Annotated in this window: 232 protein-coding genes, 1 tRNA gene and 1 pseudogene (2 of these 234 running past the window's edge); 126 read left to right on the top strand and 108 right to left on the bottom strand. The window is 59.1% G+C overall.

What is annotated here, in order from left to right:
• The 3 genes from RA27_RS07445 to RA27_RS07435 all read left to right on the top strand — a co-directional run.
• Positions 1-183: the end of a protein-L-isoaspartate O-methyltransferase gene (locus tag RA27_RS07445; RefSeq protein WP_039537139.1), read on the top strand. 471 nt of this gene lie to the left of the window's left edge; only the last 183 of its 654 coding nucleotides appear in the window; the start codon falls outside the window, past its left edge; it ends in the stop codon at positions 181-183.
• Positions 184-278: 95 nt separating this feature from the next.
• Positions 279-1,697 (top strand): TolC family outer membrane protein, encoded by a 1,419-nt coding sequence (locus RA27_RS07440; RefSeq protein ID WP_039536363.1) that lies wholly within the window; start codon positions 279-281, stop codon positions 1,695-1,697.
• Between the two features lie 73 nt (positions 1,698-1,770).
• Positions 1,771-2,514: a hypothetical protein gene (locus RA27_RS07435; RefSeq protein ID WP_039536362.1), complete on the top strand. Its 744-nt coding sequence runs from the start codon at positions 1,771-1,773 to the stop codon at positions 2,512-2,514.
• Positions 2,515-2,517: 3 nt separating this feature from the next.
• Here RA27_RS07435 and RA27_RS07430 read toward each other — a convergent pair whose 3' ends face one another.
• On the bottom strand, positions 2,518-3,975 hold the full coding sequence (locus RA27_RS07430) for a cobyric acid synthase (protein ID WP_039536360.1): 1,458 nt from the start codon (positions 3,973-3,975) through the stop codon (positions 2,518-2,520).
• Positions 3,976-4,035: 60 nt separating this feature from the next.
• Between RA27_RS07430 and RA27_RS07425 the strand changes: the two genes are divergently transcribed.
• Positions 4,036-4,605, top strand: a complete 570-nt coding sequence (locus tag RA27_RS07425) for a hypothetical protein (RefSeq protein WP_039536358.1) — start codon at positions 4,036-4,038, stop codon at positions 4,603-4,605.
• 63 nt (positions 4,606-4,668) lie between these two features.
• Here the strand turns inward: RA27_RS07425 and RA27_RS07420 are convergent, their stop codons facing one another.
• Entirely contained in the window at positions 4,669-4,989 is a 321-nt protein-coding gene (locus tag RA27_RS07420) for a DUF6280 family protein (protein ID WP_008757056.1), read from the bottom strand.
• A gap of 219 nt (positions 4,990-5,208) precedes the next feature.
• Between RA27_RS07420 and efp the strand changes: the two genes are divergently transcribed.
• Positions 5,209-5,772 (top strand): elongation factor P, encoded by a 564-nt coding sequence (gene efp / locus RA27_RS07415; protein WP_039536356.1) that lies wholly within the window; start codon positions 5,209-5,211, stop codon positions 5,770-5,772.
• 46 nt (positions 5,773-5,818) lie between these two features.
• Here the strand turns inward: efp and RA27_RS07410 are convergent, their stop codons facing one another.
• Together RA27_RS07410 and RA27_RS07405 are read right to left on the bottom strand one after the other, a co-directional pair.
• On the bottom strand, positions 5,819-6,757 hold the full coding sequence (locus RA27_RS07410) for an ABC transporter transmembrane domain-containing protein (RefSeq protein ID WP_039536355.1): 939 nt from the start codon (positions 6,755-6,757) through the stop codon (positions 5,819-5,821).
• Between the two features lie 104 nt (positions 6,758-6,861).
• Positions 6,862-7,599 carry a folate-binding protein YgfZ gene (locus RA27_RS07405; RefSeq protein ID WP_039536353.1) on the bottom strand — a complete coding sequence of 246 codons (738 nt, stop codon included), beginning with the start codon at positions 7,597-7,599 and terminating at the stop codon, positions 6,862-6,864.
• A gap of 73 nt (positions 7,600-7,672) precedes the next feature.
• Here RA27_RS07405 and RA27_RS23530 point away from each other — a divergent pair, with 73 nt between their 5' ends.
• The gene (locus tag RA27_RS23530; protein WP_082025035.1) at positions 7,673-8,347 is read left to right on the top strand and encodes a TIGR04283 family arsenosugar biosynthesis glycosyltransferase; all 675 of its coding nucleotides are present in this window, start codon (positions 7,673-7,675) and stop codon (positions 8,345-8,347) included.
• Positions 8,348-8,354: 7 nt separating this feature from the next.
• On the opposite strand, the pseudogene RA27_RS07400 reads toward RA27_RS23530, so the two are convergent.
• Positions 8,355-9,110 (bottom strand): annotated as a pseudogene (locus RA27_RS07400) (hypothetical protein); the annotation flags it as partial.
• Positions 9,111-9,190: 80 nt separating this feature from the next.
• Complete coding sequence (locus RA27_RS07395; protein ID WP_241484016.1) at positions 9,191-10,054, bottom strand: MurR/RpiR family transcriptional regulator; 864 nt, start codon at positions 10,052-10,054, stop codon at positions 9,191-9,193.
• A gap of 129 nt (positions 10,055-10,183) precedes the next feature.
• Here RA27_RS07395 and RA27_RS07390 point away from each other — a divergent pair, with 129 nt between their 5' ends.
• The 8 genes from RA27_RS07390 (at position 10,184) to RA27_RS07355 (ending at position 18,921) form a co-directional block, all read left to right on the top strand.
• Positions 10,184-10,975 carry an N-formylglutamate amidohydrolase gene (locus RA27_RS07390; protein ID WP_039536348.1) on the top strand — a complete coding sequence of 264 codons (792 nt, stop codon included), beginning with the start codon at positions 10,184-10,186 and terminating at the stop codon, positions 10,973-10,975.
• A complete protein-coding gene (locus RA27_RS07385) occupies positions 10,975-11,556 on the top strand; it encodes a TRAP transporter small permease subunit (protein ID WP_152610654.1) in 582 nt (193 codons plus the stop codon). The genes RA27_RS07390 and RA27_RS07385 overlap by 1 nt, the downstream gene beginning before the upstream one ends.
• Positions 11,553-12,872, top strand: coding sequence for a TRAP transporter large permease subunit (locus RA27_RS07380; protein WP_039536346.1), 1,320 nt, complete (start codon positions 11,553-11,555; stop codon positions 12,870-12,872). Before RA27_RS07385 ends, RA27_RS07380 begins: the two co-directional genes overlap by 4 nt.
• Positions 12,873-12,923: 51 nt before the next feature.
• The gene (locus RA27_RS07375; RefSeq protein WP_039536344.1) at positions 12,924-13,958 is read left to right on the top strand and encodes a TRAP transporter substrate-binding protein; all 1,035 of its coding nucleotides are present in this window, start codon (positions 12,924-12,926) and stop codon (positions 13,956-13,958) included.
• A gap of 90 nt (positions 13,959-14,048) precedes the next feature.
• Positions 14,049-15,401 (top strand): glutamine synthetase family protein, encoded by a 1,353-nt coding sequence (locus RA27_RS07370; RefSeq protein ID WP_039536343.1) that lies wholly within the window; start codon positions 14,049-14,051, stop codon positions 15,399-15,401.
• 95 nt (positions 15,402-15,496) lie between these two features.
• Positions 15,497-16,879, top strand: a complete 1,383-nt coding sequence (locus tag RA27_RS07365) for an aldehyde dehydrogenase family protein (RefSeq protein WP_039536341.1) — start codon at positions 15,497-15,499, stop codon at positions 16,877-16,879.
• A gap of 67 nt (positions 16,880-16,946) precedes the next feature.
• Complete coding sequence (locus tag RA27_RS07360) at positions 16,947-18,092, top strand: iron-containing alcohol dehydrogenase (RefSeq protein ID WP_039536339.1); 1,146 nt, start codon at positions 16,947-16,949, stop codon at positions 18,090-18,092.
• A gap of 58 nt (positions 18,093-18,150) precedes the next feature.
• Positions 18,151-18,921 carry an alpha/beta hydrolase gene (locus RA27_RS07355; protein ID WP_039536338.1) on the top strand — a complete coding sequence of 257 codons (771 nt, stop codon included), beginning with the start codon at positions 18,151-18,153 and terminating at the stop codon, positions 18,919-18,921.
• Between the two features lie 54 nt (positions 18,922-18,975).
• On the opposite strand, the gene RA27_RS07350 is transcribed toward RA27_RS07355, so the two are convergent.
• The 4 genes from RA27_RS07350 to RA27_RS07335 form a co-directional block, all read right to left on the bottom strand.
• Positions 18,976-19,257 carry a hypothetical protein gene (locus tag RA27_RS07350; RefSeq protein WP_039536336.1) on the bottom strand — a complete coding sequence of 94 codons (282 nt, stop codon included), beginning with the start codon at positions 19,255-19,257 and terminating at the stop codon, positions 18,976-18,978.
• 270 nt (positions 19,258-19,527) lie between these two features.
• On the bottom strand, positions 19,528-20,124 hold the full coding sequence (locus RA27_RS07345; protein ID WP_039536333.1) for a hypothetical protein: 597 nt from the start codon (positions 20,122-20,124) through the stop codon (positions 19,528-19,530).
• Positions 20,125-20,133: 9 nt separating this feature from the next.
• Positions 20,134-22,092 carry a DNA topoisomerase IV subunit B gene (parE, locus tag RA27_RS07340; protein WP_039536330.1) on the bottom strand — a complete coding sequence of 653 codons (1,959 nt, stop codon included), beginning with the start codon at positions 22,090-22,092 and terminating at the stop codon, positions 20,134-20,136.
• A 138-nt stretch (positions 22,093-22,230) separates the two neighbouring features.
• Positions 22,231-22,656, bottom strand: coding sequence for a YHYH protein (locus RA27_RS07335; protein ID WP_039536328.1), 426 nt, complete (start codon positions 22,654-22,656; stop codon positions 22,231-22,233).
• Between the two features lie 727 nt (positions 22,657-23,383).
• On the opposite strand from RA27_RS07335, the gene ccmA reads away from it, so the two are divergent.
• The 5 genes from ccmA to RA27_RS07310 all read left to right on the top strand — a co-directional run bounded on the left by ccmA (position 23,384) and on the right by RA27_RS07310 (position 26,177).
• Complete coding sequence (gene ccmA / locus RA27_RS07330) at positions 23,384-23,998, top strand: heme ABC exporter ATP-binding protein CcmA (protein ID WP_039536325.1); 615 nt, start codon at positions 23,384-23,386, stop codon at positions 23,996-23,998.
• On the top strand, positions 23,995-24,651 hold the full coding sequence (gene ccmB / locus RA27_RS07325) for a heme exporter protein CcmB (protein WP_039536323.1): 657 nt from the start codon (positions 23,995-23,997) through the stop codon (positions 24,649-24,651). Before ccmA ends, ccmB begins: the two co-directional genes overlap by 4 nt.
• A gap of 62 nt (positions 24,652-24,713) precedes the next feature.
• Positions 24,714-25,487, top strand: coding sequence for a heme ABC transporter permease (locus RA27_RS07320; protein ID WP_039536321.1), 774 nt, complete (start codon positions 24,714-24,716; stop codon positions 25,485-25,487).
• Entirely contained in the window at positions 25,484-25,642 is a 159-nt protein-coding gene (gene ccmD, locus RA27_RS07315; RefSeq protein WP_193746477.1) for a heme exporter protein CcmD, read from the top strand. Before RA27_RS07320 ends, ccmD begins: the two co-directional genes overlap by 4 nt.
• Positions 25,635-26,177 carry a DsbE family thiol:disulfide interchange protein gene (locus RA27_RS07310; protein WP_039536319.1) on the top strand — a complete coding sequence of 181 codons (543 nt, stop codon included), beginning with the start codon at positions 25,635-25,637 and terminating at the stop codon, positions 26,175-26,177. The genes ccmD and RA27_RS07310 overlap by 8 nt, the downstream gene beginning before the upstream one ends.
• A gap of 6 nt (positions 26,178-26,183) precedes the next feature.
• Here the strand turns inward: RA27_RS07310 and RA27_RS07305 are convergent, their stop codons facing one another.
• The 3 genes from RA27_RS07305 to acnA all read right to left on the bottom strand — a co-directional run bounded on the left by RA27_RS07305 (position 26,184) and on the right by acnA (position 31,370).
• A complete protein-coding gene (locus RA27_RS07305) occupies positions 26,184-26,885 on the bottom strand; it encodes an SDR family oxidoreductase (protein WP_039536318.1) in 702 nt (233 codons plus the stop codon).
• A gap of 176 nt (positions 26,886-27,061) precedes the next feature.
• Positions 27,062-28,564, bottom strand: coding sequence for a BCCT family transporter (locus RA27_RS07300; RefSeq protein ID WP_039536316.1), 1,503 nt, complete (start codon positions 28,562-28,564; stop codon positions 27,062-27,064).
• A gap of 115 nt (positions 28,565-28,679) precedes the next feature.
• Complete coding sequence (gene acnA / locus RA27_RS07295; RefSeq protein WP_039536313.1) at positions 28,680-31,370, bottom strand: aconitate hydratase AcnA; 2,691 nt, start codon at positions 31,368-31,370, stop codon at positions 28,680-28,682.
• A 226-nt stretch (positions 31,371-31,596) separates the two neighbouring features.
• Here acnA and RA27_RS07290 point away from each other — a divergent pair, with 226 nt between their 5' ends.
• Positions 31,597-32,298, top strand: a complete 702-nt coding sequence (locus RA27_RS07290) for a DUF1223 domain-containing protein (RefSeq protein WP_039536311.1) — start codon at positions 31,597-31,599, stop codon at positions 32,296-32,298.
• On the opposite strand, the gene RA27_RS07285 is transcribed toward RA27_RS07290, so the two are convergent.
• The 4 genes from RA27_RS07285 to purB all read right to left on the bottom strand — a co-directional run bounded on the left by RA27_RS07285 (position 32,299) and on the right by purB (position 36,697).
• Positions 32,299-33,222 (bottom strand): lysophospholipid acyltransferase family protein, encoded by a 924-nt coding sequence (locus RA27_RS07285; protein ID WP_039536308.1) that lies wholly within the window; start codon positions 33,220-33,222, stop codon positions 32,299-32,301.
• 85 nt (positions 33,223-33,307) lie between these two features.
• Positions 33,308-34,402: a FliG C-terminal domain-containing protein gene (locus RA27_RS07280; protein ID WP_241484015.1), complete on the bottom strand. Its 1,095-nt coding sequence runs from the start codon at positions 34,400-34,402 to the stop codon at positions 33,308-33,310.
• 66 nt (positions 34,403-34,468) lie between these two features.
• Positions 34,469-35,011 (bottom strand): tetratricopeptide repeat protein, encoded by a 543-nt coding sequence (locus RA27_RS07275; protein WP_039536303.1) that lies wholly within the window; start codon positions 35,009-35,011, stop codon positions 34,469-34,471.
• A gap of 381 nt (positions 35,012-35,392) precedes the next feature.
• Positions 35,393-36,697, bottom strand: a complete 1,305-nt coding sequence (purB, locus tag RA27_RS07270; protein WP_039536300.1) for an adenylosuccinate lyase — start codon at positions 36,695-36,697, stop codon at positions 35,393-35,395.
• A gap of 88 nt (positions 36,698-36,785) precedes the next feature.
• Between purB and RA27_RS07265 the strand changes: the two genes are divergently transcribed.
• From RA27_RS07265 to RA27_RS07245, 5 genes are all read left to right on the top strand, one after another.
• Positions 36,786-37,118: a hypothetical protein gene (locus RA27_RS07265; RefSeq protein ID WP_039536297.1), complete on the top strand. Its 333-nt coding sequence runs from the start codon at positions 36,786-36,788 to the stop codon at positions 37,116-37,118.
• Positions 37,115-37,537, top strand: a complete 423-nt coding sequence (locus tag RA27_RS07260; RefSeq protein ID WP_039536294.1) for a DUF6314 family protein — start codon at positions 37,115-37,117, stop codon at positions 37,535-37,537. The genes RA27_RS07265 and RA27_RS07260 overlap by 4 nt, the downstream gene beginning before the upstream one ends.
• A gap of 75 nt (positions 37,538-37,612) precedes the next feature.
• On the top strand, positions 37,613-38,200 hold the full coding sequence (locus RA27_RS07255) for a biotin transporter BioY (protein ID WP_039536291.1): 588 nt from the start codon (positions 37,613-37,615) through the stop codon (positions 38,198-38,200).
• A gap of 140 nt (positions 38,201-38,340) precedes the next feature.
• The gene (locus RA27_RS07250) at positions 38,341-38,898 is read left to right on the top strand and encodes a hypothetical protein (RefSeq protein ID WP_039536288.1); all 558 of its coding nucleotides are present in this window, start codon (positions 38,341-38,343) and stop codon (positions 38,896-38,898) included.
• 10 nt (positions 38,899-38,908) lie between these two features.
• Entirely contained in the window at positions 38,909-39,253 is a 345-nt protein-coding gene (locus RA27_RS07245) for a hypothetical protein (RefSeq protein WP_039536286.1), read from the top strand.
• Between the two features lie 48 nt (positions 39,254-39,301).
• On the opposite strand, the gene RA27_RS07240 is transcribed toward RA27_RS07245, so the two are convergent.
• A complete protein-coding gene (locus RA27_RS07240; protein ID WP_039536283.1) occupies positions 39,302-40,516 on the bottom strand; it encodes a bifunctional alpha/beta hydrolase/OsmC family protein in 1,215 nt (404 codons plus the stop codon).
• A gap of 239 nt (positions 40,517-40,755) precedes the next feature.
• On the opposite strand from RA27_RS07240, the gene RA27_RS07235 reads away from it, so the two are divergent.
• The gene (locus tag RA27_RS07235; RefSeq protein WP_039536281.1) at positions 40,756-40,950 is read left to right on the top strand and encodes a hypothetical protein; all 195 of its coding nucleotides are present in this window, start codon (positions 40,756-40,758) and stop codon (positions 40,948-40,950) included.
• Between the two features lie 10 nt (positions 40,951-40,960).
• Here the strand turns inward: RA27_RS07235 and dddP are convergent, their stop codons facing one another.
• Positions 40,961-42,304, bottom strand: a complete 1,344-nt coding sequence (gene dddP / locus RA27_RS07230) for a dimethylsulfonioproprionate lyase DddP (RefSeq protein ID WP_039537133.1) — start codon at positions 42,302-42,304, stop codon at positions 40,961-40,963.
• A gap of 124 nt (positions 42,305-42,428) precedes the next feature.
• Here dddP and RA27_RS07225 point away from each other — a divergent pair, with 124 nt between their 5' ends.
• The gene (locus RA27_RS07225) at positions 42,429-43,172 is read left to right on the top strand and encodes a DUF3445 domain-containing protein (protein ID WP_039536278.1); all 744 of its coding nucleotides are present in this window, start codon (positions 42,429-42,431) and stop codon (positions 43,170-43,172) included.
• A 37-nt stretch (positions 43,173-43,209) separates the two neighbouring features.
• Here the strand turns inward: RA27_RS07225 and RA27_RS07220 are convergent, their stop codons facing one another.
• The 5 genes from RA27_RS07220 to RA27_RS07200 all read right to left on the bottom strand — a co-directional run bounded on the left by RA27_RS07220 (position 43,210) and on the right by RA27_RS07200 (position 47,709).
• Positions 43,210-44,118 (bottom strand): hypothetical protein, encoded by a 909-nt coding sequence (locus RA27_RS07220; protein WP_241484013.1) that lies wholly within the window; start codon positions 44,116-44,118, stop codon positions 43,210-43,212.
• A gap of 197 nt (positions 44,119-44,315) precedes the next feature.
• Positions 44,316-45,110, bottom strand: coding sequence for a lytic murein transglycosylase (locus RA27_RS07215; protein ID WP_039536274.1), 795 nt, complete (start codon positions 45,108-45,110; stop codon positions 44,316-44,318).
• Between the two features lie 67 nt (positions 45,111-45,177).
• Entirely contained in the window at positions 45,178-45,825 is a 648-nt protein-coding gene (locus RA27_RS07210; protein ID WP_039536271.1) for an MSMEG_1061 family FMN-dependent PPOX-type flavoprotein, read from the bottom strand.
• A 105-nt stretch (positions 45,826-45,930) separates the two neighbouring features.
• Positions 45,931-47,337: a type I glutamate--ammonia ligase gene (gene glnA, locus RA27_RS07205; protein WP_039536268.1), complete on the bottom strand. Its 1,407-nt coding sequence runs from the start codon at positions 47,335-47,337 to the stop codon at positions 45,931-45,933.
• A 33-nt stretch (positions 47,338-47,370) separates the two neighbouring features.
• Positions 47,371-47,709, bottom strand: a complete 339-nt coding sequence (locus RA27_RS07200) for a P-II family nitrogen regulator (RefSeq protein WP_039536266.1) — start codon at positions 47,707-47,709, stop codon at positions 47,371-47,373.
• A 169-nt stretch (positions 47,710-47,878) separates the two neighbouring features.
• On the opposite strand from RA27_RS07200, the gene RA27_RS07195 reads away from it, so the two are divergent.
• The 3 genes from RA27_RS07195 to tig all read left to right on the top strand — a co-directional run bounded on the left by RA27_RS07195 (position 47,879) and on the right by tig (position 52,420).
• Positions 47,879-49,480, top strand: coding sequence for an NAD(P)H-hydrate dehydratase (locus tag RA27_RS07195; RefSeq protein WP_039536263.1), 1,602 nt, complete (start codon positions 47,879-47,881; stop codon positions 49,478-49,480).
• A 298-nt stretch (positions 49,481-49,778) separates the two neighbouring features.
• A complete protein-coding gene (locus RA27_RS07190; protein ID WP_039537129.1) occupies positions 49,779-50,903 on the top strand; it encodes a porin in 1,125 nt (374 codons plus the stop codon).
• A gap of 185 nt (positions 50,904-51,088) precedes the next feature.
• On the top strand, positions 51,089-52,420 hold the full coding sequence (tig, locus tag RA27_RS07185) for a trigger factor (protein ID WP_039536261.1): 1,332 nt from the start codon (positions 51,089-51,091) through the stop codon (positions 52,418-52,420).
• A gap of 99 nt (positions 52,421-52,519) precedes the next feature.
• On the opposite strand, the gene RA27_RS07180 is transcribed toward tig, so the two are convergent.
• From RA27_RS07180 to rpsF, 6 genes are all read right to left on the bottom strand, one after another.
• A complete protein-coding gene (locus RA27_RS07180; RefSeq protein WP_039537127.1) occupies positions 52,520-53,374 on the bottom strand; it encodes an acyl-homoserine-lactone synthase in 855 nt (284 codons plus the stop codon).
• Between the two features lie 107 nt (positions 53,375-53,481).
• Positions 53,482-54,183 (bottom strand): autoinducer binding domain-containing protein, encoded by a 702-nt coding sequence (locus tag RA27_RS07175; RefSeq protein WP_039536258.1) that lies wholly within the window; start codon positions 54,181-54,183, stop codon positions 53,482-53,484.
• 236 nt (positions 54,184-54,419) lie between these two features.
• Entirely contained in the window at positions 54,420-54,857 is a 438-nt protein-coding gene (locus RA27_RS07170) for a lytic transglycosylase domain-containing protein (RefSeq protein WP_241484034.1), read from the bottom strand.
• A gap of 200 nt (positions 54,858-55,057) precedes the next feature.
• Positions 55,058-55,678, bottom strand: a complete 621-nt coding sequence (gene rplI, locus RA27_RS07165; RefSeq protein WP_039536253.1) for a 50S ribosomal protein L9 — start codon at positions 55,676-55,678, stop codon at positions 55,058-55,060.
• Between the two features lie 12 nt (positions 55,679-55,690).
• The gene (rpsR, locus tag RA27_RS07160) at positions 55,691-55,918 is read right to left on the bottom strand and encodes a 30S ribosomal protein S18 (protein ID WP_005608650.1); all 228 of its coding nucleotides are present in this window, start codon (positions 55,916-55,918) and stop codon (positions 55,691-55,693) included.
• Positions 55,919-55,946: 28 nt separating this feature from the next.
• Positions 55,947-56,300: a 30S ribosomal protein S6 gene (gene rpsF, locus RA27_RS07155; protein ID WP_039536250.1), complete on the bottom strand. Its 354-nt coding sequence runs from the start codon at positions 56,298-56,300 to the stop codon at positions 55,947-55,949.
• 278 nt (positions 56,301-56,578) lie between these two features.
• Between rpsF and RA27_RS07150 the strand changes: the two genes are divergently transcribed.
• Positions 56,579-57,097 carry a hypothetical protein gene (locus tag RA27_RS07150; protein WP_039536247.1) on the top strand — a complete coding sequence of 173 codons (519 nt, stop codon included), beginning with the start codon at positions 56,579-56,581 and terminating at the stop codon, positions 57,095-57,097.
• Positions 57,098-57,224: 127 nt separating this feature from the next.
• On the top strand, positions 57,225-57,797 hold the full coding sequence (locus tag RA27_RS07145; RefSeq protein WP_039537123.1) for a YceI family protein: 573 nt from the start codon (positions 57,225-57,227) through the stop codon (positions 57,795-57,797).
• A 53-nt stretch (positions 57,798-57,850) separates the two neighbouring features.
• Here RA27_RS07145 and RA27_RS07140 read toward each other — a convergent pair whose 3' ends face one another.
• The gene (locus RA27_RS07140; protein WP_039536244.1) at positions 57,851-59,080 is read right to left on the bottom strand and encodes a cytochrome b/b6 domain-containing protein; all 1,230 of its coding nucleotides are present in this window, start codon (positions 59,078-59,080) and stop codon (positions 57,851-57,853) included.
• A 172-nt stretch (positions 59,081-59,252) separates the two neighbouring features.
• Between RA27_RS07140 and fabD the strand changes: the two genes are divergently transcribed.
• The 7 genes from fabD (at position 59,253) to mltG (ending at position 65,592) form a co-directional block, all read left to right on the top strand.
• Positions 59,253-60,197, top strand: a complete 945-nt coding sequence (fabD, locus tag RA27_RS07135) for an ACP S-malonyltransferase (RefSeq protein ID WP_039537119.1) — start codon at positions 59,253-59,255, stop codon at positions 60,195-60,197.
• 34 nt (positions 60,198-60,231) lie between these two features.
• Positions 60,232-60,969, top strand: a complete 738-nt coding sequence (gene fabG / locus RA27_RS07130; RefSeq protein WP_039537116.1) for a 3-oxoacyl-[acyl-carrier-protein] reductase — start codon at positions 60,232-60,234, stop codon at positions 60,967-60,969.
• Between the two features lie 209 nt (positions 60,970-61,178).
• Positions 61,179-61,412, top strand: a complete 234-nt coding sequence (locus RA27_RS07125; protein WP_008756330.1) for an acyl carrier protein — start codon at positions 61,179-61,181, stop codon at positions 61,410-61,412.
• A 141-nt stretch (positions 61,413-61,553) separates the two neighbouring features.
• On the top strand, positions 61,554-62,093 hold the full coding sequence (locus RA27_RS07120; RefSeq protein WP_039536240.1) for a GNAT family N-acetyltransferase: 540 nt from the start codon (positions 61,554-61,556) through the stop codon (positions 62,091-62,093).
• Between the two features lie 123 nt (positions 62,094-62,216).
• Positions 62,217-62,960: a 1-(5-phosphoribosyl)-5-[(5-phosphoribosylamino)methylideneamino] imidazole-4-carboxamide isomerase gene (locus tag RA27_RS07115; RefSeq protein WP_039536238.1), complete on the top strand. Its 744-nt coding sequence runs from the start codon at positions 62,217-62,219 to the stop codon at positions 62,958-62,960.
• Between the two features lie 208 nt (positions 62,961-63,168).
• Positions 63,169-64,434: a beta-ketoacyl-ACP synthase II gene (fabF, locus tag RA27_RS07110; protein WP_039536235.1), complete on the top strand. Its 1,266-nt coding sequence runs from the start codon at positions 63,169-63,171 to the stop codon at positions 64,432-64,434.
• On the top strand, positions 64,435-65,592 hold the full coding sequence (mltG, locus tag RA27_RS07105) for an endolytic transglycosylase MltG (protein WP_039536232.1): 1,158 nt from the start codon (positions 64,435-64,437) through the stop codon (positions 65,590-65,592).
• Positions 65,593-65,705: 113 nt separating this feature from the next.
• Here mltG and RA27_RS07100 read toward each other — a convergent pair whose 3' ends face one another.
• Together RA27_RS07100 and RA27_RS07095 are read right to left on the bottom strand one after the other, a co-directional pair.
• On the bottom strand, positions 65,706-66,965 hold the full coding sequence (locus RA27_RS07100) for a DEAD/DEAH box helicase (RefSeq protein ID WP_039536229.1): 1,260 nt from the start codon (positions 66,963-66,965) through the stop codon (positions 65,706-65,708).
• Between the two features lie 299 nt (positions 66,966-67,264).
• The gene (locus tag RA27_RS07095; RefSeq protein ID WP_039536227.1) at positions 67,265-67,801 is read right to left on the bottom strand and encodes a winged helix-turn-helix transcriptional regulator; all 537 of its coding nucleotides are present in this window, start codon (positions 67,799-67,801) and stop codon (positions 67,265-67,267) included.
• A gap of 39 nt (positions 67,802-67,840) precedes the next feature.
• Here RA27_RS07095 and RA27_RS07090 point away from each other — a divergent pair, with 39 nt between their 5' ends.
• The 19 genes from RA27_RS07090 (at position 67,841) to RA27_RS06995 (ending at position 83,502) form a co-directional block, all read left to right on the top strand.
• The gene (locus RA27_RS07090; RefSeq protein ID WP_039536224.1) at positions 67,841-68,215 is read left to right on the top strand and encodes a VOC family protein; all 375 of its coding nucleotides are present in this window, start codon (positions 67,841-67,843) and stop codon (positions 68,213-68,215) included.
• A gap of 577 nt (positions 68,216-68,792) precedes the next feature.
• Positions 68,793-70,019, top strand: a complete 1,227-nt coding sequence (locus RA27_RS07080) for a terminase family protein (RefSeq protein ID WP_052265221.1) — start codon at positions 68,793-68,795, stop codon at positions 70,017-70,019.
• Between the two features lie 133 nt (positions 70,020-70,152).
• A complete protein-coding gene (locus tag RA27_RS24030) occupies positions 70,153-70,791 on the top strand; it encodes a hypothetical protein (protein ID WP_152610653.1) in 639 nt (212 codons plus the stop codon).
• A 192-nt stretch (positions 70,792-70,983) separates the two neighbouring features.
• A complete protein-coding gene (locus tag RA27_RS07070) occupies positions 70,984-72,144 on the top strand; it encodes a phage portal protein (RefSeq protein ID WP_039536217.1) in 1,161 nt (386 codons plus the stop codon).
• The gene (locus RA27_RS07065; RefSeq protein ID WP_039536216.1) at positions 72,137-72,352 is read left to right on the top strand and encodes a hypothetical protein; all 216 of its coding nucleotides are present in this window, start codon (positions 72,137-72,139) and stop codon (positions 72,350-72,352) included. Before RA27_RS07070 ends, RA27_RS07065 begins: the two co-directional genes overlap by 8 nt.
• Before the next feature lie 26 nt (positions 72,353-72,378).
• On the top strand, positions 72,379-72,924 hold the full coding sequence (locus RA27_RS07060; RefSeq protein ID WP_241484012.1) for an HK97 family phage prohead protease: 546 nt from the start codon (positions 72,379-72,381) through the stop codon (positions 72,922-72,924).
• A 35-nt stretch (positions 72,925-72,959) separates the two neighbouring features.
• Entirely contained in the window at positions 72,960-74,138 is a 1,179-nt protein-coding gene (locus RA27_RS07055) for a phage major capsid protein (protein ID WP_039537108.1), read from the top strand.
• A 168-nt stretch (positions 74,139-74,306) separates the two neighbouring features.
• A complete protein-coding gene (locus RA27_RS07050; RefSeq protein WP_039536213.1) occupies positions 74,307-74,906 on the top strand; it encodes a head-tail connector protein in 600 nt (199 codons plus the stop codon).
• The gene (locus RA27_RS07045) at positions 74,903-75,241 is read left to right on the top strand and encodes a phage head closure protein (RefSeq protein ID WP_039536210.1); all 339 of its coding nucleotides are present in this window, start codon (positions 74,903-74,905) and stop codon (positions 75,239-75,241) included. Before RA27_RS07050 ends, RA27_RS07045 begins: the two co-directional genes overlap by 4 nt.
• The gene (locus RA27_RS07040; RefSeq protein WP_039536208.1) at positions 75,238-75,651 is read left to right on the top strand and encodes a DUF3168 domain-containing protein; all 414 of its coding nucleotides are present in this window, start codon (positions 75,238-75,240) and stop codon (positions 75,649-75,651) included. The genes RA27_RS07045 and RA27_RS07040 overlap by 4 nt, the downstream gene beginning before the upstream one ends.
• 20 nt (positions 75,652-75,671) lie before the next feature.
• Positions 75,672-76,085, top strand: coding sequence for a phage major tail protein, TP901-1 family (locus RA27_RS07035; RefSeq protein WP_039536206.1), 414 nt, complete (start codon positions 75,672-75,674; stop codon positions 76,083-76,085).
• A complete protein-coding gene (locus RA27_RS07030; RefSeq protein WP_039536202.1) occupies positions 76,085-76,399 on the top strand; it encodes a gene transfer agent family protein in 315 nt (104 codons plus the stop codon). The genes RA27_RS07035 and RA27_RS07030 overlap by 1 nt, the downstream gene beginning before the upstream one ends.
• Positions 76,396-76,605: a rcc01693 family protein gene (locus RA27_RS07025; RefSeq protein WP_039536199.1), complete on the top strand. Its 210-nt coding sequence runs from the start codon at positions 76,396-76,398 to the stop codon at positions 76,603-76,605. Before RA27_RS07030 ends, RA27_RS07025 begins: the two co-directional genes overlap by 4 nt.
• Positions 76,592-77,254 (top strand): phage tail tape measure protein, encoded by a 663-nt coding sequence (locus tag RA27_RS07020; RefSeq protein ID WP_039536196.1) that lies wholly within the window; start codon positions 76,592-76,594, stop codon positions 77,252-77,254. Before RA27_RS07025 ends, RA27_RS07020 begins: the two co-directional genes overlap by 14 nt.
• A gap of 12 nt (positions 77,255-77,266) precedes the next feature.
• Positions 77,267-77,899, top strand: a complete 633-nt coding sequence (locus RA27_RS07015; protein WP_039536193.1) for a DUF2460 domain-containing protein — start codon at positions 77,267-77,269, stop codon at positions 77,897-77,899.
• Entirely contained in the window at positions 77,899-78,783 is an 885-nt protein-coding gene (locus RA27_RS07010) for a DUF2163 domain-containing protein (protein ID WP_039536190.1), read from the top strand. Before RA27_RS07015 ends, RA27_RS07010 begins: the two co-directional genes overlap by 1 nt.
• Positions 78,783-79,223, top strand: a complete 441-nt coding sequence (locus RA27_RS07005) for an NlpC/P60 family protein (RefSeq protein WP_039536188.1) — start codon at positions 78,783-78,785, stop codon at positions 79,221-79,223. The genes RA27_RS07010 and RA27_RS07005 overlap by 1 nt, the downstream gene beginning before the upstream one ends.
• A complete protein-coding gene (locus tag RA27_RS07000) occupies positions 79,223-83,203 on the top strand; it encodes a glycoside hydrolase/phage tail family protein (protein ID WP_039536186.1) in 3,981 nt (1,326 codons plus the stop codon). Before RA27_RS07005 ends, RA27_RS07000 begins: the two co-directional genes overlap by 1 nt.
• 2 nt (positions 83,204-83,205) lie before the next feature.
• Positions 83,206-83,502, top strand: coding sequence for a hypothetical protein (locus tag RA27_RS06995; RefSeq protein WP_039536184.1), 297 nt, complete (start codon positions 83,206-83,208; stop codon positions 83,500-83,502).
• On the opposite strand, the gene RA27_RS06990 is transcribed toward RA27_RS06995, so the two are convergent.
• Positions 83,483-83,821, bottom strand: a complete 339-nt coding sequence (locus tag RA27_RS06990; protein ID WP_039536181.1) for a TraR/DksA C4-type zinc finger protein — start codon at positions 83,819-83,821, stop codon at positions 83,483-83,485. The genes RA27_RS06995 and RA27_RS06990 overlap by 20 nt on opposite strands.
• An 86-nt stretch (positions 83,822-83,907) precedes the next feature.
• Between RA27_RS06990 and cysE the strand changes: the two genes are divergently transcribed.
• Positions 83,908-84,717, top strand: a complete 810-nt coding sequence (gene cysE, locus RA27_RS06985) for a serine O-acetyltransferase (protein WP_039536179.1) — start codon at positions 83,908-83,910, stop codon at positions 84,715-84,717.
• A 72-nt stretch (positions 84,718-84,789) separates the two neighbouring features.
• Here cysE and RA27_RS06980 read toward each other — a convergent pair whose 3' ends face one another.
• From RA27_RS06980 to RA27_RS06955, 6 genes are all read right to left on the bottom strand, one after another.
• Complete coding sequence (locus RA27_RS06980) at positions 84,790-86,088, bottom strand: pyruvate dehydrogenase complex dihydrolipoamide acetyltransferase (RefSeq protein ID WP_039536176.1); 1,299 nt, start codon at positions 86,086-86,088, stop codon at positions 84,790-84,792.
• Position 86,089: 1 nt separating this feature from the next.
• Positions 86,090-86,350, bottom strand: a complete 261-nt coding sequence (locus tag RA27_RS06975) for a hypothetical protein (protein WP_039536173.1) — start codon at positions 86,348-86,350, stop codon at positions 86,090-86,092.
• Entirely contained in the window at positions 86,350-87,723 is a 1,374-nt protein-coding gene (locus RA27_RS06970; protein ID WP_039536171.1) for a pyruvate dehydrogenase complex E1 component subunit beta, read from the bottom strand. The genes RA27_RS06975 and RA27_RS06970 overlap by 1 nt, the downstream gene beginning before the upstream one ends.
• Positions 87,724-87,738: 15 nt before the next feature.
• Positions 87,739-88,728: a pyruvate dehydrogenase (acetyl-transferring) E1 component subunit alpha gene (gene pdhA / locus RA27_RS06965; protein ID WP_039536167.1), complete on the bottom strand. Its 990-nt coding sequence runs from the start codon at positions 88,726-88,728 to the stop codon at positions 87,739-87,741.
• Between the two features lie 181 nt (positions 88,729-88,909).
• A complete protein-coding gene (locus RA27_RS06960; RefSeq protein ID WP_039536165.1) occupies positions 88,910-89,209 on the bottom strand; it encodes a septum formation initiator family protein in 300 nt (99 codons plus the stop codon).
• A 133-nt stretch (positions 89,210-89,342) separates the two neighbouring features.
• Complete coding sequence (locus RA27_RS06955; protein WP_039536161.1) at positions 89,343-90,533, bottom strand: phosphoglycerate kinase; 1,191 nt, start codon at positions 90,531-90,533, stop codon at positions 89,343-89,345.
• Between the two features lie 136 nt (positions 90,534-90,669).
• Here RA27_RS06955 and RA27_RS06950 point away from each other — a divergent pair, with 136 nt between their 5' ends.
• Both RA27_RS06950 and RA27_RS06945 read left to right on the top strand, forming a co-directional pair.
• On the top strand, positions 90,670-91,176 hold the full coding sequence (locus RA27_RS06950; protein WP_039536158.1) for a peptidylprolyl isomerase: 507 nt from the start codon (positions 90,670-90,672) through the stop codon (positions 91,174-91,176).
• Positions 91,169-91,717, top strand: coding sequence for a peptidylprolyl isomerase (locus RA27_RS06945; protein ID WP_039536156.1), 549 nt, complete (start codon positions 91,169-91,171; stop codon positions 91,715-91,717). Before RA27_RS06950 ends, RA27_RS06945 begins: the two co-directional genes overlap by 8 nt.
• Before the next feature lie 40 nt (positions 91,718-91,757).
• Here RA27_RS06945 and RA27_RS06940 read toward each other — a convergent pair whose 3' ends face one another.
• From RA27_RS06940 to RA27_RS06910, 7 genes are all read right to left on the bottom strand, one after another.
• Entirely contained in the window at positions 91,758-92,600 is an 843-nt protein-coding gene (locus RA27_RS06940; protein ID WP_206539984.1) for an alpha/beta fold hydrolase, read from the bottom strand.
• A 96-nt stretch (positions 92,601-92,696) separates the two neighbouring features.
• Positions 92,697-93,386: an aquaporin Z gene (gene aqpZ, locus RA27_RS06935; protein WP_039536150.1), complete on the bottom strand. Its 690-nt coding sequence runs from the start codon at positions 93,384-93,386 to the stop codon at positions 92,697-92,699.
• 106 nt (positions 93,387-93,492) lie between these two features.
• Positions 93,493-94,272 carry a 2OG-Fe(II) oxygenase gene (locus RA27_RS06930; protein ID WP_039536147.1) on the bottom strand — a complete coding sequence of 260 codons (780 nt, stop codon included), beginning with the start codon at positions 94,270-94,272 and terminating at the stop codon, positions 93,493-93,495.
• 121 nt (positions 94,273-94,393) lie between these two features.
• A complete protein-coding gene (locus tag RA27_RS06925) occupies positions 94,394-94,894 on the bottom strand; it encodes a polymer-forming cytoskeletal protein (RefSeq protein WP_010442130.1) in 501 nt (166 codons plus the stop codon).
• A complete protein-coding gene (locus RA27_RS06920; RefSeq protein WP_039537105.1) occupies positions 94,884-96,209 on the bottom strand; it encodes a M23 family metallopeptidase in 1,326 nt (441 codons plus the stop codon). Before RA27_RS06920 ends, RA27_RS06925 begins: the two co-directional genes overlap by 11 nt.
• Before the next feature lie 178 nt (positions 96,210-96,387).
• Positions 96,388-97,206 carry a ferritin-like domain-containing protein gene (locus RA27_RS06915; RefSeq protein WP_039536142.1) on the bottom strand — a complete coding sequence of 273 codons (819 nt, stop codon included), beginning with the start codon at positions 97,204-97,206 and terminating at the stop codon, positions 96,388-96,390.
• A gap of 87 nt (positions 97,207-97,293) precedes the next feature.
• Complete coding sequence (locus RA27_RS06910; protein WP_039536140.1) at positions 97,294-97,755, bottom strand: peroxiredoxin; 462 nt, start codon at positions 97,753-97,755, stop codon at positions 97,294-97,296.
• Positions 97,756-97,823: 68 nt separating this feature from the next.
• On the opposite strand from RA27_RS06910, the gene RA27_RS06905 reads away from it, so the two are divergent.
• The 4 genes from RA27_RS06905 (at position 97,824) to RA27_RS06890 (ending at position 104,365) form a co-directional block, all read left to right on the top strand.
• Positions 97,824-101,207 carry a DUF3971 domain-containing protein gene (locus RA27_RS06905; RefSeq protein ID WP_241484011.1) on the top strand — a complete coding sequence of 1,128 codons (3,384 nt, stop codon included), beginning with the start codon at positions 97,824-97,826 and terminating at the stop codon, positions 101,205-101,207.
• Positions 101,208-101,251: 44 nt separating this feature from the next.
• Positions 101,252-102,298 (top strand): tRNA preQ1(34) S-adenosylmethionine ribosyltransferase-isomerase QueA, encoded by a 1,047-nt coding sequence (gene queA, locus RA27_RS06900; RefSeq protein WP_039537103.1) that lies wholly within the window; start codon positions 101,252-101,254, stop codon positions 102,296-102,298.
• 109 nt (positions 102,299-102,407) lie between these two features.
• Positions 102,408-103,679, top strand: coding sequence for an MFS transporter (locus RA27_RS06895; RefSeq protein WP_039536133.1), 1,272 nt, complete (start codon positions 102,408-102,410; stop codon positions 103,677-103,679).
• A gap of 107 nt (positions 103,680-103,786) precedes the next feature.
• Positions 103,787-104,365 (top strand): DUF924 family protein, encoded by a 579-nt coding sequence (locus tag RA27_RS06890; RefSeq protein ID WP_039536130.1) that lies wholly within the window; start codon positions 103,787-103,789, stop codon positions 104,363-104,365.
• On the opposite strand, the gene RA27_RS06885 is transcribed toward RA27_RS06890, so the two are convergent.
• Positions 104,362-104,793: a hypothetical protein gene (locus RA27_RS06885; protein ID WP_039536127.1), complete on the bottom strand. Its 432-nt coding sequence runs from the start codon at positions 104,791-104,793 to the stop codon at positions 104,362-104,364. The two genes, RA27_RS06890 and RA27_RS06885, sit on opposite strands and share 4 nt — an antisense overlap.
• Positions 104,794-105,006: 213 nt before the next feature.
• Here RA27_RS06885 and lpdA point away from each other — a divergent pair, with 213 nt between their 5' ends.
• On the top strand, positions 105,007-106,401 hold the full coding sequence (gene lpdA / locus RA27_RS06880) for a dihydrolipoyl dehydrogenase (protein ID WP_039536124.1): 1,395 nt from the start codon (positions 105,007-105,009) through the stop codon (positions 106,399-106,401).
• Positions 106,402-106,536: 135 nt separating this feature from the next.
• Here the strand turns inward: lpdA and RA27_RS06875 are convergent, their stop codons facing one another.
• On the bottom strand, positions 106,537-107,925 hold the full coding sequence (locus tag RA27_RS06875) for a dipeptidase (RefSeq protein WP_039536123.1): 1,389 nt from the start codon (positions 107,923-107,925) through the stop codon (positions 106,537-106,539).
• Between the two features lie 301 nt (positions 107,926-108,226).
• On the opposite strand from RA27_RS06875, the gene hemA reads away from it, so the two are divergent.
• The 3 genes from hemA to ispG all read left to right on the top strand — a co-directional run bounded on the left by hemA (position 108,227) and on the right by ispG (position 111,987).
• Positions 108,227-109,450, top strand: a complete 1,224-nt coding sequence (gene hemA / locus RA27_RS06870; protein WP_039536121.1) for a 5-aminolevulinate synthase — start codon at positions 108,227-108,229, stop codon at positions 109,448-109,450.
• 130 nt (positions 109,451-109,580) lie between these two features.
• Complete coding sequence (locus tag RA27_RS06865) at positions 109,581-110,795, top strand: helix-turn-helix domain-containing protein (protein WP_039536119.1); 1,215 nt, start codon at positions 109,581-109,583, stop codon at positions 110,793-110,795.
• A gap of 70 nt (positions 110,796-110,865) precedes the next feature.
• Positions 110,866-111,987: a flavodoxin-dependent (E)-4-hydroxy-3-methylbut-2-enyl-diphosphate synthase gene (ispG, locus tag RA27_RS06860; RefSeq protein WP_039536117.1), complete on the top strand. Its 1,122-nt coding sequence runs from the start codon at positions 110,866-110,868 to the stop codon at positions 111,985-111,987.
• 95 nt (positions 111,988-112,082) lie between these two features.
• Here the strand turns inward: ispG and RA27_RS06855 are convergent, their stop codons facing one another.
• The 3 genes from RA27_RS06855 to RA27_RS06845 all read right to left on the bottom strand — a co-directional run bounded on the left by RA27_RS06855 (position 112,083) and on the right by RA27_RS06845 (position 114,973).
• Positions 112,083-112,631 (bottom strand): CHAP domain-containing protein, encoded by a 549-nt coding sequence (locus tag RA27_RS06855; RefSeq protein WP_052265186.1) that lies wholly within the window; start codon positions 112,629-112,631, stop codon positions 112,083-112,085.
• 201 nt (positions 112,632-112,832) lie between these two features.
• Complete coding sequence (locus RA27_RS06850; RefSeq protein WP_039536116.1) at positions 112,833-113,591, bottom strand: DsbA family protein; 759 nt, start codon at positions 113,589-113,591, stop codon at positions 112,833-112,835.
• Positions 113,588-114,973, bottom strand: a complete 1,386-nt coding sequence (locus tag RA27_RS06845) for a M48 family metalloprotease (RefSeq protein WP_039536114.1) — start codon at positions 114,971-114,973, stop codon at positions 113,588-113,590. Before RA27_RS06845 ends, RA27_RS06850 begins: the two co-directional genes overlap by 4 nt.
• Here RA27_RS06845 and RA27_RS06840 point away from each other — a divergent pair.
• From RA27_RS06840 to RA27_RS06830, 3 genes are all read left to right on the top strand, one after another.
• Positions 114,972-116,135 (top strand): aminotransferase class I/II-fold pyridoxal phosphate-dependent enzyme, encoded by a 1,164-nt coding sequence (locus RA27_RS06840; protein WP_039536112.1) that lies wholly within the window; start codon positions 114,972-114,974, stop codon positions 116,133-116,135. The genes RA27_RS06845 and RA27_RS06840 overlap by 2 nt on opposite strands.
• A gap of 66 nt (positions 116,136-116,201) precedes the next feature.
• Positions 116,202-117,422 carry an N-acetylmuramoyl-L-alanine amidase gene (locus RA27_RS06835; RefSeq protein WP_039536111.1) on the top strand — a complete coding sequence of 407 codons (1,221 nt, stop codon included), beginning with the start codon at positions 116,202-116,204 and terminating at the stop codon, positions 117,420-117,422.
• A gap of 95 nt (positions 117,423-117,517) precedes the next feature.
• Positions 117,518-120,004: a PBP1A family penicillin-binding protein gene (locus RA27_RS06830; RefSeq protein WP_039536109.1), complete on the top strand. Its 2,487-nt coding sequence runs from the start codon at positions 117,518-117,520 to the stop codon at positions 120,002-120,004.
• On the opposite strand, the gene RA27_RS06825 is transcribed toward RA27_RS06830, so the two are convergent.
• On the bottom strand, positions 119,998-120,726 hold the full coding sequence (locus RA27_RS06825) for an aminoglycoside phosphotransferase family protein (protein ID WP_082025034.1): 729 nt from the start codon (positions 120,724-120,726) through the stop codon (positions 119,998-120,000). The genes RA27_RS06830 and RA27_RS06825 overlap by 7 nt on opposite strands.
• A gap of 183 nt (positions 120,727-120,909) precedes the next feature.
• Here RA27_RS06825 and RA27_RS06820 point away from each other — a divergent pair, with 183 nt between their 5' ends.
• Positions 120,910-121,593 (top strand): DUF1629 domain-containing protein, encoded by a 684-nt coding sequence (locus tag RA27_RS06820; RefSeq protein WP_039536107.1) that lies wholly within the window; start codon positions 120,910-120,912, stop codon positions 121,591-121,593.
• 102 nt (positions 121,594-121,695) lie between these two features.
• On the opposite strand, the gene RA27_RS06815 is transcribed toward RA27_RS06820, so the two are convergent.
• Positions 121,696-122,535 (bottom strand): IS1595 family transposase, encoded by an 840-nt coding sequence (locus RA27_RS06815; protein ID WP_152610652.1) that lies wholly within the window; start codon positions 122,533-122,535, stop codon positions 121,696-121,698.
• A gap of 436 nt (positions 122,536-122,971) precedes the next feature.
• On the opposite strand from RA27_RS06815, the gene prfB reads away from it, so the two are divergent.
• The 4 genes from prfB to RA27_RS06790 all read left to right on the top strand — a co-directional run bounded on the left by prfB (position 122,972) and on the right by RA27_RS06790 (position 127,155).
• A complete protein-coding gene (gene prfB / locus RA27_RS06805; protein ID WP_039536101.1) occupies positions 122,972-124,099 on the top strand; it encodes a peptide chain release factor 2 in 1,128 nt (375 codons plus the stop codon).
• On the top strand, positions 124,100-124,807 hold the full coding sequence (locus RA27_RS06800) for a M50 family metallopeptidase (protein WP_082025033.1): 708 nt from the start codon (positions 124,100-124,102) through the stop codon (positions 124,805-124,807).
• A gap of 118 nt (positions 124,808-124,925) precedes the next feature.
• The gene (locus RA27_RS06795) at positions 124,926-126,323 is read left to right on the top strand and encodes an amidase (RefSeq protein ID WP_039536099.1); all 1,398 of its coding nucleotides are present in this window, start codon (positions 124,926-124,928) and stop codon (positions 126,321-126,323) included.
• Between the two features lie 28 nt (positions 126,324-126,351).
• Positions 126,352-127,155: a DUF2189 domain-containing protein gene (locus RA27_RS06790; RefSeq protein WP_039536097.1), complete on the top strand. Its 804-nt coding sequence runs from the start codon at positions 126,352-126,354 to the stop codon at positions 127,153-127,155.
• A gap of 10 nt (positions 127,156-127,165) precedes the next feature.
• Here the strand turns inward: RA27_RS06790 and RA27_RS06785 are convergent, their stop codons facing one another.
• The 4 genes from RA27_RS06785 to RA27_RS06770 form a co-directional block, all read right to left on the bottom strand.
• A complete protein-coding gene (locus RA27_RS06785; protein WP_152610651.1) occupies positions 127,166-127,912 on the bottom strand; it encodes a helix-turn-helix transcriptional regulator in 747 nt (248 codons plus the stop codon).
• A 303-nt stretch (positions 127,913-128,215) separates the two neighbouring features.
• Complete coding sequence (ilvN, locus tag RA27_RS06780) at positions 128,216-128,776, bottom strand: acetolactate synthase small subunit (protein ID WP_039536095.1); 561 nt, start codon at positions 128,774-128,776, stop codon at positions 128,216-128,218.
• On the bottom strand, positions 128,773-130,044 hold the full coding sequence (locus RA27_RS06775; RefSeq protein WP_039536092.1) for a glycosyltransferase family 87 protein: 1,272 nt from the start codon (positions 130,042-130,044) through the stop codon (positions 128,773-128,775). The genes ilvN and RA27_RS06775 overlap by 4 nt, the downstream gene beginning before the upstream one ends.
• Before the next feature lie 611 nt (positions 130,045-130,655).
• Positions 130,656-132,407, bottom strand: coding sequence for an acetolactate synthase 3 large subunit (locus RA27_RS06770; RefSeq protein ID WP_039536089.1), 1,752 nt, complete (start codon positions 132,405-132,407; stop codon positions 130,656-130,658).
• A 425-nt stretch (positions 132,408-132,832) separates the two neighbouring features.
• Here RA27_RS06770 and RA27_RS06765 point away from each other — a divergent pair, with 425 nt between their 5' ends.
• Both RA27_RS06765 and RA27_RS06760 read left to right on the top strand, forming a co-directional pair.
• Positions 132,833-133,678, top strand: a complete 846-nt coding sequence (locus RA27_RS06765) for a hypothetical protein (protein WP_039536086.1) — start codon at positions 132,833-132,835, stop codon at positions 133,676-133,678.
• 51 nt (positions 133,679-133,729) lie between these two features.
• Positions 133,730-134,110, top strand: coding sequence for a VOC family protein (locus RA27_RS06760; RefSeq protein ID WP_039536084.1), 381 nt, complete (start codon positions 133,730-133,732; stop codon positions 134,108-134,110).
• 83 nt (positions 134,111-134,193) lie between these two features.
• Here RA27_RS06760 and RA27_RS06755 read toward each other — a convergent pair whose 3' ends face one another.
• Both RA27_RS06755 and RA27_RS06750 read right to left on the bottom strand, forming a co-directional pair.
• Positions 134,194-134,841 (bottom strand): response regulator transcription factor, encoded by a 648-nt coding sequence (locus tag RA27_RS06755; protein ID WP_039536081.1) that lies wholly within the window; start codon positions 134,839-134,841, stop codon positions 134,194-134,196.
• Positions 134,841-136,265 carry a cache domain-containing protein gene (locus tag RA27_RS06750; protein WP_039537086.1) on the bottom strand — a complete coding sequence of 475 codons (1,425 nt, stop codon included), beginning with the start codon at positions 136,263-136,265 and terminating at the stop codon, positions 134,841-134,843. The genes RA27_RS06755 and RA27_RS06750 overlap by 1 nt, the downstream gene beginning before the upstream one ends.
• Positions 136,266-136,511: 246 nt before the next feature.
• Between RA27_RS06750 and RA27_RS06745 the strand changes: the two genes are divergently transcribed.
• The 3 genes from RA27_RS06745 (at position 136,512) to RA27_RS06735 (ending at position 140,950) form a co-directional block, all read left to right on the top strand.
• The gene (locus RA27_RS06745) at positions 136,512-137,594 is read left to right on the top strand and encodes a TRAP transporter substrate-binding protein (protein ID WP_039536078.1); all 1,083 of its coding nucleotides are present in this window, start codon (positions 136,512-136,514) and stop codon (positions 137,592-137,594) included.
• 93 nt (positions 137,595-137,687) lie between these two features.
• On the top strand, positions 137,688-138,578 hold the full coding sequence (locus RA27_RS06740; protein WP_039536076.1) for a C4-dicarboxylate ABC transporter permease: 891 nt from the start codon (positions 137,688-137,690) through the stop codon (positions 138,576-138,578).
• 17 nt (positions 138,579-138,595) lie between these two features.
• On the top strand, positions 138,596-140,950 hold the full coding sequence (locus RA27_RS06735; protein ID WP_039536074.1) for a TRAP transporter large permease subunit: 2,355 nt from the start codon (positions 138,596-138,598) through the stop codon (positions 140,948-140,950).
• 54 nt (positions 140,951-141,004) lie between these two features.
• Here RA27_RS06735 and RA27_RS06730 read toward each other — a convergent pair whose 3' ends face one another.
• From RA27_RS06730 to RA27_RS06710, 5 genes are all read right to left on the bottom strand, one after another.
• Complete coding sequence (locus RA27_RS06730; protein WP_039536071.1) at positions 141,005-142,363, bottom strand: dicarboxylate/amino acid:cation symporter; 1,359 nt, start codon at positions 142,361-142,363, stop codon at positions 141,005-141,007.
• A gap of 242 nt (positions 142,364-142,605) precedes the next feature.
• Complete coding sequence (locus RA27_RS06725) at positions 142,606-143,013, bottom strand: VOC family protein (protein WP_039536068.1); 408 nt, start codon at positions 143,011-143,013, stop codon at positions 142,606-142,608.
• Between the two features lie 6 nt (positions 143,014-143,019).
• On the bottom strand, positions 143,020-143,844 hold the full coding sequence (locus tag RA27_RS06720; RefSeq protein WP_039536065.1) for an arginyltransferase: 825 nt from the start codon (positions 143,842-143,844) through the stop codon (positions 143,020-143,022).
• A gap of 75 nt (positions 143,845-143,919) precedes the next feature.
• Complete coding sequence (locus RA27_RS06715; RefSeq protein ID WP_039536063.1) at positions 143,920-144,351, bottom strand: RDD family protein; 432 nt, start codon at positions 144,349-144,351, stop codon at positions 143,920-143,922.
• A gap of 65 nt (positions 144,352-144,416) precedes the next feature.
• A complete protein-coding gene (locus RA27_RS06710) occupies positions 144,417-144,842 on the bottom strand; it encodes a DUF2852 domain-containing protein (RefSeq protein ID WP_039536060.1) in 426 nt (141 codons plus the stop codon).
• Positions 144,843-144,999: 157 nt separating this feature from the next.
• Between RA27_RS06710 and RA27_RS06705 the strand changes: the two genes are divergently transcribed.
• The 5 genes from RA27_RS06705 to RA27_RS06685 are packed head-to-tail and all read left to right on the top strand — an operon-like array spanning position 145,000 to position 150,220.
• Complete coding sequence (locus tag RA27_RS06705) at positions 145,000-145,389, top strand: nuclear transport factor 2 family protein (RefSeq protein ID WP_052265218.1); 390 nt, start codon at positions 145,000-145,002, stop codon at positions 145,387-145,389.
• Complete coding sequence (locus RA27_RS06700) at positions 145,386-148,178, top strand: [glutamate--ammonia-ligase] adenylyltransferase (RefSeq protein ID WP_039536054.1); 2,793 nt, start codon at positions 145,386-145,388, stop codon at positions 148,176-148,178. The genes RA27_RS06705 and RA27_RS06700 overlap by 4 nt, the downstream gene beginning before the upstream one ends.
• Positions 148,165-148,437, top strand: a complete 273-nt coding sequence (locus RA27_RS06695) for a hypothetical protein (protein ID WP_039536051.1) — start codon at positions 148,165-148,167, stop codon at positions 148,435-148,437. The genes RA27_RS06700 and RA27_RS06695 overlap by 14 nt, the downstream gene beginning before the upstream one ends.
• Before the next feature lie 41 nt (positions 148,438-148,478).
• Complete coding sequence (locus RA27_RS06690; protein WP_039536049.1) at positions 148,479-149,681, top strand: class I SAM-dependent rRNA methyltransferase; 1,203 nt, start codon at positions 148,479-148,481, stop codon at positions 149,679-149,681.
• Complete coding sequence (locus RA27_RS06685) at positions 149,678-150,220, top strand: PIN domain-containing protein (protein WP_039536047.1); 543 nt, start codon at positions 149,678-149,680, stop codon at positions 150,218-150,220. The genes RA27_RS06690 and RA27_RS06685 overlap by 4 nt, the downstream gene beginning before the upstream one ends.
• 69 nt (positions 150,221-150,289) lie before the next feature.
• Here RA27_RS06685 and RA27_RS06680 read toward each other — a convergent pair whose 3' ends face one another.
• The 7 genes from RA27_RS06680 to RA27_RS06655 all read right to left on the bottom strand — a co-directional run bounded on the left by RA27_RS06680 (position 150,290) and on the right by RA27_RS06655 (position 155,848).
• Complete coding sequence (locus RA27_RS06680; RefSeq protein WP_039536045.1) at positions 150,290-150,979, bottom strand: M48 family metallopeptidase; 690 nt, start codon at positions 150,977-150,979, stop codon at positions 150,290-150,292.
• Between the two features lie 67 nt (positions 150,980-151,046).
• Positions 151,047-151,637, bottom strand: a complete 591-nt coding sequence (locus tag RA27_RS06675; RefSeq protein ID WP_039536043.1) for an NAD(P)H-dependent oxidoreductase — start codon at positions 151,635-151,637, stop codon at positions 151,047-151,049.
• 101 nt (positions 151,638-151,738) lie between these two features.
• Positions 151,739-152,923 carry a VWA domain-containing protein gene (locus RA27_RS06670; protein WP_039536041.1) on the bottom strand — a complete coding sequence of 395 codons (1,185 nt, stop codon included), beginning with the start codon at positions 152,921-152,923 and terminating at the stop codon, positions 151,739-151,741.
• 4 nt (positions 152,924-152,927) lie between these two features.
• The gene (locus tag RA27_RS24370) at positions 152,928-153,095 is read right to left on the bottom strand and encodes a hypothetical protein (RefSeq protein ID WP_170690922.1); all 168 of its coding nucleotides are present in this window, start codon (positions 153,093-153,095) and stop codon (positions 152,928-152,930) included.
• Positions 153,096-153,101: 6 nt separating this feature from the next.
• A complete protein-coding gene (locus RA27_RS06665) occupies positions 153,102-154,466 on the bottom strand; it encodes a DUF2927 domain-containing protein (RefSeq protein WP_039536039.1) in 1,365 nt (454 codons plus the stop codon).
• Positions 154,463-154,912: a GNAT family N-acetyltransferase gene (locus RA27_RS06660; RefSeq protein WP_039536037.1), complete on the bottom strand. Its 450-nt coding sequence runs from the start codon at positions 154,910-154,912 to the stop codon at positions 154,463-154,465. Before RA27_RS06660 ends, RA27_RS06665 begins: the two co-directional genes overlap by 4 nt.
• Positions 154,913-155,002: 90 nt before the next feature.
• Positions 155,003-155,848, bottom strand: coding sequence for a MoxR family ATPase (locus RA27_RS06655; protein ID WP_039536034.1), 846 nt, complete (start codon positions 155,846-155,848; stop codon positions 155,003-155,005).
• 376 nt (positions 155,849-156,224) lie between these two features.
• On the opposite strand from RA27_RS06655, the gene dksA reads away from it, so the two are divergent.
• Entirely contained in the window at positions 156,225-156,647 is a 423-nt protein-coding gene (gene dksA / locus RA27_RS06650) for an RNA polymerase-binding protein DksA (RefSeq protein WP_039537084.1), read from the top strand.
• Between the two features lie 24 nt (positions 156,648-156,671).
• The gene (locus tag RA27_RS06645; RefSeq protein WP_343294150.1) at positions 156,672-157,871 is read left to right on the top strand and encodes an FAD-dependent monooxygenase; all 1,200 of its coding nucleotides are present in this window, start codon (positions 156,672-156,674) and stop codon (positions 157,869-157,871) included.
• Positions 157,872-157,875: 4 nt separating this feature from the next.
• Here RA27_RS06645 and xth read toward each other — a convergent pair whose 3' ends face one another.
• Together xth and RA27_RS06635 are read right to left on the bottom strand one after the other, a co-directional pair.
• Positions 157,876-158,655 carry an exodeoxyribonuclease III gene (xth, locus tag RA27_RS06640; RefSeq protein WP_039536032.1) on the bottom strand — a complete coding sequence of 260 codons (780 nt, stop codon included), beginning with the start codon at positions 158,653-158,655 and terminating at the stop codon, positions 157,876-157,878.
• A 280-nt stretch (positions 158,656-158,935) separates the two neighbouring features.
• On the bottom strand, positions 158,936-159,259 hold the full coding sequence (locus tag RA27_RS06635) for an iron-sulfur cluster assembly accessory protein (RefSeq protein ID WP_039536030.1): 324 nt from the start codon (positions 159,257-159,259) through the stop codon (positions 158,936-158,938).
• A gap of 76 nt (positions 159,260-159,335) precedes the next feature.
• Between RA27_RS06635 and RA27_RS06630 the strand changes: the two genes are divergently transcribed.
• Entirely contained in the window at positions 159,336-160,478 is a 1,143-nt protein-coding gene (locus RA27_RS06630; protein ID WP_039536029.1) for a deoxyguanosinetriphosphate triphosphohydrolase, read from the top strand.
• Here the strand turns inward: RA27_RS06630 and RA27_RS06625 are convergent, their stop codons facing one another.
• Complete coding sequence (locus RA27_RS06625; protein ID WP_039536027.1) at positions 160,479-161,030, bottom strand: hypothetical protein; 552 nt, start codon at positions 161,028-161,030, stop codon at positions 160,479-160,481.
• Between the two features lie 131 nt (positions 161,031-161,161).
• On the opposite strand from RA27_RS06625, the gene argS reads away from it, so the two are divergent.
• From argS to RA27_RS06595, 6 genes are all read left to right on the top strand, one after another.
• Positions 161,162-162,907 (top strand): arginine--tRNA ligase, encoded by a 1,746-nt coding sequence (gene argS / locus RA27_RS06620; protein ID WP_039536024.1) that lies wholly within the window; start codon positions 161,162-161,164, stop codon positions 162,905-162,907.
• Between the two features lie 88 nt (positions 162,908-162,995).
• Positions 162,996-164,039 carry an SPOR domain-containing protein gene (locus tag RA27_RS06615; protein ID WP_039536022.1) on the top strand — a complete coding sequence of 348 codons (1,044 nt, stop codon included), beginning with the start codon at positions 162,996-162,998 and terminating at the stop codon, positions 164,037-164,039.
• Complete coding sequence (nagZ, locus tag RA27_RS06610; RefSeq protein WP_039536020.1) at positions 164,036-165,043, top strand: beta-N-acetylhexosaminidase; 1,008 nt, start codon at positions 164,036-164,038, stop codon at positions 165,041-165,043. Before RA27_RS06615 ends, nagZ begins: the two co-directional genes overlap by 4 nt.
• Positions 165,033-165,827, top strand: a complete 795-nt coding sequence (locus tag RA27_RS06605) for a ScpA family protein (RefSeq protein ID WP_039536018.1) — start codon at positions 165,033-165,035, stop codon at positions 165,825-165,827. The genes nagZ and RA27_RS06605 overlap by 11 nt, the downstream gene beginning before the upstream one ends.
• Positions 165,820-166,470 (top strand): SMC-Scp complex subunit ScpB, encoded by a 651-nt coding sequence (gene scpB / locus RA27_RS06600; RefSeq protein ID WP_039536016.1) that lies wholly within the window; start codon positions 165,820-165,822, stop codon positions 166,468-166,470. The genes RA27_RS06605 and scpB overlap by 8 nt, the downstream gene beginning before the upstream one ends.
• Positions 166,471-166,535: 65 nt before the next feature.
• Positions 166,536-166,775 (top strand): hypothetical protein, encoded by a 240-nt coding sequence (locus RA27_RS06595; RefSeq protein ID WP_039536014.1) that lies wholly within the window; start codon positions 166,536-166,538, stop codon positions 166,773-166,775.
• A gap of 3 nt (positions 166,776-166,778) precedes the next feature.
• Here the strand turns inward: RA27_RS06595 and RA27_RS06590 are convergent, their stop codons facing one another.
• The 8 genes from RA27_RS06590 to RA27_RS06555 all read right to left on the bottom strand — a co-directional run bounded on the left by RA27_RS06590 (position 166,779) and on the right by RA27_RS06555 (position 172,123).
• Positions 166,779-167,858: a 2'-deoxycytidine 5'-triphosphate deaminase gene (locus RA27_RS06590; RefSeq protein WP_039536013.1), complete on the bottom strand. Its 1,080-nt coding sequence runs from the start codon at positions 167,856-167,858 to the stop codon at positions 166,779-166,781.
• Positions 167,859-167,919: 61 nt separating this feature from the next.
• Positions 167,920-167,996 (bottom strand) — tRNA-Pro (locus tag RA27_RS06585).
• A gap of 61 nt (positions 167,997-168,057) precedes the next feature.
• On the bottom strand, positions 168,058-168,651 hold the full coding sequence (locus RA27_RS06580; RefSeq protein WP_039536011.1) for a MerR family transcriptional regulator: 594 nt from the start codon (positions 168,649-168,651) through the stop codon (positions 168,058-168,060).
• A gap of 18 nt (positions 168,652-168,669) precedes the next feature.
• A complete protein-coding gene (gene ihfA, locus RA27_RS06575) occupies positions 168,670-168,972 on the bottom strand; it encodes an integration host factor subunit alpha (RefSeq protein ID WP_008755922.1) in 303 nt (100 codons plus the stop codon).
• A 96-nt stretch (positions 168,973-169,068) separates the two neighbouring features.
• Positions 169,069-170,040, bottom strand: a complete 972-nt coding sequence (locus tag RA27_RS06570) for a beta-ketoacyl-ACP synthase III (protein ID WP_039536009.1) — start codon at positions 170,038-170,040, stop codon at positions 169,069-169,071.
• Between the two features lie 24 nt (positions 170,041-170,064).
• Complete coding sequence (gene plsX / locus RA27_RS06565; RefSeq protein ID WP_039536008.1) at positions 170,065-171,150, bottom strand: phosphate acyltransferase PlsX; 1,086 nt, start codon at positions 171,148-171,150, stop codon at positions 170,065-170,067.
• A 24-nt stretch (positions 171,151-171,174) separates the two neighbouring features.
• A complete protein-coding gene (gene rpmF / locus RA27_RS06560; RefSeq protein ID WP_008756996.1) occupies positions 171,175-171,381 on the bottom strand; it encodes a 50S ribosomal protein L32 in 207 nt (68 codons plus the stop codon).
• Between the two features lie 205 nt (positions 171,382-171,586).
• Entirely contained in the window at positions 171,587-172,123 is a 537-nt protein-coding gene (locus tag RA27_RS06555) for a DUF177 domain-containing protein (RefSeq protein WP_039536005.1), read from the bottom strand.
• 85 nt (positions 172,124-172,208) lie between these two features.
• Between RA27_RS06555 and bamE the strand changes: the two genes are divergently transcribed.
• The 3 genes from bamE to RA27_RS06540 all read left to right on the top strand — a co-directional run bounded on the left by bamE (position 172,209) and on the right by RA27_RS06540 (position 175,395).
• Positions 172,209-172,685: an outer membrane protein assembly factor BamE gene (gene bamE / locus RA27_RS06550; protein ID WP_039536002.1), complete on the top strand. Its 477-nt coding sequence runs from the start codon at positions 172,209-172,211 to the stop codon at positions 172,683-172,685.
• 98 nt (positions 172,686-172,783) lie between these two features.
• Positions 172,784-173,518 carry a GNAT family N-acyltransferase gene (locus RA27_RS06545; RefSeq protein WP_039536000.1) on the top strand — a complete coding sequence of 245 codons (735 nt, stop codon included), beginning with the start codon at positions 172,784-172,786 and terminating at the stop codon, positions 173,516-173,518.
• A gap of 68 nt (positions 173,519-173,586) precedes the next feature.
• Complete coding sequence (locus RA27_RS06540; RefSeq protein ID WP_039535998.1) at positions 173,587-175,395, top strand: ATP-binding cassette domain-containing protein; 1,809 nt, start codon at positions 173,587-173,589, stop codon at positions 175,393-175,395.
• Positions 175,396-175,483: 88 nt separating this feature from the next.
• Here the strand turns inward: RA27_RS06540 and RA27_RS06535 are convergent, their stop codons facing one another.
• Positions 175,484-175,771, bottom strand: coding sequence for a putative quinol monooxygenase (locus RA27_RS06535; protein WP_039535995.1), 288 nt, complete (start codon positions 175,769-175,771; stop codon positions 175,484-175,486).
• Positions 175,772-175,895: 124 nt separating this feature from the next.
• On the opposite strand from RA27_RS06535, the gene RA27_RS06530 reads away from it, so the two are divergent.
• Positions 175,896-176,234, top strand: a complete 339-nt coding sequence (locus tag RA27_RS06530; protein WP_039535993.1) for a helix-turn-helix domain-containing protein — start codon at positions 175,896-175,898, stop codon at positions 176,232-176,234.
• Here RA27_RS06530 and RA27_RS06525 read toward each other — a convergent pair.
• From RA27_RS06525 to RA27_RS06515, 3 genes are all read right to left on the bottom strand, one after another.
• Positions 176,215-176,769 carry a sugar O-acetyltransferase gene (locus RA27_RS06525; protein ID WP_039535991.1) on the bottom strand — a complete coding sequence of 185 codons (555 nt, stop codon included), beginning with the start codon at positions 176,767-176,769 and terminating at the stop codon, positions 176,215-176,217. The two genes, RA27_RS06530 and RA27_RS06525, sit on opposite strands and share 20 nt — an antisense overlap.
• 10 nt (positions 176,770-176,779) lie before the next feature.
• Complete coding sequence (locus RA27_RS06520) at positions 176,780-177,535, bottom strand: SDR family NAD(P)-dependent oxidoreductase (RefSeq protein WP_039535989.1); 756 nt, start codon at positions 177,533-177,535, stop codon at positions 176,780-176,782.
• 73 nt (positions 177,536-177,608) lie between these two features.
• Entirely contained in the window at positions 177,609-178,559 is a 951-nt protein-coding gene (locus RA27_RS06515; protein ID WP_039535987.1) for a GlxA family transcriptional regulator, read from the bottom strand.
• Between the two features lie 133 nt (positions 178,560-178,692).
• Between RA27_RS06515 and RA27_RS06510 the strand changes: the two genes are divergently transcribed.
• Genes RA27_RS06510 through RA27_RS06495 form a run of 4 tightly spaced genes read left to right on the top strand, consistent with a single transcriptional unit; the run spans position 178,693 to position 183,165 of the window.
• On the top strand, positions 178,693-179,403 hold the full coding sequence (locus RA27_RS06510; protein WP_039535985.1) for a GntR family transcriptional regulator: 711 nt from the start codon (positions 178,693-178,695) through the stop codon (positions 179,401-179,403).
• A 7-nt stretch (positions 179,404-179,410) separates the two neighbouring features.
• The gene (locus RA27_RS06505; protein WP_039535983.1) at positions 179,411-180,328 is read left to right on the top strand and encodes a dihydrodipicolinate synthase family protein; all 918 of its coding nucleotides are present in this window, start codon (positions 179,411-179,413) and stop codon (positions 180,326-180,328) included.
• A 3-nt stretch (positions 180,329-180,331) separates the two neighbouring features.
• A complete protein-coding gene (locus RA27_RS06500) occupies positions 180,332-181,828 on the top strand; it encodes an aldehyde dehydrogenase (RefSeq protein ID WP_039535982.1) in 1,497 nt (498 codons plus the stop codon).
• On the top strand, positions 181,825-183,165 hold the full coding sequence (locus tag RA27_RS06495) for an FAD-binding oxidoreductase (RefSeq protein WP_039535980.1): 1,341 nt from the start codon (positions 181,825-181,827) through the stop codon (positions 183,163-183,165). Before RA27_RS06500 ends, RA27_RS06495 begins: the two co-directional genes overlap by 4 nt.
• Before the next feature lie 12 nt (positions 183,166-183,177).
• Here the strand turns inward: RA27_RS06495 and RA27_RS06490 are convergent, their stop codons facing one another.
• The 7 genes from RA27_RS06490 to RA27_RS06460 form a co-directional block, all read right to left on the bottom strand.
• Positions 183,178-183,912 (bottom strand): SDR family oxidoreductase, encoded by a 735-nt coding sequence (locus tag RA27_RS06490; protein WP_039535979.1) that lies wholly within the window; start codon positions 183,910-183,912, stop codon positions 183,178-183,180.
• Complete coding sequence (locus tag RA27_RS06485; RefSeq protein WP_039535977.1) at positions 183,909-184,640, bottom strand: SDR family oxidoreductase; 732 nt, start codon at positions 184,638-184,640, stop codon at positions 183,909-183,911. Before RA27_RS06485 ends, RA27_RS06490 begins: the two co-directional genes overlap by 4 nt.
• Positions 184,641-184,652: 12 nt before the next feature.
• On the bottom strand, positions 184,653-185,756 hold the full coding sequence (locus RA27_RS06480) for a mandelate racemase/muconate lactonizing enzyme family protein (protein ID WP_039535975.1): 1,104 nt from the start codon (positions 185,754-185,756) through the stop codon (positions 184,653-184,655).
• 78 nt (positions 185,757-185,834) lie between these two features.
• Positions 185,835-187,385, bottom strand: a complete 1,551-nt coding sequence (locus RA27_RS06475) for a trimethylamine methyltransferase family protein (RefSeq protein ID WP_039535973.1) — start codon at positions 187,383-187,385, stop codon at positions 185,835-185,837.
• Between the two features lie 362 nt (positions 187,386-187,747).
• Positions 187,748-188,593: a hypothetical protein gene (locus RA27_RS06470; protein WP_152610650.1), complete on the bottom strand. Its 846-nt coding sequence runs from the start codon at positions 188,591-188,593 to the stop codon at positions 187,748-187,750.
• Positions 188,594-188,720: 127 nt separating this feature from the next.
• Positions 188,721-189,965, bottom strand: a complete 1,245-nt coding sequence (gene tyrS, locus RA27_RS06465) for a tyrosine--tRNA ligase (RefSeq protein ID WP_039535968.1) — start codon at positions 189,963-189,965, stop codon at positions 188,721-188,723.
• Positions 189,966-190,163: 198 nt separating this feature from the next.
• Positions 190,164-190,352 (bottom strand): hypothetical protein, encoded by a 189-nt coding sequence (locus tag RA27_RS06460; RefSeq protein WP_039535966.1) that lies wholly within the window; start codon positions 190,350-190,352, stop codon positions 190,164-190,166.
• Between the two features lie 358 nt (positions 190,353-190,710).
• On the opposite strand from RA27_RS06460, the gene RA27_RS06455 reads away from it, so the two are divergent.
• Complete coding sequence (locus RA27_RS06455; RefSeq protein WP_082025032.1) at positions 190,711-191,805, top strand: anhydro-N-acetylmuramic acid kinase; 1,095 nt, start codon at positions 190,711-190,713, stop codon at positions 191,803-191,805.
• Positions 191,806-191,869: 64 nt separating this feature from the next.
• Here RA27_RS06455 and RA27_RS06450 read toward each other — a convergent pair whose 3' ends face one another.
• Together RA27_RS06450 and RA27_RS06445 are read right to left on the bottom strand one after the other, a co-directional pair.
• Positions 191,870-192,760, bottom strand: a complete 891-nt coding sequence (locus tag RA27_RS06450; RefSeq protein ID WP_039535962.1) for a fatty acid desaturase — start codon at positions 192,758-192,760, stop codon at positions 191,870-191,872.
• A 4-nt stretch (positions 192,761-192,764) separates the two neighbouring features.
• On the bottom strand, positions 192,765-193,184 hold the full coding sequence (locus RA27_RS06445; RefSeq protein WP_039537078.1) for a cupin domain-containing protein: 420 nt from the start codon (positions 193,182-193,184) through the stop codon (positions 192,765-192,767).
• A gap of 86 nt (positions 193,185-193,270) precedes the next feature.
• Between RA27_RS06445 and RA27_RS06440 the strand changes: the two genes are divergently transcribed.
• Positions 193,271-194,689, top strand: coding sequence for a YdiU family protein (locus RA27_RS06440; protein ID WP_039535960.1), 1,419 nt, complete (start codon positions 193,271-193,273; stop codon positions 194,687-194,689).
• 220 nt (positions 194,690-194,909) lie between these two features.
• On the opposite strand, the gene RA27_RS24025 is transcribed toward RA27_RS06440, so the two are convergent.
• Positions 194,910-195,104: a hypothetical protein gene (locus RA27_RS24025; protein WP_152610649.1), complete on the bottom strand. Its 195-nt coding sequence runs from the start codon at positions 195,102-195,104 to the stop codon at positions 194,910-194,912.
• Positions 195,105-195,349: 245 nt separating this feature from the next.
• On the opposite strand from RA27_RS24025, the gene RA27_RS06435 reads away from it, so the two are divergent.
• From RA27_RS06435 to eno, 5 genes are all read left to right on the top strand, one after another.
• The gene (locus RA27_RS06435) at positions 195,350-195,970 is read left to right on the top strand and encodes a hypothetical protein (protein WP_152610648.1); all 621 of its coding nucleotides are present in this window, start codon (positions 195,350-195,352) and stop codon (positions 195,968-195,970) included.
• Between the two features lie 64 nt (positions 195,971-196,034).
• Entirely contained in the window at positions 196,035-196,739 is a 705-nt protein-coding gene (locus tag RA27_RS06430; protein ID WP_039535956.1) for an endonuclease/exonuclease/phosphatase family protein, read from the top strand.
• 71 nt (positions 196,740-196,810) lie between these two features.
• Positions 196,811-197,224: a Fur family transcriptional regulator gene (locus RA27_RS06425; RefSeq protein ID WP_039535954.1), complete on the top strand. Its 414-nt coding sequence runs from the start codon at positions 196,811-196,813 to the stop codon at positions 197,222-197,224.
• A gap of 136 nt (positions 197,225-197,360) precedes the next feature.
• Positions 197,361-198,239 carry a DMT family transporter gene (locus tag RA27_RS06420; RefSeq protein WP_039535952.1) on the top strand — a complete coding sequence of 293 codons (879 nt, stop codon included), beginning with the start codon at positions 197,361-197,363 and terminating at the stop codon, positions 198,237-198,239.
• Between the two features lie 144 nt (positions 198,240-198,383).
• Positions 198,384-199,658: a phosphopyruvate hydratase gene (gene eno, locus RA27_RS06415; RefSeq protein ID WP_039537075.1), complete on the top strand. Its 1,275-nt coding sequence runs from the start codon at positions 198,384-198,386 to the stop codon at positions 199,656-199,658.
• A gap of 53 nt (positions 199,659-199,711) precedes the next feature.
• On the opposite strand, the gene RA27_RS06410 is transcribed toward eno, so the two are convergent.
• Positions 199,712-199,993, bottom strand: coding sequence for a hypothetical protein (locus tag RA27_RS06410; RefSeq protein ID WP_039535950.1), 282 nt, complete (start codon positions 199,991-199,993; stop codon positions 199,712-199,714).
• Between the two features lie 178 nt (positions 199,994-200,171).
• On the opposite strand from RA27_RS06410, the gene RA27_RS06405 reads away from it, so the two are divergent.
• Entirely contained in the window at positions 200,172-200,486 is a 315-nt protein-coding gene (locus RA27_RS06405) for a hypothetical protein (RefSeq protein WP_039535948.1), read from the top strand.
• Between the two features lie 102 nt (positions 200,487-200,588).
• Positions 200,589-200,756, top strand: coding sequence for a hypothetical protein (locus tag RA27_RS24365; protein WP_193746476.1), 168 nt, complete (start codon positions 200,589-200,591; stop codon positions 200,754-200,756).
• On the opposite strand, the gene RA27_RS06400 is transcribed toward RA27_RS24365, so the two are convergent.
• From RA27_RS06400 to mazG, 3 genes are all read right to left on the bottom strand, one after another.
• Positions 200,753-201,202 (bottom strand): GNAT family N-acetyltransferase, encoded by a 450-nt coding sequence (locus tag RA27_RS06400; protein ID WP_039535946.1) that lies wholly within the window; start codon positions 201,200-201,202, stop codon positions 200,753-200,755. The genes RA27_RS24365 and RA27_RS06400 overlap by 4 nt on opposite strands.
• A complete protein-coding gene (locus RA27_RS06395; protein ID WP_039535944.1) occupies positions 201,199-202,137 on the bottom strand; it encodes a nucleoside hydrolase in 939 nt (312 codons plus the stop codon). Before RA27_RS06395 ends, RA27_RS06400 begins: the two co-directional genes overlap by 4 nt.
• Before the next feature lie 63 nt (positions 202,138-202,200).
• The gene (gene mazG, locus RA27_RS06390) at positions 202,201-203,058 is read right to left on the bottom strand and encodes a nucleoside triphosphate pyrophosphohydrolase (protein ID WP_039537072.1); all 858 of its coding nucleotides are present in this window, start codon (positions 203,056-203,058) and stop codon (positions 202,201-202,203) included.
• Between the two features lie 66 nt (positions 203,059-203,124).
• Here mazG and RA27_RS06385 point away from each other — a divergent pair, with 66 nt between their 5' ends.
• Genes RA27_RS06385 through RA27_RS06370 form a run of 4 tightly spaced genes read left to right on the top strand, consistent with a single transcriptional unit; the run spans position 203,125 to position 206,734 of the window.
• Complete coding sequence (locus tag RA27_RS06385; protein WP_039535942.1) at positions 203,125-204,288, top strand: M20 aminoacylase family protein; 1,164 nt, start codon at positions 203,125-203,127, stop codon at positions 204,286-204,288.
• A gap of 12 nt (positions 204,289-204,300) precedes the next feature.
• Positions 204,301-205,269: an agmatinase gene (gene speB / locus RA27_RS06380; protein ID WP_039535940.1), complete on the top strand. Its 969-nt coding sequence runs from the start codon at positions 204,301-204,303 to the stop codon at positions 205,267-205,269.
• A 59-nt stretch (positions 205,270-205,328) separates the two neighbouring features.
• A complete protein-coding gene (gene speB, locus RA27_RS06375; RefSeq protein ID WP_039535939.1) occupies positions 205,329-206,276 on the top strand; it encodes an agmatinase in 948 nt (315 codons plus the stop codon).
• A 56-nt stretch (positions 206,277-206,332) separates the two neighbouring features.
• Positions 206,333-206,734: a DUF1499 domain-containing protein gene (locus RA27_RS06370; protein ID WP_039535937.1), complete on the top strand. Its 402-nt coding sequence runs from the start codon at positions 206,333-206,335 to the stop codon at positions 206,732-206,734.
• On the opposite strand, the gene RA27_RS06365 is transcribed toward RA27_RS06370, so the two are convergent.
• Positions 206,660-206,962, bottom strand: coding sequence for a hypothetical protein (locus tag RA27_RS06365; RefSeq protein ID WP_039535935.1), 303 nt, complete (start codon positions 206,960-206,962; stop codon positions 206,660-206,662). The genes RA27_RS06370 and RA27_RS06365 overlap by 75 nt on opposite strands.
• Positions 206,963-207,024: 62 nt before the next feature.
• Between RA27_RS06365 and prfA the strand changes: the two genes are divergently transcribed.
• The 3 genes from prfA (at position 207,025) to RA27_RS06350 (ending at position 209,749) form a co-directional block, all read left to right on the top strand.
• Complete coding sequence (gene prfA / locus RA27_RS06360) at positions 207,025-208,080, top strand: peptide chain release factor 1 (protein ID WP_039535933.1); 1,056 nt, start codon at positions 207,025-207,027, stop codon at positions 208,078-208,080.
• The gene (prmC, locus tag RA27_RS06355) at positions 208,077-208,934 is read left to right on the top strand and encodes a peptide chain release factor N(5)-glutamine methyltransferase (RefSeq protein ID WP_039535932.1); all 858 of its coding nucleotides are present in this window, start codon (positions 208,077-208,079) and stop codon (positions 208,932-208,934) included. The genes prfA and prmC overlap by 4 nt, the downstream gene beginning before the upstream one ends.
• 227 nt (positions 208,935-209,161) lie before the next feature.
• A complete protein-coding gene (locus RA27_RS06350; RefSeq protein ID WP_039535931.1) occupies positions 209,162-209,749 on the top strand; it encodes a DUF4167 domain-containing protein in 588 nt (195 codons plus the stop codon).
• A gap of 649 nt (positions 209,750-210,398) precedes the next feature.
• Here RA27_RS06350 and rsmA read toward each other — a convergent pair.
• The 5 genes from rsmA to lptG all read right to left on the bottom strand — a co-directional run bounded on the left by rsmA (position 210,399) and on the right by lptG (position 216,790).
• Positions 210,399-211,241: a 16S rRNA (adenine(1518)-N(6)/adenine(1519)-N(6))-dimethyltransferase RsmA gene (rsmA, locus tag RA27_RS06345; RefSeq protein ID WP_039535930.1), complete on the bottom strand. Its 843-nt coding sequence runs from the start codon at positions 211,239-211,241 to the stop codon at positions 210,399-210,401.
• Between the two features lie 80 nt (positions 211,242-211,321).
• Positions 211,322-212,287, bottom strand: coding sequence for a 4-hydroxythreonine-4-phosphate dehydrogenase PdxA (gene pdxA, locus RA27_RS06340; RefSeq protein WP_039535928.1), 966 nt, complete (start codon positions 212,285-212,287; stop codon positions 211,322-211,324).
• Positions 212,284-213,537: a peptidylprolyl isomerase gene (locus RA27_RS06335; RefSeq protein WP_039535926.1), complete on the bottom strand. Its 1,254-nt coding sequence runs from the start codon at positions 213,535-213,537 to the stop codon at positions 212,284-212,286. Before RA27_RS06335 ends, pdxA begins: the two co-directional genes overlap by 4 nt.
• The gene (gene lptD, locus RA27_RS06330) at positions 213,528-215,690 is read right to left on the bottom strand and encodes an LPS assembly protein LptD (protein WP_039535923.1); all 2,163 of its coding nucleotides are present in this window, start codon (positions 215,688-215,690) and stop codon (positions 213,528-213,530) included. The genes RA27_RS06335 and lptD overlap by 10 nt, the downstream gene beginning before the upstream one ends.
• Positions 215,690-216,790, bottom strand: coding sequence for an LPS export ABC transporter permease LptG (gene lptG, locus RA27_RS06325; protein ID WP_039535921.1), 1,101 nt, complete (start codon positions 216,788-216,790; stop codon positions 215,690-215,692). Before lptG ends, lptD begins: the two co-directional genes overlap by 1 nt.
• Before the next feature lie 219 nt (positions 216,791-217,009).
• On the opposite strand from lptG, the gene RA27_RS06320 reads away from it, so the two are divergent.
• The 3 genes from RA27_RS06320 to RA27_RS06310 are packed head-to-tail and all read left to right on the top strand — an operon-like array spanning position 217,010 to position 220,014.
• Positions 217,010-218,476 (top strand): leucyl aminopeptidase, encoded by a 1,467-nt coding sequence (locus tag RA27_RS06320; protein WP_039537069.1) that lies wholly within the window; start codon positions 217,010-217,012, stop codon positions 218,474-218,476.
• A 4-nt stretch (positions 218,477-218,480) separates the two neighbouring features.
• Entirely contained in the window at positions 218,481-218,939 is a 459-nt protein-coding gene (locus tag RA27_RS06315; RefSeq protein ID WP_039535919.1) for a DNA polymerase III subunit chi, read from the top strand.
• A gap of 28 nt (positions 218,940-218,967) precedes the next feature.
• A complete protein-coding gene (locus RA27_RS06310) occupies positions 218,968-220,014 on the top strand; it encodes an aldo/keto reductase (protein ID WP_039535918.1) in 1,047 nt (348 codons plus the stop codon).
• Between the two features lie 76 nt (positions 220,015-220,090).
• Here the strand turns inward: RA27_RS06310 and RA27_RS06305 are convergent, their stop codons facing one another.
• Positions 220,091-221,080: a GlxA family transcriptional regulator gene (locus tag RA27_RS06305; RefSeq protein ID WP_039535916.1), complete on the bottom strand. Its 990-nt coding sequence runs from the start codon at positions 221,078-221,080 to the stop codon at positions 220,091-220,093.
• A gap of 129 nt (positions 221,081-221,209) precedes the next feature.
• Here RA27_RS06305 and RA27_RS06300 point away from each other — a divergent pair, with 129 nt between their 5' ends.
• The 3 genes from RA27_RS06300 to RA27_RS06285 form a co-directional block, all read left to right on the top strand.
• The gene (locus tag RA27_RS06300) at positions 221,210-222,127 is read left to right on the top strand and encodes a 3-keto-5-aminohexanoate cleavage protein (protein ID WP_039535914.1); all 918 of its coding nucleotides are present in this window, start codon (positions 221,210-221,212) and stop codon (positions 222,125-222,127) included.
• 412 nt (positions 222,128-222,539) lie between these two features.
• Positions 222,540-224,006 carry a carnitine 3-dehydrogenase gene (locus RA27_RS06290; protein ID WP_039535910.1) on the top strand — a complete coding sequence of 489 codons (1,467 nt, stop codon included), beginning with the start codon at positions 222,540-222,542 and terminating at the stop codon, positions 224,004-224,006.
• Positions 224,003-224,199 carry the start of an SDR family oxidoreductase gene (locus RA27_RS06285; RefSeq protein WP_039535908.1) on the top strand. 565 nt of this gene lie beyond the right edge of the window, so the window shows 197 of its 762 coding nt (coding positions 1-197); it begins with the start codon at positions 224,003-224,005; its stop codon lies beyond the right edge, outside the window. The genes RA27_RS06290 and RA27_RS06285 overlap by 4 nt, the downstream gene beginning before the upstream one ends.

Here is a 224,199-nt window from a genome sequence, read left to right as displayed (position 1 = left end):
CCTGACACCCTGCTGGATCAGCTCAAGGATGGGGGGCGGATTGTTTGCCTGTTCATGGAGGGGGATCTTGGTACCGTTCGGGTCGGTCTCAAGTCTGCCGGTCGTGTTTCATGGCGATATGCCTTTAATGCCAGTGCCCCGATTTTACCGGCTTTTTGCAAGGAGTGTGCATTTTCGCTATAGTTTAGACTAGAAGTTTTTTGATGCCTTGATTACTTGAACGCAACGGCGCAAACTGCCTTGGTGGTTGCGTAATTTCGATTTGAGAGGATTTGGTTATGCGCAGGGTGACAACAGGAAAGCTTGTCAAAGGCCTGACCTTGGCGGCTGGTGTGGCGTTGAGTGCGGTGCCAGGAAGGTCGGTTTGGGCGGACAACCTGACCGACGCGTTCATCGGCGCCTACAATACCAGCGGCCTGCTTGAGCAGAACCGTGCCTTGCTGCGTGCAGCGGATGAAGATGTGGCTATTGCACTTTCTGCGTTGCGCCCAATCATCAACTGGACGGCACGAGTCAGTCAGGATTATACGCGCAACAGTACCAGCGGTACGATCACCACTACCGAGCCCTCGTCATTCTTCTCGGGCCTGACGCTGAGCCAGTTGATCTATGATGGTGGGGCATCCGTTCTGGGCAAACAGTCTGCGCAGGAAACAGTGCTGTCTACGCGTCAATCTCTGGTTGATATCGAACAGCAGATTCTGATCCGGGCCGCGAATGCCTATTTGGGTGTTTTGCTGCAGGAAGAAACTGTAGCAATTCGCCAGAACAACGTGGAAGTGTCGGCGGAAGAACTTCGCGCATCGCAGGATCGTTTCGAAGTTGGTGAAGTCACCCGGACTGACGTCGCTTTGTCCCAAGCGCAGTTGGCCAGTTCGCAGGCGGATTTGGCCGTCGCGCGCGGTAATCTGAGCAATGCGCAGGCTGAGTATGTGAATGCCGTTGGCAAGGCGCCAGGGCGGACAGCGGGCCAACCCAAATTGCCAAGTCTTCCGCGCTCGGAATCTGATGCGGTCAATCTGGCTCAGCGCAATCATCCGGCGATTCTTTCGGCGCAGCATCAGGTCCGCGCTTTGGATCTAATCGTGCAGCAACAGCGCGCAAATCTGGGCCCGAATGTCAGCCTGAATGCTAATGCGGGCATTACCGAAAGCTATGACAACGACGATTATGTCAACGATGCGAGAATCTCGCTGAACTTTACCCAGCCGATCTATGCCGGGGGCGGTTTGGCGGCTGCGGTGCGCAGGGCGATGGCGACGCGCGATGCTTCACGTGCGAACCTGTTGAACGTTCAGAAGGACATCACGCAAGGGGTCGCCGACCGCTATGCATCATTCCAGGCTGCGACTGCCAGCCTGCGCGCGTCAACGGAACGGGTCCGTGCCTCGCAGGTTGCCTTCGACGGGATTCGGGAAGAAGCGACACTTGGTGCGCGGACAACCCTGGACGTATTGAACGCTCAGCAGGATTTGCTGGATGCGCAATTGGCCGAGGTTGCATCGCGGACCGAGCGGTCTCGTGCGGCATATGAGTTGCTGCAAGCGCAGGGCTTGTTGACGGCAGAGCGTTTGGGACTGGCCGTGCAGATCTATGACCCGACATTGTACTACAACCTTGTGAAGAAGGCGCCTTCGCAGGTCAGCAAGCAAAGCCGCGATCTGGATAGGGTGCTCAAGGCATTGCGCCGCGATTAAAGGGCATCGCTACCTGTTGTGGCGCTCGGTTCGATTGGTTACAATCGGACCGAGGTTAGAGCGGTAGAAAATAATGTCAGATCGTGTTGTAAACGCCAATATTCAGGACGTTCTTTCGTCGGTCAAGCGAATGGTCGACGAGGACGCACATGACGAATCAGAGTTCATTTTCGTCCCTTCTGCTCCGGCGCCCAAGCCGGGTCGGCTGGTTTTGACCGATGCGCTGCGCGTCAGCGATGAACCGCTGATCGCCAAGAAGCCTGCGCCGTTGAAGCTGATGCCTCAGCACACTACCCGCGAAGGGATATCGAAGCAGGCCGCGAATGAGCCCAGCAATCCCGCAGAGCCGATGCGATTGCAGCCCAGTGACATCGTGCGCGCGGGTAATCCCAAGGCCGAAACACCGAAGCGTGACCTTGCCGGCAGTCTGAGCGCCAAGATCGAAGCGTTGGAGGCCGCGATCGCCCGGACTGAGGATCAGTGGGAGCCTGATGGCGAAAGTGATGACGCATACTCTGGCACCAAGACTCAAGCCGTCGAATGGCCGGTAGAAAAGGGATTCGCGCAGTCTCAGACGGCTGAACCCGAGGCAGAAGCTGGACCCGAGGCAACTTTCATTCGCGACCCGGCTGTGGTGGCAGAGCAGGAACAGAAACCGGCCGATGTCACGATCGGAGAGGCAGAATTGCGTGAGCTTGTGGCCCAGATCGTCCGAGAAGAACTGCAGGGTGCACTGGGTGAGCGGATTACGCGAAACCTGCGCAAAATGGTTCGGCGCGAGATCACCCGGGCCATCGCCGCATCGGATATCGATTAAGCCTTAACGTTGACGTGGCGCCTGCGCCATCGACAGAAGCAGATCCAAATCCATATGCTGCTCAAGGTGGTCAGCGAGGTCATCAAGAACCTGTTCGACGCCATCTTCATAAGTGGCTTCCGACGCGACACCCAATCCTGCCAGATAGCTGGCGCGAAACGCGTCTGACGAGAAGATGCCATGCAGGTAGCTGCCGCGTACACGTCCGTTAGCGCTGGCCGCGCCTTCGGGGCGGCCCTCGATCTGCAGCCAGGCGCGTACACAGTCTGGGCCATCCGTGCGGCCCATATGGATTTCATAACCGCTGACCGGCTCTTTGCCGGGCAGGGCGGTTGCAGAGCGTAGGATAACCTGCTTTTCACCCGCCATTGTGGTGCTGACATCCAGCAACCCCAGACCCTCGACCATTCCGGGGCGACCGTCGACGCCTTCCGGGTCCGAAATGGTTTTGCCCAGCATCTGATAACCGCCACACAGGCCCAGCACATGACCGCCACGGCGCACGTGGGCATAAAGATCGATATCCCAGCCCTGCGCCCGGAAATAGGCCAGATCGCCGATTGTAGATTTGCTGCCGGGCAGCAGCACCATATCAGCATCTCCGGGCAGGGGACGGCCTGCGGGCACGATTTCGACGGATACGTTCGGCTCAGCGGACAGCGGGTCGAGATCGTCGAAATTGGCCATACGCTCCAACTGAGGCACGACGATCTTGCAAGCGCCTCCTGTATGAGAGCGAATGTCCATCATGTCTTCTGCCGGCAGCTTCCACGCGTCATGGAACCAAGGCACCACACCAAGACAGGGCCAGCCGGTCCGCGCCGCGATATCGTCTCGGCCTTCGTCGAACAGGGACACGTCGCCTTTGAACCTGTTGATGGCGAACCCGCAGATCATCGCCTGATCCTCGGAGTTCAAAACGGCTTGCGTGCCTACGATCTGAGCGATCACGCCGCCACGATGGATATCCCCGACCAAAACGACCGGTACATTTGCGGCACAGGCAAAGCCCATATTGGCAATGTCACCCTTGCGCAGGTTGGTTTCGGCCGGGCTGCCCGCGCCTTCGATCAGTACCAGATCGGCGTCGCTGCAAAGTCGGTCAAAGCTCTCCAGCGCCGCGTCCAAAAGTCTGGATTTATCTTTGCGGTAATCGCCCGCCTTCATCGTACCTGCGCGCTGACCCTGAAGGATGATCTGCGCGCCGGTATCGGTTTCGGGTTTCAGCAGGATAGGGTTCATATCCGTATGCGTCGGTCGTTTCGCCGCCCGTGCCTGCAGAGCCTGAGCCCGCCCGATTTCACCACCGTTTTCGGTCACAGCGGCATTGTTCGACATGTTCTGTGGCTTGAACGGAGCCACGCGCAGCCCGCGTCGCGTGTAGGCACGGGCCAGTCCGGCCACCAATACCGATTTTCCGACATTGCTGCCGGTGCCCTGAATCATGATGGACCGCACCATGGCCTGTCTCCTATGTTGACCCGCAGATGACCTGATTTAAGGGCAAAGGAAAAGCCCCTGATGAACACACCTGCGCATCTTTTGATCGGCGCTGCTGCTTTTGCGCGCCCAGCCCGGGGCGCGGCTTTGTGGGCAGCGGTGCTTGGATCACTGCTGCCGGACCTGTCGTTGTATGTGATGGCCGGTGTATCGCTTTATATTCTGAACATCCCGGAACAGGTGGTGTTCGATCAGCTGTACTTTTCGCCAGCATGGCAAACCGTGTTCGCGATCGACAACTCTTTCCTGCTGTGGGGAATCGCACTCGGACTTGGGCTGTGCCGGGGATGGCGCTTGCTGATAATCGGAGCATCGGCAGGGCTGCTGCATCTGGCGATGGATTTCTTTTTGCACGCAGGCGACGGCCGGCCGCAGTTCTGGCCGTTCAGTTCATGGGTTTTTCACAGTCCGGTCAGCTATTGGGACAGCGCATATCATGCGGGGTGGGTCGCGCCGATTTCCATGGCAATGTGCGGCGTTGCCTATGTGGTCCTTTGGCAACGGGGCCTTTCGGCGTCGTCAAAGCTGTTCTTTGCGCTGTTGCTGGCGGCCGAGCTTTGGGTCGCGCGGCAATGGATCATGTATTTCTGATCTCATAAAAGAAAAACGCGCCCCTGTTCAGGGCGCGTTTTTTCAATCGGATGCGGGGATCAATCAGGCCGCTTCGGCCTGCTGAGCCGCATTCCGGCGTTCGCTTTCTTCGCGTGACAACGCCACAGACGTCCGTACGCCACGACCAACGAATTCCATCAATCCGCCGACAACCCGCTCATTGGGGTCAATCCCGGCGCATGACAAAACCTCGCGCCCATCGCGCGAACGGGCCCAGCGGGCGATTTGTTCCGGTCCGTTGCCATACTTCTTGTCGTCAGCGATGGCGTCATCCAGCGCAGCCAGTACAACGGCTGCGAAAAGTTTGCGTGCACGATTGCCTTGTTCGTTGTTAAAGGCAGTGCCGTCAACGAAATCTCTCATCTCGTCTTTCCTGTTTTTCTTGCTCTTGCAATTTTCGGCGTGACGGTCCTTATGACCTATTACATGCGATTCGGATACACCTAAATTGCATAGTTGCGTTGCGTCATTTGCATAGCTTGCTGCGCGTGCAGCACTAGGTTTCGTTGTCTTGTCAGGTGTGGTCACGCCAGATATAGGGACAACAACTGACGCATCAACCGTTTGTGAAGGATTTATGTAATGCCCAAGATAAATGGGAACGAAATTCGCCCCGGCAATGTGCTTGAGCATAACGGCGGGCTGTGGGCGGCGGTCAAAGTGGATCACGTAAAACCCGGTAAAGGCGGCGCTTTTGCACAGGTCGAGCTGCGCAACCTGCGCAATGGGTCGAAACTGAACGAACGTTTCCGCTCGGCCGACAAAGTCGAACGCGTGCGCCTTGAACAAAAGGATCAGCAGTTCCTGTACGAATCCGATGGTATGCTGGTGTTCATGGATTCCGAGACCTATGAGCAAATCGAACTGCCCGCAGATCTGCTGGGTGAGCGCCGCCCGTTTCTGCAGGACGGCATGACCATTGTGGTGGAATTCTACGAAAGCGAGGCGCTGAATGCTACGCTGCCGCAGAAAGTCACCTGCAAGATTGTCGAGACTGAGCCGGTTGTGAAAGGGCAAACCGCAGCGAACTCGTTCAAGCCCGCAGTGCTTGACAACGGCGTCAAGGTCATGGTGCCGCCTTTTGTCGGTCAGGATGAGATGATCGTGGTCAATACCGAGACAATGGAATATTCCGAACGCGCCTGATCCGCTTCGGGTTGGCTTCGAAAAAGGGTCGCATTGCGGCCCTTTTTTAATGGCCCCGGATTCGGTAGCGCTCGGGGTGATCGCCGAACAGCTCCCGCATCAGATCGAATTTGATGCGATTGGCGCTGACCTGTCTGTAGAATGTGATCAGGAATGCCGTCGGTCCCTGTATGCGGCTGAGGCCGCTGATCGCCGCGACCACCGTGCCCACATCGGTTTTGCCCTGTAAAACCAGCCAGCCCCCCAGCATCAGTACTCCGACTGTTCCTGCTCCGTTGATAACGCTCAGCAGGAACTTGGCAGAAAGCTTCCAGATGAACATCCTGCGGCGCGTATCGAAGATCTCGTCGAATTCCTTCTGAATCGCCTTCGAGGCCGCCTCGATGTCTTCATGGGTCAGACGGTCGGTCGCGCTGCGCAGGATACGAACGCGTTCGGCCACAAAGATGTTTACTTTGCGCTGCGAGGCCAACACGATAACGATCTGCGGTACGATCATTGAGAATGCGATCAACCCCAGCCCGGGTTGGGTGGAAGAGATGTAGCCAATCACGCTGAACAGCGTGCCGATCTGCACGACCGGATCTGAAAACGCGCCACCTGCGAACTTCCCAAGCTCTTCAGCCTCAGCCGATATCGCGGTGGTCATTGTACCTGAACGAAGGTCTTGTCCCTCTTCGCTGATATCGATTGCGCGGACAAGCAGCCGTCCCCGGATCAGGCGAATGATGTCCTCGCCCAGTGTCCCCGCGCGGTACCCGAGAACCCATTTCAGGGCCAGGCTCAAGAGGATGACGCCCATCATCCCGGCCCCCAGAAGAAGCAGATGGGGAACCTTGATACTGTCCGATGTCAGATGGTTGATGATCTCGCGCTGGAACTCCAGCGGTACAGCAGCCAGGGCGGCCACGGCCAGCGAGAGCAAAATGAGAATGATCTGACGTCTGGCGCTGACGCGCCATATCGCGGTGTAGAGGCGAAACATGCTCGTATTCCGTTAGGCCATTTTGTCAGTGATAGCGTGCGACCCGGTCGGTTCAAATACGCAAACCATATCGGACAGAAGGGCGTGCCGGTTCGGCAACAAAGTCAGCCCGGCAGCTTTAGCGTTGCGTCGCCTGCCTGCATGTTATCGCCGGCGCGATCCAGCCGCAGATATGCTATGGCCTTGCCGCCGGATTGAGTGAACAACACACCGGCGGGCTTGCCGTCCGACAGAATCTCCGTTCCGACCGGTGCGTCACCCGTCGCCTCGACAATCCGCAGCCCCTTTCGCAACTGCGTCTTGTGTTTCATGCGGGCGGTCACTTCCTGACCGACATAGCAGCCTTTCTTGAAGTCGAGACCATTGAGCGCCTCGAAACCGGCCTCGAGAATATAGCTGTCAGGCGTGAGTTCGATGCCGGTCTCCGGGATGCAATGGCGAACACGGATCGCGTCCCAGTCGGTGCCATCGTCGCTCGCTGGCGCTGTGGAGTAGGCGCGCCATCCAAGATCGGGGTTGCGCGGATCGGGCAGGGCGCCTTGCGGCGGCGTACCGGTGCCGCGCTGCAGGTTCAGGTCGGTCTCCTCGATGGTAACATCTGCGCGCAGCTTGTACATTGTCAGGCGTTTGGCCAACCCGTCCGCCAGCCCCTCAGCCACATCGAGCAGCACCGAATCTCCATCCCGTTTCAGAAAGAAATCTGCTAGGTATTTTCCTTGCGGAGTCAGAAGGGCTGCGTAGACAAGCCCATCATCCAGCCGCTTTACGTCATTTGTGATCAGCCCCTGCAGAAAGCTGTCTGTATCCTTGCCGGTCAGGCGCAGAATGCGGCGATTGGGCATGGGTTGATCCTCGTCATTTCGTCTGGCCTCGTGATATAGGAGATCGCGCCGCCATGACCAGAGGGTTTAAGACGTGTCAGCCCCGATCAGCATCGTGATCCCGACCCTGAACGCGGGACCCATTCTGCAAGTAACCCTGCAGTCGTTGATGGAGGGGCTGCATCAGGGCCTGATCCGGGAACTGATCGTAACCGACGGCGGTTCGGATGACCCGACACGTGAGATGGCTGATGAAGCAGGCGCGCGGATCGTATCAGGCCCACCGTCACGTGGTGGTCAGTTGCGGCGGGGCTGTGCCGAGGCCACTGGTGAGTGGCTGCTGATCCTGCACGCCGATACGGAACTGCAGCCGGGTTGGAGTACCGTGGTGGCAGAGCATCTGAAAACCGCCCGTCCGGCAGCTTTCCGATTGCGGTTTCGCGCCAGCGGTTTCGGCGCGCGTTGGGTGGCGGGTTGGGCCAATCTGCGCAGCCGTGTGTTCGGATTGCCCTATGGCGATCAGGGGCTGTTGGTGCGCCGTCAGGACTATGCCTCGACGGGCGGGTTCCCGGATCAGCCGTTGATGGAGGATGTCGCACTGATCCGTGCATTACCGCGCCCGGTGCTGTTGAAGGCGGATGCGGTTACGAGTGCGGAACGCTATATCCGTCAGGGCTGGTTTCGACGGGGCGCGCGGAACCTTTGGACTCTGATGCGGTACTTTCTGGGGGCTGATCCTCATCAACTGGCGCAGGCGTATCGGCGTTGAACGCGGTGCGCAGTTCGACAATGGATTTTCCAAGGCGGAAGGGCGCGGCGAAACTGACAAGGCACAGCGCGATAATCTGCAAGACCAATATATGTGCATTGGCCTGCAGGTATTCCCATTCATCCTTGAGCTTGCCGACCTGCTCAACCAGATCGTCATAGCTCTGGGCGAGGATCAGGTAGTCCCCGGCGATGGCGGGCACTTTGCGACGCATGTTGTCAATGGCTTCTTGCGTGGCCTCATCCAGCGAGGTGAAGACCAGGAACTGTTCGATACTGAATGCATCGGCCTTGGCGGCCATGTCACGCGCCTCTTCCATGTCGTCCTTCGATGCGCGACCGAACAGAAAATGCAGCCCTTGCAGCGGCGCGACTTCATTCGTTACGGCGATGAACAACGGTAAATCCGCGTTGCTGGCGGTTGAAGCCGATAGGAACTCGACCTTTTCACATAGCACTGCGGTGTCCGGATCATATGCCGGATCACAGAACCGCAATCGAAAGCGTGCGGCATCGCGATCAAAGGCAAGCGTGGCGGCGTAGGCGACGTCAATCTGTCGGTCCAGCCGCGAACTGTCCGATGTATAGAGCCCGGCCAACACCGCGACCAGTGCACCGATTCCACCCAGCACGACCCAGACCAGATCCGCCAGTTTCCACGCCCGATGACCCGCTGGCTTACGGAACAGGAAACCAGTGCCGATCAATCCGATCAGAAAGAACAGGATCAGCAGCGGTAGTTGGTTTTCAGCAATGAATGTCATGAGCCGGAGTGTACGGCCTGCGCATCATCTGACAACAGTGCTCACGCGCAGTTGTACCTTGTGAAACGTCAGCAGCGACGTCAGGAGCCTGAGCTTTGGCCGAACTTGCGGAACAGCTTCGTCCGGTCGAAAGCCTGTTCCAGCTCGTCGGTGCGTTCTTTCACGCTGTCCCACAGACGCTCCTGCATTTCGGCGATTACGCATTCCAGAAGTATAAGAAGCGATGCCATGGAGTCCCAGGCCGAAGGCACTGCGATGCGCGCGGCGAATGTATGTTTCGCCAGCCGATGAATGGGCGACCGCCATTGATCGGTCAACAGCATAACCTCGGCCCCTCGTTCGTGGCAAAGCTGCCCAATCAGCAGGGTCGTGTTCTCATAACGCCGTACATCCAGCGCCACCAGCACATCGCCTTCCCGCACCTCAAGCAAATCATGTGTCCACGAAGCAGCATCCGAGAGAATCTTTACGTCAGGGCGTATCATTTGCAGGTGCAAGTACAAATACTGCGCCAGCGTGCCCGTAATGCGCCCACCGGTGATGAAAATACGCCGTTTGGGGTCGCACAGAAGGCGGCAAAAGCTGTCGAATTCCTCTGGGTCAATCTCATCGATCGAACGTCGCTGGTTTTCCAGCGCCTGCCTTGAGTACCGGTTCAGGATGTGTTCCTCGGGCAGGTCGTTCTGCCAGACATCGCGCTTGGCGACGGGCCCCGAGATCATCTCTTTGACCTCGCTCCGGATCGCGGCCTGAAACTGCGGGTATCCGCCAAATCCGGTTTTCTGCAGCATCCGGGCGACCGTGGTGGTCGAGACCGAGGCGGTGCTGGCCAGTTCTGTTATGCTGCCCAGCCCTGCCATCGGGTAATCGTCCAGCAGCACATTCACCAACTGCCGCTCCGATGGCGTCATCTTCTCGCGATGCGCAAGGAGTCTCTCAGTCACTCGCACGGAATACTCCTTCGTTTGTTGATGACCACCATATGTGTAATTTTTGACATTCGAAACAGGTGTGGAGAATCTTTTACGGGAAAAATATTGACAGGTTAAGGTTGGATGTAGAGATTTTTCCGCATGGAATCACATGACAGTCTCACATCTGCCGGACACCCGGATTTTGGAACGGTAGTTCATACCCTCGAACCGACGGATGCCCCGTCGGTTATCGTTGTGTGCGAACATGCTTCGCGTCGGATTCCGGACGCGTTGAGGGATATGGGGCTGAGCCAGAGCGCGCTGTGCAGCCATATCGCCTGGGACCCCGGTGCCTTGCCGGTGGCGCAGGCTGTCGCCGACCAGATGTCAGCCGCGTTGGTCTTTGGCGGTGTGTCGCGGTTGGTCTACGATTGCAACCGCCCGCCAGAGGCCAGCGATGCGATGCCCGCCAGAAGCGAGGACATCGTCATTCCGGGTAACGCCGACCTGTCTGAGATGGAACGCGAAACTCGGGTCGCCGAGGTCTACACACCTTTTTGCAGTGAACTCCGGGGAATGCTCGATCGCTTCAGCGATACGCTTGAGCTGATGGTGACGATCCACAGTTTCACGCCAGTGTATCGCGGGCAGAGCCGGTCCGTCGAGCTGGGCGTGTTGCATGGTGAGGATGACCGCTTTGCGCTGGAGATGATGGAAACAGCGGCCCCGAATCTGATGCTGACAACGCGCCTGAACGAACCGTATTCGGCCGCCGACGGAGTGGCCCATACGCTGGATTTCCATGCCGCACCGCGTGGACTGCTGAACGTCATGATCGAAATCCGCAATGACCTGATTCAAACGCCCGAGCAACAGCAGGCCATGGCCGATGCGCTGGTGCCATGGATTGGCAGGACGTTGGATGCCATTCGGGGCAGGGGCGTTGCCTGATGAAGATGATGGCCGCATATGTACGCATTGTCGATGCGGTGAACTATCGGATTGGGCGGGTTATGATGTGGGGCCTGTTCGTAATGATGGGCATCCTGTTGTGGTCCTCGATTTCGAAAACCTTCTTCCTGCCATCGCTCTGGACGCTGGAAATGGCGCAGTTCGCCATGGTGACCTACTACATCGTCGGAGGCCCGTATTCGATCCAATTGGGTTCGAACGTGCGCATGGACCTGTTCTATCATAACTGGAGCCCGCGCCGGAAAGCGTGGTTCGACGCCTGTACGGTACTGCTGCTTATCCTCTATCTGGGCGTGTTGTTCTACGGAGGGCTGGGTTCGACCGCCTATAGTCTTGGCTATTGGGGTGACGAGCCCGTTTCATATTTCACCGGACTATTGACCGGAAGCGAGGAAATCGGACGGCTGGAACGTTCGTCCACTGCGTGGCGACCCTATATCTGGCCGGTCAAGGCGATCATGGTGTTCGGTTTCTTCCTGATGTTACTGCAGGCAATTTCCGAATTTTTCAAAGACATAGCCCGGATCAACGGGCAGGAAATCGGGGTCAAGCGGGCATGAGTCAGGAATATATCGCCATCTTCATGTTCGCATTGATGATGCTGATGCTCTTTACCGGGCAGCGTGTCTTTGGTGCCATCGGCGCGGTGGCAACGATCGCTGCGCTGGCGTTGTGGGGCACCGGCGGGCAGGACATCACGTTTTCGGCGGCGATGAAACTGATGAAATGGTACCCGTTGCTGACGCTGCCGATGTTCATATTCATGGGCTACGTGCTGAGCGAAAGCCGTTTGGCGGATGACCTGTATCGCATGTTTCACGTCTGGATGGGCCCGGTGAATGGTGGGCTGGCGATAGGAACCATCGGTTTGATGGTTCTGGTGTCAGCCATGAATGGCCTGAGCGTGGCGGGCATGGCAATCGGCGCGACGATAGCGCTGCCGGAACTGCTGCGGCGCGGGTATGACAAGACCATGGTGACGGGGGTTATCCAGGCCGGGTCGAGCCTCGGGATACTCGTGCCGCCATCAGTGGTTCTGGTCCTGTATGCCATGATCGCGCGTCAACCGGTGGGCCAGCTATGGCTGGCCGGGATTGTACCGGGGCTGCTGATGGCGTCGTTATTCATCCTCTATATCTGGATACGCTGCCGTATTCAGCCCGAACTCGGCCCTGCCATGAAGGACACGCATGAAGTGCCGCGGGCCGAAAAAATCCGGCTGCTGGGGGCAGGTGCGCTGCCTCTGATCATCTTTGCGGCCATGATGCTGCCATTCGTCAATGGCTGGACCTCGCTGGTCGAAAGCTCGGCGATAGGCGCGCTGGCGGCGCTGGTGGCTTCGATCCTCAAACGCCGGATGACATGGAAGATATTTGAAGACTGCACCAAGCAGACATTGGCGATTTCCTGCATGTTCATGTGGATTATCCTGGCCGCGCTGGGCTTCGGTGCGGTGTTCGACGGGTTGGGGGCGGTCAAAGCCATCGACAACCTGTTCACCGAACAACTGGGCCTGTCGCCATGGATGATCCTGATCCTGATGCAGTTGAGCTTTATCGTGATGGGAACCTTCCTTGATGACACCGCCATGCTGGTCATCGTGGCCCCGCTTTATGTGCCTTTGGTCGGAGCGCTTGGTTTTGATCTGATTTGGTATGGTGTGCTGTATACGATTACAACTCAGATCGCCTATATGACGCCACCCTTTGGCTATAACCTGTTTCTGATGCGTGCAATGGCGCCGCCCGAGATCAGTCTGAAAGACATCTATCGCTCGATCTTTCCCTTTGTCGGCGTGATGGTACTGGCGCTCACGATTATCATGATATTTCCCGAGATCGCCCTGTGGCTGCCCGGATATGTTTATGGAAATTAACTAGAAGGCCCGGCAAACGGGCACTCAAACTTCAACGGAGAGGAAATTGATATGACGACAAGACGTAAGTTTCTGAAAACCGCCGGGGTAGGGGTTGCTGCTGCGCCTCTGGCCACACCGGCACTGGCGCAGGGCAAAATCACATGGCGGATGCAGACCTATGCAGGTCCCGCGCTGGCCGCGCATGTGATCGACCCCGCCATCGAGATGTTCAACAAGATCGCAGGCGACCGGATGCAGATCGAGCTGTTCTACGCCGATCAGCTTGTCCCCACCGGAGAGCTGTTCCGTGCCATGCAGAAGGGCACAATCGATGCGGTGCAGTCGGACGATGACTCGATGGCCTCGCCCACCGAAGTGACAGTGTTCGGCGGCTACTTTCCCTTCGCCTCGCGGTATTCGCTCGACGTGCCCGTACTGTTTAACCAGTGGGGCCTGAACGAAATCTGGGACGAGGAATACTCAAAAGTCGGCGTCAAACACATCAGCGCTGGTGCATGGGACCCGTGCCACTTTGCCACCAAGGACCCGATCAACTCGTTGGAGGACATGAAGGGTAAACGCATCTTCACCTTCCCGACGGCGGGCCGGTTCCTGTCGCAATTCGGCGTGGTGCCTGTGTCCCTGCCCTGGGAAGACATCGAGGTTGCGGTTCAAACCGGCGAACTCGACGGCATCGCGTGGTCGGGCATTACCGAGGACTACACGGTCGGCTGGGCAGATGTGACCAACTACTTCCTGACCAATAACGTCTCGGGCGCCTGGGCGGGGCACTTCTTTGCCAATATGGACCGCTGGAACGAACTGCCCGAAGATTTGCAAACCCTGTTCAAGGTCTGCTGTGATCAATCTCACTACTATCGTCAGTGGTGGTATTGGGGTGGTGAGGCCAACCTGCGCGTCAACGGAACTAAGCTGAAACTTACCACTATTCCGGATGCCGAGTGGGCACAGGTCGAAGAAGCGGCGGTCAAGTTCTGGGACGAGATTGCGGCAGAATCCGAGACCAAGGCGAAGGTTGTTGAAATCTTCAAGAAGTATAACGCCGAAATGCAAAAGGCCGGACGGCCTTACCGCTACGGTTGATGAAAACGACCGGCTCGCTTAAAGGCGGGCCGGTCGCAACGAGATCCAGGAATTTTCTTCGAAAATTCCCGCATATCCTAGAGGTAGCAAATGCTGACATTCGAGCATCTTAAGACGCAGGTATCTTCCGGCGAAATTGATACTGTGTTGGTGTGCATGGTTGACATGCAGGGTCGTTTGATGGGCAAGCGGTTTCATGCGGGGCATTTTGTTGGCGGTGCCTGGGAAGAAACGCATTGTTGCAATTATCTGTTGGCCACTGATCTCGAGATGGGGACGCCGGACGGGTATGCCTCGACCAGTTGGGAGCGGGGGTATGGCGATTATGTGATGAAGCCGGATCTGAGCACGCTGCGTCCGGTGCCATGGCTGGAAGGGACAGCCATGGTGATGTGCGATGTGCTGGATCATCATACGCATGAAGAGGTGCCACATGCGCCGCGCTCGATCCTGAAACGTCAGGTGAACCGGCTGAAGGCGATGGGCTATGACGCCATGTGCGCGACCGAGCTGGAGTTCTTTCTGTTCGAGAAGAGCTTTGATGAAATCCGTAAGGAGGGGTTCCGCGATCTCGAACCGATCTCGGGCTATAACGAGGACTACCACATCCTTCAGACCACCAAGGAAGAGCATGTGATGCGCCCGATCCGCAACCATCTGTGGGATGCGGGCATTCCGGTCGAGAACTCGAAAGGGGAGGCCGAGACCGGGCAGGAAGAGCTGAACATCAAATACGCGCCAGCGATGGAGACAGCCGAGTATCACTCGATCGCCAAGAATGCGGTGAAAGAGATCGCCTGGCAGCATGGCCATGCGGCGACGTTCTTACCGAAATGGCACCATGAGAAGGTGGGAAGTTCAAGCCACGTGCATCAGTCGCTGTGGGCGGATGGCAAACCTGCGTTCTTTGACGCGGAGGACGATCTGGGCATGTCGGCGCTGATGAAAAGCTACATGGCCGGTCTGTTGAAATACGCCGCCGATTACACCTGTTTCATGGCGCCCTACATCAACAGCTACAAGCGGTTCATGAAGGGGACGTTTGCGCCGACGCGGATCATCTGGTCGGTTGATAACCGCACCGCGGGGTTCCGTCTGTGCGGTGATGGCACCAAGGCCGTACGGGTGGAGTGCCGTATTCCGGGGTCGGACATGAACCCGTATCTGGCGATGGCCGGGATGCTGGCTGCTGGGATTGCGGGCATCGAGGAAGGACTGGAGTTGCAGTCTCCGACCCAGGGCGATGTCTATCAGGGCGAGACCGGAATGATCCCGGGCAATCTGCGCGCCGCGCGGGATGCGCTGCATGGCTCGGCCATGTTGCGCGCGGCCATGGGAGATGAGGTGGTGGATCACTATGCGCGCGCGGCTGAGGTCGAGATCGAGGAGTTCGAACGCGTGGTGACGGATTGGGAAATTGCCCGCGGGTTCGAGCGGGCTTGAGATCGGGTCAGGCTGGGGGCTCTGCCCCCAGACCCCCGGGATATTTATGGCCAGATGAAGCAGGGAATCCTGCTGTCTTTCGAGATGGAGTGACTATGGGGCAGATGTTGCAATGTGTCTCGCCGATTGATGGATCGGTTTTTGCGGAACGAGAGGTATTGTCTCGGGACGCGGCGTTTGAGGTGGCGACGCGGTCGCGGGCAGCGCAGGCTGAATGGGCGGCGCGACCGTTACAGGAGCGCATTGATCTTGTGATGGCGGGTGTCGCTGCGGTTGGAGCGATGAATGATGAAATCGTGCCGGAACTGGCGCATATGATGGGCCGTCCGGTGCGTTATGGCGGCGAGTTTGGCGGGTTCAACGAACGCGCCAGCCACATGGCGGCGATTGCCGAAGAGGCGCTGGCCGATATTGCCGTGGGCGAGGATGAGACGTTCAAACGCTATGTCAGGCGCATCCCGCATGGGGTGGTCTTTGTAGTGGCACCCTGGAACTACCCCTACATGACGGCGATCAACACGGTGGCTCCGGCGCTGATCGCGGGCAATACGGTGGTGTTGAAACACGCCACGCAGACCTTGCTGGTGGGCGAACGCATGGCGCGGGCCTTTCATGCGGCGGGTGTGCCGGAAGACGTGTTCCAGAACGTCTTTCTGAGTCATGACGTGACCAATGACCTGATCGCGGGCAACGCGTTCGACTTTGTGAACTTCACCGGCTCGGTCGGTGGCGGTCAGGCGATGGAACGCGCGGCGGCGGGGACTTTTACCGGTGTCGGCACAGAACTGGGTGGCAAGGACCCCGGTTATGTCATGGAGGATGCCGATCTGGATGCCGCCGTGGATACGCTGATCGACGGGGCAATGTTCAACGCGGGTCAGTGCTGTTGTGGGATCGAGCGGATTTACGTGCATGAAAGCCTCTATGATGACTTTGTGGCCAAGGCGGTGGAGATCGTGAAGGGCTATAAACTGGGCAATCCGCTGGAGGCTGAGACAACGATGGGTCCGATGGCCAATGTGCGCTTTGCCGATGAGGTGCGGGCCCAGATCGCTGAGGCCGTCGCGGACGGTGCGGTGGCCCACATCGAGACCTTCCCAGAGGATGATGGCGGGGCCTACCTGACACCGCAGATCCTAACCAATGTGACCCATGACATGCGGGTGATGCGGGATGAGAGCTTTGGCCCGGTGGTGGGCATCATGAAAGTGTCCTCGGACGAGGAAGCCATCGCGCTGATGAATGACAGCGAGTTTGGTCTGACCGCCAGCCTCTGGACCCGCGATCTGGACCGCGCCGCACGGGTGGGCGATCAGATCGAAACCGGCACCGTTTTCATGAACCGCGCCGATTACCTTGACCCCGGCCTGTGCTGGACCGGTTGTAAGAATACCGGACGCGGTGGTGGCTTGTCCGTCATCGGCTATCACAACCTGACACGTCCCAAATCCTATCACCTGAAAAAGGTCACGGGCTAAGGACGACGGCCTGCTCTGGACTGACCCCCTCGCCAGAGCAGGCCTTTTGACACGAAGGAAAGCAAACATGTCACTTGTTGGAAACTGGTCTTATCCGACTGCAATTAAATTCGGCGCAGGGCGGATCAAGGAATTGCCCGAAGCCTGCGCCGCTGCGGGGATGAAGAAACCTCTGCTGGTCACGGACAAGGGTTTGGCTGATCTGCCGATCACCACGGCGACGCTGGATGTCATGGAGGCCGCCGGATTGGGGCGTGGGTTGTTCAGCGACGTTGACCCGAACCCCAACGAAAAGAACCTCGAAGCCGGTGTCGCGGCCTATAACGCGGGCGGCCATGACGGGGTAATCGCCTTTGGCGGCGGTTCGGGGCTGGATCTGGGCAAGATGGTCGCCTTTATGTGCGGTCAGTCGCGCCCGATCTGGGATTTTGAGGATATTGGTGACTGGTGGACCCGCGCCGATGCCGATGCCATCGCACCCATCATCGCGGTGCCCACCACAGCAGGGACCGGGTCCGAAGTGGGGCGCGCCAGCGTCATCACCAACTCGGACACCCACGTCAAGAAGATCATCTTCCACCCCAAAGTGCTGCCGACGGTGGTGATCTGTGACCCGGAACTGACCGTAGGTATGCCCAAGTTCATCACCGCAGGCACGGGGCTGGACGCATTTGCGCATTGCGTCGAGGCCTACTCCAGCCCGCATTATCACCCGATGTCCCAAGGTATCGCGCTGGAAGGGATGCGGCTGGTCAAAGACTACCTGCCGCGCGCCTATGCCGACGGCACCGATATCGAAGCCCGCGCCCAGATGATGAGCGCGGCGGCGATGGGCGCCACCGCCTTCCAGAAAGGCCTAGGCGCGATTCACGCCATGAGCCATCCCATCGGCGCGGTGTTCAACACTCACCACGGCACCACCAATGCGGTCTGTATGCCTGCAGTGTTGGAGTTCAACGCCCCCGTCATCGCCGACCGGTTCCAGCAGGCGGCGGCTTATCTGGGTATCGACGGAGGCTTCGACGGTTTCCGTGCCTTTGTTCAGGAATTCAACGACAGCTTGGGCATCCCGCGCAAGCTCTCTGATCTGGGCGTGACCGAGGCTGCGATCCCGGAACTGGTCAAGGGCGCAATCATCGACCCATCCTGCGGTGGCAATCCGATCGAACTGACCGAAGACAACCTCACCACGCTGTTCAAAGCGGCACTGTAACAGGGTTGCAGACCCCATCCCTCACCTCTCATACTGGTCAGAGGTGAGGGGGATTTTCATGGCTAAAGAGATTGTTCTGATCCACGGGGCCTTTGCCGGACCGTGGTGTATGCAGGATTACGCGGAGTTCTTCCATGCGCGCGGGTGGACGGTTCACACCCCTGCGCTGCGCTATCATGGTGGAGACCCCACGGCTGATCCCGACCCGGGTCTGACTGATACCAGCGTCATCGATTACGCCAATGACATCGCCGACTACGTGCAGGGATTGGATAGCAGGCCTGTGCTACTGGGCCATGCTATCGCCGGGGTGGTCGCACAGCAGGTGGCGTCTCGCGGATTGGCCAGCGCCATTGTCCTGATCAACCCGAATGCTGCGTGGGGCACCTTGCCTGAAACTGATGATGAACGCGCCGTGCCGCGCGCGTTGATGGAGGGCGGGGCGTTCTGGAAACAGCCCATGCGCGTCGATTTTGACCTTATGGCCCCCTTTGCGCTGAACAAGATGCCCGAGGCGCAGCAGCACGCGGTGTTCGATCGACTCGGCCCCGAAAGCGGGCGGGTGATGTTCGAGATGTTCTTCTGGATGTTCGACGATCACCACGCAATGAAGGTGGATATCGACAAGGTCGATTGCCCGGTGCTGATCGTATCGGGCACCGAGGATCGGGCCGTGAACCCAAACACCTGCCGCGCGCTGGCGAAACTCTACGGAGACCGCGCGACTTTCTTGCCCGTCGAAAACCACGCGCATTTTCTGTTCATGGAACCCGGCTGGGAAGGACCCGCCGGGCAGATTGCCGATTGGTTGGAGAAGAAGCTGGGGTAGGATGGGGTTTCACCCCATCGCTCCTGTTCCGCAGTGATGGGTTAAAAACCCATCCTACTTGTTCACCTGAAACGTGCTCTGCGGTTTCCAGCTCAGAGAGCCATCGTCATTGCGATGACAGCGCAGCAACCGTTCTTCGCGCGTGTTGACGGTCGAAGTCACGGTATTATCGCCGGTCAGCAGAATGAATGAGTCCGGCGAATAGGCCATGCCGTCATAATAGCAGAACCGCGTCTCGGCGCCGTCTGGAATGGGCGATGCGGTGCTGAGCATCTGCTGCGCGGGCGCTGCCGAGGCCAGCAGGGTCAGGGCCAGCCCGAGGGTCAGTGTTTTCATGTCGTCCTCCCGTTCGAAATCTTGTGTTTGGTCTCATTGGGTCTTGGACGCTCGGAACCTCAAATGTCGTTCTTGGATGACGGGTTGAGGGTAAGTTTGAACGAGATCAACGGGTTAGGCAAGGGGTTTGCGGTGTGCCGGGCTGAAGCCCGGCCTACGGGGTGCGGATACCTCCTGCGCTCGCCTCTAAGGGCGGGCGCGTGGGTTTTGACTAAGCAAAGTAGGTGTTTGTCGCTGTGCTACTCTTGCCGGTTGAAAAATATAGTTGGTTTATCTGTTCTCATTGCGAATAATGTCGAAGTCGTTTTCGTCTGAAAGTATCAGTTTCGAGAAAAAGTCTTGTTCAAGTCCAAAGTTGGAGAGACCCAAGTCCTTGCGCATTTCACGTTGAATCTTTTCAACGACGCGAAATGTCTCTAGTGCGCTGCGCTCTCTTGCTTTTGAGAACTCATTCAATGCTCGAAGCACACCGGTTGACCCCCACAGGACAGCTTTCGTTCTTACTTTTACTAAGGAAACAACAAGGTCATTTTGATCAACCTTTGGGATATCGAGTTCTGGTTTGCTTGCTAAAAGTAGGTGCTCATAAGTTTCTAAGAAATCTAAATAAATATCAATTTTACGTTCTCGGAAAGCGGCTTCCACTTCTCGTTTTCGCGCTCGACTTTGGGTGTATAGCGTGGCGGAAAGTCCAATAGCAGCCGAAAGAATGGTTACAACCAATGGGACATATACACTAGGTTCGAGGGTCTTGGCACCTTCCACGACCGCCAGCGAAATTTGGATACCATGATAGCCAACAAAGGAAACTGCGATGGTACCAAGGACAAGTATTAGTATAGCAAAAACAATACCAAAGGTTTTCATCTCAAATTCTCAAACATCCAACTCCTCCACAAACCGCGCGTTTTCCTGAATGTATTGGAACCGCAGTTCGGGTTTTTTGCCCATCAGGCGCTCGACCAGGTCGCCGGTCTCGCCGGGTTCGTCCTCGTCTATGGTGACGCGGATCAGTTTGCGGGATGCAGGGTCCATCGTGGTCTCTTTCAGGTCCTTGGCGTCCATTTCGCCCAGACCCTTGAAGCGTGAGACGTCGATTCTACCTTTGCCGCCCAGACCTTTCTCAAGCCACTCGTCACGCTCGGCCTCGTCCAGACAGTAGACGCGTTTGGCGCCTTGGGTCAGGCGATAGAGGGGGGGGCAGGCGAGGTAGAGGTGGCCTGCGTCGATCATCGGGCGCATCTGGGTGAAGAAGAACGTCATCAGCAACGAGGCGATATGCGCTCCGTCCACATCCGCGTCGGTCATGATGATGATCTTGTCATAGCGCAGGTCGTCGACGTTGAACTTGGTGCCAAGGCCCACACCCAGCGCTTGGGTCAGGTCGTTGATCTCGGCATTGGTGCCCAGCTTCGAACTGGCCGCGCCAAGTACGTTTAGGATTTTGCCGCGCAGGGGAAGCAGGGCTTGTGTCTTGCGGTCCCGACCCATTTTGGCGGAGCCACCGGCCGAGTCGCCCTCGACAATGAATAATTCGGTGCCGTCGCGTGTTGAACTACTACAGTCCACCAACTTGCCGGGGAGACGAAGTTTCTTAGTGGCGGACTTGCGTTGTGTTTCCTTCTCGGCCCGTCGGCGCAGGCGTTCTTCGGCCCTTAGGATGAGGAAATCCAAGATCGCGCCGGCGGATTTTGTGTCGGCGGCGAGCCAGTTGTCGAAATGGTCGCGGACCGAGTTTTCGACCAGCCGCTGCGCTTCAACAGTGGCCAGACGGTCTTTGGTTTGGCCGACGAATTCCGGTTCCGAGATAAAGCAGGACACCAGCGCACAGCCGCCGGTGATCAGGTCGTCACGGGTGATCTGACCGGCCTTCTTGTTGTTGATCAGTTCGCCATAGGCCTTGATCCCCTTGAGGACGGCGGCCCAGAACCCGGCCACATGGGTGCCGCCTTCGGGGGTGGGGACGGTGTTACAGTAAGACTGGATGAACCCGTCGCGCGAAGGTGTCCAGTTGATCGCCCATTCGACCTTGCCGGGGGTGCCGAACTTCTCGTTAAAGTCTACGGTGCCTGCGAACGGCTGTTCGGCATAGGTCGACGATCCGTTCATCGTCTCCTTCAGGTAATCGGACAGGCCGCCGGGGAAGTGGAAGCTGGCCTCGGTTGGGGTTTCCCCGTCGTCGATGGCGGATTTCCAGCGGATTTCGACGCCAGAGAACAGGTAAGCCTTGGAGCGGATGGATTTGAACAGGCGCGCCGGTTTGAACTTGTGATGGCCGAAGATGTCGGCATCCGCGTGGAAGGTCACGGTTGTACCGCGCCGGTTGGGGGCTGCGCCGATCTTCTCGACCGGCCCCAGTGGGATGCCGCGCGAAAAGCGCTGTTCGAACAGTTGCTTGTCTCGCGCCACCTGCACGACCATCGAATCCGACAGGGCATTCACCACCGATGCGCCCACACCGTGCAAACCGCCTGAGGTCTGGTATGCTTTGCCCGAGAATTTGCCGCCCGCGTGCAGGGTACACAGGATGACCTCCAACGCGGATTTGTCGGGGAACTTAGGGTGCGGATCAATCGGAATGCCGCGCCCGTTGTCGCGCACGGTCAGGGCGTAATCGGAATGCAGTTCCACTTCAATCCGGTTGGCGTGACCCGCAACCGCTTCGTCCATCGAGTTGTCTAGGATTTCGGCGACCATATGGTGCAACGCGCGTTCATCCGTGCCGCCGATATACATGCCAGGGCGTTTGCGCACGGGCTCCAACCCCTCAAGCACCTCAATGGACGAGGCGTCATAGGTGGTGGTCGCTTCTGGCGTCAAAAGGTCGTCGGGCATGGGTGCTGCTCTTGTTCTTGAGTTTTGCCTATTATGGCAGGTGATGTGGTCCGGGGGAAGAGGGGCCCGAGTTGTTGTGCCATCCATCGTCTATTTTCCGAACAAAGGATGGGGGGTGCGGACACAGCAGTTCATAATTCACAGATAGATTGTTGTGCCGTAGTGTCCGAATTGCTCGCCGACTGCCGTGCCATTGTATCTGTCCGGATCGCTCTGAACTGCAAAGGTATATTCATCGATATGGTTGCCGTCAGGCTTCCCGCCGGGTCCGCTAGGGAGCACGGGTGTTTCTTCTTTCAACGAGTAGCCGGAAATAGTGCTGCGTTTCTTTCTCTCCGAGTCCCTAATGATCGTCCCATAAAGCGGGAGCCCATCGGATGCGAAGCCAATGACAGCTGGGGATTTGTCAAACGCGCGATACATGGACAACGCGTTCGGCTTGGAATGGCCGTAAAAATGACCATCGGTTTGGGTCTTGGCATTGTTTAGACCAACGTTCAGGTACTCGTAATACGACCACGGATCGATCAGCCATGCATGGCGTGCAGTGTGTCCGAGCATCATATTCCCGATCTTGCCAGCGCGCGGCCTGTTCGGTCGTTAATATCCCGCTGAAAACAAATTAACTGTGTAGCTTTCGACAGAACGCGTTATTGGCATTTTTGATTCTAAAATGTTGATTTTTTCTTTTCCATTCAAGGGGTTTGAAGCTCACTGACGGGAGGCATGAAATCAATCTTAGACCGTGCACTTAGTTTGTTGAGGTCATGATCGGAGATTCCATTTGACGCGGTTGTGCAGGTTGTGTGGCTGGCCATGATTTTGACGCGAGCCTGATGTTAAGGAACTCTGGATATCATTGATCATTGGGGAATAATCGGCGCAATCATCGGACCGGTTGATCAAAGCAGCGCTTTGGATATCTGTTGTTCTTATGCTCTTTGCGTCGGTCGGAATGGAAAGATGACTGCAACGTCAAAGCTGGGGCAAGTCTTATGGCCCTGATCGCGGGGCATCCTTTCCTCGCGATTGCTCGGGAATGGCTAAACAACTTGCAGCGTGCATCAGGAAGCAGAGCAGTTGAGTGTTAATCATCGGTTGCTCGCCAATCGGAGCCCCTCATTTCAAGGCCTCTTAACATGCTCGATCAAATCTACCAAGCTCTCACCATTTAAGTTCCTTTCGGTCGCCTCTTTGGCCCTTCACTCCGACCGGGTCATATGAAGCGACGCCGCCGCTCTGCGGCAATTCCGACCTTTTGCCCGCGCCCGCAATCCGTTAAGCGGGCGCAATGACAATGATTGTAACCGATTTGGCGATCGCCCGTGGCGGCGTTCCTGTGCTTGAAGGTCTGAGCTTTTCGCTAAAGGCCGGAAAGGCGCTGATCCTGCGGGGGCCCAATGGGATCGGAAAGACCACGTTGCTGCGTACGCTGGCGGGCCTGCAGCCTCCGCTCGCGGGACGGATCGAAGGGGCCGAAGATCAGATCGCTTATGCGTCACATTCCGACGGTTTGAAACCAACACTGACCGTGGTCGAAAATCTCAGCTTCTGGGCGTCGGTCTTCGGGACCCATGATATTCAGCGCGCACTTGATGCGTTTGCGTTGAACGAACTGGCGGATCGTCACGCGGGCAATCTCTCGGCAGGGCAGAAACGCAGACTGGGGTTGGCGCGGATGCTTGTTACAGGACGCCCGATCTGGATGCTGGACGAGCCCACGGTGTCGCTGGACCGAAATGCAGTGCAGATGTTTGCGGATGCTGTAAGGGATCATCTGGGGCAGGGCGGTTCGGCACTGATCGCGACCCATATCGATCTCGGACTGGATGGAGAGGTTCTGGACGTGGGTCCCAACAAGGCCAAACCCAAACCCATTGACGACTTCGATGGAGGTTTTCTGTGATCGCCTTGTTGCTGCGTGACCTGAAACTGGCTTTCCGCGCGGGGGGCGGATTCGGTCTGGGGCTGGCCTTCTTCCTGATCGTGACTGTTCTGGTGCCATTCTCAGTCGGTCCGCAATCCTCGCTGCTTTCAACCATCGCACCCGGTGTCCTTTGGCTGGGCGCGCTGCTGGCGTGCCTGCTGTCACTCGACCGGCTGCTGGCGCTGGATTGGGAGGACGGCTCGCTCGACCTGCTGGCGACTGCGCCTCTGCCGCTGGAATCGGTCGTCACGATCAAAGCGCTGGCGCATTGGTTGACCACAGGATTGCCGCTGGTTCTGGCCGCGCCGTTTCTGGGCGTGTTGCTGAACCTGCCTGCCCCCGGTTTCTCGTGGCTCGTCATCTCGTTGCTGCTGGGTACTCCGGCGATGAGCGTTATCGGCACCTTTGGTGCGGCGCTCACCGTGGGACTCAAACGCGGTGGGTTGCTGCTGTCGCTGTTGGTTCTGCCGCTCTATGTTCCGACATTGATATTTGGGGCGGAAGTCGCCCGGCGCGGCGCGGCAGGTATGGAAACCCAAACTCCGCTGCTGATGCTGGCGGGGATCACCGCCGCCACCGTCGCGCTTTTGCCATTCGCCAGCGCTGCGGTGCTGCGCATCAATCTTAGGTAACGGTGAACAAAGATTGACTGAGGTCAATTGAGAACCATACCGACTCGGATTAGATAGGGCCCATGTCAATCACAGCCAAAGCCAACGCCCTCTGGGAATACGCCAATCCGCGCAAGTTTCTTGCCACCAGCGAGCGTGTCCTGCCGTTCTTCTGGATTACTTCGGCCGTCTGTCTGGTCGTTGGGCTGACTTGGGGGTTCTTCTTTACGCCGGATGACTACAAGCAGGGCTCGACCGTCAAGATCATCTACCTGCACGTGCCCGCCTCGCTGATGGCGATCAATTGCTGGCTGATGATGCTGGCAACCTCGCTGGTCTGGCTTGTCCGGCGTCACCATGTCAGCGCGTTGGCGGCCCGTGCTGCTGCGCCAATCGGCATTGTCATGACGCTGATTTCATTGGCAACCGGAGCGATCTGGGGTCAGCCCATGTGGGGCACGTGGTGGGCCTGGGACCCACGCCTGACCTCATTCCTGATCCTGTTTTTGTTCTATCTGGGATATGTCGCCCTTTGGGAAGCGATCGAAGACCCTGATACCGCCGCCGACCTGACCTCGGTCCTTTGCCTTGTGGGGTCGGTCTTTGCACTGCTCAGCCGTTACGCGGTGAATTTCTGGAACCAGGGCCTGCATCAGGGGGCGTCGGTCATGCGGGCCGCTGCCGTAACCGGAGCCGATACCGAGGAAAAGGTCAGCAACATATATTTCTATCCGCTGCTTTTGTGCATCGTCGGATTTGTGCTGCTGTTCATCGCATTGGTGTTTTATCGCACTGGCACAGAGATCCGCGCGCGTCGTATCAAGGCATTGTTGGCGCGGGAAAGGGTAAGCGGATGATACCTGATCTGGGAAAATACTCTGATACGGTCCTGTCGGCCTATGCGGCTTCCATCCTTCTGCTGGTAGCGCTGGTGGTGTTCAGTATTCTTCGCGGGCGAAAGGTGCGGGCCGAGATGGATAAGCTGGAACAGAGGATGTCACGCCATGGCTAAAGTTTCTCCTCTGATGATCGCTCCGCCGCTGATCTTCGGCGCATTCGCTGTATTGGCCGGGATGGGCATGTTCCGCGACGATCCGAACGCGCTGCCCTCGGCGCGCGAAGGGCAGACGGCCCCTCCGGTGGTGCTGACGGAGTTTGCCGGGAAACCTGATTTCGACGACGCAACCCTGCGTGACGGAGAGGTCAAACTGGTCAACTATTGGGCTAGCTGGTGTGCGCCTTGCCGTGTGGAACACCCCAATCTGCAGGCTCTGTCGGATGAGGGCATCCCGATCTATGGCATCAACTACAAAGATAAGCTCGACAACGCGGAATCGTTTCTGACCGAACTGGGCGATCCCTATCGAGCCATCGGACGGGATGAGCAGGGCCGGATGGGATTGGATTGGGGCGTTTATGGTGTTCCGGAAACCTATGTGATCGACGGTGAGGGCACGATTATTCTGCGCTTTGCTGGGCCGATCACGCAGCGGGTGATCGAAAGCACGATACGACCCGCATTGGAAAAGGCAGCCGGGGACAATTGAACTGATTTACAGCCTGTAGCCTCCGGTCACGTTCAAAACCTCACCAGTGATGAAATCTGCCTGATCAGAAGCCAGAAACCTGACAGCCCTGGCAATGTCTTCGGGTTTACCGGCGCGCCCGAGTGCCGTTTGTTCCACAAACAAAGCAGTCAGATCATCGGGGCGCGGCGCCTCGGGGATGTTGATCGCGCCGGGTGCAACCGCGTTGACGCGAATACCTTCCGGCCCCAGCTCTTTCGCCATTGCGCGCGTCCACAGGTTCAATGCGGCTTTGCTGGCGCCGTAGGTGACCGCATCGCGGGGCGGCAGAACGGCGTTCATGGATGAGATGCTGACAATCGAAGCCCCCCTCTTAAGGTGGGGCAGGGCCGCAGCAAGCAATGCGGCTGGGGTCAGAAGATTCAGATCGAGAATTGCGCGGTGATCATCATGTTGGAAGGTCTCTTTCGGCGTCGATTTTACCAGACCTGCATTATTCACGATGACATCCAGCCGCCCGAAACGTGAGATCACCTGGTCAATGACGGCTGTAGCCTGACCGGGTTCCGTCAGATCGGACCGGATCGACAGATTTTCGCCCAGCGCCAGCGTCACATCGGGTTTCGACGATAGCCAGGTGAAGGCGACCAAATAATCCCGGCTCAGATCTTCGACGATGGCACGGCCGATGCCGCGTGCACCGCCGGTTATCAAAGCAACTCTTCTCATACACTGTAGAAGATCGTTAAACCACACGGGTTTCAATGCCGATCTTCAAGGGACGAGCATCAGTTCGAGCCACCGCTCGGCCCTGAGCGTTTGTACAGCCTTACCTTCGCAAAAGAATCCAGATCATCGCGGCAATGAAGGCAAAGGTAGTCAGGTTCATCAGCGTGTCTGTAAGATCACCGATCAGCATCGTGCTTTCCTTCCTCTCGCAGCCCACGGATCAGACAGATCATCAACAGAACCGAGATAAAGACAAAGGGTAGCGCCCCCAGTGAAATCAGGATTTTAACCGAGTCGACCGAGCCGGACAGGATCATGGCCACGCTCAGAAGGCCCAGCAGTGCGCCCCAAAGCAAGCGCACGCGCGGGGGCGGGTTTTCATCTCCGCCGGTCGAAAATGTGCCTAAAACGAAGGCCGCACTCACGACGCTGGTGACGATGAACAGGAACGCGGCCAATACGGTGGCAATCGTGGTGAGCAACGACAATGGCAGGCGTTCCAGAAGGGCGAAGGTAACACGTTCGATATTCGTTTGTGTGAGGGCAAGCAGCTCTCCGGCACCGTTAAGCGCTTCGAACAGCCCAATTCCGCCAAACGCGCCGAACCACAAGACCGAGAACAGGGTAGGCGCGAACAAAACGCCGATCACGAATTCGCGGATTGTCCGGCCGCGGGAGATTCGGGCGACAAAGACGCCCACGAACGGTCCCCAGGCAATCCACCAGACCATGTAGGTCAGGGTCCAATCGCTGAACCACTTGGCGACATCATCGCCAAAGAACGTGTAGGTCTGAAACCCGCGTGGGATGACATTGGTCACATAGTCGCCAAATCCCTGTAAGACAGTATTTAACAGATACTCGGTCGGGCCAAGGATCACGGTATACGCCACGAGGCCCACGGCGATCAGCATCGCTGCGTTAGACAGGCGCGCCATACCCTGACCCAGATCGATCAGCAGCGCAGGCACATATGCAGCCACCATCGCCACAAAAACAGCGCCGATAAGAAATGTACCGACCGCATCCCGTCCACCCATGACGGCGATGCCGTCCGCGACCTGAAATACCCCCATCGCCATCGAGCCTCCGACGCCGATGGCAATGGCGACAATTGCAAAGAAATCAGACAGCCAGCCCACCCGCTCAGCCCATTTTTCACCGGGAAACAAGCTTTTGATCGGGGCGCTGACCATCATGCCGGTTCCACGCCTGAAACTGAAATAGGCGATGGTCAGCGCGGTTGAGCCGTATATGGCCCAGGCGTGTAATCCCCAGTGAAAGTTTGTTGCCAGCATGGCTTGCTGAGCCGCAATGAAGTCGGGTGCCATGCCCGAGATAAAACTGAAATGTGTCAGGGGTTCCGCCACGGCCCAGAACAGCAATCCAACGCCCATGCCGGCTGAAAACAGCATGGATATCCAGGTGACGGTTGAAAACTCGGGCTGCTCATCGTCCCGTCCAAGACGGATATTCCCATAGGGCGAAAACGCCAGAACGAGGCAGCCGATCAACATGCCCGAGGCGGCAAGCATCACAAACCATCCGCGGCTTCGGAAGGTTTGTTGTACGATGCCATTCGCCCAGTTCACCAGGCTTTGAATGTCAATGACACCCCAAATGCCGATCACCGCAATGACGCTGAGTGAACACATCAACAGAGCATTGGGCTTTTTCATGGTGATGGTTCCTTCAAACAGCTTAGCTGAACAGTTTCAGATTTCTGAATGAATGACCAGAAAACAAAACCCCCCGGCGGTTGGCCGGGGGGGAGCTCATTTCTTGTAGGTCGCGTTATGATGACTTCGCGAGGTTCCGCAGCACATATTGCAGCACACCACCGTTTTCGATGTATTCGATCTCGGGTGCGGTATCGATGCGGCACTTCAGGGTGATGGTTTTCTCGGTTCCATCCGCATAGACGATCATGCAGGGCACTTCTTGCAGCGGTTCAACCGAGTCCAGACCGTGGATCGAGACAGTTTCGTCTCCTTTCAGGCCCAGCGTCTTGCGAGTGTCGCCGCCGGTGAATTCGAACGGGATGACGCCCATGCCGACCAGATTTGAGCGGTGGATGCGCTCGAAGCTCTCGGCGATCACGGCTTTGACACCCAGCAGCGCTGTGCCCTTGGCAGCCCAGTCGCGCGAGGACCCTGCGCCATACTGCTCGCCCCCAAACACAACCAGCGGCACTCCGTCTGCCTGATAGGCCATTGACGCGTCGTAGATCGAGGTCTGCTCGCCATCGGGGCCTTTGGTGTAGCCGCCTTCGACACCGTCCAGCATCTCGTTCTTGATGCGGATATTGGCGAAGGTGCCGCGCATCATGACCTCGTGGTTGCCACGGCGCGATCCGTACGAGTTGAACTCGCGCGGCTGAACCTGACGCTCGATCAGGTATTTACCGGCCGGAGTCGTTGTCGCGAAAGACCCGGCGGGTGAGATATGGTCGGTGGTTACCATGTCGCCCAGTACGGCCAGAACCTTGGCGCCGTCGATATTCGAGATTGTGCCGGGCTCGTGCCCCATGCCCTGGAAATAGGGCGGGTTCTGAATATAGGTCGATGCGGGCGGCCAGTCATAGGTTTCGGCATCGGTGGTCTCGACCGCCTGCCATTTCTCGTCGCCTTTGAAAACGTCGGCATATTTCGACTGGAACGCCTCTCGCGTCACGGTTTCCTGAACCAGATCGGCGATTTCCTTTTGGGTCGGCCAAAGGTCCTTCATGAAGACATCGTTACCGTTCTTGTCGGTGCCAATCGGCTCGGAGGTCAGATCGATATCCATGGTGCCCGCCAGCGCGTAAACGACAACCAGCGGCGGTGAGGCCAGATAGTTGGCGCGGACATCGGGCGAGATCCGGCCCTCGAAGTTGCGGTTCCCCGACAGAACCGAGGTTGCCACCAGATCGCCCTCGGCAATCGCTTCGCTGATTTCTTTCTGGATCGGGCCAGAGTTTCCGATACAGGTGGTGCAGCCATAGCCAACAAGGTTAAAGCCGATCGCGTCCAGATGCTCTTGTAGACCCGCAGCCTCAAGATACTCGGACACCACCTGCGACCCGGGGGCCAGCGAGGTTTTGACCCAAGGTTGGCGGTTCAGGCCCAGCTCATGCGCTTTCTTCGCCACCAGACCAGCGCCGATCATGACATAGGGATTCGACGTATTGGTGCAGGAGGTGATCGAGGCGATCACAACCTTACCCGATTCCATGCCGTATTCTTCACCTTTGACTTCGACCTGCTTGCCCATAGGGCGCTTGAAGGTCTCGGCCATTTCCTTGGTGAAAGCGGCTTTGGCGTCGGTCAGTGCGACATAATCCTGTGGGCGCTTGGGTCCCGAGATCGCGGGAACGATGGTGCCCATGTCCAGCGACAGCGTGTCGGTATAGATCGGCGCATAGGTCTCATCCCGCCAGAAGCCGTTTTCCTTGGCATAGGCTTCGACCAGCGCGATCCGGTCTTCGTCACGTCCGGTATTGCGCATATAGCGCAGGGTTTCGCCGTCGATTGGGAAGAATCCGCAGGTCGCGCCATATTCGGGTGCCATGTTGGCGATGGTTGCGCGATCAGCCAGCGGCAGGCGGTCCAGACCCTTGCCGTAAAACTCGACGAATTTACCGACCACGCCTTTTTCGCGCAGCATTTCAACGACCTTCAGGACGAGGTCGGTGCCGGTGGTGCCTTCGACCATTTCTCCGGTCAGTTCAAAGCCGACAACCTCGGGGATCAGCATTGAGATGGGCTGACCCAGCATCGCGGCCTCGGCCTCGATCCCGCCGACACCCCAGCCCAGAACGGCCATGCCGTTAACCATGGTGGTGTGGCTGTCGGTGCCGACCAGTGTGTCGGGGTAGGCGACATCTTCACCGCTCTGGTCCGTGTCGGTCCAGACGGCTTGTGCCAGATATTCAAGGTTTACCTGATGGCAAATCCCGGTGCCAGGAGGGACAACGCGGAAGTTGTTAAAGGCGCTCTGGCCCCATTTAAGGAACTGGTACCGCTCCATATTCCGTTCATATTCGCGATCCACGTTCATCTGGAAGGCGCGGGGATTGCCAAACTCGTCGATCATGACCGAGTGGTCGATGACCAGATCAACGGGGTTAAGCGGATTGATCTTTTGCGCGTCCCCCCCCAGCGCCTTGATGCCGTCCCGCATCGCGGCCAGATCGACCACCGCCGGAACGCCGGTGAAGTCCTGCATCAGCACGCGGGCAGGGCGATAGGCGATCTCACGCGGGTTTTTACCGCCATTTGCACCCCATTCAGCAAATGCCTTGATATCGTCAACTGAGACCGAGAACCCGTCATCCTCGAACCGCAGCATGTTTTCCAACACCACTTTCAGCGCGGCGGGCAGGTTCGAGAAATCGCCCAGACCGGCCTCTTGCGCGGCGGGGATCGAGTAATAGGAAATGGATTTGCCATTCACGCTCAGGCTGCGGCGTGTCTTCGCGGTGTCTTGTCCGACCTTGATGGGCATCTATGGCCTCCCTCTCAAATGACTTGGATTCTGGGATTCGCTAAGGTTTATCTGCATCACCGCACCCGCCGTTTCAAGGTGCAACGGGTCGGTTGCATGGTTTTTTGTATACCATTGCACACATTTTGCCGGAAATTGGCGACGTTCGTCTCAAGAAACCTTGATTGGCAGTTTACCCGGTTCCGATCTAAACCTGTTAAACACTCATCGAAAATCGAGAGAAAAAATGCTCAGATCAGCCGCCGCGACCGCGCTCATTCCGCTCTTTCTTGCCGCCTCGGTCGCGGCCCAGGAAGATCCGGTCGTGGTCGAATTGTTCACCTCGCAAGGGTGTTCCTCTTGCCCGCCAGCGGATCGGATCATGCATGAACTGGCCAAGCGGGACGACGTGATCGGCCTTGCGCTGCATGTAGACTATTGGGATTACATCGGATGGAAAGATGAGTATGCCGATCCCGATCACACGCTGCGTCAGCGTGCCTATGCGCGCGAGGGTGGACGGTCGATGATCTATACGCCGCAGATGGTCGTGAACGGACAACAGGACGTGGTCGGGGCCAAGCCGCACGAACTGAACCGGTTGATCGATGCATATCTGACTGCGGCACCCGAGGCCGAGGTCAGCGCGACGCGTACGGCGAACGAGGTGGCTTTGACTGTGGTGCCGGTCGAGTTGCCGGATAATCAGTCATACGACGTGCGGATCGTACAGTATTCGCCGATGCGCCACGCCTCGATCCGGCGCGGCGAACTGGCGGGGCATGAGTTGGACTATGCGAATGTGGTTGAGAACTGGCAGCTTGCCGGTCGCTGGGATGGCCAGGCCCCGCAGAGTTTCACCGCGACATTGCCATCGGATTTACCTACGGTTGTCCTGATCCAACGAACCGGGCACGGACCAATCGTGGCCGCCGCGCGGGCTGAATAATCAGGGCATATCCTTGGGCTGAACGCCCAAACCTCTCCACGCTTTCCAACGGCGGTGAATCCAGAACCACTGTCCCATATGCTGACGTACCATGGCTTCCAGATCGTCATTGGTAAACTGGGTCATGGTTTTGGCATCTGTATGGGGGACCGGGTCGTGCAGAACGATCTCAAAATCGACCCCGTTAGGCTGCCGAACCGCGTAGCAGGGGATCAGCACGGCCTTGTATTTGATCGCAAGTTCCGCATTCAGCACCGAGGTTACGGCTGGTTTGCCGAAGAAGGTCAGCTCCTCGCCGCCATGGGCGTGCAGATCGGACACAATGGCGATAATCCCCCCGCTCTTAAGGGCGCGAACCATTTCAACCATACCCCGTCGGCCCTGTTCAAACATGGGCGACCCGGTCTGGTAGAAGGCTTCCACATACATGTCGTTGAAATAGGGATTTGCCATGCGGCGATAGAGGCAGCCAATGGGTTGACCGCTGCGCGCCTGCAGTGCGACTCGCGCGGCCAGATAATGCCCGAAATGCGCGGTGATCATCATCACCGGGCGTCCTTCGGACACGGCTTTGTCAAACGCCTCAACGCCCGTGCCCGACACTTTGGCCTCGCTTTGACGTTCGATGAAACCGTCAGCCGAAAAATGTTCCATGATCGCCCGCCCCGCATTGTCCGGCACGGCGCGGCAGATGCGTTTGACCTCCTCTTCGGGCAGGTCGGGGCAGGTGAGTTTCAGGTTGCGGCGCACGCGGGTGCGGAACCCGACCACGGGCGCAAGCCAGCGTACGATCGCGCCCATCGCGGCGATGCGGCGCTCATATGGCAAAAGGCGCATTCCGCCGATCACACCAGCCAAAAACAGGTTGGCGACGTAGTATTTTCCAAGCTCAAATCGGCTCAGTTCCGACTTTTCAACGGGCATGGGGAAGGACACCTGGGTGTTGTGACTTGCGCGATCAGACATACAGGCCCCATCGTGCGATCACAAGTAGCCGTTAGGGGCCGCGCTATTCTTCGTTGTCGTCCAATTCGACCAGTGCGATTGCGCCTTCATCCAGGAGGGTGCGGATCGCGGCTACAATCTGGGACATCGCTTCTTCGGCGTCGGATTGTTTGACTTTGCCACGCTCAGTCATTTCTTCCCTAAGATTGTCGGCCATACGAGAGGACATGTTCGCCAGAATAAACTCGACCACCGCGCGGTCATTTTCGGTGCTGGCACCCGCGAGTGCGGTGACAAGAACGGGTTGATCAACGCCGCGTAGAATCGCAGGGATGTCGCGGGGCTGAATGCGGGACGAAATGTGCGCGAAGATGAAGATCGATTGCCGGACCGTATTGGCAAAATCGGCGTCTTCTTCGTCCAGCGCGGTAAGCAGACCGTCGCGCGTCGCGGCGGCGGATTGGTTGAGGATCGCCCCCACCCGCTCACCCGGACCATCCCGAAAGGCCGGGGCAGGTTTTTGATCCAGCTGGGCCGCCAGCGACCAGCCGATCCGTTCCACCGCTTCGGGTGTCACGTTGGCGGTTTTCGAGACCGCGTAGGTGATCCGCCGCGCCGTCGGGCCGGGCAGGTGACCCAGCAACTGCGCCGCTTTGGCGGTTTCGAGTTTGGAGAGCATGACAGCAGCGACTTCGGTGCTTTCAGCCTTGGCCATTTCGGCCAGATCTTCGGTTGGCACCTCGCGCAGGCGCTGCCACGGGTCGCCGATCTGTCTTACGCCAGCGACCTTGCGCAATCGGGCTGCTGTGGCCGGGGCGATTTTTCCGTTCACGGCGTCCAATGCGCCCGCCAGCCCACGTGGGAAGGAAAGACCTACACCGTCAAGCGCATCGGCGAATTCCTGTGCGACCGCTGTCAGCGTCACACGATCAACCAGCCCCATTTGACCAAGCTGATGCGTCAGTTGTTCCTGCAGCAGGTCAGGCAGTTCTTCAAGCGCGATATCCGCCCCCTCATTCAAGAGCAGCCGCACGACGACTGCAGCCTTTTCCCGGTTGCTGAGATTGCGCGGCACAATGCGTCCGGCGTCGGTTTCCTGATCCGTCGCCGGTGCCTGCGTGCCCGGTGCCATCTGTACCAATACGTTTGAGTCTTGCATCTGCCTGCATTGCCAGTTTCGCGTTGCAGGCAGATTAGCGAGAGTCGGGTAAAGAAACCCTGAAACTCAGTAGCTGTATGTCAGCCCGGTGCGAATGGCCTCGCGCAGCGATGTTTCGGCCCAGGTGCCTTCGCCACCGCGGGCCTTGATCTCGCGCCATTGGGCGATGGCCAGTTCGGTTTTGCCCTCGGCGACAAACCCCTGACCCATATAGCTGCGGGCAAGGATGTTGTCGGGATTGGTCTCGATCGCTTTCTGATAGAAGGTGCTGGCCAACTCGAGCTCACCCATTTTACGATAGGTAAAGCCCCAATAGGTCTGCACCCGGTCGTCTTCCTGATCCATAACGCGCAAAACGCCCTGAGCGTTCTCATACTGCCCGTCATACGCCAGTTCGCGCACGGCATCGTACAACTGATCTTCGGTAAAGTTGGATTTGTTCGGCTTCACGCAACGCCCGGCGGCCTCGTCATAAACCCGGCCGAACAGGCATTTCTTGGTAGTGTTCGTCGGTTTTGGTGCGGTGCTGCCGCCGCTGCCGGCTGCATATGCGGCCGGTGCAAAGACAAATGCCTGAAGGGCAATAGCTGAAACTAATACGAGGCGCATTTTCCTACTCCGTTCATTGGGCTGCTCTCATCAAGCATAGCGCGATTTGATGAAAGGCTAACAATCGCGGCCTCGCTTTTATTCACAAGCAGGAAAGAAAAATGTCAGCTGTTTACGATTTTCATGCAGCTTTGACTTTCGCTGTCCCAAGCTGTGCCAACTGCGCAAGACTGGGTTTGCTTGGTATGCCCGCTACAGGCAAATCCGGCCGTGCCTGCACACACAAAAGCAATCGCGCATAGAAGAGTTCTCAGCATCGTGGTTCCCTTTCGCGGAAAATGTGCCTGCAGATTAGCTGATTTTTGCCAATCTGGCAAAGAAACAAGGCCCGGCTGCATTTACGCAAGCCGGGCCATTGTCCAAGCACAGGTAGAATTTGAGTTACTCGCCGAACACCCGGGCAAAAATCGTATCGACGTGTTTGGTGTGGTAGCCGAGGTCAAACTTCTCTTCGATCTCTTCCGGGCTCAGCGCGGCGGTGACGTCGGCGTCGGCCAGCAGTTCTTCCTTGAAATCGGTGCGGTGCTCCCAGACTTTCAGCGCATTGCGTTGAACTATGGCATAGGCATCCTCACGGCTGACACCGGCCTGTGTCAGCGCCAGCAGGACCCGTTGGCTCATCACAAGGCCGGGGAACTTGTTCATGTTTTCAAGCATGTTCTCGGGGAAGATCAGCATCTTGTCGACCACACCTGTCAGCCGGGCGAGGGCAAAATCCAGCGTGATTGTGGCGTCCGGGCCGATCATCCGTTCGACCGAGGAATGCGAGATATCGCGCTCGTGCCACAGCGCTACGTTTTCCATCGCCGGGATCACTGCTGCGCGCACCATGCGTGCCAGACCAGTGAGGTTTTCGGTCAGAACCGGGTTTTTCTTGTGCGGCATCGCCGACGAGCCTTTTTGGCCCATCGAGAAAAACTCAGCCCCCTCCAGCACCTCGGTCCGCTGCATGTGGCGGATTTCGATGGCGATGTTTTCGATGCTGCTGGCGATCACGCCAAGCGTGGCAAAGAAGGCCGCGTGGCGGTCGCGCGGGATGACCTGTGTGCTGATCGGCTCGGGTACCAGACCCATCTTGTCGCAGACATGTTCTTCGACCTGAGGGTCGATATTGGCGAAAGTACCGACCGCGCCGCTGATCGCGCCGGTGGCGATTTCAGCGCGGGCGTCGCGCATTCGTGACAGGTTGCGGTCCATCTCGGCATAGAAACGGGCGAAGGTCAGGCCCATGGTGGTCGGCTCGGCGTGGATGCCGTGGCTGCGGCCGATGCGGATTGTGTTCTTGTGTTCAATCGCGCGGCGTTTGAGGGCGGCCAGCAAGCCTTCGAGGTCTGCGATCAGGATATCGGCGGCCCGGGTCAGCTGCACGTTAAGGCAGGTGTCCAGCACGTCCGAAGACGTCATGCCCTGATGCACGAACCGCGCCTCTTCGCTGCCGACATGTTCGGCCAGATGGGTCAGGAAGGCGATGACGTCGTGCTTGGTGACGGCTTCGATCTCATCGATACGGGCGACGTCGAATTCCACGTCCTTGGCTTTCCACACCGCCTCGGCATTCTCACGCGGGATCACCCCCAGATCGGCCATGGCATCGCAGGCATGGGCCTCGATCTCGTACCAGATGCGGAACTTGGTCTCGGGCGACCAGATGGCAACCATGTCGGGGCGGGAATAGCGGGGAATCATTGGCGGCAGCACCTTTTTGTGATTGGGATGAGGCGTTGGCGCGGGGTTTAGCCGTGCATTCACCGAGGAACAAGGCGCGAGTGCTTTAATGAGACGGTTTGCCCTGATTTTGTTGCTCTGGCCCGGATTTGTGGCCGCTGAAGAATTTCAGCTGCTGACGGGCGATGAAATTCTGATGGCGCTTGCCGGCAAGAAGCTCGACTACGGCGAGGGGGTCACCCAGACCTTCGATAGCAACATGCTAACGCAGTATTTTTCAGGCCGCCCGAGTTCGGGACGATGGGCCGTGCGCGACGATCGCTATTGCTCGGTCTGGCCGCCGTCGGATTATTGGGCCTGTTATGAGGTCAAGAAACACGGCGATACAATCCGCTTTGTGGACGATGCGGGCAATGCAACTGACGGAACCTACGCCAAGTGAACCGGCCTCGAAATATCTTGGATTTCAAAGGGGTCTGGAGCTTGACGCGTCTGATCCGGGATGAGCGCGCAGGTCAGATTATTCAGGCCGAGGGTGAGGCGGAGCTGCAGCAAGATGCGCAGGGGCTGATCTATGATGAGACGGTCACGCTGCGCATTCCGGGGCAGCCCGCGATGACGGGAACGCGTCGATACCTTTGGCGTGCCGCCGGGGATCAAATCGCCATTCACTTTGACGATGATCGGTATTTTCACGCTCTCAGGCTGGGCCAAACCCGTGCCGAGGATCATCACGATTGCCCGCCCGACAGCTATGATGCACACTATGATTTCTCGGGATGGCCGCGTTGGACTGTCCGTTGGAAAGTGTCCGGACCGCGAAAATCCTATGAAATGGAGACCAAATACGCTTTGCGATAGCGTAATCATCTTGCAGCAACGGACCGGAACGGGCATTGCTGCGGGTGCAAATAAGTCCGAATGTGGAGAAATGAGATGAACGCAAACGTACTGGCCAACGCTTTTGGCCCGCGTGAGGGGACAGCGCTGCGCGTCAAGCAGGCGGCTCTGGTTGCCCTGGGTATCGTTGCTCTGGCTGTTGCAGCCAAAATCAAAGTGCCGATGTGGCCGGTTCCGATCACCATGGGCACATTCGCCGTGCTGACCATCGGCACCGCCTATGGCGCACGCCTCGGTCTGATCACGATGCTGGGGTACCTGCTGGTTGGAGCCTTGGGCTTCGATGTGTTTGCGGGTTCCTCGGCTGAGAAGTTTGGCCTGACCTACATGATGGGCGGTACCGGCGGCTATCTGGTCGGTTACCTGATGGCGACTGTACTGCTGGGTGCGCTGGCCGCGCGCGGCTGGGACCGTTCGGTTGGCAAGCTGGCGCTGGCGCTGGTGCTGGCGAATGTCCTGATCTACGTACCCGGCCTGCTGTGGCTGGGTCAGCTTTACGGCTGGGACAAGCCGATCCTCGAATGGGGTCTGACTCCGTTCCTGGTGGGTGATGCGATCAAACTGGCGCTGGCAGCGCTGCTGATCCCCGGCCTGTGGAAACTGCTGGGCGACGCGCGCACCTGATCCAGCAGCATCAAACAAGATCACAACCGCGTTCGGAGCGATCCGGGCGCGGTTTTTTGTTGTCGGCAGAACAGGATACTGGACGAATCTGTTTCGCTTGGGCCAACCTGACAGCAGAAAACTGATCAGGTTATTGAGATATGCGTAATTTACTAGGTATGGCGCTGACCGCCTGTGCCGCGACTTGGCTGCTCGGCGCGCCCGCACAGGCAGACACGCCCGTGACTTATACCGACGAAGGACGGGCTTTGTTCCGCTTTGAGGTTCCTGACTTCTGGACCCTGCGCACCGGTGGCCCGCGTGAGATCGAGGATACCAATCTAGGGGATGCCCGCGCCGTGTCCCGTGTTATGGGGATCAGGCCCGTCACCGATGACAATGTCTGGATGGGCTTTGTCTCACCTTCGCGGGTTTCCAGCATTCAAGGGGGGCTGCGCTATCTTGAGGATATCGACAAGTTCCTCGTCAAAGACCCGACCGTGACCAGCACCAGTGACACCCGGATTGGCGGACTGCCCGCGCATGTCGTTCGCGGCACCGGCAATCGGGATGGTCGCGGGGTGAATTTTACCGCCACCGTGATCGATCTGCCGCGCGACCGCGTAGCTATCGGGGTTGCGATCCTGCGGGATGGCGCTGACCCGTCATATGTTGATGCATTGAACGCCGTTTTCGCGTCGTTCCGGTCTTTGCAGTAAGGAGGCCCGGATGACCCGCAAATTGATCAAACGGTCTGTCCTTGCACTGGGCCTTGGAGCTGCAACGTTCACATTATCTGCCTGCGACGGCGTATCGGTCGGTGTGGGCTATGGTTATGACCCGTTCTACGACTCGATGTTGTGGAACGATTATTATCATGATCGCGACGTGGATGTGGACGTGGACATAAATCGCCCGGACAGGCCCGACCGCCCGGATCGACCGGTCCGTCCCAATCCGCCGCAGAGGCCGAAACCACCGATCGCCAAGCCGCCGTCGCGTCCGCACCCCCCGGTGGCGCGCCCTCCGGCCGCACGGCCACCGATCCATCGACCGTCACCGCGACGCCGCTAGAATGAAGGGGGTGCTGTTGCACCCCCGCCAATCATATTCCTGTGGTAATTATACCAGCAACTCAGTGGTGATGTGGGCCGAGCCTTCGAGGGTTCGGTGCACCGGGCATTTATCCGCAATTTCCAGAAGTTTGGCTCTTTGATCGGCGTCCAGCGGACCTTGCAACCTTATCTTGCGACGGAACTGATCGACCTTGCCATCGCTTGCCAATCCAGCATCCTGCGCGTGCACCTTGTCGTGGCAGACATCGACCGTGATGCCTGTCAGCGGCCATTTCTTGCGTCGGGCATACATGCGAATGGTCATCGACGTACAGGCACCCAGCCCCGAGGATACGAACCCATAGGGCGACATTCCCCGATCCGTTCCTCCGTACGAGGCAGGTTCGTCAGCGACCGCGTGGTGGCGTGGGCCTGACTGGATGTCTTGCAGGAAGCCCGACGGGTCTGCCTCGGTCACGCGAACTACGCCTTCGGGGGCCCCGGGTGGTGGGGCGGGAGGGCTTAGTTTGACGTAGCGCGAAACCCAGGCCGCGATGACATCCGCAGCATAGTCCGCATCAGCCGCGCGCGTGATCAGGTGATCGGCATCGTCGAGGGTGACAAAGCTTTTGGGGTGTTTGGCGGCCAGGAAGATGGTGCTGGCATTGTCAATGCTGACGGTTTCGTCGCGCGGTGCGTGCAGGATCAACAAGGCTGCTTTCAGATCGGCGATTGCGGGGCCGAGCGCGGCTTCCGAAATGTCGTCGACGAAAGCTCTGCCGATACGGAAAGGGCGACCACCCAGTGAAACCTCTGCGCTGCCCTGCGCGTGAATTTCGGGCAGGGCGGCTTCGAAGTGGTGGGACACATGGCCCGGGTCTGCCGGTGCGCCAAGGGTGACGACGGCCTTGACCGACGGGATGCCAGCCCGGGCACGTAAAACAGCGGCACCGCCGAGGGAATGGCCAATCAGAAGCGCCGGCGCCATATTGCGTCCGGACAGGTAATGCGCTGCGGCGATCAGGTCTTCGACATTCGAGGTGAAAGTCGTATTCGCAAACTCGCCATCCGAGTGGCCAAGGCCGGTAAAGTCGAACCGCAGAACAGCGATGCCCATGGCTGCCAATCTGGCCGAAATACGCCGCGCGGCCGGGATGTCCTTGGAACAGGTAAAGCAATGTGCAAACAAAGCCGTCGCCAGAACCGGCCCGTCCGGCAGATCAAGGCGCGCGGCCAACTGGCTGCCGTCGTGACCGGCGAAAGTAATGCGTTCGGTGGGCATGATGAATCCTTGATGCTCGGGGTTTGAACAATACTGTGTGCTGCAGGCAGTTGGCTCAACCCTTATGTCAGCGGCGTAACGTTAAGGTGAGGGATCGAGATTTCGATGTCCCGCTGCGCAAACCCCACCGTCCGTTTGATCATTATTTGTGATGTGATTTCGATTAAACATTCATTTTACTTATTTAAAGGCAGCCCCCAATTTGCAGGTACCCTACGAAATCTAATCAGAGGTCAAAAATGGCACACACTACTTCTGCACCGCTGAGCCCGACACTTCACCCCGGCGTTCTGCTTGTAATCCTGCTGACAGGCGCAATCGGGTTTGCGCTGGGACAAAGCTGGCCGTTGACCACAAGCCCTCTGGACACGCCGACCATTGTCGCGCCCGAGGATTGGCACGGCAATGTCAGGCGGTCTTATTGGCCGAATTAAGTCGCCAGACTTAGCTAATCCCCATCAACTGTGCGTCGAACGGGTATTTTGTAAGGTTTTCGTAGCCGTCTTCCGTGATCAGCACCTGATCTTCCAGCTTGATCGAGAAGTCGCCACCAACCTCGCCAACCGCCGCTTCGACGCACAGCACCATTCCGGGCTCGAGTGGATAATCATATGCCCCTTCGACCGCTTTGTCGGGGTAGGCCACCAGAGGCCACTCATCACATAAACCGACGCCATGCATCAGGCAGCCGTATTTCTGCGCCTGAAACTTGTCGTCCAGCTTATGGGCATTTGCGGTCAGGTCCGGGATCATTGTACCGGGTTTCAGCATCTCCATATTGGTCATGATATGCTCATGTGCGTGCTGCATGGCATAGACCATGTCGGCGCGCGGTTTTTGATCCCCGATCCACCACGTGCGCGAAATGTCGATGCAAATCCCGTATGATCCGATCAGATCGGTATCGAAGGCAATGATCTCGTTTTTCCGCGTGATGCGTGGACCACACTCCTGAAACCAGGGGTTGGTACGCTGGCCCGAGGCCAGCAGCCGGGTTTCGATCCACTCGCCACCCCGCCGGATGTTCTCGGCATGGAGAACGGCCCAGATGTCGTCCTCGGATGTCTTCCCGTCGCCTACATTCGCTCGTGCGAACCGCTCCATTTCAGCGACAGCGGTTTCACAGGCGTGGCTGGCGCAGCGCATGGCGAGGATTTCGTCCGGCCCTTTCACGGCGCGGGTTTTCTCGGTGAGTTCTTCACCCTCCATAACCTCAAACCCTTGCGCCTCAAGCGCACGCAGACCGTGCAGCATGATCTTGTCGACGCCAAGCCGCCTGTTTCCGCCGCCATGTTTCTCGATCAACGCGCGTACTTCGTTCGAGAACACATCCGCCGCGACATCAACTTTGTCGCCCCGGTCGAAATAGAACAGATCCGCGCCCGAGCGCTGTTCGCGTACCAAGGGGTTGAATTCCGACAGGAATGGAGAGTTTTTGTAATCCCAGATCACCATATATCCATCGGCGCAAACCAGCACGGCTCTGAACGGGTTGTGGGTGTTCCAAAGCTGCATATTCGTGCTGTCTGTCGCGTAACGGATGTTCAGGGGATCAAACAGCAAGACCCCGCCCCAATCGCGTTGCACGATGGCCTGCGTCAGCCGAGTCCAGCGATACGCACGCATCCGCTCCAGATTGGGCAGGCTCAGACCCGCCGCAGCCCACTCGTCAAAGGCAAGCTGCGTTGGCCCGATCTCAATCCGGTCATTGTCATTCGGGGTCCCGTCCCCCAGCGTTGCGCCTCGGGTCGGATCAATCTTGCGGGTGTCGCGATAGGGAGTATTCACGGGCGGGCCTTTCTGCTTGCCCGCCCAGCCTGCAAAGCTCCGCTCGCTGCGTCTCAAAGGTTTGCGACCGTCTTCGGGTCGCTTTTTGACCGACAGGGCCGAAGCGGGGTGATATGCCTCGGTCATGACCGTGATTTTACAGCAAGCCATTCCGTACGATCCGTTGGCCCCGAATCCGCTGCCCGGCATAAAACCGGCCGATCCCCGGAACTGGCTGCACCGGGACGATGCCTTTGCCGCCCAGATGCAGCGGCGGGCTGACCTGTTGGCGCAGCAGGGGCTTGATGTTCTGGCCCAGAGCCCTGAGGCGCTAAAGCCCGCGCAGGAACTGTTGGATCTGGTTTTGCAGCAAGCCTACCCGGGCGCTTCTGATCAGGTTTTGCGACCAGACGGTGTACGGGTCGAAATTGACAGGGCGCATCCGCTAGAATCACTGTGCCAACTGGTGCAGGAGGATTTCTGCATTCTGCAAAAACGAGGGGATGAGCATGTGTTGACGGGCGCGATTTTATGCTTTCCCGCAAGCTGGATGCTGTCCGAAAAATTCATGCGCCCGCTCATCGCGATCCATGAGCCAGTGGATGTCTACGATGCCAACATCGCCCGCAGGGTTCAGCGCCTGTTCGATGGCATACAGCCCGACCGTCCGCTCTGGCGCTTCAACGCGCTTTGGTATCATGATGCGGAATTGTTCCAGCCGCGCAGCGCCAAGCATCGGCGCGAGCCGCGGGACGAAAACTCAGCTCGCTACCTGCGCAGCGAACGTCAGACTCTTTTGCGCCTGCCGCAGACCAAGGCCGTTGTGTTCGCGATCCACACCTACGTGATGGCCGCCGATCAGGTCTCCAAAATGGAAAACCCCGCCTGACGGCGGGGCCTCCAAGGAGGGTCTTCGGTAATTTCGGTTACATGCCAAGCACGCTGGCTACCCCGGCAAATGCATTAGTGGCGTTCAGGCCGAAAATTGCTGTCGTAAAAGCCAATACCTGAGTGTTGAGGCGGAAATCCTCGCCCCGGATCAGATTGACGGCGGCCAAGGAAAGAGCAATCGGCGTCGATATGCTTGCGACGGCACCGGTCATGCCCCAGCTTGTCAGTCGCAGAATATCGCTTGGGCGTTCTTCGTCATCCTCAGTTTGCCGAGGAGTGTCTGCGGGCTTGGACGGCTCAGTTTCGGTACGGAATGCAATGCTGAGAAGTTGATCATCGCTCAGTTGAATCGGACGCGGCTTGGTTTGTTCTGTTTCAGCGGACACCGCATCAGGATCGGGCAGATCGAGCCCCGCAAAGGGGCCGCTGACCGCTTCGAAAATCTGCTTGCGGTTTCGGGAATTGCGGGGGGCAATTGAATCAAACGCGCTCATGAACTGCTCTACGGTCAATACCGTCTTGGGGGATAGCCATTCGACGCGTCGTGTGGTGCAGATGTCGACCATCCGGTAGAGGATCACGACCAGCATCAATTCGGAAATCTCGCTGTCATCAAGCAGTTTCGACACCGGACTAATCACGATTGTAAGCCGATTGCGTGGCGAAGTCACAGCGGGACGCGCCATGGTTTTAAGGCCAGCGGTTCTGTCCATCCGCTCATGATGGTTGTGCTGGATCGGGGCAGGTTCCGATTCCAAAGCCAGGCGCACAAGGTACTGGCTGCTGACGACGCTGGCCTCAGATGAACTGAGAAGCGTCTTGCGCTCGACCAGGTGACCATAGTCCCCGAGCGTGGTCGAGACGACCTCGCACAGACGCTCAAGCGCGCCGTCTGCAGAACCGTCGAACTGGAGACCACCGTGGTACGTATGTTTCGCAGTCACAGCATGTTCCTTTGCCGTAATAAACTTCACAACAGAGTAACCAGCGAAATGGTGCAAAATTTGACGAAAATGGAAGAAAGTTCGTATTTTCCATCATTGATTACGCTTTGGAAACCAAGAAAAACGTGGTTTCCTTAAATTTATGTGGCAAGAATATGGCGGAAATCCGGTTGGGCCGGCACAGACCGCTTTGCGATTTAGTTATCGATTCGCGCAGCCATTATGGCGATGGATTTCTGGTAAACAGAGGCCGCATTCCACTGCTGTATCACCGCGAAATTCGGCTCGCCTGGCTGATAGCCACGACCCGGCTTCCACCCTTTCTGACGTAAGAAATTTGCGGTCGAGGCCAGAGCGTCAGTCACATTGTAGAAGTCGACGCGGCCATCGCCGGTGGCGTCCACGCCGTAGGCTAGCGCATTGCCGGGCAGGAACTGTGTGTGGCCCAGTTCGCCATGTTTTGCCCCTTTTGTCGCCATCGTCAGGGTGCCCTGGTCGACCAGTTTTAGGGCCCCGATCGCGTGCGGTATGAAGAACTCGGAACGGCGACAATCATAGGCCAGTGTTGTGATTGAGGAAACAATCTGGCTGTCTCCCATGAAACCTCCAAAGCCGGTTTCCATGCCGTGAATGGCGATCAACACACCCGCCGGTACGCCGTATTGACGTTCCAGCGCGGCGTAGAATTCTGGATTGCGAGCTTTGCGCTTGCGTCCCTGCGCAACGATAGTGTCCGCGCCGCGCACCTTCATGAACTTGTCCAAAGAGTATTTGAAACTTTTCTGGTTGCGATCTGCCGCAATGGTACGCGTGGCGTATTGGGTCTGCGAGAGCGCCTGCAGGCCCTTTTTCTTCACTCCTGCTCGTTTCGCGGTTTTGGCGAAATCTGCTTTCCAGGCCTCGAACCCGCTGCTGGTGTTTCCGCACGGGGCGGACAGCGCCAGCGAGGGCAGGAGAAAAGCGAGTGCGGCGAAGCAATGAGGGCGAAGCATGTGAGAAATCCGGTGGTTGAAAAATTCATGATTAGACTACGCCGTGTCCGGGATACCGCAAAGTGGTTTAATACAGGTCGAGTTCCCCTGTGCCTTTCAGGCTTTCGAACCATTCATCCGGGGTTTTGTTGATTTTGGCATGTTTGACCATCATCGCGTTCATATTGGGCAGTTGAGATGATTCCGGCCAGTCTTCTGGTTGCCACAGATTCGAACGGATGATGCATTTGGGGCAGTGCGCAAACACGGTCTCGACATGGATCAGCAGCGCCAGTTTAGGGGCGTGACCACCGACAACCATCTTTGAAAGCAGCTTGGGGTCCGCGCAAATCTGTGCAGTGCCGCGCAGTCGCAGCGTTTCCATTTTTCCGGGGACGAAGAAAATCAAACTGACGCGCGGGTCTTTCAGGACGTTGTGAAACGTATCCACGCGTTTGTTCCCGGGACGGTCGGGCAGGGCGATCATCGTATCTGAGATGATGTGGGTGAACCCGACCGGGTCTCCGCGCGGCGAGATATCGAGATATCCGGACGGGTTGGCCGAAGCGATCAGGCAAAATGGTGAGGTGGCGATAAAGTCGCGGCACATCTGGTCCAGTGCAGGAAGCTCTTTGGCAATGATTTGAGGCAAGGGACGCCCACATATTTCTTCGAGCTCGGCTTCGGAGGTCACAAGATTTGCGAATTCTGAAACAGGTGAAGCATCGGGGGTCATGCGCGTTCCTCCTTTGGCTCTGGTTCAGCAAGTGTGGAAGATCGCGGCAAACGAAACAAGGGCGCCCCGAAAGGCGCCCTTGAAGCAGTCATAAATGCAGCCGGATCAGCAGCTGTAGTACATGCCGTATTCAACCGGGTGCGGTGTGTGCTCGTAGGTTTCGACCTCTTCCATCTTCAAAGCGATGTAGCCGTCGATCTGGTCTTTGGTGAACACGTCGCCCTGCAGCAGGAAGTCGTGATCGGCTGCCAGTGCTTCCAGAGCTTCGCGCAGCGAACCGCAGACGGTCGGGATATCGGCCAGCTCTTCGGCAGGCAGATCGTACAGGTTTTTGTCCATGGCTTCGCCCGGATCGATCTTGTTCTTGATGCCGTCCAGACCGGCCATCAACAGAGCGGCAAACGCCAGATAGGGGTTCGCTGCCGGATCGGGGAAGCGAGCCTCGACACGTTTGGCTTTGGGGCTTTCGGTCCACGGAATACGCACGCAGCCCGAACGGTTACGGGCCGAGTAGGCGCGCAGGACGGGGGCTTCAAAGCCGGGGATCAGACGCTTGTAGCTGTTGGTCGCCGGGTTGGTGAAGGCGTTCAGCGTTTTGGCGTGCTTGAGGATGCCACCGATGAAGTACAGCGCTTCGTCCGACAGATCGGCATATTTGTCGCCCGCGAACAGCGGCTTGCCGTCTTTCCAGATCGACATGTTCACGTGCATACCGGTGCCGTTGTCACCTGCGATCGGCTTCGGCATGAAGGTGGCCGATTTGCCGTAGGCGTGTGCAACGTTGTGGATGATGTACTTGTACTTCTGCAGCTCGTCGGCCTGTTTGGTCAGGCTGTCAAAGATCAGACCCAGCTCGTGCTGGCACGAGGCAACCTCGTGGTGGTGCTTGTCGACCTTCATGCCCAGACGCTTCATGGTCGAGAGCATTTCGGAACGCAGGTCCTGTGCTTCGTCGATGGGGTTGACCGGGAAGTAACCGCCCTTGACGCCCGGACGGTGGCCCATGTTGCCCATCTCGTACTCGGTGTCGGTGTTCCAGGACGCGTCGGTTGCATCAACTTCGTAGGATACCTTGTTGATGCTGTTGGAGAAACGGACATCGTCGAATAGGAAGAACTCGGCCTCGGGACCCATGTAGGCAACATCACCGATGCCTGAAGCTTTCAGGTAAGCTTCGGCCTTCTGGGCGGTTCCGCGCGGGTCACGCTCATAGGCTTCGCCGGTGTCGGGTTCGACAACCGAGCAGTGCACACAGATGGTTTTTTCCGCGTAGAACGGATCGACATAAGCGCTTTCGGTGTCGACCATCAGCTTCATGTCGGATGCTTCGATCGACTTCCAGCCCGCGATGGACGAACCGTCGAACATGAAGCCTTCTTCCAGGAAGTCTTCGTCAACCTGATCGGCCATCAGGGTCACGTGCTGCAGCTTGCCGCGCGGGTCGGTGAAACGAACGTCGACGTATTCGGCGCCTTCGTCCTTGATCAGCTGAAGAACTGCGTCCTTGCTCATTCTCTTGTTTCCTCTGATTTGAAGATGGGTCTGTTACAGGGCGTCCGAACCGGTTTCGCCGGTACGAATGCGAATGGATTGCTCGACGGGGGAGACAAAAATCTTACCATCGCCGATTTTGTCGGTCTTCGCGGCTCCGATGATGGCCTCGATTGCGGCGTCGACCTGATCGTCGTCCAATACGACTTCAACCTTTACCTTGGGCAGAAAGTCGACAACGTATTCCGCGCCACGATAGAGTTCGGTGTGACCTTTCTGGCGGCCAAAGCCTTTCACTTCGATCACGCTGAGACCCTGGACGCCAACGTCCTGCAAAGCCTCTTTCACTTCGTCCAGTTTGAACGGCTTGATGATCGCTTCGATCTTTTTCATTCCGGCTCACCTTGCATGGTTGTCTGGACCGCACTGATCACGTCTAAGATTGTGCGGCAATCTGATTGCTGTATTGCTGGGTGCGAGATGCACGGAAAGTGGGCGTGGTGTCAAATTTTGATCGCCTTGCATAAAAAGTAATCACAATTGAATCGGTCGAGGAGGTGAGATGTCGGAACTGCTGACCGCTGAGCAGATGCGGAACCTTGAGCAGGCCGCGATTGAATCCGGTCAGGTGACCGGTCTGGAGTTGATGGAGCGCGCCGGGCAGGGTGTTGTCGAAGCAATTTTTGAGGAGTGGCCGGAGCTGGGAAAAGCAACTGGTTGTTCAGTTGTCCTTTGCGGTCCGGGCAACAATGGCGGAGACGGTTTTGTGGTGGCGCGATTGCTGCAAGAGCGGGGGTGGAAGGTCGAGGTGTTCCTTTGCGGCGACCCGGCCAACCTGCCGCCTGATGCAAGAGCAAATTACGAACGGTGGAGCGGGCGGACGCTTGGTATGTGGGACACAGCCCAGGCAGAAATTCAGCATCCCGACGTTTCGATTGACGCCCTGTTTGGCACCGGGTTGACACGGCCCATCGAGGACCCGGCTGTGTGGGAGCACCTTTGGGCCCACGACGATGCCGAAGATGCGTGGGAAATGCGAAGACAGGGCGGGGGAACAGATATCGTGCCGCCGCGTACGGTCGCAATAGACCTGCCGTCAGGTCTCTGTTCGGATTCAGGTAAGGTGCTTGGGGGAGCATTCCCCCGGCATGGCCGTCGATGTGCCCGATCCGCACTGACGGTTTCTTTTCACGCGCGCAAGTTGGGTCACGTTCTGGGTGAGGGACCCTCATTTTGTGGGCGACTGGTCGTGAAGGATATCGGGCTGAAGTCTGGGTCTGGCAGCGCCGAGGTCGCAAATGCGATTGAACGGCCATCCGGCCCGGTTTTTAGCAAGAGTGGCTTTGGTCACAAATACGCGCATGGCCACGCTTTTGTCCTGACGGGAGGGGCTGGCAGAACCGGGGCCGCTCGGCTGGCTGCACGGGGCGCATTGCGGGTTGGCGCGGGGCTGGTGACGCTGGGTGTGCCACCCGCAGCACAGATGGAGGTGGCATGTCAGATCACCGCTGTCATGCTGCAGCGAGTCGAAGGGGGCGAAGAGTTATCGGAGATACTGCAGGATGCGCGATTGAATGCGCTCTGCCTTGGGCCGGGCTTGGGGTTGGCACGCGCGCAGAAACTGGTTCCCGTGGCGCTGGCGTCTGGGCGCCCGACGGTGCTGGATGCGGATGCGTTGACGGCGTTTGCGGAAACCCCTGCCGCATTGCTGGAAATCCTGCATGACAATTGTGTCCTTACACCGCATGGGGGTGAGTTCGCCCGGCTGTTCCCGGACATCGCCGAACAGCTCTCGGCGCAGCCCGATAGGGGGCCGGGCTATTCAAAGGTGGATGCCGTACGCGCAGCAGCCAGGCGGGCAGGCTGCGTGGTTCTGTACAAAGGGCCAGATACCGTGATTGCCGCACCGGACGGGCGATGTTCGATCAACGCGGCGTTTTATGATCGCGCGGCGCCCTGGCTGGCGACCGCAGGATCAGGCGACGTGCTGGCCGGCTTCATTACCGGCCTGATGGCGCGCGGGCTCACCCCGATGCACGCCGCTGAATCCGCTGCATGGTTACATGTGGAGTGCGCTAGGCTGTTTGGGCCGGGATTGATTGCCGAGGATTTGCCAGAGCAGGTGCCAGCAGTTTTCACACATTCCGCTGCCCGAGCTTTATGAGCGGAAATTGGCCGATAGGAGGGTACAGCGGCAAGGTTTCGCCGCTCTGTCCCTTCGGCTGCATAGCCGATGTTTGCAAGCCGCAACGCACAGCGCAAGAATTGTCTTGCAGGACCGTTGAGTGTTCCTTTCAGCTTCGATCAAGATATTGATAATATATTGTTTTCTTCGACGATCTCGACGTGGCCTGTGGCAGAATTGCAATGCCGTGCTCATAAGGTTCAGTGCTCATTGGAACCCATGCGCCTCGTGAGCATATCGGCAATATCAAAAAACTGACCAATCTATGGTGAATGATATGACAGTGAATTTTAAGCTGACTTCGATAGCAGCGGCGCTTGCCGCTACAACAGCAATCCCCGCCGCCGCCGAATTGAAATATGAAAACAATACGGGCGGCTATGTCCTGCTTTATGGTCAGTTGAACCCGGCCCTGATCTCGGTCGATGACGGCGAAGAGACCGAGACCCGCGTACTGGACAACGACCTTTCGAACAGCCGGGTTGGCCTGGAACTGCTACAGCCATTTGGCAATAACGATTTCACGTTCCGTTTTGAAACCGGGCTTGGCCTGCCGAATTCAAGCGAGTGGAACCAGCTGGGCACCGATTTCAGCGGCTGGACCCGTGAAGACATCCGGCATGTGGATTTTGCGCTTGCCGGTGACTGGGGTAAATTCTCGGCCGGTCAGGGTAGCATGGTCTCGGATGGTGCTGCCGAAGTGGATCTGTCTTATGTCGGAACCGCCCTGTATTCCTTCACCAATGATGAAAACGGCGGTTTCTTCTACCGTGGCACTGACGGCATTCTGAGCGATATTACCGTGGGCGATTCCAGCAGTAACTTTGATGGCGCTCGTCGTGGTCGCGTTCGCTATGATACGCCGTCATTCAGCGGTTTCACGGGTGGAATTGCATACGGTCAGAATATTCTGTCCAGCGATGATGACGACGACTATTACGACATCGGCGTACGCTACAACAACACCTTCGGTGGTGGGGTCGAGTTTGCTGCGGCATTGGCTTATGCGGTTCGCTCGGCTGACGACGGCTCGGGGGATCGCAAAGATACAATCGGGTCGGCCTCAGTACTGCTGCAAAGTGGCCTGAGCTTTACCGTTGCAGCCGGTACACGCGATAACGATGCTGATGGTGCGTCTGATCCGAACTACTTCTACGGCAAGATTGCGTACGAGGATCAATGGATATCCTGGGGCAAGACCGGCATCGGTATCGACTACTTCTCGGGCTCTGATTTCGAGAATGACGGCTCAAGCACGGATGCATGGGGTATCGCTGTTGTGCAGCGTATCGACAGCATCAACACCGATGCCTACCTGAAATATCGCAATCACGACTTTGAAGATGGCGCTTCGTTCGACAACAACGAAGCCTGGGTACTGGGTGCCCGCTGGAAGTTCTGATTTTGCATTGCGGCGTTGATCGAATGCCCCGGCCTGCGCCGGGGCATTTTTTCGTCTGTGATATGGGCAAAACCGGGCTGAAAAGGCCATTGCCTCTTGCACGCAGGCGGCTGGGCAAATAGAAGGCGTCAAATTTGCCCGGCGCGCCCGTTTTGCGCGCCCCGAATCCTATGGGGACTACCATAATGCAGGTTACCGAGACGCTGAACGAAGGTCTGAAACGCGGCTACAACATCGTTGTGACTGCAGCCGAGCTGGACGACAAGGTCAACGAAAAGCTGACCGAAGCGCAGCCCGAAGTCGAGATGAAGGGTTTTCGTAAAGGCAAGGTGCCGATGGCACTGCTGAAAAAGCAGTTTGGCCAGCGCCTGCTTGGCGAAGCGATGCAGGAAACCATCGACGGTGCGATGAACAAGCACTTTGAGGACAGCGGCGAGCGTCCTGCTCTGCAGCCCGAGGTCAAGATGACCAATGAGGACTGGAAAGAAGGCGACGATGTCGAAGTAGCGATGTCCTATGAGGCGCTGCCCGAGATTCCAGAGGTTGATCTGAAATCGGTCGAGCTGGAGAAACTGGTCGTCAAAGCAGACGACGCAGCCGTTGAGGAAGCGCTGAACAACCTGGCCGAGACCGCTCAGAACTTCAAAGCGCGCCGCAAGGGCTCGAAAGCCAAAGACGGCGACCAGATCGTGTTCGACTTTGTCGGTAAAGTTGACGGCGAAGAGTTCGAAGGTGGTTCCGCTGAAGATTATCCGCTGGTTCTGGGCTCGAACAGCTTCATCCCCGGCTTTGAAGAGCAGCTGGTTGGTGTGAAGGCTGAGGAAGAAAAAGACGTCAACGTCACTTTCCCCGAAGAATACGGTGCCGAGCATCTGGCCGGTAAAGACGCCGTTTTCACCTGCACCATCAAAGAGGTGAAAGAGCCTGTCGCGGCTGAGGTCGACGACGAGCTGGCCAAGAAATTCGGTGCCGAGGATCTGGCTGCGCTGAAAGCGCAGATCGCCGAGCGTCTGGAAGCCGAATATGCTGGTGCTTCTCGTGCAGTCATGAAGCGTGCCCTATTGGACGCGCTGGATGAGAAAGTGACGTTCGACCTGCCGCCGTCGCTGGTGGAAGCCGAAGCCAAACAGATCGCACATCAGCTGTGGCACGAGGAAAACCCCGACGTCGAAGGCCACGACCACGATCCGGTCGAGCCAACCGATGAGCACAACAAACTGGCCGAGCGCCGCGTTCGTCTTGGCCTGTTGCTGGCTGAGCTGGGTCAGAAGGCAGAGGTCGAAGTGACCGACGCCGAGATGACCCAGGCGATCATGAACCAGGCGCGTCAGTATTCGGGCCAGGAACGCCAGTTCTTCGAATTCGTGCAGCAGAATGCTCAGATGCAGCAGCAACTGCGTGCGCCGATCTTTGAAGACAAGGTAGTCGACTACGTGTTCGAGCTGGCTCAGGTCGCGGACAAAGAAGTCAGCAAAGACGATCTGCAGAAAGCCGTTGAGGCACTGGAAGAGGAATAATCCTCTTCCTTTCCCATTTCCCATGGGGTCACAAAAAAGCGGAGCCGCCTGTAATTAGACGGCTCCGCGTGGGTGGCTTTGTACTATGAGGTGAGGGGGTCAAGCCTCATGAGCAAAAGCACGGGGGGTTCCTAGCAGGGCAGTTTTCTGCTCTGGCGTGAACTTGTCGGACAGCGTCTCGATCAATCTCAGGACATCTTGCCGTTCATTCTCGGTTTTTGCCGCATTCATCTGTTCGACAAAATATTTCTCAAGCTGGGTCAGTGGCTTGTGATCGCGGTTTGCAACGCTCGGTTCGACCAGCTTTTTGCTGTTGAACAAAGCGAGCGCCTCTTCTTCTTCTAGAAAAACGCTGTCTTGGATATCCGCAAATTCTCGGAGGCTGGCGATGCGCTCTTCCGTGCAGTCCACCAGTGCCGCGAGGGCCGAAACCTTGCCCATCGGCACAGTTTTCCCAACATAGTCATATGGCGCACAATTTGAGCGTCTCAGCACCCGGTCCATCACCGGATCGATTACTGTGATGATGTCCTGAACACCGGCGTTTATGGCATATTCCAAAGAGCCGATCATCAGTTCACAAGTGGCATAAGACAGTGAGTTTTCGCCCTTGCCGCGCGTCAAACGCTGGGTGTCGACGCAGAAGCGGGTGGACTCCCACATGGTTGCGCTTCGAATTGGCGGTTCGCCATCCAGAATGGCCGAGAATACATCCGCCAGCATGTGAGGGCCGGTGGTCTGGAGGGCACGCACGGCGGCGACGACATTCCCCCTGTCGTCGAAGCCGATTACGTATGTCGGGTCCAAGTGATCAAATTCATCGATCTCTTTTCCATCTTCGATTGTGACATCCCATCCGAGACGTTCACCAAATACGCGCGCTCTCAACTCGAACATTTCGTCAAGAACTTCGCTGAACAAATGTCTGTTTAGTCCATCTACTACGATGATCATTTTCATCCCCCTTCGAGTGGTCGTTCGGTAAGCTAAAGGTTACCGTTTCGGGGTCGAAATTCTATTGGGGATTTCCCGTATTTGTTCAGATTGTGGGGTTTCTGTGTTTAACCCGTGCCGATCAGCCCGACTGCAATGGCGCGTCCTACGGCCTGTGGAGTCGTCAGCGCGCATAGCTTTTCCCGGCTTGAGCGCAGGTGCACCTCGACCGTGCGGTGCGAAATCGAGAGAATATCGCCTATGTCTTGCTGCGATTTCCCAGCCGCGACCCATTGAAGAATTTCGGCTTCACGGGTCGAAAGGTTGGGGTGATAGAGAGCGCCTGCAAATTCGTCCGAGGTGATCACATTGTCATGAATGTGCACGGCCATGGATTGCAGGTCGCTGATGACGTGGGTGTAGAGCTTGCGCCACTCTTCCTTGGGGCAGTCACGCGTCACGCTCAGAAAGCCGATATCGCCGTAAGGTCCGCGAACAGGAATGGTAACCCCTTGACTGGGGAGCCCAAAATCATGTGCATCCCGGAAAACGCGTTGGAAATTCTGGCTGCGTTCCAGACGGCTCCAATCTACCGGGGCAATGCTGCGCTTGGCCATATGCAGCGTCGGATCAATCATGACCAGATCGTGTTTCTGGTAGTGCTCTTTCCAGTCGTCGTTGTAGGTAACGTGGCCTGCGACTTTCCCCTCCGACGGGTTCATCCCGGCGTAGGCGGCATGGTCCATTTCAAACTTGTCGCAAACCCGCTTTAGAAACTCGGTATACCGAGCTTCTGTACCTGGCAGTGTGCTCAGATCAATTATCTCCATACTGCGCCTACGAACTACTGTTTGTAATTAAGTCCAATGATGCCTTCGGACCAGCAACTTAACTAGGATGAACCTAACTTACCTCGCGGAAAGCAGGTCAGCATATATTTTATTGAATGGCAAGACAACGAGAATTTTGTCTGTGCTTTTTAGGGAGATGTTGTAGGTAAGAGAACGTTTTCGCCACTTTTCTGCCACATAACCCTAAAGTGCCGTATCTACTGGCGGTTAATAAGCTAAGGTGCCGGTCGTAATCCGGTTTCGACCAGCATCCCGCGGGCTTTCGCTTCTGGGTAGTACCCTTTCGCGTACAGAAAGATGGCGCGCTGTTGATCGCCATCGGACAAAAGCCAAGCGCCGCGCAGGTATTTTCCGGCAAACTCCAGATTGGTATCGGCATCCAGCAAACCTTCGGCGTTCCCGGTATAGCCCATTGAGCGCGCTGTGGCGGGGAGGATTTGCAGCAGACCGTAGTAGGGCCGGTTCACCGCCCAGGGCCGGTGTGTGCTTTCACGAATGGCCAGCTTGTGCACCAGCTCTCGCGGAAGTTCGTAATGGTCGGCCCATTTGTTGATCGAGGCGCGCAGTTCAGGTGTTTCATTGGGATAAAGGGGCGGATCGAAAGAGTCGCCGCTTGAAACATCGGGGCCGCCGCAGGCAGCAAACGGTGCCATCAGCAAGAAGGTCAAGACACTGCGGCGAAGGAGAGAGGTCATGTACATACTCCGGATTGCGAAGGCCGATGATATGAAACCTTCGCGTGTTCGCAAGACCGGGAACGCAATCGGGCTGAATTTTGCCTGTTCCCCCAGAGCAAATGAAAAGGGCCGCGCAAAAAATGCACGGCCCTCGGTTCTTTGAGAATGCAGCCGGATCAGGCTTTGGCTTCGTCTTCCTCGGCTGGTGCTTCTTCGGCAACCAGATCATCATCATCCGAAGCGGCCGAGCCGATGTCGTCGAACAGTTCGGCGATTTCGAATTCAGCAGCGGCCTCTTCTTCAGCAGCCAGTTCCTGAATCGATTTGCCCGATGCCTGCAGCTCGGCTTCTTCTTCCGAACGGGCAACGTTCATCTTGATTTCGACTTCAACTTCGGGGTGCAGTTTGACCGCCAGCGAGTGCAGACCCAGTTCCTTGATCGGAGCGATCAGGGCGATCTGTTTCTTGTCGACGGTGAAGCCTGCTTCGGTTGCAGCGTCTGCGGCGTCACGAGGCGTGACCGAGCCGTACAGAGCGCCAGCATCCGATGCCGAACGAATCACGATGAACTGCTGACCGTCCAGCTTTTCAGCCAGTGCTTCAGCTTCTTTCTTGGTTTCCAGGTTGCGTGCTTCAAGCTGCGCTTTCTGGGCTTCGAACGATGCGATGTTGGCATTCGATGCGCTCAGCGCTTTGCCCTGGGGCAGCAGGAAGTTGCGGGCGTAGCCGGGCTTAACGTCAACGACGTCGCCCATCTGACCCAGTTTCGCAACGCGTTCCAGAAGGATAACTTGCATATCAGTCTCTCCTTACTTCACGGCGTAGGGCAGCAGGGCGAGGAAGCGGGCGCGCTTGATAGCACGGGCCAGTTCACGCTGCTTTTTCGCCGAAACGGCGGTGATGCGCGAAGGTACGATCTTGCCGCGCTCAGAGATGTAGCGTTGCAGCAGACGAGTGTCTTTGTAGTCGATTTTCGGCGCGTTCTCACCCGAGAACGGGCAGACCTTGCGGCGGCGGAAAAATGGTTTTGCGGCCATGGTTTAATGTCCTTTCTTCAGGCGTTGATCAACGGCGCTCGCGGCGGCCTTCACGCTCGTCGCGCTTCTGCATCTGAACCGACGGGCCGTCTTCGTGGCCGTCAACCTTGATGGTCAGAACGCGCATGACGTCGTCATGCAGGCGCATCAGGCGTTCCATTTCCTGAACCGCACCCGAAGGGGCATCGGTTTTCAGGAAGGCATAGTGGCCTTTGCGGTTCTTGTTGATCTTGTAAGCCATCGTCTTGACGCCCCAGTACTCGCTGTCGACGACGTTGCCGCCGTTGTCAGCCAGAACGGTGCCGAAATGTTCGACAAGGCTTTCTGCCTGCGCGTTGGACAGATCCTGACGCGCGATCATTACATGCTCATACAGTGGCATGTGCACTCCTGTTTATATCAAGGCGCATTTCAAAGGCGGGGCCATATGGTCCTTCGCGACCCTGCCACGAGAGGCTGCGCGATTCATAACTCCTGCGAAGGATGGCCCCGTATACACGTTTGAGCGCCCGGGGCAAGCCCTGCGACGCCTGCCACGGATGCCTTGGTGAAGTCGTTCAATTTCCACTGGTGCGCCCAATTCCTGACGCTTTTCGCCCCGAGGTTGTTCATGAAACCGGGAGAACCCGGCGACCCGGAAAACACAGACAGGGCAAGACAATGGCCGTCATGAACACAAATACCTTTGAGCAATCGGCGCCTCGCGCGGCATTTGATAAATCCGTACCCGTTTTGATCACTTTTGCTCCGAACTGGCGTGCCCGGATGTTTCTGCTGCGTGCAGTGGGCGCCTTTCTGATCCTGACGGCCTTTTCGATGTGGTTGATGCCCGGCTCGGTCATGGGTGCCGAGGTGTGGCCGATCAAGCTGGTCGCGTCGCTGATGTTTCTGATCGTTGGCGTCAGCCTGCTGACCATCGAGGTCATGGACACTCGCCCCGATGCTTATTTTGACCCGATCCGCCGCGAGGTCCGCATTCTGCAGAAGAACGAAAACGGTCGCCCGCAGACGGTTCTGCGCCGCAGCTATGACTCGCTTGGCGGCGCACGTTTTGCGGATGATCAGGTCGAGCTGTTCGATGTCGACGGCAGCCTTTTGATGAAGCTACCTCTGGAATCGGCGGATATTGGCTCAGCTCTGAAAGGTCAACTCAGCCAAAACGTAACAATTTTCGCCTGAGTTTTATTCTGTTCAAAAAGGAACAGAGTTTGTGAATCAAAAGGACTTGTGTGCCGCCCTTGGGCGGCACATTTTTGTTGGTGAGCAACCCAATAGGTTTGCGACCACAAAATTTTCGGAGATTGACATGAAATCCACCCTTCTTGCCGCTGCTCTCGCCGTATCTGCGACCACAGCATTCGCCAGCGCAGAAAAGTACGTTCTGGACCCCAGCCACAGCCAGGTCATCTTCAGCTACAACCATCTGGGCTATTCAACCACCTATGGCATGTTCTCGGGCTTTGAGGGTGAGATCATGTTTGATCAGGAAGATCCCGCCGCGTCGAGCGTGACCGTTTCGATGCCGGTTGTCGAAATGATCACCGGCTGGAAGGCACGCGAAGATCACTTCATGACCGAGGACTTCTTTGGTGCGGCCGAAGGCGATCTCGTCACCTTTAGCTCGACCGGCATCGAAGTGACCGGCGAGAACACGGCGAACATCACCGGTGATCTGACCATGAACGGCGTCACCAAATCGGTGGTTCTGGATGCCAAACTGAACCAGGTCGGTGATCACCCGATGGCAAAAAAGCCCTGGGCCGGTTTTGACGCCACCACCACACTGGTTCGCAGCGATTTCGATCTGGGCCAGTTCGCGCCGTTTGTGAGCGATGAAGTTGAAGTTCGCATTTCAGTCGAGGCACAGAAGGCCGACTAAGCCGACGTCGAAGCACATTTTTTACCGCCGGGGGCGATCCTCCGGCGGTTTTTTCATTTCTCGTCGCGCTCTGCTGTCAATTCAACGGAAACACCGACTGTGAAGCCCAATGAGTCTTCGGTGGGCTGCGATGCGCCAACGTTGAAATCCATGCGGTTGAGCTCAAGACTGCCGGACATGGTCGCCTCGTCGTCCTCGAACTCCAAGGTGAACGGCAGAACGACATCCATCGATTTGTCCCGGATCGTCAGAGGCCCGCGCGCTTCATAGCCCGTTTCTGTCTTGAACAGATCAGCTTTGAATTGAGCCGTGGGAAATGTCTTACTGTCAAAGAAATCCGCGCCCATGGCCTGATCGGTCACCGTGCCAAGGCTTAGCGAGCCGATTGCAATTGTGACGTCAACCGATCCGGCCGGCCCTGGTGCGGCAGGGTCTTCAAAAGCTATTGCCGCAGTCCAGTCCGCGAATTCGCCGGTCACCGGACTCCCAAGCTGTGAAATCGTGATCGACAGCGTACCGTCCTCGACCTCCCATTCCGATTGAACCTCTGCGAGTTCAGCCGTGTCAGCGGATGCTTTGGAATGTTCATCAAACACGCCTATGGACCAGCCTCCGACAAGCACCGCGCCCCAGATGACCAAAGCGGCGAATGCGGGTGCTGTCGAATGATGCTGAGCGGGAGGCTCAGGCGCGTCCGACCGGCCCGGTAGCATACGGCGCAATGTGCTGTCCTTGTCCACGACATGGTGTTTCAGCGCGCCCGCAATGTGCAGCACCAATGACCCGCCCAAGGTCCAGACGAGCAACCAGTGCAGGCCGGCACTGACCTCGGCCAGAAAGGCTGATTTCGGAACAAGCGGCAGGTTCTGGCCAAACGGCCACAGGATTGGGGCGAAGCCGTCGGTTGCGGCATGGTGAATCCAGCCGCTGAGTGGGACCAGAACCAGCGAGCCGTACAGCAACCAGTGCACGGTTTCAGCGGCAAAGGCCTCGGGTTTGTTATCGGCGTTGAGCAGCCCCGGCTTGGTCTGGGTCAGGGCCCAGAGGATTCGGGCCAGTGCCACGAAAAACACCGTGATCCCGACGGTTTTGTGTAGCGAGAACAGCCGGGCTGCGCGGGCGATGTCATCCTCGGTCGTGGGGATGTTTGGATCGTAGATCGCGTGGGCCAGTTCATTGGCAAACCAGCCCAGAGGCAAAGCCGTCAAGATCAGCAGGGCGGTCAGCCAATGAAATGCTTTGGTTACACCACCATAGCTGGAGTGGGTGTTCGTCAGGGACATTGCTGGGCTCTCCGCATTGCTGAGTTGGGGACAGGTTAAATGGATGTTGTGCGGACACAAGGCAGAGAAATGCACAGTAAAGGTGTCCTGATGCAGAACGCAGGCAATGCTTGTGCCGCGCGGTCAGTCGGTTTACACCCCGCCGCAACCTGACGTCACGCATGAGGCACCAATGACACGCGCGTTTGTTTTCCCGGGGCAGGGCGCCCAGACCATCGGAATGGGCAAGGCTCTGGCCGCGGCATATCCAGCCGCTCAAGCCGTTTTCGATGAGGTGGATGAAGCCTTGGGTGAAAAGCTGAGCGCATTGATCTGGGAGGGCGATATTTCTGATCTGACGCTGACTCAGAATGCACAGCCCGCGTTGATGGCCACATCGATGGCAGCGATGCGTGCGCTTGAGGCGGAAGGTGCGTCGATTTCGATGGCCGCGTATGTGGCCGGGCATTCGCTGGGCGAGTATTCCGCGCTGGCCGCTGCCGGGGCGTTGTCGATTGCCGATACCGCACGTCTTCTGCGCACACGCGGACAAGCGATGCAAAGCGCCGTGCCGGTGGGCGAAGGAGCCATGGCTGCGATTCTGGGCCTTGACCTTGAAGCGGTGCGCGCTGTGGCCGAAGAGGCAGCGCAGGGCGAGGTCTGTCAGGCCGCAAACGACAACGATCCGACGCAGGTCGTGGTGTCGGGTGCGAAGGCTGCCGTCGAACGTGCGGCTGAGATTGCCAAAGAAAAAGGTGCCAAACGCGCAGTTATGTTGCCGGTAAGCGCACCGTTCCACTGTGCGCTGATGCAACCCGCCGCAGATGTCATGGCGGAGGCTCTGGCCGCTGTTGAAATCAAGGCACCTGCCGTGCCTCTGATCGCAAACGTTCGTGCCGAGGCCGTGACCGATCCGGATGTGATCCGGCAATTGCTGGTCGAGCAGGTCACAGGATCGGTGCGGTGGCGTGAAAGCGTACAACACATGGTCGCCCAGGGTGTGACCGAAGCGTGGGAGATTGGCGCGGGCAAAGCGCTGTCGGGCATGATCCGCAAGATTGATCGCGCCCTTGCATGTCAGGCGGTTGGCTCGCCGGATGATGTGAAAAGAGTGACCGGTGCGGCGGATAACGGATAAGCCGCCCAACGCGGCGGTTAGAGAAGGACTGGAAATGTTTGATTTGACAGGAAAGAACGCGCTGATCACCGGCGCTTCCGGCGGCATTGGCGGGGATATCGCGCGTGCCTTGCACAGCGCGGGCGCGACGATTGGTTTGTCGGGTACGCGGGTTGAGCCCTTGCAGGCGCTTGCTGCTGAATTGGGCGAACGCGCGCATGTTCTGCCGTGTAACCTCAGCGACATGGAGGCGGTTGCGGAACTGCCAAAACAGGCGGCCGAGGCGATGGGGTCGGTTGATATTCTGGTCAACAATGCGGGCATCACGCGCGACAACCTGTTCATGCGTATGTCTGACGAGGAATGGCAAAGCGTGATCGATGTAAACCTGACCGCCACGGCCAAACTGTGCAGAGGCGTGCTGCGCGGGATGATGAAGGCGCGCTGGGGGCGGATCATCAATATCTCGTCCATCGTAGGTGCGACCGGCAATCCGGGGCAGGTGAACTACGCGGCCTCGAAGGCCGGTATGGTCGGGATGACCAAATCGATAGCCTGTGAGGTGGCAAGCCGCGGAATCACTGCGAATGCGGTCGCGCCGGGCTTTATCACCACGGCCATGACCGACAAGCTGACCGACGATCAAAAGTCCGGCCTCCTGACGCAGGTTCCGGTAGGGCGCATGGGCGAGCCGTCTGAAATCGCTGCGGCTGTTTTGTATCTTGCAAGCCCCGAAGCAGGGTATGTGACCGGAAGCACCTTGCATGTGAATGGCGGTATGGCCATGTTGTAATCGCAATTCGGGGCGGATGCGAAAGCGTTTGCCTTGCGCGTTGTCTGTGCTATAGGCGGCGCGTATGCGCAGGAACCGGTCGAAGGGCCGGTTCTCTGATTTCCCGGCGACCCGGGACCCAAACCGCCCGGAAAGGGCAAAACAAGTCCACCCCGAACGGGCAAGGGCAGAACCGGGCGGACAGCCCTGAAATGAAATGAGGAATAGACATGAGCGACGTCGCAGATCGCGTTAAGAAGATCGTTGTTGAGCACCTGGGTGTTGAAGAGGACAAGGTTGCTGAAAACGCCTCGTTCATCGACGATCTGGGCGCAGACAGCCTGGACACCGTTGAGCTGGTAATGGCATTCGAAGAAGAGTTCGGTATCGAGATCCCGGACGACGCTGCCGAAACCATCCAGACGTTTGGCGACGCGGTCAAATTCATCAGCGAAGCTTCCTAAGCCGACCTGACTGATAGAAAAGCGGCGCTTCCGGGCAACGGAGGCGCCGTTTTTTTATGCTCTGCCACATTTCGCGCTTGCTTTGAGGGGGCGAGGATTCGCACTCTGACCTCTGAGGCAAATTTTCAAGCGGGCAAGGGCATGATAAGATCCACCCCGATGATCAACACGGCGCGTCTGACCTTGTGTGCGATGCGACCTGAGGATTTTAACCGGTTCGCCGAGATATGGCGTGACCCCGACGTCGTGCGCCATATTGGCGGCACCCCCAAGACGCGCGGCGAGGCCTGGGATTCATTTCTGCGCAACGCCGGGCACTGGCAGATGACGGGGTTCGGCCAGTGGGGGGTGGTTCTGCAGTCGAATCGTACCCTGATCGGACAGGCCGGATTTTTCTATGGCAACCGAGGGCTTGGCGAAGATTTTGACGGTTTCCCCGAAGCCGGTTGGGTTCTGGCCCCGGAAATGCAGGGGCAGGGTTATGGGCAAGAGGCCGCACAGGCTGCGCATGACTGGTTTGACAGGGTCATTCCCGGTCCGCTGGTTGCGCTGATCGATGCGGATCACGCCGCTTCACAGAGATTGGCCGAAAGGCTGGGGTACCAGAAACTCCGCGAGGCAGAGTATCGCGACACCCCGGTTCACCTGTTTCGCCGAGATGGTCCTCCGCCACGGGTCTGAAACGTATCCCACACAGCGATGCCGCAAACGGCATTTACTTTGCCGATCCCGGGAAATGATGGGCCGGTCGGCGACGATATGCTATCGTGGTATTGCCATTTGAGTGAGCGGAGGAAAAAGCTCATGAGAATTTACCCCACGATGGAACTACAAAACGGTCGTTGTGTTACGCTGGACAAGGGACGTCTGGACGAGGCGATGATCTGGCATGTGAACCCGGTCGAAACGGCGCGCAGTTGGTCCGCGGCCGGTGCCGAGTGGATGCAGCTGACGGATTTTGACGCCATCGAAGGACGCGACACCAATTCCGAACTGGTCGAAGAGATCATCCGGACTGCTGAGATGCCGGTGCAACTGGCTGGTGGTATGCGAACCCGCGAGCATGTTGAGTACTGGATCAACAAAGGGGCCGGTCGAATCGTGATCGGCACGTTGGCGGCCTGGGACCCGAATTTGGTGAAAGAACTGGCCAAGCTGTATCCTGATCAGATCGTGCTGGCGGTGGATGTCTGGCAGGGACAGGTGATGACCGAAGGCTGGCGCAGCCAGAGCGCCTTTACGCCAGAGGCGTTCGTCGAAGCGTTCTCGGATACACCGTTTGCGGCAATTCTGGTCACGGATATCGATAGCGATATGGAGGATGTCGAGGCGCAACTGGGTCTGATTTCGGGGCTGGCAGAGAAATCGCGTACACCGATCATTGCCAGCGGTGTCGTGCGTACAACCGATGACATCTCGCGTCTTGCTTATATCTCGAATATTTCGGGCGCAATCGTTGGCCGGGCTTTGTTCCGCAAGACCGTCGACCTGTCCGAAGCTCTGGAAGTTGCGAAGTCGGCGCATGAGCCGGTCGCCGAATTCCAGTAGATACCGCACGCTAGAAGAACCCGCCTTTTCAATACTGGACGCGAGGCGGGTTTTTCAATTTCGGGGGCAATTTCAACCCGCTTGCTGAAGTGTCTGATCGAGTCATGGCAACATGACGCCGGTGCAGAATACGCCGTTGCTCTTGCCCCCGGACCCCGGGCCGGGGTATGAGCGGTTCTCATAACAGGAAGCAGGCAAGAGGCACTTCATGCGCAGAGTCGTTGTAACCGGTCTTGGATTGGTCACTCCTTTGGCCAGTGGGGTTGAGGAAACATGGTCACGGCTGCTGGATGGAGAATCCGGCGCAGGACCAATCACGCAGTTCGATGCCGAAGCAAGTGGGGTCACCACGACCTACGCTTGTGAAGTCCCGCGCGGAGATGGCAGCAACGGGACGTTCAATCCCGATGATTGGATGCCGCCGAAAGAGCAGCGCAAGATTGAGGATTTCATTCTCTATTCCATCGCGGCCGCTGAAATGGCCTGTAAGGATGCGAATTGGCTGCCCGAGGACGAAGAAGACCGCCTGCGCACGGGCGTTCTGATCGGATCGGGTATTGGCGGGCTTGGGTCGATTGCCAATACCGCAAACCTGATCCGCGACAAAGGTCCGCGCCGTGTTTCTCCGTTCTTTATTCCAGGAGCTCTGATCAATCTGGCCTCGGGTCAGGTGTCGATCCGCCACGGGTTCAAGGGGCCAAACCACTCGGTCGTGACCGCGTGCTCAACCGGTGCCCATGCGATTGGCGACGCCAGCCGGATCATCCGCGCGGGTGACGCCGATGTCATGATCGCAGGCGGCGGCGAGGGCTGCATCTGCGAGATCGGCATCGCGGGTTTCAACGCCTGTAAGGCGCTGTCGACTAAATATGCAGATGACCCGAAGAAAGCGAGCCGCCCCTATGACATCGACCGCGACGGTTTCGTCATGGGCGAAGGTGCAGGCATTGTGGTTCTTGAAGACTACGAACATGCCAAAGCCCGGGGCGCGAAAATCTACGCTGAGGTTCTGGGCTATGGCATGTCCGGCGACGCCTATCACATCACCGCACCTTCCGAGGATGGCGACGGCGCCGAACGCTCGATGAAAGCAGCGCTGCGCAGCGCGGGGCTGGAGCCGAAGGATCTAGACTACATCAACGCACATGGCACCTCGACCATGGCGGATACGATTGAGCTGGGCGCGGTGGAGCGTCTGCTGGGGGATCATGCCAGCAACGCGACCATGACTTCGACCAAATCGGCGACGGGCCATTTGTTGGGGGCTGCAGGAGCTATTGAGGCAATCTTCTCGATCCTTGCGATCCGTGATCAGGTTGCACCACCGACGATCAATCTGGACAACCCGGCGGTGGAAACTCCGATCGATTTGGCCCCGAATGCCAAGCGCGAGCGTGAGATCAATGTGGCGCTGTCAAACTCGTTCGGCTTTGGCGGCACCAACGCAAGTGTGATCTTCGGAAAGGTCAGCTAAATGTGGCGAGCGCTCGCTTCGAACGCCTTGACTGTCCTAATCGTTGGGCTGTTCCTGATGGGCGGTGTCGTCCTATGGGGGCAGTCGCAATACAAATCCGAAGGTCCCCTGGAAACCGCGATCTGCCTGCAGGTAAAGCCGGGGTCCAACATGACACGAGTCAGCCGCGATCTGGAGGATCAGGGGGCGATCAGCAGCGGGTTGATTTTCCGTTTAGCTGCTGATTACACAGACAAATCTCAGCAATTGAAAGCGGGCAGCTTTCTGGTGCGTGAGGGGTCGTCGATGGAGCAAATCGTCGACGACATTACCCACAGCGGCGCCAGCACCTGCGGGACCGAGATTGAATACCGCATTGGCGTGACGCGTATGCAAACCCGTGTGCGTGAACTGAATCCGGCGACGTTGGATTTTGATGAGGTTGCATCCTTTGTGATCGGCGAAGAGGACGCCCCCGAAGTCTACGCAGAAAAGCGTGGTGAGGCGGATACGCGTTATCGGATTTCTTTGGCCGAGGGTGTCACCAGTTGGCAGGTTGTGGAGTCGTTGAAAGCGATGGATGTGCTGACCGGAGAGGTGGCCGAACTGCCTGCCGAAGGGATGCTGGCCCCCGACAGCTATGAGGTCAGGCCCGGTGAGGATCGGAATGAAATCCTTGCGGATATGCAGGAAAAACAGAAACTTAGGATCAATGCGACATGGGAGGGGCGTCAGGACGGATTGCCTCTGAGCAGCCCCGAAGAGATGCTGATCCTTGCGTCGATCATCGAAAAAGAAACCGGTGTGCCTGATGAGCGGGGCCAGGTGGCCAGTGTGTTCGTGAACCGCCTGAATCAAGGCATGAGACTGCAGACAGACCCGACCGTGATCTACGGCGTGACCAAAGGGCAGGGTACCCTGGGCCGAGGTCTGCGGCGGAGCGAACTGCGCCGTGCGACGCCCTGGAACACCTACGTTATCGAAGGGCTGCCACCCACCCCAATCGCCAATCCCGGGCTTGCGAGTCTTGAGGCTGCGGTGGCACCGGACGAAACCGATTTTGTGTTCTTCGTTGCGGATGGAACCGGGGGCCATGCCTTCGCCAAGACCTTGGATGAGCACAATCGCAACGTCGCCAAATGGCGCGAGATCGAGGCGGAGCGGAATTCAGGGAACTGAGCCGATCTTCCGAGTTGTACAGGTTTGAAACGGCACTTTGTCCGACTTGTACAACACGAAATTCCAGCCCCAATAAAGAAACGGCCCGGTCAAGAGACCGGGCCGTTTCTTGTTCAGGCCGCCTTGGCGCGACGCGGACGGCGACGTTTCTGACCGCCCGGTTTGGGCGCACCCGAATGCTGAGGTTTGGGGCCACGACGGCGGTTGCTTGGGCGACGCGGGGTCTTCTTCGGTGAGACCGCCTCGGGCATCTCACCGCTGGCGACTGGGATTTCGATCTTCATCAATTTTTGGATTTGGATCAGCAGGTCGACCTCTTCCGCTGAGCAGAAGGCGATGGCCTCACCCTCGCGGCCCGCACGTGCCGTACGTCCGATGCGGTGGACATAGTTGTCGGGCACTTCGGGGAGGTCGTAGTTGATCACATAGGCCACACCGGGAATGTCGATGCCGCGCGCAGCGACGTCTGTGGCGACAAGAACGTTGATCTCACCCGCGCGAAACGCCTTGATCGCGCGGTCGCGTTGACCTTGGCTTTTGTTGCCGTGGATCGAGGCGGCGTTGAAACCGTCGGCGACGAGCCCCTTCATCAGTTTCTCGGCCCCGTGCTTGGTGCGAGAGAAAACCAGCGTCAGCGCTTCCATATCTGCCGAGAGGATCTCGCGCAGTTTGGCGGGCTTTGCAGGTTTTTCAACGAAGTGGATCGATTGGGTGATCTTGTCCGCTGCCTTACCGGGAGGAGAGACCTGTACCCGTTGCGGGTTAGTCAGATAGGCGCGGCTGAGCTCTTCCATCTGTTTAGGCATCGTCGCTGAGAACAACATGGTCTGGCGTGGCGTGCCCAGTTCCGGCGCGATGCGGCGCAGCGCATGGATGAAGCCCATGTCGAGCATCTGGTCCGCCTCGTCCAGCACGAGGTGCTTGACCGCGCCCAGATCAACCGCACCGCGGTCCATCAGGTCGATGAGGCGGCCGGGTGTGGCAACAAGGATGTCAGTGCCGCGTGCAAGGAACATGATCTGTTTGTTGATCGATTGGCCGCCGACCACGGTTGCAACACGCAGCTTGGTCTTTTTGGTAAGGCCGCGCAGGCTGTCCGCGATCTGGTTAACCAGTTCGCGGGTCGGCGCGAGGATCAGAGACTTGGCCGTTTTGGGCGCTGGCTTGCCGGGCTGGGCCAGCAGGTGGTCGATCAGCGGCAGGCCAAAGGCCAGCGTTTTGCCGGTGCCGGTTTGGGCGAGGCCAAGAATATCGTGCCCGTTCAGAGCCAGGGGGATCGCCTGGTTCTGGATCGGTGTGGGTTGGGTGAAATTGGCGCGCTTGAGCGCGTCGTTCAGAGCGGGCGCAAGTCCCAGCATATCAAAGTCGAACAAATAACTATCCTTTACAGCCCGAGGCAATAGCCCACGGGCGAGTCGTGATGGGCCGCATCCGCGACCGGCAGGGGTTGTGCGAAACCTCAGGACGCGCAGGCGTTTCCTGCAGCATCTGGTTGTCGCGTCAAGAACCCTGCGTGATGGGGAACTATGGGTGAATCGGGCGCTGTGGGGCGGAATAGGTCCGCCAATGCTCACGCGGTAGCGCTGTTTGAGGGGCACATGCGGGTTAGGTGGGGATTTGTCAAGCTGTCGGGTGGTGTTTTCTGAGTGCTGTTTTCAGAACGCCGCAGCGCCTAGTGCCTCAGCCCGACAGCCTGATGGATCGTAAACCCGGTGTTCACTGCGCAATAAGTGGGGAAGGGCATCCGCCCAGAGGTCTCGATATCACGCCTGATCCAGTCGTGATCCTCTAGCTGATGCAGGGACGAGGACAAGGCACGGTCGGTGATGGGGGTCAGATCCGATTTGATCGCCGAAAAGCGATGCGGGGTGCCGGTCAGGGCCAAGATTGGAACTGTCCAGGATTTGCGGAGAAGTTTGTTGGTGCTGTCCTCGGGAACAGCCCTGGTGATCGCGTGGGCAATCCGTGCGGCTTGGGTCCCGGTGGCGGTCAGGCGGAATTCAGGGCGAAGGGGGTGGCCATGTCCGGGGTTTCTCTCGATCAGGCCGAGTTTGATGAGATGGTCGAGGCTGGCCGCAAAGGCCGTTCGGCTGGCGCTGGTCCTGGCGAGCAAGGGCGCCTGACGACCGGGAACGCCCGTGTGCATCAGGGCTAGGATATTCAGTGACCATGCACGGGAGGTGAGCTTGACAAGCAGGTTAATGTCCATAAAGTATAGTAGCTATAATTTCAGAAAAAGGAAAGATCGATGCCGCTCGTTTCATTAAAAAACACGATCACCTTCGCGATTTCGGTTCGGGATCGTCATGCCAGCGCGAATTGGTACAGCGACAAGCTTGGGTTCGAGCTGAGCCATCACATTGACGAAGCGGGTTGGAGCGAGATGCGTACAAGTGTCGAGGGCGTAACCCTGGGCCTGGGTGAGCAGGCAGAGCCTGTGCCGGGAAACTGTGTGCCGGTCTACGAGGTTGCCGATATCGCCGAGGCGCGGGGGGTGCTGGAGGCCGCCGGGGTTAAGTTTGATGGTGAGACCGAGACGATTGAGGGAATGGTCAGCACCGCAACATTCTATGATCCGGATCAGAATGCGATGATGCTGGCGCAGGATTTATCGGGCGGTTGATCCTAACACAGCGTACGGTGCCCGTTGCGTCTGCGTTGCGTAACACATTGACTTTGCGAACTTAATATCGTACAGCTTGTGCCATGCTAGAAGAAGTGGGCAACGGCCCCGGGGCGACCCGGCGGCCGTTTTTCGTTTCTCTCGTGCGGAAAAACTCACGCATGAGGTCAAGACGCAAACATGACTTTGATTACCCCGGAAGAGCGGATTTCCCAGACGGCTGATTTGTTGCAGTCGCTTGAGCGGTCCATTCGCGATCTGCGCCAAGCAGCGGAAGAACTGCGAAAACAGATCGGTGCCGGGGAGGATGCAGACCTTGCCGGAACAGGCAAGCAACTGGGTCAGCTAGAGGGGCTGATCCGAAGTTGCCAGAAAGTGGAGACAAGCTTTGTCGAACAACATCACAGACAAGCCGGAATTGCCCAAGGGGGCTATGCGCTCGACCTTGATCGGGCACGATCTGAGATCGGGTGCAGGCTGGCTCGCCTCCGCGCCTGCTGCGGTGCAGGACAGATTTCTGAGTGAGATCGGGGAGGGGGGGCTGTGTGCCCTCCCTTTCCTGTTCGAATTCTGGGCGCTGCCGCATCAGTTGCCACCCGAGGGCGACTGGCGGTCGTGGGTGATCATGGGCGGGCGCGGGGCCGGCAAGACGCGCGCCGGGGCCGAGTGGGTGCGGTCGGTGGTTGAGGGGTCTTTGCCCTTGGATCGCGGAGAGGCGTGTCGCGTGGCTTTGGTCGGCGAGACATTCGATCAGGTGCGCGATGTGATGATCTTTGGCGACAGCGGGATTTTGCAGTGCTCGCCGCCGGATCGCAGGCCCACGTGGAAGGCATCGGAGCGCAAACTGGTCTGGCCAAACGGGGCCGAGGCGCAGGCGTTTTCGGCACATGACCCAGAGGGGCTGCGAGGACCGCAGTTCGATGCGGCCTGGGTGGATGAACTGGCCAAGTGGAAGAAGGCTGGCGAGACCTGGGATATGCTGCAATTTGCGCTGCGGCTGGGGGATCAGCCCCGGGTCTGTGTGACCACGACGCCGCGCAATGTGAAGGTTTTGAAGGATTTGCTGGCGTCGCCTTCCACCGTGCAGACTCACGCGCCGACCGAGGCGAATCGGGCCAATCTGGCGGACTCGTTTCTGGAAGAGGTGCGTGCGCGTTATGCTGGCACGCGGCTGGGGCGGCAGGAGCTGGACGGGGTGCTGCTGTCGGATGCTGAAGGGGCGCTGTGGACAGGTTCGATGCTGGAGGCGGCGCGCTGTGCGCAGGTGCCCGCGTTGGATCGCATCGTCGTGGCGCTGGACCCGGCGGTGACGGCGGGGGCGGATGCGGATGCCTGCGGGATTGTGGTCGTGGGCGCTCAGCTACAGGGGCCGCCCGAGGATTGGCGGGCCTATGTGCTGGCTGACCGGACGGTGCAGGGCGTTGGCCCGGCGGGCTGGGCGCAGGCGGCGATTGACGCGATGGACGAGTTTGGGGCCGAACGGCTGGTGGCCGAGGTCAATCAGGGCGGGCAACTGGTGGAAGAGGTCGTGCGGCAGGTGGAGCCACTGGTCCCGTTCCGCGCGGTGCGGGCCTCACGCGGCAAGGTCGCGCGAGCGGAGCCTGTGGCTGCGTTGTACGAGCAGGGACGGGTGAGCCATGTGGCCGGGCTGGACGCGCTGGAGGAGCAGATGTGTCAGATGACCGCGCGCGGGTTCGAGGGGCAGGGCTCGCCCGACCGGGTCGACGCGCTGGTCTGGGCGCTGCATGAGTTGGTTGTGGGACCAGCGGGGGTGTTTAGAAGGCCGAGGGTGCGGAGTTTGTGAAGTATGTTGGCTTCCGCCAGCGAGCTTGGCCTTCTGGTGGGCAGATCGGTTAGAATGTTGACCTGGCAGACGGATGCAGCTAGCGATAAAGCTCATATGCACAGAGCATTCATCATTGAGGAATTGTACCGAAGTGTCTAAAATTAAAAGTGTTATTTTATTTGTTGGACTTGTAGCGCAGGCGGGATGTGTCGAAACCACACCCGACGGGAATTTTATACCGTCAAAACAATCTCTGACCACTTTTGGCCCCTACGAGGTTCGGCAGCACTCGGACCAACCGCTGACCACGCGTGTGAGAAATGCGTTCGAAAAGGCCGTGAGTCAAGGAGACGGAGCGTTTGGAGCGTTTTACATTCGACCAGATGGTGGCTCTTGGGCAGTAGTTACAGGTCGCTATTCGGAGCTTGATGCAAAACGAATGGCGAAGATTGACTGTGATATCGTGTCTCGACAGACCTGTATCCTCTACGCTACGTTTGTTCCTCAAAAAAAACCTACGGCATATACAATACCCAACACGCACAAAAGTGCATTGACCAAGGCAAAACGAGATACAGCGCCTGGCAACTACCTAGCGATTGCAAACAACCCAGCAGGCTACACAGGATTTGGCGTCAATTATTCCTCACAAATAGAAGCAAAAAACAGTGCAATGAAAGCTTGTGTTGAGGCGACCCAAACAGGTTTGGCAAACGAAGTGGCTCGATTTAAAACAGCCTACGAGGCGGCCGGATTGTTGGGATGTAAAATTTTCGGTGTTTATCGTTAGCCAGCTTTGGCAATTAGTCATTCTTATCGGCATTGGGCACTAATTACCCGTCTGAAGTCGCGATTGATCTGGGTCGAACAAAAGAGGTTACTGTTGCCCACCCTCCGTACGCCCCATTCCCGAGGCTTAAACTTCTTTCCGTCATAACTCCTTTCAACAAGCCGGGCAGAGCGGCGGCAGAAAGGAGCACAGATGGTATTCGATTTCTTGCGTCGTGGATCGGCTGAGGCAGCGCCCGAGGCGAAGGCGAGCGCGGCGGGGCCTGTGGTGGCGTGGCAGACGGGCGGGCGCGTGGCGTGGAGCCCTCGGGACGCGGTGTCGCTGACGCGGACGGGGTTTTCTGGGAACCCGGTGGGGTTTCGCTCGGTCAAGCTGATTGCCGAGGCGGCGGCGGCTCTACCCTTGGTGTTGCAGGATCAGGCGCAGCGGTTTGATACTCATCCGATCCTGTCGCTGATGCGTCGTCCGAATGCGGCGCAGGGGCGGGCGGAGTTGATGGAGGCCCTGTTCGGGCAGTTGCTGCTGTCGGGCAATGCCTATGTCGAGGCTGTTCAGGCCGATGAGGGGCTGCCGGTTGAGCTGCATGTGTTGCGCTCGGACCGGATGAGCGTGGTGCCCGGGGTGGATGGGTGGCCCAAGGCATATGATTACGCGGTGGGTGGTAAGAAGCACCGGTTCGCGGCGGAGAATATCTGCCATATCAAATCGTTCCACCCGCAGGATGATCACTATGGGTTCTCGCCCATGCAGGCGGCGGCGATGGCGATTGATGTACATAACAGCGCGTCTCGCTGGTCGAAATCTCTGCTGGACAATGCGGCGCGGCCTTCGGGGGCGCTGGTGTGGAAGGGCGATGGCCATGGGGTGATGGCCGAGGATCAGTTCCGGCGCCTGTCGGACGAGATCGAGCAGAACTATCGCGGGGCGCGCAATGCAGGCCGCCCGATGGTTTTGGAAGGGGGATTGGATTGGAAGCCGATGGGCTTTTCGCCGTCCGATATGGAGTTTCAAAAGACCAAGGAAGCCGCCGCCCGCGAGATCGCGCTGGCCTTTGGGGTCCCGCCGATGCTGCTGGGGATACAAGGCGACGCGACCTATTCGAACTATCAGGAGGCCAACAGGGCGTTTTATCGCCTGACCGTGCTGCCTCTGGTGACGCGGGTGGCGGCGGCGGTGTCGGAGTGGCTGGCTGGGTTCTCGGGTGAGGATTTGGTGCTGAAGCCCGATCTGGATCAGGTGCCGGCGCTGTCGGCAGAGCGCGACGCGCAATGGGCGCGTGTGAGCGGGGCCGAGTTCCTGACGGATGCCGAGAAGCGCGCGTTGCTGGGGCTGCCGGAGCGTGGCGATGGGTGACTATCCCTCGTTCGAGTGTGCGCCGGGGCTGAGGCTGGCCGCGCATGAGCGGGTGGCCGAGATCCAACACGCGCATCTGTGCCGTAGGTTGGATCAGATCGAAGAGATGATGGAGCGGCTGGAGAAGCGGTTGTGGCTGACGGTTTACGGCGTGGCGGCGGTGATTTTGGCGCAGGCGTTTCAGTCGTTATTGGTAGTAACGCCATGAGTTCAGTTGGTTACATGGAGAAGTTCATGGATTTAGAGCATAAGTTCGCGCGGTTCGGAGACGGTTTGTCCGTGACCGAGGACGCGGTGATCGAGGGGTACGCTAGCCTGTTTGATCAGGTCGATCAGGGCAGTGATGTGGTGCAGCGTGGGGCCTATCGGGGCTCACTTGAGGGGCTCGCCAAGGCGGGTCAGCGAGTCAAGATGCTGTGGCAGCACGATCCGGCGCAGCCTATCGGCGTGTGGGATGAGGTGCGCGAGGACGACCGGGGCCTGTGGGTCAAGGGGCGCCTGCTGGAGAGCACACAGAAGGGCCGTGAGGCGGCGGAATTGATCCGGGCGGGCGCGATGGATGGGTTGTCGATTGGCTACCGCACCAAGCGGGCCGTGAAGAATGACAAGGGCCAGCGGGTCCTGACCGAACTGGAGCTGTGGGAGGTGTCCTTGGTGACCTTCCCGATGCAGCCCAGTGCGCGGGTGGCGGCGAAGGGGGCGGACCCTGAGGCCGAGAACACCTGGCGCAGTATTGCCGAGGTGTTTGATCACGCCCGGCAGGAGCTGGCGCGAACGTAGCGCGCCTCAATACCCACTCAGAACAGGACATGCTGATGAGCAAGACCGAGACCCCGGCCTTGACCGGAGAGGGTGCGCCCCTGGTTCAGGAGGTGAAGCAGGCGATGGCTGGCTTCGTGAATGAATTCAAGGGCCTCAAGGGCGAAGTTAAAACCAAACTGCAACAGACAGAAGAGCGACTGACCATGCTGGATCGTAAATCAACCATCGCGGCACGCCCGCATCTTGCGGCATCCAACGAAGACGGCGCACCGCATCAGAAGGCGTTTGATGCCTATGTGCGGTCGGGCGAGGATGACGGGCTGCGCGGGCTTGAGATGGAGGTAAAATCGCTGTCGAGTGCCGTCAACAGCGATGGCGGCTATCTGGTTGATCCGCAGACCGCTGAGATGATCAAATCGGTGCTGAATTCGACCGCGTCGATCCGCTCGATCGCGTCGGTGGTGAATGTCGAGGCGAACTCGTTTGACGTGCTGATTGACCATACCGATGTGGGCGCGGGCTGGGCGGATGAGTCTTCGGCCACCGCTGAGACGACGACCCCGTCGATTGATCGAATCTCGATCCCGCTGCACGAACTGAGCGCCCTGCCCAAAGCTTCGCAGCGTCTGCTGGATGACAGCGCGTTTGATGTCGAAGGCTGGCTGGCCGGTCGGATCGCCGACAAGTTCGCACGCGCCGAGGCGGCGGCGTTTATCAACGGTGATGGCGTGGACAAGCCCAAGGGTATTCTGAACCACGTGACAACCTCGGATGACCGCTGGGGCTGGGATAGCCTGGGCTACATCGCGACCGGGATCGACGGCGGTGTCGATGCGGATGCGATTGTGGATGTGGTTTATGCGCTGGGCGCGCAGTACCGCGTGAACGGTACCTTCGTGATGAACTCGAAAACTGCCGGTCTGATCCGCAAGCTGAAGGACAGCGATGGCCGCTTCCTGTGGTCCGACGGTCTGGCGGCGGGTGAGCCCGCGCGTCTGATGGGGTATCCGGTGCTGATTGCCGAGGATATGCCGGATGCGGCGACCGACAGCTACTCGATTGCTTTCGGTGATTTCCAGTCGGGTTACACAATTGCCGAGCGTCCCGATCTGCGCGTGCTGCGCGATCCGTTCAGCGCCAAGCCGCATGTCCTGTTCTACGCCACCAAGCGAGTGGGCGGCGACGTGAGCGATTTTGCTGCAATCAAACTGCTGAAATTCGGCACCGCCTAAAGCGGGCTGACTCCGGGGGGCGTAAGCCCCTCGGGCGGCGGGCGCGGGCCGGGGTGAGATCCCCCGCGTTGTCTAGCTGCTCCCCTCCGTCCGAGCAACGTGGGGCGGCGCGTGCCCGTCATTTTCCTGAAGTGGCCCCGGAGGGGTCCGAGATTGCGGAGAGAATGGATGATGTTGATCGAAGAAACCGCCATCGCGGATGCGGCGCTGCCGGTGGATCAGTTCAAGGCGCATCTGCGGTTGGGCACGGGGTTTGCCGAAGACAATGTGCAAGACGAGGTGCTGAAGAGCTTTTTGCGCGCGGCTATTGCAGCGATTGAGGCGCGTACGGGTAAGGTGCTGATCGAGCGCGACTTCTCGTGGAGCCTGAATGGCTGGCGCGATCCTGCCGGTGAGGTGCTGCCGGTGGCTCCGGTGGGGGCGATCGGCGCGGTGACACTGACGGATGCGGCAGGGGCCGAGATCGTGGTGGACGCGGGGACGTACCGGTTGGAGCGCGATGCGCAGCGCCCTCGGTTGCGTTCGACGGGCGCGTGTTTGCCCAAGGTGCAAACCGGTGGATCGGTGAAGATCAGCTTCACGGCTGGGATGGCCGGGGATTGGGGCGGTCTGCTCGCTGATCTGGGCCAGGCGGTGCTGCTGTTGGCGGCGCATTACTATGAATATCGCGATGAGACGGCGCTGGGCGCCGGGTGTATGCCGTTCGGCGTGACCAGCCTGATCCAGCGCTATCGCACGGTGCGCTTCGGCGCAGGGGTGACGCAATGAGCGCGCCGCGACTGAACCGCAAGCTGGTGTTGGAGGCTCCGGTCCGCACTGACGATGGCGCGGGGGGGTATACCGAGACATGGGCTGCACTGGGTTCTCTCTGGGCCGAGGTGACGGCGCGCAGCGGATCGGAACGCGCGGTTGGCGGCGCCTCGGTTTCGCGTGTCGGGTATCGGATCGTGGTGCGGGGCGCGCCCGAGGGGGCCCAGATGCGGCCCGCACCCGAGCAACGATTTAGCGAAGGGACGCGCCGGTTTGTTATCCGCGCGGTGGCTGAACGCGACCCGCGTGGCCAATACCTGACCTGTTTTGCAGATGAAGAGGTGGCGGCATGAGCTATGGCGTTGCAGCCGCTTTGCAGGCGGCGGTGTTTCAACAATTGGCGGGCGATGCGCAAGTCAGCACCCTGTCGGGTGGTGCGATCTATGACGCGGTGCCGTCGGGGGTGTTGCCGCAGACCTATGTGACGCTGGGGCCGGAGGAGGTGCGCGACGCTTCGGACCGATCGGGCGCTGGCGCAGTGCATCGGTTCACGGTCTCAGTGGTGTCCGAGGCGGCGGGCTTTGGCGCGGCCAAGACGCTGGCGGGCGCAGTGTGTGACGCGCTGGAAGGTGCGGCGCTGAGTTTGGACCGGGGTCTCCTTGTGGGGCTGTGGTTCGAGCGTGCCAGCGCCCGGCGCACGGGAACCGGCGGTGCGATCCGCCAGATAGATCTGAAATTCCGCGCCCGCGTGGAAGACGACTAAGCAATCAACGGAGAGAGCATATGGCTGCCCAGAACGGAAAAGACCTTTTGGTCAAAGTGGATATGAACGGCACCGGCCTGTTCGAGACCATCGCGGGCCTGCGCGCTACGCGGATCAGTTTCAATGCGGAAAGTGTCGATGTGACCAGCCTGGAAAGTCAGGGTGGATGGCGTGAGCTGCTGTCGGGGGCCGGTGTCAAATCGGCTGCGATCTCGGGCTCGGGCGTGTTCAAGGATGAAGGCACGGATGAGCGGGCGCGTCAGTTGTTTTTTGATGGTGAGACGCCTGGATTTCAGGTGATCATCCCCGATTTTGGCATCGTTGAAGGCCCGTTTCAGGTGAGCAGCATCGAATATGCGGGCTCACATAACGGTGAGGCGACCTATGAGATGAGCATGGCAAGCGCTGGTGCGCTGAGCTTTACGGCGCTCTGATGGCCAATCCGTGGACGGGCGAGGTGGCGCTGACCATCGATGGGGAGCAGCGGGTGCTCAAGCTGACATTGGGTGCTTTGGCGGAATTGGAACAAGAACTGCAGGCCGGGTCTCTGGTTGAGCTGGTGCAGCGGTTTGAGGGTGGGGCGTACTCCAGCGGCGATGTGCTGGCTTTGCTTGTCGCCGGGCTGCGCGGCGGTGGGGCGCAGGTGACCCGCGATGACCTGATGCACGCAGAGATCGAAGGCGGGCCGATGGCGGGGGCCAAGGCGGCGGCAGAGCTGCTGGCGCGCGCCTTCATGGTGCCGGGGTGAGCGGGTTCGACTGGCCCGTGCTGATGCGGGCCGGGTTTCTCGGCCTGCGGCTGACGCCGGATCAGTTCTGGCGTCTGACCCCGGCTGAGCTGCGGCTGATGCTGGGGCAGGGCGCGGGGATGCCTGCGATGAACCGGGCGGGGCTGGATGCGCTGCTGGCGGCCTATCCGGACAAGGAACAAGGAGAGCGTGATGACGGATCGTGAGGGTTTTGACGACCTGCAGGAGCGGGGAGAGGCGCTGGGCGATGCACTGGGCGACGCCGCCACCATGGCCTCGGCGTTTGACGGTCAGATGCGGCGGATCAAGGCCGCGTTTGAAGAGACCGGCAAGGATGTGGCGACACTGGAACGCGGTATGTCCGGCGGGCTGCGCAAGGCGTTTGATGGCGTGGTGCTGGACGGGATGAACCTGTCGGGCGCGCTGGATGTGCTGAAGAACTCGATGATCCGCACGGCCTATTCGGCGGCGATCAAGCCGGTGACGGATCATTTTGGCGGGATGCTGGCCAATGGGGTCGGCAGTCTGGTGCAGGGCATTTTGCCGTTTGCGGATGGTGGCAGTTTTTCCCAAGGGCGGGTGATGCCTTTTGCAAATGGTGGTGTTGTCAGCAGTCCGACCATGTTTCCGATGCGCGGTGGAACGGGGCTGATGGGTGAGGCGGGGCCCGAGGCGATTATGCCATTGGCGCGTGGCGCTGACGGCAAGCTGGGCGTGCGGACGCAGGGCGGGGGCCGGGCGGTGAATGTGGTGATGAATATCTCCACGCCCGATGTGCAGGGATTCCGCCGCTCACAGGGCCAGATCGCGGCGCAGATGAGCCGGGCCTTGGGCCGTGGCAATCGCAACAGGTAAGGGGAGCAGGTGATGAATTTCCACGAGGTGAGATTTCCCGCCAGCCTGAGTTTCGGCTCGGTCGGGGGACCGGAACGGCGCACGGATATCGTGACGCTGGCCAACGGGTTCGAAGAACGCAACACGCCCTGGGCGCATTCGCGCAGGCGTTATGATGCCGGGCTGGGGATGCGGTCGCTAGACGATGTCGAGACGTTGATCTCGTTCTTTGAGGCGCGGCAGGGGCAGATGTTTGGCTTTCGCTGGAAGGACTGGTCGGATTTCAAGTCTGGCGCAGCAACGGCTGAGGTCGACAAGGGTGATCAGGTCATTGCGCGGGGCGATGGAGAAACGACCGATTTTCAGCTGATCAAGACCTACAGCTCGGGCGGGTTCAGCTATGTGCGACCGATCCTGAAGCCGGTGCTGGGGACCGTGACGCTGGGGCTGGATCAGGATGCGCAGCGCGAAGGCGTCGATTTTGAGGTCGATCTGGCGACCGGGCGGGTGATGTTCACCACACCTCCGCCCGAACAGGTCGAGATCACCGCCGGGTTCGAGTTTGACGTCCCAGTTCGGTTCGATACCGACAAGATCCAGACCAGTGTCGCCAGCTTTCAGGCAGGCGATGTGCCGAACGTGCCGGTGGTCGAGGTGCGGGTCTGATGAGCGGCGACAAACAGGCGCTGCAGGCGCATCTAAAGAGCGGTCTGACCACGACCTGCCGCTGCTGGGCGATCACGCGCAGCGATGGGCAGACCTTTGGCTTTACCGATCACGACATGGAACTGAACTTTGACGGGCTGGCCTTCAAGGCCAGCACCGGCCTGACCGCGGCAGCCATCGAACAGGCGACAGGCTTGTCGATCGACAATACCGAGGCGATGGGCGCTCTGTCGGATGCCGCGGTCCGGGAAGAGGATATCGAAGCGGGGCGTTTTGACGGGGCCGAGGTGCGGGCCTGGCTGGTCAATTGGGCCGACCCCGAGCAGCGGATGCTGCAGTTTCGTGGCTCGATCGGTGAGTTGCGCCGCGCAGGCGGGGCGTTCCATGCGGAATTGCGCGGGCTGACCGATCTGCTGAACCGGCCATTGGGGCGGATTTACCAGAAGCCCTGTACGGCTGTTCTGGGCGATAAGATGTGCCGCTTTGCGCTGGAGACGCCGGGCTATCGCGCCGAGGCTGAAATTGTTGCGCTGGACGGTACGGCTCTGCGTTTGCGAGGAAATGAGAATTCTGACGCGGGTTGGTTTGAACGCGGCAGGCTTGATGTGCTGGACGGCGCTGCGCAAGGCCTTTGGGCTTCGATCAAGCTGGATGAACCGGTCCGAGATGGGCGCGACGTTACGCTGTGGTCGTCGATTGGCGGCGGGCTGGCGGTGGGGGACCGGGTCCAGCTGACCGCCGGGTGCGACAAGCGCATGACCACTTGTCGGTTGAAGTTCAACAACATGCTGAACTTTCAGGGTTTCCCTGACCTGCCACACGAAGACTGGGTCATGGCCGTGCCCAAGCGCAGCAGCCAACACAAAGGGGGGAGCAGGCGGTGATGCAGACACAGCAAGATATCGTCAACGAAGCGCGGGCATGGCTGGGCACGCCCTACGTGCATCAGGCCTCGGTGCGCGGTGCGGGTGCCGATTGCCTGGGCCTGCTGCGCGGGGTCTGGCGCGGGGTAATGGGGCATGAGCCCGAGGCTGTGCCGGTCTACAGCATGGACTGGTCCGAGCCGCAGGGCGAGGAGCGCATGTGGGCCGCCGCCCGCCGCCATCTGATCGAGAAATCGCCCGAGGACATGGCCCAGGGGGACGTATTGCTGTTTCGGATGCGGGATGCGGCGGTCGCCAAGCATCTCGGCATCGTCAGTGCGCCGGACCCGTTGCGGTTCATCCATGCCTATACCGGGCATGGCGTTGTCGAAAACACGCTGAGCGAACCGTGGCGTCGCCGCGTTGTCGCCTGTTTCGCATTCCCGCTGGAGGACCTCTGATGGCTACCATAGTTCTGTCTGCCGCGGGCGCGGCGATTGGGGGCTCGATCGGGGGCACGGTTGCGGGTCTCTCGACGGCGGTGATCGGCCGCGCGGTGGGCGCGACGCTGGGGCGGGTGATCGACAACCGGCTGATGGCCAGCCAGTCCGTAATGGGTGGCGGCAGCGAGGTGGTCGAGACCGGGCGCCTGGATCGTTTCCGTTTGACCGAAACCGGAGAGGGTGCGACCGTTGCGACGGTCTACGGCCGGATGCGGGTTGGAGGGCAGGTCATCTGGGCCTCGGACTTTCTGGAAACCCGATCTACATCCACCACGACGCAAACTTCTGGTGGTGGAGGCGGGGGTAAAGGCAAACCCAAGCCCGTCGAGGTGACGACAACCACGACGACACATAGCTACAGCTATTCGGTGTCGCTGGCGATTGCCGTAGGCGCAGGCGAGGTTGCGGATGTCACGCGCGTCTGGGCCGATGGCGAAGAGGTTGAGCGCAGAAGTCTGAACATGCGGATCTATCGTGGCGATCACGAGCAACTGCCCGATCCCCTCATCGAGGCGGTCGAAGGGGCAGGTACGGTGCCCGCCTATCGCGGCACGGCTTATGTGGTGATCGAAGACTTGGCGCTGGCCCCCTTTGGCAATCGCGTGCCGCAATTCTCGTTCGAGGTGGTGCGGCAGGAGCAAAACGGAATGCCGGATGCCGAGGATGCTCTGTCGCGCATCATCAAGGGCGTGGCGCTGATGCCGGGGACGGGTGAATACGCGCTGGCGGCGTCTCAGGTTAATTACACTAAGGGCCGGGGACGTAGTTGGGCGGCGAATGTCAATTCGCCATCGGGTAAATCCGATCTTGTGACCTCGACCCACGCGCTGAGCCGCGAATTGCCGGGCTGCGAGGCGGCCTCGTTGATTGTGTCGTGGTTCGGTGATGATCTGCGCTGCGGAGAATGCCAGATCCGGCCCAAGGTCGAGCGCAAGAATATCGAAGGCGCAAACATGCCCTGGAGCGTTTCGGGCCTGTCCCGCGCGGCGGCAGGCCAGGTGCAATGGGAGGACGGGCGCCCGGTCTATGGCGGCACACCGGCGGATAGGGCAGTCGTGCAGGCGATCCAACATCTGAAAGCCCAAGGCAAACGGGTCATGTTTTACCCGTTCATTCTGATGGAGCAGCTAGAGGGCAATGGCCTGCCCGATCCGTGGTCAGATGCGTCGGATCAGCCGCATTTGCCGTGGCGGGGCCGGATTACGCTGGATGTGGCTCCGGGACGGCCGGGATCGCCGGATCAGAGCGCCGATGCGGATGCGCAGGTCGCGGCGTTCTTCGGAACCGCGCGTGCGTCGCATTTTTCGACCAGCGGCAGCAAGGTGATCTATCGCGGCCCCAATGAATGGGGATTGCGACGGTTCATTCTGCATTACGCCGCATTGTGCAAGGCGGCGGGAGGCGTGGAGTCGTTCTGTATCGGATCAGAATTGCGGGGGCTGACGCAAATTCGCGGGGCATCGGGTTTTGCGGCGGTTGCAGAACTGCGGGCATTGGCGAGGGACGTGCGCGCAATCCTGGGTTCTGAAACCAAGATTGGGTACGCTGCCGACTGGACCGAGTATTTTGGATATCAGCCTCAGGACGGCAGCGGAGACCGGTATTTCCATCTCGATCCGCTCTGGGCGGATGAAGATATCGATTTTGTCGGCATCGACAATTACATGCCATTGTCCGATTGGCGGGACGGGGCCTCGCATCTGGACGCTGAGGCCTCAAACGGGTCGATCTACGATCTGGACTATCTGCGCGGAAATATCGAAGGCGGCGAGGGGTATGACTGGTACTACGCCTCGCCCGAGGAAGCCGAGGCGCAGATAAGGGCGCCAATCACGGATGACGCGCATGGTGAGCCCTGGGTCTGGCGGTACAAGGATGTGCGCAACTGGTGGGCGAACCGCCATCACGAACGGATCGGCGGCGTGCGACAGGAAAGCCCCACGGATTGGGTTCCGGGTTCCAAGCCGATCTGGTTCACCGAATTGGGCTGCGCGGCCATCGACAAGGGTACGAACCAGCCGAACAAGTTTCTGGACCCGAAATCGTCGGAATCGGATTTGCCAAGTTATTCCAACGGGGTACGAGACGACTTTATTATGGTTCAATACCTCAGGGCGGTTTTGGGATATTGGAGCGACCCGCAGATCAACCCGGTATCGGACATCTACGACGGTCCGATGGTGGATCTCACAAACGCTTTTGTCTGGGCATGGGATGCACGGCCCTTTCCGACCTTCCCCAACCTGCGGTCGCAATGGAGCGATGGTGACAATTATGCGCGAGGGCACTGGTTGAACGGACGATCCGGCTCGCGGACATTGGCCTCGGTTGTGACCGAGATCTGCCACGGAGCTGGGGTCACGGATATCGATGTCTCGGCGCTCTATGGTGTCGTGCGTGGTTATGCGGTCGAGGACGTGATGAACGCCCGGCAGGCTTTGCAGCCGCTGATGCTGCGCTACGGGTTCGATGCGATTGAGCGCGACGGGGTGTTGGAGTTCAGAACCCGAGATGGACGTCGTGCTCATGATCTGGACCCCGAACGGATCGCGATCAACTCGGATATCGACGGACCGGTCGAGCATCGTCGCGAGGCCGAGGCCGAGATGACCGGGCGCGTGCGCCTGCGGTTTGTCCAATCCGATGCGGATCACGATGTGGTCGCCGAGGAGGCCGTCTTGCCGGATGACAGAACCCATGCGGTTGCGGTCAATGAAATGCCGCTGTCGATGACCCGTGCCGAGGGGCGGCAAACGGTCGAACGTTGGCTGAGCGAATCCCGCATCTCGCGCGAGACGGCCCGGTTCGCACTGCCGCCGTCGCTGCTGGATATCGGAGCCGGGGATGTGGTGCGCCTGCCCGGAACCGGGGACAGCGCGCTGTATCGGATCGACCGGCTGGAACAGGCCGAGATGCAACTGGCCGATGCGGTGAGGATCGAACCGGGTGTTTATACGCCGTCTGACGTGCTGGATGATGTCGCGGCGGCCAAGCCGTTTATTGCTCCGGTACCTGTCCTGCCGGTGTTCATGGACCTGCCGCTGATCACGGGGTCCGAGGCGCCCCATGCGCCCTATCTGGCGATTTCGGCCGAGCCCTGGCCCGGTAGCGTAGCGGTTTATTCGGCCGCGCAGGATGAGGATTACACGCTTCATCAGGTGATTGCGGGGCAGGCGGTGATCGGTTTCACGGAAACCCCGCTGCGACGTGCGAGTGCGGGTCTTTGGGACGAGGGGGCCGCGTTGCGGGTCAATCTGGTCGACGGATTGTTGGAATCGCGCCCGCGCTCGGCCCTGCTGAGCGGTGCCAATCTGGCGGCGATTGGCGATGGGACACCCGGCAATTGGGAACTGTTTCAGTTCTCCGAGGCCGCCCTGCAGGAGACCGGCGTTTATAACTTGTCAGGTCGGTTGCGTGGACAACTGGGTACGGATGCACTGATGCCCGACGTCTGGCCGGACGGGTCGACCTTTGTTCTGCTGGACGAACGCGTTTATCAGACCGGGCTGTTGCGCACTGAACGGCGTGTGGCGAAACACTATCGTATCGGCCCTGCAACGCGTGGCTACGAGGACCCGGCCTATGTGCATTTGGTCGAGGCGTTCGATGGCAACGGCCTGAGACCCTATGCGCCGGTGCATTTGCGCGTATCCGCGTCGGGTGCCGGAGATGACATCACATGGATACGTCGAACCCGGATCGATGGAGACGACTGGAATGGGCTTGAGGTACCGCTGGGAGAAGAAAGCGAATCTTATCTGATCCGCATATTCGCCCAAGGTGCTTTGCTGCGCGAGACTGTCTCTGACGCGCCGATCTGGCAGTACTCCGCTGCGATGAAATCCGAGGATGGGCTGACTGGGGCCTATGACATCGCGGTCGCGCAGGTTTCGGCCACCTATGGGCCCGGTGCGTTTGCCCATCTCACGGTTGGGTAACTGTGAGACCGATCCTGCACGGAGATATCAGCGCGGCGGCGCGGGCTTTGCTGGCCGCGTCGCCACCCCAGCGCGATCGTCTGAGCGCGCGTATGATTGCTGAGGCCGAACTGGCCGACCGGCATGTCGCCATGACGGGCCGGTTGCATCCGTTCTATGGGAACGGCTCATTAATGGCAGCCGCGCGCAGCCGTGTTCTGGCAGATGAGCCTGGATTTGATGACCTGCAATATTGTCAGTGTTTCGAGATGGTTCTGCAGAGCCTGATCCGGTTTCACATTAACCGGCCGCGCAGCTGACACATTTGGATGCTGCAAGGTCAAGTTCCAGGCGACCGCGCGCAATTTCGTCACCGCAATCTTCGCAATACCCGAATTCGTCCTCGTCCATGCGGACCAAAGCAGCCTGAAGGCGGTGCACCTCGGCGTCTCGCCGAACCTGCTGAGCTTTCGCCATGGCCTGATTTTGCAAGGCGTCCATCCGGCTGAGCCGACCAACCGCCTGCTGGTCCAGTTCCACCACCGATTGCGCATCCTGACCGGCAGCTGACTGTGCGGCCAGATCGCTGAGACGCTGGTGAATGAGACGCCGGAAATGGTCGAGGTCGGCTGTGTTCATTTTTTGTTGTAGTGCACATCAAGGGTTTGCGTTTGGCGTTTTTGCCACTAGATGGCTATTCTAAGCGCAGCAAAGGATGAAAAGCCATGTTTGAAACGCGCAGCCAAGTGACGCCCGTGGACCCTGTCTGGGACCGTATCACCTCCGAGGCTCATGCAGCCGTCGAAAAAGAGCCGCTGATGGGCGGGTTGGTACATGCCTGTATCCTGCACCATCGCAGCCTTGAGAGGGCATTGTCCTATCGTATCTCGGCTAAGCTGTGTTCGAACGAAATGTCGATGATGGTGCTGCGCGAGATCGTGGATGAGGCCTATGCCGACGACAAGTCGCTGCTCGAAGCCGCGCGTGCCGATCTGATGGCTGTCTATGAGCGTGATCCGGCCTGCCACCGCCTGCTGCAGCCGATCCTGTATTTCAAGGGCTATCAGGCGATGCAGGCTTATCGGGTGGCGCATTGGCTATGGAACACGGGGCGGAATGATCTGGCCTATTTCTTCCAGATGCGCTCGTCCGAGATTTTCGGGATCGATATCCATCCTGCGGCCCGGATCGGCAAGGGCATCATGATTGACCATGCGCATTCCATCGTGATCGGTGAGACTGCGGTTGTGGGCGACAATGTCTCGATGCTGCACTCGGTGACTTTGGGCGGGACCGGCAAGGAAGAAGAACAGCGCCACCCGACGATTGGCGATGGCGTTCTGATCGGTGCCGGTGCCAAGGTGTTGGGCAATATCGAGGTCGGCCACTGCAGCCGTATCGCCGCCGGATCAGTGGTGCTGCAGGAGGTGCCGCCTTGCACGACGGTTGCTGGTATTCCCGCCAAGATCGTGGGCGAGGCCGGGTGCGATCAGCCGTCAATCTCGATGGATCATATGCTGGGGAAAGACCAGTAAATCAGAGTTAGTAGACGAAAAAGGCCGCCTCGGGGTTCGAGGCGGCCTTTTTTTGTGCGTATTCCAGCTGGCTTAGGCCAACATCACCATAGGGTTTTCCAGATTATCGACGATGGCTTGCAGCAGCTGAGCGCCAAGCGCACCGTCGATGACACGGTGATCGACCGACATGGTCACGGACATGACGGTGGCGACAGTCAGTTCGCCATCATCGCCCACGACGGGTTTCTTGAGGCCAGTACCAACCGCCAGAATTCCGGCGTGCGGCGGGTTCACGATGGCGTCGAAGTTGTCGATGCCGAACATGCCCAGATTCGAGACCGCGAAGGTGCCGCCTTGGTACTCATGCGGGGCCAGCTTGCGCTCGCGGGCGCGGCCTGCAAGGTCCTTCATCTCGGACGACAGCGCCGACAGCGATTTGGTGTCGGCGTCCTGCAGAACCGGGGTGAACAATCCGCCCTCGATGGCGACGGCAACGGCCACATCCGAAGGTTTCAGCTGCAGCACCCGATCACCCGCCCAGACGGCGTTGCATTCAGGAACCTGTTGCAGCGCATTGGCGACGGCCTTGATGATGAAGTCGTTGACGCTGAGCTTCACGCCCCGGCCTTCGAGCTGTTTATTCAACTGGCTGCGGAACTTGAGCAGTGCGTCCAGCTTGATGTCACGGCGCAAATAGAAGTGCGGGATGGTTTGTTTGGCCTCCGACAGGCGCGCAGCGATGGTTTTGCGCATACCGTCGAGTTTGATCTCTTCGTACTCGCGGGTTTCGTACATCTTGGCCACGGCGTCTGCCGATGGACCAGCGGGAGCAGCGGCTGCAGGGGCGGTTGCAGCGGCAGGCGCCGGTGCCGTGGTGGGTGCGGCTGTGGCGCTTTCCACATCAGCTTTGACGATACGGCCATGCGGACCTGAGCCCGCGATCTGTGCCAGATCGAGGCCTTTCTGCGCAGCGATCCGGCGCGCCAGAGGTGAGGCGAAGATACGACCGCCATCCGCTTTGGCCGGTGCTGCTGGGGCAGGGGCGGGCGCCTCGGGTGCCGCTGGGGCGGCGGCCTCGTTACCCGCGGCGGCTGGTGCCGCATCAGGAGCCTTGGCGGACGTGGCCGCGATGTCATCGGCGCTTTCGCCGTCTTCCAGCAGAACCGCGATCGCGGTGTTGACCTTGACCCCCTCGGTACCTTCGGGGATCAGGATTTTGCCGATGGTGCCTTCGTCGACGGCTTCAAACTCCATCGTGGCCTTGTCGGTTTCGATCTCGGCCAGCAGGTCGCCGGAGGAGACGGTGTCGCCTTCCTTGACGAGCCATTTTGCAAGGGTGCCTTCCTCCATCGTCGGGGATAGGGCGGGCATCAGGATTTCGGTGGGCATCTCAGCGCTCCTCAATCAAAGTAATTTGGTCAAAAGGCGCCCTGGGACGCCCCGTGCCACGTGCGAGCGTCGCAATCGCAGCCTCGATTTTATCTTTGTTCTCGGCCATCCAGACATAAGCGGTCTGGTGAGAGGGCCGCGCGCCAATCAACCGCATATCCGCCGCCAGCCGTTCGGGCACAAGCGCCTTCACGATCTGGTCGTCGAGGCTGAGCTCGACGCGGTAGCATTCGGTTGCTGGATCGCGGCCCCTGATCTCCATTACCGGTAGGTCACCTGTTTCACAGCCGCGATCACCTCGTCGGTCGTCACCAACGCCAGCTTCTCGAGGTTTGCGGCGTAAGGCATCGGGACATCCTTGCCGGTCAGGTTGATGACGGGGGCATCGAGGTAATCGAACGCCTCCTGCATCACGACCGAGCTGATGTAGCTGCCGACGGAGCCCTGAGGCCAGCCTTCTTCGACGGTCACAAGACGGTTGGTTTTCATCACTGAGTTGATGATCGCGCCCGTGTCCATCGGGCGGATGGTGCGCAGGTCGATGACCTCGGCATTGATGCCGTCTTCGGCCAGCTTGTCGGCGGCTTCCAGGGCGAGTTGCATACCAATGCCGAAGCTGACGATGGTTACGTCCGATCCTTCACGCCAGATACGCGCTTTGCCCAGCGGAATGGTCAGATCATCCACCTGCGGCACGTCGAATGAGCGTCCGTACAGGATTTCGTTTTCCAGAAAGACCACCGGGTTGGGATCGCGGATCGCGGACTTCAACAGGCCTTTTGCGTCGGCTGCGGAATAGGGCATCACCACTTTCAGACCGGGCACCTGCATGTACCACGCCGCGTAGTCCTGAGAGTGCTGGGCCGCAACACGCGCAGCCGCGCCATTGGGGCCACGGAACACGATGGGACATCCCATCTGACCGCCGGACATATAAAGCGTCTTGGCGGCAGAGTTGATGATCTGGTCAATCGCCTGCATCGCGAAGTTGAAGGTCATGAACTCGACAATCGGTTTCAGCCCGCCAAAGGCCGACCCGACGGCGATACCGGTAAAGCCGTGCTCGGTGATCGGGGTGTCGATCACGCGCTTGGAGCCGAATTCGTCCAGCAGGCCCTGAGAGATTTTGTATGCGCCCTGATACTCAGCGACTTCTTCGCCCATCAGATAGACATCTTCGTCACCGCGCATTTCTTCGGCCATCGCATCGCGCAGGGCTTCGCGGACGGTTTGCTGCGCCATCTCGGCGTCGGCAGGCCAATCGGGCGACAGGTCCACAACCGGAGCAGCCGGGGCTGTTGCGGCAGGAGCGGGGGCCTCAACCGCCGCAGGGGCGGCCTCGGCCACCGCTGCGGCTGCGGGTGCAGCCGCGGGCAGGGCCGAGGCGTCTTCGCCTTCTTCGACCAGAATGGCGATGGGCGTATTGACCTTGACCCCTTCGGTGCCCTCGGAGATCAGAATCTTGCCGACGATGCCCTCATCAACGGCTTCGAACTCCATCGTGGCCTTGTCGGTTTCGATCTCGGCCATGATGTCGCCGGAGGAGACTGTGTCGCCTTCCTTGACCAGCCATTTGGCCAGCGTACCCTCTTCCATCGTCGGCGAAAGGGCGGGCATGAGAATTTCGGTTGCCATGTCTTATTCGTCCTCTCAGGCGTAGATATCTGTCCAGAGCTCGTCCAGAGACGGCTCGGGGCTTTCTTTTGAGAATTCGGCAGCCTGATTCACGACCGCCTTGATCTCTTTGTCGATCGCTTTCAGGTCATCCTCGGTTGCGTGCTTGCCGGACAGCAGAAGATCGCGCACGTGATCGATGGGATCGCTGTGTTCGCGGACCTTCTGAACTTCTTCCCGGGTGCGGTATTTGGCCGGATCGGACATCGAGTGGCCGCGATAGCGGTATGTCTTGACCTCGAGGATATAGGGGCCTTTGCCCGCGCGGCAGTGGGCAACCGCCTTTTGACCGGCTTCCTTGACCGCCATGACATCCATGCCGTTGACGATTTCGCCGGGAATGCCGAACGCCTCGCCACGGTGATAGATATCCTTGGTCGAGGTTGAACGCGCCTGCGCCGTTCCCATGGCGTACTGGTTGTTCTCGATCACGAACACCACCGGCAGGTCCCAAAGGGCAGCCATGTTGAATGTCTCGTAGACCTGACCCTGGTTGGCGGCACCGTCCCCGAAATAGGTGAAGGTCACGCGGCCATTCTCTTTGTACTTGTCAGCGAAAGCCAGACCAGCCCCCAGCGGAACCTGCGCCCCAACGATGCCGTGGCCGCCATAGAAATGCTTCTCTTTCGAGAACATGTGCATTGAGCCGCCCTTGCCCTTGGACAGTCCGCCCTCGCGCCCGGTCAGTTCGGCCATCACGCCGCCCGGGTCCATGCCGCAGGCCAGCATATGACCATGATCGCGATACGAGGTAATACGCTTGTCGCCTTCTTCAGCGGCCGCTTCCAGCCCGACGACAACCGCCTCTTGTCCGATATAAAGGTGGCAGAACCCGCCGATCAGACCCATCCCATAGAGCTGACCGGCCTTTTCCTCGAATCGGCGGATCAGTAGCATCTCACGGTAGTAGGTCTTGAGTTCCTCCGCAGAAACATTTGGTTTCTTTGTGGTTTTTCGCGCAGCCATGGTGGCGATCTCCCCCTCTCGGACAGATAGTTTAGCGTTAAACTATCTCATAGAGCATTTCGCGCCATCTGGCGAGTGTTAATGTGACGCGGGGGCAGCGCCGGTTCGATGCGGCGGGTGAAGTCTTGAAGATTGTTTTGTGCAGGAGATTTTTCTGCGAAAAATCTTCTTCCGATTTGCATCAACGAATGACGATTTCATCGGCGCGGATCATGCCGAGGACCGAGCGCGCCTGCTGGTCCAGCAGATCGAGGTCCAGATAGGTGTCCGACAGACGGCGGGTCAGGTTCTCCATCTGTGCGATTTCATCGTTGAGCTGCATGAGGTCCCGGGACAGTGCGTCGCGTTCAGCGGCGATTTCCACCCTGCGGAACAGGCCATAATCACCCTGTACGGCGGCAAAGGTGAAATACACGCCCAGCATGAAGGCGATCGAGAAGAATATGAACGCACCCAAACCGGGCCGATAGGAACGGGTCACCGTATTAACCACCGTACAACAAACTGCCTCAGAAACGTGCCCTTGGCGGGCATCTGACCGCACTATGTCACAGGTGATTCGGCTTGTGAATCCCCCTGAGAACAAAAAGCTGGAGCCCGCTTATCCGGGGAGCTTATTGATCCAAAGCGGCGACACCCGGCAATGTCTTGCCTTCCATCCATTCGAGGAACGCGCCGCCGGCCGTCGAGATATACGAAAAGTCATCCGCCGCGCCGGACGCATTAAGTGCCGCGACCGTATCGCCGCCGCCAGCGACGGATGTCAGCTTGCCGTCGCGGGTCAGCGCCGCGGCCTTGAGTGCGGCGGCATTTGTAGCGGCGTCAAACGGGGTCAGTTCGAAAGCGCCCAGAGGGCCGTTCCAGATCAGGGTCTGGCTCTTTTCAAGCACCTCGGAGACTGCAGCCACACTCTCTGGTCCAGCGTCCAGAATCATGGCGTCGGATGGGCAGTGGTCAGCGGGAAGAACCTTATGGGGGGCGTTGGCCTCAAAAGCCTCGGCCACCACGATGTCACGCGGCAGGACTATGGTGCAGCCTGAGGTTTCGGCTTTACTCAGGATCTCTGCGGCTGTGTCGGTCATGGCATGTTCGGCCAGAGACTTACCCACGTCCAGCCCCTTTGCTACAAGGAAGGTGTTTGCCATGCCGCCGCCGATCACCAGGTAATCGACTTTCTCGATCAGGTTGCCCAGCAGATCCAGCTTGGTTGACACCTTGGCACCACCGACCACCGCAGTGACGGGCCGTTCGGGCGCGCCCAACGCGGCTTCGAGCGCGCTCAGTTCCTGCTGCATCAAACGCCCGGCGCAGGCGGGCAGCAGCCGGGCCAGAGCTTCGGTCGAGCTGTGGGCGCGGTGCGCGGCCGAGAACGCGTCGTTGCAATAGATATCGCCCAGCTTCGCCATGCCTTCCGCAAGAGGCACACTGTTCTTGGTTTCTTCCGCATGGAAACGGGTGTTTTCCAACAGCAGGACCTCACCATTGGCCAGGTTGGCTGCGGCGGTTTCCGCCTCATAGCCGACGCAATCAGCAGCAAAACGCACCGGAACGCCGAATGCAGTTTCGAGTGCGGGTAAAAGCTGTTTCAAGGACATCTCGGGCACATGCTGACCGCCCGGACGACCGAAATGGGCCAGCAGGATCGGTTTACCGCCCGCGTCGAGGATGTCGCGCACCGTTGGCACGATCCGCTGGATGCGGGTATCGTCGGTAACGACGCCATCCGCAACGGGGACGTTGATATCCACGCGCACCAGAACGCGTTTGCCGTTCAGATCCATATCGTCCAGAGATTTCCAGCCCATCGCGCTTATCCTCGCCCATTGCATCCTGTTTCAGGCGGTTCTTTTCCTGCATTTTGCCCTCAGGTCAATGCGTCACTTGGCATTCGCGCGTTCGCGTCTTAGGTATTTGCGCAAGTTTCAAAGACAGGAGGGCCAGATGGCCGAGATCAAAGATCCCGAAAACACGATCATCATCGAGCTGAAGGGCGGCAATGTCGTGATTGAGCTGCTGCCCGACGTGGCTCCGCAGCATTCGGCTCGCATGAAGGAACTGGCGCGTGGTGGCGAGTACGACAACGTCGCCTTTCACCGTGTGATCGACGGGTTCATGGCGCAAACCGGCGACGTGCAGCATGGCGACATGGAAGACGGGTTCAACATTCGTATGGCGGGCACCGGCGGTTCGTCGTTGCCGAACGTTCCGGCCGAGTTCTCGAAACTGCCCCATGATCGCGGCACGCTGGGTGCAGCGCGCTCGGCTAATCCGGATTCGGCAAACTCGCAGTTCTTCATCAACTTCAAGGACAACCATTTCCTGAACGGTCAGTACACCGTTTACGGTCGCGTCATCGACGGGATGGAGCATGTGGATGCCATCGTTCGTGGTGAGCCGCCGCAAAGCCCCGACCGCATGATCAGCGTCAAGGTGGCCGCCGATGCATAAACTGGCCGCCGTATTTGCCCTGTTGGCCGGCCCGGCGCTGGCAACGGGCCTTGAGATCGAGATTGAAGGAGAGGGTGCAAACGGCACCGTTACCGTCGATTTGTTCGAAGACCTCGCGCCCAAGCATGTCGAGCAGATCACAGCTCTGGCTGCCGCCGGTCAGTATGATGGTGTAGTGTTCCACCGTGTCATCGATGGCTTCATGGCGCAGACCGGCGATGTCGAACATGGCCGACTGGGTTCGGACATGCGTCGCGCGGGGACGGGTGGATCAGACCGCCCCGATCTGCCTGCCGAGTTCTCGGACTACAACTTTGACCGCGGTGTCGTAGGCATGGCGCGGGCACAGGACCCTAACAGCGCCAATTCGCAGTTCTTCATCATGTTTGAGCCCGGACCTTTCCTGAACGGCCAGTATACCGTTGTTGGCCAGGTCACTGACGGGATGGACGTGGTTGACGCGATCAAGCGCGGCGATGGCCCCAACGGCGCGGTTATCGGTCAGCCGGATGCTATGAAAAAAGTGACGGTCACAGAATAAGCAACAAGCCCGGCGCCAAATGTGGTGCCGGGTCATTCGCTTACTGGTCAATGAAATCGCGGATCGCCTGAGTGTATGCATCGGGCTGCTGGAATGACGCAAAGTGGCTCACGTCTTCCAGTATCAGAAGGTCGGCACCGGGAATCGCCTCGGCAATCGCCTTTGAGTGATCGGTCAAGATCGCTTCGTCATGGGCGCTTTGCACGACCAGAGTGGGAACGGTGACCGAGGCCAGCCCCTCAAGACCACCAGGCTTTTCCGTGGCCCACATGGCCGCAACACCGCCCAGAAACGCCTCGAACCCATCGGGGGTGGGGGACATCGCGGCGTAATCGCCGGCCATCATCCCGACATAGGCGCCAAAGACTTCGTTGTGTTCGACCGACGGATCGATGCCGTCCAGCGTGACGTTACCCGCGTGCGCGAAATGGCTGGCCAGCCGCTCCGGGGCGCCGGTCGAGATCGTGTAGCCTATATTTGCCCCGTCCGACCATCCCACCAGATGCACCTTGTCGATGCCCAGATGGTCCAGCAGGGCCAGATAATCCCGCGCCAGAAGGTCATAGCTGTAAGTGCTGCCGTCATTGGTGGAGCGACCATGCCCGCGTGTATCCGCAACGATCACCTTGTGGTCGCGCGACAGATCGGCCACCTGAGCCGCCCAGATATCGCCATGGGCCAGACCGCCGTGGATCAAAAGCACGGGTATTCCGTCCGACGTGCCATAGGTGGCATAGTACATGTCGATGCCATTGACGTTGGCAGTGCCACTTGTTTCAGCCTCGGGCATCGCAGGTGGTTCGGGGATCGATTTCCACGCTTCTTGCGCCAGCACCGTTGTCGCTGCCAAGGCCATCATTGCAGCCGTGATAAATCGGAACATTTTCATCTCCCTGTTTGTGCGCGGATCAGGCGCTGGTTTTCGGGGATGATAGCTCAGGAATTCGGTTTGCGGGGGAAATGATCCCCCGCGTGGCGATCAGTCCTCCGACGCCATCACTCTCCAAATCAGCGCACCAACAGTACCGCCGATCAGGGGGGCGACCCAGAACATCCAAAGCTGCGCCAGTGCGGGACCGTCCGCGAACAGCGCTACCCCGGTGGACCGGGCCGGATTGACCGAAGTGTTCGTGACCGGGATCGAGATCAGGTGGATCAGCGTCAACCCAAGACCGATGGCAATCGGCGCGAACCCTGCCGGGACACCGCTGGAGGTTGCACCCAGAATGATCACGATGAAGAACGCTGTCAGGACGATTTCGATCACAAGCGCCGACATAAGGGAATACCCCCCGGGCGAGGCGTCTCCATACCCGTTCGAGGCAAAACTGCCGACGCCTTCGAATCCCGGTGCGCCGCTGACGACTATGTAAAGCACCAGCGCCGCCGCAATCGAACCGATCACCTGAGCGACCCAGTAGGGCAGTAAATCCTTGGCGGGAAAGCGTCCGCCGATCATCAGACCAAGGCTGACCGCGGGGTTGAAATGCGCGCCTGAAATGTGTCCGACCGCGAAGGCCATGGTCAGCACGGTCAAGCCAAAGGCAAACGCAACGCCCAGCCAGCCGATACCAACATCGGCCACACCTGCTGCCAGCACCGCGCTGCCGCAGCCGCCGAGCACAAGCCAGAAGGTGCCAAAGAATTCAGCCATGAGTTTTGATGACATGAAAAGTCCTCCGAAAAACAATGGCTTTCAGTCTAATTCAAAAAGCGGATTTTGTGAAACGGACTACTACGGGGAATTTTATGTGCCCCGCAGCAGAGCGTGGAAACTAGCCGGTGCGGCCATAAAATGTCAGGCGCGCGGTCTCGGACAGGGAAATGCCGGGTTCGGTGTTGTAGGCGAGTACGGCAAGGATACGTGTCTGTTCGCCTTCGTTCGGCGCGACACGATGGATCGAGTTCCGGCCACGGAAAAACACCAGCGTGCCAGCGTCGGCATCAAGCTGACTGACCGGGGTGCGGCCATCAAGGATATCACCGACCGCGTCAAAGCTCATCTCTCCGGCATCTGCATCGCGCACATCGCGGACGTATTCAAAAGATCCGCCCTGTTCGGGTGCCTGTACCATCAGCGTAATCGCGAAGGACGAATTGTCGAAATGCCAACCCAGTTCCTGTCCCTTCTCGGCGAAATGCAGGTTTATCGATGATAAAGGGTCAGCGTATTCATAAAGCGCGTCCTCTTCCAGAACGTCGCACAGGAAGGCCCGGAATATGTCGGAATCATACAGCGCCCGCAGGGCAGAAGCTTCGGCGATCTGATCGTCGGTCAGGCAGCCTTTCGACGATGTCACCAATCTGTTGCGAGGATGATCCAGTTCGAAGGCTGTATCTTGCGGGCTGAGATAGACCGTATGTTTCTCGGTCTTTGCATACACCTGATCCTGGTTGGCAAGACCGTCGCTCCGAATGTCCGATATCGCGTTTTCCTTTACGAAGCCTGGCATCTCAAGCACACCGTCGCGCTGATAGGTCTGTTTGAGCCTTGCACGAAATTCCGGATCTTCGATCGGGTAGGTGGTCAGGTCAACGATATCCGCCAGTTCCATGGAGTCCCCTTGCATGTGAGCGTATTGTTCTCAGCTGGTGTAGGGCTTTATGGACAACCGAGAAACAAAAAAACGCCGCGATGGGGATCGCGGCGTTTCATCGGGACAGAATGATCTGTCGTTATTGCTTTACTTCCGCCGCCGGGTTGGCACCGGATTTGCCGCCGCGACCGGGGTTCAGCGGGTCGTCCTGACGCTGGACAGAGCCTTCGAAATGCGCGCCGCTTTCGATGGCGATGGTCTTGTGGATGATGTCGCCTTCGACGCGGGCGGTCGAGGTCAGGCGGACCTTCAGCCCGCGCACGCGGCCCACGATGCGGCCATTGACCACGACGTCATCAGCCGTGACTTCACCCTTGATGGTGGCAGTCTCTCCGATGGTCAGCAGGTGGGCACGGATGTCGCCTTCGACGGTGCCTTCGACCTGAATGTCACCCGAGGTCTTGAGATTGCCGGTGATGTGCAGGTCCGACGACAGCACGGATGCGGGCGGCTTGGGCTTGGGCGGGGTGCTTGCCTTGGTTTCAGCCGGTGCAGGGGCCGCCGGGGTGGCAGGCGCTGCCGGTTTCGCTGCCTCAGTTTCTTTCGATCCGGGTTCGTTGATTTTGCTCTTAGAAAACATTTCTCGCAGCCTTGATGTAAGTCATTGGGTTTACAGGTTTTCCGTTCACGCGCACCTCATAGTGCAGGTGCGTGCCGGTCGACCGTCCGGTGCTACCCATATCAGCAATATGATCCCCACGCGAGACCCTTTGGCCAACCTTTACGCGTATCTTGGTGTTATGAGCGTAAAGTGTCTCAATCCCGAAGGCGTGCCGGATCTTGACCAGCCGTCCGAAGCCCGATTGCCAGCCGGCATGAGTGACGACACCGTCCGCCGTGGCAAAGATATCCGTCCCCTGCGCGCCGGCGAAATCCGCGCCGTTATGCATACGGCGGCCACCGGTCTTGGGATCGCGGCGGGTGCCGAAACCGCTGGTGAAGCGAACCGCTGCACGCACCGGGCTGGCGAAGGGGGCCTTTTCGGCAGCGATGCGATAGAGGTTCAACTGGTCCATCTGTTCCAGCAGGATATTTGCGCGGATCTGGTCGGGGGTCAGTTCCTCACCGCGCGTGCTGAAGGATAAAGGGGTCAGCGGACCGCCCATACCGCTATATCCGCGCCGGACCTCGTCGAGGATACGATCTGTTGGCATACCCGCTTTGCGGAACATCTTGTCCAGCGGTTCGACCGAGATCACCATCGCCTCTTCCAATTGGCGGAAAATCTCGTCACTGCGTTCCTGCATCAGGCGAATTTCAAGTTCCAGTTCGTCGCGCTGGTCCAGCGCGCCCTGAGCGTCAGCGGCGATCTGATCGCGCTGGGCTGCTGTCCGGGCCAGTGCGTCGGTCATGAAAGCCATCTGCGCGGGATTGGCCGATGCCATCATGTAAGCCGCGTCACCATCGGTGCTTTGCTGCAGTTCGGCCAGTTCGGTCCGGGCATCTTCGCGCTGTTTCATCGTGGCGCGCAGCGTGGTCTGGATGACTTCGATACCTGTTTCCAGCTCGTGGCGGCGATTTTCCGATTCCAGCAACTCGGATTGCATGACCGAGATCTGCTCCAGCGCCGCGTTGAAACGATCATGGGCGGCCAGAGCTTCGGCCGCACGCGCGTCACGTTCTTCCGACAGGATGTTCAGACGCTCCTGATAGGTGGCCTGATCACGTTTGGCCTGTTCCCGGAAGTTGCCAGATCCGATGCTGTCCATAAGCAGGATCGACGTGGCAATGGCGGTCCAGGCGACCATGACGGCGACGCCGGCGACGGCGGCGATCTGGGTTTCCGAACTCAGTCGGATGAACCGGGTGTCATTGTCAGATTTCAGAAAGACACGGCGCTCTGGAAAGTGCCGCTCAAGCAGTGAGTGTAGTTTGATTGCCAGACGTGTCCGCACGCGTCCTACCTCAATTGTCCCCATATCCCGGAGCCGGTCGTGAGTGAGTAGCCGCTCCCTGACGCGATTGCATAAAGCGGTCGAGGCATTCGGGCAAGTTTGTTAACCAATCAAGAGCTATGAACGGAGTTTTACCGCGCGTGATCGGCGGGAACTTGCCGATAGCGCGCATCTACTATCAGTCTGACACAACCCCGGGTGGTGGCAGGTCTTCGGTCAGGGGCCAGTAGAAATCAGGGGGCAATCCGGCCTCGGCGCGCTTCTCTTCGTTGAAGGGCGGTTTCAGTGCACCGTGGAAATAACGGCGGACAAGGGCGTGGAACACATCCTTGGGATCGGCATTCTCGCGCCCGCACAGGAAGTGGAACCATTTCGAGCCATAGGCGACGTGACCGACTTCCTCCGCATAGATCACCTCAAGCGCGGCTATGGCGTCCTTTACGCCCGCTTTACGGAAGATGTCGATCATGCCGGGTGTCACGTCGAGCCCACGTGCCTCGAGCACCATGGGCACCACGGCAAGACGGCCCATCAGGTCTTCGGCAGTATCCTCGGCCGCGCGCCACATACCGGCATGGGCGGGCAGGGCGCCATAATGGCTGCCCATCTGTTCGAGACAGTCGCACACCATCTCGAAATGGCGCGATTCCTCCTCGGCGCATTTCACCCAGTCGTCGTAGAATCCGATGGGCATGGGCACATGGCCGAACCGGGCGATAATGTCCCAATGCAGATCCACCGCGTTCAGCTCTATATGGGCGACGGCGTGTAAAAGGGCGATGCGACCAGCTTCGGAACCCGGCCTGCGGCGTGGAACGTCGCGTGGGGATAACAGTTCGGGCTTTTCTGGTCGCGCGGGGTATAGCGGAGGCTCGGCTGTGCCAATCTCGATCTCAAGGGCTTCGCCCTTTCGGGCGGCGAACCAGGCGGCGGCATGTCGTTTTGACAATGCGGTTTTTTCGCGCCCGTCCGCAGTGGTCAGAACCTCGGTCGCCATTTGGGCTAATGTCTTGGCCACGTCTTTTCCCGCCTTTGCTGCCTTCCGCGCGGGTCATACCCTTGATGCCCGCGCGGGTCGAGAGGGTCAGAGTGCGCGTACGGCCTCCAGCACCTCATCCACATGGCCGGGGACTTTTACCTTGCGCCAGACACGAGCGATCTTGCCGTCGGCATCGATCAAGAAGGTCGAGCGTTCGATGCCCATGGATTTGCGGCCATACATGTTCTTTTCCACCCAGACGCCGTAATCCTCGCATACGGTCTGGCCCTCATCCGACAGCAACGGAGTGGTGAGGCCATGCTTGGCGACAAACTTGTCATGCTTGGCAACTGTATCGCGCGAGATGCCGAAAACGTTAGCGCCTGCATCCGCAAAGGCCTGCAGTTGTTCTGAAAAACCGATGGATTCCTTGGTGCAGCCCGGCGTATCATCGCGGGGATAGAAAAACAGAACGACTGCGCGGCCACGCTGTTCCGACAGGGATACCTCGCCGCCGCCGTCGCGGGGCAGAGTAAAGTCGGGGGCGATGTCTGAGACTTCGGGCATATTTGAACTCCGGCTGAGAAATTAACGGTTGTCATTTATCATAGGGCACCGTTGGCAGGTTGAAAGGCGTGGGACGCAAATTGGTCCAGCAAGAACAGCAGGATGACACGAAGGCGGATAAGAATCCCCGCCGTCGGTCGCTGCGTCGAACCGCCGGGCTGTGGACGCTGCGCGGCGTCTTCGTCCTTGTGTTTCTGGCGCTGATTACCGGCTTCATGGTGATCGGTCAGCGTATGCACGCGCCAGCCTGGTTGCGTGACCGGGTGGAAACAAGGCTGGATCAGGCGCTGGGCGGTGTAAAAATAAAGTTCGGTGACGTCAGTTTCATCATTCATGAAGGCTGGCGTCCGCGATTGCGCCTGACCGATGTGCGCATCAGCGATGCGGCCGGTCAGCAGATTGCCGAGGTGTCGGACCTGCGGGCCAGTCTTTCGATGCGCCCGCTGCTGCGTGGTCACGTGCGGCCAAAACGGATTATCCTTCAAGGCGCGCAGATTGCGCTGACGCGGGGCATTGACGGGGCGCTCTCGCTGACCGTCGGTGCCGGCAGTGCTCCGGTTGGCCAGGCTCCGAACCTCGCGAAGCTGATCGAGAGCGCGGATGACGTATTCCAGTCGCCCGCGTTGTCAGCCCTGACCTCGGTTGAGCTAGACGCAATCACGCTGGACTATCAGGATCTGCGACTGGGCCGGTCCTGGGTTCTGGACGGCGGACGCGTGCAGGCCACCCGAAGCGCGGGCGAGGTTCGGCTGGCCACAGGTTTCTCGGTACTGGCCGGGCGGGATTACGTCAGCACGATCGAGGCAAACTACACCAGCTCACTGGGCAGCCCGGCGGCGCGGTTTGGCGTGTCGATTACCGATCTGCCCGCCGAGGATATTGCTGGTCACAGTCCGGCACTGGCCTGGATGCAGGTGCTCAGAACTCCGATCTCGGGCGCATTGCGTGGAAGCGTTGATGCCGAGGGCGCGCTGGGGCCGGTTTTTGCGACGCTCAATCTAGGCGCGGGCGCGGTGCAGCCAACGCCCGAAACGACGCCGATCAAGTTCGATGCGGCACGTACCTATTTCACATATGATCCAAATCAGCAGGCGCTTGATTTCAATGAGGTTTCGATCAGGTCTGCCTGGGGTACGGTGCAGGCGGACGGCAAGGCATTTCTTCAGGGGGTCAAGGCTGGCGGTTTGGAAAGCATGTCGGGGCAGTTTCGCCTGAGCGGGATTGAGATCAACCCGGCCAATCTGTTTCCCGAAGCGCTGAACCTGACGCGCGCAAATGTGGATTTCCAGATGAAACTGGCGCCGTTTCGGATGCAGCTGGGGCAGATGACTGTCGAGGATGGTGAACATCATGCGCGTCTGAGCGGGTCTCTGGCGGGGCTGTCCGATGGCTGGGTGGCTGAGATAGATGCCGAGATCGATCAGATGAACTCCGATCAGCTGTTGAAGTACTGGCCCGAACTGCTGGCGCCGAAACCACGCCTCTGGGTTACCGAAAACCTGTATTACGGCGAGATGTCGGATCTGGATTTTGCTTTGCGGCTGCGCCCCGGCGAAAAGCCCGACATCTATGCGGATTTTGAGTTCGAAAACACCGAAGTTCGGTTTGCCAAGACGCTGCCGACCATTCAGAACGCGCAGGGGCAGGCCAGCCTGCTAAATCGCCGTTTTACGGTTTCGGCACAAAAGGGAATCGTTGTCGCGGATGAGGGGGGGACGGTTGATGCCTCGGGGACCTCGTTCATCATACCGGATACCAGCATCAAGAAAACCACGCCGGGTATCGCGCGGGTGCAGGCCAGTGGCAGTGTGACGGCCGCCCTGTCTCTGCTGGACAGGCCGCCGCTGCAACTGCTGACCAAGGCCAACCTGCCGGTTGATCTTGCGGATGGCCACGTCAGGCTTGGCGGGACTCTCTCATTGCCTCTGAAAAAGGGGCTGAAGTTCCAGGAGGCCCGGTTCCATTTCACCGGCGAACTGTCGAATCTGGACAGCAGTAAGCTGGTGCCCGGATTTGAGGTCAGCGCTGATCGCCTGAGCCTCAGCGGCGATCAGACCCAAGTCGCCATTGATGGCGAAGGACTGTTCGGGGCGGTGCCGGTCGAAGCCCTCTGGCGACAGCCCATCGACGGCGAAACCCCTCAGCAGAGCACGCTGACAGGCCAGATCGAGCTGTCGCCCCTGCTGATGGAACAAATCAATGCGGGTCTGCCGCGCGGGATGCTGACGGGCGAAGGGACCGCTGATTTCAGCCTGAGCCTTGGCGCGGGTGAACCCCCGCGCCTGACGGCTGAGTCTGATCTGGTGGGTGTCGCGCTGGCCATTCCCGAGCTTGGTTGGCGTAAGCCAACGAATGTCAGCGGCACGTTGACGGCCCAGGCCACTTTGGGCGCGCTGCTCAGCGTTGAGACTCTGCGGATCGAGGCAGCGGGATTGCGGACCAATGCAGCGATTTCATTCCGCAACGGTGCGTTTGACAGGGTTCGGTTCAGCTCGTTCGAACTGGGGGACTGGCTTGCGGTTCCGGCCGAGCTGGTCGGGCGCGGCGCCGCGCTGCCGGATATCCGCGTGTTGGGCGGGGTGCTCGATCTGGGTAAATCCACCATCGGCGAGGGCGGCGGCGGAGCTGGCGGATCAGGGCAGGGGCCAAGGCTGGATGTGACGCTGGACCGGTTGCAGGTCACTGAAACGGTCGCACTAACCGGTTTGACGGGTTCGTTCCAAACCACCGGAGGGCTGACCGGAAGTTTTGCCGCGCAAGTCAACGGTGGCGCGCCACTCCGGGGGCAGGTCACCCCGCGTGCGTCGCGATCAGCGGTCGGGCTGACGTCGGACGATGCGGGTGCTGTCCTGCGTTCTGCCGGGGTGCTGACACAGGCGCGCGGCGGGTCGATGCAATTGCAACTTGATCCGGTCGCCGAGCCGGGAAATTACGATGTCGACCTGAAGATCAGAAACACGCGGATCACAGACGCCCCGGCCATGGCCGCGATATTGAATGCGATCAGCCTGGTGGGGTTGCTGGATGAAATGGCCGGCCAGGGCATTTTCTTTTCAGCCATCGACAGCAAAATGCGCATTACTCCGACCGAGGTGAAAGTGTTGAGCGGCAGCGCCGTCGGCCCCTCGATGGGGCTGTCCTTTGACGGCACCGTCAACACCGTGGCCGGAGTACTGAACCTGCGCGGAGCGATCTCGCCGATCTATCTGGTCAACGCGATCGGCAGCGTGCTGACCAAAAAGGGCGAGGGGATCTTTGCCTTCAACTACACGTTGACCGGCCCGTTGACCGACCCGCAGGTTTCGGTCAACCCGCTGTCGGGTCTTGCCCCGCTGTTTCTGCGCAACCTGCTGCGCGAACCTGCGCCAACCGTTTCGGATGGCCCGAACGCAACGCCCGACCGGTCCGGTGACCCGCACCCGACCCACCAGTCGCGGGGCGAGGATCGTTGATCTGAGCGGTGGCCGAATCTGTCGGGCCGATGTATGGCGCGGCCATGAAACTCAGCGATTTTGATTTCCACCTGCCTGAAGACCTGATTGCCACGCGGCCCGCCAGTCCGCGGTCGTCGGCGCGCCTGCTGCTGGCGCAGGGCGATGTCCAGATGGATCGGCATGTGTTCGACCTGCCGGACATTTTGCAGCCCGGTGACCGTCTGGTGCTGAACGATACCCGCGTGATCCCCGCGCGGCTCAGTGGTCGCCGCCACCGGGACAGCGCACAAGGTCCGGTCTCTGCCGCGATCGAAGCGACGTTGCTGGACCCGCAATCAGATGGCTGCTGGGCTGCGCTGATCAAGCCGTTGAAGAAGATCAGGCCCGGCGAAGAGATCGTGTTCTCGGACGATCTGAGCGCGACACTGGCCCGGGTCGCCGACGGCCAGGCCTATCTGCGCTTCAATCTGACCGGAGAGGATTTTGACCGCGCATTGGAGCGGGCCGGGGCGATGCCATTGCCGCCCTACATCGCGGCGAAACGTGCTGCGGACGAACAGGACAAGACCGATTACCAAACTGTGTGGGCGCGGAATTCCGGTGCTGTCGCAGCCCCGACGGCGTCACTGCATTTCGATGACGCATTGTTGGCGAAGCTGGCTGCGCGTGGCGTCGCGTTCAGCCATGTAACGTTGCATGTGGGCGCAGGCACGTTCCTGCCGGTCAAGGTCGAAGATGTGACCACTCACAAGATGCACGCCGAATGGGGGCGGGTCAGCGCGCAGGCCGCTGCCGAGATTGCCGCGACCAAAGCGGCGGGCGGGCGGATCATCCCCGTGGGAACCACGGCCTTGCGCCTGATCGAAAGCGCGGCGCGGAGCGGAAGGATTGAACCGTGGGAAGGTGAGACCGACATCTTCATCTTCCCCGGCTTTCGGTTTCACGTCGCCGATGCCTTGATGACCAATTTCCATCTGCCAAAATCCACGCTGCTTATGCTGGTTTCGGCGCTGATGGGGCAGCAACGGGTCAAAGCGATCTACGATCACGCTATCGCCTGCGAGTATCGTTTTTTCTCGTATGGCGACGCGTCGCTGTTGATCCCGTAGTCGTATCTTTACCATCCGCGCCGCCACAATGTCGTAGACAGGCGCGACGCGGATGATAATTGATTGCAAAGCGAACAGAAAACCACGTCAGCAATTTTGGATAGGCAGAATGCTTCAGGTTCTTTCCAGCGCTTGGGCGCTTCTTCTTGGAATGGGATTGCTGATGGTCGGCAACGGCCTGCAAGGCACGTTGCTGGGCGTACGCGGCGAGATCGAGGGATTCTCGACCTTCGAGATGTCTTTCGTGATGTCGGCCTATTTTGTCGGCTTCCTGGGAGGGTCGCGTTTGGCACCCGAGATGATCCGGCGCGTGGGGCACGTGCGCGTTTTCGCAGCGCTGGCGTCGTTCATCTCTGCCGTCATGATCATGTATCCGATGCTGGCCGATCCGGTTGCATGGTCGCTGGGTCGTGTGGTGATCGGATTTTGTTTCTCGGGCGTGTACGTGACCGCCGAAAGCTGGTTGAACAACGCGGCCAATAACGAGAACCGGGGGCAGGCGCTGTCCCTCTATATGATGGTGCAGATGACCGGGGTCGTGAGTGCGCAGGCGTTGCTGCTGGTCGGTGACCCCGCCGGATATGAGACATTTGTTATCGCATCGATTCTGGTTTCGGTCTCGTTCGCGCCTATTCTGCTGTCCATCTCTCCGACGCCTGCCTTCGATACGACCAAACCGATGACCTTGCGCCAGCTGATGGAGACATCGCCACTGGGCTGTGTCGGTATGTTTTTGCTGGGCGGAATATTCTCGGCACAATTCGGGATGAGCGCCGTCTATGGCGCTCAGGTGGGGTTGAGTCTGGTCGAGATTTCGACCTTCGTCGCGGTGTTTTATATCGGCGCTGTCGTCCTGCAGTATCCTCTGGGGTGGATGTCCGACAGAATGGATCGCCGCCTGCTGATCATGCTGGTCGCCGCCGTCGGCGGGGTAGGCGCTGTGATCGGCATGATGCTGGGCGTCACTTTCACCATGCTTCTCGTAGCTGCCTTCATGATCGGGGGCATGACAAGCCCGCTCTATTCACTGTTGATCGCCTATACCAATGACTACCTGGAGTATGACGATATGTCGGCAGCTTCAGGCGGTCTGGTCTTTATTAACGGCTTGGGCGCAATCGCAGGTCCAATTATCACCGGTTGGCTGATGGGGGCTGGCGTGCTCGGACCACAAGGCTTTTTCCTGTTTATAGCAACACTGATGTTCATCATGGCCGCGTATGCTGCCTACCGGATGACCCAGCGCGTCTACAAACCTGTGGATGAGACTGGAACAATTGCGGCGATCTATCCGACATCGTCGCCCGTTGCTTTGGAAGTCGCGCAAGAAGTTGCCATCGAGGCGGCACAGGACGAGCAGGATGCGCAGGAACCCGCTTGAGCGCCGGAAATGTGACTTTTGTGTTGCAATATGTTACTGTCACAAATCTGTAAAAGAGATTTTAATGACGTTACGTCCTGGGGAGGACAATTACGGAGTCTAGGGCAATGGTTGGTCCTGAAGAAGTATTGAGTTTTTGGTTAGATGAGGTTGGCCCCGAGGGGTGGTACCTGCAAGATGAGGCGCTGGACGCGCGGATTCGGGATAGATTTCTTAAAACATGGGAAGCCGCGTGTGAGGGTAAATTCTCGCTCTGGCTAACCTATCCCAGCGGATCGCTGGCCTATATTATCCTTATGGATCAGTTGCCTCGCAACATGTTCCGGGGAAGCAAACAGGCCTTCGCATCGGACCGGGCGGCGCTGGCGGCTGCGAAATGCGCGGTCGACAAGGGCTGGGATCTGAAGATCGACGAACCGGCGCGGCAGTTCTTTTACCTGCCGATGATGCACTCGGAAAACCTGTGCGATCAGGAGCGCTGCGTGCGCCTCATGATCGAGCGGATGCCGGAAGGCGGCGACAGCAATCTGTTGCACGCCCGGGCGCATCGCGAGGTGATCCGAATGTTCGGTCGTTTCCCATATAGAAACGATGCGCTGGAACGCCCGACCACTGAACACGAAGCCGCGTATGTCAGCAATGGCGGTTACGGGTCGACAGTGCGAGAGTTGCAGGCCGCGACTTAAGTCGCGGGCTCGCATCCTTTCACGGTCAGAAGCTGATCGGTGATGGTGTCGGCGGACGTCGTGATGGCGTAGTCAATCAGGTCTTCCGGGTTGTCGACAAGGTTCGCAAGACGGGCCTGTGTATCTTCAAGCTTACCTTCCAGATTGCTCAGCCGCTGCAGGGCGGTGCCCAACTGTTGACGGGTTGTCGTATCAAGCTGTGTCCCCTGACTGAGCGAGGCCAGATCGCTGCGCAGCGCAGTCAGTTCCCCACGAATACCCTGCGCCTGCTCGCGCAACGGTGCCACCAGCTGCAGGTTCTCCGCAAACCCGGTTCGGATATGGTCGACGGATTGCGCAAGTTTCCAACCCAGGAAAAGGCACAACGCCAGCAGGATCAAAGTTGCGTTCAAAAGAGCGAGCAGTAAATCTTTGAGCGTTTTGGCCATGATACGCCTTTCGAAAACCGGGAATGTTAAAAACAGATGGTTGCTGAGGTCTCAGTTCTAGCCTTTGCGCGGGTGCGGGTATAGGCTGAAATCAGCTTGATATTGGTGATCTTACCCCGCGTCACATATGTCGCGGGCTCTGATGTTGATGCGTTGTAAAAAATAGTTTAACGGTAAACTAGTTTTTGAACCGATCTGTGCCGAGAGGGAAACATGGCTGCACAATCCTATGATCTGATCGTAATCGGGGCTGGCCCCGGTGGCTATGTGGCCGCTATTCGCGCGGCGCAGCTGGGCCTGAAAACCGCCGTTGTCGAGCGTGAACATCTGGGCGGAATCTGCCTGAACTGGGGTTGTATCCCCACCAAGGCGCTTCTGCGCTCGTCCGAAGTGTTTCATCTGATGGAGCGGGCCAAGGATTTTGGCCTGAAAGCTGACAAGGTCGGTTATGATCTGGACGCGGTGGTCAAACGCTCGCGCGGTGTAGCGGCGCAGCTTTCCGGCGGCATCGGTCATTTGCTCAAGAAGAACAAAGTGACCGTGGTGATGGGTGAGGCGATGATCCCCGCGAAGGGCAAGGTCAGCGTCAAAACCGACAAGGGCATGGAAGAACTGACCGCAAAGAACATCGTTCTGGCCACCGGCGCGCGTGCGCGCGAGCTGCCGGGGCTCGAGGCCGATGGCGATCTGGTCTGGACCTACAAACACGCGCTGCAACCGCCCCGGATGCCCAAAAAACTGCTGGTCATCGGCTCAGGCGCGATCGGGATCGAATTCGCCAGCTTCTACAATACGTTGGGCGCGGATACGACCGTGGTTGAAGTGATGGATCGCGTTTTGCCGGTCGAAGATGCCGAGATCAGCGCGTTTGCGAAGAAGGCCTTCACCAAGCAGGGTATGACCATCATGGAAAAGGCGATGGTCAAACAGCTGGATCGCGGCAAAGGCAAGGTCACCGCCCATATCGAGGTCAAGGGCAAGGTCGAAAAACACGACTTCGATACCGTGATCTCGGCTGTGGGCATTGTCGGCAATGTCGAACACCTCGGGCTAGAGGCTTTGGGCGTCAAGATCGATCGCACTCATGTCGTGACGGATGAATTCTGTCGCACCGGTGTAGACGGGCTGTATGCGATTGGTGACATCGCCGGCGCGCCGTGGCTCGCACACAAGGCCAGCCATGAGGGTGTCATGGTCGCGGAACTGATCGCCGGCAAGCACGCACATCCAGTCAAACCCGAGAGCATCGCAGGCTGCACCTATTGCCAGCCTCAGGTCGCTTCGGTCGGGTATAGCGAAGCCAAGGCCAAAGAGTTGGGCTATGACATCAAGGTCGGACGCTTCCCGTTCATCGGTAATGGCAAGGCCATCGCGCTGGGTGAACCTGAGGGGCTGATCAAGACCGTGTTCGACGCAAAGACCGGTGAACTGCTCGGCGCCCATATGATTGGTGCCGAAGTGACCGAGCTGATTCAGGGGTATGTGGTCGGCCGGCAGTTGGAAACCACCGAAGAAGACCTGATGAACACGGTCTTCCCTCATCCGACTCTGTCAGAGATGATGCACGAGAGCGTTCTGGATGCCTATGGGCGCGTGATCCACATGTAAGGGAAGGGGGCTCTGCCCCCGCCGCGGCAAGCCGCGACTCCCCCGGAGTATTTTTGGCCAGATGAAGCAGGCGGCCGCTCTTCATCTGGCTATAAATATCCCGGAGCGCGAGGCAGAGCCTCGCAAGACCCGGACTTATTTCTTGGTCAGGGCCTCCAGAATACGCGCCCATGAGCGGATACCCTTGTGGAAGCTCTTGACATCGTATTTCTCGTTCGGCGAATGGATCGCATCGTCGTCATTGGCGTAGCCGACCAGCATCGAATCCAACCCCAGGACCGTATTGAAGTACCCGACAACGGGAATGGAGCCGCCCATACCGGTGAAAACGGCCTCGCGTTCCCATTCGTCTGAAAGTGCACTGCGGGCGGCTTCGAATTCTGGGCGGTCGAGATTCATGACTGAGGCGGGCGAGCCTTCGAGATCGTTGTCCCAGACCACTTTGGCATCGGGAGACAGCCGATCTTCGACGTGTCTGCGGATTTTGTTGCGCAGCGCATCCGGGTCCATATCGCCGACTAGGCGGCAGGTGATCTTGCAATGTGCCTCGGATGGGATCACGGTTTTGGAGCCGGCGCCGTTGTATCCGCCCCAGAGGCCGTTCACTTCGAGCGTCGGACGTGCCCACTGCTGTTCCAGCGTTGAATATCCTTTTTCGCCATGGGGCTCGGAATAGCCAACCGAGTTCAGATATTCCGCCTCGTCGAACCCACAGTTCTGCCACTGGCGCAGTTGCTCGGCAGGGACCTCGTGCACGCCTTCGTAGAAACCGTCGACCGCCACGCGTCCGGTTTCTTCGTCGTAGAATGAGGCGACGATACGCGACAGCTCTCGCAGTGGGTTCAGACCGGGGCCGCCATAGTGGCCGGAATGCAGGTCGATGCGCGGGCCGGTGATCGTGAACTCGTCTTTCAGCATACCACGCAGTTGCGACGCGATCGATGGCACGCCGCGCGAGACCATCGAGGTGTCACAGACCAGAGCAAGATCAGCCTGAAGCTCGGCTTTGTTTTCCTCAAGGAACGGCACCAGCGAGGGCGATCCGGATTCCTCCTCGCCTTCAAAGAAGAAGGTGATACGGCAGGGCAGAGTACCATGAACAGCTTTCCACGCGCGGCAGGCTTCGACGAAGGTCATCAGCTGGCCCTTGTCATCCGAGGAGCCCCGACCGCGGATCACTTGCCCGTGCACGGTGTCTTCCAACGCCGGATCGAACGGGTCGCGGTTCCACAGGTCCAGCGGGTCAACCGGTTGCACATCGTAGTGACCGTAGAACAGGACATGCGGTCCTTCACTGCCCTCACCAACATGGCCAACGACCATGGGGTGGCCCGGAGTTTCACGCTTTTCCGCCTTGATGCCGATACTTTGCAGATCGGCCACCAACCAATCTGCGGCCTTGTCGACATTCTCTTTAAATGCCGGATCAGTCGAAATTGAGGGGATACGCAGGAACTCCATCAGGCGATCGATAGAGGTGTTCAGATCGGTATCGATCCGGCTGAGTACGGCGTCAAGCGACATGGGGCTCTCCTGAAAGGTCTGGTTTTGGCGCAGAGCCTAGCAGCGCAGACGGGGCCGTCCAGCACGTTTTGCCTGCAAAGCGGGCGAAATTGCCTGCGTCGTTTCCTCGCGTCTGGTTGCCGTAACTTTACTTGTCGTGCTGCGCCTTACCCGGTATTTGATGCAAATCAAAGTTGGGTTCACCGGTTCGGCTGTAGGCAGTCCGGATAGAGGAACGCGAAGCCATGTAAGCGCATGATTTGCTGAGTGGCAAAAAAAGTCGTTCGGATATAGTATTATCCGGGCATCCAAGGAGGGTCCGTTGGACTACACTGCTCAGCTCGATACAGCGATTGCCAGGCTGCATGACGAAGGACGTTACCGGACCTTTATCGATATTGAACGCCGCAAAGGGCATTTCCCGCACGCGGTTCGGACCTGCCCTGACGGGTCGCAGCAGAATATCACCGTCTGGTGTGGCAACGATTATCTGGGCATGGGGCAGAACCCCGTTGTGCTGGACGCCATGCACGAGGCGGTGGATGCCGCCGGTGCAGGCTCGGGCGGCACCCGCAACATTTCAGGCACGACCGTTTACCACAAACAGCTTGAAGCCGAGTTGGCGGATTTGCACGGCAAAGAGGATGCGCTGCTGTTCACCAGTGCCTATATCGCCAATGACGCAACGCTGAGCACGTTGCCCAAGCTGTTCCCCGGCCTGATCATCTATTCCGATGCGCTGAACCATGCGTCGATGATCGAAGGCGTGCGTCGCAATGGCGGTGCCAAGCGTATCTTCCGTCACAATGATGTGGCTCATCTGCGTGAATTGCTTGAGGCCGATGATCCGGCTGCGCCCAAGCTGATCGCTTTTGAATCGGTCTACTCGATGGATGGCGATTTCGGCCCGATCGAAGAAATCTGCGATCTGGCCGATGAATTCGGCGCGCTGACCTATATCGATGAGGTCCATGCGGTCGGTATGTATGGCCCGCGTGGTGGTGGTGTTACCGAACGTGACCGTCTGGCTCATCGCATTGACATCATCAACGGAACACTGGCGAAAGCCTACGGTGTTATGGGTGGTTATATTGCCGCCAGCGCCAAGATGTGTGACGCCATCCGGTCTTACGCGCCGGGCTTCATCTTTACCACGTCGCTACCGCCTGCGGTCGCAGCAGGGGCGGCGGCTTCGGTTGCTTATCTCAAGCGCACACCGGAACTGCGTGAACAGCATCAGACACAGGCAAGTATCCTTAAGCTGCGCCTGAAGGGCCTTGGGCTGCCGCTGATTGATCATGGCAGCCACATCGTGCCGGTGATCGTCGGTAACCCTGTGCATACCAAGATCCTCAGCGACCGGTTGCTGGAAGACTATGGCATTTATGTGCAGCCAATCAATTTCCCGACCGTTCCGCGTGGTACTGAACGGCTTCGGTTCACGCCGTCACCAGTGCATGGGCCTGACGAAATGAACCGTTTGGTGCAGGCGATGGACGAACTTTGGTCACATTGTGCGCTAAATCGCGCCGAACTTGCCGGATAACCTCACGCCAAAGTGTGCAACGAGTTTGCTGCGTGTTAGGCTTACGCTAACAAAAGAGATGGACGAATCGTTATAGGGGCGATTCGCCGTTGGCGTGTAACACGCGACAGGCAAAGATGGGGCAGCAGGAATGATTGGGCGCAGATCACAGCGCGATTCCGAAGAAGACATGGACGTCAGACCGAAGGGGTTTGATGACTATGAGGTACGGCTTGGTGATGTCATGCGCGGCGAACGCGCGACGATGGGCAAGTCTCTTCTGGACGTGCAGCGCGAACTGCGGATCAAGGCCAACTACATCGCCGCCATCGAAAATGCCGATCCCGATGCCTTTGACACACCCGGCTTCATCGCGGGGTATGTGCGTTCTTATGCCCGCTATCTGGGCATGAACCCGGATGAGACTTTCTCGACTTTCTGTCAGGAAAGCGGTTTCGAAGTCGCTCATGGCATGTCGGCCGAGGCATCGGTGGTCAAGAAGCCTCAGGGTGGTCTGCCGACGCGCGGGCCGATGGGGCGTGATCCGTTTATCTCGCCCAGCACGCCATATATTCCGGGCCGCGAATCCGTTGTTAGCCAGATTGAACCGCGCGCTATTGGATCGACCCTGGTGCTGCTCGCGGTAATTGGCGGCATCGGTTATGGCGGTTGGTCGGTGCTGAACCGTATTCAGCAAGTTCAGGTCAGCCCGGTCGAGCAGGCGCCTGTCGTGCTGACCGATCTCGATCCGCTGGACGCCGCTCAGACCCGGCCTGAGCGCGATCAGCTTGCCAGCGCCGGGGCGCCAAGTCCCGAGGCGCTGGATCGTCTGTATCGTCCGCAGGCTCTTGATGTGCCGGTGTTGGTCGCACGCGACGCACCGATATCTACCCTTGACCCACGCAATGTCGGAACGTTCCGCGCGCCCGAGCCTCCGCAGATTCAGGTAACCGAGGTTCATACGGTCGAACGCCCTGCATTACCTCAGGTGGTGGAAAAACTGGATACAACGCTGAAGATCGTCGCCGTGAACCCCTCGTGGATGCGGGTCACTGCGGCTGATGGCAGCGTGATCTTCGAAGGCACGCTCGGCACGGTCGAGCAGGGCAGCACATTCGAAGTTCCGCTGACCGAAGAGCCGCCGCAATTGCGTGCCGGTGCCTCGGGGTCAGTCTATTTCTCGATGAATGGTGAGCACTTTGGCCCGGTCGGCGCACCCGGTACGGTGACAAAAGGCGTCGTTCTGTCGAAAGATGCCGTTGCCGAAAGCTATGCGGTCGCCGATCTGGAGGCGGAACAGAACCGCGCGCTCAAGCAATTGGTGGCCGAGCTGCAGACCGAGGCGACAGAAGCGCCCGCCGAGTAATACGGGCATTGCGACCCGTGGGTTGCCGGACTATCTAAAGCACAACTCAGACTGATCCGGACCCGTCCTCATGTCCCTTAATCACGTGCGCCCGTGGCGCGATATCTATCGCCGCAAATCCCGTCAGATCATGGTCGGCAACGTGCCCGTAGGGGGCGATGCGCCCATTGCCGTGCAGACCATGACCAACACGCTGACCACCGATGTGGCCGCCACGGTCGCGCAGGTGCAGGCCGCGGCTGAGGCGGGCGCGGATATTGTGCGGGTCTCGGTCCCCGATGCGGAATCGTCGAAGGCGTTGAAAGAGATCGTGCGCGAAAGCCCGGTGCCCATCGTGGCCGATATCCACTTTCACTACAAACGCGGCATCGAAGCGGCCGAGGCCGGTGCCGCCTGTTTGCGCATCAATCCCGGCAATATCGGCGATGAGAAACGGGTGAAAGAGGTTATCAAAGCGGCGCGCGATCATGACTGCTCCATCCGGATTGGCGTGAACGCGGGTAGTCTGGAAAAGCACCTGCTTGAGAAATACGCCGAACCGTGCCCCGAGGCGATGGTGGAAAGCGGGCTCGAGCATATCCGCATTCTTGAGGACAACGATTTTCACAACTTCAAAATCAGCGTGAAGGCCAGCGATGTGTTCCTGTCGGCGGCTGCCTATCAGGGAATTGCAGAGGCCACCGATGCGCCGATCCATCTGGGCATCACCGAGGCCGGGGGGCTGGTCAGCGGCACGATTAAATCCGCCATCGGGCTGGGCAACTTGCTGTGGATGGGGATCGGCGACACAATCCGCGTCAGCCTGTCCGCCGATCCGGTCGAAGAGGTCAAGGTTGGCTTTGAAATCCTGAAATCTCTGGGCCTGCGCCATCGCGGCGTGAACATCATCTCGTGCCCGTCCTGCGCGCGGCAGGGGTTCGACGTGATCAAAACAGTCGAGGCGCTGGAGCATCGGCTGGAACACATCAAGACCCCGATGAGCCTGTCGATCATCGGTTGCGTTGTGAACGGCCCCGGTGAGGCGCTGATGACCGATGTCGGCTTCACCGGCGGCGGCGCGGGTTCTGGTATGGTCTATCTGGCGGGCAAAGCCAGCCACAAGATGTCGAACGACCAGATGATCGATCACATTGTAGAAGAGGTCGAGAAGAAAGCGGCGGAACTGGATGCGGCCGCCGAGGCGGCGGAGTAGGACCGTCGTGTTATAGCGGCCGTTGATTGGGTGATTGCTAGGGCTGCACGCGGACGGAGCTGCCAATCGCGTTGCTAAGGCGAAGAAACGCTGAGCTACTCTTCGAACTTCGGATAAATGAACCCGTTTACCGGGTAGTGACTGCCATACCGCCCCGGTTGGCTTTCGACCCGGACCAGCGTCCAGTCGTTGTTTTTGGATACGTCCCTGACGCCCATTTTCAACGAGACCTTGTTGCGGTGCCAGTTGGCGTGGTTAATGATCACTTCGCGCTCGGTGACAATGTCGGATACGACGGCCACATGGCCCAGGGGCATTCCTCCGGTGGCGCGAAACGACATGACCGCACCGACAACCGGTTCATTCCCCCGGCCAAAGCTGTTGCGCGCCTTGCCCCACCAGTCTTTGGCGTTTCCGCGAATCTGGATACCGCTAAGGTCCCGCGCGTAAGGCACGCACCACACGCGTTGTCCCCGGGCGTGCTTTCTTGAAACCTCTTGCAGGGCTGCTGCCTGACGTTCCGGATCAAGATCCGCATCGTCCGGGTTCTGAGCGCAGGCCGAGACAAGAGCAATCAACCCCAGCACAACAGACGCGCGGGTGATGCCGGACAGGAGCGGCCAAAGTGTATTCGCTTTGCTCATGCTGATTTGCAAGGAACTTCATTGCCGGTTTGAGTGGTGCCGAAGTTTTAAGGCGATCTTGTGCGCTGTGGAAAGAGGCCGCCGATCGACCGGCAATAATTTGCCTGTTCCTAGCGGTACGTTCGGTCAGAGCCCGGGCTTGAAATTCGTTCGGCTCCTGCATCGACGTGAAATCGGGGCGGGCCTGCCGCCCCTTTGTCCTTACCCTTGTTCGGCGCGTACGCCATTTGCAATTTGCAACATCTGGTCAGCGGGCAGGAAGCCGCGCAGCATTTCGGTGCCCAGAACGAAGGACGGCGTGCCGGAAATCCGCAGTTTTTGCGCCAACGCGCGGGTATTTGCTATTTCTTCGGTGACTTCATCGCTGTCCATGGCGGCGACGATCGCGTCGCTGTCCAGTCCCAGCCCGTCCGATATACGGCGCAGAGTGACTTCGGACGGTTCACCGCTGAAGGCCAGCAGCGCGTCATGGACCTGCTTGTACGCATCGTCTCCGGCCACTTGCTTGGTTGCGATGGCGAAGCGGGACGATACGACCGAGGCGTCGCCAAGGATGGGAAGCTCTTTGATGACAAGCCGGATATTGCCATCGGATTCCAGCAGAGTGGCCACTTCGGGCACAGCGCGACGGCAATAGCCGCAGCGATAATCCATGAACTCGACCAGAGTGATGTCACCGTCAGGATTACCGCCCACCCAGCTATAGCCGTCATTGAACAGTTCATCCGCATTGGCGGCGACGAGGTCCTTGTCGGCGGCGGCCTCGGCAGCGGCGTTGCGCTCTTCGAGGATGTTAATCGCCTCGATGATCACTTCGGGGTTTTCCAGAAGGTATTCGCGCACCTGTGCGCCAAACTCGGCCTTTTCGGCGTCGCTCATCGCGTTCAGATCCAGCGCGTGCGCCGGGCCGGTGATCAGGGAAAGACCCAACAGGGCCGGTGCAGCATGTCTCAGGATCATTTCCGATTCCTCTTTTTCTTCTTTTTCTCGCGCTCCGAGGCAATCAGCACATCCTGCGCCCTTTGCCAACCCGGAGAGCCTTCGGGGAGCTGTGCAACAGCCCGTTTCGCATGTATGCCTGCATCGGCAAGGCGGCCCTGCAGCGCATAGCGTTCTGCCGTTACGGTGGACGCCATGCCAGTGTTGCCCACCTGCGAATAGGCAGAGCCCAGGTCACGCATGAGCCGGGCGTTTCTGTAGTCCCGAGCACGTGCTTTTTCAAGCACTTGCAGGGCTTTCTTCGTTTGCCCATCCGCCAGCAGGGCCCGCCCGTAGCCCGCAAGAATCAGGGCATTATTAGGTGCCATCTCTACTGCCGCGCCATAGGCGTCAACAGCTTCGTTCACGCGTCGGTTCTCAAGCAATATCTGACCTTTCAACTCGTAGAAAAACGGGTCGTCTGGCCGGATTTCCAATGCGCTATCTATCGCGGCACGAGCCCGGGTCAAATCACGGTTCTGGTGATGGGCCGAAGCTTCGCGCATCATGCGGATGTCGCGATCCTTCTCTTCCGCCGCGCGGCGCAGCGTCCAGGTTGGGGATCGCAGAAAGGCCGACAGCTTGCCTTTGACGCGGGCGAACCAGTAGTCGGCATTGGCGTTCTGCTTCGTCTTGTCCCCGAACTCATCCAGGAACGCTTCTGCGGCGCGCAGGCGTTCACGACTGGTCGGGTGCGAGCGCATGTATGGGTCCTGATTGACTGGGTTCAGCAGTTCCTGTCCTGCGAATTTGCGGTGCAGGTTCACCATCCCGCGCGGAGAGATGCCGGCCCAGCGCAAATAACTGGCAGCACTTCGATCGGCCGAGGCCTCTTCGGCGCGCGTATGGCCCAGAAAACTGCGCAGTGCTGAGGCTTGCGTGCCTGCGGCGATGCCTGCTGCGGCCTCTCCGCCACCAGCGGCGGCGGCAGCCAGTGCCAGAAGCGTCCCGAGCTGCGCATTGCGTTGCGCCGCGCGCAGGTTCTCCGACCGTCGCGCCAGATGGCCGTTGGCGATATGCGCGGCCTCGTGTGCGATTACGGCCTGCAGCATCTCGGGCGTATCAACGCTCAGGATCAGGCCGTAGTTGATATAGATGGTGTTATAGTCGATCACGAAGGCGTTGAACGTGCCGTCATTGACGACCAGAACCCGGACGCGGTTGGTGTTCAGCCCGGCAGCCCGCAGGACCGGAAAGGCAAGCTCTTGAAGCCCGTGTTCGATGTCGGGATCGCGGATCAGGCTTTGGGCGCTGGCCTGCATTGCGCTAACCAGCCATGTCGCCACCATCAGCAACACGGCCGGGATTGACGCCAGCCGGGATAAGCGTTCAAAAGCCATGGCCGCAACATGGGAGATGGCCATGAGAAACTCAACCCGTTCCGGGGTCGATCCCTTCATCGTGATGGACGTGATGGAGGCCGCGCGCAAGGCGGAAGAGGCCGGGCGGCATGTCGTTCATATGGAGGTTGGCCAACCGGGAACCGGTGCGCCGAAAGGGGCGACCGAGGCTTTGGCAAAGGCCATGGAACAGGGGCCACTGGGATATACGGTGGCTTTGGGTTTGCCCGCGCTCCGGCAACGGATCGCGCGGCTGTATGGCGAGTGGTATGATGTCGATCTCAACCCTGATCGGGTGGTGATCACGCCGGGATCTTCGGGCGGATTTCTGCTGACCTTCACGGCGCTGTTCGACAGTGGCGATCGGGTAGGGATAGGGGCGCCGGGATATCCGTCTTACCGGCAAATTCTGAAGGCGTTGGGCCTGGTGCCGGTCGATCTGCCGACCGCACCGGAAAACCGCCTGCAACCAGTGCCTGCCGATTTTGCCGGGCTTGATCTGCAGGGTCTGATGGTTGCCTCACCCGCGAACCCGACCGGGACGATGCTGGATCACGCGGCGATGCAGGCGCTGATCGAAGCCGCACAGGGGCAGGGCGCATCCTTCATCAGTGACGAAATCTACCACGGGCTGGAATACGAAGCCAAAGCCGTCACTGCGCTGGAGCTGACGGATGAGTGCTATGTGATCAACTCATTCTCCAAGTATTTCTCGATGACCGGCTGGCGTGTTGGCTGGATGGTTGTGCCCGAAGATCAGGTGCGCGTGGTCGAGCGGATTGCCCAGAACATGTTCATCTGTGCGCCCCATGCCAGTCAGGTTGCGGCGCTGGCTGCGATGGATTGCGAAGCGGAACTGCAGGCCAATCTGGATGTCTATCGCCGCAACCGTCTGTCGATGATGGAGGGGTTGCCCCGGGCCGGGTTCACCAATATCGCGCCGCCGGATGGGGCGTTTTACGTTTATGCGGATGTCTCGTATTTGACGCAGGACAGCCGTGCCTTTGCAGCCGAAATTCTGGACAAGGCCGGTGTGGCGGTCACGCCGGGGCTGGATTTCGATCCGGTGCGCGGGCACACGACGCTGCGGTTTTCCTATGCGCGTTCGACCGAAGACATTCAGGATGGGCTGGATCGGCTGCAGCGTTTTATGGCCGAGCGGGGCGCGATCCCGCAAACGGCCTAAGGCGTTCACAAAGGCGGGGTTATACGATAGGCTCTGCCTCGAACGATCTCGGGATAACTTGAGGCCATGAGCAGGATTTTCTACGCACTCGCCCTGATCTGGGCGCTGACCGGTGCTGCTGTCGCGCAGGACTTCAGCGCACTTGCACGCGCCCTTCCGGAGCAGAGCCGCATCGTCGATGAGGGCAATACCGGGGTGCGGCTGGACCTTGGCCTCAGCCAGGGTGTGCCATACCGCGTGTTCACACTCCGCGATCCCTACCGGATCGTGCTGGACTTTCAGGAGGTTGACTGGTCCGGGCTGAACCGCGAGGCGTTTCTTAGGACTAGTCGGATCAGCAGTATCCAATACGGGGCCTATGTGCCCGGCTGGTCGCGTCTGGTGCTGGAGCTTGGTGCGCCGCTGGCGGTCGAAACCGTCGATCTGCGTGTTGATGAGACGACGGGCGCCGCGCATCTGTCCCTTCACCTGAAAGGGACCGATTTTGACAGTTTCGCGGCCAGTGCGGGTGCGCCCCGCCAGCCGGGGTGGGACCTGCCGGAACCTGCGGTGATACCCGCGTTGCCGCAGCGCGACGGTACGCGGGCTTTGCGGGTCATGCTGGACCCCGGTCATGGCGGCATTGATCCGGGGGCCGAGGTTGCCGACACCAATGAAAAGACCCTGATGTTAACTTTTTCCCGCGAACTGCGCGAGGCGCTGCTGCGTACAGGTGGCTTCGAGGTGGTGATGACGCGCGTTGACGATCAGTTCGTGTCGCTGGAACGACGCATTGCACTGGCGCATCGCGCGGGGGCTGACGTGTTCATCTCGTTGCACGCGGATTCCCTGTCAGAAGGGCTCGCTCACGGGGCAGTGGTCTACACCCTGTCGGAAGAGGCGTCGGACATTGCCAGCCGAAAGCTGGCCGAACGGCATGACCGGAGTGATCTGATTGCGGGCGTTGATCTGAGCGGCTCGGACGATCAGGTCGCAGATGTGCTGTTGGATCTGGCCCGGCAAGAGACCAAGCCGCGCAGCACGGCACTGGCGCAGTCGCTGGTCGACGGCATGGCGCAACAGGGCGGGCCGATGAATCGCCGTCCGCTGCGGTCTGCGTCGTTCTCGGTGTTGAAAGCCGCGGATATTCCATCGGTTCTGGTCGAACTGGGGTTTTTGTCCAGCCCGCGTGACCTGAAGAATATCAGTGATCCGGGCTGGCGGGCCTCCATGGCGCACGGGCTGGTGCTGGGGCTCGAGAACTGGCGGCAGGACGATCTGGTGAAACGATCACTGGTTGGTCAATAACGTAGCGGCGCAAAACGGCCATTGTAGCCTTTCGTGTTTTGACCCTGCGGGGGGGCGACACTATATAGGCGGCACCGCGAGTAAAAGGCAGTAACGTGATCCGGTTCATTCTTTCGTTTTTCGGGGCGATTTTCAGCCTCGTGACCCTGGGTATTTTTATGGCCGCGCTGGTCGTCGGCGCGGTGTTCTGGATGTATGGGCGCGATCTGCCTAGCCATGAATCGCTGGCACAATACAAGCCACCGACGATCAGCCGGATTTACTCGGGCGAAGGTCAGTTGATCGACGAATTCGCGCAGGAACGTCGCCTGTTTACGCCCTCCGAGGAAATCCCCGATCTGGTCAAACAAGCGTTTATCTCGGCGGAAGACAAGAATTTCTATACCCATCAGGGTTATGACCCCCGCGGGATCATAGCGGCGGGTGTCGAGGCGGTGCGATCCAAGGGCGAGAACGTCCGGGGGGCGTCAACGATCACGCAGCAGGTTATGAAGAATTTCCTGCTCTCTGGTGATCGTCGCGCCGAGCGCAAGATCAAGGAAATCATCCTCGCCACCCGGCTTGAGGATACGCTCGACAAGGAACAGATCCTCGAGCTTTACATGAACGAGATCTTTCTGGGTCAGAACTCTTATGGCGTAACCGCCGCCGCCCAGACCTATTTCAACAAGACCCTGCAGGAACTGGCCCCGCATGAGGCCGCGATGCTGGCGGCCATGCCCAAGGCACCGTCGGATTACCACCCCGTGCGGCAGAAAGAGCGCCTGTTGAACCGCCGCAACTATGTGCTGCGCGAGATGCAGCAGAACGGCTATATCGATCAGGCAACCTATGAGGCCGAGGTCGAGATGCCTCTGCGCTCGGTCCAGAATGGTGACTTCGAAAGCTTCCGTACCGCTCTGCCGCCGCGGGACTACTTTACTGATGAAATCCGCCGTCAGCTGAGCGAGGATTTCGGTGAGGGCGAGTTCTTTACCGGCGGTTTCACCGTCCGGGCGTCGGTGGACGAGGAAATGCAGGTCGAGGCAGCCAAGGCCCTGCGCACGGCGCTGCAAAAATACGACCGTTCGCGCGGGAAATGGCGTGGCACGGGTGAAGTGATCCCGGAAGAAAAGCTGGCGGATGAGGCGCAGTGGCGCGAGGCGCTGGCGATCATGGAAATCCCGCGTGACGTGGTATTGCCGACGCAATGGTATCCGGCCGTTGTTCTGGACGTGGCCGACCAGGCCCTGACTGTCGGCATCGAAGACGGCCCGGCGGATGGCATCATCCCGCGCGAAGACATCAAATGGATGCAGGGCAACTTTCAGGACAACTTCAAGCGCGGCGACGTCATTCTGGTGATGGCCGGCGAAGATGGGCAATGGTCTGCCCGTCAGGTGCCCGAAGTACAGGGCGGCTTTGTCGCCATGGACGTGAACTCGGGCCGTGTTTTGGCGATGCAGGGCGGGTTCTCGTATCAGGACACCGTGTTCAACCGTGCCACACAGGCGCAGCGCCAGCCCGGCTCAAGTTTCAAGCCATTTGTCTATGCCGCCGCGCTGGACAGCGGCTATAGCCCGGCCACCATCGTTGTGGACGCCCCGATCGAGGTGAACACCCCGCAAGGTCTGTGGCGCCCCAAGAACTCGACCAACAAATTCTATGGCCCGACACCTTTGCGCACCGGGATTGAACAGTCGCGGAACCTGATGACTATCCGCCTCGCGCAGGAAATCACCATGCCCGTTGTGGCGGGTTATGCCGAGCGGTTCGGTGTCTACGACCGGATGGGTGCCTTCCTTGCGAACTCGCTGGGGTCTGAGGAGACGACGCTCTACAAGATGGTTGCGGCCTATGCGATGTTTGCCAATGGCGGCGAACGGGTCGAACCCACCCTTGTGGACCGTATTCAGGATCGGTTCGGCAAGACGATTTATCGCCACGACGATCGGCAATGCCTGGATTGCAACTCAACCTGGCTTGAGCCGGACGAGTCTCCGGAGATCGTGACCGACCGCGAACAGGTGATGGATGCGATTACCGCCTATCAACTGACTTCGATGATGAAAGGCGTGGTGGATCGCGGGACCGCATCGCGGGTCGTCAACCTGCCAGTGCCCACTGCGGGCAAGACCGGCACAACCAACGAGTCCAAGGATGCGTGGTTCATCGGGTTTACGTCCAACATCGTGGCGGGCTGTTACATCGGCTACGACCGCCCGCGCCCGATGGGGCGGGGGGCCTATGGCGGCACTTTGTGCGGCCCGGTATTCCAGAGCTTCATGGAAAAAGCCGTCGAGAAATACGGCGGTGGCCCCTTCGAAGTTCCCCCGGGCGGGCATTTCATCAAGATCGACCGGTTCAGTGGCGCGCGTCTACCCGAAGATGCCAGCGGCGACTATGTCGTGGCCGAGTACTTCCGCGATGGCGTGGATGGTTTCATCGACCGGGTCTATGACGGTGGTTTTGCGATGGGGTCGGACCTGCCACTGTTCGAAGAGGCCAGCTCGGGCCGTCAGGTGACCACCTCGACCGGCAACACAATCACGGTTGGCCCCAACGCAAGCCAGGGCGATCTGCAGGGCGGCGGGCTTTACTGACCCGCGATCTCCAAGAACAAATGGAGCAGATCGGCTTCGCGGTCGGTCTGGATCAAAGCGTCTGCGCGCCAGAATATTGACAGCGCGCATTTCGCGGCGGCCCATTGTGCCAGCCGGTGCGTGTCCACATTCATCGCCTCGGAATAGAGTTTCAGGCATCGCTCGATCTGGCTACGTTGTTGCACCAGCGCTGACATGCCGTTCGGATGTCGCAGCGCGTTCGCAAGCTCAAACGCAGGGTCACCCAGATATCCTTTGGCGTCTATCACCCGGGGCCCTGCGGCTGTCTGAATCACATTGTCGGGATGCAGGTCACCGTGCAATGGGACCGTAGTCGGTTGATTGCCGAGCAGGACTTTCGCCAAATCGATGGCTCTGCCCATGTCGTTCTTAAGCCGGGAACTGCAACAGGGCGAAAACCTGCTTGAGAATATCGGCTCAAAGACATCTTGCAGCGGTCTCAGTCCCTGGGTTCGTATAACCGGCGCGCGATGAAGACGCTGTGCGGTTTCAGCCAGTGTTGCGATGGCCAAATCAGGCTGTCCAGCCCGTGCCAAATCTCCGAGCGATGGCCCCTCGAGCCATTCCGTCAGCACTGAATTTTGGGCGTCGGCCAGAACCCGGACCGCTCCGCGATTCTGCCAGAGCTTGAGCAGACCGGTCCCTGCAGCCTCGTTACCCCGATCTGCGCGCCGGTAAACTTTTAGGAGGTGTCCGTAAATCGTGTTGGTCTGCTTTGCTCAATGAAGCAGACGCTCAGTTTTATTTGATAAAAGTCGACGCTTCGCCGAAGAAATGTTGAAATTCTGAGCTTTAGCCCGCCTTGAAGCCGATAGCAGTTTTCGGCATCCTTGGAAGACCAAATGCGACTGAATTAGGTCGCGGTTCCGTAGGAGAACAATGAGATGACTTGGGCAATGGTTAATCCGCCCCAATTCGGCGAGTGGTCGCCCGAACCACAAGGTGGGTTTGTCGGTTGGCATGATGCGTTGAGAAAATACTACGAAACGGAAATGTCCGAGGCAGACAAGGCCGCTCTGAATATGGTCGACAGTATTGATAACTATATATTTTCTCGAAAGTTCGTCACTGACATGGGGCCAGTCAGGCCCGAAGAATGCCCACGAGTATTTGAAACGCGAAAATTTCCCAAGAAACTGGGCTCACTGATTTCGCTTAGCAACCGCTTTCTTGCCGTCGACGAGGCTATGAAGGCAATAATTGAAGGATTGGAGGCTGGAATACATCAATTCTATCCGCTGAAGATTACGTCTCAAAAAAGTGAGGACTATCCCAAACCCTATTTCGGTCTCGTAATCCGGCAGTTTCGGGATAGTTTCCGCCCGGATGATAGTGTTGAGGGGTCGTGGGCGCCTAATGAGTTGGTCGAAGATAGTTATTGTGCCAAGTACAATCTCAAAGAATGCATTGTTGGATTGGCATTGTCGAAAGAAGAAATCGGGAGTGCTCATCTTTGGCGAGAAATAAAATTGCGCGAACCAGGGGTTTTCTTTTCAGACGAACTACAGGCTGAAGCAAAACGACAGGGATTGCGCCTGCCGAAGCATTTCAAGGTGAAGGACGTATGAGCCAAGTTTCCCGTAGCTTTCGAGGAACAGACGATTGGTCGATACGCAACAACAGACAATTTGGGCAATGAACCCAAATTGCAGCCGTTTACGGCGCCGGGTCTATGATGCTTGAATGATCTCCGCGGGTCCAAGTCCAGCAAGCCGCACCTCCAGCCAACGAATGTAGCCGTTGAGATACTTTGTGGCAGGCCCACAAAACGGCCTGATGAACCGGTTGTAGCGAGCATGGAGCGAGTTAACGCTCTGGATGTGATAGCAGCCTGCGGCTACGCGTGTGCCCGGCTTAGAGCCGACGACAAAATGCTCAATTCCACCTTTCCTTGCCAGAGACGCATAGCCATTGGCGCCGTCCGAACAGAGCACAGCATCACCCGGCACGAGAGGCTGCATCGCCCGCTCCAGTGTCAAGCGCTTCCGGTCCGGAAGCCGCTGAAAAAGACGAGCTCCGCCACGATCAGCAACAATCAGAATGGGGAGTTGCCACTTCGATAGACCGCGCATCATCTTCATTCCCTTCGTCGTGAAGTCACACAACCTTGGACGCGGCGGCTGCGCGACATTCTGTGGATCGGCTAAGTGTCGAACCCATTCTCGTGAGCCTTTGCGGGATTCCCTTTGGTAGGTTTCGTCGGCCTCTACGATTCCAGAAAAGCTCGGGATCGAGCCGCTTTCGATGATCGAAAAAACCAGCATCCGCCAGCGCCAGACTGTGTGTTTGTTGAGCCCAAGTCGGTGCGCGAGTTTGCGCACCGACTGAGGGGCAGAAGTGCCCAGCATGTCTTGCAAGGCGATCATGAACAGGTCAGGCCGATGGAGGCGACCAATGGTGGAGCCAGTCCGACCTGAATACGTCTTTTGGCAGCTGTGGCACCGATATCGCTGAACCTTAGTTCGGGTGCGTCCCAATTTTGACGCCTTTCGTCTCCGCAGAATGGACATCCGTGTTCTCGGTTAGTCCGTGCCTCGATTTCTGAAATCGCTTCCGTCTGTTGTCGGAGATACTGGATCTTCGTCTGGGCGTCCGCGATCTGGGCCGGGTTCAACTCTTCGAGGGTATCGAGCAAACGGCGAAAGTCGTGTTGTAGCAAGTGCATTCTCCACTCAAAAGGTGGAATGATATAGGCTTTTTTATTGTGCGACGAAATTTACCAACACGATTTGCGGACACCTCCAACTTTTAAGGCAGCATGGCCATTGCCCGTCTCTGCCTTCCAGACCTGCGCATGGCCGGTATCGGCGACTTGCGAGAGTAAGGTTAGCCCCCAACGGCCGGCAAACTTTTCCGCGGTGTTTTGTATTCCCATATCGCCCGTCTTGTGGTGGCCTGCACCTCTTGCTATCACGCAACCCTGATTGAGCAAGTTGGGACCTGACCATGCGCGCCGAAACCCAGAATATCGTGGCGGAAATCGAAAAGTCGCTGGAGCTGCTGGCGCAGCGCATGGACTATGAGACCGCGCCGCACCGGCTCGAGGAATTCAACGCGCGTGTCGAGGACCCCAATCTGTGGGACAATCCCGAGAACGCCCAGAAACTGATGCGTGAGCGCCAGTTGCTGGTCGACGCAATCGAGACCTACGAATCCATCAAGACCGATCTCAGCGACAATATTGAGCTGATCGAACTGGGGGAGATGGAAGAGGATGAAGAAGTCGTAACCGACGCCGAAGACGCGATCAAAAAGCTGCAGTCGAAAGCCGCCAAGAAAGAGCTTGAAGCCCTGCTGGATGGCGAGGCGGACGGAAACGATACCTTCCTTGAGATCAACTCGGGCGCAGGTGGTACCGAGAGCTGCGACTGGGCTTCGATGCTGGCGCGGATGTATGTGCGGTGGGCCGAGAAAAAGGGCTATACCGTCGAGTTGCAATCCGAGACGGCCGGAGAAGAGGCGGGGATCAAATCGGCGGCCTACAAGATTTCGGGCCACAACGCCTATGGCTGGCTCAAATCCGAGAGCGGTGTGCATCGTCTGGTGCGGATTTCGCCTTTTGACTCGGCGGCCAAGCGGCATACGTCGTTCAGCTCGGTCTGGGTCTATCCGGTGGTGGACGACAATATCGAGATCGAGGTCAACCCGGCCGACATTCGTGTTGATACCTATCGCTCGTCGGGGGCGGGCGGTCAGCATGTGAACACCACGGACTCGGCGGTTCGGATCACGCACATGCCAACCGGGATCGTCGTGACCAGTTCCGAGAAGTCGCAGCACCAGAACCGTGATATTGCCATGAAAGCGCTGAAATCGCGGCTTTACCAGCAAGAGCTGGATCGCAGAAACGCCGAGATCAACGCCGCCCACGAAGCCAAGGGCGACGCGGGCTGGGGCAACCAGATCCGGTCTTACGTGCTGCAGCCCTATCAGATGGTGAAGGACCTGCGGACCAATCATGAAACGTCCGATACCAAGGGGGTTCTGGACGGCGATCTTGATGGTTTCATGGCGGCAACGCTGGCCCTGAACGTCTCGGGCAAAAGCCGGTCAGAGGCGCAGGGCGAAGGTTAATTGCGTCAGCGACTGATCTCTGCTGCGAACCTGATCAAAGGCCACTGGCAACTGATCGCCATCGTCGCACTGGTTTTCGTATTCTGGAATGCGACATTCGTTCTTCCGCTGAAGATTTTGATTGTTTTCCTGCACGAGCTTTCGCACGCGCTGGCCATTGTCCTGACCGGCGGCTCTGTTGAAAGCTTCTCGGTTTCCCCGCAACAGGGTGGCCTGGTCATGGGGCGGGGCGGCAACCGGTTTATCAGCCTCTCTGCCGGATATCTGGGGTCGCTGTTAGTCGGGTTGAGCCTGCTGATTGTCGCCTTGCGCACAGATGCGGATCGGGCCGCGCTTGGCCTGTTCGGCGGCGTCATGCTGGTCGTCACGCTGCTCTATATCCGCGACCCGTTTGCCATGGCTTTCTGTGCGGGCAGCGGAGCGGTGATGTTAGTCATGGCCTTGTACCTCAGCCGCAACCTGTGTGACCTCGTTCTGCGGGTCATCGGCCTGACCAGCATGATCTATGTTCCGTTCGACATCTTCGACGATACGATCCGGCGCGCAGGCTTGCGTTCGGATGCCTACATGCTGGCCGAGGAATTCGGGGGAACAACCATGATGTGGGGCGGGTTGTGGCTGCTCCTCAGCTTTGCCATGATCTTCTTTTGCCTGAGGAACATGCTGGGCAGCGACAGCAATGTGCGGTTTGACATCAGGATCAGATGATCAGTGCGCACGAAGCCCGGTCTGGTGCGAAGACTGGAAAAGATACATCTAAACAGTGGCTTTAAATGGTCCGACCACGCCGCTAGGCTGATCATGAGCAGCCAAAGGACCAACCCAAATGGATTTGACCAGAGCATCCGCAAAGGACATTCTTGATGACTTGTCCAGCCGCCGGCTTTCGGCCGCGGAACTGATGCGCGCGACGCTGGACCGGATCACTGCGGTGAATGGCCAGGTGAACGCGATTGTCGCGCTGCAAGAGGAAGACGCCTTGATGGCCCAGGCGCAGGCGGCGGACGCGGCATCGCCTGGTGGCCCATTGCATGGGTTGCCGATCGCGGTGAAAGATCTGGTGAATGTGGCGGGCATAGTCTCGTCGCATGGGTCACCGATCTTCAAGGACCACGTCCCGCAATTCGACGATCTGTTGGCCGCCCGTCTGCGCGCAGCCGGGGCGATCTTGATTGGTAAGACCAATACACCTGAATTCGGGTTGGGTTCACACACGTTCAATCCCGTTTATGGCGCAACGCGTAACCCTTACGATCCGTCTCGGTCTTGCGGAGGTTCGTCCGGCGGTGCGGCAGTGGCGTTGGCGACGGGGATGCTGGCGCTTGCGGACGGGTCTGACATGATGGGCAGCCTGCGCAATCCGGCTGCGTGGAACAATGTCTATGGTTTCAGGCCGAGCTGGGGACGCGTGCCCTCGGAACCTATCGGTGACGGCTATCTGCACCAGCTTTCGACCCTTGGGCCAATGGCGCGTAGCCCCGAAGATATCGCAATCCTGCTCGACGTGATGTCAGGGCCCGATCCGAGGGTGCCCCTGAGCATGGCGGTCAGCAATGTCTCACCTGTTCAGGCAGCCGATCTGAATGGGATGCGGATCGGATGGCTGGGCGATTGGGGTGGGGCGTTCCCCTGCGAGGCAGGGGTACTTGAGCTGTGTCGGAACGCACTGGATGTATTCGAGGGTCGCGGCGCGCACATCGAGGCGCTCGCGCCGCCTTTCGACGCTGAACTGATCTGGGATAGCTGGATTACCCTGCGATCCTGGAGTGTGGCCACCGGACTGGAGCCTCTGGCAACGAACAACGCATCCCTCAAAGACACTGCGCGCTGGGAACTGGAGCGCGGGCTGGCTTTCACTGCGATGGATGTGCACCACGCTAGCGTCATCCGGTCAGACTGGCACCGGCGGGCGGCAGAGCTGTTTGAAAACTACGACGCGCTGGTGTTGCCGGCGGCTCAGATCTGGCCTTTTGAGATTGAAAAACCGTACCCGACCCAGATTGTGGGGCAGGGGATGGACACCTATCATCGCTGGATGCAGGTCGTTACGCCCGTCAGTTTGCTGGGCCTGCCCTGTCTGGGTGCGCCTGCCGGTTTCGGGGTCGAAGGGCTTCCGATGGGGCTGCAGCTGTTCGGCCCGCGCGGCTCAGACGCGCGGCTGTTGTCGATAGGGGCGGCTTATCACGCAGAAACCCGCTGGCCACAAACGAGACCAGCCATGTAGCGCTATCGTCCGGGAGGAGAGAACGAGAATGGATAAACCCTTTGGTGTGCCGACGCTGAAACCCGTCGATACCGCGATGCTGAAAGAGGCACTGCACAGGGCATGGCAGGATTTTCGCCGCGCGCCGTTATTCGGTCTTCTGTTTGCAGGCTTCTACGTGTTGGCGGGGTGGATGATGGCCTGGGTCACACTGATGACGGGAACATCGTTCTGGCTGGTTCTGGCCGCGATCGGGTTTCCCCTGATCGGGCCATTCGCGGCGGTGGGGCTGTACGAGGTCTCACATCGGCTGGAACAGGGAGAGCCGCTGAACCCCGGCGCGATCTTCGGCGTGGTCATTCAGCAAAGCCGCAGGCAACTGCCGTCGATCTGCGCCATTATCGTGGTGATGTTCCTGTTCTGGTTCTTTCTGGGTCATATGATCTTTGCCCTGTTCATGGGGCTGTCGACCATGACCAATATATCCTCGTCGTTTGAGGTACTTCTGACCCCAAATGGCCTGACCATGCTGACATTGGGCACTCTGGTCGGGGCCGTGTTCGCAGTCGTTCTTTATATGATCACCGTACTGTCGATCCCGATGCTGCTGGATCGCGAACTGGATTTCGTCACGGCGATGATTTCCAGCTTTGCCTACGTCAGAGCGAACATGGGGGTGATGTTGGGGTGGGGGGTATTCATCGCCATCATTACCTTTCTGGCCATGATACCATGGTTTCTGGGTTTGCTTATCGTTCTGCCCCTGCTGGGGCACGCAAGCTGGCATCTTTATCGCCTGATCACAGAAAACGAAAACGGAGTCTCTGAGGGTGTACAACCGGCTTCTTCGTGACCCGATCAACTCAGGTCAGTACGCCCGTGTCGGCAATTTCGTATGGGACGCGCCGCGCTCGCCGCTTTAACTGTAAGGCTAAAGACAGGTCATGCCCCAGATGATGCAACTCAAGCCGCTTTACGCCCGAGGCCGATGCGTTGCCACCGGCCAGGCGGTATACATAGCCCGACCATGTCGTTCCGGCCTGTTCAGGTGAATCGGTCAGGATCATCATTCTGCAATCCTGCGCGCCCGGACGGGACATGAGCGCACAGATCTGGCCGCTGACATGAGAAACGATCCCCTGAACCTCGCGCGCGGGGGCGGATATTCCGGGCATCTGAGACCGGGGTTCGTAGCTTCGCAACAACGTGCAATGGCGAATGCGGCGCACAAAGAGCAGCCCGTGTCGGATCGGCTCTTGCCCCGATGAGGAGGTTTCGGCGGCATGATAGAACCCGGTCGCGAGGGTCTTTTCAACGCCGGTGGCCAGAAACCGGTCGATGATCTCGGATGCGGGATGGTCAGCCGGCGGTTCAATTTCATCCAGAGGCTTCAGCAATATGCGGGCGTCGACTTCGAAAAAGCGGCAAATCCGATCCAGTACATCGGGCCTCGGGAAGCTCTCGGCCAACAGATAGCGATTGAATTGAGTCCGGTTTATCCCCAACTCGCGGCACAGCGCTGAAACCGATGGGTATTTGCGCGCAAGTTGCCTGAGATTTGCACCGAACATTTTGCGCAATTCTGTGGGGCTGCGGTTGATGTCGGTCACGGTCGTCCCAGATTTTTATTCGTATTCTCAGAAAAACAAGATTGTGGCGGCGCAGACGCCGTACATCATCTAGAAATCGTAAAGATAACCCCAGCGGGCGTAAGTGTACGCGCCGTTACGCCCTATAGGCTAACGCTGCAGTGTACAAAATCAACCGGATTTTGGCCTATTTGCATGATCTTTTTCATGCTGTTGCTCAAACAGAGCCTGCACCAAAACCGCATATTCGACGAACGGTGCAACAAATCACCAAGATACCCGCCCCGATCATGCAATCAGCACCGAGGCGGGCGTATATGCTGTTCAGTCGCCGCGCAACAATGCGGCTACACCGGTGCGGGCGATTTCGACCAGTCCCAATGGTCGCATCAGATCGGCAAACGCATCGATCTTGTCCGGGGCACCGGTGATTTCAAAGATGAACGAATTCAGCGTGCTGTCGACCACGTTGGCGCGAAAAATATCGGCCAGACGCAGGGCTTCGACCCGCTTGTCGCCTTCGCCCACTACCTTGATGATCGCCAGTTCGCGCTCGACCGAGGCACCTTCGACCGTCAGATCATGTACATCGCGAACCGAAACGATGCGCCCCAGCTGAGCCTTGATCTGCTCGATCACCTGCGGAGTGCCGGTGGTGACGATGGTGATACGGCTGAGGTGTCCGGTATGGTCCACCTCGGCGACGGTCAGGCTTTCGATGTTATAACCGCGCCCCGAGAACAGACCGATCACCCGGGCCAGTACGCCCGGTTCGTTTTCAACCAGCACAGCGATCGTGTGCTGTTCCTGCACATCCGAAAAGGTGGGGCGCAGGTTATAAGCAGAATGGCGGGTGGAGCCTTTGACGATATTTAGCGGAGTCATTGAAAGACCTCATCATTTACATAGGATTCAGTTGGCTTGCGTAGCGCTGCAATCAATGCGTGAAGACAAACTGCGCAGGCCAAAATCAAGATTGGGGCGAACACAAGGCGCAAAGACAATGTTTCGGAAACTCTGAACATCACAATATGTGATGCTGGTCCGATGCCGATCCACATTGCTGCGGCCAACAGAAGGTGCCATCGCGTCTTTGTCAGGATGCCCGCGCGCAAAAGGAACAGTGCCGCTATCGCGAGTAACCCGGATTCATAGAACCAGAGGTAGGGTGTAGACAGCGAAATGCCCAGGATCAGAACTGCCGCGCGCAGATCGAATCCTATCTTGGGGTTTCGCCAGGCGACGACGACGGCAGCTCCCGCTAACGCGGTGATAACCCATTGCAAGGCAAGAGCTACCGATTCCCGAACACCAATGCCGGCCAGCAAAGAGTAAGGGCTGAGCATTTGCTTATTCGAATAAATAGAATATCGAATCGTTTCGAAATGAACTCCCATCATTTGCTGCATCTCTGTCCAGTAGCCAACGCCAACTACAAGCGTTGCCAAGAGTGAGATTGCAATAGTCGTGACTACAGCTGAAATGATGGTCCTCCAAGAACCACTTGCGATAAGCGCCAACGGAATTAGCAGACCCAACTGGGGTTTCAGGGTCAACAAGCCAATGAAGAACCCAGCGAGGATGAAGCGATCATTCTTTAGCGCCGCAAGAGCGGCCAATAGCCCAGCTATCCACAAGCCGGTGGTCTGTCCCATATAAAGATTTGGTAGAATGGCCGGAGGTAGGGCGAACGCAAACCAGACCGGTACGATACCGCAAGAAAAGGGTCGCACAGCGAGAAACATCGCCACTATGGATATCGCCGAGAATATCGCCCAGGCCTCGGAAAACGGCAGTGCCCCAAGTGGCTTTAGTGCAAGCAGAAACGACGGAGGATAGGACCAGGGCATCCAGTCCTCACCTTTCGAGGTTTCGTGGACTTCCGCCAGTCTGTTGACATCAAATGCGGCAAGAGGATCACCTAAATGCGCAAGATGACCTGCGGCCCAGAAAACTTTGAAATCAATGGCTAATGCCATCTTTCCCTGATCGACGACGGCAACCCAGGCGGACCCGATCCAAAACAAAAACAGAGCAAGAACGAATGCTGGAACCAATAGCCCCACCTGCCAGCCGCGGCGCCCGGCAAATATTGATAGATTCTCCTTGGGGCTCGAAGTCACCGTCGAGGCTGATCTGCTGAGGTCAGGCATCCTCTTTCCTCGCTGATTTCGTCTGTGGCGACCGTAACTTCGCCGACTATGTAGCACAACGACTTACTGGTCATCTCGGTACACGGTTCTTATACGGCTGTCGGGAATACCTGCCGCTTTCGCGAGTTCTTCGGCTGTGTATTCTCCCTTTGGCAAAGGAAATGGTACTCGACCCGATGCAAGCTCAAACGGATCTCCTTGAACGATTTGCACGACACCGGGGAAATACAACCAATCAGGTGTACATTCGAAGCGCCCGCCACTTTGACCGGTTACTGGATTGTAAGATCTGCTGGGATACTGCCAACAAACATCATGTCCTCTCTCGGGGCCATCAAATCTGATTTTCCAATTGGCAGGTACTGTTCTGGAATTACCCGGATACCAAAGTGCGCTCTTTCCATTCGGGCCATGATATTCAATCTGAGTCCCGTGGAAAGGGTCCTGAGTAATAAAAGTCCGACCCGCATAAATGGATCGCGAAGCCTCGGCCGAGTCCGGCGCGCTTGGATCAGCTTGCAGAGTTGAGAGATCGAAACCGGGGCTGCAGCCGGCGAGTACCAATAGCACAGCGGCTGATACGGTGCGAACCGAACAGAATAGCCGTTTCATCAGACCAGAACCGATCCTTTAGAATCGATCACACCCTGCGTCTCGGCCTCGCCCAGCAACATCTCGTTATGCGCCTTGCCCGACGGGATCATCGGGAAGCAGTTTTCGTGCTTTTCGACCAGGCAATCAAAGATCACGGGGCCGTCATAGTTGAGCATTTCCATGATCGCGTCGTCCAGATCAGCCGGATCGGAACACAGAATGCCCTTGGCGCCAAAGGCTTCGGCAAGCTTCACGAAATCGGGCAGGGCCTCGGACCAGCTGTGCGAGTAGCGTTCGCCATGCAGCAATTCCTGCCACTGACGCACCATGCCGAGACGCTCGTTGTTCAGAATGAACTGCTTCACCGGCAAACGGTATTGCGCGGCGGTGCCCATTTCCTGCATGTTCATCAACCAGGACGCTTCACCGGCCACGTTGATGACCAGCGCATCGGGGTGGGCCATCTGCACGCCGATGGACGCTGGAAAGCCATAACCCATCGTGCCCAGCCCCCCCGATGTCATCCAGCGGTTGGGGTCTTCGAAGCCCAGATACTGAGCCGCCCACATCTGATGCTGGCCCACCTCGGTCGTGATGTATCGGTCACGGTCCTTGGTCAGCTCTTCAAGGCGTTGCAGGGCGTATTGCGGCTTGATGGTTTTCTCGCTGTTGGTGAAGGCAAGGCAGTTGATTTTGCGCCACTCGTCGATCTGTCCCTGCCATTGTTTGATATTGGCAGCGTCCGTTTTGCGGCCGCGGGCTTTCCAGACTTTCAGAATATCCTCAAGCACATGGCCGACGTCACCAACGATCGGAATATCCACCCGGATCACCTTGTTGATCGAAGACGGGTCGATATCCACATGAGCTTTGATTGAGTTGGGTGAGAACGCATCGATGCGGCCGGTGATGCGGTCATCAAAACGTGCGCCGATATTGATCATCAGGTCGCAGTCATGCATCGCCATGTTGGCCTCGTAAAGCCCGTGCATCCCCAGCATACCGATCCAGTTTTTGCCCGACGCCGGATAGGCCCCGAGCCCCATCAGGGTCGAAGTGATCGGGAACCCGGTCGCATCCACAAGTTCACGCAGCAACTGACTGGCTGCGGGCCCCGAGTTGATGACGCCGCCGCCGGTGTAGAATACTGGTTTCTTCGCGGTTTCCATGGCCGCGACCAGTTCGGTAATCTCCTCAAGGTCGCCTTTCAATACGGGTTGGTAATGTGAGGCCGAAGGTTTCGGGTTGCTATAGGCGCCTGTCGCAAACTGCACGTCCTTGGGAACATCGACCAGAACCGGGCCGGGACGGCCCGAGGTTGCGACATGGAATGCCTCATGCAGCACGCCGGACAGCGAGTCCGTATCCTTCACCAGCCAGTTGTGCTTGGTGCAGGGGCGGGTGATGCCAACGGTGTCAGCCTCCTGAAACGCGTCCGATCCGATCATGAAAGTCGGCACCTGACCCGTCAGAACCACAATCGGGATCGAATCCAGCAAGGCATCGGTCAGCCCGGTCACCGCATTGGTGGCACCGGGGCCCGAGGTTACAAGGGCGACGCCAGGCTTGCCGGTCGATCGCGCATAGCCTTCGGCGGCGTGGATCGCGCCCTGTTCGTGCCGCACCAGAATGTGACGGATATCGTTTTGCAGAAAGATCTCATCATAGATCGGTAGCACGGCGCCGCCGGGGTATCCGAATACCGTGTCCACGCCCTGATCCTTGAGGGCCTGAACCACCATCTTTGCGCCGGTCATCTCACGTGTCATCTGCTTTGCTCCGTTCGCGACATGTGTCTTGCGTTTTGCCAAAAAAAAGCCCCCGAGATTTTCGGAGGCGCATGGGTTCGATTATGGTTTACCGTTACCGGCCCATGCGCGTGTTTCCTACGATTACGACTAGCGCTTTCATCGCCAGAGGCTCCTTCTTTGCGTGCAGGGACATTATGGTTGAGGGGAAGGGGCGTCAACAGGCAAATATAAAAATATTGTAAGTCAGGGGTCGTAGATTTTGGTATTTTGTTGCGCAAAATGACGCAGGGCGGGAAATATCCGTGAATTTACGAATGGTTTCCGGGCGCGGGATCGCGTGTGAACGTGGTCTGATTGCGTCAGGGCCATGTCTGAAACAGGCCAGAGTACCCCCCCATGCTGGGGCAGGCTGATTGGAACAGCGCTACATCGGGAGGTCAGACATGTTGCACGATCTTGTAGATTTAGGGCGATATCCGATCGACCGGCCTGACTCGTATGGCTACAGGCAATTGATCGCGGACCTGCAGCGGGATCTGGGCGTAGACGGATGCGCGGTTCTACCGGGCTTTGTTCACGCAGAGGGTTTGGAACAGCTGATCGCAGAGGCCGATGACGTTGCGCCCAGGGCGCATCGGTCGTTCAATCGCACGAATGCCTATTTCACTCAGGACGACCCGAGCTATGGCATCGGGCATCCGATCCGTCGGTTTTTCGACCGGTCCAACGCCTTTGTGCCGGCAGACAACTTCGCTGAGTCAAGCCCGCTGCGGCGGATTTACGAGTATGAAGGCTTCATGCCTTTCATCCGTGATGCTCTGAACGAGCCCGAGGACCGGTTCTTTCGATACGACGATCCGCTGGCCGATGTGATTATCAACGTGGTCGAGAAAGGACAGGGCTTTCCATGGCATTTCGACACCAATAACTACACTGTGACGCTGGCAATTCAGAATGGCGAGGCGGGCGGCGCATTCGAATACGCGCCCAATCTGCGCACCAGTGAAGACGAAAACTTCAAAGGTGTTGCTGCGGTTCTGGATGGCAGTACCGGAGGTGTGCGCCAGCTGGAGCTACAGCCCGGAGACCTGCAGATTTTCAAGGGGCGCTATGCCTTGCACCGGGTTGCTCCGGTCGAGGGGGAACGGAAACGTTATGTGGGGATATTCTCGTTTGTCGAAACCGAAGGCATGTGTGGCGGGGTCGAGCGTACGCGGCAACTCTATGGCCGGGTTTTACCCCGTCATTACGAGCGCGCGGGGCTTCGCGGCGACGAATTGCTGGATTGAGGCAGGGGTTCGGTTAGACTGAAACTGTCATTGCCGGGGGAGTCGCCTTTGATGCCGCAGATATTGCAACTCACGCCATTTGTTCTGTGTTCGTCTTTGGACGCGCAGATTGATTTTTATAGCACAAGGCTGGGGTTTACCTGTACTTTCAGGCAAGAAAACTATGCCTTTCTGCGGCTGGAACAGGTTGCTGTTCGCTTACTGGAATGTCCGCCGCGCGCGGATGGGAAGCCGTTGGGTGATAACCAGTCTTTCTACATCGACGTCGAAGAAATTGACGCGCTTTATGCAGAGCTGGAAGGGGGGCTTTCCGATCTACCGGAAGGCCGCGTGCGCCCGCCTTTCGATCAACCCTATCAGCAGCGCGAGTTTCACGTGATCGATGAGGACGGGACGCTGATATTCTTCGGTCAGGACATTCGCCCGAGGTAACCATGCAGGGCTCCCGCCCGTCGTCGACGCGCCTTGCGGCGCGCCTCCTCCGGTTGGGCCGGGCAGCGCGTACCGCGCTGCGGTCAGAATCCGGGGCTGGTACCCTGCAGAACGCCGTGTTCCAAGGCATAGCGGGTCAGACCGGCGGTGGACGAGATGCCCAGTTTACGTTTGATGTTTTTGCGATGGGTCTCGACCGTACGCACCGAGATATCCAGGGATTGCGCGACTTCTTTGTTTGACTTGCCCTGCGCCAGTTCCAGCAAAATCGTCTGTTCGCGGCCGGTCAGCGCCTCACGCGTGTCGCCTTCCTTGGGCTTCAGCGAGCCGCTGGCTCCGGTGCAGAGATAGCGCTCGCCCCGCATGACGGCGTCGATGGCCTGCTTGATCTCTTCGGTGGGCACGTCCTTTAGGATATAGCCTTTGGCCCCGTGGCTGAGCGCGGTCGAGATATATTCGGGACTGTCATGCATCGACAGGATCAGGATGCGGGTTTCGGGCAGGCGTTCCAGGATGATTTCGGTCGCGCTCAATCCGCTCAGGCCGGGCATGTTGAGGTCCATCAGGATCACGTCGGGCTTGAGCAGCGTTGCCTGATCGACGGCTTCTTGCCCGTTCGACAGCGTGCCGACGACTTCGATCTCATCATAGCTTTCCAGCAGAGACCGGATGCCTTCGGCGACCATGGGATGGTCGTCGACAATGAGGACCCGGATGGTTGTGTTCGACATCAGTAACCGGCCTTTCGTTTGGGCGTCGGATCTTCCTGCGGTGGCAGCATATGGCTGAGGGGCAGGCTGACTTCAATCGCTGTTCCGCCGCGCGATGACAGAATGCGCAGCGTGCCGTCAAGCTGTTCGATCCGCTCTTGCATGTTGCGCAGCCCGATCCCGGTGCTGACGTGCCCCGGTTCGCTGCGCAACCCCCGACCGTTATCCGTTATCCGCATCGTGGCACCTTTCTTGTGGCCGCGCAGGTCAATGGTAACACGGGTCGCGCCTGCGTGGCGCTCGATATTGGTCAGGGCTTCCTGCGCGATGCGATAGAGGGCAATCTTGCTGTCCTGATCCAGCCGGTTTCGGAACACCACGGTCGAGAATTCGGTCTCGATCCCGGTGCGTTCGCTGAAATCGTTGGTCAGAGCCTTGAGGGCCGGCCCAAGACCCAGATCGTCCAGAACGCCGGGGCGCAGGTCCCGGCTGATGCGGCGGACCTCGGTGATGGCGGTGGCGAGATTGTCGATACCCGTTTGCAGGGGTTCCTGCGCCGCTGTGTCATCGCCGCGAATCAGACGCCGGCGGGCGTTGTCCAGCGCATAGCGTACGCCGACAAGAATCTGGCTGATGCCGTCATGCAATTCGCGGGCGACACGTCCGCGCTCCTCCTCCTGGGCGTCCAGTACCCGCTGCGTCAGTTCCTTGAGTTTGGCATCCGCCAACCTGCGTTCGCGGAAGTTCAGCAGCATACCGGAGGCGAAGACGATCAGCACAGCAGCCAGAACGATACCGCCGATATACATAAACGTCCGTTGCACGCGCGCTTCGACCTCGGCGCGTGCATTGGCGACGGTGGCAACGATGTCGTCGATGAAGACGCCGGTGCCAACAACCCAGCGCCAGTCCTGCAGGCCGACCACATAGGCGATCATCTGCGCCTCTTCCCCGGTCGAGGGCTTTTGCCACATGAAGCTGTGCCAGCCGGCGCCCTGACGCGCAAGGCTGATGAACTCGTCCACGATTGGCGTGCCGTCGCTGTCGGTCAGACCCACCCAGTTGCGGTTGATGAATTCGGTCTGGCGTGGAGAGACGAGATTGTTGCCATCGTAGTCGTAGACGAAAAAGAACCCGTCTTTGCCGTAGATCATCGCCGACAAAATCTGGGCCACGAGGTTTTTCGCGATCTCGTCATCGGGCGATGCGCGCCCGTAAATATAGGCAAACCCGTTGCGTGCCTGGGTCACATAGTTGCGCAGCTCGTCCTTCTTGGCTTCGATCAGGCGGCGTTCGAGGGCCTGAATCTCGCTTTCGGCAGTTGCGCGGGATTCATAAGCGACCACCAACGCAATCGCTGCAACTGCTGCGATCAGCGGGATTGCAGCGACAAGCGACAGTTTCTGCGCATATGTCAGTGAGATGAGATTTCGGACTCCTCGCATGGTCGAATCGATACGCAAGCTGCGGAGAAATTGCAAAAAGATTGGGCGATTGAAGGGATCAGACATCGAGTTTTGATGGTAAGCGAGGCGAATCCGTTCGATTTCCGGCATGTCCCACCGAAAAACCGGCCCTGCTACGTAGTAATAGGTATTCACATTCATGCGTGCGTAACTAGGCTGGCGCGCACTGGAAACGATCGGCCCGGGCACACCCGGGTAATGAATATGTAGGGGAGGATCACTCATATGGATCGTCGTAAGTTTCTGAAAACGTCGGCACTGGGCGGCTCGGCAGCAGCAACAACTGCGCTGGCGGCACCGGCCTATGCGCAGGGCAAGCGCACGCTGACCATGGTGACATCGTGGGGCCGCGGCCTTGCAGGTGTTTTTGATGCAGCACAAAAGACAGCGGACAACATCAACGCGGTCAGCGATGGCTCGCTGACCATCGATGTCAAGGCGGCAGGTGAACTGGTTGGCGCGTTCGAAGTGTTCGACGCCGTGACCTCGGGCCAGGCCGACATGTATCACGCCGCCGACTACTACTTTGTGAACCAGCATCCCGGTTTTGCGTTCTTCACCGGTGTGCCGTTCGGCATGACCGCGATCGAACTGAACAACTGGTACTATCACGGCAACGGGATCGAACTCTATGATCAGCTGGGTCAGATCTTTGGCCTGAAATCCTTCCTGGCCGGGAACACCGGTACGCAGGCGGGCGGTTGGTACAAGAAAGAGATCAACAGCCCCGAAGATTTCAACGGTCTGAAAATCCGGATGCCCGGTCTGGGCGGCAAAGCGCTTGGCTATATGGGCGCGTCGGTTCAGAACATCCCCGGTGCCGAGGTGTATCAGGCGCTGGCTTCGGGTGCGATTGATGCGACCGAGTGGATCGGCCCCTGGGCAGATGAAAAAGCAGGCTTCCAGGAGATCACCAAGACCTACTATGCTGCGGGCTTCCACGAGCCTTCCGCCGGTCTGACGCTGGCAATGAACCGTGACGTCTTTGACAGCCTGACACCGACGCAGCAGAAAGCGGTGGAGATCTCGGCAGGCGATGCGAATGTCTGGAACCTGTCTCAGTACCTGATGAACAACGGTGCGGCGCTGGAGCGCCTGAAAGCCGGCGGCGTCAAGGTTCTGGAGTTCCCCGACTCGGTCTGGGATGGCTTCGGTGCCGCGTCGCAGAAGGTGTTCGACGAGTTCATGGGCGACGAGCTGTTTGCCGAAATCTTCAACGATTACATGGGCTCGATGCGTGCCTCGTCGGGTTGGATTTCGGACTCGATCACAGCCTACCGTTCGCAGCGCGACCGCGTCTTCGGCTAAATTTCACACACATGTCCGGGCTCCGCTTTTCGGGGCCCGGTTTCTATTTTGCGGGCCACCGACACGTTGGCGGCCTGAAAGAACGAGGGAACTATGCTGGACGCAATCGTCTGGTTTTTCCAGAACATCGCTCAGGCGTTCTATAACTTCGGATACGCCGTCACTCATCCCGCCCTGTGGCTGGACTGGTCGGACAAACAGGCCATCATGCGATTTGTCTATTACGGCGGCTCGGTCGAGTTTTTCTTTGTCGTCTTCACGCTGTTTCTGATCGTAACCGCAGTGGGGATCTGGAAGAACCAGTTCCTGTGGGGATGTGTTCGCGGGCTTGAAGCCTTTGCCAATACGTTCGGACGTTTCTTCGCATGGGCCGGTCTGCTCATGGTGCTGCAACAGATCGTTATCGTCTTTATGCAGCGCGTTTTCACCAGACCGGATATCTCGTTCGGTTTCGGTATCCCGCTGCAGATGGATGTCAGCTGGTGGGCTGAGGAACTGAAGCTTTATAACGCGATGGTCGTGTGCCTGTGCTGCACCTATACCTTCGTGCAAGGAGGCCACGTCCGCGTCGATTTGATCTATGCAGGCATCAGCCATCGTGCCAAGCGCGTCGTCGATATGTGCGGTGCGGTCCTGTTCATGATGCCGATGGCCGTGCTGACCTGGATGTATGGCTGGTACTTCATGTGGCGTCACCTGATCGTGCCGAAACCCTCGGCCAGTGACACGCTGGACCGGCTGCTTGCCAAGTCGCGCGCGTTGCGGTGGAACGTGGAAACCATCGGGTTCAGCCCAAATGGGTTCAACGCTTACTTCCTGTTCAAGATTCTGCTGGTGGCCTTTGCCGCCATGGTGTTCCTGCACGCCATCGCGTTCCTGTACCGCTCGTATCTGGAATATGTGGAAGGGCCGGAAAGCGCCGGAAAATACCTCGACAAGGACAGCCTTGGTGAGGGTGAAGAAGCCTACGAAGGCACGCATTAAGGACGGAGACCCAGACAATGCTATTCGGACTTGATGGCGTCGAGATAGGCCTCATTATCGTATTTTTCTGCCTTTTCGGAGGCATTCTTTCAGGCTTCCCCGTGGCATTCGCAATCGCTGGTGCCGGTATAATCTCGTTCGGGATTATCGCCGCGCTGGACAGTGCCGGGCTGCTGGTACACCAGGCGATCGATACCGGATCGCAGGCCTATCGGGATCTTGTGAATTCGGGGGTCAAACCTGACATCATATCGGTGTTCCGATACCCGGATTTGCCGCGGATCGCGGAACCTGTCTTTGTGCAGGGCTGGGAGACCGCTCTTGACCGGAATGTCTCGTTCATTGTGAACCGCATGAACGAACGTGTTCTGGCCGGGCAATCCATCGAAACGCTGCTTGCGGTGCTGATGTTCGTTCTGATGGGCATCACGCTTGAGCGCTCCAAGATCGCAAACGATCTGCTGACCACCATGGCACGCGTCTTTGGCCCGCTGCCCGGTGGTCTGGCGGTGTCGATTGTGGTCGTGGGCGCGTTTCTTGCAGCGTCGACCGGGATCGTTGGCGCAACCGTGGTGACCATGGGCTTGCTGGCGCTGCCGACCATGCTGCGGAACAACTATTCGCCGGAACTGGCGACGGGTGTCATCGCGGCCTCGGGCACGTTGGGGCAGATCATTCCGCCCTCGATCGTGATCGTTTTGCTGGGCACACTGGCGGGCGATCTCTATTCGACCGCTCAGGAAACCCGCGCGGTCGAGGCCGGGTGTACCGACGCGCTGACCTATCTGGGTGAGCCTGCGGTGGTTTCGGTCGGTACGCTGTTTCAGGCGGCGCTGCTGCCGGGGATACTGCTGGCATTGCTCTATGCGCTCTATGCCTTTGGCTACGCGCTGCTGAACCCGGAAAAGGCGCCAGCGGTCGAGTTGGCGGGCGGTTCCGGCGAGACCATCACGCGGTCCGAAGGTCTGACCTGGTTGCTGGGTGCTCCGGTCGCCCTGATCGTAGGCGCCGTGCTGCTGGGCAGCGCGGGTGTAATCGGCAGCCAGAACATCTCGGTCTCGGCATTTTCGGATATCGGGCAAAGCGCGTCTTTGCGCACGAACGTGTCCGAAGAGTGTAAGGCCTCGATGATCGAACTGCATGGGCAGTCTGTCTGGGATCAAGCCGTGGCCGAGCAGGAGGCGATTGACGCCGCCGGGGGGGCCTCGGAGTCCCATCGTCTGAGCGAAGAGGAACTGGCCGCGGCAAAAGAAGCCAAGATCGCGGCGGCTGCACCGATTGGAAGCGGCGTGGCCGTGATGGTGGTGCTGCTGGGCCTGACGCTGGTTCTGGGGCGCGGCATCGCACCATCGCGGTCGCCGCAGCCGCTGATCGTCGGAGCCATCGGTTTGTTGCTGATGCTGTTGGTCGATGTGCTGCTGGTTGCGCCGACGACCTCATCGGGGTCGACCTTCCTGTTGCTGGCCATACCCTTTGCAATAGCGATCTATGGCTGCAAGGAGGCGGCAGCGCGCTGCGCCACAAATGACTTGATCCGTGTGGTTTTCCCACCGCTGGTTCTGATCATTGCGGTGCTGGGTTCGATCCTTGGCGGCGTGACCAACCCGACGCCGGCCGCCGCATTGGGGGCGGGCGGGGCTATCATGCTGGCTGCCTACCGCAAGCTTCAGGATCAGGGCCGGTCGGGCAAGGTGATCATCTGGTCGACCTTCGCTGTGATCATCGCCCTGCTGATGGGTGTGAACTTTGATCTGCGCGTCAATCAGGGCCATGTCTCGGTCGATACCTGGATCGCGTTCATCATCGCCTATGCGGCTTACCTCTATGCGCTGTTCGGACTGTTGTTCGCCTGCTGGGTTCTGTTTGCCAGCGGAGTATTGACCCCGGTGGTGCGCGAGACGGCCAAGGTGACCTCGATGGTCTTCACCATTCTGATCGGATCGCAACTGCTGAACCTGGTGGTGATCTCGTTCGGCGGAGAGCATTACATCCAGCAGTTCCTCAAAAGCTTCGACAACGAGTTCACGGTTTTCCTGATCGTGATGCTGGTGTTGTTCTTCCTGGGCTTCGTGCTGGATTTCCTCGAGATCATCTACATCGTGATCCCAATAGTGGGGCCGGTGATCTATGGCGGGTCGTTCGATCCGAAATGGGTGACCATCATGGTGGCGGTGAACCTGCAGACCTCGTTCCTGACGCCACCTTTCGGGTTCGCGTTGTTCTATCTGCGCGGGGTTGCACCGAAAGAGGTTACAACCGGTCATATTTACCGGGGGATCATACCATTCGTGATCATTCAGGTTGTTGGGATCGGGATCTTGTGGTTCTTCCCGTCGATCGTGACGATCGTGCCGGATCTGATACCGAACTGATCCGAATTGCCTGACAGCGGAAACGGAGGCCCATCCGGGCCTCCGTTTTTCATGTCAGGATTGCGGATGTGGATGGGTCAGCTTCGCGAACTCCTGTTCCGCTGCGTGGTCGATTGTCAGGTCCGTGGACCCAAGCACTCCGGCATCCGGGTCGTCGAAGACGGCCTTGTCCAGCTTACCGACCCTTTGCCCGACGATGGTCGTTACAACGGCGTCACCGGTGACATTCACGACCGTCCGCATCATGTCGAGAATCCGGTCAACGGCCAGTATGATCCCGATACCCTCAAGCGGCATACCCAATTGGTTCAGTACCATTGCCAGCATCACGATCCCCACGCCCGGAACGCCCGCCGTGCCGATCGAGGCCAGAACCGAGATCGAGATGATAGTCAGATACCCGCTCAACCCCAGATCGATGCCATAGGCGTTGGCCAGGAATACCGTCGCCACGCCGTGCATGATCGCGGTCCCGTCCATGTTGATCGTCGCACCCAGCGGAATACCGAACGAGGCAACCGAGCGGTCCACACCGATGCGCTGCGTGACGCACTGCATACTGGCGGGAATTGTCGCGTTCGAGCTGGAGGTCGAGAAGGCGAATACCTGAGCCGAGCGCATCTTGCGCAGGAACATCCGAGGGCTCAGACCCGTGGTGAAATAGAGCAGCGCCATCAGTGTGACACACAGGTGGAACACCAGCGTCAGGCTGATCGTTGTCAGATATCCGATCACCGGGCCGAACAGCCCGAACCCCTCCATCGCAAAGGTCTTGGCAATCAGACTGAACACCCCGATAGGGGCAAAGGCCATGACGATCTTGACGATTTTCATCGCCAGTTCATTCATGAATTCACAACCTTCGACAAAAGCTCTGGCGCGATTGCCCATCATCAGAACTGCAATGCCGACGACCATGACGTAAAAGATGATCTGCAACATCTCGCCATTGGCCAGCGCGTTGATCGGGTTTCTGGGAATGATGTTCGCCAGAATCTCCCACGTCGTCTGCGGGTTGGCGACACTCACGCCGTCGCCAGCCAGATACATGCTTTCAAAGCCCGTGCCCGGACCGATCAGGCTGGCAAAGATCAAAGCGGTGGTTACCGCCAGCGCCGTGGTGGCCAGATAGGTGACGAAGGTCAACCCTCCGACGCGGCCAAGCAGTTTGACGTCGCCGATGCCGACCACACCGCAAAGCAGTGAGAACACGACCAGCGGAACAACAAGCATTTGCAGAGCGTTGAGGAACATCTGCCCAAGCATCGACAGCACCCCTTGAACAAGAGTGATGTTGAGCGCAGTGATGTCGAGATAATTCAGCACCAGTCCAAAGACCGACCCAAGGGCCAGTGCGATCAGAATCTGGGTCGTCAGACTGGCCGAGACCAGCCGTCGTGCGGCATTTACCATTTTCCCCTCCTTCAGAACCTCTGCGACCAGGCAGGGGGCCTGTCACAGCAAAAAAAAGCCAGCCCAAGCAGCGCGTTGGCTGGCTGTGGGTCTCAGGTCTGGACTGAGCATTAAGAAGCGGGGTCAATCTGGTGACGTTACGTCAGCTTTCAATTGCCAGAATGCGGGGAGCCTGATTAAAAATGCTTAATGATTGCCTGTTGCACGTGTGATCCATGCATAACTTAATGAAATTCATGTGTTTATTTGGCGGATGCCGATGTCGAGAATTCGATCAGGTCCCAACGGTTTCCGAACGGATCGCGCCACACGGCGACAATTCCATAAGGTTCGTGGCGTGGGCGTTCTTCGAAACCGACGCCGGATTCCAGCATTTCTGCATGATCACGGTAGAAGTCATCGGTTTCGAGGAAAAACCCAACACGCCCGCCGGTCTGGTTCCCGACCGAAGCCATCTGCTGGGGACCGTCCGCCTTGGCCAGTAACAACGAGGAGTCAGCCGAACCCGGCGGTGTTACGCGCACCCAGCGTTTGCCGTCGCCCAGATCGATATCCTGCGTGAGCGTGAAATTCAGCGTCTGAGTGTAGAAGTCGATTGCGTCATCATAGTCCGGTACGACCAGCGTCACCGCGTGAAGACTTTGCCGCATGATTGTTCAGCCCTTGGTGGGGTGTCGGTCGGGTAGTTGGATATTGGCCACCTGCTCGGCGATGGGGGCCGATGAAAGGGGATGATGGGCCGTCTGGGCATATTGTTCGGGATTTTCGATCCGCTGCCAAGCGCCTTGAAGATAAACCTGCAAGCCCGAAAACTTGGCCTTATAGCCCATCTTGGGACTGCCGGGCACCCAATAGCCCAGATAGATGTAGGGCAGCCCGGCCTCTCGTGCGATCTCGATATGATCCAGGATCATGTAGGTGCCCAGCGAGTTCTGCTGAAACTGTGGATCGTAGAACGAGTAGACCATGCTCAGCCCGTCATCGAGGACATCTGTCAGGCTGACGGCGATCAACTCACCCGTTTCGGAGTCGGCGTATTCGACAACGCGGCTGCGAATCGGGGTTTCCTCGATCATCGCGGCAAATTCGAAGACATCCATATCGGCCATGCCGCCATCGGCGTGACGCGCATCAAGATAGCGACGAAACAGATCGAACTGCTCATCCGTCGCCCAGGGCGAAGTGGCGCGTCTGGTCAGGTAGGAGTTGCGTTTATACGCCCGTTTTTGACTCTTGCTTGGTCGAAAACTCGAAACATCTATGCGGGCAGACAGGCACGCGGCGCAATCGGTGCAGGACGGGCGATAGAGGACGTTTTGCGAGCGGCGAAACCCTTGTTGTGAAAGACAATTGTTCAGCTGGTCTGCACCTTCCCCCTGAAGGGCGGTGAACAGCTTACGCTCCATCCTGCCCTCAAGATAAGGGCAGGGCTGGGGTGCCGTCACATAGAATTGTGGCGCGATTGGCAGCGTGTGTCGCATGAAGGTCCCGCATTTCCTCGGGACCGATGATAACAACGGTTTTTGGTGCCGCCAAGTGTTTCACTCAGGTGTTTTTCAGGCGCGTCGGTTGATCATTACGGTGCCAAGGAAAGCATCGGTCAGCCCCTGACAGCGGGCGCTGGTCATCATCATGATGACCGAGATGATCTGCAGAACAGGAAACGCCATGCTGACGAAATATCCCGCCGTGTGCGCAATCGCCTTGCCGGTATCCATCCGCGCGCCGAACGCGTCGCGCAGCTCGATTCCCATGAAACGCATCCCCAGCGTGGCCGAGCCGTTGGCGATTGTAACGACGCGGTAGACGAAGCTGACCACGGCGTAGATCAGGGCCAGGATGAAAAAACCCATGCCAAAGGTCAGCAGGATCGCAACCGTACAGAGCAATGAGATAAAGGCGATGTCGAACAGCCACGCTAAGAAACGCTTGGTCGCTACGGATTGGTAGAATTCGGGTTGGCTGTCGGGGTCAGGCAGATGAGACATATACTGTGGTCCGGGTCTTGTGCGAAAACACCCTGTCCCGAGGGGCGGGACAGGGCAAGCTGCGATTAAGCAGGTTGTTCGCCATTTTCGCTGTCGTCACGGTTGTCGCGGGCGCGTTCATCCATGAACTCGTCGAATTCAGCCTTGTCCTTCGCTTCGCGCAGACGGTGCAGGAAGGCTTCAAAGTCTTTCTGTTCGCGCTCCAACCGGGCCAGCGTGTCGGCCTTGTAGGCGTCAAAGGCGCTGTTGCCCGACGGTTTCATCGCGCTCATGTGACTGTTCCACGACGAACGGCGGCTGCAGGATTTGCTGAACATACGTTTGCTCCAGATCATATAGGCAAGAAAGGCCAGGCCGATCGGCCAGAAGAAGATAAAGCCAAGGACCATTGCGGCGATCCAGGCGCCTTTGCCCTTGCTGTCAAGCCAGGCTTCGCTTCGGTGCAGCCACCCCGGGTTTTGGGGAACGGCGTGGTCGGACAATGCGGTCATTTTGCTCTCTCCAGTTAGGATGTAAATGCTTTTCACATTTCCTAGATGGGAGAGGGTAATCTGCAATGCAAGGGGTCAATGTGAAAAAGATTTACATTTTGTTTGTTAATGCAGCTGATTGGTTGACGCGGTCACGGAACAGGCGCAATTTCCACCTATGCAAGATATTGAAAACAAATCCGCCCCGACGCTTGATCAGATACTTTCGCTGGAAAAACAGGTGTGGACGGCGCTGGTTGAGGGAAATGCTCAGGCAGACCGCGCATTACTGAGCCCCGATTTTCTGGGCGTCTATCCATCTGGCTTTGCCAATCGCGACGATCACGTGGGGCAGTTTGCCGATGCGCCAACGATGGCACAGTATGAACTCAGCGACACCAGACTGCGCGTGTTATCAGCGGATGTGGTTTTGCTTTCCTATCGCGCAGACTACCTGCGGCCTGACGCATCAGAGTGGGAGGCGATGCTGATCTCTTCCCTTTGGGAGCGGCGGCATGATGTGTGGATCAATAGTTTCAGCCAGGACACACCGTTGGAGCGTACATGAGCCAGCCCCTCGCCATTCACCGCCTGCCGCGCGCTTTTCACGCCGGGCTGGGGCAGGAAACACGCGAGGCTTTGCCCGATCTGACATCTGAACAGGGCGAACTGATTGAGGGAACCGCGGGGTCCAGCCCCTATCTCAAAGGGTTGATCGATCAAGAGAGGGACTGGTTGCCGCAAGCGCTGCAGCACCCGGATCAGGCGCTCTACGACGTGATGGAGGCGGCACGAAAGCTGCCATCGGATCAGTTGAAATCCGGTCTGCGGCGGGCCAAGCGGCGCATGGCTCTGCTGACGGCGCTTGCGGATTTGGCGGGCGCGTGGCCGCTGGAAAAGGTGACCGCTGCGCTGACCGATTTCGGGGCTTTGGCGGCTGATGTGGCAGCAAAGGCCGAGATTGCGGCTTTGATCCGGCGCGGGAAACTGCCGGGCATGACCGAGGATGACATCGAAACCGCCGGCGGGATGGTCATTCTGGCGATGGGTAAAATGGGGGCGCATGAGCTGAACTACAGCTCGGATATCGATTTGATCGTGCTGTTCGATGAGACGCGATTTGACCCCGATGATTTCTACGAAGCGCGACAGGGGATGGTGCGGGCGACGCGGAATTTCTGCGCCACTCTCAGCGACAAAACAGCGGATGGGTATGTGTTCCGCACCGATCTGCGCTTGCGTCCCGATCCGGCGGTGACGCCCGTGTGTCTGGCGATGGAGGCGGCCGAGCGTTACTATGAAAGCCTTGGGCGCACATGGGAGCGCGCGGCCTATATCAAGGCGCGCCCCTGCGCCGGGGATATCGCCGCAGGGCAGCGGTTTCTGGATGCGTTGCGCCCGTTCGTCTGGCGGCGGCATCTGGATTTTGCCGCCATTCAGGACGCCCACGATATGCGGCTGCGCATTCGTGAGAACAAGGGGACAGGTGGCAGCCTTTCGATCCCCGGTCACGATATGAAGCTGGGGCAGGGTGGTATTCGGGAGATCGAGTTTTTCACCCAGACCCGCCAGTTGATCGCGGGAGGGCGTGATCCCGACCTGCGAGTGCGTGGCACCGTGCCCGGTCTGGCGGCTCTGGCATCGAAAGGTTGGGTGCCTGATGACGTGGCCGAAAAGCTAACAGATCACTACCGCGCTCATCGCGAAGTCGAGCATCGCATCCAGATGGTGCATGATGCGCAAACCCATAAAGTTCCAAACTCAGAAGACGGGATCGAACGGGTCGCCTGCCTGATGGGGATCAGCAGCGAGGAGCTGACGACTGACCTGACCCGCCGTCTGACCGAAGTGCACGAACTGACCGAAGGGTTTTTTGCCCCCGGGCCGGGCGCCTCGCCCGCGCGGGTAGAAGAGGTCGAGTTTGACAGGGGCGTCCTGGCCCGCTGGCCCACCTATCCGGCGCTTCGCTCGCAACGGGGTGCACGGATATTTGAACGTCTCAGGCCCGAGCTGTTGTCGCGGTTGGCGAAGACCGCGAAACCCGAAGAAGCGCTGCTTGCGTTGGACGGATTTCTGGCCGGACTGCCCGCAGGGGTACAGTTGTTCTCACTATTCGAGGCGAACCCGCAACTGATCGATCTGCTGGTCGATATCGTCGGCACGTCGCACGCCTTGGCTACGCACCTGTCGCGCAATGCTTCGGTGTTCGATGCGGTTATTGGCGGCAGCTTCTTCAGTGACTGGCCGGGACAGGCGGTATTGCAGGCCGAGCTGATGCAGGCTTTGTCGGAAGAAAGCGACTATGAAACGCAGCTCGATTTCGCACGTCGCTGGTGCAAGGAATGGAACTTCCGCATCGGCGTGCACCACCTGCGTGGATTGATCGACGGGGCGCAGGCCGGGCAGCAATATGCCGAATTGGCGCAGGCCGTTATTGCCGCGGTGCTGCCTTGTGTTGTTGAACAGTTCGCGAAAAAACATGGCCCGGCGCCGGGGCGTGGCGCTGCTGTACTGGGCATGGGGTCGCTGGGGGCAGGGCGGATCAACTCGCAATCCGATCTGGACATGATCGTCATCTACGATCCTCTGGATCAGGACATGTCAGATGGCCCCCGTCCGCTGGCCACCCGGACGTATTACGCCCGTTTCACACAGGCTCTGATTACGGCGCTCAGCGCGCCGATGTCACAGGGGCGTCTTTATGAGGTCGACATGCGTCTGCGCCCCTCGGGCAATCAGGGGCCGGTTGCCACCAGTTGGGCCAGCTTCACCAACTATCAGCAGAATGAGGCCTGGGTATGGGAACACCTCGCCCTGACCCGGGCCCACGTCGTCGCAGGGAATGCTGATCTGGCCGAGGATATCGAGAGCTTCCGCGCCGGGTTTCTGTCGCGTTCACGAGACCGGGCGAAGGTCCTGAAGGGGGTCGCAGATATGCGCGACAGGCTGGCGGCAGCCAAAGCGCCAGCCGGGGTCTGGGATGCCAAGAACGGGCCGGGCCGGATGATGGATATCGAACTGCTGGCTGAAACCGGCGCATTGCTGGCCGGCTCCCCTGGGCGCGACGTTCCCTCAGGTCTGGATGGGGCGGTCGCTGCCGGGCTACTGGATGTCGCGCAGGCGCAAACTCTCAAAGACTGTTACGACTTATGCTGGTCGGTGCAATGCGCGGCGCGGCTGCTATCGGGAAAGACCATAGAGGCCGACAAGATCGGTGAGGGAGGTACAGCCTTTCTGTGTCGGGCCACCGGGTTCGACCGGGTCGAACAGCTACAGACCGCATTGCAGGACAGTTACGTCGTTGCCGCCGAACTGATTGGCGGAGTGGTCAGAGAGGTTGAAGATGGCACGCAGTGATGATCCGAATGACCACAAGGGGCTGATCCGCGAGGCTTATCGCATCGAAGGCATCACCTTGCCCGAATGCCGCAGCATCTTTCTGGACTGGGCGCTGAGCCTGCCAGAGGATCGGGATCAGAAACAGGCCCTGACCGATCTGCACGGGATCTACGCCGCGCAGGCCGCGGATCATCCGATGACGCAGGTTCTGGCCGAAGGGTTGCAGACCGCTCAGGCTCCCAGGCGGCGGGGCGGCTGGCGAAACCGCAACCGTTAACAGGGCTTTCGCCTGCGCGCATTCACGACTATGAGGGCGCCATGACAGCCTCATCCGATCGCCCCCGTATCCGTTTGAAACCCAAGGCCAACGCCCGTGGCCTGCGCCATGGGTTTCCCTGGGTCTACGCCAATGACATCGTCACCGACCGCCGGACGCGTAAAATCGAGGCAGGTGCTCTGGTGGTGCTGGAAGATGACAAACGCACCGCCATCGCTTTGGTTGCGGTGAATCCGGCTTCGAAAATCATGTGCCGGGTACTGGATCGCGATACTGAGGCGCGACTGAACGCAGAGTGGTTCGAAACACGGATACACCGTGCGCTTGAGATGCGCGAACGACTGTTCGACGCACCATACTACCGCCTGATCCATGCAGAAGCGGACGGATTTCCGGGCGTTATCATCGACCGTTTTGGGGATGCCTGCGTGATCCAGCCGAACGCGGCATGGGCCGAGGCGCATCTCGACGCACTGACGGAGGCTCTGGTCAAGGTGACCGGGGTAGCCACCGTATTGAAGAACGCCTCAGGTCGCACGCGCGGGCTGGAGGGGCTGGATGATGTGAGCCTGACCTTAAGGGGCACTGCACCCGAGGAGCCTCTGCCCGTGCCCATGAATGGCGCAACGTATATGGCTGATCTGACCGGCGGGCAAAAAACAGGCCTGTTTTATGATCAGCGCCCCAATCACGCCTTTGCTGCCAGGCTGGTTCACCCCGGGGCGCATGTGCTGGACGTGTTCAGTCACGTCGGCGGCTTTGGCCTGGCCATGCTGGCCGGCGGCGCGGCGCAGGCTCTGTCGGTCGACGGCTCGGCTGCAGCGCTGGAGCTTGCGGTCAAAGGCGCCGAAGCATCGGGACACGCCGCCCGTTTCCGGACCCGTCAGGGCGATGCGTTCGACGTGCTGACCAAACTGGGTGAAGAGGGTGCTACATTCGACGTGGTCATCTGCGACCCTCCGGCTTTTGCACCGTCAAAGCAGGCGTTGGACGCGGGCTTGCGCGCTTATGAACGCATTGCGCGCCTTGCAGCACCGCTGGTCAAACCGGCGGGATATCTTGGCCTCTGCTCGTGTTCGCACGCAGCGGATCTGGGTCGGTTCCGTGATGCATCTTCCCGGGGCATCGGACGTGCTGGGCGGCAGGCGCAACTGATCCATACCGGCTTTGCCGGCCCGGATCACCCGCAACTGCCGCAACTGGCAGAAAGCGGTTACCTCAAAGCTGTGTTCTATCGGTTGTGAAAGCGGTCCTCGACACCTGCGTCATCTACCCCACGGTGATGCGTGAAATGCTTTTGGGGGCCGCCAAACTCGGCCATTTCACCCCTGTCTGGTCCGCCCGCATTCTCGAGGAATGGGCCCGCGCCGCGCGCAAACTCGGCCCCGAGGGAGAGGCGCAGGCCCGTGCCGAAACCGCTTTGGCACAGGCGAACTGGCCTGCCGCACAGCATCCTGCCGCGCCGGGCGTGGAACAGCGTTTGTGGTTGCCGGATGCAGCCGATGTTCACGTTCTGGCGACCGCAGTTGCAAGCTCGGCAGATGTGATCGTGACGGTCAATGCCAAGGATTTTCCCAGGAATATCCTTGCCGAAGAGGGCCTCGAGCGGCGCGATCCCGACGGGCTCCTATACGAGTTCTGGCTCTCCGATCCCGCAGGGATTGCACGTATCGCTGCCACCGTGTTGACCGAAGCCAACCGCCTCTCCGGCGGTCAATGGAGTCAACGCGGCTTGATGAAAAAAGCCCGACTGCCGCGTCTGGGCAAAGCCCTCATGAAATAGCGCTGGATCGTCTTCATCTGGCCATAAATACTCCGGGGTGCGCGAGGGGCGGGCCCCTCGCTCCCGAACCTACCCATCAGAGCTCCACCTTTGTTCCAATACTTCCAGCGCGGCGATCCGTTCATCGGTCTTGGGATGGCTCATCAACCAGGCCGGGACCACACCAGCCCTTTGCTGGGTCAGGTCCTCAAGCTTGTGAAACAGCGACTTCTGCGGCCCGATCCCGATCCCGGCCTTGGTCAGAAGGGCGGCTGCATATTCATCTGCCTCATATTCATCGCTCCGCGACAGGCGGGAGGCCAACAGATGCGTCAGCATATTTGCGATCCACGCACCGATGAAGGGGATGAAACGGTTCAACACCATCATCAAAGCCGCCCGCATTGCATTCTGACCCGAGAAATCAATCATCCGCCGCCGCGCGTGGCCAAGGGCGACGTGACCCAGCTCATGCGCGATCACGCTGGCCATCTCTTCGGCGGAGACCTCGCCATTGCCGAATTTGCGATAGAATCCGCGCGTAATGAAGATACGCCCGTCCGGAGCAGCCAACCCGTTCACCGGATCGATCTCATAAATATAGACCGGTACCCGATCGATTTCGAGCGCCGCCGCCAGCCGGTCAGTCATCCGTTTCAGCGCAGGATCGGCCAGCTCGGTCGACTTTGCATCCAGCTCACGATGCGTGCGCCAGACGGAAATCCGGTACATCACAACGGCATAGGCTATCGCCAGCAGGATCGGGGTTAGACGAAGCATAGGTTAGATATGGGGGTGCAGCGCCGCGAGAGCAACTGGAATGTTGGGCGCGCCCCGTGGAACCTGTTCATCCCCCGGGTTGCGGCAACGAAAATCCGATAGCATAGCTCCGCTCCAAAAGCGCTCGCCGTCGCTTTGCCGATCCGGTCGAGCCGTGAAGCAACTCGATCTTCCGCGGCGAGAGCCCAAAATAACCGAAGGTGCCCTTGGTCCAGGCCGTCTCAAGCGCTTGAAGGTACCCGGCGGTTTCCATTTCATCAGATCGCGCCCCGGCTGGTACCAGCAGAACTCCGGTCCGAGGTTTCTGAAGCGATTTTTCCGGGTTGTCCAACTGGTCATAAGCCCAGCCCCATGCCCACACGCGATCAACCCAACCCTTCATCATCGATGGCATTCCCCACCAGAACAGGGGGAAGGCAAGGCAGATGGCATCGGCTCGGGCTATTCGCTGTTGCTCGGCCAATATGTCTGGTGGTGTCTTCGAATTCCTGTCACTTTCGATATCCGCCATGGACCAGCGCGGATCAAAGCCTTCGGAGTGTAAATCCGCAATTTCGGTGGTGTGGCCTGCTGCTTCGGCACCATTGTTGAATTGCGCGGCAACTGCAGCAGTGAAGGAGTTTGGGTCCGGATGATCTATAACTGTCAGTAAGTGCACGTGAGACCTTTAGGCGTTTCTGATAGGAGCAGAGACACTGTGAAAGCTCAAGGTAACTTTAGGTCAAGGGGAACTCTACGCAGTGCCAGAGCGGACCTGCGCTAACGCGTCAGTTCCCGCATTCCTTTTTCCAGCCCTGCCAGCGTCATTGGCACCATGCAATCGTCGAAGATCTCGCGGATCATGCCGATCGAGTGGGTGTATTCCCAATACTTCTCGGGAACCGGATTGATCCACAGGTTCGAGGTCCATTGTTCGCGCGCACGCTGCAGCCAGACCTGTCCGGCCTCCTGGTTCCAATGCTCATTCGCGCCACCGGGATAGGCGATCTCATAGGGGCTCATCGAGGCGTCGCCGACGAAGATACATTTATAATCCGGCCCGTAGGTGCGCAGCACCTCGTGCGTTGGCGTTTGCTGATCCCAGCGACGGCGATTGTCACGCCAAACGCCTTCATAGAGACAATTGTGAAAGTAGTAGTATTCCAGATGCTTGAATTCGGTCCGCGCGGCCGAGAACAGCTCCTCAACCACCTTGATATGAGGGTCCATTGAGCCGCCCACGTCGAGAAACAACAGCACTTTGACGGCGTTGTGACGCTCGGGGCGGGTTTTGACGTCCAGATAGCCGTGCTCGGCTGTGGCACGGATCGTGCCGTCCAGATCCAGCTCTTCCGCGGCGCCCTCGCGTGCCCAACGGCGCAGGCGTTTCAGGGCAACCTTGATGTTGCGCGTGCCCAGTTCGACCGTGTCGTCCAGATTCCTGAATTCACGCTTGTCCCAGACTTTGACGGCACGCTGGTGGCGGCTTTCTTTCTGTCCGATGCGTACGCCTTCGGGGTTATAGCCATAGGCCCCGAAAGGCGAGGTTCCGGCTGTCCCGATCCATTTGTTGCCGCCCTGATGGCGGCCCTGCTGATCCTTCAGGCGCTCGCGCAGCGTCTCCATCAGTTTCTCAAAACCACCAAGCGCCTCGATCTCGGCCTTCTCTTCGGCGGTCAGGTGCTTTTCGGCCATCTTCTCCAGCCATTCAGCAGGAATATCGACGGCCTCAAGTACCTGTTCGAAACTGATTTCGCCCAGCCCCTCGAAACTGGCGGCAAAGGCGCGGTCGAACTTGTCGATGTTGCGCTCGTCCTTCACCATCGACACGCGGGCGAGATAGTAGAAGGCTTCGATATCGTAGGTTGCCAGACCCTTTTTCATCCCCTCCAGAAAGGTCAGGTATTCGCGCAGGGAAACGGGAATGCCGGCGTTTCGGAGGTTTTCGAAAAAGGGCAGAAACATCGCTTTAGACCAGACGGACCAGAACCAGCGAAATCACCAGCCCGACCAGGGCAAAGGCGATGCCGTATCCTGCGGCGTATTGTGCCATGTCTGCGCCGCTGCCATTACGTTTGCGTGCCGTCAGGGCGCCCAGAACAGCGCCCAGAATCGCCATGCCCAAAACCACTATCATGTGACGTTATCCACCCGTGTTTGTGGCGGCTGACTGCGCTATGTCCTGTGTAACCGAACGCACCACCAAATCCGAGCCGAAGCCGTAACGCGCCCATCCGATACTGTCCAGCCGAACGCTGCGTGCCTGATCGATTTGACCGGATTGCCGCAGCGCCTCGGATTTGAGCAGCAGCAGGGTGGCCAGAAGGGCGGCGTTCTCGGACCGTGTCATGACATCAATCGCATTGTTCAGCTCGGGCAACGCATCCGCGCCCCGGCCTTGCGCCAATGCAAAAGCTGCAGTCTGTGCCGTGATATGAGCGCGCTGGACCTCGGTGCCGGGGGTGGCTTTCAGGTACTTCATGGCAATGTCATATTGCTGCTGCGCCGCTTCGGGATCATCGAACTGCCCCATTCGTCCCAACAGGTAATGCGGATAGGCGCGGCGATGGTCCGTCCAGCCTTGCTGTTGTCCGATCCGCGCGGCCTCCTTTGCGGCGTTGACCCGTTTGGCCGAGCCTGCACCAGCCCCCAGGGCACGCTGAACTGCATTGATCCACGCGCGGGGTGTCTCGGTCACCGGTTGCGCTGAGACGTGGTCGCCACGCGGGTTCAAGCGGCTGAGCACGTCGGGCAGAACAGCTGCCACCTGTTCGCGTGTCATGCCGTTTTGCAACTCGGGCGCATAGGCGGCGCGCAGGATCAGCATATCGAACCCGGTCAGAACCGTGTGGAAATTGTCGTCGTTGAATACTGAATCGGGCAGGCGATATAGATCGTTCAGCGGCCCAAGCGCCTGGGCCAATTCTTCGTGCAGGCAGTCCCGGATTTCCTGCGGGCTGGCATCGTAGGGGATGAAAATACCTATCCGTTCGCGACTGCGCAGTTCGGTCCAGTTGCTTTTGCTTTTGCGCCTGTCCCGGCGGTATTCCTCAAGGCTCGAAGAGTTCGGGACGACGAAACAGGCAGCCTGAGGCAGGATGCGGCGGATCTGTTTCTGGCTTACCGCCTGGATGGTGATGTTCGCCTGACCTTCCGGAATCTGACGTATGTCGATCTGCGCCTCACGTTGCAGCCGGTCCAGCAACCGGCTGAGGTCGGTCTGCATCGATGCCGAGGGTGTTCCCGTCAGCCGCACCGTGATTGGCCCATCGAACCGGGTAAAGACCGACAGTTCCGCACCGCTTTCAAGTGCGAAATGCAGCGAGAGGAAATCGTCCGCAATGTTCCGGTTCGAACGGGCAGGCGGGATGGGGCGGGCGGGGCCGAATGTTTTGGAGGGCGGCAGCGAGGCTTCGATCACCTTGGTACGGGTCGGGACCTCGATCCGGTCGACCGTGGTACAGGCGGACAGAGCCGCCAGAAGGAGGGCTGCGGGCAAACGCATCATGGGCGCTGGTACTTCAGGAACGGCGACAACTTGCCGATGCGGTCATAGAGTTTCCGCGCGGTATGGTTGTTTTCCTGTGTCAGCCAGTAGACCGAGGGCGCCTCTTGCCTGTCTGCCTCGTCATAAACAGCCTGAATCAACGCGCGTCCAACGCCAGTGCCACGTGCCTGAGGGCGGGCATAAAGGTCCTGCAGGTAGCAGACCCGTTCCTCTTTCCAAGCGTGACGGTGAAACAGGTAATGGGTCAGCCCGACCAGGCGCTCATCCAGTTCTGCGATAAAGCAGGAAAAGTCATTCGGATCATTGCCTAAGAGGCGTGCGAAGGTACTTTCATACGTCGAATCCGGTACCTCGGTTTCATAAAATGCAAGGTAGTCGCGCCACATCTCGGCCCATTGGTCCCGGTCCTCTGGTCGCAAAGGACGGATTGTGGGGGCGTTAGACATTCTGTGATTTCCTGCTCTGGAGGCCCGGTTGGCGCGGGGTCATTCTTTAACGCAATGCTGACATCCGACCGTACCGATGACAAGCCGTGATCACCGCTTACTGCGCGCCATGAAGGCCAGGCGTTCAAACAGGTGCACGTCCTGCTCATTTTTCAGCAGCGCGCCATGCAGTTTCGGCAGTGCGTTGACGCCGCCACGCTTGAGATCCTCGGCACTCAGGTCCTCGGCCAAGAGCAGCTTCAGCCAGTCCAACACTTCCGAGGTCGAGGGCTTTTTCTTCAACCCCTGCGTCTCGCGGATTTCGTAGAACTGGGTCAGTGCGGTGGTCAGCAGCGCATCTTTGATGCCGGGGTGATGCACCTCGACGATCCGGCGCATCGTGGCCTCATCCGGGAAACGGATATAGTGGAAGAAGCAGCGGCGCAGGAACGCATCGGGCAATTCTTTTTCGTTGTTCGAGGTGATGATCACGATCGGGCGGTGCTTGGCCCGGATGGTCTCACCCGTTTCGTAGACGTGGAACTCCATCTTATCGAGTTCCTGCAAGAGGTCGTTGGGAAACTCGATATCCGCCTTGTCGATCTCGTCGATCAGCAGAACGACCTTCTCATCGGCGTCAAACGCCTGCCACAGTTTACCCTTGCGGATGTAGTTCGAGACGTCATGCACGCGCTCATCGCCAAGCTGGCTGTCGCGCAGACGGCTGACCGCATCGTATTCATAGAGGCCCTGCTGCGCACGCGTTGTGGATTTCACATTCCATTCGATCATCGTCAGCCCCAACGCGCCGGCGACCTGCTTGGCCAGCTCGGTCTTGCCGGTTCCGGGCTCGCCCTTGACCAGCAGCGGGCGTTCCAGCGTGACGGCGGCGTTCACGGCAATGTTCAGATCGTCGGTGGCAACATATTCTGCGGTGCCTTGAAAACGTGCGGTCATGGGACCCCTCATGTGATGTGCGGGCTGGGTTTGCTTTGCACGGGTTACAGAGGGGCAACCTTTTTTACAAGCGGGGCCGCTGCGTCGTAAATCGGTGAATTCTGGCCAGAGTCCGGCCCCGTTCGGGCGATTCGTCCGGGATGAGATACCTCGTTGGTTGAGGTTGCCTGAAAATTGCCTTGCGTTAACCACAGAAAAACAAGGTTTTGTTGTTATGAGTCTCAATGTTAGAGCAGGCGGAGTGACGCGGCGACGAGCGGCACGTTTGTGTAGTGACAATCTCAGCGCCGTCGGATACACGCTCCGCAGAAGGGGGTGCCGAATGTCAGGTAATACAACAGCGACCGACGTTTCAGGCCATACCGAGGGAGCAAATATGAAGCAGGAAGTTTTTCTGCCGGAAGATTATCGCCCGGCCGAAGATGAACCTTTCATGAATGATCGACAGCTTGAGTATTTTCGCCGCAAGCTGATGGATTGGAAGACAGAACTACTCGCAGGCAGCCGGGACACGATCGAAGGTCTGCAGGACAACACCCGTAACATTCCCGATGTCGCCGACCGCGCAAGCGAAGAGACCGACCGTGCGCTGGAACTGCGCACCCGGGATCGCCAGCGCAAGCTGGTCGCCAAGATCGACTCGGCCCTGCGCCGGATCGACGAGGGTGAGTACGGGTATTGTGAGAAAACCGGTGATCCGATCTCGCTCAAGCGTCTGGATGCACGTCCGATCGCGACTATGACGCTGGAGGCGCAAGAACGTCACGAGCGCCGCGAAAAGGTCCACCGCGACGATTGATCGCTGGAAAATCACGATAAAACAATGACGCCGGGGCCTGTCGCCCCGGCGTTTTTGCGTTATGGCAGTGCCATGAATATCAATGGGCTGAAATTCTGTGTCATCGGTGGTGGCCTCGGCGGTTTGGCGGCGGCGCTGGCGCTGCGCACTCGTGGCGGCAGGGTGACCGTACTTGAACAGGCGCCCGCTCTGACCGAAGTCGGTGCCGGATTGCAGATCAGCGCCAACGGGATGGCCGTTCTGCGCGCACTGGGTGTTGCAAGTGACGTACCTGAGGCGGGCCAGCTCTCTGGCGGAACTGTTTTGCGCGACTACCGAAAGGGGCGGGTCATCAGCCGGATCGCCCCCCCCGCGGTGGGGCCGACCTATTACTATCATCGTGCCGATCTGCTGGATCTGCTGCATCAGGCCGCCTTGCGTGCCGGCGTAGATGTTCGGTTGGGCGCGCGTGTGGAAAAAGTCCGCAAACACCCGGGCGAAGCGGAAATCGTTCTGCAGAACGGTGAGCGGCTGCGTGCCGAATGTGCAATCGCGGCAGATGGCGGACGCAGCGCAATCCGCCCGATCCTGAACGGGGCCGAGGCACCTGAGTTCACCCATCAGGTCGCCTGGCGCGCAACGATCCCTTGGGAGCATCAAGAGGATGTACCACGTGCTTCTCTGACGATGGGGCCGGGACGGCATGTTGTCTCCTATCCTCTGCGGGATCAGAGCCTGATGAACATCGTGGCGATCGAAGAGCGTTCCGATTGGCAGGAGGAGGGCTGGCGGCGTCAGGGCGATCCAGATGATCTGCGAACCCGGTTCGCAGATTTTGGCGGGCCGGTGCGCGACATTCTTTCAAAGGTTGAAGACGTACACCTGTGGGCCTTGTTCCTGCGGCCAGTGGCGCAGAAATGGCAAAACGGACGGCTGGCTTTGTTGGGGGACGCGGCCCACCCGACGTTACCCTTCATGGCACAGGGCGCTTGTCTTGCGCTGGAAGATGCTTGGATTTTGATCCGCTCACTTCAGGATCATTCTGGCGTGACCCGCGCATTGGCAGCGTATGAGGCCGCCCGGCGTCCCCGCGCCCGACAGGTGGTTGCAGCCGCCGGAGCAAATGCGCGCAACTTCCACCTGCGTGGTCCTATGAGGTTCGCAGCGCAGGCCGCTTTGATGGCCATCGGCCCACGATTGGCGCGGCGGTACGAATGGATCTACAGTTACGACGCGACAGCCTGAAACCTCACAGATCGAGGTCGACCCAGACCGGTACATGGTCTGATGGTTTCTCGTGCCCTCGAATTTCGCTATCAATCCGGCAATCACGCATCAGGTCGGCGGCCTGCGGGGTCAACAGGAAGTGATCAATGCGAATTCCGTCATTTCGGTTCCACGCACCCGCCTGATAATCCCAGAATGAATAGTGCCCCGGTCCTTGCGTGCGAGCGCGGAACGCTTCCGTGAACCCCAGATTCAGGATTTTCCGAAACGCCGCACGGCTTTCGGGTCGAAACAGCGCATCCTCGCGCCAGGCGTCTGGTCGTTTTGCATCTTCGGCCTGCGGAATGATGTTGTAGTCCCCCGCCATAAGTGCGGGCTCCTCGGACGCGAGCAAATCGCGCGCACGATCATAAAGACGCTCCATCCAGGCGAGTTTATAGTCGTATTTCGGACCCGGAACCGGATTGCCATTGGGCAGGTAGAGCCCGCAAATACGCAGCGCCTGCTTCCCTATGACCGTCGCTTCAATCCAGCGCGCCTGCTCATCCGTGTCATCACCCGGCAACCCTCGGGAGACATCTTCAAGCGGCAGTTTCGACAGGATCGCGACGCCGTTGAAACTCTTTTGTCCATGGGTTTCGACGTTATACCCACGTTCTTCGAACATCTCGCGCGGGAAATTTTCGTCGATCGATTTGATTTCCTGCAACAGCGCAACATCCGGCTGCGCCTCATCAAGCCAGCGTGGCAGCGCTTCGGCCCGAGCCTTGATGCCATTGATGTTGAATGTGGCGATTTTCATGCGCGATCCTCCGGTGCCATTGGCCACCTATCGCGCAGAATACACCCAACGGCAAGGAACAGAACGGGTTTGCGAGGCTTTGCCTCGCGCTCCGGGATGTTCTTAGCCAGATGAAGAAACGGATCTTTAACCATATTATTGAAAACTGATCGAGCGGTACAGGCGGGGACGCCGATGACCGCGCCAAGTGAAGCTCTCTGGCTTTTAGAGTCAGAGAGCGGACCCCTCTTCATCTGGCTGAAAATATCCTGGGGGTGTGGGGGCAAAGCCCCCACCTTGGCTACATTGAGAATGACGTGCCGCATCCGCAGGAAGAGGTGGCATTGGGGTTCTGTATCACAAACCGTGCTCCGATCAGTTCCTGCGTAAAATCAATCACCGCGTTTTCCAAGAATGGCAAAGAGATCGAGTCGACGATGACTTTCTGGCCTTTACCTTCCAGTATCAGGTCGTCTTCTTTCGGCTCATCCAGCGCGACTTCGTATTGAAAACCGGAACATCCGCCGCCTTCAACTGCAACACGCAGGGCCTGGCCCTGATCCGCAGCGCCGATCTCAGCCAGGCGTTCAAAGGCGCGTTCTGTGACTGTTGGGGGCAGATTCATGCCGGGCTCCAAAGGTTTATTTCCTTTACGCCTTACAATATAGAAAGTGCAAGGACAGGCGACAAGGACAAGACCTTTGGACAGAGCGGGTTTTGCCTCGGACCCAGGCCGCGCAAGAGGGCGGCTTGTGCCTGAGGAGGAAAGCAGTTTCCGGTCATGCTTTCAGCGCGACCGGGACAGGATTATTCATGCCAGTGCGTTCCGGCGGCTCAAACATAAGACACAGGTTTTTGTTGAGCACGAAGGTGATAGTTACCGGACCCGCCTGACACATTCCATCGAGGTGGCACAGGTGGCGCGGACGATTGCCGGTGCTTTGGGTTTGAACGGCGAACTGACAGAGGCGGTCGCGTTGGCGCACGACCTTGGACATACGCCGTTTGGGCATACCGGCGAGGATGCGCTGCACGCGTTGATGGCGCCCTATGGCGGCTTTGACCACAACGCTCAGGCCATCCGTATCGTCACAAGGCTCGAGCGGCACTACGCCGAGTTCGATGGCTGCAACCTGACATGGGAGTGCCTCGAAGGGATTGCCAAGCATAACGGGCCGGTCACTGGTGCGTTGCCCTGGGCGCTGGCCGAGTGCAACGCGGGTTTCGATCTGGAACTGCACACCCATGCCAGCGCCGAGGCGCAGGTGGCCGCACTGTCCGATGATATCGCGTATAACAACCACGATCTGCTGGATGGGCTGCGGGCGGACCTATTCTCGGATAGCGAAATCCAGGAATTACCCGTCGTCGGTGAGTGTTATGCTGAGGTAGACCGCAAGTATCCCGGTCTGGACCCGTACCGCCGCAGGCACGAAGCCTTGCGGCGTGTCTTCGGCGTCATGGTGTCGGACGTGATCGACACCTCACGCGCGCGGATTGCCGGTTCAGGCGCGCAATCCGTCGAAGACATCCGGCATCTTGGCTATCCCGTGATCCAGTTCTCGACCGGTCTTTGGGCACAGCTTAAGGAGATCCGTGGCTTTCTCTTCGCCCGGATGTACCGCGCGCCCAGCGTCATGGCGGTTCGGGCCGAGGTCGGTGCGGTCGTGGAAGACCTGTTCCCGATCTATCTCAACGACCCCAGGCAGATGCCTGCACGCTGGCACGGCGATATCGAGGCCGCACGTGACAAGACGGCGTTGGCGCGGATTGTCTCGGATTATATCGCCGGAATGACCGACCGGTTCGCCCTGCAGGATCACAAAAGGCTGACGGGCGGGTAATCACTCGACCCCGATATATGCCAGCGCCCAGACCTGTTGGCCGGATTGTTCCTGCGCCAGTTCCGGATCGTCAGCCGGAGGGAAAACGATCATCGTTGGGCCATAGCCGCCAATACCCATCGGGCTGCCATCCGCGTGGGTCGCGACGATGGGTTGGTGCGCCGCGATGCTGTTCCAGGGAATTTCGGACTGATACCCATCCATCGCCATGGGTTTTGCGGTTTTCCCCTCGGCGCCGGCCATGATCATCAGGTCCGACAGGCGAGGGCCGGAAAAGGCAATATCGCGTTGATTGCCTTCGGGGCCGTAAGGGATTGTAATCTCGACCTGCTCCAGCCGATCAAGCATGGCAGCATCAAACCCGGCTGCGCCAGAGTGCTGGACTTCGAGATAACCCAGCAGACCGCCGTCGCCTTCGTCCCGAGCGGGCAGGTTTGTTTCTGTCACAGCTCCACCCAATGTAAGAAGGACATGACCCTGCGGCTCAGGCATCTCGGCCCAGGCTGGCAAAGACGTGGTCAGGACAAAGGCAAGGGGCAGGGCAAGGCGCATAGATCGGTCTCCGGTTGGCAGTTTTTGTGACACTAGCCCCGTTTATGGCTATTCCAAGCCTAAACTGCGTGCTTGCATTGACCTTGCTGCTTTGCGTGGTAAACCGCCGGGCAAGCATAAGGACATCCGAAATGAACCTGTTTTCCGAGATCCGCGGCCTCGTACTCGACTCGCTGGCGCAGATGCAGTCCGAGGGCGCTCTGCCCGAGGGGCTGAGCTTTGATAACGTAGCGGTCGAACCACCGCGCGACGCTGCGCATGGCGATATGGCAACAAACGCTGCGATGGTGCTGGCGAAGTCGGCCAAGATGAAACCGCGCGACATTGCCGATGTCCTGGCAGAAAAACTGGCTTCGGATGACCGGATCGCAAGTGCCGAAGTCGCTGGACCTGGCTTCCTGAACCTGCGGCTTGCGCCCTCGGTGTGGCAGGGCGTGTTTGCAGCGGTGCTAGGGCAGGGTACCGACTATGGCCGTTCAACCATGGGGCAGGGCCAGAAAGTTAACGTGGAGTATGTCTCGGCCAATCCGACCGGTCCGCTACATGTGGGCCATACGCGGGGGGCTGTGTTCGGGGACGCTCTGGCGAGCCTGCTGGCCTATTCGGGCCATGACGTAACGCGCGAGTACTACATCAACGATGGCGGCGCGCAGGTGGATGTGCTGGCACGGTCCGCTTATGAGCGGTATCGCGAGGCCAATGGGCTGAGCCCCGAGATTGCCGAGGGGCTCTATCCGGGCGACTACCTGATCCCGATCGGTGAGGCGCTGAAAGAGAAATACGGTGACAGCCTGATCGACAAGCCTGAGGCCGAATGGCTGGAAGACCTGCGCGAGTTTTCGACCGACGCGATGATGGACCTGATCCGCGCCGACCTGAAAGCGCTGGGCGTCGAGATGGACGTGTTCTTCTCGGAGAAATCCCTCTATGGCACTGGCCGGATCGAGGCCGCGCTGCAGTCGCTGACCGACAAGGGCCTGATCTATGAGGGCGTGTTGGAACCGCCAAAAGGCAAAAAGCCCGAGGATTGGGAACCGCGTGAGCAGACCCTGTTCAAATCGACCGAGCATGGGGATGACGTCGACCGTCCGGTGAAGAAATCGGACGGCTCGTGGACCTATTTTGCCCCGGATATCGCCTATCACTACGATAAGGTGAGCCGTGGCTTTGACGCGCTGATCGACGTGTTCGGCGCGGATCATGGTGGCTATGTCAAGCGGATGAAGGCGGCTGTGTCCGCGCTGTCTGATGGCAAGGTGCCGCTGGATATCAAGCTGACCCAGTTGGTGAAACTGTGGAAAAATGGCGAGCCATTCAAGATGTCCAAACGGGCCGGGAACTTTGTCACCCTGCGCGATGTGGTCGATCAGGTCGGGCCTGATGTCACCCGGTTCGTGATGCTGACGCGCAAGAACGACGCGCCGCTGGATTTCGATTTCGACAAGGTGCTGGAGCAGAGCCGTGAGAACCCGGTTTTCTACGTGCAATATGCCCATGCCCGTGTCATGAGCGTGCTGCGGCGCGCCGCCGAGGCCGGTATTGCCACCGATGATGCGACGCTCGCCGGGGCTGATCTGGGCAAGAACGACCATACCTCGGAACTGACGGTTGCCAAGAAACTGGCTGAATGGCCACGCTTGGTTGAAATCGCCGCACGTACCAACGAACCGCACCGGGTTGCCTTCTATCTGTATGAACTTGCAGGGGATTTCCACGCTTTATGGAACAAGGGCAATGAAGAAACCCAGCTGAGGTTCATTCAGGATGGCGATGTTGCCACAAGCCAGTCGAAAATCGCGCTGGCCCGGTCCGTTTCTGTTGTGATTTCAGCGGGCTTGGGTATTCTTGGCGTTACCCCGGCGCAGGAGATGCGGTAACCAATATCGCCCGAACCGCCGGTCTGAGGCAGACAAGAAATGACCCGCGCGCCACATTTTTACGGCGCAATCGGGCGGTGAGGCGGAAATGGCACGTTACGATTACTCGGGGCAGCACAGCCCCGGGCAGATTCATTACTCGAATCAATCGCATTCTGAAGATGCGTATGATTATCCCGATGAAAGCTATGGCTATGATGAGGCCCCGCGCGCAGGCGCTGGATTGGGCCGCATTGTCAACGTGCTTGGGGCGGTTGCATCCCTGGCGCTGGTCGCCGGTGTCGGCGTTTGGGGTTACCAGCTGATCATGCGCGACGTCAGCGGAGTGCCGGTCGTGCGCGCTGCTGAGGGGCCGATGCGTGTGCAACCCGAAAACCCAGGTGGTACGCCTGCCGATCATCAGGGCCTTGCGGTTAATGCAGTTGCGGCGGTTGGGACTGCCGCGCCTCCGGCGGATCGTCTGATCCTTGCGCCGCGCCCTGTGTCATTGACCGATGAAGACACGCCCATGGCCGCGTTTGAGGCTACAAACGCCGTGCAGGTGATCGAAGAACCCGCCACTGATCAGGCCATCGTGAACGCTTTGGCCGAAGGGCTCAGTGCCGAAGCTCAGCCTGAACAGACGCCAGAGCAGGGCGTGCAATTGGCCTCGCTGGTCGCGCCCGAGGAAGAACCTGCAATCGATCCGGCTGACTACGCCGCGCAACAACCTGACCCGAAGATTGCCGCCCTGCCTGGCGTGCGCCGATCGCTGCGCCCGCAGGTGCGCCCGGCCCGTGCCACGCCCAGTTCCATCACGTCAAACAGCGCCACCGAGGCGGCGATCAACGCGGCCGTAAAGGCTGCCGTTGGTCAGGATGTGGACCCCGACACTTTGGCCAAAGGGACACGGCTGGCGCAGCTTGGTGCCTATGAAAGTGCCGATGTAGCCCAGGCCGAATGGGCGCGATTGAATGGTCGATTTGGCGAGTATATGGATGGAAAACAACGCATTATCCAGAAAACCTCAAGTGGTGGACGCACCTTCTATCGCCTGCGTGTCATGGGGTTTGATGATCTGAGCGACTCACGCCAGTTCTGCGCCGCATTGGTTGCGCAGGGTGCAGACTGTATCCCGGTCGCCGTCCGGTGAGATTTGGCGCGGTTATCACCGATGCCGAAGGCCTGCGCCTGACGCCGGATGAGAAAGCTTTGTTCAAAGAGATAAACCCGTTCGGGTTCATTCTGTTTGCCCGCAACATCGAATCCGCCGACCAGACCCGCGCCCTATGCGAGGATTTCCGCGAGGCCGTTGGTCGAAACTGCCTGATCACTGTAGATCAGGAGGGGGGCCGCGTGCAGCGCCTGCGCGCACCTTTAGCCCGCGAATGGATGCCGCCGCTGGATCATGTCGCGCGTGCCGGGGATCAGGCCGAGCGTGCGATGTATCTGCGCTATCGGCTGATTGCGCAGGAACTGCTAGCCCTTGGGATCGACAGCAACTGCGCCCCAATGGTCGATCTGGCCCGCGCCGAGACACATGCGTTTCTGAAGAACCGTTGCTATGCCTCTGACCCAATGCAGGTTTCCGCGATTGGCCGGGCTGTCGCCAACGGGCATTTGGACGGTGGCGTGCTGCCGGTTGTGAAACACATGCCGGGTCATGGTCTGTCGACGCTCGACAGTCATCACGACCTGCCGCATGTGGACCTTTCGCTGGAGGCGCTGGAAGACGCAGATTTTGCACCTTTCCGCGCGCTGAACGACTTGCCAATGGGGATGACAGCGCATCTGGTTTATGACCAGATTGACCCTCGCCCCGCGACGATCTCGGCTGGAATGATGACCCTTATCCGAGACCGGATCGGGTTTGATGGTCTGATCATGACCGACGATATCACAATGAAGGCGCTGCAGGGCACGCCCGCTGAATTGGCCCGTCGGGCGTTGGACGCCGGATGCGATGTGGCTTTGCACTGCAATGGCACCTTTGAAGAACGTGCGCTGGTGCTCGAAGCCGCTGGTGAGATGTCGGATGCGGCGCAAGCCCGCGCAGATCGGGCGCTGGCCACCCGTCAGCCACCGCAGGAACTTGACATCCAAGCCGCCGAGGCGGAACTATCTGCCCTAATGGGCGGGCAGGTATATGCAGGATAACCTTTTTAGCGAAGACCCGGTCTCGGTCGCGGATCGGCTTGCCGCCGAGGCGCTGATTGTCGACGTCGACGGGTTCGAAGGGCCATTGGACGTGCTGCTGACTCTGTCGCGCACGCAAAAGGTGGATTTGCGCAAAATCTCGGTCCTGGCACTGGCGCAGCAGTATTTGACCTTTGTTGAAAAGGCGCGTCAGTTGCGGATTGAACTGGCCGCAGATTATCTGGTGATGGCGGCCTGGCTGGCTTTCCTGAAATCCCGCCTGCTGCTTCCGCCTGACCCGGATGACGAAGGCCCATCCGGTGAAGAACTGGCCGCACACCTCGCGTTCCAGCTTGAGCGTCTGCAGGCCATGCGCGATGTCGCGGCGCGGCTGATGGCGCGTGATCAATTGGGTCGCGATTTTTTCAAACGCGGGCAGGGCGAGGATGTCACGCGCATCCGCACTGTGACCTATTCTGCCACGCTTCTGGACCTGATGCAGGGCTATGCACGCATCCGCACCCGCGACGAATTCCGCCCCTTCGTGATGGATCGCGATGCCGTCTTCACCATGGAACAGGCGTTGGAACGAATGCGCCCGCTGATCGGTTTTGCCGGTGCCTGGACGGATATGGAAACCTATTTGCCCGAAGGCTGGGACGCCGATCCGGTGCGCCGCAGGTCTGCCACGGCTGCGACCTTTGCGGCCTCGCTGGAGCTGGTGAAAGAAGGACATATGGAGATCAAGCAGAGCGAGACCTTTGCACCGATCCATCTGCGTAAGAGGACTGAAACACGTGACTGACGCCCCAGAAGAGACCGGCACCCTATTTGAAGCGCCGCCTTTGGCCGAACAGGAACGTATGGTCGAGGCCGTGTTGTTTGCCAGCGCCGAGCCAGTGACGATTGGTGATCTTGAGGCTCGGATGCCCCACGGCAGCAATGCCGCGCAAGCCGTTGAATTGTTGCAGAAACGATACGAAGGGCGCGGCGTGCGTGTGGTGCGCGTGGGTGAGGCTTGGGCAATCCGCACTGCCCCCGATCTGGGCTTCCTGATGCAGAAAGAGACGGTCGAGACCCGTAAACTCAGCCGGGCGGCCATCGAAACGCTGGCCATCGTTGCTTATCATCAGCCCTGTACGCGCGCCGAGATCGAGGAAATCCGCGGGGTTTCGGTTTCGCGCGGGACAATCGACCAACTGCTCGAGATGGAGTGGATCAGACTGGGGCGCCGCCGCATGACGCCGGGCCGCCCGGTGACCTTTGTCGTGACGCCCGAGTTTCTGGATCACTTCGGGCTGGAAAATGCGCGCGACCTGCCGGGCCTGAAAGAGCTGCGTGCTGCGGGACTGCTGGAGAACAGGCCCCCGCCCGGTGCGGTACCGTTGGGCGAAGGGCAGGATCAGGACGAGGACGAAGATCAGACCGAGCTGTTCGAGGAAGAGTGATCGAACCGCCCTTTTGTTGCCGCAGAACGCGTCTATTTTAGAGTGCAGGAAACGGAGTTGAGCCAATGAATGCCAATCGGATCATCGACATGATCGTACGCCAGGTCATGCGCCGCCTCGTGAATCATGGGGTCGACAAGGGGATCGACATGGCCAGCCGGGTGGGGCGCAAGCAAGGCCAATCCGAGGCTCGGAACAGCCCCGAAGCGGATCGTCAAATGCGCGACACGGCTGCGCGCCAGAAGCAGGGTGCTAAGCAGATGAAGCAGGTCACGCGTCAGATGCGCCGGTTCATGAAGTTTTGAGGGTCAGCCCACAGCTTTGAAATGCTTGGACAGTTTCAGGCCTTGCCCCTGATAGTTCGAGGCAATGCCCGCGCCGTATAGCTGCGTCGGCATCTCGGCCATCTTTTCATAGACCAGACGCCCGACAACCTGCCCATGCTCCAGCACAAAGGGCGCCTCGTGGCAGCGCACTTCCAGCACGCCACGTGATCCGGCCCCGCCCGCTTCGGCATGTCCGAAGCCGGGATCGAAGAAACCGGCGTAATGCACGCGGAACTCGCCTACCATAGCCAGATAGGGGGCCATTTCGGCAGCGTACATGGGCGGAATGTGCACAGCTTCGCGGCTGACGAGAATATAGAACGCGCCGGGATCGAGGATGATGCGCCCATCTTTGGTGCGCACTTCTTCCCAGTACTCCTGCGGATCGTATTCGCCGATCCGGTCCAGATCGATCACACCGGTATGGGGTTTGGCGCGATAACCGACCAGATCGGTATCCGGCAATTGCAGATCGACCGAAAACCCTAACCCGTCATGGATCACTGCCGGGCCGTCGACCAGCGGCGACGTGCCATGTAACGCGGTCAGCTCCGCATCGCTCAGCACCGCCTGACCCTTGCGGAACCTGATCTGGTTCAATCGCATACCTGGTCGAACAAGAACCGAGAACGAACGCGGGCATATTTCAGCGTATAGCGGCCCGGTATACCCTGAGGGCACTCGGTCGAACTCGGCCCCGCCATCTGTGATGGTGCGGGTCAACAGGTCCAGCCGCCCGGTCGAGCTTTTGGCATTGGCCACGGCGCTCACATCATCGGGCAGGGCCAGCGATTCCATCAGCGGCACCAGATAGACGCAGCCTTTTTCCAGAACCGCACCATCGGTGATGTCTATGCGGTGCATCTCGAACTCGGCCAGCCGATCCGCCACGGTACGTCCTTCGCCTGCCAGAAAAGAAGCGCGGACGCGGTAAGCGACTGTTCCTAAGCGTAAATCAAGGCTGGCAGGTTGTATCTGGGCAGCCAGAATATCGGGGCTTGCATTGATCTCACCGCGCGCAATCATCGCCTCAAGCTGCTGGTTTGGACAAACACCTGTCATCTCGATCCCCTCTGCTGCCAGAGCGGGATCTGGCCTATGTGCCATAAACGTCGGTGTGATTTGGTCGGGCTAGCAGGACTCGAACCTGCGACCTTCCGTCCCCCAGACGGACGCGCTACCAGGCTGCGCCATAGCCCGACGTTGAGGTGTTCATAAAGACTTTCCCGGCAGGGGCAAGAGGAAATCATCGCCTTTTTTGCTATCCCGCCGCGTGGTTTTCAACGCGATCGAGCCACCTGCGCAGGTCTTTCGCTATCGGCGCGATCCGGTGCAGCAGCGCATCGTCATATTCCGACCGATTCCACGCCAACGAGGCGATTCCCCCCATCAGCGGAGCGGCATCCAACTCATCCGGTTGCCGCTTGGGCTGTTCAGCTATGGCAGGTTTCGGGGTTTCAGCACTGGGCGATTGGACAGAGTCGCCCAAATCCATGTCGATCTGGTTTGCAGGCACCTCCGCCGCCGCGGTGAACGGAACGACGGTATCGTCGTCGGTCATCGGCTCGGGTGCGCTTTCGTCCAGGCTGGGCGACAGCGACGCGACATGCGCAACGCCTTGTTCGCGCAGGATGCGCTGAACGCCTTTGATGGTGATACCGTCCTCGTGCAGAAGTTTCTTGATGCCACCCAGCAGTCGCATGTCATTGGGGCGATAGTAACGCCGCCCACCGGCCCGTTTGACGGGTTTGACCTGCGTGAACCGGCTTTCCCAGAAGCGCAGGACATGAGCCTGAACTCCGAGCCAGTCCGCAACTTCACTTATGGTGCGAAAGGCATCGGGGGACTTACTCATAACAAAACTGTCCTGAACTTACTTGCGGTTCCCTGCAGCGACACGATCCTTCATCAGATGCGACGGGCGGAAGGTCAGCACGCGGCGTGGCTGGATTGGAACCTCTTCACCGGTCTTGGGGTTGCGTCCGATACGGGCGGTTTTGTCCCGAACGCTGAATGTGCCGAAAGACGAAATCTTGACCTGTTCGCCCCGCACCAGTGCGTCGGACATGTGGTTCAGAACGCTTTCGACCAGCTGCGCACTTTCGTTGCGTGACAGGCCAACCTCACGAAAGACGGCCTCGCTCAGATCCATTCGGGTCAGTGTTTTGTCGCCCATGTTTTTTCCCCTGTTGATGACAAAGCATAGGGCGATGCGAAAATCGCTGTCAATATCAATGAATTGCAGGCGGCTTTGTAAGCCGGATTGTGCCACTTACCAGCGCAGTGCAACCGCGCCCCAAGCCAGGCCGCCGCCAATCGCCTCGGTGACGATTAGATCGCCGGGTTTGATCTGCCCGCGTTGCTTGCCCACCGACAGCGCGAGGGGAATCGATGCGGCAGATGTGTTGCCATGGTCTTGCACCGTGACAACGACATTATCCATCGGCAGGCCCATTTTCTTGGCGGTGCCCTGGATGATTCGAATATTGGCCTGATGCGGTACGATCCAGTCCACATCATCGCCGGTCAGACCTGCGCGCTCCAGCGCAACCTCGGCCGTTCTTGCCAGTTTTTCGACCGCGTGGCGGAAGACCTGATTGCCCTGCATCCGAAGATGGCCGGTGGACTGCGTGGACACGCCGCCATCGACATAAAGCAGGTCCTTATAGCGCCCGTCCGAATTCAGATCAGTTGCGAGGATGCCGCGATCCTGCGCGGTGCCCTGTCCCTCTTGTTCTTCAAGCACCAAAGCACCTGCGCCGTCGCCGAACAGCACGCAGGTCGAGCGATCGGTCCAATCCATGATTCGCGAGAATGTCTCGGCCCCGATCACCAGCACGCGCTTGGCCTGGCCCGACAGGATCAGCGCGTTAGCGTTGCTGAGCGCAAAGACAAACCCGGCGCAGACGGCCTGTACGTCAAAGGCAAACCCTCGGGTCATGCCCAACCGGGCCTGCACCATGGTTGCCGCCGAAGGAAAGGTCAGATCGGCGGTCGAGGTTGCCAGAACAATTGCATCGATATCGTCAGCGGTTAACCCGGCATCGGCCAGCGCGGCCTTGGCGGCTTTGGTGGCCAGATCGGAGGTGGTCTCGTCCTCAGCCGCGAAATGCCGCCGTTCGATGCCGGATCGGGTGCGAATCCATTCATCCGTCGTATCCAGCGTTTTCTCGAACTCGGCGTTCGGTACGACGCGTTCCGGCAAATAATGCCCGACACCTACAACAACTGAGCGGCCTGCCATGCTGGGGTACTGCCTTTTTTGTTATTATTCCGATTGAGACGCGGAATGGGCCGCATCTTGTGCAAGTGCGGCTGTTGATGCAACCCGTGCTGCCAATTTTTCGGCAAACCCGGATTCGGCCAGCGTGAAGGCCAGTTTGACCGCCGCTGAAACGCCGGTCGCGTCCGCTCCGCCATGGGATTTGACCACAGTACCGTTGAGGCCAAGAAACACACCACCGTTTACGCGCCGCGGGTCGATCCGCTTTTTCAGACGGTTCAGCGATGTGATCGCCAGTATCGAAGCCAGCCGTGAGAGCGGCGAATACTTGAATGCCTGCCGCAGCAGGTCTCCGATCAGGTTCGCTGTGCCTTCGCCGGTCTTGATCGCGACATTGCCGGTGAACCCGTCCGTGACAATCACGTCAGCCTTGTCGCCGGGAATATCGCTGCCTTCGACAAAGCCCACGAACTCAAAATTCGCCTGATCCGCAAAGTCCGAGATCATGGCGTGCGCCTCTTTCAGTTCGGCGCGCCCCTTGTGTTCTTCGGTGCCGACATTCAGCAACCCGATACGTGGCCGGCTGAGGGCCATACCGTTGCGCGCGTAGGATGCCCCCATCAGCGCGTATTGCAGCAGGTCTTTGGCGTCGGCACGCACATCCGCGCCCACATCCAGCATCACGTTGAACCCATGGGGGTTTCGTGACGGCCACAGGATCGCAATGGCAGGCCGGTTTACGCCGGGCAGTTTACGCAGCCGCAGCATCGACATCGCCATGAGCGCGCCGGTATTGCCGCAGGACACCGCGCCGTGCGCTTCGCCTGCGCGCACCGCTTCCAGCGCCGACCACATCGATGTGTTCTTGCCGCTGCGTACAACCTGACTGGGCTTGTCTTCCATCGTGACCACATCGGGGCAATCACGAAAAACGACGCGCCCATCAAGGACACGCCGTTTTGCTACAAGTTTACGCAGTACCTGTTCGGGCCCGTGCAGGATGAACCCGATCTTCGGGTTCTTGTCCGCAGACTTTGCAATGCCCGCCACAACGACGGCAGGGCCCGAATCTCCGCCCATAGCGTCAACCGAGATGATGATCCGTCCGGTTTGCGTGGGCTGATCCGTCATGCCTTGGCCTGCGTCCAATCAGGCTTAGGCCGCGTCTTCGTCCAGGTCGATTTCGTCGGCCTGAGCGACGACTTCACGGTCATCATAGTGGCCGCAGGACGCACAAACGTGGTGCGGGCGCTTCAGCTCGCCGCAGTTCGGGCATTCGTTCGGGTTTGCAGCAACCAGAGCGTCGTGTGCGCGACGGTTGTTGCGACGCGACTTGGAAACTTTGTTCTGTTGGACGGCCATGGTCTCAACCTTTGTCTGATAAGGGCTAGCAGATTCGCCGCCAGCCGGGTTACGTACTTTGTTTTCTCGTGGTTTGACGCGCGTTTAAGGGGCTCGCCCCGCAATGTCCAACCCTAAATCCGATGAGCGCGCGAAAATACTGCGATTCTCGTCATGTTCAAGCGGTTTTTCTGACGGCCTGCTATGACAGGAAATCCTGCGCCTGTCACTCGTCTTTTTTCATCGCATCCCGCAATCCGGCCAGCCCCGCAAAGGGTTTCACATCCTCGTCGGTCAGGGCCTGTTTCCCCGGTTCGGTATAGTCTGCCTGCGCAAGCTCGGCACCGTCCTTGCGGGGGTATTGCGGCAACGCAAGCGACAGAGCCTCGACCATGACCAGCGCGGGATCGATTTCTGCGCCCAGCGGTTCGGTCTCGTCACCCTCGGGAATTTCGAACTCTGGTTCGTCCGGATCTGTCCAGTCGGCGAGAAATACACGGGTGACGGGGGTATCGATCCGCGTCGTCACCGGTTCAAGCGTGATGACACAAGGCTGGATAACCGTCGCCCCCAGCTTTCCGGTCAACGTCCAGTCGCGTTTGCCCTGCGCACGAAGCTCTCCGACGAAGCTCAGCTTGCGCAGCCCCAGCAGTCCGAGATCCTGCTTGATTGCGTCGAGCACGCTGCTGGTGGGGCGCAGTTCGAACGGGGTGGGGGCATTCTGTGGCAGGTCCGCCACGCGCAAAGATGTCTGGTTACTCATATGTTGAGTCTTTCCTGTGTTGAACCGGAGCGCCGGTTTCTGTAATCGGATAGGGTCCGCGACGGGCCAAGGCAAGAGGGTGTGAATGTTGAAGGTTGTGAACAGGTTGAAACCGGCATCGAAAACGCTTGTCTTTGCTGCCTGTCTGGCGGCCGTCGGCGCGTGCACGCCTGTCTTCAAGAATCACGGATACGTGCCCCCGCCAGAGGACCTGGCCAAGATCAAGGTTGGCGTCGATAATCGCGACAGCGTGGAAGAGACCATCGGAGCGCCTACCGCATCGGGGGTCGTACGGGATTCGGGCTTTTATTATGTCACATCCCGCATACGTCATTACGGCCCCAAACGGCCCAAGGTTGTTTCGCGTGAACTGGTGGCGATCAGCTTTGACCAGCGTGGCGTAGTGCGCAATATCGAGCGGTTCGGTCTGGAAGACGGATATGTCATCGTGCTCGATCGCCGTGTGACTGATTCCAACGTGGAAGACAAAGGCTTCCTACGTCAGCTGCTGGGCAATATCGGTAACTTCAATCCGGCGAATATTCCCGGCGCGAGCAACTAAGCCGCCCGGTCCCCTTGCGGTGGTCACAGGACAGTCACACATACTGTGGTAAGGACCAGACAGATGTGATCGGTCGGCAACCGCAGGAGGATGCGACCATGGCTGTTTTGTTGAGCAAGGGCCACTATCGCGCTCGCCTGGCGCAGTCCGAGCGGGACGTGGCGGCAGCGCAGGCGCTGCGGACACTGGCCTTCGGGACAGAGCGATTGGATTGTGACCGATTTGACGAACGATGTTCGCACGTTCTGGTGGAAGATATGCACTCCGACGGAAGATTGGTCTGCTGTTTTCGAATGCTCACAATGCAGAACGGTGCTGAAATAGGGCTGAGTTATTCGTCTCAGTTCTACGATCTGTCCGCGTTGAACGAATTCTCGGGACCGATGGTCGAGATGGGCCGGTTCTGTATTCATCCCGCGTGGAAAGATCCGGATATCCTGCGCGTCGCGTGGGGGGCGATGACGGCTTATGTCGATCAGAACGGGGTCGAGATGCTGTTCGGATGCTCGTCTTTCGCGGGGACCGAGACGGCCGAGTATCTTGACGCATTTGCCATGCTCAAGCATCGGCATCTGGCACCGAAGCGCTGGCTGCCTCGGGTGAAGGCACCGGATGTCTTTCGGTTCGCGGCCCGGCTACGTCGGCGTCCGAACGTGAAACAGGCGATGCTGCGAATGCCGCCATTGCTGCGCACCTATCTGATGATGGGGGGCTGGGTCAGCGATCATGCCGTCGTTGATCGGCATATGAATACCCTGCACGTGTTCACCGGCCTCGAGATCGGGGCTATTCCCGCCGAACGCAAACGTCTGCTGCGTTCGGTTGCCGGGTGATTTGAGTATTTTGCAAAAGGTGAAGCGGGGGCGTTGACGCTTTGCTTTTGCCGGTTTAGCTGGCGGGCATGGCGAGAATTCCTTTGTTGCAGATGTCCGGTATCTCTCTGACGTTCGGAGGTGATCCGGTGTTTTCCGGTTTGGATCTTGTGGTTCAGCCCGGTGATCGCGTGGCGTTGGTCGGGCGGAATGGGTCGGGTAAGTCGACTTTGATGAAAGTGATGGCCGGATTGGTTGAGGCCGATCAGGGGGATATCGTTATCCCTCCGGGCAAGTCCGTGGGGTATATGGAGCAGGACCCCGGTATGGAGGGATTTGCGACGCTTGGGGATTATGCGTCCAGCGGATTGGAGCCGGGAGAACTTTATAAGGTCGAGCGCGCAGCCGAGGGTCTGAAATTCGATCCCGCTCGCGCGGTCGAAACCGCTTCGGGCGGGGAAAGGCGGCGCGCGGCATTGGCCAAGCTGATGGCCGAGGCGCCGGACCTGATGCTGCTGGACGAGCCGACGAACCATTTGGATATCGAAGCGATCGCATGGCTTGAACGCGAGTTGGGATCGACCCGCGCGGCCTTTGTTCTGATTTCGCATGACAGGGCCTTTCTGAGGGCGCTGACCCGCGCGACGCTGTGGATCGATCGCGGAATGGTACGACGGCAGGAGCAGGGCTTTGAAGCCTTTGAAGGCTGGCGCGACAAGGTCTGGGAAGAGGAAGATCAGCAGCGGCACAAGCTGAACCGACTGATCAAGTCCGAGGCACGATGGGCCGTCGAAGGCATCAGTGCGCGGCGTAAGCGCAATCAGGGCCGGGTGCGTGCGCTGCAGGCGCTGCGCGCTGAGCGAGCGGCGCAGATCAAACGTCAGGGTTCTGCTGCTATGACGTTGGAATCAGGCCCAAAATCTGGACGTAAGGTGATCGAGTCTACTGGCGTTTCCAAGGCGTTCGGGGCTCAGCAGATTGTGCGCAATTTCGATCTTCTGGTGCAGCGTGGGGATCGTGTGGCTTTTGTCGGCCCCAATGGTGTGGGCAAGACCACATTGTTGAAAATGCTACTGGGTCAGGTCGAGCCGGATGAGGGTTCGGTGGCCCTCGGTACCAATCTGGAAATCGCAGTGTTCGATCAGGCGCGTGCGCAGCTGGACCCGGAAATGAGCTTGTGGGACAGCCTGACAGGTGACCCCGAGATGCGGGTTTCAGGCAAGGCCGATCAGGTGATGGTGGGCGGACAACCCAAACATGTAGTGGGCTATCTCAAAGAGTTTCTGTTCGATGATGCGCAGGCAAGAGCGGCTGTTAAATCCTTGTCTGGTGGTGAAAAAGCCCGATTGCTGTTGGCAAAGTTGATGGCAAAAACCTCGAATCTGTTGGTGCTGGATGAGCCGACGAATGATCTGGATGTTGAAACGCTCGATCTGTTGCAGGAATTGCTGGACGATTACGATGGCACGGTGCTGCTGGTCAGCCATGATCGGGATTTTCTGGATCGAGTCGCGACCACAACCATTGCGATGGAAGGCAATGGGCGCGCAACCGTTTACGCCGGGGGGTGGTCCGATTACGTTGCGCAGCGTGGTGAGTTGGACCAGAAAAAAGAAGACAAAACAAAACCTTCAAAGACGAAGGTAAAGCAAGAAGCGAAGCTCAAGACAGGGCTGTCATTCTCGGAGAAACACCGGCTTGAAAAGCTGCCTGCCGAGATCGCGCGCCTTGAGGCCGAGATTGCCAAGCTTGAGGAATTGATGTCGGACCCGGAGTTGTTCACCCGTGAGCCGGTCAAATTCAAAAAGGCAACCGATGCGTTGGTTGAACGGCAGGAAAAGCTTTCAGCGGCTGAAGAAGAATGGCTGATGCTGGAAGAGAAGGCCGAAATCGGTTGAGTCCGAGTTGTACCCACTCAAAGGATCGAATTGTCTGACTTGTACAAAACCGGGGCAGTGATCCTACCCCGGTTGTGCAAATCGCTTGTTAATCAATCCGCGTCATTTCATTCAACGTGAACTCGGCGACTGCCCCCTCGGTCGCTTCCATGTAGGCGGCGAGATGCGGGGCGCCCATATGCGTTTGCCACAGGTCCCGATTTTCCCAGTTTTCGTAGAACACAAAGACACCGGGATTAGTGGTGTCGACGTGCAAGTCGTATTGGATGCAGCCTTCTTCGGCGCGGGTGATTGGAACCAGCTTTTCCAGTTCGGCGCGAACAAGAGATTCCTTGCCGGGATGAGCGGTGATCTGGGCGAGAATGGTCAGGGCCATGGCGTGTCCTTTTGGGGTTCAGTTGCGATGAACCGGGATATGTGACACACATATCAGATTAGCAAGTACGCACTATCTATGCAGGTAGGTACCATTTGTATACTGCTTGATGCAGGAGGTCGGGATGGATCGGTTCGACAGATATGACTGTAGCGGGGGCTGCCCGGTTGAAGCCGGGCTGGAACAGATCTCGGGCAAATGGAAAGGGCTGGTGATCTATCATCTTCTGGGTGGAACCATGCGTTTCAACGCCCTATCGCGCGCATTGGGCACTGTGACTCAACGCAGCCTGACCAAGCAGTTGCGAGAGCTTGAGGCGGACGGGATCGTGCATCGTAAAATATTTGCCGAGGTGCCACCCAGAGTGGAATACAGCCTAACCGATAAGGGTCAAGCGTTGCGCCCGGTGATCGAGGCACTGGCGGATTGGGGTCGGGATCGGGCTATGGGTCAGGCCGGATAGACCGGGCGGGGTTGCCGACAACTGTCTCTCCGGGCAGGACGTCTTTGGTAACAACGCTACCCGCGCCGACAATGGCGCGGTCTCCGATGGTGACGCCGGGCATGATGATCGCTCCGCCGCCGATCCAGACATTTTCTCCGATTGTCACCGGGTGGTCGATTTCCAGACCCTGGGCGCGCAGGGTTGGGTCCTTGGCGTGTTGTGCACAGTAAATCTGCACCGTGGGCCCAAGCATCGAGTCGCTGCCGATGCAAACAGGCGCGGTGTCGAGAATGACACAGCCAGCGTTCAGATACACCCGGTCGCCCAGCGACAGGTTCATCCCATAGGCGCAGTGGAACGGGGCCTCGACATAGCAGTCTTGCCCGATCCCCGCAAAGAGCGCCGCCAATTCGGGCGCTATTGACCCTCTGTCATCGGGTGGGCAGGTGTTGTGGGCATGAACCGCGCGGCGTGCTTTCATGCGAAGCACTTCCAGTTCGGGGTCGAGGCAGCAATACCACTCGCCTGCCGCCATTTTCTGCCGCTCGGTCATGAAACCCGGTTTAGCGCATCCGCAGGGCACCGTCGATGCGGATGACCTCTCCGTTCAGGTAACCCATCTCGACGATGAACCCAGCCAGACGGCCGTATTCGCGCGGGTCGCCGAGGCGGGCGGGGTTAGGGACGTCCGCCGCAAGCTGTTGCTGCACCTCTTCGGGCAGACCAGCCAGCATCGGGGTCATGAAGATGCCCGGTGCGATGGCCATCACGCGGATACCGGTCGAGGCCAAGTCGCGCGCCATGGGTAGGGTCATGCCAACCACGCCGCCTTTCGAGGCCGCGTATGCCGCCTGACCCTTTTGCCCGTCAAAGGCGGCGATGGAGGCGGTGTTGATAATCACGCCACGCGCACCATCCGGTTCGGGATCGTTCTTGGCCATCTCGACAGCGGCAAGACGTGAGACGTTGAAAGAGCCGACCAGATTGATGTCGATGGTACGTTGGAACGCGCCCAGGGGGTGCGGGCCGTCTTTGCCGACGGTTTTGGCCCCAATCGCGATCCCTGCGCAGTTCACCGCGGCGGTGATGCGACCCATCTTGTCCATCGCATGTGCAATCGCTGCAGCGACCGAGGCCTCATCCGTCACATCAGTTTGCGCGAAATGCCCTCCGATTTCGGCGGCGACTTGTGGGCCACGCTCGGCGTCACGATCAAGGATGGTGACCTGCGCGCCGTTTTCGGCAAAGTGGCGGGCAGTGGCCTCACCCAGGCCGGAGGCTCCGCCGGTGATCACCGCAGCTGTGGTTGAGAGTTGCATGGCGGGTCCTTCCTGATCTGAACACTTGTTCAGATAATCCCAACCATGGCCTCCTGTCCAGTCACAGCTTTGATCAATCGAGCCTGCTGCGCTGCTGCATCGGCGTGACACCAAAGGCAGCCCGGTATACGCGCGAGAAGTGACCGGCGCTTTCGAAGCCGCAGGCAAAGGCGACTTCGGTCACGGAGGATTCGGTCTGCAGCAGCAGGTTGCGGGCGCGATCCAGCCGTAGCTCCATGAAGTATTTCTTGGGCGAGGTGTTGAGGAATTTCCCAAACAGACGCTCCAGTTGCCGGGTTGAGATGCCGATATCGCTGGCAATGACCGAGGGCGACAGCGGGCTTTGGATATTGTCGGTCATGATGTGGATCGCCTTGGCCAGATGCGTGTTCCGCATCCCGTTGCGCGATTGCAGCGAGACGCGCTGATCGGCGGTGGCGTTGCGGACGGCGTTATAGACCATCTGATCGGCCACAGCGACTGACAGATCGTGGCCATGGTCGCGTTCGATCAGGTGCAGCATCAGATCTGCGGTCGCGGTACCACCCGAGGCGGTCATGTGTTTTTCGTCGGCGACAAAGACGCTGCGGACGAGATTTGTTTCAGGAAAAGCCTCCATAAAGGAATCGTGATATTCCCAGTGTATTGCGGCTTGCATCCCGTCCAGAAACCCGGCCTCGGCCAGCAGCCATGCACCGGAACACAAGGCGCCGATATTCGTGCCCCGCGCACGTTCCCGGCGCAAGGTGGCGAGCAACGGGCGCGAGACGTGGTTGCGCATGTTTATACCTGACAGAACAAACAGTTGGTCGCATTTCGGGACGGAACTCAGGCCGCCATGCACCAGAGTGACCGATCCGTTTGAACAGACTGCCTGCTCAGCGTGCTCGGACAGGAAGGACCACCTGTAGAGGTCATCCTCGGCCAGCAAATTTGCGATCCTCAACGGCTCCACCGCGCAAGAGAAGGCGAGATGCGAGAATTCCTCGACCAGTATGAAAGCGAAGTGCTGTGTTTGGCTCATCGATGGGACCTGAATCAGGGAGTGCTGTTGGCTTCGGTCATGCTGCACGAAAACTATCTGTATACAACATGTATTTTTATGCGGTACGAGAGAACGAGGTATCGATTCGCAGGAACGCGATGAAAGGGAGCGAATGAGGGACGAGGGCAGATCACCAAAAGAGGCGTTGGCCGAGCATTTGAAGATGTCGGTTCTGACCCTGCGTCTGCGTCCCGGAGAGGATCTGGACGAGGCGCAGTTGTCGCAGGCCTTTGGGTTGTCGCGCACGCCGTTGCGCGAAGTGTTCCGGCAGTTGGCCGGTGAGGGGTACTTGGACCTGCGGACCCATCGCGGGGCACGGGTATCCGAGATGTCTCATACCACGTTGCGGGATTTCTTTCTGGTCGCGCCAATGGTCTATGGCGCGGTGCTGCGGCTGGCCGCGGCCAATGCGACGTCCGATCAGATTGATCAGCTGAAAGCGGCGCAGGAGGTGTTCCGACAGGCCCTGCGTACGGGCTCGGCCGAGGAGCGGACACTGGCTAACACGCGGTTTCACGAGGTGACCGGTGAGATGGCGGGGAATGTCTATTTATCCCCTTCATTCAACCGGCTGCTGATCGATCATGCGCGCATCGGGATGACATTTTATCGCCCGCAGACCGTACAGATGACCGAGAACCTGTCGCAAGCCAGTCATCAGCACGACGCCATCATCGCCGCCATCGAGGCGGGCGATGAAGCGGCTGCTGCGCAGCTTGCTGACGACCACTGGACCCTGTCACGCGATCAGATCGAGCTGTTCGTGATGCCTGAGGGGTTGGATTTTCCGCTGGGGCAGGTCCCCGGCAAGACATCTGCATGAGGGACACATGACTCCGATCTTCAGATTTGAGGGTATCTATACGCCGGTGGTGACGCCGTATCTGGCGGATGGCAGCGTGAACTGGGACGCGTTGGCCGAGGTGATCGACTATCTGGTCGAACAGGGCGTGCACGGGCTGATCTCGGGCGGGTCGACGGGTGAGAATTATGCCCAAACCGTTGAGGAACGACTGGAACTGGCGCGGTTTACTCATGAACGTTTGAAAGGGCGGGTGCCGTTGGTCGTTGGCACGGGCGCGATGCTGACCGACGATTCCGTTGCGCTGGCCTCGGGCGCGCGGGAACTGGGCGCGGATTCGATCCTGTTGGCCAGCCCGCCGTATTCGGTGCCGACAGACCGTGAGAATGCGCTGAACGCTCTGGCGATCGACAAGGCGGCTGATCTGCCGGTGATGCTGTACAACTATCCGCACCGGACCGGCACGATGATGGGCGAGGAGTTCCTGGACCGCGTTGGCCGCAGCCGGAATTTCTGCGGCATCAAGGAAAGCTCAGGCGATATCAACCGGGTACACCTGTTGGCGCGGGATTATCCGCATATTCAGCTGGGCTGCGGCATGGACGATCAGGCGCTGGAGTTCTTCGCCTGGGGTGCACCGTTCTGGGTCTGCGGCGGATCGAACTTTCTGCCCGCCGAGCATGTGGCGCTGTATCAGGCCTGCGTGATCGAGGGCGACTTTGCCAAAGGCCGCCGCATCATGAGCGCGCTGATGCCGCTGATGCGGGTGCTGGAGCAGGGGGGCAAATTCATCCAGACGATCAAACATGGGGTGACCATGAATGGGATTGATGCGGGTCCTGTGCGGCCTCCGCTCAAAGGCCTGAACAAGGATGACAAACGCGCGCTGGAACAGGTGACGCGCGTTCTGAAACGCAAAATCGCAGATATTGTGGCGGAGGATTGAGGCATGAGCTTGCTGACGAAAGACGAATACGAATCCATCGCCGCGCATCTGGATTTGCCGACGGGTGCGTTCATTGATGGCGGCTATCGCCCGGCAAACTCGGGACAGGTGTTCGAGACTGTCAATCCGGCCACAGGGGCGGTGCTGACCAGCATCGCGGCCTGTGGCGCCGAGGATGTGGATTTCGCCGTCGAAAAGGCGCGTGAGGCGTTTGACGATGGGCGTTGGTCAAAGATGCACCCGTCGGATCGCAAGGACGTTCTGATCCGCCTGTGCAAGCTGATTACCCGCAACGCGCGGGAACTGGCGGTGATGGAGAGCATCGATAGTGGCAAGACGATTTATGATTGCGAAACCGTGGATGTGCCCGAGACGATCCACTGCCTGAAATGGCACGCCGAGGCGATCGACAAGATTTACGATCAGGTCTCACCGGCCAGTGATGACCATATCGCCATGGTGGTGCGTGAACCCATCGGTGTGGTTGGGCTGGTATTGCCGTGGAACTTCCCTCTGCTGATGTTGGCATGGAAGATCGGGCCTGCGCTGGCGGCAGGTTGTTCCGTGGTGATTAAACCGGCAACCGAGACATCGTTGACGGCGCTGAAGGTGGCGGAATTGGCTGCAGAGGCAGGTTTGCCGCGCGGTGTACTGAACGTCGTACCGGGGGGCGGGGCCGAGGTCGGTGAACCCATCGGGCGGCATATGGATATCGACATGGTTTCGTTCACCGGCTCGACCATGACGGGCAAGAAATTCCTGAGCTATTCCGCCGAAAGCAACGCCAAGGAAGTGGTGCTTGAGATGGGCGGCAAGAACCCGGCCATTGTGATGGACGATGCGGAAAACCTGGACCGCGTGGCGGCGCATATCGTCAATGGCGCGTTCTGGAACATGGGCGAGAATTGCTCGGCCTCGTCGCGGTTGATCGTGCATAAGGACGTGAAGGCGGAACTGTTGGAGCGTATTGCCCATCACGCCAAACATTGGAATGTCGGCGATCCGCTGGACCCTGAAACCCGCATGGGCGCGCTGGTCAGCGAGGGGCATTACATCAAGGTCTGCGGATATCTGGAACAGGCCGAAAACGTGCTGATCGGTGGCAAGGCGGACAAGGGCTTTGTCGAGGCCACGGTGGTCGAAGTGCCCGGAAACGACGCCACTTTGGCGCGCGAGGAAATCTTTGGCCCGGTCCTTTCGGTGATCGAAGTCTCGGGCTTTGACGAGGCGATCAGCATCGCCAATGACACCGAGTATGGCCTGTGTGCCTCGATCTTTACGGCCAACGCCAAACGCGCCATTCGGGGTGCGCGGGCGATCCGGGCAGGGACCGTCACGGTCAACAGCTTCGGTGAAGGCGACATCACCACGCCTTTTGGCGGTTACAAGCAGTCCGGGTTTGGCGGACGTGATAACTCGGTCCACGCGCATGATCAGTATACCCAGCTGAAAACCATCTGGATTGATCTGGCCGACGACGAAGACGAGGCGGTGGATTGACGGTCTATACCGCCAAACGTCTGCCCCGGCAGACCGGCGCGGCGGGGTGGAATGCCATCTTGCCGCCGCAGCAAGACCTGCCTCGACTTGAACAGAACCAGACCGCAGATGTGACCATCATCGGCGGTGGGTTTGCCGGGTTGTCGGCGGCCCGGCGGCTGCATCAGCTTGATCCGGGGCTGAAGGTCGTGGTGTTGGAGGCCGGGCGATTTGCCGAAGGGTCCGCCGGGCGCAATTCGGGTTTTATGATCGATCTGCCGCATGATCTGGCCTCGGACAATTATGCGAGCGACGGGTTGGAGGCGGATCGGGCCAGTATTGCGCTGAACCGGCAGGCGATTGCCTTTGCGACAGAGGTTGCGGCGCAATGTGAGCTATCGCCCGAGATGTTCGATCCCTGCGGCAAGATCAATGCTGCGGCGACACCAGACGGGGACCGGCACAACGCAGATTACGCAGCACATCTGGCGCAGCTCGGAGAACCTTGTGAGCAGTATGACGCACACCAGATGCAGGCGCTGACGGGCAGTCCGCATTACACCTCGGGCCTGTTCGCGCCGGGAACGGTGATGATACAGCCTGCCGCCTACGTCCGGGCCCTGTCCGCGCATCTGGCAGGACAGGTCGGGGTATTCGAGAATTCACCCGTGACCGGTTTCAGCAAGAAAGGCAGCGGCTGGGAGGTCGAAACCAAAAAAGCCAGAGTGTCGACCGGACGCATTGTCTTGGCCAATAACGGGCACATCGAAAGCTTTGGCTTTTATCAGCGCCGTCTGATGCACATCTGTCTTTACGCGTCGATAACGGAACCGTTGAATGCAGCACAGATCGCGACGCTGGGCGGGCAACCGCGCTGGTCGGTGACGCCTGCGGACCCGATGGGCACCTCGGTCCGGCGGATTTCCGGCGGCTGTGGGAATCGTATTCTGATCCGAACCTGTTCCAGCTTTCATCCTTCGATCCACAGCAGCGACCGCCATTTGAAAAGGGCGGGCAGGGTGCATGACCGCAAGTTTCGGGAACGGTTTCCGAACCTGCCGGATGTGCGGATGGAACATCGCTGGGCCGGGATGCTGTGCCTCAGCCGCAATGGTTCGGCCGCGTTTGGTGAGATCGAGCAGGGGGTTTATGCCGCCTGTTGCCAGAATGGACTGGGCATTGCCCGAGGTACCTTGCAGGGAATGGGCGCGGCGGAGCTTGTGCTGCAGAAGGCATCACCAATCGCAGATCATTTCCTGGCGCAGCCAATGCCACCGCGATTGCCGCCCGAGCCTTTCGCATCGGTGGGTGCCAATGCGTATCTGCGCTGGAAAGAGTGGCGATCCGGTGCCGAATAGCCTTAGGGCTATTTATGGCAGGCTGAGCTTCGCCATCCGCCCGCCATCGACCGTATAGATCTGACCAGTGACAAAGCCTGATTCCTCGGCAGCGAGGAAGGCGACCAGCGCGGCGACCTCTTTGGGATCGCCCGTGCGGCCTACCGGGTGAATACGGGCAATGTCCCGGCGGAAGGCGCCCGGGTCGTCCATGCTTTCGATGAAATCGAGGTTGAGATCGGTGTCGATCCAGCCCGGAGCCACCGCATTACAGCGGATGCCTTCCGCGCCGTGGTCAACGGCAACCGCGCGGGTCAGCCCATGCAACCCGGCTTTTGAAGCGCAATAGGCGGCATGGCCGGGATTGCTGCCCAAGCCTTCGACCGACCCGATGTTGACGATGCTGCCTCTGGTTCTGCGCAGATGCGGCAAAGCGGCCTGGATCAGCAGGAAAGGGGCGGTCAGGTTGACGGCCAGATTGCGCTGCCAATCCGCCAGAGACATGTCGTCGACCGATGCTTCCTGCATCATGCCCGCGTTGTTGATCAGCACATCCAGCTGGCCAGCTTGAGCAATGGCCTGCTGGATGATCTCTGCGGGGCTGTTCGGGTCAGAGAAATCCGCAGGGAAGGAGGGAAACTCGTCATCCGTTCCACGCTGCGCGGTGAAAACATTGGCCCCTTCGTCGCGCAGGCGTTGCGCGATGGCGCGTCCGATACCGCTGCGCCCACCGGTCACAAGGGCGGTTTTTCCGGCGAATCTGTTCATTGGACCGGCTTGCCTCCGTTAACTTCGACCAGTGCACCGCACATGTAACGTGCGGCGTCCGAGGCCAAAAACAGGATCACGTCCGCGATATCCGCAGGCTCGGCGATCCGACCCAGCGGCACTGATTTTCCAAGTTCGGCAACGGCAGTATCAGGATCAAACCCGCGTTTGGCAAAGCCCGAGCGCAGCATCGGCGTGTTCACCTCGTTCGGGCAGACGGCGTTGATGCGGATGCCCTGATGGGCGTGATCCTGCCCCATGCATTGCGTCAGGCTGGCAATGGCCGCTTTTGTCATGCAGTAAAGCGCATGATCCGGCCCGGGCCGGAGGCCCCAGCAGGACGCGGTGTTCACGATCGAGCCGCCGCCTGCCTCAGCCATGATCGGAATGGCGGCGCGGCAGATGCGGAACGGCGCCTCGACATTCACGCCCAGCGACAAGGCCCAATCCTCGTCCGAGGTTGCGGTCACGGCCCCGCGCGTGATCACGCCTGCGTTGTTGACGACGATATCGAGACCGCTCAGCGCTTCTGCCGCATTCGAGGGCAACGCGTCGGCATAGGCTGGGTCCAGCAGGTCGCCGGGCAAGTGTGCCTCGGCTTCGATCCCGTCGACAGAACGGTCTGCAACCGCCACACGCGCGCCTGCGGCGCGCAGGCGCTGTACGAGAGAGGCTCCAATACCCCCGGCGGCACCGGTCACCAGCGCTGTTTTTCCGTGGAAATCCATGATCGCCTCCAATCAGAACGATGCGACCGGCGCACCAAATCGGCTTTCGTCGGGCGTAATGCCAAGCCCCGGTCCGGTGGGAACGCGGATATGGCCGCCCTCAATCCGGATACCGTTTTTCGGATCATAGTTGCCTTCGATATAGGGGGCCGCCAGCCAGACGCCTTCGAGCAACTCGGGCTTTACCGTCGCACCAATATGGGTACAGGCCGCAGCGATGATGTCGCCGCCCCAGCTGTCGTCGCAGGTATGGGGCAGGTTACGAGCCTCGCATAGATCGCGGAAGGTGCGCATCGGGTGCAGGCCTCCGATACGCGTAACTTTCATGCCAAACCCGTCCACCAGCCCGGTCCCTGCGGCGGTGATGACGGTGTTCAGACTGGTGCTGTTTTCGTCCATGTAGATCGCGTGGCCAATCTGTGCCCGGATCTTTTGCAGATCTTCCATCGTGTTGCAGGGTTGCTCCATGATGAACGGAATGTCGGGACATTCGCGGCTGACGCGCAGCGCGTCGCGGGTTGTCCAGCCACGGTTGCCATCCACCGCAAGGCGCATGTCCGAACCGCCGATAACTTCCCAAACCTTGCGGATGGTTTCGATGTCCAATTCGACCGGGCGACCGCCGACCTTGATCTGCAGGCGAGGGTAACCTTCGGCCCGTTTGTCCGCCGCCAATCGCGCGATGTCGTCCGGCGCACCAACGCCGGTTGCGTAATACGAGGGCACATTGTCCGTTACAGCACCGCCCAGCAGTGTCGACACGCTGACCCCGTGGTGTTTGCCCAGCAGATCATGCGCTGCGATATCAATCGCGGCCTTGGCATAGTTGTGACCGTTCAGCAGGCTGTCCATGCGCCGATGCAGACCCAGCGGCGACACCTCGGCCCCGATCAGATCGGGGGCCATCTGCGCCAGCGCGGCGCGGGCACCGGTGGCGTGCGCTTCGGCGTAGGTGGGACCAACCGGGCAGGTCTCGCCCCATCCCACGAGGCCATTGTCGCCGACCAGTTTGACCAGAGTGGTATCCAGCGCCCATACCTGAGCACGGGCCATCGTATAGGGGCCGTTTTTGACAGGCAGATCGTGGCTGTAGATGTGGATTTCCGCGATTTTCACTATGTGCGTTTCCCGATGTCTCTGAATGGAAAAGACCCGCCCGGTGATTCGGGCGGGTGAGTTTCAGGGGAGAGTATCTCAATAGGTCTGATTCAGCTCATCCGCTGCCGGGATTTCTCGTTCGCGTCGGGCGATGTAGTCCAACAGTTCCTCGTTCTTGGCGGTGTCCAGCGTCGGCTCCTGATATTCGGCCAGCAGCTTGCGGGCGTGTTTGAGGGCGCGTTCGGTGATTTCGACACAGCCCTCGGCCTGCCATTGCTCGATCGAGTTATTGTCGAACATGTCGGGCATGAAGAACGCGTTCTGAAAATTGTCCTGCGTGTGGGGGTGCCCCAGATAATGCCCGCCGGGGCCGATATCGCCAACAGCAGAAACCGCCTGATCAAAATCGTGCCACTTTGGACCCTCGGCCATGCGATAGGCCATGGCACATTGTTCCGCATCGACGATGAACTTGGCGGTCGAGCAGTGCATCCCGGCCTCGTTCCAGCCTGCCGAGTGCCAGATATAATTAGCACCCGCATGGATCACCGCCTGCAGAGTGGTCGCGGATTCATAGCCTGCCTGCGCGTCAAAGGTTTTTGCCCCGCCCAGTGTGTTCGAAGTGCGCCATGGCACTTCGTAATACCGGGCCATCTGACCGATCATAAAGTTCATCAGGCTGATCTCGGGCGTGCCTGCCATAGGCGCGCCGGATTTCATAGAAACGGTCGACAGGTAGTGCCCGTAGATCGCAGGCGCGCCCTTGCGGATTACCTGCGTATAGGCCAGCGCACTGAGTGCTTCCGCGTTCAGTTGCGCCACGGTAGCGGGTACGCTGGCGGGCGTATTGGCCCCGCCCAGCACGAAGGGCGAGCACAGCACGGGTTGTTTACGACGACAGAATGCGCGCATTGCGCCCAGCATGGTTTCATCCCAGACCAGCGGCGAATTGCCGTTGCAATTGCCTGTGGTGACCGGGTGATCTTCAAGGAATTCCTCGCCAAACAGGATGGCGCACATCTCCATGACATCCTCGGCATTCTTAGGCGAGGTGGTCATGCCCATGAAGGTTTTGTCTGAGTGCTTCATCGACGAATAGGTGATCCGTAGGTGCCGCTGGCTGATTGGGTGGTCATACGGCTCGACAATGTGATGCGCTGAGGAATGCAGCGCAGGCAGCATATGGCTGAGCTTGTGGAACATCGCCAGATCGTCCAGCGTCGGGTTGCGGCGCACATCGTCCAGATCACGCAGGAACGGCGCGCCGGTCATCGGCACGAAGATCGAATGTCTGCCGCCAAGCCGGACATTCTTTTTCGGATCGCGCGCGTGGTAGGTGAAATCTGACGGGATAGTCGCGATCAGCCCGCGCACTAGACCGCGGTCCAGATAGACGAGCTCGCCTTCGACCTTGGCGCCGGCCTTCTTCCAGTCTTCCAGCGCGATGGGGTCGCGGAACTGGACACCCACGTTTTCCAGAATATCCATCGAGGCTGCATCGATGCGCTCAACCTGTGCGCCGTCCATAACCTCGCATAACGGAATGCCGCGGGTCAGGCCCGGCAACATCTCGAAGTTTGGTGCGGTGCGCATGGCGCGACGGGCCGAGCGCCCTCCGGTACGTGTGGCAGTGGCAGTTCTGGTCATATGGTGCCTCCTTCCGGTTCAGTGTGGAACGGAAAGGGTGGGGCCCACATGCAGGAATGCGAAAACCTGTTGCGAAATGCGACGTTGCCATTCTGAGGGGGAGTACGGTTGCCCGAAGGCGGCTGGTTGTTTCGTGCTTTGAAGATTCACATTCGACAGTCTTGCGACCAAGTATACAGCAGCAGGTTCAAATCAAAAAAACTCCCCAAAAATCTTGGTGAGTTTTTCTACTATCACCACTCGATAGCTGAGAAGCGGGACAAACCGCTAGTTCTTAGTCGATACATCTGGGCCAATTCGACACGTCCCTAGTGCTAACTCTCAACTAGCAGGATTCAATGGCAAGCACTGTGAATCCTTGCTTAACCGTCGGTGATTTCGCCCGGTACGAGGCAACTACCGTTTATTATCTGAAAGTGCTGTGATTGGTAAATTCCCGCCCAAAAAACGGCGGAAACAACCCCCTTCACCGCGCGGATTTCCAATTCTTTCACCTCCGATAAAACTTCGCGCATTTTGTCGCTAGAATCCAGAAAGAGCGCTTCGCACGCAAGCATTAGATCAATTTGATCATAAGGAACTTTCACGTCACCTCTTCGGCCAAAAAAGATGATTTGCTTTTCTTTACTTGAACCTTCGGAGCGCACAGGGGACCATCCGGCTAGTGCCCCTGGATAGCTCCAGTCAAATATCACTTGATCGTCGTATGCGACGCAAGCACCGTCCTGAACTTGCACTGGAAAAACGTCCGTGGGCGTTTGGTCATTGGCGTTATAGAATCTGAAACCGAGGCGATAAATATCTTTGCGTGAAACGCCTTCTGGCGGATCGGGCAATTTCGTCAAAACCGAACCGCACAGAGAACGAAGAATGGTGCCGTTGATGTGGAAGGTCCCATCCGAAGAATTTCTTATGCTTACGGGGTTTACCGACATGTCGAGCGCATATTCTCCCCACATCTCAGACCACGTTGGATCAATACTCTGCCAAGTCATATCGCCGCTGGTGTATTTTAGTCCTGCCCGACCTGAGGTTTGGTTGTCCCAAAGGAATTCTTTCGCCAAAATCAGTGTCAGAAAAAGGGCACCCCAGATAAGTATTAGCAGGATGGGAAATTTCGGCTTAGGGGGTGGACGCGGAGGCACATACGCTGGTGGAATATCTAATGCTGAATTTTCGGTGCCGGGAGCGTGTAGGTCAGATGACATGGAGTTTGTTATTCCGCGAAACTTCAGTAGTCATTGGGAGGCGGGCTTGAAATGTTACGGATTGAGCTTTGCGATCTGTAACATTTCAATATTGAACTCGCGCCCAAAAAGCAGCCATCCGATTGTATCAGCCCAATTGCACCAGCGCATGGCGTTTCTTACCCGCGCTCAGTTTGATTGGTGAGGACAGCGCGCCCGCGTCGATCATCAGGCCCGCGTCGGTCAGCGGAGCATCATCCAGCTTGGCGCCGTTTTCGGCGATCAGGCGTTTGGCCTCTTTGCCGGATTTGGCGAGGCCGGATTTGACGATCAGTTGCACGATCGAGGCGGGCAGATCAGCGGCGCTGAGGGTCAGGGTCGGGAGGTCTCCGCCAACGCCGCCTTTTTCGAACACTTCGCGGGCGGTCGCCTCGGCGGTTGCAGCCGCGTCGGCCCCGTGCAGCAGGGTCGTGACTTCGTTCGCGAGGCGCACCTTGGCCTCGTTGATCTCAGACCCTTGCAGCGCGCCCATGCGGTCGCATTCGTCGACAGGCAGTTCGGTGAAGATTTTCAGGAACCGGCCCACATCGGCGTCGGTGGTGTTGCGCCAGAATTGCCAGAACTCATAAGGCGACAGCATGTCGCCGTTCAGCCAGACGGCTCCGCCTTGCGATTTGCCCATCTTGCGGCCATCGCTGGTGGTCAGCAGGGGTGTGGTCAGGCCGTAGATTTCGTGGTCCAGCACGCGGCGGGTCAGGTCGATACCGTTGACGATGTTGCCCCACTGGTCCGAGCCGCCCATCTGCAGAACACAGCCATAACGGCGGTTCAGTTCCAAGAAGTCATAGGCCTGCAGGATCATGTAGTTGAATTCGAGGAAGCTCAGCGACTGTTCACGATCCAGCCGCGATTTCACGGATTCAAAGCTCAGCATCCGGTTGACCGAGAAATGCCGCCCGATATCGCGTAGGAAATCGAGGTAGTTCAGGCTGTCCAGCCATTCGGCATTATTCAGCATCAGCGCGCCGGTCTCGCTGTCGTCATAGGACAGGTATTTCGAGAACACCTGCTTCATGCCCGCAATATTGGCGTCGATCTGTTCAGGTCCCAGCAGGGGGCGTTCGTCCGAGCGGAATGACGGATCGCCCACCTTGGTTGTGCCGCCACCCATCAGAGTGATCGGCTTGTGACCGGTTTTTTGCAGCCAGCGCAGCACCATGATGTTCATCAGGTGACCCACGTGCAGCGACTGCGCCGTGGCGTCATAGCCGATATAAGCCGTCTGCACCCCAGAGATCAGCGCGTCGTCAAGGCCCTGATAATCGGTGCAGTCGGCGAGAAAGCCGCGCTCGATCATCGTGGCGATGAAATCCGATTTGGGGTGGTAGGTCATGATATGCCTCGGGTTGATGTTGCGGGGCACTGTATAGGCGGCGGAATGGGTAAGGAAAAGGCACCTTTTCCCGGAATTGCGCCGCTTTTTTTCCGGGTGCGTTTTACAGGTGCCTGTTGCATCGGCTTTAGAGACGCTCGTCTTTATTGGTCATCCGGATGAGATACGGGTCACACCTGTGGATGACGTCATTGCCGTTCAAATGCCGCCCAGCGAAAGAAGCAGAATCACCGACACGTAGAACCAGGCGTTCTGGGCATATCGCATCAGCGTGAAAATCAGCGCCGTGGTCAGGAACAGCAGAACGACCATCAGTTGCGGCGGCTTGGTGGCGAATAAGGCGACAATCGACAGGATCGCACCGGTCAGGATGTTTGCACTATACACCCGGCAGCTTGGCGCAGGTTACTCGATCTACAAGGAGAGAGGTAAAGATTTCAGCGGTCAGGCGCGCAGTGCCGACAACGGGGAGCAGCAGTCCGGTGACGAAGGTGGGCGCGCCAAGAGCGAGACAGAGAAAACGCAGAAACGGCGTTTGGGGCGTGGTTAAGCGTGTCGATCCTGTGACCCAACGGCGAAAAATCCACGGATCGATGATCGGACGTCTTGCCACTGGCTTGGCTCTGGAGGCAGGTTGAGCAAGTTGCATCGTCAGGTTGAGTGCGCTCGCCCGGGCTGAGGCAACCCAACGCCATAAGAGCAGGAGAGATGCGTGAGCCGGATCACTGGAAAGACGGGACCCCTGATGGCCCTTGGGGCGATGTCCGGCACCTCGCTGGACGGGGTGGATGCGGCTGTGGTCGAAACCGACGGTCAGCGCATTCTTGGTTTTGGGGACTGCGGGTATCGCGCGTTTTCCGACAGTGAGCGGAACGTGTTGCGCGCCGCGTTGGGCCAATGGCACGGGCCGGAGGTCGAGGCGGCGCATGATCTGATAACCCGTGCCCATGCCGAGGCGCTGGCGGAGTTCGAAGGCGTGGACCTCATTGGGTTCCATGGGCAGACGCTGGCGCATGAGCCGCGCGGGCGCGGCACCTTGCAGGTGGGGGATGGGCTCGGCCTGTCGCAGGCGCTGGGCGTTTCGGTGGTCTGGGATTTCCGCAGTGATGATGTGGCGCTGGGCGGCGAGGGCGCGCCTCTGGCCCCGTTCTTTCATTTCGCCTGTGCCAAATGGATCGGGGCGCAGGAGCCATTGTGTTTCCTCAATCTCGGTGGGGTCGGCAATCTGACCTATGTTGATCCGTCGTTTGACGGACCCGAAGCGCCCGGAGCGTTGCTGGCATTCGACACCGGTCCTGCCAACGCTCCGGTGGATGATCTGGTGCAGGCGCGGTTGGGTCTGCCGATGGATCGGGACGGGACGCTTGCCCGCGACGGCACCGTTGAGACCGGCGCGCTGGAGCTTTTTCTGGCCGAGCCGTATTTTAACCGAATGCCGCCCAAGTCTTTGGACCGGAATGACTTTGCCGAGATGATCGGTCTGGTGAAGGAGCTTGGCGACGCTGATGCAGTCGCGACGCTGACGGGAATGTGCGCCGCCGGTGTGGTGCAGGGGATGGAGCATTGCCCGAAACCACCGGCCCGCGTTCTGGTCACCGGTGGCGGGCGTCATAACCCGGTACTGATGGAGATGCTTCGCGTTTCGCTGGATTGTCCGGTAGAACCGGTCGAGGCGGTCGGATTGAATGGCGATATGCTTGAAGCGCAGGCTTTTGCCTATCTTGCCGTTCGGGTGGCGCGGGGCTTGCCGACCTCATGCCCGGGCACGACCGGGGTCAGCGCGCTGGTAGGGGGTGGTGTTGTCTCGTCGCCGGCGCGGGGTGCTGTGATCAGCGGGTAGGGGGCGCTGCCCCCGCCGCTGCGCGACTCCCCCGGGATATTTGGGGCCAGATGAAGCCGCGGAGTCAGCGATGAATTGCGCGGGTGTAATCCGCCGTGAAGCGGGTATAGCCGTCTGAGGTGGATTTCAGGTGGGCCTGTGTCCAGTGGTGGAAGGCCGGGAGCTGGTGAAAGGGCACGTTCGGAAAGGCGTGGTGCTCTGCATGAAAGGGCATGTTCCAGGCCAGAAACCGGATCAGTCGGTTGGTAAAGGTCGTGCGGGAGTTCTCGAGCATATTGGCCACCGGCGGGCAGAGGCCGTGTTCAGCAAGCAGGTAGAGGCGCAGGAACGGTTGGCCTAAGAGGGCTGGCAGCAGCCAGATCCAGAACATCAAGGGTGTGAAAAACAGGCTTAGTCCGGCCATCAGATACAATGCAGATAGTATACAAGCTTCGAGCCGGATTGCGCGGTGCTGGCGGGCTGGCAGGTAGGCCGCGCCGTTCCGTCCGCGGGCGTTGTTCACCAGTACGCGTGCCATCCCCGCCCAATAGGGCCAGCCGCTGAGATAGACCGCCAGACTACGCCAGTTGTCGGGGCGCGGTTTGCCGTCAAGTTCCGGGTCTTTGGTCGGGTGGTTCGTCCATTTGTGGTGGGCGAGGTGAAAATAACGAAACCAAGTGAACGGCAGGCAGATGGGAACTGAGACGAGGTGACCGACAGCTTCGTTTATCCAACCGGATCTGAACGGCGTCTTGTGCGTGCATTCGTGGCTGAGCGTAAACAGGAAGACCAGCAAGAGGCCCTGTGGCAGGATCAGCAGCGGCCACAGCGGGATTTGCAGGACAATCCCGGTGCTGGTTGCCGTCAGGGCGCCGATATAGATCGCAAGATGTTTGAGGCCCGCGATGTCAGAGCGCTGCTGCAGCTCGTCCTTGGTCTCGGGCGGGATCGATGCGATCAGGGTGCGATGATCCATGTGATTACCTGCTCGGGATATCGAAAGCGGGGGGCGCCAGTTCGAACCCCGCAAACTCGAATCCCGGCGACACGGTGCAACTGACCAGAGTATAATCTTCGGCGCTGCGGGCCGCCTGCCAGTGGCCTTTGGGCACAATGATCTGTGGCGCGCCTTGGTTGAGGTCAGGCGTCAGCATATGGTGGTCGGCAGGTCCCTCGTCGGTCGCGCTGAGAGACAGAACCAGAGGGGCACCGGAATGGTATAGCCAGATCTCGGTGGCGTCGACCTTGTGCCAGTGGCTGCGCTCTCCCTCGGCCAGGAGGAAATAGATGCATGTGCCGGTGGCGCGGCCGGGATTGTCGGCGCGCCAGGTTTCCTTGAACCAGCCGCCTTCGGGGTGTTGTTGCAGGTTCAGATGCTTGATGATGTCTTGTGCGGTCATGGAGGCCCCAATCGGATTGCGCATATTATGCACGGTGGCGCACGATCTGCTATGGCAATTGTGTATGCAGGGCATATGTTTGCCGCATGACCCTGATGATCCCGTTTGACAACAGTTATGCACGCCTGCCGGATACGTTCTTTGCGCGGCAGGCGCCTGTACCCGTGCGCGCTCCGAGTTTGGTTGCGTTCAACGCCGATCTGGCCCGGCTGCTGCGGATTTCGCCCGGTGACTTGGAAGAGATGGCGCAGGCTTTTGCGGGCAATACCGTGCCTGACGGCGCGCAGCCGTTGGCGCAACTCTATTCAGGGCATCAGTTTGGCACCTATAACCCGCAGCTTGGCGACGGACGTGCGGTTCTGCTGGGCGAGACTGTCGGCACGGACGGTATCCGGCGGGACATCCAGCTGAAAGGCTCGGGGCAGACCCCGTTTTCGCGGCAGGGCGACGGGCGCGCCTGGTTGGGGCCCGTGCTGCGCGAGTACGTCGTTTCCGAGGCGATGCAGGCGCTGGGCATCCCCACCACGCGGGCTCTGGCTGCGGTTGAGACCGGAGAGGTCGTACTGCGCGAAGGCCCGATGCCCGGCGCGGTATTGACCCGCGTGGCCCGGAGCCATCTGCGGGTGGGCACCTTCCAGGTATTTGCGGCGCGCGGGCAGTTAGAGAACCTTCGCCAACTGACGGACTATGCCATTCAGCGTCACTATCCCGAGGCGGGCGGGCCAATGGGCTTGCTGCGCGCGGTCCGGGATGCGCAAGCACAGCTGATCGCCCAATGGATGAGCGTAGGTTTCATTCACGGGGTCATGAATACCGACAACAGCTCGATCGCGGGTGAGACCATCGATTACGGCCCTTGCGCCTTCATGGACAGCTATCACCCGAATACGGTCTACAGTTCGATCGACCGGATGGGCCGGTATGCGTACTCCAACCAGCCCGAGATCGCGGTGTGGAACCTTGCGCAGCTGGCGACCGCCCTGATTCAGCAGTTCGAGGACAAGGATGCCGCCGTAGAAGAGGCCACCGAGATCGTCCATGCCATGCCCGCGCTGATGCAGGAGCAGTGGCTGGAACGGTTCAGGGCCAAGATCGGATTGATCCGGGCCGAGGAGGACGATCTGGAGATGATCTCGGATCTGCTGACACGTATGGCGCAGAATCAGGCGGATTTCACCAACACGTTCCGGGCGCTGGGCAGCGACCGCGCGCGGGATCAGTTTACCGACCCGACGGCCTATGAGGAATGGTCCAAAGGATGGCAGACACGGCTGACGCGCGAGGAATCGCCCGCAGAGGTGATGGCTGCCACAAACCCGGCTTTCATTCCGCGCAATCATAGGGTTGAGCAGATGATTCAGGCTGCGGTGCAAGGAGACTATGCGCCGTTCCATCGTCTGAATGACGTGCTGTCACGGCCTTACGAAGATCAGCCGGACGCGGCCGACCTGCAGCGGCCCCCGACAGAGAGCGAGGTCGTGCGTGCGACGTTTTGCGGGACGTAAGGGGTGTGCGACGACCGGTTTCTTGAAAGAAACCGGCCCTGAAACTTTGAAAGTTTCAGGTCTCCGAAATACTGGGGTGTGTCAGCAAAAGATATTGCGATCACCTGATTGGCAACTTCATAGATGAAATAGCCGATCCGGTCAGATCGGAGGGTCTCGATCTCGTATCCGATTTCTCTTAGCTCGGCGACCGATTTATGAGACTTGCCGAAAACCTCTTTTACCTCGGGCTGGAACCTTTCGTATTGCGCTGAAATGCACCCTTGGATCTTGTTCGATTGAACCGACAGGGAATCTCGGGGTTTTCACGGAACCAACCCAGACGAACCTCAATTCGGTCAAGCGTGTATTGGTCCAGAGGTGCGGTGTCGTACAGGTTGTAAGCAGCGCAGAAGAAACCCTTGCGCACGTCCATGTCAACAATCCTAGTTGGGTGCACGCACCTTGTGAACATGGCTGTAAAAGTGGCCCTTATCGCCAATAAGCCCTATGCCTTGTCAGTAGCGTGTTTTTTCTTTCCAGGTGAGCTGCGACCAAAGGTGTTTTGTTTGCCAGCACCAGCACCAATCGGAATGCAAATTAGCTGCAAGTTCATGCTTTAAAATTGAATAATTGTCGGTAAAACAATTCATAGTTAATAGCCTTTCAGGCTCTAACCAGATGGATCAAGTTCCTGGGATGCTTAAGAAACTCTTTCTATTCTCCGCGTTGTCGATTGTTTCCTGTGCGGCTGCTGCCCATTCAGAAACAGACAATTCACCTGTTCGAATGGCCTTTGAAGAATGCAGGCAATGGACCTTGTCGGGTCAAAGTGATGTTTTTTCAAAAGATTGGAATGAGATTGTTGCCGGAACCAAATTTAATAATGGGCAACTCTCGATCCGCGTGAATACCAGATTCCCCTTCTATGTTAGCACGATCGAAAGGGGACCGGATCGCAGGACATGCACAGTTGGACACGCCGACACCTCCCGTAGAACCTTCGTTTGGGCAAATGGTGAGGTCAATGTCGGCAGCCTTTGGGACAATGTAAGAGCCATCGACGAGGCCGATCTGCATTCGCAGTTTGAGGCGCTATCTGGTGACCTCCGTGACGATCCGGAAATCCTCAGTCTTGTGCGCTCTGAAGTGTCGGGGGTTGAAATCTTTGCTGTGTGCCGCGTTCTTGATACGCAGAGCTTGACGGTATCGCCGCCGTCTGGAAATTCACCAGATTGGGAGCTAAGTGCAATTTGGAGCGATGAGGCACCTGATAGTTCGGCGTTTGAGAATTGTCCCTAGAAGCCTTGGCTTGCACTTTTGCGGCCAGTTGGCGATCTTGGCCCAAATCAGATTAAGTGTACCGATGACCAAACGCTCGACCCTGCGCCTTGCCAGTTACAACATTCAGAAATGCGTGGGCCTTGATTTCCGGCGGCAGCCGCAGCGGGTTTTGCAGGTTATCGACAGCATACAGGCCGACATTGTTGTGCTGCAGGAGGCCGACAAGCGCCTGCCGCCGCGCCCAGCCGCGTTGCCGCATTTCATGCTGGATGAGGCCGGGTGGCAGATCGTTGATCTGGGGGGCGCGGGTAGTCTTGGCTGGCACGGCAACGCGGTGATCTGGCGGGGCGATGCCATTCGGGTGCGCCAGACAGGGCATCATGAATTGCCGGGGCTGGAGCCTCGGGGCGCCGTGCGGGTGGAGTTTGATACGCAGATCGGGCCTCTGCGTGTGATGGGGATGCATCTGGGGCTTTTGCCGGCATCGAGACGGCAGCAGATCAGCCATATCCGGCGCTGTGATTCTGATCTCGGGCAGATGCCTACGGTCTGGGCCGGGGATTTCAACGAATGGTCTCGTCAGCCCATCCTCGATCATCTGGCCCCGGATATGCAATTTCTGCCTCCGGTTCCCAGTTTTCCCGCGGCGCAACCATTGGGCGCGCTGGACAGAATCGCGCTGGGACAAGGGCTTGAGGCGACCCTGCACGGGGTGCATGACGCGCGGCCTGCGCATATCGCCTCGGACCATTTGCCGATCTGGGCGGACCTGCGCCGCGCGGCCTGAGGCGAAATCGTCTGTGGCGTAGGGCGCGCGGACATATTAAGACAGAATTCCGAACAGTTCCGGGGGTCACTATGTCCGACACGATTATCGCCCGTTGCGAAGCCAAGGGCCTGCGTATGACCGGCCAGCGCCGGACCATCGCTCAGGTCCTGCAGCAGAGCGAGGATCACCCGGATGTGGAGGAGCTTTATGCCCGTGCCTCGGCCGAGGATTCGGGCATTTCGATCGCCACCGTCTATCGCACCGTGAAGCTGTTCGAAGAGGCCGGGATACTTGAGCGGCTGGAATTCGGTGATGGCCGCGCACGATATGAAGATGCCGAGCGCGATCACCACGATCACCTCATCGACATGCAGTCAGGTGAGGTGATCGAGTTCGTCGACCCCGAGATCGAGGCGCTGCAGGAGAAGATCGCAGCCAAGCTTGGGTACAGGCTCAAAGGCCACCGGCTGGAACTGTACGGCGTACCGTTGGAAAAGGACTGACCTATCACGAAACGCGATTGATCAGCGCACGGGAATTCATCGAACATGTCGCAATACGGCTTGCGACGTCGGTGTGGTTGCGGTTTTGGTGCTGGCAGGCTCGGCCTGTTATCGGCCTATTCCAATGGAAACGCGCATGAACAACGTAAACGGCATTTTGCTGATCATCGGCTCGATGGCAGCCTTCGCGCTTGAGGATATGTTCATCAAGTATCTCTCGGTCAGTGTTGCGACCGGGCAGATCATGATCGTTCTTGGCCTCGTCTGTGGGGCCGTCTTTACGATCCTGTCGCTGGTCACGCGTAAACGTATTTTCGACCCTGTCGCGTGGAAAACGCTGCCGTTGATCCGGGCCGGGGCCGAGGCTTTCGGAGCGCTCAGCTTTGTGACCGCCTTGTCGCTTGTCGATCTGTCGACCGTGGCCGCGGTGTTTCAGGCGATGCCGCTATTCGTGACAATGGGGGCGGCGCTGTTTCTGGGCGAGCAGGTCGGCTGGCGCCGCTGGAGCGCCATCGGAATCGGTTTTGTCGGCGTCCTCATGATCATTCGCCCCGGGCTCGAGGGGTTCCAGCCGGAATCGCTGTTTGTCTTGGTTTCGGTCATCGCGATCGCCGCGCGCGATCTGATCACGCGCAAGTTGGATGCCCGGGTGGCCTCGTCGGTTGTCGCGTTGCAGGCTTATATCGGGGTGGCTCTGGCTGGCGTGGCCCTGATGCTGTTTTTCGCGCAGCCTGTTGCGCCGTTGCAGCCTTCACAGATCGGACCTTATCTGGGTGCCATTGGATTTGGTGTTTTGGGATATTACGGCATCGTCACCGCAATGCGGATTGGCGAAGCCTCGGCGTTGACGCCGTTTCGGTATACCCGGCTGGTGTTCTCGATCACGGCGGGGATGCTGATGTTTGGCGAACGCCCCGACAGCATGACGTTGGCCGGTGCCGGTCTGATCATCGGGTCGGGTCTGTATACCTTCGTACGAGAGCGCCAGCTCGCGCGTGCGACGGCGGTGGCCTGAGCCCGCACGCTCTGTTGGCGCAAACAGCAAGCTGTTAGCCCTAAAGGTCGGTAAATATGCGTGTTAGCGATAACGGAAGCGGTTTACTTTTCGCCGCGTGCTGGTATGAGGCTTGCAACCGTTGGCATCATTGGGACCCGTATCATGAGCACCATCATCGACATCCATGCACGCGAAATACTGGACAGCCGGGGCAATCCGACCGTTGAAGTGGACGTGATCCTGGAAGACGGCACCATGGGCCGCGCCGCCGTGCCCTCGGGCGCGTCGACCGGCGCCTACGAGGCAGTCGAGAAGCGTGACGGTGACAAAGCGCGCTACATGGGCAAAGGCGTGCTCGAGGCCGTTGCAGCGGTGAACGGTGAGATCGCCGAAGAACTGATGGGCTTTGACGCGACCGAGCAGGTGGCCATCGATCAGGCGATGATCGAGCTGGACGGGACCGAAAACAAGGGCCGCCTCGGCGCGAATGCCATTCTTGGGGTTTCGCTGGCGACGGCCAAGGCGGCGGCGGATTTCACAACGCAGCCTCTGTATCGCTATGTTGGCGGGACTTCGGCGCGGGTCTTGCCGGTGCCGATGATGAACATCATCAACGGCGGTGAACACGCCGACAACCCCATCGACATTCAGGAATTCATGATCATGCCGACCTCGGCCGCGAATATCCGCGAGGCTGTTCGTATGGGCTCCGAAGTGTTCCATACGCTCAAGAAAGAGTTGTCGGCTGCCGGTCTGAACACCGGCATCGGGGACGAGGGCGGCTTTGCACCCAACATCGCCAGCACGCGCGAGGCACTGGATTTCATCCTGAAATCCATTGAAAAGGCAGGCTATAAGCCGGGAGAGGAAATCCATCTGGCGTTGGATTGCGCGGCAACCGAGTACTACAAAGACGGCAAGTACGTGCTGTCCGGCGAGGGCAAAACACTGACCTCGGATGAGAACGCGGCCTATCTGGCGGCGCTGGTCAGTGATTACCCGATCATCTCGATCGAAGACGGCATGTCCGAGGATGACTGGGACGGCTGGAAGGCCCTGACCGACGCAATAGGAGACCAAGTGCAACTGGTCGGTGACGACTTGTTCGTAACCAACCCCGAACGTCTGGCGGAAGGGATCGAGCGCGGCTGTGCCAACTCGATGCTGGTCAAGGTGAACCAGATCGGTTCGCTGACCGAGACGCTGCGCGCCGTCGATATGGCCCACCGCGCGCGGTATACCAACGTGATGTCGCACCGTTCTGGCGAGACTGAGGATGCCACCATTGCCGATCTGGCTGTGGCGACCAATTGCGGCCAGATCAAAACCGGCTCACTGGCGCGGTCGGACCGGTTGGCAAAGTACAACCAGCTGATCCGTATCGAGGAATCTCTGGGCGAGGTTGCGGAATATGCGGGCGCGTCGATCCTGAAATAACAAAAAAGAACCGGGGGCCATTGGCCCCCGGTTCGATTGGTGCAGTCAGGGTATCAGCCTCTGATCTTTTTGACGACCATGCCGACAACGATCTGAACGACCAGTCCGGCGACCCCACCGCCGACAAAGTTCGCAGCAAGCGCCCCGATATCCATACCGCCTGCTGCTGCACCTCCGGCCCCAAGCAGTCCGCTAAGAAGTTGGCCACCGCCAACGCCACCAACGGCACCTGCAAGCATATTGCCGAGACTGCCCATGTCAGAGCCTTTGACGGCTTTGCCTCCGCCAGCTCCACCCGCGGCACCGCCGATCAATTGGCCTATAAGCTGTTCCATATTCCCTCCCTCATTTGCTGAGTGATTTGGTGCAAGGAATTTAGAAAGCGCCCCGCGATCACGTCACGGGGAAAGAATCGGCAGATTTGTCTTAAGTCGAATATCCTGCGGGATCGAAGCTATCTTGTGTGCATCGGTTTACGAATGGCACGCGATCGTGCTGCGATGAGTAACTCTTATGATCAGATTCAAACACATGATCTGTGCGGCGCTCTTGGCCATACCTCAGAACGCATGGGCCGAACGCCCGCCCGAGGCCATTTGCCAGAAGATGGTGGAAGGCGACCCCAGCGGGCAGGTCACGATTGAGGAATGCCTGTGCACCTACAATGTAGCCGATACGGTGTTGGATGATGACATTAAGGCCCTTCTGTTCGATTCTTGGTACACCGGCGAGAATATTACCGAACAGTTCAAGGCGTTGCCGCAACCCAAGCGCGTGCCCAGGCAGTTCAAGACCATGGAACGGACGTTTAACAAGAACTGCCTCTGAACCGGGCCGATTGCCGGCATAAAGGCCATTATGTGTGAACTTGTTCCTATTGCGATGCGGTGACCCCGGATAGTCTGCCTGTATTGCAGAAAGGGGGACATCATGTCTGCTTCAAAGGTCTTTCTTGTAATTTCAATGCTTTCCGCCGGAGTTCTGGCCGCATGTTCAGAGCCGGGGACCTATCCGATCACGGGGATGGAAGTCTCGCAGGATGATCCGGTGAAGGAAATGTACAATCCGAGTCTGATCTTCCGGGGTGAGTCGCGCTAGAGTGTCTTGCTCATCAGCACATAGCGGTCGCGCGGTTTGAAGCCTGATCGCAGATAGAGCTTCTGCGCGGTCTCGTTGGTGCGGTCGACCTCTAGATGCAGGGCGGTCAGCCCGGCCTCGGCCAGTGCTTTGGGGAGATCCTGCAGCACTTCAGTGGCAATACCACGGCCCCGAACTGCGGGACGGATGTAAATTTCGTCCACGAAGGCGTCCATGCCGCCGAACTCGACCGACCAGCCGAAGGTCAGGATGATATAGCCCAGCGGCGCGCGGCCCGGCCCGATCAGATAAATGCACCCATGCGGTATGCCGTCCAGCAGAGGGGTCAGCGCGTTGCGGCGTTTCTCATCATCCTGCGCAATGCCGGATTCCGAATGAAACGCCGCGACGAGCGTCATCAGACGATCCAGATCGTCGGGGCGTGCAAGGCGGAGTGCGGCGGTCATAGGCGGGCCAGCCTTTCAGTGAGCAGGTCGAAGAAACCTTGGGCGTCCACGTCGCCCATGAACATGGCATTTGGTGCGCGATCAGTGACCCGCCACCAGTCGGCCACAGTCATGCCCAGCGTCAGTTCTGACTGGGTTTCGATCTCAACATTAATGTGGCGGCCCGAGAACAGTTCGGGCCGGATCAGATAGGCGGTCACGCAGGGATCGTGCAGCGGCGCGCCTTCCGAGCCGTATTTTTCCTTGTCGAAGCGTTCGAAGAAATCGGTCATCTCTGCGACCGCATGACCAACCTTGCTGTCCAATGCCCGAAACGCATCGTTGCGATGGGGCGTGACCAGTGCATCATGGGTCACGTCCAAAGGCATAACCACGATATGGATGCCGGATTTAAACACGATATCAGCTGCTTCCGGGTCGACATAAATGTTGAATTCCGCAGCCGGAGTGATGTTTCCAACTTCGAAATAGGCCCCGCCCATCAGCACGATCTCCTGAACCCGGTCGATGATGTCGGGCGCTTTCTGGAACGCTGTGGCGATGTTCGTCAGCGGCCCCAGAGGGCAGAGCGTCACCGTTCCGGGCTCATGCGCGCGCAGGGTTTCGATAATGAAATCGACTGCGTGACCCTCGGACAGAGGCATCTCGGGATCAGGCAGAACAGGGCCATCAAGCCCGGTTTTGCCATGCACATGCTCGGCGGTGACGAGCGGGCGTTTCAGCGGACGATCGCACCCGGCATAAACAGGCACATCCGTATGACCCGCCAACTCGCACACGATGCGGGCGTTCTTGGCGGTCAGTTCCAAAGGCACGTTTCCGGCGACGGCGGTGATGCCCAGAACCTCGATCTCTTCAGGGCTGGCAAGGGCCAGCAGGATGGCGACGGCATCGTCCTGGCCGGGATCGGTATCAATGATGATCTTGCGGGGCATGGGGGTCTCCGGGGGCCGTGAAGGTCGGACACTGGCAAGTGTCGCGGGACTTGTCTAGCCGAATTACGTGCCTGCCGGCGCGTCCACCGGCGGGAGTTCGCCGTTGGCGCGGTGTTCTTCGAATTTCACCTCGTCCCAAAGCGCATCCATTTCGGCCAGATCACTTTGCGAGGGCGTTTTCCCGCGCTCGGCCAGCCGGGCTTCGACCTTCGCGAAGCGGCGGGTGAATTTGGCGTTGGTGCGGCGCAGGGCGGCTTCGGGTTCGATGCCCAAGTGGCGGCCTAGGTTGACGATCACGAACAGCAGATCGCCGAATTCATCTTCAAGCGCGTCGGCATTCATGCTGTCGCGCGCTTCTTCCAACTCGGCGGCCTCTTCCGTGATCTTGGCGAGGACATGGCTAGCGTCGGGCCAATCAAAGCCCACGCGCGCGGCACGTTGCTGCAGTTTATGGGCGCGCAGCAGGGCGGGCAGGTTTGCCGCCACGCCGTCCAGTGCGCCTTTCTGTTCTTTGCCCGCGCGTTCGGCGGCCTTGATGGTTTCCCAGTCTTTCGTCTGTTGGTCGGCGGATTTGTCACGGGATTCGTCACCGAAGACATGCGGGTGTCTGGCAACCATCTTGTCCGACATGGTGCGCACCACATCCTGAAAGGTGAAATGCCCTGCTTCCTCAGCCATTTGTGCGTGGAAGACGGATTGGAACAACAGGTCACCCAGTTCTCCTTTCAGCTCGTCATACGCCTTGCGTTCGATGGCGTCGGCGACCTCATAGGCCTCTTCGATCGTATAGGGGGCAATCGTCGAGAAATCCTGTTCGATATCCCACGGGCAGCCGGTTTCAGGGTCGCGCAGGCGGCGCATGATTTCAAGCAAACGCTCGATCCCTGCGTCGCTGTCGTGGATCAGCGAAGTATCAGCCATTGCGAACCCTTTCGTTCCGGTGTCAGATGCATCCATCCCGCAGTCCCGATCAGGAGTCCACCCCAGATGCCCGTCGTCAACCGAATTGCCGATTACGCCGCTGATATGGCCGCATGGCGCCAGCACCTTCATACCATCCCCGAACTGGAATTCGAATGCTATGAGACCGCCGCATTCGTGGCCGAGCGTCTGCGCGAGTTCGGCGTGGATGAGCTGCACGAAGGGATCGCCAAGACCGGCATGGTCGCGATCATCAATGGGCAGGGGGACGGCCCGACTATCGGTTTGCGCGCTGATATGGATGCGTTGCCGATTACCGAGGAGACGGGCGTGGAATACGCCTCGAAGAACCCCGGCAAGATGCACGCCTGCGGTCACGACGGACACACCACAATGCTGCTGGGTGCCGCGCGCTATCTGGCCGAGACGCGGAATTTTGCTGGCCGGGTGGCGCTGATCTTTCAGCCCGCCGAGGAAGAGGGCGGTGGCGCGGGCGTCATGGTCGAAGAAGGCATCATGGATCGGTTCGATATCTCTCAGGTCTATGGTATCCACAATACTCCGGGGCGGCCTGAAGGTCTGTTCGAAACCACGCCGGGGCCGCTGATGGCAGCTGTGGATACGTTCGAGATCCATATTCAGGGCGTTGGCGGCCACGGGGCCATGCCACATGAGACGCGCGACCCGGTGATGGCGGCTTGCGGGATGGCGCAGGCGATACAGACCATCGTCAGCCGCAATCATTATGCGCTGGACGATCTGGTGGTATCGGTGACGCAGATACACACCGGAACGGTGAACAACGTTATCCCCGACACCGCTTATCTGAACGGAACAGTGCGCACCTTTGATCCGGCGGTACAGAAGATGGTCAAAGAGCGGATGGCGCAGATTGTGACGGGGCAGGCGGCCTCGTACGGTGTCGAGGCCACGCTGGATTATCAGGAGGGGTATCCCGCCACTATCAACGATGCCAACAAGGCCGCGTTTGCGGCCGAGGTGGCGCGGGATGTCTCCGGTGCGGAACGTGTGAAGGATAATGCTGGACGCGAGATGGGGGCCGAGGATTTTTCCTATATGCTGCAGGCCCGACCCGGTGCTTATCTTTTCATGGGGCAAGGCGACGGGGCCGGGCTGCACCATCCGAAATACAACTTCAATGACGACGTCGCACCGGTCGGAGCGTCCTTCTTCGCGCGGATCGTCGAAAAGGCACAGCCGTTGGGCTGACAGGGAAAAGACATGGCACTGGAAGATGCAAAGAACCAAGTGGATGAAGCATTCACCAACCCCGATCTCAAGGGGCTGTCCTATGAGAACACCTTTGGCGGCGCGACCTCATTCCTGCGGCGGCTATATACCAAAGACCTGACCGGAGCGGATATTGCTGTAACCGGCGTGCCTTTCGATCAGGCGGTGACAAACCGCCCCGGAACCCGGCTTGGCCCTCGTGCGATCCGCGAGGCCAGTGCTTTGCAATCGCCTGATGCGCCTTATGGCTGGCCTTTTGATGCTCTGAGTGAGCTGGCCATCGTGGATTATGGCGACATGGCCTATGACTATGCCAATATCCCGGCTTTTCCCGACACGCTGACCGACCACATCCGTACCATTCTGAAGGCCGATGTCGCCTCGGTCACGCTAGGTGGGGATCATTATATCAGCTTCCCGATCCTCAAAGCTTATGCCGAGAAGTACGGGCCAATGTCGCTGCTGCAATTCGATGCGCATACCGACACCTGGGCCGATGATGACATGTCCCGCGTGGACCACGGGACCATGTTCTACAAGGCGGTGAAATCGGGGATCGTGGACCCGAAACGTTCGGTTCAGGTGGGGATACGCACCACAAATGAGGACACGCTAGGCGTCAACATCATCGATGCGCGCGAGGTTTACGAATCCGGACCCGCCGCTGTGGCGCAGAAGATCAAAGGGATATTGGGCGACAGACCCGTTTATCTGAGTTTCGACATCGACGGTCTGGACCCGGCCTTTGCCCCTGGAACAGGCACGCCGGTTTGGGGTGGTCTGAGTTCGATTCAGGCTCAGATCATCCTGCGGGACATTGCCGGGATCAATATCAAGGGCGGTGACGTGGTCGAGGTCTCTCCGCCATACGATACCTCTGGTGCGACGGCGATTGCGGGGGCCCATGTGGCGACGCAGATCATATGCCTGTTGGGGTGGAACAAGCTGGTGAAGCCTTAACCTTTGGTTAGGCATAATCCCGGTATCTGCTTGGTAAGGCACCGGATCGGAGACAGTACATGACCGAATACAACCAACCCATTGGCGGCAATGATCTGGCGCGGTTTTCGGGGCCGAATACATTCATGCGTCTGCCGCAGGCGTCGTCGCTTGAAGGGCTGGACGTGGCGATCCTCGGGGTTCCGATGGATATCGGCACTTCTTGGCGGTCGGGCACTCGGTTCGGACCCAAGCAGATCCGCAGCGAAAGTGCGATGATACGGCCCTATAACATGGCCAATGGCGCGGCCCCGTTCGAACATCTGCAGATCGCTGATATTGGAGATTTGGCGATCAACACCTTCTCGCTGGCGGATAGCCTGAAGATCATCAAGGACAGCTATGACGGTATTCTGACGCAGAATGTGATTCCGGTGGCGATGGGTGGCGATCATTCGATCACTCTGCCGATCCTGCGGGCGATGGCGGCCAAACACGGGCCGGTGGCTCTGGTGCATGTTGACGCCCATGCTGACGTAAATGACGAGATGTTCGGTGAGAAAGAGACCCACGGAACTGTCTTTCGCCGCGCCTATGAGGAAGGTCTGATCGTTCCCGACAAGACCTTCCAGATCGGAATTCGGGGCTCGGGCTATGCGGCCAGCGACTTCACCGAGGCGCAGGGTTGGGGGTTCCGCCAATACCCCGCATGGGAGCTGTGGCAACAGAACCTGACCGAGATCGGCTCACTAATCCGCAAGACGGTTGAGGATCACCCGGTTTACATCACATACGATATCGACAGCCTCGACCCGGCCTACGCGCCCGGTACCGGCACGCCCGAGATTGCGGGCCTGACCACCCCGCAGGCGCTGCAACTGATCCATGCTTTAGCAGGCATGAACGTGGTGGGCTGTGATCTGGTCGAGGTCTCTCCGCCCTATGATCCGTCAGGTAACACCGCGTTGACGGCGGCAAACCTGCTGTTCGAGCTGTTGTGCATCCTGCCCGGAGTGACGTCACGATAGGGATGTGAACGGTGCCCACAGCGGGTAGGTTGGTTGCAAAGGGATCGACTGGGCGGATGAAAATGGCGCTGTGGCTGGTGATTGCGGTGATTGTTGTGCTGGGCGCGTATATCCGCCTTGCCCCGTCTGATCCTGCGCTCTGGCACTTAGCCCCTGAGGGTGAGGATCGTGACCTGAAGGGCGGAGTCGTAAGGGTCGTTGAAACTGGTTCGGAAGGACTGACGCAGTTTGATCGTATCGCACGCGCTACACCGCGCACCAGCGTGCTGGCCGGATCGGTGGAAGAGGGCATGATTACCTACATCACCCGCACCAAGGTGTTCGGTTTCCCGGACTATACCACTGTGCAGCAAGACGGAGATACGCTGCGCATCTATGCCCGGTTAAGATTTGGCCGGAAGGATTTCGGCGTCAATCGGGACCGGGTCGCCGGTTGGCTTGCTTTGCTGCAGCCCTGACGACAAACACCCCTCTTGCACCTCGCGCCACATGGGCACGTTCAGCGACATCTGGCATTGGGCCATGAACATGCGGCCGTCGACCTGCAGGCAGATCATCTCTCCCAATTCGACGCGTGTGCCCGATTTGTCGGTGCAATAGCAGTCCTGAACCTTGCCTCCGGGGCCAACAACGTCGGCCATTCCGGGCGTTGCAACAAGTGTCAGGGCCAGGATCAGTCGTTTCATGCGCCAAGCCTAGCACAAGGCAGGGCCTTGACCAAAGCCCCGGATTGAGAGACACCGCGCGGATGATCCCCGAAGAACGCCTAGAACAGATCACCCAGCGATTCCAATACCTCGAAGCGGCCATGGCTGATGGCGCATCGGGCGGAGATATTGCGGTCTTGGCCAAGGAGTATTCCGACCTCAAGCCCGTGGTTGATCAGATCATGGCATGGCGTCAGTTAGTGGGCGATTTGGCCGAGGCCGAGGCGATGTTGTCCGATCCGGACATGAAAGAGCTGGCCGAAGAGGAAATCCCCGAACTGCAAGCCCGTATCCCCGAGGCTGAACATGCCTTGCAGCTGGCGTTATTGCCCAAAGACGCGGCGGACGCGCGCCCGGCGATGCTGGAGATACGGCCCGGTACAGGTGGCGATGAGGCGGCCCTGTTCGCCGGAGACCTGTTGCGCATGTATCAGCGCTATGCGGAAGGTAAGGGCTGGCAGTTTGAAATCATCGAGGAACAGGCATCCGATCTTGGCGGGATCAAAGAGGTGGTGGCCCACATCAAAGGTGACAACGTCTTTGCGCGGATGAAGTATGAATCCGGTGTGCACCGGGTGCAGCGGGTGCCCGAGACCGAGAGCGGTGGGCGGATTCATACCTCGGCGGCGACCGTCGCGGTTTTGCCCGAGGCTGAGGATGTGGATATCCAGATCGACGCGAATGACATCCGCATTGATACGATGCGTAGTTCAGGTGCCGGCGGGCAGCACGTTAATACGACGGATTCGGCGGTGCGGATCACGCACCTACCCAGCGGTATCGTGGTGACCAGCTCCGAGAAATCGCAGCATCGCAACCGAGAGATTGCGATGCAGGTTCTGAAGACGCGGCTTTACGATCTTGAACGGCAACGGATTGACAGCGAACGCTCTGCGGATCGCGCCAGCCAAGTGGGCTCGGGCGACCGGTCGGAGCGGATCAGGACCTATAACTTCCCACAGGGACGCATGACGGATCACCGCATCAATCTGACGCTCTATAAGCTCGATCAGGTGATGCAAGGCGATTTGGATGAGGTGATTGACGCACTGACCGCAGACGATCAGGCCCGGCTTCTAGCCGAGATGGCGCAATGATTGCGGCATTAACAGCGGCGCAGGCCATGGTTGCCGCCACCGCGCGTTTGCGGGCGGCGGGCGTGCCCGATCCGGCGCGGGATGCGCGGGTCCTGTTGGCCCATGCCGCGCGGATCGAAGCCAGCCGTGTGACGCTGATCGCGCCCGAAGAATTGCCGGTTGATATCGCGGAACGCTATGACCAACTGATCTCATTGCGGGCTATTCGGGTGCCAGTGTCGCATCTGCTGGGTGAGCGCGAATTCTATGGTCGCCGGTTCCGGGTCAGTCGTGATGTGCTTGACCCACGTCCTGAAACCGAAGCTTTGATTGAAGCAGCGCTGAGCGAACCGTTCGACCATGTTTTGGACCTGGGCGTGGGCTCGGGCTGTATCCTGATCACCTTGCTGGCAGAGCGGACCAGTGCTTCGGGCGTTGGTGTGGATCTGAGCGAATCGGCCTGCCTGCAGGCCAGCGCCAATGCGGTTCAGCATGAGGTGCAGGGGCGGGCAGAGATAGTGCGTTCGGATTGGTTTGAAAACATTGACGGTAAATTCGATCTGATTGTTTCAAACCCGCCCTATATCTCGGCGGAGGAAATGAAAGAGCTTTCCCCGGAAGTGCGTGAGCATGAGCCGCGAATGGCCCTGACGGATGAGGGCGACGGTTTGGACGCGTATCGCCGTATCGCAGCCTCGGCCCCGGATTTTCTGATGCCGGGTGGACGTATTCTGGTTGAAATCGGCCCCACGCAGGGTGCTTACGTATCTGCCCTGTTTGATGCCGCTGGGTTGACGGGGACGCAGGTAATCCCTGATCTGGACGGGCGCGATCGGGTCGTAGGGGCCAGATTGCCGCCATCGAAGGGAAACTGAGGCTGAAAAGTGCCGATAGATGTAAAAAAGCTGCGACATTTTCGAGAATCCCCTTGTCTGCACGCTCAGGACATGTTTACTCAAGACTAGTCGGCGAGGTTGACGCTGTTTCAGCGCACCCCTGACGCCAAGCCCAAAAAGTCGATAGCGCGTAACGGCAAAAGCCACTGAGCAGCGTTAGATACGGGTTGATCGACAGTGAATTGACAAGGCTGACGTAAAGTAAGATGAGATCTTCCAAATCCCGTTCGCGGGCCAAGAACAACCGAAATCGTCCCTCTGGCGGCAATGTCGTCAACCGGGTTTTTGACAGCTCGGGCCCCGAGGGCAAGGTGCGTGGCACGCCGCAGCAGATCATAGACAAGTACAACCAACTTGCACGCGATGCGCAATTGTCGAATGACCGCGTGGCGGCTGAGAACTTCCAGCAACACGCCGAGCATTACCTGCGCATGTTGAGCGAAGCGCAGCGCGAGATCGAAGCGCGTCGCGAAGAGCAAGAGCGCCAGAACCGCGAACGCCAGGCCGAGCGTGACCGCGAGCGCGCCGAGCGTCAGGAGCGTGAGGCGGCCCGTCAGGCCGACCCTGCCGAAGCGCCACAGCCTGATGTCGTGGATTTCGGAGCTGAGGCCGCTGCACCCGATGCCGGGCTGGTCGAGACGCCGGAAAACAAAGGTGCAGAGGCACCGGCTCCGGAGAAAAAGGAAAAGCCCGCGCGCAAACCACGCGCACGCAAGCCAAAGGCCGCCCCGGAACAGGCCGCGCCAGAACAGGCTGCGGCGGACAATGGTGATGCGCCTGAAGCGGCTGAGTAAGCGCCTGCTTTAATTCTATTTGAGTATTGCAGAACCCCGGGGTCCCCGGGGTTTTGTTGTTTGACGCCTAAGGTCGGGTCTCATGCCTAAGAGTATCAGTTCAGGGCCCGTATAATTATCTCTCAGGACCGTTATTGAGTTTTGCATGTACCCGTGGCCCGAGGCGCATTCGGCACATTCGTGCGTATCTTAGCTGTTTTGGCTACCGTGTTGAGAAGAACCGTATACTTGACGTTTCTTGTGGTATCCCACTTGCGAACGCCATGAATCCCGGCTCCTCGTTGGCTGACTTTCACAGGCAATTTAAGTTTGTATCGAAGCGAGATTTCATTTGGTGCAGGCGAGGTATATCTTACCTTTATTGGTGATTTGCGCGAATAAAGTACAACCCTGTCCTCGACTATTGCGGTCTTGGTGGTTGGGTCGATTGTGTATCGTGCATCTGGAGAAAACCAGCCTCAGTCGGTTTCAAATTTGCATTGAAGCTGAATTTCAGATGCGCTCACTGCAAGCGGGATGCCAATCAAAAAAACCGATCAGCCACGAGATAAAGATTCTCAAATTTTGTTTCCCTTTTATGATTCTGCTGCTTCGTGGGGTCGTTATTAATGCAAGATCGCACCACCTGTGCAACGATAGGCTATATATTTCAGTGGTTTGAAACTATTCTTGCCAGTGCGCAGAACGCTTCCAGCGATACTTGCTCTGCTCGGTCAGTGGGCTTGATACCAGCCGCAATCAGACGGTCTTCGATATCGGGTGCGACACCTTTGAGCGAAGCGCGCAGCATTTTTCGGCGCTGATTGAAGGCGGCGGCGACGACACGCGATAGAGTGGCGGCGTCGGCTGGATAGCGGGGCTCGGGCAGGGCCGTCAAATGGACCACGGCACTCGACACTTTCGGTGGCGGGGTGAACGCACCGGGTGGCAGGGACATGGCGATGCGCGCATCGGCCCGCCATTGAGCGAGGATGGCAAGACGTCCATAGGCTTTGCTGCCGGGCTGGGCCACGATACGCTCGGCCACTTCGCGTTGAAACATCAGGGTGAGGCTTTGCCAGAACGGTGGCCAGTCCGGGGGGGTCAGCCAGCGGACCAGCAACTCGGTGCCGACATTGTAAGGCAGGTTGGCGGCCACCCGGATCGGGGGTGTGAGATGGGCCAGTGGGTCGATTGCCAGCGCATCGCCGTTGATGACCTCAAGCCGGCCTGGATAGGCGGCGGCGATATCGTTTAACGCCGCGATGCAACGGGTGTCTTTTTCCACCGCCACCACTTTGCGGGCGCCTTCGGAGAGCAGCCCACGGGTCAGCCCCCCGGGGCCCGGACCGATTTCGAGAACATCGCATTGGGTCAGATCTCCGGCCTGCCTTGCGATCTTGGCGGTCAGGTTCAGGTCGAGCAGGAAGTTCTGGCCCAGAGATTTGCGGGCCGAAAGCTGGTGGGTCGCAATGACCTCTCGCAGCGGAGGGAGGGAGTCGATGGCGCTCATGCTTTACCGTTGATTGGAGTGGAAAGAGCGCGCCAGAGATTTTTTGCCTCCGGCGGGGATATTTGGGGCCAGATGAAGCATTAGCGGGACTGCGCCATCTGTCGCGCGCGTTTCAGGGCCTCGATCAGGCTGGTCGGGTTTGCGATGCCTTGGCCCGCGATGTCCAGAGCGGTGCCATGATCCGGTGAGGTCCGGACGAATGGCAAACCCAGGGTCACATTCACACCTCTGTCGAAATCCAGCGTTTTGATCGGGATCAGGGCCTGATCATGATACATCGCAATGGCGACGTCGTAGCGTGCGCGGGCGGCGGCGTGGAACATGGTGTCTGCCGGGTGGGGGCCGGTCACGGTGTAGCTGTCGGGGTTCAAAGCCGCGAGCATCGGGGTGATCCAGTCAAGTTCTTCGGTCCCCATCTTGCCCTCTTCGCCCGCGTGGGGGTTCAGGCCGGCGACGGCGATCCGGGGATGGGGGATGCCGAACTGGCTGCGCAGGCCCCGGGCGGTGATCTCAATGGTTTCCCGCAGTATTTCGGGGGTAAGCGCGCTTGGCACTTGCGACAGCGGGATGTGAATCGTGGCTGGAACCACACGCAGCTGATCGCTGGCCAGCATCATCACCACTCTGGAACGACCGGCGAGCGCGGCGAGAAATTCGGTATGGCCGGGGAAGGCAAACCCAGCGCCGTCGATCAGTGCCTTTTTGTGAATCGGAGCCGTGCACAGCGCGGATGCCGCGCCGGATTGCACCAGCTCGACGCCCTGTTCGATGGCATCTACGACCGAAAGCGCGTTTTGCGGATCAGGGTAGCCAGGTGTGTTTGACGCAGGGAAGTCGACATGCAGAACGGGCAGGGCTGCAGAACTGGCCGCGATGGCCTCGGTTGGACCGGCGATCCGGGCAACAGGGGTATCTGTCGGCAGATGCGAGGCGTCCCCGATGTAGAAGAACGGACAGCTGTCGCGCAGGGCGGCCCAGGCTTTGGCCGCGATTTCGGGGCCTATTCCGGCGGGTTCGCCGCAGCTTAGCGCGATCGGGGCTGTCATTGTTCGATGATAACGGCGTCGGCCCTCAACTGTTCGAGCAGACCTTCGGCGAGCGCCTGCAAGCGCTGTTGGGTCAGCGCATTGGCTACATCGACGCGGGTCGTATCCTCGCCCAGATCGCGGGTGCGTTTGCACAGCATCAGGAACATCAGTGTCTGCCCGTTGTTGCGCGTCAGAGCGGTCGATGCTTCATTTGGATCAAGCTTGGCCAGTTCAAGCGCGACGTCACGGGGGATCTCGGATGGGCTGGCTGTGATGCGGTCCAGAACATCGGGAGATTGATCCTTGGCGAGGCCATAGAGATCATCGCAGGTGTCAATCTCTTCCTTCAGGCGCTCGGCTTTCGCAAGCGTTTCAGCGCTGCGGCCACCGGGCAGATAATAGATGGCGTAGTCAATCTCGGAATAGCTTGGCGTGCCGGCGGCAACTTCCCGGATACCGCGCATCTGAAACAGGGCCACGGCGTTCGGCAGTGATAGCGGATCGGTGATCTCGCCGTTTTTCAGGCTCAGAATGACGGGTTGAAGGGCAGGTGGCAGGTTGCTGAGCGAAAGCCAATCCAGCCGTCCGCCATCCTCACGTGTGGCGGCGGCAGAATACTGCGTTGCGGCAGTGGAAAAGCTTTTCTGATCGGGAAGCTGCGAGATTTCCTCTGCCAGTGCTTCGGCCTGCGCCAGTGTCTGTGGTGTGACCGGAATGATGATCTCGGACAACAGGACCTGCAGGCCGCCGCCGCCGCCTTGGCCAAGGGCGCGGTTGATCTCGTCTTCGGTGGGGCGGGCCTGAGACAGAAAGCGAGCGCTGACATAGTCGCGCCATGACAGCTGATCGGACACAAAGTCCCGCACGGTTTCCTTGGAAACGCCAGCGTCGTTGAGCAGCTTGAGAAACTCTTCGCTGCTCAGGTTGCCACGTGAGGCGAACTCGTCAATGCCGGTCTGGATATCCTCGGGTGCGGCCTCGATTCCGGCTTCGCGCATTGCCTGCTTGCGCAGGCGGTCGTCGATCAGAGCCTCGCGGACCTCGCTCTCTGAGCTGCCGGGGACGCCGAGCAGCTCAAGAAACTGTTGTCGCTGTTGCAATTCATACCAGGTTACAATGTCCTGGTTGACCCGGATCGCGGGCGAGAAAAGGCTTTGACCCTGGGCCTGCGGCGCGGCCATGGCAATTAGCGTGGCAGCCAGCACCGGCAGGACCGATTTGTGGCAGCCAGAGCGGAGAGACTTTGTGAAACCTGAGATCAACTGCATCTTCTCTTAAACTTCTGTCCATCGCCTTCGACGGAATACCCTGTCAGGGCTACGGTAAAGCCGAATTCTGTCGAAGGCTCAATACTTGATGTGGAGGTAAAGCGTCTGTTGATGTTCACATTTACCTGCACACACTCATTTTCATACGTCACACCAAACCCAAGGCGGAGCGGCTCGGACTCGCTGAAATCGTAACGTGCGTTGGCGCGGGTCAGCCAGTTCTGATCCACGCGGTAGCGACCGGAAACGCGCAATTCCGAGATTTCATCGTTGTTCGCCTCCGCCGGGTCTGGTTCCAGCCAGATATAGCCGCCGGAAATCGCAGCATCCCCTTTTGACCACGCCGCGCGCAGTTCGGCCTTGGTAAAGCTGAAATCGCTGTTCAACAGTCCGCGTGCGGCCAGGGTCAGTCCCTTGCCGTTATTCAGCTGCCCGGCCAGCAGAACGTCGGATTTGGTCCCCTGCAGCCCCGAGGTCAGAGTGAAATCTGGATCGGCATCAGACCGGAAGACCTGTCCGATCGTTGCTAGCGCCCGCCAGCCATCCGCGTTGTAGCGGGACCAGTTCAGGCCAACGACAGCCGTGGTACCGTTTTCGCGGCGGTCAGGGGCAGGAAAACGCGACAGTGACAGGAGGTTGCCCTGATCGAGTTCCTGAAATGTGCTTTCGTCGTTGGGCACGTCGTTGTCCGAGACATGTGTCCAGCCGATTTGCGCGATTGGCTCAAGGATCTGCGTCGCGCCGCTCTGTTCGCGGCGTAGCATCGGGTAGCGCAGGGTAAAAGCTGCGCGTGGGGTCGAGCGGGTCACATTGTTCGGGTAACTGCTGTCATTGCGGATGTTGAACGTATCAACTGCCGCGCCCAATTGCGCCTCGGCGCGCAGCCCGGTTGCAAAGGTCCAGTTGCGCAGCCATTCCGCATCGAATGTCGCACGGGCGACGTCACGGCCCACGATATCCTCGTCGCTGGTGCGCGTATGGGTGTGGCCGATCATGGCAAGTTGCACCTCACCCCCTAACGCATTGGGGAAGAAGCGTTTGCGATAGTTGATGTCGAAGATACGCGACGGTATCTCGTCCTGATTTTCACTGTCCCGCAGAGTTTTGTAGTGAATGAAACTGGTCCTGAACGCGGTGTCGCGCTTGATCCGTTCAAGGGCAATCTCGCTGCGCAGACGATCATAATCGGGCAAGCCGTAATCGGCCAGATACGAGTCGTCCGAAGTTGTTCTGATATCGAATGTGAGCCGATAGCTGTTTCCCAGACTGAAGCGGCCGTCGGCGAAGAAATACCCGCGATCCTGACCGGGCTGGATATCGTCGCGGGTATAGGCGCCGCGCAGTCGGATGCGCCCGCGTTTGAACGCCTGCCTGTATCGGAACCCAAGGGTGCGGGTCTTGGATGACAGGTAGGGCGTTAGCGTCAGGTCCTTGTGATCCCCGATCTTGAAGAAATAGGGAACCAGGACCCCGGTGCTCAATTGCGAGGTGGTGCGGATCGAGGGCACCAGGAAACCGGTGGCCCGCTCGAGCGTCGGATCGGGCAGGCGCAGGGTCGGGAAATAGAAGACGGGAACATCCAGAATGCGAAACTGGGCCCCCTCGAAATATAGCTGTCGTTCCAGCTGATCATGGGTCACTTTGCGGGCGCGAATTTGCCAGATCGGCGGTTTGCCGTTGGCACAAACATGACACGAGGTCGCCGCGACCTTGCTGAACTGCGTGTATCGGCCCGCCGCACGCGTGGCCTGAACCGAGGCGATCTGAACCTGCTGGTCGAACACCATACGCGCGCCCATCAGGATGCCGTTTTGTATTCCGCTGTCCAGTTGAGCGGAATCGGCCAGCAACGTGCTCTGTCCGCCTTCGTCAATCCGGATCGGACCGGTTATTGTCAGCTCGCCGGTTTCGCGATCATAGGTGACGCTTTTGGCGGTCAGTTTCACATCGCCCTGGAAGGCCTCGACATTGCCCTCGGCGACCAGTTTGCGGTCCGGGGTAATGAATATCTCGTCCGCCACCAGAAGGGCGGGCTGGTTCTGCTCAGCCGCATCGGCTTCCGCGGGCGGGTTGCTGTTGGACTGTGCCGAGGCAGCATTCTGCAGCGACAGGACCAGCGCACTGGACAGAAGCAGGGACAGGATGGATCGCATCAGCCGTCCTCCGCGTGCAGCAACAGGCCCAGAGACAGAAGAATCCCCGCGAATGGCGGCGCCCAGGCCGCCACAAGGATCGGCAATTGACCGTTCTCGCCCAAAATCTGCGCAAAATTTCGGATGAAATAGATGCCGAACCCCAACAGCACGGCGGTCAGCACGGCCACACCGGTGCCGCCAAACCGGACGTGGCGCATGGTGAAGGCAGCCCCGATCAGAACCATCGAGACCAGAAACAGTGGTCTTGCGAGTTGTACCTGCAGCCAGACTTCATATTGCTTGGTGGAAAATCCAGCCTCGCGCAGGTCACGAATCAGCTGCGGCAGATCATAAACCGACACGGAGTCCTGTTGGCCCAGCGTGTCGAGAATCCGATCCCGCGTCAGCGTCGTGGGCAGGTTCAATATCTCGTGGGTGGTCGCGCTGGTTTCCGGGTTCAGATCGTCCTGAATGGTCCAGACCTTGGCCTGACGCAGGGTCCAGTACCCATCCTCCAGATCGGCCTGCTCGGCTGCGATTTGTTGGTTGGGTTTGCCGTCGGGTGAGAACGTGGTGATGGTCACATCCTGCAGCGCGAACCGTTCGCCATTGACCGTGCCAGTTGCGTGAATCACCGACTGGCCGTTGGCTGATCCTTGCCGCAGCCACAACCCCTCGCGGCTGATCGATAAGGCCGAGCTGCCCTGATTGCGATAGTCATCGGACAGGCGCTGAAACTCTTCAGAGGTGGCGGCCGCGATCGGATTCAACAGCGCCACCGCAAGTCCGCCGATGGTCAATGCCAGCAGAACCGGAGCCAGCAGCGCGCGGATGCCCGACCGTCCGATGGCGCGGGTGACCACCAGTTCAGAACTGCGGGCGAGGCCGACGAACAGCGCAATTGTCGCCAGAATCATCAGCAGGGGCAGCATTTCGCTGATGGCGGCGGGCGTATTCAGCAAGGTCAGCTGCAGAAGCTGGCCGAAGGACAGGCCGACCTGATCGAACCGACGCACCTGCTCTATCAGATCGATCAGGATCATAAGGGTCAGAAAGATTCCGCCGATAACAAGAAAGCTTTGGATAAAGCGGCGGGCAAAATAACGGTCGAGGATCACGCAGGTATCCCCATCAAGCCGCGGCCCAAGGGAATCACATCCGGGCGTGCATTCATGCGCGACGGCCTATACCTGCCGATTGGTGCCACGTTATCTCCCCCGAGCCTGCCGTTGTTTTCGCGCGACCATAATGCAATTGCCGGGCGGGGAAAACTGCTATCTGGTCATCTGCGACCGCGCGGGCTAGGTCTTGTGCAACGTATTTTTCAGGAGAATGATATGAGCAGTCTGGTACCGGTCCGTTTTACCCCTTTCGACCTGGATGCGATGGCAGAGACAGAAGGGCGCGTCGCCATTCTCATCCCCGCCGATGGAAAGATGAACCCAGCGGCGCGCCGGGCCAACCGCCTGACCAAGGGGGCGGTGGCGCGACTGGTCGAGAGTGAACGTTTCAGCAAGGTCAAATCAGGCGATGTGATCTCGCTGGCCTGGCCCGCCGGAATGGCGGCCGAAGCCTTGGACGTGCTGGTATTGCCGCGCCGACCCGACCCAGACGAAGCACGCAAAGCCGGGGCCAAACTGGCAAAACTGGCAGCGGGCAAATCCGTTCTGGTGATGGCGGCCAGTCAGGTGCGTATCGAGGATCTGACAATGGGTATGGTACTGCGGACCTATGATTTCGATGTGCACAAAACCAAAGAGGCCGATCCGGCGGGCGAGATCGTCATCAGCCACTCCAAGCCGGATGAGGCAGAAGCTGCTTTTGCTCCGCATTATGCCGTCGCCGATGGCGTGCGCATGACGCGCGATCTGACCAACGAGCCCGCAAACGTCCTGACCACCACAGAATTCGCCGATCGGCTGGTCGAGATGGAATCGCTGGGCCTGAAGGTCGAGGTACTGGAAGAGGATAAACTGGCCGAACTGGGAATGCGTACTCTGCTGAGCGTCGGGCAGGGCTCCGAAAGCCCTTCGAAGGTCGTTGTCATGCAATGGGATGGCGGTGACAAGGATGACGCCCCGCTGGCCTTGGTTGGCAAGGGTGTTGTCTTCGATACAGGCGGTATCTCGTTGAAGCCTGCGGCTGGCATGGAAGATATGACCATGGACATGGGCGGTGCCGGTGTTGTGGCCGGGACCATGCGGGCGCTGGCGAAACGCAAAGCCAAAGCCAATGTCGTGGGCCTGGTCGGGTTGGTTGAGAACATGCCTTCGGGTAACGCCTCCCGCCCCGGCGATGTCGTCAAATCGATGAAAGGGGACACGGTTGAGATCATCAACACCGATGCCGAGGGCCGTTTGGTTCTGTGTGACGTCATGTGGTACGCGCAGGATCGGTTCCAACCAGTGGGTATGATCGATCTGGCCACGCTGACAGGCGCGGTCATTATCGGCCTTGGACATGAAAATGCAGGTGTATTCTCGAACAACGACACGTTCTGTGACGCCTTCCTGAAATCGGCCAAAGTCGAGGATGAAGGCGCTTGGCGGCTGCCCTTGGGGGAAGGCTATGACAAGCAGCTGAAATCGCGCATCGCGGATATGAAGAACGTGGGCGGACGGCCTGCCGGTTCGATCACCGCAGCGCAGTTCCTGCAGCGTTTCGTCAAGGAAGAGACGCCGTGGATTCACCTCGATATCGCGGGTGTGGCCTCGGTGTCCTCTGAGACGTCTTACGCGCCCAAAGGCGCAACCGGCTGGGGCGTTCGCGCACTGAGCCGGTTCGTTCAGGACAATTTCGAGTAAGCGCATGGGTGCAGTCTATTTCTACCATCTGACCCGTCAGCCGCTGGAGCACACTCTGCCTGTGCTGTTGGGCAAGGCACGGCAGGCCGGGTGGCGGATTGCCGTGCGGGGTGTTGACCCTGCGCGAATGGACTGGCTGGATGAGAAACTGTGGTTGGGGCCCGAGGACGGGTTCCTGCCGCATGGCCGTGAAGGTGGCCCGCATGATAAGGCGCAGCCCATCCTGCTGACGACCGGACCCGAGGCTGCCAATGGCGCCACCTGCGTCATGGCCGTGGACGGCGCGCCGGTTGAGGCGGATGAAGTTTCGGCGCTGGAGCGGGTTTGCATTCTGTTCGACGGCCATGACCCGGAGGCGGTGCAACACGCGCGCGGTCAGTGGAAGGCGCTGACCGGCGCGGGATGCCCGGCGCAGTATTGGTCTGAGGAATCCGGGCGATGGGAGAAGAAAGCCGAGGCGTGACGGGTCTTATTATTCTAGGAGATTTCAGATGGATATGAAGCCTTTGGGCCGCACAGGGATCATGGTGTCGGACCTGTGTCTGGGCACGATGACCTTTGGCACGCAGACCTCGGAATCCGAAGCGCACCGGCAGATGGATATGGCGCTGGCAGGCGGGATCAATTTCGTCGACGCGGCCGAGATGTATCCGGTGAATCCGATTTCCGCGGAAACCGTTGGGCGCACCGAAGAGATTCTGGGGAACTGGAATGCCGCCAACCGCTCGCGGCGCGGCGATTATGTGTTGGCCACGAAACACTCCGGTGAGGGCTTCGTTCATGCGCGGAGCGGTGCGCCGATCTCGAAAGAGACTATCCCGGAAGCCATCGAAGGATCGCTGCGCCGTTTGCAGACGGACTGTATCGACCTCTATCAGTTCCACTGGCCCAATCGCGGCAGCTATATGTTCCGGCAGAACTGGGATTTTGCGCCGACGGGTCATAACCGCGATGAGGTTGTGGACGAAATGCGGGAAAGCCTGATCGCGCTGCAGGCGCAGGTGGATAAGGGCAATATCCGCGCTTTCGGGTTGTCGAATGAGAGCGCATGGGGGACCGCACAGTGGTTGCGGGCTTCGGACGAAGTCGGTGGCCCTCGGGTCGCGTCGATCCAGAACGAATACTCGTTGCTCTGCCGGTTGTTCGATACCGATCTGGCCGAATTGTGCCTGTTCGAAGATGTCGGATTGCTGGCGTTTTCACCTTTGGCGGCGGGATTCCTGACCGGGAAGTACCAGGGTGGAGCGGTGCCGGAGGGGTCACGCATGTCTCTGGTTCCCGCGATGGGTGGGCGTAAGACGGAGCGCGTCTTCGATGCGGTGGCGGTCTATCTGGATATTGCCGCACGCCATGGTCTGGACCCTGTGCATATGTCGCTGGCGTGGTGCCGCAGCCGCCCGTTCATGGCCTCGACCATCTTTGGCGCGACAACCGTCGCGCAGCTGGAGCACGTGCTGGCGGGCAAGGATATGAAGCTGGCCCAAGCCGTGATGGAAGAGATCAGTGCGGCACATCGGGCGTTTCCGATGCCGTATTGAGGGGGAGAGGGGGCGCTGCCCCGTCGCCCATGGCGCCTCGCCCGGGATATTTTGAGCCAGATGAAGAGGGACCCTGTCAGTGATGCGTCGGTTGCGTCCGGTCTTGTCGAAGGTCGCGCGCCGAGAGGCCGTGCGCTGTGCGGAAGGCGCGGGCGAAGCTGGATTGTGAAGCAAAGCCCGTGGCCAATGCTACGTCCATCAGGGGCATGTCGGTATCTGTAACCAACCGGCGTGCCTCAGCCAACCGAAGCTGCAGGTAGTGATCCTGAGGCGTTGTATTCAAACGCAGGCGGAATTGTTGCTGCAGCGTACGTGCGCTGGTGCCGAGGGTTTCGGCGATGTCAGACAGCGGCAGCGGATCGTCCAGTGAGGTTTCCATGAGGGAGTTGGCCCTGGCCGTCAGGGCAGTGTGGCGATGCGGAGCGCCAGTGCGGCTTTGGGGTTTTGACGGTTCCGATGCGCCTTCGTAAAGGAACAGTCCAGAGACGCGGGCGGCAAATCCGGCACCGTGGCGGGCGGCGATGATATGCAGCATCATATCGATCGCCGGGACGGCTCCGCCGGACGTCAGGCGGTTCTCAGAAACGGTAAAACGATCAGGCCGCACGTCCACATTGGGGAATCGAGCAGCGAAGTTTTCCAGGTCTTCCCAATGGGTGGTGGCCGCATGGCCGTCGAGCAGACCTGCTTCGGCCAGCAACCAGGGACCGCCGTCGATCCCTGCCATCGTGGCACCGGACGCCGCTATCCGGCGCAGACCTGCCAGCAGGCTAGGGGTTGCATGTCGGGCGAGTTGGAAACCGGCGACAACGATCATCAGGTCGCAGCCTTGCAGACGGGCCAATGGGATGCCCTGCACGTTCAGGGCGCTGGTCAGCATCGCGGGTTCCGCAGTGGCGGTGACATAGTCCCAGTCAAAGGCGGGCCGATCTGCCAGCCGGTTGGCCGCGCGCATCGGATCGACGGCGGCTGCAAAGCTGAGCGTGTTGCATTCGTCCAGCACAAGGACCGCCGTTTTCAGGGCGCGATGTTCAGGCTGGAGTATGTTTTTTGCGGATTTCGTCAAGTGTGATTCGCATTCTGCCAAGTAGTTTCCCCAAGGCTGCGTCAGAGTTGGCGTTGACGCAAATCGGAATCCGGGGAGAAGCCTGGGGAAAACTCAAGGCAAAACCGGGTATAAGCTGGGGAAAACGCCATGCCACTCGAAATGAACCGCGAAGTCTTTATCACCTGTGCCGTGACTGGCTCGGGCGGGACACAGGATCGCAGCCCACATGTGCCGCGCTCGCCCAAGCAGATTGCCGATAGTGCAATTGCCGCAGCGAAAGCCGGCGCGGCTGTGGTGCATTGCCATGTGCGCGACCCTGAGACTGGTGCGCCGTCTCGTGATCTGGCTCTGTACCGTGAAGTCACGGACCGCATTCGCGATGCCGAAGTTGACGCGGTTCTGAACCTCACGGCAGGCATGGGCGGAGATATGGTGTTTGGGGGTGTCGAGAACCCGCTGCCGCTGGCTGAGGCCGGAACAGATCTGGTCGGCGCGACTGAGCGCGTAGCCCACGTAGCGGAGTGCTTGCCTGAGATCTGCACCCTGGACTGCGGCACGATGAACTTTGCCGAGGCCGACTATGTGATGACCAACACGCCGGGTGCGTTGCGGGCGATGGGGCAGATGATGACCGATCTGGGAGTGAAACCCGAGATCGAAGCCTTTGATACCGGACATCTGTGGTTTGCCAAGCAGCTGGTCAAAGAGGGCATTCTGGAACCGAACGCGCTGGTCCAGCTGTGCATGGGTGTGCCGTGGGGTGCTCCGGATGATCTCAACACTTTTATGGCGATGGTGAACAATGTGCCGGATGACTGGACGTTCAGCGCGTTTTCGCTGGGGCGCAATGAGATGGCTTATGTGGCGGCCTCGGTTTTAGCCGGCGGTAATGTGCGCGTCGGGCTGGAGGACAACCTGTGGCTGGACAAGGGTGTTCTGGCCGAGAACTGGCAGTTGGTCGAGCGCGCGGGCAGCATCATCGAAAACATGGGTGCGCGGGTGATCGGACCGCAGGAAGTGCGCGAGAAGTTGGGGCTGGTTAAGCGGGCGCCTGCGGCGAAGTAAGCGTGTTTGAGCCGGCGTGACAAGTTTCGGGCGCAAAGGTATTGGGTTGGCATGATTATGCTTTTTTGCCTTTCCTTCTTCTTCGCATCGATGCTTGCGTTGTCGGCTTATCTGCAATCGGAAGCCCGCTGGTGGACAGGAATACTGACCGCGATCCTACTTTTCATAGTTGGTTGGTTGATCCTGATGATTGTTGAGTTTCCTGACTCCGGAGGCGCTCTCCCACCTGTCGCGTTTACCAGCCTCGGGGCATGGATATGCGCGGCGCTGATTGGTTTGGGCAGCATCTCGGGTCTTGTTCTCCGGTCTTTCAAATCAGCGGGGCAGGTTGCGGGGATAGTATTTGTTGGGGGTTGGATTCTCACATTCGGTTGGTTTGTGGTGAACGCCTTTACATAACGGGACAATTGACATGAAAAAAACAGCAGCGATCATTGGTGGTGGCGTAATCGGTGGCGGTTGGGCCGCCCGGTTCTTGCTAAACGGTTGGGACGTTCGGATATTCGATCCCGATCCAGAGGCCGAGAGGAAGATCGGTGAGGTGTTGGAGAATGCCCGCCGCTCATTGCCGGGGCTCAGTGATGTACCTCTGCCACCCGAAGGGGCGCTGAGCTTTCATGATGATCTCGGTGAAGCGGTTCAGGGTGCGATCTGGATTCAGGAAAGCGTGCCAGAAAGGCTCGATCTGAAGCAGAAGGTTTACACGGGCCTGCAGGAGGCGTGCGATCCGGATGCAATCATCGGGTCTTCGACCAGCGGGTTCAAGCCATCGGAGCTGCAGGAAGGCGCGTTGCGGCCCGAGCAGATCGTGGTGACCCACCCGTTCAACCCGGTTTACCTGCTGCCGCTGATCGAACTGGTGCCAACCGACAGGAATGCGCCCGAGTTGATTGGGCGGGCCAAAGAGCTGTTGACCTCGGTCGGCTTCTTCCCGCTACACGTCAAGAAAGAGATCGACGCGCATATTGCCGACCGGTTCCTTGAGGCGGTGTGGCGCGAGGCGCTTTGGCTGGTGAAAGACGGCATCGCAACGACCGAAGAGATCGATGAAGCCATCCGCATGGGGTTTGGTATCCGTTGGGCGCAGATGGGGCTGTTCGAGACCTATCGCGTGGCCGGTGGCGAAGCCGGGATGCGGCATTTCATGGCTCAATTCGGCCCGGCGCTGAAATGGCCCTGGACCAAGCTCATGGACGTGCCCGAGTTCACCGACGAGCTGGTCGACATGATCGCTGATCAGTCGGATGCGCAGTCCGGTATGCACTCGATTCGTGAGCTGGAGCGTATCCGGGACAATAACCTCGTGGGTATGATGCGGGCGCTGAAGGCGCAGAACTATGGTGCGGGGGCGGTGCTGAACCAGCATGACGCGGCTTTGAAGCCGGGCGCGCTGCCGACGCTGGATCAGGCGGACTTGAGCCAGCCGATCCTGACTCTTTCCCGCGCGGTTCCGCTGGACTGGACCGACTACAATGGTCACATGAACGAGGCCAAATACCTCGAGGCTTTTGCCGCTGCCACCGACCGGTTCATGGAAATCATTGGCTGCGACATGGAGTATATCGCCACGGGCGGCAGCTATTTCACCGCCGAGAATCACATCCGCTATATGAACGAAACACATGCGGGAGCGCGGATCGAATGCCGCACACAGATGTTGTTGGGGCAGGGTAAGAAACTGCATGTCTTCCACAGCATGTATGAGGGTGAAACGCTGCTGGCCACGGGCGAAAGCTTCTTGCTGCATGTCAGCCTTCAGACCCGTCGCCCAAGCCCGCCGTCACCTGAAATCGAAGCTGCAATGGCGCGGGTGGCAGAGGCGCAGGCCGGGTTGCCTTATCCCGAAGGCGCGGGCGCTGCGATCCGCAAACCCGCATGAGCAGCAGGGTTTTTATTACCGCTGGCGCCTCGGGCGTCGGCAGGGCCATGGCTGAAGCGTTCGACGCCGCCGGGGCTCAGGTCTGGGTTGCGGATGTGGATGCGGATGCTCTGGCGGATTGCCCGAAGCATTGGAAACAAAGCCAGCTTGATGTGTCAGATGAAGCTGCTGTCGCGGCTGCGTTTACTGATCT

The sequence above is a fragment of the Ruegeria sp. ANG-R genome (assembly GCF_000813985.1).
Classification (GTDB): domain Bacteria; phylum Pseudomonadota; class Alphaproteobacteria; order Rhodobacterales; family Rhodobacteraceae; genus Ruegeria.
The sequence above is the reverse complement of the archived record's forward strand: the minus strand, read 5'-3'. Positions and strand labels throughout refer to the sequence as shown.

What these genes read in the sequence shown, in the direction of transcription:
- RA27_RS06740 (WP_039536076.1), top strand. Translation starts at nt 137,688, where the DNA reads ATGCTGGACGCAATCGTCTGGTTTTTCCAGAACATCGCTCAGGCGTTC.
- RA27_RS07015 (WP_039536193.1), top strand. Translation starts at nt 77,267, where the DNA reads ATGAATTTCCACGAGGTGAGATTTCCCGCCAGCCTGAGTTTCGGCTCG.
- RA27_RS06605 (WP_039536018.1), top strand. Translation starts at nt 165,033, where the DNA reads ATGCAGGATAACCTTTTTAGCGAAGACCCGGTCTCGGTCGCGGATCGG.
- RA27_RS06440 (WP_039535960.1), top strand. Translation starts at nt 193,271, where the DNA reads ATGACCCTGATGATCCCGTTTGACAACAGTTATGCACGCCTGCCGGAT.
- RA27_RS07420 (WP_008757056.1), bottom strand. Translation starts at nt 4,989, where the DNA reads ATGAGAGATTTCGTTGACGGCACTGCCTTTAACAACGAACAAGGCAAT.
- ihfA (WP_008755922.1), bottom strand. Translation starts at nt 168,972, where the DNA reads ATGGGCGACAAAACACTGACCCGAATGGATCTGAGCGAGGCCGTCTTT.
- RA27_RS06635 (WP_039536030.1), bottom strand. Translation starts at nt 159,259, where the DNA reads ATGAATCTGCCCCCAACAGTCACAGAACGCGCCTTTGAACGCCTGGCT.
- RA27_RS06595 (WP_039536014.1), top strand. Translation starts at nt 166,536, where the DNA reads ATGAATGCCAATCGGATCATCGACATGATCGTACGCCAGGTCATGCGC.
- xth (WP_039536032.1), bottom strand. Translation starts at nt 158,655, where the DNA reads ATGAAAATCGCCACATTCAACATCAATGGCATCAAGGCTCGGGCCGAA.
- RA27_RS06980 (WP_039536176.1), bottom strand. Translation starts at nt 86,088, where the DNA reads ATGCCCACCGAAATCCTGATGCCCGCCCTATCCCCGACGATGGAGGAA.
- RA27_RS06365 (WP_039535935.1), bottom strand. Translation starts at nt 206,962, where the DNA reads ATGAAACGACTGATCCTGGCCCTGACACTTGTTGCAACGCCCGGAATG.
- RA27_RS06940 (WP_206539984.1), bottom strand. Translation starts at nt 92,600, where the DNA reads ATGTTCCGATTTATCACGGCTGCAATGATGGCCTTGGCAGCGACAACG.
- RA27_RS07055 (WP_039537108.1), top strand. Translation starts at nt 72,960, where the DNA reads ATGAGCAAGACCGAGACCCCGGCCTTGACCGGAGAGGGTGCGCCCCTG.
- RA27_RS07380 (WP_039536346.1), top strand. Translation starts at nt 11,553, where the DNA reads ATGAGTCAGGAATATATCGCCATCTTCATGTTCGCATTGATGATGCTG.
- RA27_RS06725 (WP_039536068.1), bottom strand. Translation starts at nt 143,013, where the DNA reads ATGCGGCAAAGTCTTCACGCGGTGACGCTGGTCGTACCGGACTATGAT.
- RA27_RS06570 (WP_039536009.1), bottom strand. Translation starts at nt 170,040, where the DNA reads ATGGCAGGCCGCTCAGTTGTTGTAGGTGTCGGGCATTATTTGCCGGAA.
- RA27_RS06845 (WP_039536114.1), bottom strand. Translation starts at nt 114,973, where the DNA reads ATGGCCATCTCCCATGTTGCGGCCATGGCTTTTGAACGCTTATCCCGG.
- RA27_RS06385 (WP_039535942.1), top strand. Translation starts at nt 203,125, where the DNA reads ATGCCCGTCGTCAACCGAATTGCCGATTACGCCGCTGATATGGCCGCA.
- ilvN (WP_039536095.1), bottom strand. Translation starts at nt 128,776, where the DNA reads ATGACTCCGCTAAATATCGTCAAAGGCTCCACCCGCCATTCTGCTTAT.
- efp (WP_039536356.1), top strand. Translation starts at nt 5,209, where the DNA reads ATGCCCAAGATAAATGGGAACGAAATTCGCCCCGGCAATGTGCTTGAG.
- RA27_RS06745 (WP_039536078.1), top strand. Translation starts at nt 136,512, where the DNA reads ATGGATCGTCGTAAGTTTCTGAAAACGTCGGCACTGGGCGGCTCGGCA.
- RA27_RS06505 (WP_039535983.1), top strand. Translation starts at nt 179,411, where the DNA reads ATGACTCCGATCTTCAGATTTGAGGGTATCTATACGCCGGTGGTGACG.
- RA27_RS07195 (WP_039536263.1), top strand. Translation starts at nt 47,879, where the DNA reads ATGTCGGAACTGCTGACCGCTGAGCAGATGCGGAACCTTGAGCAGGCC.
- RA27_RS06950 (WP_039536158.1), top strand. Translation starts at nt 90,670, where the DNA reads ATGGCCGAGATCAAAGATCCCGAAAACACGATCATCATCGAGCTGAAG.
- RA27_RS06615 (WP_039536022.1), top strand. Translation starts at nt 162,996, where the DNA reads ATGGCACGTTACGATTACTCGGGGCAGCACAGCCCCGGGCAGATTCAT.
- RA27_RS07335 (WP_039536328.1), bottom strand. Translation starts at nt 22,656, where the DNA reads ATGATGCTCGGACACACTGCACGCCATGCATGGCTGATCGATCCGTGG.
- RA27_RS06815 (WP_152610652.1), bottom strand. Translation starts at nt 122,535, where the DNA reads ATGTCCATTCTGCGGAGACGAAAGGCGTCAAAATTGGGACGCACCCGA.
- RA27_RS06865 (WP_039536119.1), top strand. Translation starts at nt 109,581, where the DNA reads ATGATTGGGCGCAGATCACAGCGCGATTCCGAAGAAGACATGGACGTC.
- RA27_RS07310 (WP_039536319.1), top strand. Translation starts at nt 25,635, where the DNA reads ATGGCTAAAGTTTCTCCTCTGATGATCGCTCCGCCGCTGATCTTCGGC.
- argS (WP_039536024.1), top strand. Translation starts at nt 161,162, where the DNA reads ATGAACCTGTTTTCCGAGATCCGCGGCCTCGTACTCGACTCGCTGGCG.
- rpsR (WP_005608650.1), bottom strand. Translation starts at nt 55,918, where the DNA reads ATGGCCGCAAAACCATTTTTCCGCCGCCGCAAGGTCTGCCCGTTCTCG.
- RA27_RS07305 (WP_039536318.1), bottom strand. Translation starts at nt 26,885, where the DNA reads ATGAGAAGAGTTGCTTTGATAACCGGCGGTGCACGCGGCATCGGCCGT.
- purB (WP_039536300.1), bottom strand. Translation starts at nt 36,697, where the DNA reads ATGATTCCCCGCTATTCCCGCCCCGACATGGTTGCCATCTGGTCGCCC.
- RA27_RS07290 (WP_039536311.1), top strand. Translation starts at nt 31,597, where the DNA reads ATGCTCAGATCAGCCGCCGCGACCGCGCTCATTCCGCTCTTTCTTGCC.
- rpmF (WP_008756996.1), bottom strand. Translation starts at nt 171,381, where the DNA reads ATGGCCGTCCAACAGAACAAAGTTTCCAAGTCGCGTCGCAACAACCGT.
- RA27_RS07140 (WP_039536244.1), bottom strand. Translation starts at nt 59,080, where the DNA reads ATGTCCCTGACGAACACCCACTCCAGCTATGGTGGTGTAACCAAAGCA.
- RA27_RS06735 (WP_039536074.1), top strand. Translation starts at nt 138,596, where the DNA reads ATGCTATTCGGACTTGATGGCGTCGAGATAGGCCTCATTATCGTATTT.
- RA27_RS06790 (WP_039536097.1), top strand. Translation starts at nt 126,352, where the DNA reads ATGGATAAACCCTTTGGTGTGCCGACGCTGAAACCCGTCGATACCGCG.
- RA27_RS07385 (WP_152610654.1), top strand. Translation starts at nt 10,975, where the DNA reads ATGAAGATGATGGCCGCATATGTACGCATTGTCGATGCGGTGAACTAT.
- RA27_RS06850 (WP_039536116.1), bottom strand. Translation starts at nt 113,591, where the DNA reads ATGATCCTGAGACATGCTGCACCGGCCCTGTTGGGTCTTTCCCTGATC.
- RA27_RS06775 (WP_039536092.1), bottom strand. Translation starts at nt 130,044, where the DNA reads ATGCCTGACCTCAGCAGATCAGCCTCGACGGTGACTTCGAGCCCCAAG.
- RA27_RS06395 (WP_039535944.1), bottom strand. Translation starts at nt 202,137, where the DNA reads ATGCCCCGCAAGATCATCATTGATACCGATCCCGGCCAGGACGATGCC.
- RA27_RS07145 (WP_039537123.1), top strand. Translation starts at nt 57,225, where the DNA reads ATGAAATCCACCCTTCTTGCCGCTGCTCTCGCCGTATCTGCGACCACA.
- RA27_RS07000 (WP_039536186.1), top strand. Translation starts at nt 79,223, where the DNA reads ATGGCTACCATAGTTCTGTCTGCCGCGGGCGCGGCGATTGGGGGCTCG.
- RA27_RS06430 (WP_039535956.1), top strand. Translation starts at nt 196,035, where the DNA reads ATGACCAAACGCTCGACCCTGCGCCTTGCCAGTTACAACATTCAGAAA.
- RA27_RS07275 (WP_039536303.1), bottom strand. Translation starts at nt 35,011, where the DNA reads ATGCGCCTCGTATTAGTTTCAGCTATTGCCCTTCAGGCATTTGTCTTT.
- fabG (WP_039537116.1), top strand. Translation starts at nt 60,232, where the DNA reads ATGTTTGATTTGACAGGAAAGAACGCGCTGATCACCGGCGCTTCCGGC.
- RA27_RS06535 (WP_039535995.1), bottom strand. Translation starts at nt 175,771, where the DNA reads ATGGCCCTGACCATTCTCGCCCAGATCACCGCTCATCCCGGCAAGGAA.
- RA27_RS07020 (WP_039536196.1), top strand. Translation starts at nt 76,592, where the DNA reads ATGACGGATCGTGAGGGTTTTGACGACCTGCAGGAGCGGGGAGAGGCG.
- RA27_RS06625 (WP_039536027.1), bottom strand. Translation starts at nt 161,030, where the DNA reads ATGCGCCTTGCCCTGCCCCTTGCCTTTGTCCTGACCACGTCTTTGCCA.
- RA27_RS07425 (WP_039536358.1), top strand. Translation starts at nt 4,036, where the DNA reads ATGAACACACCTGCGCATCTTTTGATCGGCGCTGCTGCTTTTGCGCGC.
- tyrS (WP_039535968.1), bottom strand. Translation starts at nt 189,965, where the DNA reads ATGACCTACCACCCCAAATCGGATTTCATCGCCACGATGATCGAGCGC.
- RA27_RS07225 (WP_039536278.1), top strand. Translation starts at nt 42,429, where the DNA reads ATGACCGTGATTTTACAGCAAGCCATTCCGTACGATCCGTTGGCCCCG.
- RA27_RS07250 (WP_039536288.1), top strand. Translation starts at nt 38,341, where the DNA reads ATGCGTAATTTACTAGGTATGGCGCTGACCGCCTGTGCCGCGACTTGG.
- RA27_RS06310 (WP_039535918.1), top strand. Translation starts at nt 218,968, where the DNA reads ATGGATATGAAGCCTTTGGGCCGCACAGGGATCATGGTGTCGGACCTG.
- RA27_RS07255 (WP_039536291.1), top strand. Translation starts at nt 37,613, where the DNA reads ATGAACGCAAACGTACTGGCCAACGCTTTTGGCCCGCGTGAGGGGACA.
- aqpZ (WP_039536150.1), bottom strand. Translation starts at nt 93,386, where the DNA reads ATGTCATCAAAACTCATGGCTGAATTCTTTGGCACCTTCTGGCTTGTG.
- RA27_RS06820 (WP_039536107.1), top strand. Translation starts at nt 120,910, where the DNA reads ATGACTTGGGCAATGGTTAATCCGCCCCAATTCGGCGAGTGGTCGCCC.
- RA27_RS24370 (WP_170690922.1), bottom strand. Translation starts at nt 153,095, where the DNA reads ATGATAGTGGTTTTGGGCATGGCGATTCTGGGCGCTGTTCTGGGCGCC.
- RA27_RS07065 (WP_039536216.1), top strand. Translation starts at nt 72,137, where the DNA reads ATGGGTGACTATCCCTCGTTCGAGTGTGCGCCGGGGCTGAGGCTGGCC.
- RA27_RS06705 (WP_052265218.1), top strand. Translation starts at nt 145,000, where the DNA reads ATGCAAGATATTGAAAACAAATCCGCCCCGACGCTTGATCAGATACTT.
- RA27_RS06530 (WP_039535993.1), top strand. Translation starts at nt 175,896, where the DNA reads ATGGATCGGTTCGACAGATATGACTGTAGCGGGGGCTGCCCGGTTGAA.
- RA27_RS06425 (WP_039535954.1), top strand. Translation starts at nt 196,811, where the DNA reads ATGTCCGACACGATTATCGCCCGTTGCGAAGCCAAGGGCCTGCGTATG.
- RA27_RS06660 (WP_039536037.1), bottom strand. Translation starts at nt 154,912, where the DNA reads ATGTCTAACGCCCCCACAATCCGTCCTTTGCGACCAGAGGACCGGGAC.
- RA27_RS06500 (WP_039535982.1), top strand. Translation starts at nt 180,332, where the DNA reads ATGAGCTTGCTGACGAAAGACGAATACGAATCCATCGCCGCGCATCTG.
- RA27_RS06450 (WP_039535962.1), bottom strand. Translation starts at nt 192,760, where the DNA reads ATGGATCATCGCACCCTGATCGCATCGATCCCGCCCGAGACCAAGGAC.
- pdxA (WP_039535928.1), bottom strand. Translation starts at nt 212,287, where the DNA reads ATGACAGCCCCGATCGCGCTAAGCTGCGGCGAACCCGCCGGAATAGGC.
- RA27_RS06875 (WP_039536123.1), bottom strand. Translation starts at nt 107,925, where the DNA reads ATGTCGCTTGACGCCGTACTCAGCCGGATCGATACCGATCTGAACACC.
- RA27_RS06970 (WP_039536171.1), bottom strand. Translation starts at nt 87,723, where the DNA reads ATGGCAACCGAAATTCTCATGCCCGCCCTTTCGCCGACGATGGAAGAG.
- pdhA (WP_039536167.1), bottom strand. Translation starts at nt 88,728, where the DNA reads ATGGCTGCGCGAAAAACCACAAAGAAACCAAATGTTTCTGCGGAGGAA.
- RA27_RS06890 (WP_039536130.1), top strand. Translation starts at nt 103,787, where the DNA reads ATGGTTGGTCCTGAAGAAGTATTGAGTTTTTGGTTAGATGAGGTTGGC.
- RA27_RS06910 (WP_039536140.1), bottom strand. Translation starts at nt 97,755, where the DNA reads ATGCCCGAAGTCTCAGACATCGCCCCCGACTTTACTCTGCCCCGCGAC.
- glnA (WP_039536268.1), bottom strand. Translation starts at nt 47,337, where the DNA reads ATGAGCAAGGACGCAGTTCTTCAGCTGATCAAGGACGAAGGCGCCGAA.
- RA27_RS06760 (WP_039536084.1), top strand. Translation starts at nt 133,730, where the DNA reads ATGCCGCAGATATTGCAACTCACGCCATTTGTTCTGTGTTCGTCTTTG.
- ccmD (WP_193746477.1), top strand. Translation starts at nt 25,484, where the DNA reads ATGATACCTGATCTGGGAAAATACTCTGATACGGTCCTGTCGGCCTAT.
- RA27_RS06710 (WP_039536060.1), bottom strand. Translation starts at nt 144,842, where the DNA reads ATGACCGCATTGTCCGACCACGCCGTTCCCCAAAACCCGGGGTGGCTG.
- RA27_RS06720 (WP_039536065.1), bottom strand. Translation starts at nt 143,844, where the DNA reads ATGCGACACACGCTGCCAATCGCGCCACAATTCTATGTGACGGCACCC.
- cysE (WP_039536179.1), top strand. Translation starts at nt 83,908, where the DNA reads ATGTTTGAAACGCGCAGCCAAGTGACGCCCGTGGACCCTGTCTGGGAC.
- RA27_RS06840 (WP_039536112.1), top strand. Translation starts at nt 114,972, where the DNA reads ATGAGAAACTCAACCCGTTCCGGGGTCGATCCCTTCATCGTGATGGAC.
- rsmA (WP_039535930.1), bottom strand. Translation starts at nt 211,241, where the DNA reads ATGAGCGCCATCGACTCCCTCCCTCCGCTGCGAGAGGTCATTGCGACC.
- tig (WP_039536261.1), top strand. Translation starts at nt 51,089, where the DNA reads ATGCAGGTTACCGAGACGCTGAACGAAGGTCTGAAACGCGGCTACAAC.
- RA27_RS07440 (WP_039536363.1), top strand. Translation starts at nt 279, where the DNA reads ATGCGCAGGGTGACAACAGGAAAGCTTGTCAAAGGCCTGACCTTGGCG.
- speB (WP_039535940.1), top strand. Translation starts at nt 204,301, where the DNA reads ATGGCACTGGAAGATGCAAAGAACCAAGTGGATGAAGCATTCACCAAC.
- RA27_RS07360 (WP_039536339.1), top strand. Translation starts at nt 16,947, where the DNA reads ATGTCACTTGTTGGAAACTGGTCTTATCCGACTGCAATTAAATTCGGC.
- RA27_RS07430 (WP_039536360.1), bottom strand. Translation starts at nt 3,975, where the DNA reads ATGGTGCGGTCCATCATGATTCAGGGCACCGGCAGCAATGTCGGAAAA.
- RA27_RS06475 (WP_039535973.1), bottom strand. Translation starts at nt 187,385, where the DNA reads ATGACCAGAACTGCCACTGCCACACGTACCGGAGGGCGCTCGGCCCGT.
- RA27_RS07095 (WP_039536227.1), bottom strand. Translation starts at nt 67,801, where the DNA reads ATGGACATTAACCTGCTTGTCAAGCTCACCTCCCGTGCATGGTCACTG.
- eno (WP_039537075.1), top strand. Translation starts at nt 198,384, where the DNA reads ATGAGCACCATCATCGACATCCATGCACGCGAAATACTGGACAGCCGG.
- RA27_RS06420 (WP_039535952.1), top strand. Translation starts at nt 197,361, where the DNA reads ATGAACAACGTAAACGGCATTTTGCTGATCATCGGCTCGATGGCAGCC.
- plsX (WP_039536008.1), bottom strand. Translation starts at nt 171,150, where the DNA reads ATGACGGATCAGCCCACGCAAACCGGACGGATCATCATCTCGGTTGAC.
- RA27_RS06300 (WP_039535914.1), top strand. Translation starts at nt 221,210, where the DNA reads ATGCCACTCGAAATGAACCGCGAAGTCTTTATCACCTGTGCCGTGACT.
- RA27_RS06930 (WP_039536147.1), bottom strand. Translation starts at nt 94,272, where the DNA reads ATGGAACTGGCGGATATCGTTGACCTGACCACCTACCCGATCGAAGAT.
- RA27_RS06410 (WP_039535950.1), bottom strand. Translation starts at nt 199,993, where the DNA reads ATGGAACAGCTTATAGGCCAATTGATCGGCGGTGCCGCGGGTGGAGCT.
- RA27_RS07375 (WP_039536344.1), top strand. Translation starts at nt 12,924, where the DNA reads ATGACGACAAGACGTAAGTTTCTGAAAACCGCCGGGGTAGGGGTTGCT.
- RA27_RS06320 (WP_039537069.1), top strand. Translation starts at nt 217,010, where the DNA reads ATGAGCAGTCTGGTACCGGTCCGTTTTACCCCTTTCGACCTGGATGCG.
- speB (WP_039535939.1), top strand. Translation starts at nt 205,329, where the DNA reads ATGACCGAATACAACCAACCCATTGGCGGCAATGATCTGGCGCGGTTT.
- RA27_RS06945 (WP_039536156.1), top strand. Translation starts at nt 91,169, where the DNA reads ATGCATAAACTGGCCGCCGTATTTGCCCTGTTGGCCGGCCCGGCGCTG.
- acnA (WP_039536313.1), bottom strand. Translation starts at nt 31,370, where the DNA reads ATGCCCATCAAGGTCGGACAAGACACCGCGAAGACACGCCGCAGCCTG.
- RA27_RS07405 (WP_039536353.1), bottom strand. Translation starts at nt 7,599, where the DNA reads ATGCCCAATCGCCGCATTCTGCGCCTGACCGGCAAGGATACAGACAGC.
- ccmA (WP_039536325.1), top strand. Translation starts at nt 23,384, where the DNA reads ATGACAATGATTGTAACCGATTTGGCGATCGCCCGTGGCGGCGTTCCT.
- RA27_RS07235 (WP_039536281.1), top strand. Translation starts at nt 40,756, where the DNA reads ATGGCACACACTACTTCTGCACCGCTGAGCCCGACACTTCACCCCGGC.
- RA27_RS06520 (WP_039535989.1), bottom strand. Translation starts at nt 177,535, where the DNA reads ATGCAACTCTCAACCACAGCTGCGGTGATCACCGGCGGAGCCTCCGGC.
- RA27_RS24365 (WP_193746476.1), top strand. Translation starts at nt 200,589, where the DNA reads ATGTCTGCTTCAAAGGTCTTTCTTGTAATTTCAATGCTTTCCGCCGGA.
- fabD (WP_039537119.1), top strand. Translation starts at nt 59,253, where the DNA reads ATGACACGCGCGTTTGTTTTCCCGGGGCAGGGCGCCCAGACCATCGGA.
- lpdA (WP_039536124.1), top strand. Translation starts at nt 105,007, where the DNA reads ATGGCTGCACAATCCTATGATCTGATCGTAATCGGGGCTGGCCCCGGT.
- fabF (WP_039536235.1), top strand. Translation starts at nt 63,169, where the DNA reads ATGCGCAGAGTCGTTGTAACCGGTCTTGGATTGGTCACTCCTTTGGCC.
- prfB (WP_039536101.1), top strand. Translation starts at nt 122,972, where the DNA reads ATGCGCGCCGAAACCCAGAATATCGTGGCGGAAATCGAAAAGTCGCTG.
- RA27_RS06545 (WP_039536000.1), top strand. Translation starts at nt 172,784, where the DNA reads ATGGCTGTTTTGTTGAGCAAGGGCCACTATCGCGCTCGCCTGGCGCAG.
- RA27_RS06975 (WP_039536173.1), bottom strand. Translation starts at nt 86,350, where the DNA reads ATGGAGATCAGGGGCCGCGATCCAGCAACCGAATGCTACCGCGTCGAG.
- RA27_RS06445 (WP_039537078.1), bottom strand. Translation starts at nt 193,184, where the DNA reads ATGACCGCACAAGACATCATCAAGCATCTGAACCTGCAACAACACCCC.
- RA27_RS07345 (WP_039536333.1), bottom strand. Translation starts at nt 20,124, where the DNA reads ATGAAAACCTTTGGTATTGTTTTTGCTATACTAATACTTGTCCTTGGT.
- RA27_RS07150 (WP_039536247.1), top strand. Translation starts at nt 56,579, where the DNA reads ATGGCCGTCATGAACACAAATACCTTTGAGCAATCGGCGCCTCGCGCG.
- lptD (WP_039535923.1), bottom strand. Translation starts at nt 215,690, where the DNA reads ATGCGATCCATCCTGTCCCTGCTTCTGTCCAGTGCGCTGGTCCTGTCG.
- RA27_RS06955 (WP_039536161.1), bottom strand. Translation starts at nt 90,533, where the DNA reads ATGGGCTGGAAATCTCTGGACGATATGGATCTGAACGGCAAACGCGTT.
- RA27_RS06925 (WP_010442130.1), bottom strand. Translation starts at nt 94,894, where the DNA reads ATGTTTTCTAAGAGCAAAATCAACGAACCCGGATCGAAAGAAACTGAG.
- RA27_RS07175 (WP_039536258.1), bottom strand. Translation starts at nt 54,183, where the DNA reads ATGGAGATAATTGATCTGAGCACACTGCCAGGTACAGAAGCTCGGTAT.
- RA27_RS07200 (WP_039536266.1), bottom strand. Translation starts at nt 47,709, where the DNA reads ATGAAAAAGATCGAAGCGATCATCAAGCCGTTCAAACTGGACGAAGTG.
- RA27_RS07215 (WP_039536274.1), bottom strand. Translation starts at nt 45,110, where the DNA reads ATGCTTCGCCCTCATTGCTTCGCCGCACTCGCTTTTCTCCTGCCCTCG.
- RA27_RS06435 (WP_152610648.1), top strand. Translation starts at nt 195,350, where the DNA reads ATGGATCAAGTTCCTGGGATGCTTAAGAAACTCTTTCTATTCTCCGCG.
- ispG (WP_039536117.1), top strand. Translation starts at nt 110,866, where the DNA reads ATGTCCCTTAATCACGTGCGCCCGTGGCGCGATATCTATCGCCGCAAA.
- RA27_RS06290 (WP_039535910.1), top strand. Translation starts at nt 222,540, where the DNA reads ATGAAAAAAACAGCAGCGATCATTGGTGGTGGCGTAATCGGTGGCGGT.
- RA27_RS06835 (WP_039536111.1), top strand. Translation starts at nt 116,202, where the DNA reads ATGAGCAGGATTTTCTACGCACTCGCCCTGATCTGGGCGCTGACCGGT.
- RA27_RS06750 (WP_039537086.1), bottom strand. Translation starts at nt 136,265, where the DNA reads ATGCGAGGAGTCCGAAATCTCATCTCACTGACATATGCGCAGAAACTG.
- prfA (WP_039535933.1), top strand. Translation starts at nt 207,025, where the DNA reads ATGATCCCCGAAGAACGCCTAGAACAGATCACCCAGCGATTCCAATAC.
- RA27_RS07435 (WP_039536362.1), top strand. Translation starts at nt 1,771, where the DNA reads ATGTCAGATCGTGTTGTAAACGCCAATATTCAGGACGTTCTTTCGTCG.
- RA27_RS06515 (WP_039535987.1), bottom strand. Translation starts at nt 178,559, where the DNA reads ATGAGCCAAACACAGCACTTCGCTTTCATACTGGTCGAGGAATTCTCG.
- RA27_RS07045 (WP_039536210.1), top strand. Translation starts at nt 74,903, where the DNA reads ATGAGCGCGCCGCGACTGAACCGCAAGCTGGTGTTGGAGGCTCCGGTC.
- RA27_RS06765 (WP_039536086.1), top strand. Translation starts at nt 132,833, where the DNA reads ATGTTGCACGATCTTGTAGATTTAGGGCGATATCCGATCGACCGGCCT.
- RA27_RS06895 (WP_039536133.1), top strand. Translation starts at nt 102,408, where the DNA reads ATGCTTCAGGTTCTTTCCAGCGCTTGGGCGCTTCTTCTTGGAATGGGA.
- RA27_RS06680 (WP_039536045.1), bottom strand. Translation starts at nt 150,979, where the DNA reads ATGCTTCGTCTAACCCCGATCCTGCTGGCGATAGCCTATGCCGTTGTG.
- RA27_RS06755 (WP_039536081.1), bottom strand. Translation starts at nt 134,841, where the DNA reads ATGTCGAACACAACCATCCGGGTCCTCATTGTCGACGACCATCCCATG.
- RA27_RS24025 (WP_152610649.1), bottom strand. Translation starts at nt 195,104, where the DNA reads ATGGACGTGCGCAAGGGTTTCTTCTGCGCTGCTTACAACCTGTACGAC.
- RA27_RS06470 (WP_152610650.1), bottom strand. Translation starts at nt 188,593, where the DNA reads ATGTCATCTGACCTACACGCTCCCGGCACCGAAAATTCAGCATTAGAT.
- RA27_RS07245 (WP_039536286.1), top strand. Translation starts at nt 38,909, where the DNA reads ATGACCCGCAAATTGATCAAACGGTCTGTCCTTGCACTGGGCCTTGGA.
- RA27_RS07125 (WP_008756330.1), top strand. Translation starts at nt 61,179, where the DNA reads ATGAGCGACGTCGCAGATCGCGTTAAGAAGATCGTTGTTGAGCACCTG.
- RA27_RS07035 (WP_039536206.1), top strand. Translation starts at nt 75,672, where the DNA reads ATGGCTGCCCAGAACGGAAAAGACCTTTTGGTCAAAGTGGATATGAAC.
- RA27_RS06335 (WP_039535926.1), bottom strand. Translation starts at nt 213,537, where the DNA reads ATGCAGTTGATCTCAGGTTTCACAAAGTCTCTCCGCTCTGGCTGCCAC.
- RA27_RS07410 (WP_039536355.1), bottom strand. Translation starts at nt 6,757, where the DNA reads ATGTTTCGCCTCTACACCGCGATATGGCGCGTCAGCGCCAGACGTCAG.
- RA27_RS06655 (WP_039536034.1), bottom strand. Translation starts at nt 155,848, where the DNA reads ATGACCGCACGTTTTCAAGGCACCGCAGAATATGTTGCCACCGACGAT.
- RA27_RS07030 (WP_039536202.1), top strand. Translation starts at nt 76,085, where the DNA reads ATGGCCAATCCGTGGACGGGCGAGGTGGCGCTGACCATCGATGGGGAG.
- RA27_RS06770 (WP_039536089.1), bottom strand. Translation starts at nt 132,407, where the DNA reads ATGACACGTGAGATGACCGGCGCAAAGATGGTGGTTCAGGCCCTCAAG.
- rpsF (WP_039536250.1), bottom strand. Translation starts at nt 56,300, where the DNA reads ATGCCACTGTATGAGCATGTAATGATCGCGCGTCAGGATCTGTCCAAC.
- RA27_RS07320 (WP_039536321.1), top strand. Translation starts at nt 24,714, where the DNA reads ATGTCAATCACAGCCAAAGCCAACGCCCTCTGGGAATACGCCAATCCG.
- RA27_RS06510 (WP_039535985.1), top strand. Translation starts at nt 178,693, where the DNA reads ATGAGGGACGAGGGCAGATCACCAAAAGAGGCGTTGGCCGAGCATTTG.
- RA27_RS06855 (WP_052265186.1), bottom strand. Translation starts at nt 112,631, where the DNA reads ATGAGCAAAGCGAATACACTTTGGCCGCTCCTGTCCGGCATCACCCGC.
- RA27_RS06525 (WP_039535991.1), bottom strand. Translation starts at nt 176,769, where the DNA reads ATGACCGAGCGGCAGAAAATGGCGGCAGGCGAGTGGTATTGCTGCCTC.
- RA27_RS07050 (WP_039536213.1), top strand. Translation starts at nt 74,307, where the DNA reads ATGATGTTGATCGAAGAAACCGCCATCGCGGATGCGGCGCTGCCGGTG.
- RA27_RS07120 (WP_039536240.1), top strand. Translation starts at nt 61,554, where the DNA reads ATGATAAGATCCACCCCGATGATCAACACGGCGCGTCTGACCTTGTGT.
- RA27_RS06580 (WP_039536011.1), bottom strand. Translation starts at nt 168,651, where the DNA reads ATGAGTAAGTCCCCCGATGCCTTTCGCACCATAAGTGAAGTTGCGGAC.
- parE (WP_039536330.1), bottom strand. Translation starts at nt 22,092, where the DNA reads ATGCCCGACGACCTTTTGACGCCAGAAGCGACCACCACCTATGACGCC.
- RA27_RS06555 (WP_039536005.1), bottom strand. Translation starts at nt 172,123, where the DNA reads ATGAGTAACCAGACATCTTTGCGCGTGGCGGACCTGCCACAGAATGCC.
- prmC (WP_039535932.1), top strand. Translation starts at nt 208,077, where the DNA reads ATGATTGCGGCATTAACAGCGGCGCAGGCCATGGTTGCCGCCACCGCG.
- RA27_RS07060 (WP_241484012.1), top strand. Translation starts at nt 72,379, where the DNA reads ATGGATTTAGAGCATAAGTTCGCGCGGTTCGGAGACGGTTTGTCCGTG.
- RA27_RS07240 (WP_039536283.1), bottom strand. Translation starts at nt 40,516, where the DNA reads ATGCCCACCGAACGCATTACTTTCGCCGGTCACGACGGCAGCCAGTTG.
- bamE (WP_039536002.1), top strand. Translation starts at nt 172,209, where the DNA reads ATGTTGAAGGTTGTGAACAGGTTGAAACCGGCATCGAAAACGCTTGTC.
- RA27_RS06370 (WP_039535937.1), top strand. Translation starts at nt 206,333, where the DNA reads ATGAAAATGGCGCTGTGGCTGGTGATTGCGGTGATTGTTGTGCTGGGC.
- RA27_RS07170 (WP_241484034.1), bottom strand. Translation starts at nt 54,857, where the DNA reads ATGGCACCGTTTGCTGCCTGCGGCGGCCCCGATGTTTCAAGCGGCGAC.
- RA27_RS06490 (WP_039535979.1), bottom strand. Translation starts at nt 183,912, where the DNA reads ATGAACAGATTCGCCGGAAAAACCGCCCTTGTGACCGGTGGGCGCAGC.
- RA27_RS07115 (WP_039536238.1), top strand. Translation starts at nt 62,217, where the DNA reads ATGAGAATTTACCCCACGATGGAACTACAAAACGGTCGTTGTGTTACG.
- RA27_RS07350 (WP_039536336.1), bottom strand. Translation starts at nt 19,257, where the DNA reads ATGAAAACACTGACCCTCGGGCTGGCCCTGACCCTGCTGGCCTCGGCA.
- RA27_RS07365 (WP_039536341.1), top strand. Translation starts at nt 15,497, where the DNA reads ATGGGGCAGATGTTGCAATGTGTCTCGCCGATTGATGGATCGGTTTTT.
- mltG (WP_039536232.1), top strand. Translation starts at nt 64,435, where the DNA reads ATGTGGCGAGCGCTCGCTTCGAACGCCTTGACTGTCCTAATCGTTGGG.
- RA27_RS06665 (WP_039536039.1), bottom strand. Translation starts at nt 154,466, where the DNA reads ATGATGCGTTTGCCCGCAGCCCTCCTTCTGGCGGCTCTGTCCGCCTGT.
- RA27_RS07090 (WP_039536224.1), top strand. Translation starts at nt 67,841, where the DNA reads ATGCCGCTCGTTTCATTAAAAAACACGATCACCTTCGCGATTTCGGTT.
- RA27_RS06795 (WP_039536099.1), top strand. Translation starts at nt 124,926, where the DNA reads ATGGATTTGACCAGAGCATCCGCAAAGGACATTCTTGATGACTTGTCC.
- RA27_RS06695 (WP_039536051.1), top strand. Translation starts at nt 148,165, where the DNA reads ATGGCACGCAGTGATGATCCGAATGACCACAAGGGGCTGATCCGCGAG.
- RA27_RS06590 (WP_039536013.1), bottom strand. Translation starts at nt 167,858, where the DNA reads ATGACAGGTGTTTGTCCAAACCAGCAGCTTGAGGCGATGATTGCGCGC.
- RA27_RS07300 (WP_039536316.1), bottom strand. Translation starts at nt 28,564, where the DNA reads ATGAAAAAGCCCAATGCTCTGTTGATGTGTTCACTCAGCGTCATTGCG.
- RA27_RS06990 (WP_039536181.1), bottom strand. Translation starts at nt 83,821, where the DNA reads ATGAACACAGCCGACCTCGACCATTTCCGGCGTCTCATTCACCAGCGT.
- RA27_RS07280 (WP_241484015.1), bottom strand. Translation starts at nt 34,402, where the DNA reads ATGCAAGACTCAAACGTATTGGTACAGATGGCACCGGGCACGCAGGCA.
- mazG (WP_039537072.1), bottom strand. Translation starts at nt 203,058, where the DNA reads ATGGCTGATACTTCGCTGATCCACGACAGCGACGCAGGGATCGAGCGT.
- RA27_RS07285 (WP_039536308.1), bottom strand. Translation starts at nt 33,222, where the DNA reads ATGCCCGTTGAAAAGTCGGAACTGAGCCGATTTGAGCTTGGAAAATAC.
- RA27_RS06645 (WP_343294150.1), top strand. Translation starts at nt 156,672, where the DNA reads ATGACGCCGGGGCCTGTCGCCCCGGCGTTTTTGCGTTATGGCAGTGCC.
- RA27_RS06670 (WP_039536041.1), bottom strand. Translation starts at nt 152,923, where the DNA reads ATGTTTCTGCCCTTTTTCGAAAACCTCCGAAACGCCGGCATTCCCGTT.
- RA27_RS07040 (WP_039536208.1), top strand. Translation starts at nt 75,238, where the DNA reads ATGAGCTATGGCGTTGCAGCCGCTTTGCAGGCGGCGGTGTTTCAACAA.
- RA27_RS07370 (WP_039536343.1), top strand. Translation starts at nt 14,049, where the DNA reads ATGCTGACATTCGAGCATCTTAAGACGCAGGTATCTTCCGGCGAAATT.
- RA27_RS06405 (WP_039535948.1), top strand. Translation starts at nt 200,172, where the DNA reads ATGATCAGATTCAAACACATGATCTGTGCGGCGCTCTTGGCCATACCT.
- RA27_RS07190 (WP_039537129.1), top strand. Translation starts at nt 49,779, where the DNA reads ATGACAGTGAATTTTAAGCTGACTTCGATAGCAGCGGCGCTTGCCGCT.
- RA27_RS06885 (WP_039536127.1), bottom strand. Translation starts at nt 104,793, where the DNA reads ATGGCCAAAACGCTCAAAGATTTACTGCTCGCTCTTTTGAACGCAACT.
- RA27_RS06455 (WP_082025032.1), top strand. Translation starts at nt 190,711, where the DNA reads ATGGCCCTTGGGGCGATGTCCGGCACCTCGCTGGACGGGGTGGATGCG.
- RA27_RS06540 (WP_039535998.1), top strand. Translation starts at nt 173,587, where the DNA reads ATGGCGAGAATTCCTTTGTTGCAGATGTCCGGTATCTCTCTGACGTTC.
- RA27_RS06690 (WP_039536049.1), top strand. Translation starts at nt 148,479, where the DNA reads ATGACAGCCTCATCCGATCGCCCCCGTATCCGTTTGAAACCCAAGGCC.
- RA27_RS06315 (WP_039535919.1), top strand. Translation starts at nt 218,481, where the DNA reads ATGGGTGCAGTCTATTTCTACCATCTGACCCGTCAGCCGCTGGAGCAC.
- RA27_RS07210 (WP_039536271.1), bottom strand. Translation starts at nt 45,825, where the DNA reads ATGACCCCCGATGCTTCACCTGTTTCAGAATTCGCAAATCTTGTGACC.
- RA27_RS07010 (WP_039536190.1), top strand. Translation starts at nt 77,899, where the DNA reads ATGAGCGGCGACAAACAGGCGCTGCAGGCGCATCTAAAGAGCGGTCTG.
- RA27_RS06350 (WP_039535931.1), top strand. Translation starts at nt 209,162, where the DNA reads ATGAGATCTTCCAAATCCCGTTCGCGGGCCAAGAACAACCGAAATCGT.
- RA27_RS07265 (WP_039536297.1), top strand. Translation starts at nt 36,786, where the DNA reads ATGAGACGGTTTGCCCTGATTTTGTTGCTCTGGCCCGGATTTGTGGCC.
- RA27_RS07390 (WP_039536348.1), top strand. Translation starts at nt 10,184, where the DNA reads ATGGAATCACATGACAGTCTCACATCTGCCGGACACCCGGATTTTGGA.
- RA27_RS06485 (WP_039535977.1), bottom strand. Translation starts at nt 184,640, where the DNA reads ATGGATTTCCACGGAAAAACAGCGCTGGTGACCGGTGCCGCCGGGGGT.
- RA27_RS06730 (WP_039536071.1), bottom strand. Translation starts at nt 142,363, where the DNA reads ATGGTAAATGCCGCACGACGGCTGGTCTCGGCCAGTCTGACGACCCAG.
- RA27_RS06915 (WP_039536142.1), bottom strand. Translation starts at nt 97,206, where the DNA reads ATGGCGACCGAGGTTCTGACCACTGCGGACGGGCGCGAAAAAACCGCA.
- RA27_RS06400 (WP_039535946.1), bottom strand. Translation starts at nt 201,202, where the DNA reads ATGACCGCCGCACTCCGCCTTGCACGCCCCGACGATCTGGATCGTCTG.
- RA27_RS06715 (WP_039536063.1), bottom strand. Translation starts at nt 144,351, where the DNA reads ATGTCTCATCTGCCTGACCCCGACAGCCAACCCGAATTCTACCAATCC.
- dksA (WP_039537084.1), top strand. Translation starts at nt 156,225, where the DNA reads ATGAAGCAGGAAGTTTTTCTGCCGGAAGATTATCGCCCGGCCGAAGAT.
- RA27_RS07180 (WP_039537127.1), bottom strand. Translation starts at nt 53,374, where the DNA reads ATGATCATCGTAGTAGATGGACTAAACAGACATTTGTTCAGCGAAGTT.
- RA27_RS07005 (WP_039536188.1), top strand. Translation starts at nt 78,783, where the DNA reads ATGCAGACACAGCAAGATATCGTCAACGAAGCGCGGGCATGGCTGGGC.
- rplI (WP_039536253.1), bottom strand. Translation starts at nt 55,678, where the DNA reads ATGCAAGTTATCCTTCTGGAACGCGTTGCGAAACTGGGTCAGATGGGC.
- queA (WP_039537103.1), top strand. Translation starts at nt 101,252, where the DNA reads ATGAAACTCAGCGATTTTGATTTCCACCTGCCTGAAGACCTGATTGCC.
- RA27_RS06700 (WP_039536054.1), top strand. Translation starts at nt 145,386, where the DNA reads ATGAGCCAGCCCCTCGCCATTCACCGCCTGCCGCGCGCTTTTCACGCC.
- RA27_RS07070 (WP_039536217.1), top strand. Translation starts at nt 70,984, where the DNA reads ATGGTATTCGATTTCTTGCGTCGTGGATCGGCTGAGGCAGCGCCCGAG.
- RA27_RS07355 (WP_039536338.1), top strand. Translation starts at nt 18,151, where the DNA reads ATGGCTAAAGAGATTGTTCTGATCCACGGGGCCTTTGCCGGACCGTGG.